191 protein-coding genes, 1 tRNA gene and 3 pseudogenes are annotated in these 210,086 nt (G+C 54.3%); 70 read left to right on the top strand and 125 right to left on the bottom strand.

The features are described 5' to 3' along the window. Positions 1 to 139 precede the first annotated feature (139 nt). The 13 genes from rplI to IEW52_RS03285 all read right to left on the bottom strand — a co-directional run bounded on the left by rplI (position 140) and on the right by IEW52_RS03285 (position 11,783). Positions 140 to 589, bottom strand: coding sequence for a 50S ribosomal protein L9 (gene rplI, locus IEW52_RS03345; RefSeq protein ID WP_188628651.1), 450 nt, complete (start codon positions 587 to 589; stop codon positions 140 to 142). Positions 590 to 627: 38 nt separating this feature from the next. Further along, complete coding sequence (gene rpsR, locus IEW52_RS03340; RefSeq protein ID WP_188628650.1) at positions 628 to 855, bottom strand: 30S ribosomal protein S18; 228 nt, start codon at positions 853 to 855, stop codon at positions 628 to 630. A 27-nt stretch (positions 856 to 882) separates the two neighbouring features. Continuing rightward, entirely contained in the window at positions 883 to 1,260 is a 378-nt protein-coding gene (gene rpsF, locus IEW52_RS03335) for a 30S ribosomal protein S6 (RefSeq protein ID WP_188628649.1), read from the bottom strand. Between the two features lie 596 nt (positions 1,261 to 1,856). Then, entirely contained in the window at positions 1,857 to 2,720 is an 864-nt protein-coding gene (locus IEW52_RS03330; RefSeq protein ID WP_188628648.1) for a DMT family transporter, read from the bottom strand. A gap of 109 nt (positions 2,721 to 2,829) precedes the next feature. Continuing rightward, positions 2,830 to 3,564 carry a 23S rRNA (guanosine(2251)-2'-O)-methyltransferase RlmB gene (gene rlmB / locus IEW52_RS03325; protein ID WP_188628647.1) on the bottom strand — a complete coding sequence of 245 codons (735 nt, stop codon included), beginning with the start codon at positions 3,562 to 3,564 and terminating at the stop codon, positions 2,830 to 2,832. Between the two features lie 84 nt (positions 3,565 to 3,648). Then, entirely contained in the window at positions 3,649 to 5,991 is a 2,343-nt protein-coding gene (gene rnr, locus IEW52_RS03320) for a ribonuclease R (RefSeq protein WP_188628646.1), read from the bottom strand. A 132-nt stretch (positions 5,992 to 6,123) separates the two neighbouring features. Further along, positions 6,124 to 6,633 carry an S-ribosylhomocysteine lyase gene (gene luxS / locus IEW52_RS03315; RefSeq protein ID WP_188628645.1) on the bottom strand — a complete coding sequence of 170 codons (510 nt, stop codon included), beginning with the start codon at positions 6,631 to 6,633 and terminating at the stop codon, positions 6,124 to 6,126. A gap of 176 nt (positions 6,634 to 6,809) precedes the next feature. Then, positions 6,810 to 7,148 (bottom strand): nitrogen regulatory protein P-II, encoded by a 339-nt coding sequence (glnB, locus tag IEW52_RS03310; protein WP_188628644.1) that lies wholly within the window; start codon positions 7,146 to 7,148, stop codon positions 6,810 to 6,812. Between the two features lie 10 nt (positions 7,149 to 7,158). Continuing rightward, entirely contained in the window at positions 7,159 to 8,787 is a 1,629-nt protein-coding gene (locus IEW52_RS03305) for an NAD+ synthase (RefSeq protein ID WP_188628643.1), read from the bottom strand. 99 nt (positions 8,788 to 8,886) lie between these two features. Next, the gene (locus tag IEW52_RS03300; protein ID WP_188628642.1) at positions 8,887 to 9,381 is read right to left on the bottom strand and encodes a type IV pilus modification PilV family protein; all 495 of its coding nucleotides are present in this window, start codon (positions 9,379 to 9,381) and stop codon (positions 8,887 to 8,889) included. Between the two features lie 160 nt (positions 9,382 to 9,541). Next, positions 9,542 to 10,666 carry a pilus assembly PilX N-terminal domain-containing protein gene (locus tag IEW52_RS03295; protein WP_188628641.1) on the bottom strand — a complete coding sequence of 375 codons (1,125 nt, stop codon included), beginning with the start codon at positions 10,664 to 10,666 and terminating at the stop codon, positions 9,542 to 9,544. Next, a complete protein-coding gene (locus tag IEW52_RS03290; protein ID WP_188628640.1) occupies positions 10,663 to 11,286 on the bottom strand; it encodes a prepilin-type N-terminal cleavage/methylation domain-containing protein in 624 nt (207 codons plus the stop codon). Before IEW52_RS03290 ends, IEW52_RS03295 begins: the two co-directional genes overlap by 4 nt. Then, positions 11,280 to 11,783, bottom strand: a complete 504-nt coding sequence (locus IEW52_RS03285; RefSeq protein WP_188628639.1) for a GspH/FimT family protein — start codon at positions 11,781 to 11,783, stop codon at positions 11,280 to 11,282. Before IEW52_RS03285 ends, IEW52_RS03290 begins: the two co-directional genes overlap by 7 nt. 89 nt (positions 11,784 to 11,872) lie before the next feature. Between IEW52_RS03285 and IEW52_RS03280 the strand changes: the two genes are divergently transcribed. Further along, on the top strand, positions 11,873 to 12,268 hold the full coding sequence (locus IEW52_RS03280; RefSeq protein ID WP_188628638.1) for a type IV pilin protein: 396 nt from the start codon (positions 11,873 to 11,875) through the stop codon (positions 12,266 to 12,268). A 154-nt stretch (positions 12,269 to 12,422) separates the two neighbouring features. On the opposite strand, the gene ispH is transcribed toward IEW52_RS03280, so the two are convergent. The 6 genes from ispH to murJ form a co-directional block, all read right to left on the bottom strand. Beyond that, positions 12,423 to 13,367, bottom strand: coding sequence for a 4-hydroxy-3-methylbut-2-enyl diphosphate reductase (gene ispH, locus IEW52_RS03275; protein WP_188628637.1), 945 nt, complete (start codon positions 13,365 to 13,367; stop codon positions 12,423 to 12,425). Between the two features lies 1 nt (position 13,368). After that, positions 13,369 to 13,830 carry an FKBP-type peptidyl-prolyl cis-trans isomerase gene (gene fkpB / locus IEW52_RS03270; protein WP_188628636.1) on the bottom strand — a complete coding sequence of 154 codons (462 nt, stop codon included), beginning with the start codon at positions 13,828 to 13,830 and terminating at the stop codon, positions 13,369 to 13,371. Continuing rightward, entirely contained in the window at positions 13,823 to 14,314 is a 492-nt protein-coding gene (lspA, locus tag IEW52_RS03265; RefSeq protein ID WP_188628635.1) for a signal peptidase II, read from the bottom strand. Before lspA ends, fkpB begins: the two co-directional genes overlap by 8 nt. Further along, positions 14,314 to 17,133, bottom strand: coding sequence for an isoleucine--tRNA ligase (ileS, locus tag IEW52_RS03260; protein ID WP_188628634.1), 2,820 nt, complete (start codon positions 17,131 to 17,133; stop codon positions 14,314 to 14,316). Before ileS ends, lspA begins: the two co-directional genes overlap by 1 nt. A 5-nt stretch (positions 17,134 to 17,138) precedes the next feature. Then, positions 17,139 to 18,086 (bottom strand): bifunctional riboflavin kinase/FAD synthetase, encoded by a 948-nt coding sequence (ribF, locus tag IEW52_RS03255; protein ID WP_188628633.1) that lies wholly within the window; start codon positions 18,084 to 18,086, stop codon positions 17,139 to 17,141. A gap of 69 nt (positions 18,087 to 18,155) precedes the next feature. Then, entirely contained in the window at positions 18,156 to 19,712 is a 1,557-nt protein-coding gene (gene murJ / locus IEW52_RS03250; RefSeq protein ID WP_188628632.1) for a murein biosynthesis integral membrane protein MurJ, read from the bottom strand. Between the two features lie 196 nt (positions 19,713 to 19,908). On the opposite strand from murJ, the gene rpsT reads away from it, so the two are divergent. Further along, on the top strand, positions 19,909 to 20,169 hold the full coding sequence (rpsT, locus tag IEW52_RS03245) for a 30S ribosomal protein S20 (protein ID WP_188628631.1): 261 nt from the start codon (positions 19,909 to 19,911) through the stop codon (positions 20,167 to 20,169). Between the two features lie 149 nt (positions 20,170 to 20,318). Here the strand turns inward: rpsT and IEW52_RS03240 are convergent, their stop codons facing one another. The 7 genes from IEW52_RS03240 to rppH all read right to left on the bottom strand — a co-directional run bounded on the left by IEW52_RS03240 (position 20,319) and on the right by rppH (position 27,646). Next, on the bottom strand, positions 20,319 to 20,618 hold the full coding sequence (locus IEW52_RS03240) for an ArsR/SmtB family transcription factor (RefSeq protein ID WP_188628667.1): 300 nt from the start codon (positions 20,616 to 20,618) through the stop codon (positions 20,319 to 20,321). Between the two features lie 28 nt (positions 20,619 to 20,646). Continuing rightward, on the bottom strand, positions 20,647 to 21,591 hold the full coding sequence (gene nhaR / locus IEW52_RS03235) for a transcriptional activator NhaR (RefSeq protein WP_188628630.1): 945 nt from the start codon (positions 21,589 to 21,591) through the stop codon (positions 20,647 to 20,649). A gap of 90 nt (positions 21,592 to 21,681) precedes the next feature. Next, on the bottom strand, positions 21,682 to 22,863 hold the full coding sequence (nhaA, locus tag IEW52_RS03230; RefSeq protein WP_188628629.1) for a Na+/H+ antiporter NhaA: 1,182 nt from the start codon (positions 22,861 to 22,863) through the stop codon (positions 21,682 to 21,684). 189 nt (positions 22,864 to 23,052) lie between these two features. Further along, the gene (gene thyA / locus IEW52_RS03225; protein ID WP_188628628.1) at positions 23,053 to 23,847 is read right to left on the bottom strand and encodes a thymidylate synthase; all 795 of its coding nucleotides are present in this window, start codon (positions 23,845 to 23,847) and stop codon (positions 23,053 to 23,055) included. Next, positions 23,844 to 24,662 (bottom strand): prolipoprotein diacylglyceryl transferase, encoded by an 819-nt coding sequence (gene lgt / locus IEW52_RS03220; RefSeq protein ID WP_188628627.1) that lies wholly within the window; start codon positions 24,660 to 24,662, stop codon positions 23,844 to 23,846. Before lgt ends, thyA begins: the two co-directional genes overlap by 4 nt. 157 nt (positions 24,663 to 24,819) lie before the next feature. Beyond that, positions 24,820 to 27,084 carry a phosphoenolpyruvate--protein phosphotransferase gene (ptsP, locus tag IEW52_RS03215; protein WP_188628626.1) on the bottom strand — a complete coding sequence of 755 codons (2,265 nt, stop codon included), beginning with the start codon at positions 27,082 to 27,084 and terminating at the stop codon, positions 24,820 to 24,822. A gap of 49 nt (positions 27,085 to 27,133) precedes the next feature. Then, complete coding sequence (gene rppH, locus IEW52_RS03210) at positions 27,134 to 27,646, bottom strand: RNA pyrophosphohydrolase (protein ID WP_188628625.1); 513 nt, start codon at positions 27,644 to 27,646, stop codon at positions 27,134 to 27,136. A 665-nt stretch (positions 27,647 to 28,311) separates the two neighbouring features. Here rppH and mutH point away from each other — a divergent pair. Next, positions 28,312 to 28,989: a DNA mismatch repair endonuclease MutH gene (gene mutH, locus IEW52_RS03205; RefSeq protein WP_229667767.1), complete on the top strand. Its 678-nt coding sequence runs from the start codon at positions 28,312 to 28,314 to the stop codon at positions 28,987 to 28,989. Between the two features lie 368 nt (positions 28,990 to 29,357). On the opposite strand, the gene IEW52_RS03200 is transcribed toward mutH, so the two are convergent. The 6 genes from IEW52_RS03200 to ffh all read right to left on the bottom strand — a co-directional run bounded on the left by IEW52_RS03200 (position 29,358) and on the right by ffh (position 34,473). Continuing rightward, positions 29,358 to 30,539 carry an MFS transporter gene (locus IEW52_RS03200; RefSeq protein ID WP_188628624.1) on the bottom strand — a complete coding sequence of 394 codons (1,182 nt, stop codon included), beginning with the start codon at positions 30,537 to 30,539 and terminating at the stop codon, positions 29,358 to 29,360. A gap of 367 nt (positions 30,540 to 30,906) precedes the next feature. Next, positions 30,907 to 31,269, bottom strand: a complete 363-nt coding sequence (rplS, locus tag IEW52_RS03195; protein WP_188628623.1) for a 50S ribosomal protein L19 — start codon at positions 31,267 to 31,269, stop codon at positions 30,907 to 30,909. Positions 31,270 to 31,301: 32 nt separating this feature from the next. Beyond that, complete coding sequence (gene trmD / locus IEW52_RS03190; RefSeq protein WP_188628622.1) at positions 31,302 to 32,051, bottom strand: tRNA (guanosine(37)-N1)-methyltransferase TrmD; 750 nt, start codon at positions 32,049 to 32,051, stop codon at positions 31,302 to 31,304. Positions 32,052 to 32,078: 27 nt separating this feature from the next. Beyond that, positions 32,079 to 32,600, bottom strand: a complete 522-nt coding sequence (gene rimM, locus IEW52_RS03185; RefSeq protein ID WP_188628621.1) for a ribosome maturation factor RimM — start codon at positions 32,598 to 32,600, stop codon at positions 32,079 to 32,081. Between the two features lie 25 nt (positions 32,601 to 32,625). Next, positions 32,626 to 32,877, bottom strand: a complete 252-nt coding sequence (rpsP, locus tag IEW52_RS03180) for a 30S ribosomal protein S16 (RefSeq protein WP_188628620.1) — start codon at positions 32,875 to 32,877, stop codon at positions 32,626 to 32,628. 210 nt (positions 32,878 to 33,087) lie between these two features. Then, positions 33,088 to 34,473 (bottom strand): signal recognition particle protein, encoded by a 1,386-nt coding sequence (gene ffh, locus IEW52_RS03175; protein ID WP_188628619.1) that lies wholly within the window; start codon positions 34,471 to 34,473, stop codon positions 33,088 to 33,090. A 143-nt stretch (positions 34,474 to 34,616) separates the two neighbouring features. On the opposite strand from ffh, the gene IEW52_RS03170 reads away from it, so the two are divergent. Both IEW52_RS03170 and IEW52_RS03165 read left to right on the top strand, forming a co-directional pair. Beyond that, the gene (locus IEW52_RS03170; protein ID WP_188628618.1) at positions 34,617 to 35,405 is read left to right on the top strand and encodes a cytochrome C assembly family protein; all 789 of its coding nucleotides are present in this window, start codon (positions 34,617 to 34,619) and stop codon (positions 35,403 to 35,405) included. Between the two features lie 65 nt (positions 35,406 to 35,470). Then, positions 35,471 to 36,736 (top strand): HlyC/CorC family transporter, encoded by a 1,266-nt coding sequence (locus IEW52_RS03165; protein WP_188628617.1) that lies wholly within the window; start codon positions 35,471 to 35,473, stop codon positions 36,734 to 36,736. Positions 36,737 to 36,814: 78 nt separating this feature from the next. Here IEW52_RS03165 and IEW52_RS03160 read toward each other — a convergent pair whose 3' ends face one another. The 5 genes from IEW52_RS03160 to rlmD form a co-directional block, all read right to left on the bottom strand. Beyond that, positions 36,815 to 37,264, bottom strand: a complete 450-nt coding sequence (locus IEW52_RS03160) for an Rrf2 family transcriptional regulator (RefSeq protein WP_188628616.1) — start codon at positions 37,262 to 37,264, stop codon at positions 36,815 to 36,817. 157 nt (positions 37,265 to 37,421) lie between these two features. Further along, positions 37,422 to 38,081, bottom strand: coding sequence for a tetratricopeptide repeat protein (locus IEW52_RS03155; protein WP_373286212.1), 660 nt, complete (start codon positions 38,079 to 38,081; stop codon positions 37,422 to 37,424). A 191-nt stretch (positions 38,082 to 38,272) separates the two neighbouring features. Continuing rightward, entirely contained in the window at positions 38,273 to 39,082 is an 810-nt protein-coding gene (gene mazG / locus IEW52_RS03150; RefSeq protein ID WP_188628615.1) for a nucleoside triphosphate pyrophosphohydrolase, read from the bottom strand. A 120-nt stretch (positions 39,083 to 39,202) separates the two neighbouring features. Further along, the gene (gene relA / locus IEW52_RS03145) at positions 39,203 to 41,419 is read right to left on the bottom strand and encodes a GTP diphosphokinase (protein WP_188628614.1); all 2,217 of its coding nucleotides are present in this window, start codon (positions 41,417 to 41,419) and stop codon (positions 39,203 to 39,205) included. 9 nt (positions 41,420 to 41,428) lie between these two features. Then, complete coding sequence (rlmD, locus tag IEW52_RS03140; protein WP_188628613.1) at positions 41,429 to 42,745, bottom strand: 23S rRNA (uracil(1939)-C(5))-methyltransferase RlmD; 1,317 nt, start codon at positions 42,743 to 42,745, stop codon at positions 41,429 to 41,431. Positions 42,746 to 42,825: 80 nt separating this feature from the next. Here rlmD and barA point away from each other — a divergent pair, with 80 nt between their 5' ends. After that, positions 42,826 to 45,522, top strand: coding sequence for a two-component sensor histidine kinase BarA (gene barA, locus IEW52_RS03135; protein WP_188628612.1), 2,697 nt, complete (start codon positions 42,826 to 42,828; stop codon positions 45,520 to 45,522). A gap of 90 nt (positions 45,523 to 45,612) precedes the next feature. On the opposite strand, the gene pdxJ is transcribed toward barA, so the two are convergent. The 10 genes from pdxJ to rpoE form a co-directional block, all read right to left on the bottom strand. Beyond that, a complete protein-coding gene (gene pdxJ, locus IEW52_RS03130; protein WP_188628611.1) occupies positions 45,613 to 46,350 on the bottom strand; it encodes a pyridoxine 5'-phosphate synthase in 738 nt (245 codons plus the stop codon). Beyond that, on the bottom strand, positions 46,343 to 47,053 hold the full coding sequence (gene recO / locus IEW52_RS03125; RefSeq protein ID WP_373286210.1) for a DNA repair protein RecO: 711 nt from the start codon (positions 47,051 to 47,053) through the stop codon (positions 46,343 to 46,345). Before recO ends, pdxJ begins: the two co-directional genes overlap by 8 nt. Continuing rightward, complete coding sequence (era, locus tag IEW52_RS03120) at positions 47,053 to 47,958, bottom strand: GTPase Era (RefSeq protein WP_188628609.1); 906 nt, start codon at positions 47,956 to 47,958, stop codon at positions 47,053 to 47,055. The genes recO and era overlap by 1 nt, the downstream gene beginning before the upstream one ends. Continuing rightward, complete coding sequence (rnc, locus tag IEW52_RS03115) at positions 47,955 to 48,623, bottom strand: ribonuclease III (RefSeq protein WP_188628608.1); 669 nt, start codon at positions 48,621 to 48,623, stop codon at positions 47,955 to 47,957. Before rnc ends, era begins: the two co-directional genes overlap by 4 nt. Continuing rightward, on the bottom strand, positions 48,623 to 49,537 hold the full coding sequence (gene lepB / locus IEW52_RS03110; protein WP_188628607.1) for a signal peptidase I: 915 nt from the start codon (positions 49,535 to 49,537) through the stop codon (positions 48,623 to 48,625). The genes rnc and lepB overlap by 1 nt, the downstream gene beginning before the upstream one ends. Before the next feature lie 2 nt (positions 49,538 to 49,539). Further along, positions 49,540 to 51,336, bottom strand: a complete 1,797-nt coding sequence (lepA, locus tag IEW52_RS03105; protein ID WP_188628606.1) for a translation elongation factor 4 — start codon at positions 51,334 to 51,336, stop codon at positions 49,540 to 49,542. 81 nt (positions 51,337 to 51,417) lie between these two features. Next, positions 51,418 to 51,867, bottom strand: a complete 450-nt coding sequence (locus IEW52_RS03100) for a SoxR reducing system RseC family protein (protein ID WP_188628605.1) — start codon at positions 51,865 to 51,867, stop codon at positions 51,418 to 51,420. 21 nt (positions 51,868 to 51,888) lie between these two features. Further along, positions 51,889 to 52,875 (bottom strand): MucB/RseB C-terminal domain-containing protein, encoded by a 987-nt coding sequence (locus tag IEW52_RS03095; protein ID WP_308424517.1) that lies wholly within the window; start codon positions 52,873 to 52,875, stop codon positions 51,889 to 51,891. Positions 52,876 to 52,887: 12 nt separating this feature from the next. After that, on the bottom strand, positions 52,888 to 53,454 hold the full coding sequence (locus IEW52_RS03090) for a sigma-E factor negative regulatory protein (RefSeq protein WP_188628663.1): 567 nt from the start codon (positions 53,452 to 53,454) through the stop codon (positions 52,888 to 52,890). A gap of 28 nt (positions 53,455 to 53,482) precedes the next feature. Next, positions 53,483 to 54,061, bottom strand: a complete 579-nt coding sequence (rpoE, locus tag IEW52_RS03085; RefSeq protein WP_188628604.1) for an RNA polymerase sigma factor RpoE — start codon at positions 54,059 to 54,061, stop codon at positions 53,483 to 53,485. A gap of 183 nt (positions 54,062 to 54,244) precedes the next feature. Between rpoE and nadB the strand changes: the two genes are divergently transcribed. After that, complete coding sequence (gene nadB, locus IEW52_RS03080; RefSeq protein WP_188628603.1) at positions 54,245 to 55,843, top strand: L-aspartate oxidase; 1,599 nt, start codon at positions 54,245 to 54,247, stop codon at positions 55,841 to 55,843. A 220-nt stretch (positions 55,844 to 56,063) separates the two neighbouring features. Here the strand turns inward: nadB and IEW52_RS03075 are convergent, their stop codons facing one another. After that, positions 56,064 to 56,468 carry a protein YgfX gene (locus IEW52_RS03075; RefSeq protein WP_188628602.1) on the bottom strand — a complete coding sequence of 135 codons (405 nt, stop codon included), beginning with the start codon at positions 56,466 to 56,468 and terminating at the stop codon, positions 56,064 to 56,066. Next, positions 56,437 to 56,700: an FAD assembly factor SdhE gene (locus IEW52_RS03070; protein WP_188628601.1), complete on the bottom strand. Its 264-nt coding sequence runs from the start codon at positions 56,698 to 56,700 to the stop codon at positions 56,437 to 56,439. Before IEW52_RS03070 ends, IEW52_RS03075 begins: the two co-directional genes overlap by 32 nt. Before the next feature lie 124 nt (positions 56,701 to 56,824). Between IEW52_RS03070 and ygfZ the strand changes: the two genes are divergently transcribed. After that, positions 56,825 to 57,727: a CAF17-like 4Fe-4S cluster assembly/insertion protein YgfZ gene (ygfZ, locus tag IEW52_RS03065; protein WP_188628600.1), complete on the top strand. Its 903-nt coding sequence runs from the start codon at positions 56,825 to 56,827 to the stop codon at positions 57,725 to 57,727. On the opposite strand, the gene IEW52_RS03060 is transcribed toward ygfZ, so the two are convergent. Further along, the gene (locus IEW52_RS03060; RefSeq protein ID WP_188628599.1) at positions 57,709 to 58,599 is read right to left on the bottom strand and encodes a LysR family transcriptional regulator; all 891 of its coding nucleotides are present in this window, start codon (positions 58,597 to 58,599) and stop codon (positions 57,709 to 57,711) included. The genes ygfZ and IEW52_RS03060 overlap by 19 nt on opposite strands. A gap of 90 nt (positions 58,600 to 58,689) precedes the next feature. On the opposite strand from IEW52_RS03060, the gene IEW52_RS03055 reads away from it, so the two are divergent. Further along, positions 58,690 to 59,124 carry a PACE efflux transporter gene (locus IEW52_RS03055; RefSeq protein WP_188628598.1) on the top strand — a complete coding sequence of 145 codons (435 nt, stop codon included), beginning with the start codon at positions 58,690 to 58,692 and terminating at the stop codon, positions 59,122 to 59,124. Between the two features lie 41 nt (positions 59,125 to 59,165). Here the strand turns inward: IEW52_RS03055 and IEW52_RS03050 are convergent, their stop codons facing one another. Both IEW52_RS03050 and IEW52_RS03045 read right to left on the bottom strand, forming a co-directional pair. After that, complete coding sequence (locus IEW52_RS03050) at positions 59,166 to 60,986, bottom strand: mechanosensitive ion channel family protein (RefSeq protein WP_188628597.1); 1,821 nt, start codon at positions 60,984 to 60,986, stop codon at positions 59,166 to 59,168. A gap of 255 nt (positions 60,987 to 61,241) precedes the next feature. Next, positions 61,242 to 62,528, bottom strand: a complete 1,287-nt coding sequence (locus IEW52_RS03045) for a dicarboxylate/amino acid:cation symporter (protein WP_188628596.1) — start codon at positions 62,526 to 62,528, stop codon at positions 61,242 to 61,244. Positions 62,529 to 62,975: 447 nt separating this feature from the next. Between IEW52_RS03045 and IEW52_RS03040 the strand changes: the two genes are divergently transcribed. The 4 genes from IEW52_RS03040 (at position 62,976) to IEW52_RS03025 (ending at position 68,100) form a co-directional block, all read left to right on the top strand. Beyond that, positions 62,976 to 64,163, top strand: a complete 1,188-nt coding sequence (locus tag IEW52_RS03040; RefSeq protein WP_188628595.1) for a M24 family metallopeptidase — start codon at positions 62,976 to 62,978, stop codon at positions 64,161 to 64,163. A 22-nt stretch (positions 64,164 to 64,185) separates the two neighbouring features. Beyond that, positions 64,186 to 64,656 carry an Lrp/AsnC family transcriptional regulator gene (locus IEW52_RS03035; protein ID WP_188628594.1) on the top strand — a complete coding sequence of 157 codons (471 nt, stop codon included), beginning with the start codon at positions 64,186 to 64,188 and terminating at the stop codon, positions 64,654 to 64,656. A 293-nt stretch (positions 64,657 to 64,949) separates the two neighbouring features. After that, positions 64,950 to 66,461 (top strand): NAD-dependent succinate-semialdehyde dehydrogenase, encoded by a 1,512-nt coding sequence (locus IEW52_RS03030; RefSeq protein WP_188628593.1) that lies wholly within the window; start codon positions 64,950 to 64,952, stop codon positions 66,459 to 66,461. A gap of 235 nt (positions 66,462 to 66,696) precedes the next feature. Next, positions 66,697 to 68,100 carry an aspartate aminotransferase family protein gene (locus IEW52_RS03025; RefSeq protein ID WP_188628592.1) on the top strand — a complete coding sequence of 468 codons (1,404 nt, stop codon included), beginning with the start codon at positions 66,697 to 66,699 and terminating at the stop codon, positions 68,098 to 68,100. Between the two features lie 194 nt (positions 68,101 to 68,294). On the opposite strand, the gene lysS is transcribed toward IEW52_RS03025, so the two are convergent. Next, a complete protein-coding gene (gene lysS / locus IEW52_RS03020; RefSeq protein WP_188628591.1) occupies positions 68,295 to 69,782 on the bottom strand; it encodes a lysine--tRNA ligase in 1,488 nt (495 codons plus the stop codon). Positions 69,783 to 69,805: 23 nt separating this feature from the next. Continuing rightward, positions 69,806 to 70,904 (bottom strand): peptide chain release factor 2 gene (prfB, locus tag IEW52_RS03015; protein WP_188628590.1). Its coding sequence is split into 2 segments (ribosomal slippage): positions 69,806 to 70,828 and positions 70,830 to 70,904, totalling 1,098 coding nucleotides; the frame shifts between segments, so codons are not numbered across the junction. Between the two features lie 194 nt (positions 70,905 to 71,098). Here prfB and IEW52_RS03010 point away from each other — a divergent pair. Next, positions 71,099 to 72,979, top strand: a complete 1,881-nt coding sequence (locus IEW52_RS03010; protein WP_188628589.1) for a methyl-accepting chemotaxis protein — start codon at positions 71,099 to 71,101, stop codon at positions 72,977 to 72,979. A 174-nt stretch (positions 72,980 to 73,153) separates the two neighbouring features. Here the strand turns inward: IEW52_RS03010 and IEW52_RS03005 are convergent, their stop codons facing one another. Beyond that, the gene (locus tag IEW52_RS03005; protein ID WP_229667764.1) at positions 73,154 to 73,384 is read right to left on the bottom strand and encodes a YgaP family membrane protein; all 231 of its coding nucleotides are present in this window, start codon (positions 73,382 to 73,384) and stop codon (positions 73,154 to 73,156) included. A gap of 197 nt (positions 73,385 to 73,581) precedes the next feature. Between IEW52_RS03005 and IEW52_RS03000 the strand changes: the two genes are divergently transcribed. Further along, positions 73,582 to 73,908 (top strand): c-type cytochrome, encoded by a 327-nt coding sequence (locus IEW52_RS03000; RefSeq protein ID WP_188628588.1) that lies wholly within the window; start codon positions 73,582 to 73,584, stop codon positions 73,906 to 73,908. 112 nt (positions 73,909 to 74,020) lie between these two features. Here the strand turns inward: IEW52_RS03000 and recJ are convergent, their stop codons facing one another. Further along, positions 74,021 to 75,766, bottom strand: coding sequence for a single-stranded-DNA-specific exonuclease RecJ (recJ, locus tag IEW52_RS02995; RefSeq protein WP_229667763.1), 1,746 nt, complete (start codon positions 75,764 to 75,766; stop codon positions 74,021 to 74,023). A 189-nt stretch (positions 75,767 to 75,955) separates the two neighbouring features. Next, the gene (gene xerD, locus IEW52_RS02990) at positions 75,956 to 76,843 is read right to left on the bottom strand and encodes a site-specific tyrosine recombinase XerD (protein WP_188628587.1); all 888 of its coding nucleotides are present in this window, start codon (positions 76,841 to 76,843) and stop codon (positions 75,956 to 75,958) included. Between the two features lie 74 nt (positions 76,844 to 76,917). Here xerD and fldB point away from each other — a divergent pair, with 74 nt between their 5' ends. Continuing rightward, the gene (gene fldB / locus IEW52_RS02985) at positions 76,918 to 77,433 is read left to right on the top strand and encodes a flavodoxin FldB (protein ID WP_188628586.1); all 516 of its coding nucleotides are present in this window, start codon (positions 76,918 to 76,920) and stop codon (positions 77,431 to 77,433) included. A 228-nt stretch (positions 77,434 to 77,661) separates the two neighbouring features. Here the strand turns inward: fldB and brnQ are convergent, their stop codons facing one another. Together brnQ and IEW52_RS02975 are read right to left on the bottom strand one after the other, a co-directional pair. Continuing rightward, the gene (gene brnQ, locus IEW52_RS02980; protein ID WP_188628585.1) at positions 77,662 to 78,978 is read right to left on the bottom strand and encodes a branched-chain amino acid transport system II carrier protein; all 1,317 of its coding nucleotides are present in this window, start codon (positions 78,976 to 78,978) and stop codon (positions 77,662 to 77,664) included. A gap of 152 nt (positions 78,979 to 79,130) precedes the next feature. After that, positions 79,131 to 79,838 (bottom strand): tRNA1(Val) (adenine(37)-N6)-methyltransferase, encoded by a 708-nt coding sequence (locus tag IEW52_RS02975; RefSeq protein WP_188628584.1) that lies wholly within the window; start codon positions 79,836 to 79,838, stop codon positions 79,131 to 79,133. A 70-nt stretch (positions 79,839 to 79,908) separates the two neighbouring features. Here IEW52_RS02975 and srmB point away from each other — a divergent pair, with 70 nt between their 5' ends. Both srmB and IEW52_RS02965 read left to right on the top strand, forming a co-directional pair. Beyond that, entirely contained in the window at positions 79,909 to 81,258 is a 1,350-nt protein-coding gene (gene srmB / locus IEW52_RS02970; protein ID WP_188628583.1) for an ATP-dependent RNA helicase SrmB, read from the top strand. A gap of 183 nt (positions 81,259 to 81,441) precedes the next feature. Beyond that, positions 81,442 to 81,603, top strand: coding sequence for a hypothetical protein (locus IEW52_RS02965; RefSeq protein WP_188628582.1), 162 nt, complete (start codon positions 81,442 to 81,444; stop codon positions 81,601 to 81,603). Positions 81,604 to 82,404: 801 nt separating this feature from the next. On the opposite strand, the gene yaaA is transcribed toward IEW52_RS02965, so the two are convergent. The 3 genes from yaaA to IEW52_RS02950 all read right to left on the bottom strand — a co-directional run bounded on the left by yaaA (position 82,405) and on the right by IEW52_RS02950 (position 85,435). Then, positions 82,405 to 83,178, bottom strand: a complete 774-nt coding sequence (yaaA, locus tag IEW52_RS02960) for a peroxide stress protein YaaA (protein ID WP_188628581.1) — start codon at positions 83,176 to 83,178, stop codon at positions 82,405 to 82,407. Positions 83,179 to 83,272: 94 nt separating this feature from the next. Next, entirely contained in the window at positions 83,273 to 84,385 is a 1,113-nt protein-coding gene (locus IEW52_RS02955; RefSeq protein WP_188628580.1) for a PilT/PilU family type 4a pilus ATPase, read from the bottom strand. A gap of 12 nt (positions 84,386 to 84,397) precedes the next feature. After that, on the bottom strand, positions 84,398 to 85,435 hold the full coding sequence (locus tag IEW52_RS02950; protein WP_188628579.1) for a type IV pilus twitching motility protein PilT: 1,038 nt from the start codon (positions 85,433 to 85,435) through the stop codon (positions 84,398 to 84,400). A gap of 34 nt (positions 85,436 to 85,469) precedes the next feature. Here IEW52_RS02950 and IEW52_RS02945 point away from each other — a divergent pair, with 34 nt between their 5' ends. From IEW52_RS02945 to mutT, 10 genes are all read left to right on the top strand, one after another. After that, positions 85,470 to 86,162, top strand: coding sequence for a YggS family pyridoxal phosphate-dependent enzyme (locus tag IEW52_RS02945; protein ID WP_188628578.1), 693 nt, complete (start codon positions 85,470 to 85,472; stop codon positions 86,160 to 86,162). A gap of 28 nt (positions 86,163 to 86,190) precedes the next feature. Then, entirely contained in the window at positions 86,191 to 87,012 is an 822-nt protein-coding gene (gene proC / locus IEW52_RS02940; RefSeq protein ID WP_188628660.1) for a pyrroline-5-carboxylate reductase, read from the top strand. Positions 87,013 to 87,021: 9 nt separating this feature from the next. Beyond that, positions 87,022 to 87,573, top strand: a complete 552-nt coding sequence (locus IEW52_RS02935) for a YggT family protein (RefSeq protein ID WP_188628577.1) — start codon at positions 87,022 to 87,024, stop codon at positions 87,571 to 87,573. Beyond that, positions 87,570 to 87,872: a DUF167 family protein YggU gene (yggU, locus tag IEW52_RS02930; RefSeq protein ID WP_373286211.1), complete on the top strand. Its 303-nt coding sequence runs from the start codon at positions 87,570 to 87,572 to the stop codon at positions 87,870 to 87,872. The genes IEW52_RS02935 and yggU overlap by 4 nt, the downstream gene beginning before the upstream one ends. A 47-nt stretch (positions 87,873 to 87,919) precedes the next feature. Beyond that, positions 87,920 to 88,333, top strand: coding sequence for a DUF4426 domain-containing protein (locus IEW52_RS02925; protein ID WP_188628658.1), 414 nt, complete (start codon positions 87,920 to 87,922; stop codon positions 88,331 to 88,333). Between the two features lie 84 nt (positions 88,334 to 88,417). Beyond that, positions 88,418 to 89,029 (top strand): XTP/dITP diphosphatase, encoded by a 612-nt coding sequence (locus tag IEW52_RS02920; RefSeq protein WP_188628576.1) that lies wholly within the window; start codon positions 88,418 to 88,420, stop codon positions 89,027 to 89,029. Then, positions 89,029 to 90,174 carry a radical SAM family heme chaperone HemW gene (gene hemW, locus IEW52_RS02915; protein ID WP_188628657.1) on the top strand — a complete coding sequence of 382 codons (1,146 nt, stop codon included), beginning with the start codon at positions 89,029 to 89,031 and terminating at the stop codon, positions 90,172 to 90,174. Before IEW52_RS02920 ends, hemW begins: the two co-directional genes overlap by 1 nt. A 50-nt stretch (positions 90,175 to 90,224) precedes the next feature. Then, complete coding sequence (zapD, locus tag IEW52_RS02910) at positions 90,225 to 90,959, top strand: cell division protein ZapD (RefSeq protein WP_188628575.1); 735 nt, start codon at positions 90,225 to 90,227, stop codon at positions 90,957 to 90,959. After that, positions 90,956 to 91,147 carry a DNA gyrase inhibitor YacG gene (gene yacG, locus IEW52_RS02905; RefSeq protein ID WP_188628574.1) on the top strand — a complete coding sequence of 64 codons (192 nt, stop codon included), beginning with the start codon at positions 90,956 to 90,958 and terminating at the stop codon, positions 91,145 to 91,147. The genes zapD and yacG overlap by 4 nt, the downstream gene beginning before the upstream one ends. Then, complete coding sequence (mutT, locus tag IEW52_RS02900; RefSeq protein ID WP_188628573.1) at positions 91,137 to 91,595, top strand: 8-oxo-dGTP diphosphatase MutT; 459 nt, start codon at positions 91,137 to 91,139, stop codon at positions 91,593 to 91,595. Before yacG ends, mutT begins: the two co-directional genes overlap by 11 nt. Positions 91,596 to 91,777: 182 nt before the next feature. Here the strand turns inward: mutT and parC are convergent, their stop codons facing one another. The 6 genes from parC to nudF all read right to left on the bottom strand — a co-directional run bounded on the left by parC (position 91,778) and on the right by nudF (position 98,762). Next, positions 91,778 to 94,036 carry a DNA topoisomerase IV subunit A gene (parC, locus tag IEW52_RS02895; RefSeq protein WP_188628572.1) on the bottom strand — a complete coding sequence of 753 codons (2,259 nt, stop codon included), beginning with the start codon at positions 94,034 to 94,036 and terminating at the stop codon, positions 91,778 to 91,780. Between the two features lie 12 nt (positions 94,037 to 94,048). Continuing rightward, positions 94,049 to 95,944 carry a DNA topoisomerase IV subunit B gene (gene parE / locus IEW52_RS02890; RefSeq protein ID WP_188628571.1) on the bottom strand — a complete coding sequence of 632 codons (1,896 nt, stop codon included), beginning with the start codon at positions 95,942 to 95,944 and terminating at the stop codon, positions 94,049 to 94,051. Positions 95,945 to 96,121: 177 nt separating this feature from the next. After that, positions 96,122 to 96,691 (bottom strand): YqiA/YcfP family alpha/beta fold hydrolase, encoded by a 570-nt coding sequence (locus tag IEW52_RS02885; protein WP_188628570.1) that lies wholly within the window; start codon positions 96,689 to 96,691, stop codon positions 96,122 to 96,124. A 1-nt stretch (position 96,692) separates the two neighbouring features. Further along, complete coding sequence (gene cpdA / locus IEW52_RS02880; RefSeq protein WP_188628656.1) at positions 96,693 to 97,523, bottom strand: 3',5'-cyclic-AMP phosphodiesterase; 831 nt, start codon at positions 97,521 to 97,523, stop codon at positions 96,693 to 96,695. 26 nt (positions 97,524 to 97,549) lie between these two features. Further along, the gene (locus tag IEW52_RS02875; RefSeq protein ID WP_188628655.1) at positions 97,550 to 97,918 is read right to left on the bottom strand and encodes a DUF1249 domain-containing protein; all 369 of its coding nucleotides are present in this window, start codon (positions 97,916 to 97,918) and stop codon (positions 97,550 to 97,552) included. 214 nt (positions 97,919 to 98,132) lie between these two features. Further along, positions 98,133 to 98,762 carry an ADP-ribose diphosphatase gene (gene nudF / locus IEW52_RS02870; protein ID WP_188628569.1) on the bottom strand — a complete coding sequence of 210 codons (630 nt, stop codon included), beginning with the start codon at positions 98,760 to 98,762 and terminating at the stop codon, positions 98,133 to 98,135. 214 nt (positions 98,763 to 98,976) lie between these two features. On the opposite strand from nudF, the gene tolC reads away from it, so the two are divergent. Beyond that, on the top strand, positions 98,977 to 100,281 hold the full coding sequence (gene tolC, locus IEW52_RS02865; RefSeq protein ID WP_188628568.1) for an outer membrane channel protein TolC: 1,305 nt from the start codon (positions 98,977 to 98,979) through the stop codon (positions 100,279 to 100,281). A 136-nt stretch (positions 100,282 to 100,417) separates the two neighbouring features. Continuing rightward, positions 100,418 to 100,579, top strand: coding sequence for a hypothetical protein (locus IEW52_RS02860; protein WP_188628567.1), 162 nt, complete (start codon positions 100,418 to 100,420; stop codon positions 100,577 to 100,579). A 79-nt stretch (positions 100,580 to 100,658) separates the two neighbouring features. On the opposite strand, the gene hldE is transcribed toward IEW52_RS02860, so the two are convergent. Then, the gene (hldE, locus tag IEW52_RS02855) at positions 100,659 to 102,086 is read right to left on the bottom strand and encodes a bifunctional D-glycero-beta-D-manno-heptose-7-phosphate kinase/D-glycero-beta-D-manno-heptose 1-phosphate adenylyltransferase HldE (protein WP_188628566.1); all 1,428 of its coding nucleotides are present in this window, start codon (positions 102,084 to 102,086) and stop codon (positions 100,659 to 100,661) included. 317 nt (positions 102,087 to 102,403) lie between these two features. Between hldE and lpxL the strand changes: the two genes are divergently transcribed. After that, complete coding sequence (gene lpxL, locus IEW52_RS02850) at positions 102,404 to 103,327, top strand: LpxL/LpxP family Kdo(2)-lipid IV(A) lauroyl/palmitoleoyl acyltransferase (protein ID WP_188628565.1); 924 nt, start codon at positions 102,404 to 102,406, stop codon at positions 103,325 to 103,327. 57 nt (positions 103,328 to 103,384) lie between these two features. On the opposite strand, the gene IEW52_RS15940 is transcribed toward lpxL, so the two are convergent. Both IEW52_RS15940 and glnE read right to left on the bottom strand, forming a co-directional pair. Continuing rightward, positions 103,385 to 103,528 carry a four helix bundle protein gene (locus tag IEW52_RS15940; protein WP_188628564.1) on the bottom strand — a complete coding sequence of 48 codons (144 nt, stop codon included), beginning with the start codon at positions 103,526 to 103,528 and terminating at the stop codon, positions 103,385 to 103,387. A gap of 36 nt (positions 103,529 to 103,564) precedes the next feature. Further along, the gene (gene glnE, locus IEW52_RS02840; RefSeq protein ID WP_188628563.1) at positions 103,565 to 106,444 is read right to left on the bottom strand and encodes a bifunctional [glutamate--ammonia ligase]-adenylyl-L-tyrosine phosphorylase/[glutamate--ammonia-ligase] adenylyltransferase; all 2,880 of its coding nucleotides are present in this window, start codon (positions 106,442 to 106,444) and stop codon (positions 103,565 to 103,567) included. Between the two features lie 172 nt (positions 106,445 to 106,616). Between glnE and IEW52_RS02835 the strand changes: the two genes are divergently transcribed. Genes IEW52_RS02835 through IEW52_RS02825 form a run of 3 tightly spaced genes read left to right on the top strand, consistent with a single transcriptional unit; the run spans position 106,617 to position 107,999 of the window. Then, a complete protein-coding gene (locus IEW52_RS02835) occupies positions 106,617 to 107,030 on the top strand; it encodes a YjfI family protein (protein ID WP_188628562.1) in 414 nt (137 codons plus the stop codon). Between the two features lie 10 nt (positions 107,031 to 107,040). Continuing rightward, positions 107,041 to 107,673 carry a hypothetical protein gene (locus tag IEW52_RS02830; protein ID WP_188628561.1) on the top strand — a complete coding sequence of 211 codons (633 nt, stop codon included), beginning with the start codon at positions 107,041 to 107,043 and terminating at the stop codon, positions 107,671 to 107,673. Further along, a complete protein-coding gene (locus tag IEW52_RS02825; protein WP_188628560.1) occupies positions 107,670 to 107,999 on the top strand; it encodes a hypothetical protein in 330 nt (109 codons plus the stop codon). Before IEW52_RS02830 ends, IEW52_RS02825 begins: the two co-directional genes overlap by 4 nt. A 68-nt stretch (positions 108,000 to 108,067) precedes the next feature. On the opposite strand, the gene IEW52_RS02820 is transcribed toward IEW52_RS02825, so the two are convergent. Continuing rightward, positions 108,068 to 109,600, bottom strand: a complete 1,533-nt coding sequence (locus IEW52_RS02820) for a CYTH and CHAD domain-containing protein (protein WP_188628559.1) — start codon at positions 109,598 to 109,600, stop codon at positions 108,068 to 108,070. 168 nt (positions 109,601 to 109,768) lie between these two features. On the opposite strand from IEW52_RS02820, the gene IEW52_RS02815 reads away from it, so the two are divergent. From IEW52_RS02815 to IEW52_RS02805, 3 genes are all read left to right on the top strand, one after another. Then, the gene (locus IEW52_RS02815; protein ID WP_188628558.1) at positions 109,769 to 110,449 is read left to right on the top strand and encodes a TIGR00153 family protein; all 681 of its coding nucleotides are present in this window, start codon (positions 109,769 to 109,771) and stop codon (positions 110,447 to 110,449) included. Positions 110,450 to 110,470: 21 nt separating this feature from the next. Then, on the top strand, positions 110,471 to 111,736 hold the full coding sequence (locus IEW52_RS02810) for an inorganic phosphate transporter (RefSeq protein ID WP_188628557.1): 1,266 nt from the start codon (positions 110,471 to 110,473) through the stop codon (positions 111,734 to 111,736). A 96-nt stretch (positions 111,737 to 111,832) separates the two neighbouring features. Then, the gene (locus IEW52_RS02805; protein WP_188628556.1) at positions 111,833 to 112,450 is read left to right on the top strand and encodes a TIGR04211 family SH3 domain-containing protein; all 618 of its coding nucleotides are present in this window, start codon (positions 111,833 to 111,835) and stop codon (positions 112,448 to 112,450) included. 119 nt (positions 112,451 to 112,569) lie between these two features. On the opposite strand, the gene IEW52_RS02800 is transcribed toward IEW52_RS02805, so the two are convergent. After that, positions 112,570 to 113,523: a hypothetical protein gene (locus IEW52_RS02800; protein WP_188628555.1), complete on the bottom strand. Its 954-nt coding sequence runs from the start codon at positions 113,521 to 113,523 to the stop codon at positions 112,570 to 112,572. 458 nt (positions 113,524 to 113,981) lie between these two features. Here IEW52_RS02800 and putA point away from each other — a divergent pair, with 458 nt between their 5' ends. Continuing rightward, positions 113,982 to 117,149 (top strand): bifunctional proline dehydrogenase/L-glutamate gamma-semialdehyde dehydrogenase PutA, encoded by a 3,168-nt coding sequence (gene putA, locus IEW52_RS02795; protein ID WP_188628554.1) that lies wholly within the window; start codon positions 113,982 to 113,984, stop codon positions 117,147 to 117,149. 182 nt (positions 117,150 to 117,331) lie between these two features. Further along, a complete protein-coding gene (locus IEW52_RS02790) occupies positions 117,332 to 118,549 on the top strand; it encodes a multifunctional CCA addition/repair protein (RefSeq protein WP_188628553.1) in 1,218 nt (405 codons plus the stop codon). An 18-nt stretch (positions 118,550 to 118,567) separates the two neighbouring features. On the opposite strand, the gene IEW52_RS02785 is transcribed toward IEW52_RS02790, so the two are convergent. Both IEW52_RS02785 and folB read right to left on the bottom strand, forming a co-directional pair. Then, positions 118,568 to 119,371, bottom strand: coding sequence for an undecaprenyl-diphosphate phosphatase (locus IEW52_RS02785; RefSeq protein WP_188628552.1), 804 nt, complete (start codon positions 119,369 to 119,371; stop codon positions 118,568 to 118,570). 88 nt (positions 119,372 to 119,459) lie between these two features. Beyond that, positions 119,460 to 119,813 (bottom strand): dihydroneopterin aldolase, encoded by a 354-nt coding sequence (gene folB / locus IEW52_RS02780; protein WP_188628551.1) that lies wholly within the window; start codon positions 119,811 to 119,813, stop codon positions 119,460 to 119,462. A 147-nt stretch (positions 119,814 to 119,960) separates the two neighbouring features. Between folB and plsY the strand changes: the two genes are divergently transcribed. After that, complete coding sequence (gene plsY / locus IEW52_RS02775) at positions 119,961 to 120,578, top strand: glycerol-3-phosphate 1-O-acyltransferase PlsY (RefSeq protein ID WP_188628550.1); 618 nt, start codon at positions 119,961 to 119,963, stop codon at positions 120,576 to 120,578. A gap of 196 nt (positions 120,579 to 120,774) precedes the next feature. On the opposite strand, the gene tsaD is transcribed toward plsY, so the two are convergent. After that, a complete protein-coding gene (gene tsaD / locus IEW52_RS02770) occupies positions 120,775 to 121,809 on the bottom strand; it encodes a tRNA (adenosine(37)-N6)-threonylcarbamoyltransferase complex transferase subunit TsaD (RefSeq protein WP_188628549.1) in 1,035 nt (344 codons plus the stop codon). Positions 121,810 to 121,988: 179 nt separating this feature from the next. On the opposite strand from tsaD, the gene rpsU reads away from it, so the two are divergent. The 5 genes and pseudogenes from rpsU to IEW52_RS02745 all read left to right on the top strand — a co-directional run bounded on the left by rpsU (position 121,989) and on the right by IEW52_RS02745 (position 126,812). Continuing rightward, complete coding sequence (rpsU, locus tag IEW52_RS02765; RefSeq protein ID WP_087035180.1) at positions 121,989 to 122,204, top strand: 30S ribosomal protein S21; 216 nt, start codon at positions 121,989 to 121,991, stop codon at positions 122,202 to 122,204. 15 nt (positions 122,205 to 122,219) lie between these two features. Then, on the top strand, positions 122,220 to 122,663 hold the full coding sequence (locus tag IEW52_RS02760; protein WP_188628548.1) for a GatB/YqeY domain-containing protein: 444 nt from the start codon (positions 122,220 to 122,222) through the stop codon (positions 122,661 to 122,663). An 81-nt stretch (positions 122,664 to 122,744) separates the two neighbouring features. Further along, positions 122,745 to 124,523, top strand: coding sequence for a DNA primase (gene dnaG, locus IEW52_RS02755; protein ID WP_188628547.1), 1,779 nt, complete (start codon positions 122,745 to 122,747; stop codon positions 124,521 to 124,523). 231 nt (positions 124,524 to 124,754) lie between these two features. Continuing rightward, positions 124,755 to 126,593 (top strand): annotated as a pseudogene (rpoD, locus tag IEW52_RS02750) (RNA polymerase sigma factor RpoD); the annotation flags it as partial. A gap of 142 nt (positions 126,594 to 126,735) precedes the next feature. Continuing rightward, a tRNA-Ile gene (locus tag IEW52_RS02745) sits at positions 126,736 to 126,812 on the top strand. A 361-nt stretch (positions 126,813 to 127,173) separates the two neighbouring features. Here the strand turns inward: IEW52_RS02745 and IEW52_RS02740 are convergent. The 4 genes from IEW52_RS02740 to IEW52_RS02725 form a co-directional block, all read right to left on the bottom strand. Next, positions 127,174 to 127,320: a hypothetical protein gene (locus IEW52_RS02740; protein ID WP_188628545.1), complete on the bottom strand. Its 147-nt coding sequence runs from the start codon at positions 127,318 to 127,320 to the stop codon at positions 127,174 to 127,176. Between the two features lie 208 nt (positions 127,321 to 127,528). Then, on the bottom strand, positions 127,529 to 128,101 hold the full coding sequence (locus tag IEW52_RS02735) for a hypothetical protein (protein WP_188628544.1): 573 nt from the start codon (positions 128,099 to 128,101) through the stop codon (positions 127,529 to 127,531). Between the two features lie 715 nt (positions 128,102 to 128,816). Beyond that, positions 128,817 to 130,706: a hypothetical protein gene (locus IEW52_RS02730; RefSeq protein ID WP_188628543.1), complete on the bottom strand. Its 1,890-nt coding sequence runs from the start codon at positions 130,704 to 130,706 to the stop codon at positions 128,817 to 128,819. 49 nt (positions 130,707 to 130,755) lie between these two features. Continuing rightward, complete coding sequence (locus IEW52_RS02725; protein WP_188628542.1) at positions 130,756 to 131,412, bottom strand: Fe2+-dependent dioxygenase; 657 nt, start codon at positions 131,410 to 131,412, stop codon at positions 130,756 to 130,758. Between the two features lie 373 nt (positions 131,413 to 131,785). Between IEW52_RS02725 and IEW52_RS02720 the strand changes: the two genes are divergently transcribed. After that, entirely contained in the window at positions 131,786 to 133,879 is a 2,094-nt protein-coding gene (locus IEW52_RS02720) for an autotransporter family protein (protein WP_188628541.1), read from the top strand. A gap of 296 nt (positions 133,880 to 134,175) precedes the next feature. Here IEW52_RS02720 and IEW52_RS02715 read toward each other — a convergent pair whose 3' ends face one another. After that, on the bottom strand, positions 134,176 to 135,030 hold the full coding sequence (locus IEW52_RS02715) for an alpha/beta fold hydrolase (RefSeq protein ID WP_188628540.1): 855 nt from the start codon (positions 135,028 to 135,030) through the stop codon (positions 134,176 to 134,178). A 274-nt stretch (positions 135,031 to 135,304) separates the two neighbouring features. Between IEW52_RS02715 and IEW52_RS02710 the strand changes: the two genes are divergently transcribed. The 3 genes and pseudogenes from IEW52_RS02710 to IEW52_RS02700 all read left to right on the top strand — a co-directional run bounded on the left by IEW52_RS02710 (position 135,305) and on the right by IEW52_RS02700 (position 138,074). Beyond that, on the top strand, positions 135,305 to 135,874 hold the full coding sequence (locus IEW52_RS02710; RefSeq protein WP_188628539.1) for an NADPH-dependent FMN reductase: 570 nt from the start codon (positions 135,305 to 135,307) through the stop codon (positions 135,872 to 135,874). After that, the gene (locus tag IEW52_RS02705) at positions 135,871 to 136,797 is read left to right on the top strand and encodes a pirin family protein (protein ID WP_188628538.1); all 927 of its coding nucleotides are present in this window, start codon (positions 135,871 to 135,873) and stop codon (positions 136,795 to 136,797) included. The genes IEW52_RS02710 and IEW52_RS02705 overlap by 4 nt, the downstream gene beginning before the upstream one ends. Before the next feature lie 182 nt (positions 136,798 to 136,979). Next, positions 136,980 to 138,074 (top strand): annotated as a pseudogene (locus tag IEW52_RS02700) (IS1634 family transposase). A gap of 243 nt (positions 138,075 to 138,317) precedes the next feature. Here IEW52_RS02700 and IEW52_RS02695 read toward each other — a convergent pair. Together IEW52_RS02695 and cuyA are read right to left on the bottom strand one after the other, a co-directional pair. After that, a complete protein-coding gene (locus IEW52_RS02695) occupies positions 138,318 to 139,583 on the bottom strand; it encodes a dicarboxylate/amino acid:cation symporter (protein WP_188628537.1) in 1,266 nt (421 codons plus the stop codon). A 267-nt stretch (positions 139,584 to 139,850) separates the two neighbouring features. Further along, the gene (cuyA, locus tag IEW52_RS02690) at positions 139,851 to 140,861 is read right to left on the bottom strand and encodes a D-cysteate sulfo-lyase (protein ID WP_188628536.1); all 1,011 of its coding nucleotides are present in this window, start codon (positions 140,859 to 140,861) and stop codon (positions 139,851 to 139,853) included. A 159-nt stretch (positions 140,862 to 141,020) separates the two neighbouring features. On the opposite strand from cuyA, the gene IEW52_RS02685 reads away from it, so the two are divergent. Then, positions 141,021 to 141,929 carry a LysR family transcriptional regulator gene (locus tag IEW52_RS02685; RefSeq protein ID WP_188628535.1) on the top strand — a complete coding sequence of 303 codons (909 nt, stop codon included), beginning with the start codon at positions 141,021 to 141,023 and terminating at the stop codon, positions 141,927 to 141,929. Between the two features lie 118 nt (positions 141,930 to 142,047). On the opposite strand, the gene IEW52_RS02680 is transcribed toward IEW52_RS02685, so the two are convergent. Further along, positions 142,048 to 142,452, bottom strand: a complete 405-nt coding sequence (locus IEW52_RS02680; protein ID WP_188628534.1) for a hypothetical protein — start codon at positions 142,450 to 142,452, stop codon at positions 142,048 to 142,050. A 310-nt stretch (positions 142,453 to 142,762) separates the two neighbouring features. Next, positions 142,763 to 143,452 carry a DNA-binding transcriptional regulator CsiR gene (gene csiR / locus IEW52_RS02675; protein ID WP_188628533.1) on the bottom strand — a complete coding sequence of 230 codons (690 nt, stop codon included), beginning with the start codon at positions 143,450 to 143,452 and terminating at the stop codon, positions 142,763 to 142,765. Between the two features lie 163 nt (positions 143,453 to 143,615). On the opposite strand from csiR, the gene glaH reads away from it, so the two are divergent. Beyond that, entirely contained in the window at positions 143,616 to 144,584 is a 969-nt protein-coding gene (gene glaH, locus IEW52_RS02670; protein ID WP_188628532.1) for a glutarate dioxygenase GlaH, read from the top strand. Between the two features lie 110 nt (positions 144,585 to 144,694). Next, positions 144,695 to 145,906: an L-2-hydroxyglutarate dehydrogenase gene (gene lhgD, locus IEW52_RS02665; RefSeq protein WP_188628531.1), complete on the top strand. Its 1,212-nt coding sequence runs from the start codon at positions 144,695 to 144,697 to the stop codon at positions 145,904 to 145,906. Between the two features lie 184 nt (positions 145,907 to 146,090). On the opposite strand, the gene aptA is transcribed toward lhgD, so the two are convergent. The 4 genes from aptA to IEW52_RS02645 all read right to left on the bottom strand — a co-directional run bounded on the left by aptA (position 146,091) and on the right by IEW52_RS02645 (position 151,951). Then, the gene (aptA, locus tag IEW52_RS02660; RefSeq protein ID WP_188628530.1) at positions 146,091 to 147,413 is read right to left on the bottom strand and encodes an omega-aminotransferase AptA; all 1,323 of its coding nucleotides are present in this window, start codon (positions 147,411 to 147,413) and stop codon (positions 146,091 to 146,093) included. Positions 147,414 to 147,635: 222 nt separating this feature from the next. Next, on the bottom strand, positions 147,636 to 148,916 hold the full coding sequence (gene gabT / locus IEW52_RS02655) for a 4-aminobutyrate--2-oxoglutarate transaminase (RefSeq protein ID WP_188628529.1): 1,281 nt from the start codon (positions 148,914 to 148,916) through the stop codon (positions 147,636 to 147,638). A gap of 46 nt (positions 148,917 to 148,962) precedes the next feature. Continuing rightward, complete coding sequence (locus IEW52_RS02650; RefSeq protein WP_188628528.1) at positions 148,963 to 150,372, bottom strand: APC family permease; 1,410 nt, start codon at positions 150,370 to 150,372, stop codon at positions 148,963 to 148,965. 115 nt (positions 150,373 to 150,487) lie between these two features. Further along, positions 150,488 to 151,951 carry an NAD-dependent succinate-semialdehyde dehydrogenase gene (locus IEW52_RS02645; RefSeq protein WP_188628527.1) on the bottom strand — a complete coding sequence of 488 codons (1,464 nt, stop codon included), beginning with the start codon at positions 151,949 to 151,951 and terminating at the stop codon, positions 150,488 to 150,490. Between the two features lie 131 nt (positions 151,952 to 152,082). Here IEW52_RS02645 and IEW52_RS02640 point away from each other — a divergent pair, with 131 nt between their 5' ends. Continuing rightward, positions 152,083 to 153,027: a LysR family transcriptional regulator gene (locus IEW52_RS02640; protein ID WP_188628526.1), complete on the top strand. Its 945-nt coding sequence runs from the start codon at positions 152,083 to 152,085 to the stop codon at positions 153,025 to 153,027. A 32-nt stretch (positions 153,028 to 153,059) separates the two neighbouring features. Here the strand turns inward: IEW52_RS02640 and IEW52_RS02635 are convergent, their stop codons facing one another. The 3 genes from IEW52_RS02635 to IEW52_RS02625 form a co-directional block, all read right to left on the bottom strand. Next, a complete protein-coding gene (locus IEW52_RS02635; protein ID WP_188628525.1) occupies positions 153,060 to 154,970 on the bottom strand; it encodes a methyl-accepting chemotaxis protein in 1,911 nt (636 codons plus the stop codon). Positions 154,971 to 155,135: 165 nt separating this feature from the next. After that, a complete protein-coding gene (locus tag IEW52_RS02630; RefSeq protein WP_188628524.1) occupies positions 155,136 to 155,954 on the bottom strand; it encodes a DUF2797 domain-containing protein in 819 nt (272 codons plus the stop codon). A 74-nt stretch (positions 155,955 to 156,028) separates the two neighbouring features. Beyond that, entirely contained in the window at positions 156,029 to 156,739 is a 711-nt protein-coding gene (locus IEW52_RS02625; RefSeq protein ID WP_188628523.1) for a GntR family transcriptional regulator, read from the bottom strand. Between the two features lie 204 nt (positions 156,740 to 156,943). On the opposite strand from IEW52_RS02625, the gene IEW52_RS02620 reads away from it, so the two are divergent. From IEW52_RS02620 to IEW52_RS02605, 4 genes are read left to right on the top strand one after another with little or no spacing between them, the layout of a single operon-like run. After that, entirely contained in the window at positions 156,944 to 157,282 is a 339-nt protein-coding gene (locus IEW52_RS02620; protein WP_188628522.1) for an SAF domain-containing protein, read from the top strand. Continuing rightward, a complete protein-coding gene (locus IEW52_RS02615) occupies positions 157,279 to 158,457 on the top strand; it encodes a UxaA family hydrolase (RefSeq protein WP_188628521.1) in 1,179 nt (392 codons plus the stop codon). Before IEW52_RS02620 ends, IEW52_RS02615 begins: the two co-directional genes overlap by 4 nt. A 10-nt stretch (positions 158,458 to 158,467) precedes the next feature. Continuing rightward, a complete protein-coding gene (locus IEW52_RS02610; protein WP_188628520.1) occupies positions 158,468 to 159,583 on the top strand; it encodes a mandelate racemase/muconate lactonizing enzyme family protein in 1,116 nt (371 codons plus the stop codon). 21 nt (positions 159,584 to 159,604) lie between these two features. Then, positions 159,605 to 161,170: a BCCT family transporter gene (locus tag IEW52_RS02605; RefSeq protein ID WP_188628519.1), complete on the top strand. Its 1,566-nt coding sequence runs from the start codon at positions 159,605 to 159,607 to the stop codon at positions 161,168 to 161,170. 184 nt (positions 161,171 to 161,354) lie between these two features. On the opposite strand, the gene IEW52_RS02600 is transcribed toward IEW52_RS02605, so the two are convergent. After that, positions 161,355 to 163,274 carry an alkaline phosphatase D family protein gene (locus tag IEW52_RS02600; RefSeq protein WP_188628518.1) on the bottom strand — a complete coding sequence of 640 codons (1,920 nt, stop codon included), beginning with the start codon at positions 163,272 to 163,274 and terminating at the stop codon, positions 161,355 to 161,357. A 230-nt stretch (positions 163,275 to 163,504) separates the two neighbouring features. On the opposite strand from IEW52_RS02600, the gene IEW52_RS02595 reads away from it, so the two are divergent. Then, a complete protein-coding gene (locus IEW52_RS02595; RefSeq protein ID WP_188628517.1) occupies positions 163,505 to 165,175 on the top strand; it encodes a methyl-accepting chemotaxis protein in 1,671 nt (556 codons plus the stop codon). A 139-nt stretch (positions 165,176 to 165,314) separates the two neighbouring features. Beyond that, positions 165,315 to 166,379, top strand: a complete 1,065-nt coding sequence (locus IEW52_RS02590) for an AI-2E family transporter (RefSeq protein WP_188628516.1) — start codon at positions 165,315 to 165,317, stop codon at positions 166,377 to 166,379. 253 nt (positions 166,380 to 166,632) lie between these two features. On the opposite strand, the gene IEW52_RS02585 is transcribed toward IEW52_RS02590, so the two are convergent. From IEW52_RS02585 to puuE, 3 genes are read right to left on the bottom strand one after another with little or no spacing between them, the layout of a single operon-like run. Then, the gene (locus tag IEW52_RS02585; RefSeq protein WP_229667762.1) at positions 166,633 to 167,142 is read right to left on the bottom strand and encodes an ureidoglycolate lyase; all 510 of its coding nucleotides are present in this window, start codon (positions 167,140 to 167,142) and stop codon (positions 166,633 to 166,635) included. 52 nt (positions 167,143 to 167,194) lie between these two features. After that, positions 167,195 to 167,710 carry a 2-oxo-4-hydroxy-4-carboxy-5-ureidoimidazoline decarboxylase gene (uraD, locus tag IEW52_RS02580; protein ID WP_188628515.1) on the bottom strand — a complete coding sequence of 172 codons (516 nt, stop codon included), beginning with the start codon at positions 167,708 to 167,710 and terminating at the stop codon, positions 167,195 to 167,197. Continuing rightward, entirely contained in the window at positions 167,710 to 168,630 is a 921-nt protein-coding gene (gene puuE / locus IEW52_RS02575) for an allantoinase PuuE (protein WP_188628514.1), read from the bottom strand. Before puuE ends, uraD begins: the two co-directional genes overlap by 1 nt. 409 nt (positions 168,631 to 169,039) lie before the next feature. Between puuE and uraH the strand changes: the two genes are divergently transcribed. After that, complete coding sequence (uraH, locus tag IEW52_RS02570) at positions 169,040 to 169,396, top strand: hydroxyisourate hydrolase (protein ID WP_188628513.1); 357 nt, start codon at positions 169,040 to 169,042, stop codon at positions 169,394 to 169,396. Positions 169,397 to 169,486: 90 nt separating this feature from the next. Then, positions 169,487 to 170,830, top strand: a complete 1,344-nt coding sequence (locus IEW52_RS02565; protein ID WP_188628512.1) for an NCS2 family permease — start codon at positions 169,487 to 169,489, stop codon at positions 170,828 to 170,830. A 131-nt stretch (positions 170,831 to 170,961) separates the two neighbouring features. Here the strand turns inward: IEW52_RS02565 and IEW52_RS02560 are convergent, their stop codons facing one another. Then, complete coding sequence (locus IEW52_RS02560; protein WP_188628511.1) at positions 170,962 to 171,294, bottom strand: DUF3461 family protein; 333 nt, start codon at positions 171,292 to 171,294, stop codon at positions 170,962 to 170,964. A gap of 224 nt (positions 171,295 to 171,518) precedes the next feature. Here IEW52_RS02560 and IEW52_RS02555 point away from each other — a divergent pair, with 224 nt between their 5' ends. Continuing rightward, positions 171,519 to 171,773, top strand: coding sequence for a hypothetical protein (locus tag IEW52_RS02555; protein ID WP_188628510.1), 255 nt, complete (start codon positions 171,519 to 171,521; stop codon positions 171,771 to 171,773). Between the two features lie 70 nt (positions 171,774 to 171,843). Here IEW52_RS02555 and IEW52_RS02550 read toward each other — a convergent pair whose 3' ends face one another. Then, positions 171,844 to 172,254 (bottom strand): DUF3461 family protein, encoded by a 411-nt coding sequence (locus tag IEW52_RS02550; RefSeq protein ID WP_188628509.1) that lies wholly within the window; start codon positions 172,252 to 172,254, stop codon positions 171,844 to 171,846. A 210-nt stretch (positions 172,255 to 172,464) separates the two neighbouring features. Next, positions 172,465 to 173,796, bottom strand: a complete 1,332-nt coding sequence (locus tag IEW52_RS02545; RefSeq protein ID WP_188628508.1) for an aldehyde dehydrogenase family protein — start codon at positions 173,794 to 173,796, stop codon at positions 172,465 to 172,467. A 237-nt stretch (positions 173,797 to 174,033) separates the two neighbouring features. Here IEW52_RS02545 and IEW52_RS02540 point away from each other — a divergent pair, with 237 nt between their 5' ends. The 7 genes from IEW52_RS02540 to IEW52_RS02510 all read left to right on the top strand — a co-directional run bounded on the left by IEW52_RS02540 (position 174,034) and on the right by IEW52_RS02510 (position 182,776). After that, positions 174,034 to 175,830 (top strand): SulP family inorganic anion transporter, encoded by a 1,797-nt coding sequence (locus tag IEW52_RS02540; protein WP_188628507.1) that lies wholly within the window; start codon positions 174,034 to 174,036, stop codon positions 175,828 to 175,830. A 133-nt stretch (positions 175,831 to 175,963) separates the two neighbouring features. Beyond that, positions 175,964 to 176,947: an AAA family ATPase gene (locus IEW52_RS02535; RefSeq protein ID WP_229667761.1), complete on the top strand. Its 984-nt coding sequence runs from the start codon at positions 175,964 to 175,966 to the stop codon at positions 176,945 to 176,947. 161 nt (positions 176,948 to 177,108) lie between these two features. Further along, complete coding sequence (locus IEW52_RS02530) at positions 177,109 to 178,878, top strand: cobaltochelatase CobT-related protein (RefSeq protein WP_229667760.1); 1,770 nt, start codon at positions 177,109 to 177,111, stop codon at positions 178,876 to 178,878. Between the two features lie 304 nt (positions 178,879 to 179,182). Beyond that, the gene (locus IEW52_RS02525) at positions 179,183 to 180,199 is read left to right on the top strand and encodes a TRAP transporter substrate-binding protein (RefSeq protein WP_188628506.1); all 1,017 of its coding nucleotides are present in this window, start codon (positions 179,183 to 179,185) and stop codon (positions 180,197 to 180,199) included. A 65-nt stretch (positions 180,200 to 180,264) separates the two neighbouring features. Then, complete coding sequence (locus tag IEW52_RS02520; RefSeq protein WP_188628505.1) at positions 180,265 to 180,819, top strand: TRAP transporter small permease; 555 nt, start codon at positions 180,265 to 180,267, stop codon at positions 180,817 to 180,819. Positions 180,820 to 180,833: 14 nt separating this feature from the next. After that, entirely contained in the window at positions 180,834 to 182,177 is a 1,344-nt protein-coding gene (locus IEW52_RS02515) for a TRAP transporter large permease (RefSeq protein WP_188628504.1), read from the top strand. A 74-nt stretch (positions 182,178 to 182,251) separates the two neighbouring features. After that, positions 182,252 to 182,776, top strand: a complete 525-nt coding sequence (locus IEW52_RS02510; protein ID WP_188628503.1) for a universal stress protein — start codon at positions 182,252 to 182,254, stop codon at positions 182,774 to 182,776. Between the two features lie 155 nt (positions 182,777 to 182,931). Here the strand turns inward: IEW52_RS02510 and IEW52_RS02505 are convergent, their stop codons facing one another. The 14 genes from IEW52_RS02505 to IEW52_RS02440 form a co-directional block, all read right to left on the bottom strand. Continuing rightward, a complete protein-coding gene (locus IEW52_RS02505; RefSeq protein WP_188628502.1) occupies positions 182,932 to 184,287 on the bottom strand; it encodes a cytosine permease in 1,356 nt (451 codons plus the stop codon). A 409-nt stretch (positions 184,288 to 184,696) separates the two neighbouring features. Continuing rightward, positions 184,697 to 184,990 (bottom strand): DUF6506 family protein, encoded by a 294-nt coding sequence (locus IEW52_RS02500; protein WP_188628501.1) that lies wholly within the window; start codon positions 184,988 to 184,990, stop codon positions 184,697 to 184,699. A 37-nt stretch (positions 184,991 to 185,027) separates the two neighbouring features. Continuing rightward, complete coding sequence (locus IEW52_RS02495) at positions 185,028 to 185,975, bottom strand: bifunctional enoyl-CoA hydratase/phosphate acetyltransferase (RefSeq protein WP_188628500.1); 948 nt, start codon at positions 185,973 to 185,975, stop codon at positions 185,028 to 185,030. A gap of 184 nt (positions 185,976 to 186,159) precedes the next feature. Then, complete coding sequence (xsc, locus tag IEW52_RS02490; protein ID WP_188628499.1) at positions 186,160 to 187,920, bottom strand: sulfoacetaldehyde acetyltransferase; 1,761 nt, start codon at positions 187,918 to 187,920, stop codon at positions 186,160 to 186,162. Between the two features lie 398 nt (positions 187,921 to 188,318). After that, complete coding sequence (pdxR, locus tag IEW52_RS02485) at positions 188,319 to 189,785, bottom strand: MocR-like pyridoxine biosynthesis transcription factor PdxR (RefSeq protein ID WP_188628498.1); 1,467 nt, start codon at positions 189,783 to 189,785, stop codon at positions 188,319 to 188,321. A gap of 132 nt (positions 189,786 to 189,917) precedes the next feature. After that, positions 189,918 to 191,342, bottom strand: a complete 1,425-nt coding sequence (locus IEW52_RS02480; protein ID WP_188628497.1) for an NAD(P)/FAD-dependent oxidoreductase — start codon at positions 191,340 to 191,342, stop codon at positions 189,918 to 189,920. Between the two features lie 41 nt (positions 191,343 to 191,383). Continuing rightward, positions 191,384 to 191,779, bottom strand: a complete 396-nt coding sequence (locus IEW52_RS02475) for a nuclear transport factor 2 family protein (protein WP_188628496.1) — start codon at positions 191,777 to 191,779, stop codon at positions 191,384 to 191,386. A 269-nt stretch (positions 191,780 to 192,048) separates the two neighbouring features. Beyond that, positions 192,049 to 192,783, bottom strand: coding sequence for a GntR family transcriptional regulator (locus IEW52_RS02470; RefSeq protein ID WP_188628495.1), 735 nt, complete (start codon positions 192,781 to 192,783; stop codon positions 192,049 to 192,051). Between the two features lie 196 nt (positions 192,784 to 192,979). After that, complete coding sequence (gene guaD / locus IEW52_RS02465; RefSeq protein ID WP_188628494.1) at positions 192,980 to 194,296, bottom strand: guanine deaminase; 1,317 nt, start codon at positions 194,294 to 194,296, stop codon at positions 192,980 to 192,982. 42 nt (positions 194,297 to 194,338) lie between these two features. Then, positions 194,339 to 195,208: a xanthine dehydrogenase accessory protein XdhC gene (xdhC, locus tag IEW52_RS02460; RefSeq protein ID WP_188628493.1), complete on the bottom strand. Its 870-nt coding sequence runs from the start codon at positions 195,206 to 195,208 to the stop codon at positions 194,339 to 194,341. Positions 195,209 to 195,408: 200 nt separating this feature from the next. Then, positions 195,409 to 197,808, bottom strand: a complete 2,400-nt coding sequence (xdhB, locus tag IEW52_RS02455) for a xanthine dehydrogenase molybdopterin binding subunit (RefSeq protein WP_188628492.1) — start codon at positions 197,806 to 197,808, stop codon at positions 195,409 to 195,411. Further along, on the bottom strand, positions 197,801 to 199,246 hold the full coding sequence (xdhA, locus tag IEW52_RS02450) for a xanthine dehydrogenase small subunit (protein ID WP_188628491.1): 1,446 nt from the start codon (positions 199,244 to 199,246) through the stop codon (positions 197,801 to 197,803). Before xdhA ends, xdhB begins: the two co-directional genes overlap by 8 nt. 345 nt (positions 199,247 to 199,591) lie before the next feature. Beyond that, positions 199,592 to 200,218, bottom strand: a complete 627-nt coding sequence (locus tag IEW52_RS02445; RefSeq protein ID WP_188628490.1) for a TetR/AcrR family transcriptional regulator — start codon at positions 200,216 to 200,218, stop codon at positions 199,592 to 199,594. 186 nt (positions 200,219 to 200,404) lie between these two features. Then, positions 200,405 to 200,836 carry a GlcG/HbpS family heme-binding protein gene (locus IEW52_RS02440; RefSeq protein ID WP_188628489.1) on the bottom strand — a complete coding sequence of 144 codons (432 nt, stop codon included), beginning with the start codon at positions 200,834 to 200,836 and terminating at the stop codon, positions 200,405 to 200,407. 281 nt (positions 200,837 to 201,117) lie between these two features. Here IEW52_RS02440 and IEW52_RS02435 point away from each other — a divergent pair, with 281 nt between their 5' ends. Next, a complete protein-coding gene (locus IEW52_RS02435) occupies positions 201,118 to 201,690 on the top strand; it encodes a superinfection exclusion B family protein (RefSeq protein ID WP_188628488.1) in 573 nt (190 codons plus the stop codon). Positions 201,691 to 201,714: 24 nt separating this feature from the next. Here the strand turns inward: IEW52_RS02435 and IEW52_RS02430 are convergent, their stop codons facing one another. The 12 genes and pseudogenes from IEW52_RS02430 to IEW52_RS02375 form a co-directional block, all read right to left on the bottom strand. Next, positions 201,715 to 202,176, bottom strand: coding sequence for a methylglyoxal synthase (locus IEW52_RS02430; RefSeq protein ID WP_188628487.1), 462 nt, complete (start codon positions 202,174 to 202,176; stop codon positions 201,715 to 201,717). A 198-nt stretch (positions 202,177 to 202,374) separates the two neighbouring features. Beyond that, positions 202,375 to 202,566: a bacterioferritin-associated ferredoxin gene (locus IEW52_RS02425; protein WP_188628486.1), complete on the bottom strand. Its 192-nt coding sequence runs from the start codon at positions 202,564 to 202,566 to the stop codon at positions 202,375 to 202,377. A 131-nt stretch (positions 202,567 to 202,697) separates the two neighbouring features. After that, positions 202,698 to 203,120: a protein tyrosine phosphatase family protein gene (locus tag IEW52_RS02420; protein WP_188628485.1), complete on the bottom strand. Its 423-nt coding sequence runs from the start codon at positions 203,118 to 203,120 to the stop codon at positions 202,698 to 202,700. Between the two features lie 149 nt (positions 203,121 to 203,269). Beyond that, complete coding sequence (gene tuf, locus IEW52_RS02415; protein WP_188628484.1) at positions 203,270 to 204,454, bottom strand: elongation factor Tu; 1,185 nt, start codon at positions 204,452 to 204,454, stop codon at positions 203,270 to 203,272. A gap of 62 nt (positions 204,455 to 204,516) precedes the next feature. Further along, positions 204,517 to 206,616: an elongation factor G gene (gene fusA / locus IEW52_RS02410; protein ID WP_188628483.1), complete on the bottom strand. Its 2,100-nt coding sequence runs from the start codon at positions 206,614 to 206,616 to the stop codon at positions 204,517 to 204,519. A gap of 74 nt (positions 206,617 to 206,690) precedes the next feature. Continuing rightward, the gene (rpsG, locus tag IEW52_RS02405) at positions 206,691 to 207,161 is read right to left on the bottom strand and encodes a 30S ribosomal protein S7 (RefSeq protein ID WP_188628482.1); all 471 of its coding nucleotides are present in this window, start codon (positions 207,159 to 207,161) and stop codon (positions 206,691 to 206,693) included. Between the two features lie 84 nt (positions 207,162 to 207,245). Beyond that, positions 207,246 to 207,423, bottom strand: a pseudogene (gene rpsL / locus IEW52_RS02400) (30S ribosomal protein S12); the annotation flags it as partial. A 179-nt stretch (positions 207,424 to 207,602) separates the two neighbouring features. After that, entirely contained in the window at positions 207,603 to 207,887 is a 285-nt protein-coding gene (tusB, locus tag IEW52_RS02395) for a sulfurtransferase complex subunit TusB (protein WP_188628480.1), read from the bottom strand. Between the two features lie 7 nt (positions 207,888 to 207,894). Beyond that, on the bottom strand, positions 207,895 to 208,251 hold the full coding sequence (gene tusC / locus IEW52_RS02390) for a sulfurtransferase complex subunit TusC (protein WP_188628479.1): 357 nt from the start codon (positions 208,249 to 208,251) through the stop codon (positions 207,895 to 207,897). 52 nt (positions 208,252 to 208,303) lie between these two features. Continuing rightward, on the bottom strand, positions 208,304 to 208,705 hold the full coding sequence (gene tusD / locus IEW52_RS02385; protein WP_188628478.1) for a sulfurtransferase complex subunit TusD: 402 nt from the start codon (positions 208,703 to 208,705) through the stop codon (positions 208,304 to 208,306). Between the two features lie 39 nt (positions 208,706 to 208,744). Continuing rightward, positions 208,745 to 209,128, bottom strand: a complete 384-nt coding sequence (locus IEW52_RS02380) for a RidA family protein (protein WP_188628477.1) — start codon at positions 209,126 to 209,128, stop codon at positions 208,745 to 208,747. Next, complete coding sequence (locus tag IEW52_RS02375) at positions 209,125 to 209,856, bottom strand: helix-turn-helix transcriptional regulator (protein WP_188628476.1); 732 nt, start codon at positions 209,854 to 209,856, stop codon at positions 209,125 to 209,127. The genes IEW52_RS02380 and IEW52_RS02375 overlap by 4 nt, the downstream gene beginning before the upstream one ends. Positions 209,857 to 210,086: the final 230 nt, after the last annotated feature.

Here is a 210,086-nt window from a genome sequence, read left to right as displayed (position 1 = left end):
TATATTCTGCCTGAAAAAAGAAAACGGCCCAAGAGTAGGACCGTTCGGATATCAAAAACTCGGTACACCATTCAGTCTAAACACGCTTAACTGAATGGTGTTAGCGACAAGCGCGGGTTTTTTTAACGAGCGGCCTAACTTAGGCTGCAACCACCTGAATGGTTACATTGGTATTCACGTCGGCATGCAAGTGCACACCCACTTCGTACTCACCTACGTTGCGCAGTACGCCGTCGGTCAGACGAATTTCGCTCTTGGCAACTTCAACACCGGCAGCGGTGATGGCGTCAGCAATGTCACGGGCACCGATGGAGCCGAACAGTTTGCCTTCGTCACCAGACTTGGATGCAATTACCACGTTTTCCAGACCAGACAGCTGGTCGGCACGGGCTTGTGCAGCAGCCAGTTGTTCACCCAGTTTGGCTTCCAGTTCAGCGCGGCGAGTTTCAAACGTCGCTACGTTGTCTTTGGTAGCTACTACTGCTTTGCCTTGTGGCAGCAGGTAGTTACGAGCATAACCGGATTTAACGGTTACCTGGTCGCCCAGGCCGCCTAACTTGGCGATTTTATCAAGCAGAATAACTTGCATTACCTTTCCTCTATAATATTAGCGAGTTAGGCCGCTGCTTACTTGTGCAGATCGGTGTAAGGCAGCAGGGCCAGGTAACGAGCGCGTTTGATCGCACGAGCCAGCTGACGCTGGAACTTGGCGCGGGTACCAGTGATGCGGCTCGGTACAATCTTACCGGACTCGGTGACGTAGTTCTTCAGGGTTGCGATGTCTTTGTAATCGATCTCGGTTACACCGTCAGCGGTGAAACGGCAGAACTTACGACGACGGAAAAAACGTGCCATGATTCTATTCCTCAGCTAAAACGTGGATTACTCGGCAGAAGCTTCTGCACGAGGAGCGGCGTCGTCACGACGTGTTGGGCGTTCGTCTTTGGCCTTGGCCATTTCTGAAGGCTCGGTGACGGCCTGCTTGGTGCGCATAATCATGTTACGCAGCACCGCATCGTTGAAGCGGAAGTTAGTTTCCAGCTCGTCGATCACAGCCTGGTCAGCTTCTACGTTCATCAGAACATAGTGAGCTTTGTGCAGTTTATTGATCGGGTAAGCCAGTTGACGACGGCCCCAGTCTTCCAGGCGGTGAACTTGACCACCAGAAGTAGTGATGGCGCCAGTGTAGCGCTCAATCATGCCAGGAACCTGTTCACTCTGATCAGGGTGAACCATAAATACGATTTCGTAATGACGCATGGATTGCTCCTTACGGGTTATAGCCTCTTCGTGGGCTCAGTCACACCATCGGAGGCAAGGAACTTATAGGTAAAAACGACTGATTTTAAGGTGGCGGATTATAGGCTATAAATATTTTAAAAGAAAGCTTAAAAAGACAGCTATAAGCGATCAGCTGTAAGCTTTCAGATAAAGACAGGACAAGAGCCAAACCTAATAAAGCCTCAGCTGTCAGCCTTCAGCTAAAACCCGAATAAAAACCAACAATGCAGTCCACCGCCTTAGCGGGTATCGGCTGAGTCTTGGTACTTATCTGACAGCTGATAGCCTGTCTCTTAGTCACATCTTTTTAATGTACTTAATGGTGTAATCAGGCAGAGCGTACTACTCCGTGTCATCTGAAGAGGCAGTAGGAATTGTCATAGCCAACCGCCAAATGCCAAGGTCAGCAAAGGCTCCTGCAATGCTGACACTCCCACCATCCCTGGCGGTCGGACGGCATTTGCCGAGCGTCGCAGGGATGCGGTTTAGCGCGTTGGTGGAGGCAATCCTACTGTCTCTTTGCACTTATGCAACAGCTCACAGACTTGTGACTAAGAGACAGGCTGATCGCTTTTTTAACGCAATTTTCTTTGTAGCCCGATGGCGATGATCACCACGGCGGCGCCAAGGTAGACGTTAAGCGCCGGAAACTCCGCAAACAATACCATCCCCATCAGGGTAACGAAGATCAGGCCGGAATATTCGCTGGCGGCTATCTTGCTGGCATCAGCCATAGCGTAGGCCAGAATGCAGATGCCCTGATAGATAATGCCCACCAGGCTGGCGCCAATCAGCAACAGCCATACCTCCCCCGTCACCGGCTGCCAACCGGGCAAGGCCAGGGCAAAACTTACCGGAATGGCCAGCGCCTGGGTCAGAAACAGCGTTGCCAGCACAGAGCGCCCTTGCGGCAGCCGGCGTACCAGCACATTGCTGGCCGCCATGGAAAACGCGGTTAACAGCGCCACCCAGCCGGCCCAGTGCCACTCGGCCGGGTTAAGCACCACCAAGATGCCGACGAAGCCGAGCAGGCTAACTCCATAGGCGGCCAGCCGCACCCGCTCTTTGCTGATCAGCGCCGCCAGCGGCAGTGTCATCAGGGGCGATGCATAAAATACCGCGTTGGCCGTGGCCAGTGGCAGATAAATAAGACTGATGAACACACAAGCCGAGCCCATCAGCAGCAGGTGTCCGCGCAGCAAATGGATCTTCCATTGTCCCCAGCCCTTCTTCTCTCGCGGTAGTCGCCACCAGAAGGGCAGCAACAAAGCCGACGTCATCAGAAAACGCAGCGCCACATACTGATAGGGCGTCGCCTCGGTCTGGCCCAGCAACTTGACCAACACGTCGCCGAAGGAGATCATCAGGTTGCCCAGCACCAGCAATAAAATGGCCAGCATTTGCCTATCCGCCGCCATGCGAGCCATCAATTGTTGCATGTTTATTCCTTATAGAGGAGTGAGAGGAAAAATATGAGACGTGACACACTGAAGTCTGAAGCTCAGTGCTTCTCACCGCTCCCTCTCACACCAGGCACCCCACCTTTACTTAACTACGCTGACGGACCATTTCAAACAGACACACCCCGGTGGCGACCGACACATTCAGGCTGGAGACCGAGCCACCCATGGGGATGCTGACCAACTCATCGCAATGTTCTCGGGTTAAACGCCGCATGCCTTTATCTTCTGAGCCCATCACCAGTGCCAGGGCACCACTGAGTTTGGCTTGATACAGGCTGTGATCCGCTTCGCCAGCGGTGCCCACCACCCATACGCCCTTGTCTTGCAACGAACGTAAAGTGCGGGACAGGTTGGTCACCTGAAACAAGGGCACCACTTCGGCGGCACCACAGGCCACCTTGCGCACCACCGGGCCCAGGCTTGCCGAGTTGTCTTTGGGGACGATAACACCATGTACGCCGGCTGCATCGGCAGTACGTAAACAAGCACCCAGGTTATGCGGGTCGGTAACGCCGTCGAGTACCAGCAACAAGGGAGTGGCTTGCGCTGACAGCAGCTGGTCCAAATCCGCCTCGTTAAGCACAGGCTGCGCCTTGACCTTGGCCACCACGCCCTGATGCTGGCCACCTTTGGCCTTGTTGTCCAGCGCCGAGCGACTGGCTAGCTGGGCTTTCACGCCCACGGCCAGCAAGCGCGCCTGAAGCCCGTTTAAACGCTCATCGTCACGGCCTTTCAATAGCCATACTTCCAGTATCTGTTCGGGATGGGTTTCCAGCAGTGCATCGAGGGCGTGGATACCAAAAATCAATTCATTGCTCATAAATGTTACTCGAATTAAAAATAAAAACGGGGATAGAGGCTAGAGATACATCTCTATCCGCTACCCCCTATCAGTGACTAGCAATTAATGGCGTTTTTTAGCGCCTTTGGGCTTGCCGTCGCCTTTATTGTCCGTCGCTTTGGCCTCACCTTTGGGCTTGTTGCTTCTTTTAGGCTTGGCACGCTGACGCGATCTCGTGTTCTTGCCTCTGGCTCCCTTGGCGCTTTTAGCACCGGCAGGCAACGGCTCTTCCACGGTTTCAAAGTCAATCTTGCTGTCGTCCAGATTAACCGCCATTACCTTCACCTTGATTTTATCGCCTAAACGATAGCGGCGACGGAAGTTCTCGCCAATCAGGGTCTGGCGCGCCGGGTCAAACTGATAATAATCATTTTGCAGGCTGGAAATATGCACCAGACCATCGATGTGAATGTCATCCAGGCGGACAAAGAAACCAAAGCCGGTCACGTTGGCGATGGTGCCGGTAAACTCGCTACCGACATGGTCCAGCATATATTCGCACTTGAGCCAGTCTGCCACATCACGGGTGGCGTCGTCGGCGCGGCGCTCCGTTTGTGAACAATGATCTCCCATGGGCGCTACTTCGTCATACTGATAAGGCACACCACCGGTCTTGCTGGTGCCTTCGCCCTGAATCTTGCTCACCTGCGCCTTGATGGCCCGGTGTAAAATCAAGTCGGGGTAGCGACGTATCGGTGAGGTGAAGTGCGCATATGACTTCAGTGCCAGACCAAAGTGGCCCATGTTCTCGGCCTGATACACGGCCTGTTTCATCGAGCGCAGCAGCATGGTCTGAATCAGACCCGCATCGGGTCTGTCTTTGATTTGCTCGGCCAGCAAGGCGTAATCTGCCGGCTCGGGCTCCAGGCCCCCTTTCAGCTCCAGGCCCAACTCGGCCAGAAAGCTGCGAAAGCCGGTCAGCTTTTCTTCGCCCGGCTTGTCGTGAACGCGGAACAAGGTATGAGCGTCCTGCTTTTCAATAAAGCTCGCCGCCGCCACGTTGGCCGCGATCATGCACTCTTCGATGATCTTGTGGGCATCGTTACGCACTACCGGCACTATGCTCTCAATCTTGCGCTGCGGGTTGAATATAAAGCGGGTTTCTTCGCTTTCAAATTCTACCGCACCACGCTTATGGCGAGCCGATTTCATCGCATGATACATGTCGTTCAGCGCCTCAAGGTGCGGGACCAGTGGCGCGTAACGCTCACGCAGCACCTCATCACCCTCTATCATGGCCGCTACCTTGTTATAGGTCAGGCGGGCATGAGAGTTCATCACGGCTTCGTAGAATTTAAAGTCAGACAGCTTGCCGCTGGCAGAAATAGTCATCTCAGCCACCATGCACAGCCGATCAACCTGCGGGTTCAGCGAACACAGGCCGTTAGACAGCACTTCCGGCAGCATGGGAATCACTTGCTCGGGGAAGTAAACCGAGTTGCCACGTAAATAGGCTTCGTTATCCAGGGCCGTACCGGGGCGCACATAGTAAGACACATCGGCAATAGCGACCCACAGGCGCCAGCCACCAGCCGCATTGGGCTGACAATGTACCGCATCATCAAAGTCGCGGGCATCTTCGCCATCTATGGTTACCAACGGCAGATCACGCAGATCGCGGCGGCCTTCTTTGGCTTCTTCCGGCACTTGCTCGGTCAGCTTGGCAATTTCCTGCTTCACTTCTTGCGGCCACACATGAGGGATACCGTGAGTACGCAGGGCAATATCGATTTCCATGCCCGGGTCCATGGTTTCACCCAGCACTTCAACCACCTTGCCAACACCGGTCATGCGTTTGGTCGGGCGCTGGCTGATGTGAATCACCACCACCTGGCCCATGCGGGCACCCTGGGTTTCGCCCTGGGGGATCAGAATATCCTGGGCGATACGGCTGTCATCAGGCACCACGTAGCTCACACCGTTTTCCACGAAGTAACGGCCAACCACTTCCAGGTCGCGAGACTCCAGCAGGCGCACTACCCTCGCCTCGCGTCGTCCTTTGGAGTCGAAACGCAATGGCTGCACCAGCGCCTGATCTCCGTGCATCAGGGCATCCATTTCACGTTGCGACAAGAACAGATCGTCGCCACCATCTTCGGGACGCAAAAAGCCAAACCCTTCTCTGTGGCCAATGACGCGACCTTTAATCAGGTTAAGCTTTTCTGGTAGCGCGTAGCATTTGTTGCGGGTAAAAACCAGCTGGCCATCTCTTTCCATGGCGCGCAGACGACGACGCAGGGCTTCGGCCTGCTCTTCACCTTCCAGATTCAGTTCGGCAAAAATTTCGTCACGCGAGATGGGCCCCTGCTTGGCTTTAACCAACTCAATAATATATTCACGACTGGGAATGGGGTTTTCGTATTTTTCGGCTTCCCGCTTGAGGAAGGGATCTTGTTGTTCTGACATAAAGTAGTCCATTTGAGCACTGGAATAAGGGAAGTATATCTAAAGGATAAGAATAACAAGTGACAAAGCGCCCGGTTAAGCCAGTGCTTGCTTAAACCGGGCGCTTGAGTCACTACGAGAAGCTGCCTTGCATTACAGGGATTTCAGCATTTCTTCTGGCAGCGCCAGCACCTGATTACTGTTTACGCCTATGCCGCGTTCAATGATATTGCCTGCTATGGCCTTGGCTTCGTCTAACGAATGCATCACATAGGTGCCGCACTGATACTCGTTTAGTTCGGGAATTTGCGACTGGCTTTCAACCTTGAGCACATCTTGCATGGCGGCCAGCCAGGCATTCGCCACTTGCTGTTCGCCGGGCGAACCGATCAGACTCATGTAAAAACCGGTACGACAGCCCATGGGCGACAGATCAATAATCTCAATGCCATCCGTATTCAGATGATCACGCATGAAACCTGCGAACAGGTGCTCCAGTGTATGGATACCCTTTTCAGACAAGATTTCCTGGTTCGGCAGACAGAAACGTAAATCGAATACCGTGATAGTGTCATCGTGAGGCGTGGCCATGGTTTTGGCAACGCGCACCGCAGGCGCTTCCATACGGGTATGATCAACGGTAAAACTGTCCAGCAATGGCATAGGTTATTCCTCTATTTAGATATCACGGAGATTGTGACAAAGAAAAGGGTAATGGCCAAGGTAATTCAACAATAAAGCGGGCCCAAGGGTGATAAGCGCACTCTCGAACGCCGAATTATCACCACGGGGACATTCAAATCCCCGGTTTTCTTTTTTGAGCATCATGACGATAATGATTAAACAGCGTCTTCGTTCTGCTCGCCGGTACGAATACGGATCACCTGCCCCACATCCAGCACAAAAATCTTGCCATCGCCAATCTTGCCGGTTCGCGCCGTGGTTTCAATGGCTTCAATACAGGCTTCAACCAGATCATCCTGCACCACCAGCTCCAATTTCACCTTGGGTAGAAAGTCCACCATATACTCGGCTCCCCGATAGAGCTCGGTATGGCCTTTTTGGCGGCCAAACCCTTTGACTTCCGATACCGTCATGCCGGTAATGCCACGCTCGGCTAGCGCCTCACGTACATCGTCCAGTTTAAAGGGCTTGATAATGGCTTCAATTTTCTTCATCGGTGGCTCCTTACCAATTTATTTTGCCAAAACCCGAGGTAACAGGATAACGGCGGTCTTTGCCAAAATTACGCGGCGTAATGCGTGGCCCAACGGCACTTTGCCGGCGTTTATATTCGTTGATATCAACCAGTTTGATGACGCGCCGAACATCGGCTTCAGCAAAGCCGGCCGCCAGAATATCGCTGAGCGACTGGTCTTGTTCCACATAGGCTTCAAGAATGGCATCCAGCACATCATACGGCGGCAGATTGTCCTGGTCGAGCTGATCCGGCGCCAGCTCGGCTGACGGTGGGCGATCAATCACCCGTTGCGGGATCACATAGCCCAGGGTATTGCGATAACGTGACAATGCAAACACCAGGGTTTTAGGGACATCCTTGAGAGGGGCAAAGCCGCCGACCATGTCGCCATACAGGGTACAGTAACCCACTGCCACTTCGCTTTTATTGCCGGTGGTCAGCACCAGACGACGACGCTTGTTAGACAGCGCCATCAGTAACATGCCCCGGGCACGCGCCTGCAGGTTTTCTTCTGTGGTATCACCGGCACTTTTTTCCTGGTCGGCAAACAAGGGCGTTAATTGCTGCATAAAGGCATCAAACATCGGCTCGATAGACACACAGTCATATTCAATTCCCAGCAATCCGGCTTCTTCTTCTGCGTCGGCCACGCTGATGGACGCCGTATAACGAAACGGCATCATTACCGCCTGTACCTTGTCTTTGCCAAGAGCATCAACGGCAATAGCCAGCGTAAGTGCCGAGTCGATACCTCCGGATAACCCCAGCACGGCACCATCGAAGCCATTCTTGTTCACGTAATCGCGGGTAGCCAGCACCAAAGCTTGATACACCTCGGCCAGAGGCTCAAGCGGTGCCTGCACCTGGCTTTCGAGCGGTGATTTAAATGCAAACTGCACCAATGCCAGCTCGGGCTTGAACGCCACCAGACTTTGAGTCAGCTCACCGGCGGCGTTGAACACCTTGGAGCGGCCATCGAAGATCAACTCGTCCTGTCCGCCGACCAAATTCAGGTATACCAGTGGCAAGGCATTTTCACGACTGCGACTGGCCAGCAGATCTTTGCGTATCCAGGCTTTGCCCTGATGATAAGGCGAGGCATTCAGGCTCAGCAGCAATTCGGCCCCCGCCGCCTTGGCGGTGGCTGCCGGTCCGGCCTGCCACACATCTTCACAGATCAGCAACCCCAACTGGTGACCTTTAAATTCCACCACACAAGCATGTTCGCCGGCACTGAAATAACGCTGCTCGTCAAACACTCCATAATTCGGCAACTGCTGCTTGAAATAACGCCCCAGAAGCTGGCCCTGATAATAAAAAGACGCAGCATTATAACAATGGCCTCCCTGGCGCCAGGGATGGCCCACAATCAGGGCAGTAGTGGCGCTGGCGGCAGCCAGTTGCTCCAGGGCGGCATCCTGGCGTAAATACAGGTCGTCACGCAGCAGCAGGTCTTCGGGCGGATAACCGGTAATGGCCAGTTCGGGAAACAACACCAGATCGGCGCCTTGGTTTTCGGCATCGGCCAGGGCCGCCAACATGGTTTGAGTATTGGCTTCGATGGCACCTACAGTCAGGTTTAACTGGGCCAGCGCCAGAGTCAGTTGTGAGGACATGGATGAATTCGCTTAAAACGGTGATACCCGCATAGTAATAAAAGTTAACCGCAACAGCCAGCCAAACAGAATTTACGGCGTCGAGCAGCGGGCTATATTCTATTGTGGCCCGCCGGTACCGGCTTCCAAGTCGGGAGCGCGCTCGCCAAACGGGCCAGCATAAATCGGCAGTATGGGCGCAATAGCCGAATTCAAGGTCATACTTTGCGCCTGACCTCGGTCAGTTTGCCAGGCGACCGTCACTGCTATGTCTTTTTTATCCCCCTTTGAGCCATTGGCGGCAGTCGATAGCCACCTATGCTGCGAGCTATCCCAATCTCGCGGATATACAGCCCATTCCAGATCAAAGCTGATAGTCGCCACAGTAAGTGCTTCATTTCCTGAGCTGACGGCCTGATAACCGGACACCGCCTGCTGGTGTCTTAATTGATCCAGCTTGGATTCCAACAGCCGCAAGGCCACTTCTCGACTGCGCCCGTCTCGGCTGTATTCCAAATAATGCTTACTTAACTGCAACAGAGAGCCGGCGGTCACCGCCACGATCACGAAGGCAATCATCACTTCAATCAAGCCAAAGCCATACTCGCGCTTCATTCCGTGCCCTCCGTCAGCCTTAAGCTGTCTGCCATAAGCGATCGACTACAAATAAACACCCTTTATCTCTTGCAACGCTCTTCGTCCGTGGTTTCAGTGAGTTCCATGGCAAAAATGCACTTTCTCTCTTGGGTTTTGCTATGCCTTGCAGCCATCCCCGTTAATGGTCGGTCCAACTGCCGGGGAGCATGTTCAGGCTCACAAAGGGGCTGGCAATGCTTTGATTACAGTTGCTGAGCAGGCACAGCACCTCCGGATGATAAATAATGGCGAAATCCCCCTGCAAACTGTTCCCGCCAAGGTTGCTCAACACACTACCAAATATTCGAGTGCCTGGTGCCAGCTGTGCCGACATGGGGCTGGCATTACTGGTGGCGCTATCAAACAGCAACAGCAGGCCATAAAAATCGGTATCTGTGCGGGAGCGAACAGAAACATTCTTGGCCAGCAAAATCACGGGCGCCAGTGCCGAGCTGGTCACCTGATCCAGTTCACAGTCACCATTGCCGGTGACGATGAAAAAACCGGCGCGATTTACTTCATCACAACCAGCAACGATGTCAGTCGCCATGGCGGCGATGCTGGACCACTGATGTTGGCCATACCCGAATAAGTATCCCAACAGATCAGACGGGAAATTATCGTCATCAGTCACCATATCGCTGTTCATCTGCTGGCTGACGTTATTTTTATGGCTCAGCTGCGGATTGCAGTTATTGTCTGCTGGCTCAAAGTCCGCCAAGTAACAGCTTTGCAACTGACCGCTTCCGCCAAGCGCGCCCCTGGACCACAACGAGACAGGCACTCCCGAGCCACCGCCATCAGGATGAGTCACCAAGGTGATGCTGCCATTAATCACATTATTCGGGCCGGCCAGCACCAAAGGCGCCGCCGGTGCGGAATTATCTGGATTCAGTATTGTTCGCCGGGCCATAGCGACTCTGACGCGACTTTCACCACCACTGGCCAGGCTGGCTACAGATTCCAGCCGGATAACCCCCGCCAGATTGGTATCCGGCTCCACGGTTACCCGATAGGTTACTTCGGCCATGGCATGGGAGACAGCGCCCGACCAGGCGGTTATAACGGGTTCATGTTTAAGTATTGCCATCGCCTCGGCCAGCCCTTGCTCGGCCGCTGCATGAGATAGCCGATATTCGAGTTCGTTAAGCGTTATCCGGCGCTCCGCAAGCAACGCCTTGCCAACCAACATCGAGACCGACATCAAAATGGATACCAGCATCAGGGTAATGGTCAGCGTGGTAAACCCCTGCATATCCTTCATGGCACTACCCGCTGATTTCTGAGGTAAACATGCCGCTGCAGGCTCATGGTCAGATCGGATCGCTGGGTATGAGAGGCGGTTATTGTCAGCTGCAAACTGGGGGAATCGGCACCTGAAACCGGCACCACCGACAGTCTGTCGACGCTGATTTCTTCACTCGAAATCAGCTTGCTGCCGCTACCACACAACTCACTTAACGCCGTGGCGTCTGCTGCATTATGCGCAATGCGTACTTTGAGCTGCCGGGTGCCGCGGTTATGGCTGTAAATGCGCACCCTGGCTTGCTTGTCCGAGGGCGAAGACGCATCCCAGTATTTGATACGCACGCAGTGCTGCCCGCTGGCTCCCGGTTCGGTATACAGATCGTCTGTTACAGAGAACGCATAATGCGCGGCCAAACCAGCAGCAATATCGGGATGATAGCCGGTTTTTTGAAGGTCCCGACTGATCATATCGCCAATGCCTTGCACCTCCTGATTCAGCCGCGACAACATCAGGGTGGTATTCCCCGAGGCCAGTACCGTGCTGAATAAAGACAAGGCTCCGGCCAGTACCAGTACTCCCGCCACCATGGCAATCAGCAATTCAATGACCGAAAAACCACGACTACGGCTTAGCACGGCGGTACGCCCGAGAGCTGACTGTCGGAGCAGGTACGAATAATGCTGTTGTTCCAGGTGATGACCTTGATGCTGTGCTCACCATGGGAGAGAGTGATATTGCCCGACAACAAGTGACTTCTTCTGGGCTTGAAAATAAGATAGGGGCTGGGATAGGAAGCGGTGAGTATCATGCCCGGGTAAGCGTGATGTTCAACCAGGCTGATGTCGTGATGAGCACTGCCATCACAATCAGACGGCTGAGCCAGCGCCTTGATGTGATAGCTCCAATTGAGCGTGCCCGAGCCGTTGAAGCACACAGTCACTTCTTTATGGCGTTTGATGGCTTCGCTGCGGGCCAGCTGCAGATCGGAATACAGTGCCATACCGGCACTGCGGAGCTTTTGTTGCTGGCTCAAAGAATGAAAACGAGGGACGGCAAGTGATAACAATACAGCCACCACCACAACCCCTACCAGTAACTCGATAAGCGTCAGCCCCACCTGACTCACCCTCACCTGCCCCTCCTCGTTATGCGAGAATGCAGCAATGTAGCCGCTTGCGACTAAGCTTGGTCTAAGGACCAGAATTCAACAAGGTAAGGTGAATGGCAAAGTCGCTTGGTTTTACGCTGATAGAATTACTGATAGCACTCACCATAGTGGCAATACTGGCCACGATTGCCTATCCGAACTTTGCTGGTTACCTGCTGAAAAGCAAACGCATCGAAGCCATTCAGGGCCTACACAGCATGCAACTGCAACAGGAAGAATGGCGCATTTCTCATCCCGCCTATGCCAGCAATGATGACGCCGCTCACTTTTTACCGAGTCATCCCCATTATGAATTCAAGGTCAAGGCCGCCAGCGACACCGATTATGTTCTGGAAGCCAACGCCAAAAACGGCTCGGCACAGCAGCAGGACAAAGCTGGCAACACCGCATGCCACACCCTGACGCTGAATCGCAACAGCACCAAAACTCCCGCTGCATGCTGGCAATAACACCTGAATACACAGCGCAATGACACCAGCCCTACGGGGCAATTAAAGATAAAAACCCGGGCCAGTAACAACAAAAGCCGCCCCCTGAGGGTCGGCTTTTGTTGGAGTCAGTATGTTGTCTGCAAGCTGATCGCTTACAGCTGGTTACTGTCTTTCAAGACACCTGTTTTACCTTCAGCTCGGCCGGCACTTCAAACACTATGTTTTCTTCTCTGCCGGGGTGTTCGGTCACGGTATTGCCCCCCAAGGACTTCAAGTGATCGATCACTTCCTGCACCAGAATTTCCGGAGCCGATGCGCCAGCCGTTACACCGATGCGCGCCGTACTTTCAATCCAGCTGGCGTCAATCATTTCAACGCAATCAATCAGATAGGCCTGAGTACCGATTTTTTCCGCCAATTCACGCAACCGGTTGGAGTTGGAAGAGTTCTTCGAGCCCACCACCAGCATCACATCCACCTTGGCGGCCAGTTCACGCACCGCATCCTGGCGGTTTTGCGTGGCATAGCAGATATCGTCTTTGCGCGGTCCTTCAATGGTCGGAAAGCGCGCGCGCAGGGCATCAATCACATCCGAGGTTTCATCCACGCTCAGGGTGGTTTGGGTAACAAAGGTCAGATTATCGGGATGCTTGACCTGCAATGTGGCTACATCACCCGGGTTTTCAACCAGATACATGCCACCGGTATCACTTTCATACTGGCCCATGGTGCCTTCTACTTCTGGGTGACCCGCATGGCCGATCAGAATGGTTTCTATGCCTTTCTTGCTGGCTCTGTGCACTTCCATGTGCACCTTGGTCACCAGCGGGCAGGTGGCATCAAACACCTTCAAGCCACGGCGCTTGGCCTCTTCCCGTACCGCCTTGGACACACCGTGGGCCGAAAAAATCACGATATTATCGTCTGGCACCTGATCCAGTTCTTCTACAAAGACCGCCCCGGCGTTCTTGAGCTTGTTGACCACATAGCGGTTATGCACCACTTCGTGACGCACATAAATGGGCGCCTCAAACTTTTCCAATGCACTTTGCACTATGCTGATGGCACGGTCGACACCGGCACAAAAACCACGCGGGTTGGCAAGTAAAATTTCCACATCAGGCTCCTTGGTTTTCAACAGCCAGTTGCTCGACGGCCAGTATTTCCACCTCGAAGGTGACCTGCTGGCCTGCCAGAGGATGGTTGAAATCAACGGTCACCGACTCGCCGGCAACATCACGTACTATGCCGGGTATTTCGGTGCCATTAGGCTGAGTAAAGGCGACGATGGCACCCTCTTCCAGCGTCATGTCGGCCGCAAAACGGCTGCGTTCCATATGATGGATATTATTGGGATTAACCGGCCCAAAAGCATCATCAGGCCCCAGCTCGAAGTGATGGCTGTCGCCCTCGTTCAAGCCCAATAGACAGGCTTCAAAATTCGGCGTCAGACTGCCATCGCCCATTTTCAGCTTGGCCGGCTTACCATGTAATTGAGTGCTGTCGGCTACCGAGCCGTCTGCCAGCTTGATGGTGAAGTGAAACACCACCTCGCTCTGTGGACCTATTTGCTTAGTCATTGGCTTTGTCCTTTTTGACGCTGTCGATGATAATCATGGCGGCGCCAATAAAAATAAAACTATCAGCCAGGTTAAATGCCGGCCAATGCCAGTTGTTGACATAAAAATCCAGAAAATCGACTACATGCCCCAACAGCAGGCGGTCAATCACATTGCCGATAGCACCGCCAATCACCAGCGCATAGGCGGCGGGCAGCCAACGGGCCGCTTTGGGCAACTTGGCCATCCACACGCTCAGCAGCACGGTCACCGCCGTGGCCAGACCGGCAAAAAACCAGCGCTGCCAGCCTCCTTGATCCGCCAGAAAACTGAAGGCGGCCCCCGGATTATAAACGTGCACCAGGTTAAAGAAGGGGGTGATCTCCACCCCAGGATAACCAAAGTCGAGATAGGTCACGGTCAGCCACTTACTCAACTGATCGAGGAAGATGGCCACCAGGGCCAACCACCACCAGCGCAAGCCTGAGTCTCGCAGGGTCGCCATTACGCAAACCGGCGAACTTCGCCGTCTCCCGATACGTTGGTCACACAGCGGCCACACATTCCATCGTGCTCGGGGCTAACATCGGCCACATGGTGCCAGCAGCGGCCGCATTTCTCGGCTTCGCTTTTGGCGACATGAATTTTCAAGCCGGCAAGTTCGGTATCCACTGCATCCTGCGCCTCGGGCAACGGTTTGACCGTCACGCTTGAGGTCAACAACACAAACCGCAGCTCACTACCCAGCTTGCCCAGTATCGCGGCCAGGTGCTCATCAACAAACAAGGTGATGTCAGACTCCAGGGCGCCACCAATCACTTTGTCTTTACGTGCCGACTCCAGTGCCTTGTTCACCGCTTGACGAACGGTGAGCAGCTCGGCCCAGTAGGCATCATTCAAGGTTTCGTCGGCCGCCAGTCCATACAGACCGTCGTAAAACTCTTCGGTGAACACGAACTGGGCACGCTCGCCGGGCAGCAGATTCCAGATTTCATCGGCGGTAAAGCTCATGATCGGCGCCATCCAGCGCACCAGGGCTTCCACTATGTGATACAGGGCGGTCTGACAAGAACGGCGCGCCAGACCATCGGCTTTCGCGGTGTACTGGCGGTCCTTGATCACATCCAGATAGAAAGATCCCATTTCGATGGAGCAGAACTGCATCAGCTTCTGGGTTACCAGGTGGAAGTTGTATTCATCGAAGGCGGTGGTAATGTCTTGCTGAATCGCCTGGGCGCGGCCCACGGCCCAACGGTCAATCAATACCATATCGTCAGGAGCCACCATGTCGGTTTCAGGATTAAAACCGTTCAGGTTAGCCAGCAGGAAACGTGCGGTGTTACGAATGCGGCGATAGGCATCGGCACTGCGCTTGAGAATTTCGTCGGAAACCGTCATCTCGCCCGAGTAATCGGTACTGGTCACCCATAAGCGCAGAATGTCCGCGCCCAGCTTGTTCATCACCTGCTGCGGGCTTACCACGTTGCCGACAGACTTGGACATCTTGCGACCGTCACCGTCCACGGTAAAGCCGTGGGTCAGTACCTGGCGGTAAGGCGCATGACCTTTCATGGTGGTAGCAATCATCAGGGATGACATAAACCAGCCACGGTGCTGATCCGAGCCTTCCAGATACATATCGGCGGGGTGGCCTGCAAATTCGGCGCGAGCGTCCACCACGGAAGAATGCGTAGAACCCGAGTCAAACCATACATCCAGGGTATCCAGCACTTTCTCGTAGCTGTCTGCTTCGGCTCCCAGCAGTTCGGCAGGATCCAGATCCCACCAGGCTTGAATACCAGCTTTTTCTACACGCTTGGCCACTTCTTCCATCAGCTCGGTGGCACGCGGATGCAGCGCCTGGGTTTCTTTATGTACGAACAGAGCTATGGGCACACCCCAGGTACGCTGGCGTGAAATACACCAGTCGGGGCGGTTTTCCACCATGGCTTCAATACGGTTCTGGCCCCACTCGGGCACCCACTGTACCTTCTTGATTTCCGCCAGTGCTTTAGTGCGTAAGCCGGCCTGATCCATGCTGATAAACCACTGCGGCGTGGCACGGAAGATGATGGGCGTCTTGTGGCGCCAGCAATGGGGGTAAGAGTGCATGATGGCCTGATGATGCAACAGGGCGCCACGCTCTTTCAGCACCTCGACCACGGCGTCGTTGGCCTTGAATACATGCTGGCCGGCAAACAGTTCGGTGTCGGGCAGATACACACCGTTGCCACCTACCGGATTGGCCACTTCCAGGCCGTATTGCTGACCGACCACAAAATCTTCCTGACCATGGCCAGGGGCGGTATGCACGGCGCCGGTACCGGATTCGGTGGTGACGTGCTCACCCAGGATCACGGGTACGTCGAAGTCATAAAACGGATGCTGGAAGCGTTTCAGCTCAAGTTTGGCACCGTCGCAGTACCCCAGATTGTGGTAATGATTGATACCGGCGCGGTCCATCACATCTTTAACCAGGTCGGCGGCCAGGATCAGTCGCTCGGGCTGATCTCCTTCCACCTGCACCAGTGCGTAGCTCATCTCGTTATGCAGCGCCACGGCACGGTTGGCAGGCAAGGTCCAGGGCGTGGTGGTCCAAATAACCACAGACACCGGGCCCTGGCCGGTATGACCTGCTGCACAGTCAAACTGGGCGGCCACATCGGCTTCATCCACCGCCTTGAAACGCACATCGATGGCGGGCGAGCGTTTGTCTTCGTATTCCACTTCCGCCTCGGCCAGCGCCGAGCCACAATCGGTACACCAGTGCACCGGCTTGGAACCTTTGTGCAAATGACCGTTGTCGATAATTTTGCCCAAAGAGCGAATGATGTTGGCTTCGGTGCCGAAGTCCATGGTCAGATACGGGTTATCCCAATCGGCCAGCACCCCCAAGCGAATGAAGTCGGTTTTTTGTGCCTCGATTTGGGTATGCGCATAGGCACGGCACGCCTCACGGAATTCGGACGCCGACACCTTGACGCCGGGCTTGCCAACTTTGGCTTCCACTTTCAGCTCGATAGGCAGGCCGTGGCAATCCCAGCCGGGAATGTAGGGAGAGTCGTAACCCAGCAGGCCCTTGGATTTGACGATCACGTCTTTCAGGATTTTGTTAACCGAGTGACCAATGTGAATGCTGCCATTGGCGTAGGGAGGACCATCGTGCAGGATAAACGGCTTTTTCCCCGCTTTGGCCTGACGTACGGCGCCATACAAATCCTGTTCAATCCAGCGTTTCAGCATCTCTGGCTCACGTTGAGCCAGATTACCGCGCATGGGAAATTCCGTTTCGGGCAAATTCAGGGTGTTTTTATAGTCGCTCATGGATCCTACATTCCGTTCGGTTCTGATACCGTCAACCCAAACCAGTGGCGGGCTTTCGCGGCATCGCGTTGAATTTGCTCCTTTAACAGCGCAAAGGAAGCGAATTTTTGTTCGCTCCGCAACTTGTGGCGGAGCTCTACTTCCACCTGTTTGCCGTATATATCACCGGAAAAATCAAACAGATGAACTTCTAACAAGGCCTGGGTGCCATTAACAGTAGGTTTATTGCCCACGTTGGCGACCCCGGGATAACGCTTTCCATCGAGCCACAGCTCGACCGCATACACACCCGATACCGGGCTGACCTGACGTTTCAACGCCACATTGGCGGTGGGAAAGCCAATGGTACGGCCCAGCTTGGCGCCGTGAGCTACCCGACCACACAGGCTATATGGCCGCCCCAGCATGCCTGCCGCATCGAGCAGCCGATCGTTGACCAGGGCATCGCGGATCAGAGTGCTGCTCACCCGCTGACTGTTCATCCGCCAGCTCTGGGTGCTCACAACCTCAAAATCGAAGGCGCGACCGGCACGGGTCAGTAATTCAAAGTCACCGCCCCGATTCTGGCCAAAGCGAAAATCATCACCCACCACCAAAAAGCGCACCCCCAACTTATCCACCAACAGGCCGCGAATAAAATGATCGGGACTTTGCGCAGCAAACTCGGCGTTGAAGCGCACGCATAGCAAACGGTCGATGCCCAGCCGGGCCAGCTGCTGATATTTTTCACGCAGCCGGGTCAGGCGAGCCGGCGCATTGGCACCGGTAAACAGCTCTCTGGGCTGGGGTTCAAAGATCATGACACAGGCCGGAACCTTGAGTCGACGGGCCTGTTCCGTCAGGCGACGCAATACGGCCTGGTGCCCCAGGTGCACCCCATCAAAATTGCCAATGGTCAGCACACAGCCGCGATGCCATGGTTTGATGTTGTGAATGCCGCGAATTAGCTCCATAGACTCCGATACCGGTCTTAGCTGCAAATCGGCGGATTATACCTCAGCCGGCCGCCAGGATCAGCCCCGCTAAGCGGTTTTAAAATGCCGCAACCGTACACCGCTGACAAGTAGCAAGGCACCGTAACACAGGGCAGCGGCCCCAATATAGCCCAGTAAATGCAAAGTACTGGTTAATAACCCCCATTCGGCCCATACCGAAAGAGGCGGCGATAACCACCACAGCAGGGCCGCCATGCCGGTTCCCGCTACGCTTACCTTGGCGGCAAACAGCAAGGTTTGTCGGCTGGGATGATATATGTCACGTCGGCTCAGGCCCCATCCCAGCAAGCCGGCATTCAGAATGCCCGACATCGCCGTCGCCAGTGCCAGCCCCACATAACCGAGCGGAAAAATCAGCACCGCGTTGAATACCATATTGGCCACCATGGCAATAATGCCGAAACGTACCGGCGTTTTCGTGTCCTGGCGCGCATAATACCCGGGTGCCAATACCTTGATCAGCATAAAGGCCTGCAAGCCCACGCCGTAGGCAATCAGGCTTTTGCTGGCCGCCGTGACTTCAATAGCACCAAACTCGCCCCGCATGAACAGCACCCGCAGCATGGGCTCACTCAACACAATCAATCCCAACATGGCCGGAAAGCCCATCAGCAGCACCATACGCACCCCCCAGTCCATGGTGGCGGCAAAACCCTCTTTCGACTTGTCGACATGGCGGCTGGACAGCGCTGGCAGGATCACGGTGGCAATGGCGATACCGAACAGCCCAAGCGGAAACTCCAGCAGGCGATCGGAATAATACAGATAACTGATGGATCCCGTGGCCAGAAACGAGGCCAGCATGGTGTCGAACAGCAGATTGACCTGACTGACCGACACGCCAAACAAAGCTGGTATCATCAAGGTGCGAATTTTTACCACGCCAGGATGATGCCAGGCCCAACGAGGGCGAACCAGCATCCGCAACCGTAACAAGAAAGGAAACTGAAACAGGAACTGCAGCAAGCCCCCCAGAAAAACACCCATCGCCAGGCCCAGCTCGGGCTGTTCCATATTGGGCGACAGCCAGAGTGCGGCGCCAATCAGCGCCAGATTCAGAAATACCGGCGTAAACGACGACACCGCAAACTTGCCAAAGGTATTTAAAATAGCGCCGGACATGGCGGTAAAGCTGATAAACCACAGGTAGGGAAAGGTCACTTTCAACAACAAAGAGGCCAGTTCAAACTTGTAGGCTTCAGGGCCATCGTTCATCCACTCCAAAAACCAGCCCATACCGAACAGCGCGGTCACCACACCAGAGCCGACCATGCCGACGAAGGTGACCACAGTCACTATCATGCCCAGAGTGCCGGATACCGCCGCCAGCAAGTCTTGGGTGTCTTTAAAACTGCGGGTCTGCTTGTATTCGGTCATCACCGGCACAAATGCCTGATTGAAGGCACCTTCGGCAAACAGCCGCCGTAAAAAATTGGGGATCCGGTTGGCAAAAAAGAATACATCGGCCGATGCACCGGCCCCTAACAAGCTGGCGATCACTACATCTCGTACCAGGCCCAGCACCCGGGATATCAGTGTCATGGTGGACACAATCAGGCCTGATCGCAAAAGTGCCTTGCTCAAAATGAAAACCTCGCGTAAGAAAATTGCTGAATGTAGGGGAATGCTGGTAGAATCCGGCCGACAGTTTAACCCTCGGCCCTGTATCTGACCACAGGGCGGTGTTTATTTGCACAAAGCAATTGACAATTTGCGGTGAAAAAGGCATATTCCTCGGCCTTTTATTAACACTCGCTAAGACAGTTTTAGGAGTTTTACCTTGGCTAATATCAAGTCTGCTAAGAAACGCGCGCTTCAATCAGAGAAACGCCGTAAGCACAATGCCAGCCGTCGTTCTATGGTTCGCACTTACGTGAAAAAAGTACTTGCAGCTATCGCTAGCGGCGACAAAGCAAACGCTCAAAAGGCGTTTGACGCTGCACAGCCTCTGCTGGATCGTATGGCCACTAAAGGTCTGATCCACAAGAATAAAGCAGCTCGTCACAAGAGCCGCCTGAACGCGAAGATTAAAGCTCTGTAAGTTAGAGCCTTGATTCAAGCGTCAAAAAAACCGGCTTTATGCCGGTTTTTTATTGCCCAAAGAAAGCGCTTTACGCCCTATATTAGTTTACCGAAGGCTCGGTATTCTTCTTTAACGTACGGCTTATAGCGTAACGCGTTATTTTCGTCTCACTTCTCTTGGCAGTAAAGCTTGTGCAGCAAGGCTATCATTTCTCGTACTTCATCACTTTTCAACGAATAATATACCGTTTGTGCTTCTTTGCGTGTGCGAACCAAATCGTCGTTACGTAACAGTGCCAGATGCTGGGAAAGCGCAGACTGGCTTAATCCCAGATGCTGGTTCATCTCGCCGACCGACAACTCCTTGTCGAGCAAATGGCATAAAATAAATAACCTGCGTTCATTCGCCAGCGCCTTCAGCAGCTTCACTGCCTGAGCCGCACTGGCTTCCATTGCTTCCATGTTCAATTCCATCATGATGTCCACTTTCAGATGATTAACTAAATTCGCCGTCGAAAGTGACGGGGGGTACGCCGCTGGAAAAATCGTCCAATCCTGAAAATAATGAAGTAAAGTCACTTTCACACAACCGCTTAACAGCCGGATGCTGGATCATTCGTTCGGCAAAAATAACGTAATACTCTTCTTTCAGCTCTTCTACCCGACCAATTTCAATTACCGGCTGATATTGCAAAATGGCGTCGCGATAAATCGCCGGCGCCACAAAAATGCCCTGGTTAAAAAAGCCAAATGCCTTCATCAGAGCCGCATCGTCAAATTCGCCCAGTATTTGCGGCTTTAAGCCCTGCACTTCCAGCCAATGTCGTAACTGGCGTCCCATGGCAGTACGTCGCCCAGGAATAAGCAACCGACGTTCTTCCAGACACTCGGGAAAGGGCTTGGTGGGCAGCGGCTCTCGGCAATAAAAACCAATATCGCACTCACCCAGTTTCTTCGACAACAGCCCTGCGTGCTGGGCCGAGTCAACCGGGCAGTCCGAAAGGATCATGTCCAGCTTGTGCTCGCTAAGCTGCTCAAGCAGCATTTCGTGGGTCGACTCGTAACAGCGTAAATGAATGGAGCCGTCGTTGGGGATCACCGACATCAACACTCGACTGGCCAGGCGCTTGGACAAGGCATCGGCCACGCCCACATCGAAGATTAAATGATCTTCCTTGCGATAATGCACTATGTCCAGCATTTCGTAAGACAGGCTGAACATGCGATCGGCATATTTAAATACCAGCCGGCCCAGTTCACTGGCCTCCAGCTGACGTCCCTTGCGTTTGAAGAGCTTGCCCCCCAGGCGTTGTTCTAGCTGACGAATTTGCCCGGTGACGGTTTGTGGCGTCAAAAACAGTGCCTCGGCCGCCTTGGTAACCGAGCCCTTCTTCTGGGTCATCCAAAAGTAATACAGATGATTGTAATTTAGGTGTGACAAAAGCCATCTCCGAAGCGGTGTGGCCCCATCATAATAAAAGCGGCTGGATTTGAATACCCAGCCGCCGGATTAGAGCTGATAACGATGCGACTACAGCTGTAGCGCCGGTTTGACCTGGTGTCGAGGGAGGACACGGTGCAGCAGGGTATAACCCAGGGTGGCCGCCAGGGTAGAACCCAGCAAAATCCCCAGTCGCGACAGGTTGGCGAGATCTTCCTGGCCGGCAAATGCCAGCGAAGAGATAAAAATGGACATGGTAAAGCCAATGCCGCACAGCATGGAGACGGCAAATATCTGACGCATGCACACCCCTGCCGGTAGCTGGGCAACACCCAGTCTCACCGCCACCCAGCAGGTCAGAAAAATGCCCATCGGCTTGCCCAGCAGCAAACCTGCCATGATCCCCATCGGCAAGGCTGATGACAAATCCGCAAGCGAGAGCCCCTGTAGCGACACGCCGGCGTTCACAAACGCAAACAAGGGAAGAATAAAAAAGGCACACCAGGGGTGAAGAAAATGCTCCAGCTCTCTGGATGGGGAAAACTTGCGGCCATACATGGGGATCAGGAAGCCAAGAATTACCCCGGCCAAGGTGGCATGCACTCCCGATTTGAGGACCGCAGCCCAGACTATCCAGCCCAGAATCAGATAAGGTACCAGAGTGTGCACCTGTGCCCGGTTGAGCCAGAACAGGCCACCAATGCCCAATGCCGCGACCGACAAGGCGGGTATCGACAGCCCGTGATTGTAAAACAGTGCGATGATGATGATGGCGCCCAGGTCATCAATAATGGCCAATGCCAGCAGAAACACCTTGAGGCTAAGAGGAACTCTTTTACCCAGCAGGGCCATTACTCCCAGGGCGAAGGCTATATCGGTTGCGGTAGGAATAGCCCAGCCATTCAGATTTACCCCCTCCCCCTGGTTGAAGACCAGAAACCACAAGGCAGGAAACACCATGCCGCCCACCGCTGCCAATGCGGGAAACATGGCTTTTTCTCGACTGGAGAGCGCACCCGAGACCAGCTCGCGCTTGACCTCCAGGCCAATCAACAAAAAGAATACTGCCATCAGACCATCATTGACCCAGTGCGCAAGTGTCTTGTCTAAATCAAGGCTGCTGATACGTAGCTGAATTTGCGTATTGAGCACATTCTGATAAATCTCGGACAAACCGGTATTGGCCATCAGCATGGCAATAATGGCGGCCACTATCAGCAGAATGCCACCGGCAGATTCCATTGCCAGAAACCGTTTTAGTACATAGGTCATATGATAGAGACTCCTTCTCATCAACAATCGACCCTCGAGTGTAATCAGCCGTTCTGGCTCCGAGTAGTCGATTGTTTCTGCCTAATACCTCGATAAAACCGAATCTTAAAATAAAACTATGCGCAATCTTCCGAAACCGGGGTTAAAAACAACACTAAAATATCAATTACGTAACAAATTATATGCTAACTAGATCGCTACGGGGGCTTTAATATGAGGATGAGCCTGATAGTTCTCCAGTACAAAATCCTCAAATGCATAATCAAATAGCGAGGCCGGTTTACGTGCCAGATGCAGTCGTGGCAGAGCAAAGGGCTCACGTGCTAATTGTAGCCGTGCCTGTTCAAGATGGTTGCTGTACAGGTGGACGTCACCACCGGTCCATACAAAATCACCCACTTCCAGCCCTGCCTGCTGGGCCAACATGTGAGTCAGTAGCGCATAGCTGGCAATATTGAAGGGTAGTCCCAGAAAAACATCGCAGCTGCGCTGATAAAGCTGACAAGACAGTTTGCCGTTTACCACATAAAACTGGAACAGTGCATGACAAGGAGCCAGCGCCATCTGCTCGAGCTCACCCACGTTCCAGGCCGATACAATAATACGGCGACTATCGGGGTTGGTTTTAATGGTCTCTAGCGCCTGGCTTATTTGGTCGATAGTGGTGCCATCAGCGCCCTGCCAGCTACGCCATTGATGACCATAAACCGGGCCCAGATCGCCGTTATCGTCGGCCCATTCGTCCCAGATCCGCACCCCGTGCTGCTTTAAATAGCCGATATTGGTATCGCCATTTAAAAACCACAACAGCTCGTGAATAATCGATTTCAAGTGGCACTTCTTCGTGGTGATCAGCGGAAAACCTTCAGCCAGATCAAAGCGCATCTGATGGCCAAATACCGACAGGGTACCGGTGCCGGTTCTGTCTTCTTTGACTGCGCCTTTATCCAGTATGTGCTGCATCAGTTCCAGATAGGCTTTCATGCTGTTTTTTCTCCATTGCCAAACAATTGAGGGCGAGCATAGGCGGCCCAGATCATCAATGCGCCTGCCAGCATCATCGGCATAGACAAGAGCTGCCCCATGCTGAACAGGTCGAGATAGAGGCCGAGCTGCGCGTCCGGCTCCCGTACAAATTCCACCATGAAACGAAACAGGCCATAACACAGCAGGAATAAACCGGATACCACGCCCCTCGGTGGACGGGCACGCCAGGCCAGGTTCAGAATGATCAACAAGGCGACCCCTTCCAGGGCAAACTGATACAGCTGGGAAGGATGTCGCGGCAGCATGCCCGCCGCCGGAAAAATAATCCCCCAGGGCACATCGGTAACCCGGCCCCAGAGTTCACCATTGATAAAGTTGCCGATGCGTCCGGCGCCCAGACCAAAGGGGATCAGCGGGGCAATAAAATCGGAGACCGCAAAAAACGTCTTACCCTGTTTGCGGGCATACAACCACAATGCGGTAATGACCCCGATCAGGCCGCCATGAAACGACATGCCGCCGGTCCAGATTTTGATGAGATAGACAGGATCGTCAAGAAAAGCATCAAATTGATAGAAGAATACGTAACCAAGGCGGCCGCCGACAATCACGCCCAGAAAGCCGTAGAACAACACATCGGACACCTGATCCCGGGTCCAGTTGGAATCTGGTTGCGCCGCGCGACGATTCGCCATCAACCAGGCAAAAATAAAGCCCAGCAAATACATCAAACCATACCAGTGCACCGCAAGCGGCCCGATTTGTATGGCGATGGGGTCGAAACCAGGGAACACCCAGTGGCTCTCAGACATGTATTATCCTCATCAGCAGCAAAAGTGGGTATTGTGCAATTTGACAGGAATAAATACCAGACTTAACCCATTTACGGCATCGCCAGGCTAGAGTGCCAAGCCGTAAACCGGCCTACCATTACTCGCTAATGATCAACGCAGCAGACGAAACGGAAGATTAACGTGGGCCACGCAGCAGACCACCCAGGCCACGCTCTTCAAGATAGCGACCGAACAGGTCTTTGATGATGCCCACCTGTTGCTGATTAAGCACTTCCTGCAACAGTTTCTGCAGCTCATCAAAACGAGACTGCCGTACTATGTACTTGATACGCATGATATTGCTGTTATTCATGCTGAAGCGGCGATAGCCCATGGCCAGCAACACCAATACGCCGATAGGGTCACCGGCCAGCTCTCCGCAAATGGATACCGGCTTGCCATAACGCTCGGCTTCGTCAAAAATTTGCTGCAAAGCGCGTAACACCGCAGGATGAAAGGCATCGTAAATATTGGCCACCCGACCGTTATTACGATCCACCGCCAGCAGATACTGGGTCAGATCATTGGTGCCAACCGACCAGAAATCCACCAGTGGCGCCAGATCCGGGAGCAGATATAACAAAGAAGGTACTTCTATCATCACCCCCAGACTGGGATAACGAATTTCTCCTTTTTGTTCGGCTGTTTCGTCTGACACTTCTCGCCAGGCCCGATCCAGCATGCGCCGCGCCACTCGTACTTCGTCCAGGTTGGTCACCATGGGCAACATGATCGACAGATTATCCAGGCCCTGACTGGCGCGCAGCATCGCCTTTAACTGCACCAGAAAAATTTCCGGATGATCGAGGGTCAGACGAATGCCGCGCCAGCCAAGAAAGGGGTTTTCTTCAACAATGGGGAAGTATGGCAGCTGCTTGTCACCGCCCACATCCAGGGTGCGCATGCACACCGACTTGCCCACATAACTGGCCATCACCCGGCGGTAGCCGATCACCTGCTCCTGCTCAGACGGAAAGCGGTCACGCATCATGAATGGAATTTCGGTCCGAAACAGCCCTATGCCGTCCACCGTATCGTTGCTACTCACATCGCTGTCGGCACTCAGGCCGGCATTGAGCAGCAGCGACACCGGCATGCCATCCAGGGTGATGGCTTTTTCCAGCCGGGTGGAGGCAAACAGCTCGTCCATTTGCTCTTCCTGGGCGATCAGTCTGCGATATTCCCGCAATACCGATGGCACAGGTTCAACCAGTAGATCCCCGTTATAGCCATCGACGATCAGGGTTCTGTCTTCCAGCAATTCAAAAGTATGATCAATGCCCATGACCGCCGGAATCCCCATGGAACGGGCCAGAATGGCGGCGTGTGAGTTGATCGAGCCCTTGGCCGAGACGATGCCCTTTAACTTGTTTGGCGGGATCTCTGCAATCAGGGTGGCACTGATTTCGTCAGCCACCAGAATAATCGGTTTATCCAGAGACAGGGTCAACATGCCCTCGTCTTCGTGGATCAGCCGGGTCAGCAACCGTTGCCCCAGATCACGAATGTCCGCCGCCCGCTCGCGCAGATAAGGATCCGTCATTCCGCCAAACTGGGAAATTTGCTGCTCGCATACCCGTTTTACCGCACTGCCGGCAATCCAGCCCTGATCAATTTCTGCCCGGATCAGGCTGATGAACATAGGATCTTTAAGAATGTACTGATACACCTCGAAGACCGCCACCGACTCACTCGACTGAGACTCCTGAAAACGCAGCGCCATGCCATTCAGCTCGTCTTCGACCTGTATCAGTACCTTGTTTAACCGGGCATGCTGCAGCTGTGCATCGTCCGATTTACGCGCCTTTACCTGATCAAAGGTGACTCTGGGGCGCCATACCCAGGCGCGGCCTATTGCCACCCCGGGAGAGCCTGCCAGACCCCGCAATACCCCATGCCAGTTGGGTGACAGCAAGTTGCCTTTTGCTTCTGCATGAGCAATCACGGTCGCCAGCTGAGAGGCCAGGGTCACCAGAAAAGATTCTTCCCCTTCTTCAAACAGCCGCTCCTGCTTCTGCTGAACCACCAATACACCCAGGGTTGTGCGCTGGTGAATAATGGGGGCCCCCAGAAAAGAGATGAAGGCGTCTTCTCGTGCTTCGGGAAGGTACTTGAATTTGGGATGAGAGCGGGCATCGGCCAGGTTTATCAGCTCTTCCTTATCGCCGATAAGACCGACAATGCCTTCGCCGAGCGGAATTTTAGCACGTCCGACGGCGCTGGCAGCCAAGCCATCGGTGGCCGCCAGCAGATAATTCTGCTTGTGGGGCTGACGCAAATAAATAGAGCAGCAGTCCACCTGCATGGCATGGCGAGTTTGGCGCACCAATTCATTCATGGCGTCATTAAGGTCAGAGCTGGCCGTTACCTGTTGAACGATTTCCCGCAATTCCTTTAACACTGCCGCCTACTCCTTAAATACTGATATGCGCCAAACGTACGGCTCGCTTTTATCGGTGCCGTTTTCGGCCGTCTCGTCGGCCCTGTTCTGCCATTACAATGGGGGCAAACTCCTTCAATACCCGTCGGTAGACTTCGCGCTTGAAAGAAACCACCTGCCGCACCGGGTACCAGTAACTGACCCAGCGCCAATCATCGAATTCGGGCTGCCCATGACAGCCAAACTCAATATGTGCTTCGTCTTCAGATTCCAGTCGCAACAAAAACCACTTCTGCTTCTGGCCAATGCATACAGGATTGCTGTCCCAGCGCACCAGGCGCTTGGGCAGCTTGTATTTTAGCCAGTGACGAGTCACCGCCAGCAAGGTCACATGCTCGGGCCTGAGCCCGATTTCCTCATACAATTCTCGGTACATGGACTGTTCCGGCGTTTCGCCGTCGTCTACTCCCCCCTGGGGGAATTGCCAAGAATGTTGCCCGTAGCGTCTGGCCCATAACACCTGGCCTTTGCGACTGCAGAGCACTATGCCTACATTGGGACGAAAGCCGTCACCATCTATCACGCAATCACCAGACTAAAAAAATAACATAGAAAGGATTGTTCCATATTCCCCTATTCCCGGCAAATGATGCTGTAAACCTGGGGGCGTTACAGCAACGTTGAATAACTTGTGTTTTTGTCAATAGTTATAAACAGAAAAGAATCTCTACCGATCCGCTTTCCCCCAAATTGTGTGGATAAGCTTGTGATAAAGGCTGTATAGCTTGCGATCTTATCTTATAACGGCTGCTGATAACACAGGAAAACACGTTAAAAATCAAAAATACAACTCTTTAAAATCAACAACTTAATTCAACAAAAAAGGATCTTGCTGGATCTTTTCACAGCCCACACAAAAATGCCTTCATTGTTAGCAAGTTTCACTGTACAAAAAACAACCACAAGTAAGTTATCCACAATCACCCTATAAACAAAGTGGCAGCAGCAACAAAAAAATGCAATTTATTGCTATTCATACTCGGTTAAAATAGTAAAATTGTTGTTGTCAGCGGTTATCCAGAATTTCTGTGGATAAACTGGTATAGCAAGCTGTTTATAGATCGGGCAAAGCAGTACATGGCCTAGCATCTGGGCCTGCGACAATAAGTTAATCTATAAGTATCTTTAAATCATTAGCTTACATAAACAGCTGATTCGATAGTCAATTTTTCATGGAGGTTGGGTATTGTGAACAAGTACGCTAAACGACCCGCTTCCATCCCCAGCTTGCTGAACAATGCCGAACAGCTGGCCGGCTTGTCTTTGAGGGAGTTGGCAGAGATGCAGGCGATAGCCACGCCACCAAATCTGCGAAGGGACAAAGGCTGGATTGGTCAGCTGCTGGAGCAGGCATTAGGTGCCAGTGCCGGATCCAAGCCAGAGCAGGATTTTCCCGAACTGGGTGTAGAGCTGAAAACGATCCCGGTAGACAGCCGGGGCAAGCCACTGGAAACCACCTTTGTAAGTGTGGCACCGCTCACCGGGATCAGCGGCCTGCGCTGGCAGGACTCAAATGTACGCAACAAGCTGTCCTGCGTGTTGTGGATCCCCATTATTGGCGAGCGTAGCCTGGCGCCGGGTAACAGAATGATTGGCCAGCCTTTATTATGGCAGCCCAGTACAGAGCAAGAACACCTGTTACGCCAGGACTGGGAAGAGATCATGGAATTGATAAGCTTGGGCCAGGTACAGAATATCAGCGCACGACACGGCCAGGTATTGCAGCTAAGACCCAAGGCCGCCAACAGTCGTGCTCTGACCGAAGCCATTGGCGACCAGGGTCAGGCAATTATGACGCTGCCCCGGGGTTTTTACCTGAAAACACAATTTACCGCCGCCCTGCTGGCCCGGCATTTCATGCTTTAGACTTAGAACAAATAGATTAAATAACTGATCTATTTGGTTGTTCTACAAAAGGTCGGACAAAGTGCCCGCTCCCCCGACTCGCCGTAAATACGGTCCCTGTAGGCTCAGCCGCGCCATCCTTGGCGCGGATGGTCGGCTGAGCAGACACCCTCTGCCTTCCCATTGGCAGCACAGTGGTCTGTCAATATTACCGGCCGACAGCTCAGAGGCTAAGAAGAGGCTGCTGGGATAGCCTCAGCCGACCATCACATGACAGGGAAGTCATGTGCTGAGCGCCACATGGAAGTGCTTGAAGCGTGTCGGAGGAAGCTACCGAGCTGGCTCTGTGCATTATTTACTTGCTAGCGACTTGTGACTAAGAGACAGGCTTAGGGCTGTTCGCTGATAGCTATGCTTGGCGTCTGTTCCTTCAGTCGCCAAATCAGCATGGCAACCAGCAAAATCCAGGGGATGGCAAACAGATTCAGCCATGCCCACCCTAACAATACCAGCCCTTGGCCGGCAAACAGGCTGCCCAGAGCCGCCGCCGTGAATACCAGAAACTCGTTAATTCCCTGCACCTTGGCTTTTTCGGCGGGCAGATAGCTGAAGGTCAGTAAATGCGTAGCGCCGATAAAGGTAAAGTTCCAGCCTACGCCCAACAACAGTAAGCCCAGCCAGTAATGCCAAAATCCTTGCCCCGACAAATTAACTGCCACGCTCAACAACAAGGCGGCACAGCCCCATAAAATGACTCTGCGTGTAGTGAAGCGCCGGATCAGGCTGCCGGTAAAAAAGGACGGCACAAACATGCCCAGTACATGCCACTGGATCACATGGGCGGTGGCATTAAAGTCGTGTTGATGATGATTCATTGCCAGCGGCGTGGCGGTCATGATCAACACCATGACGCCATAACCAATCATGCCGGAGGCCACTGCTGCCAGCAGTAAAGGCTGGCGAAACAATGCACGATAGCTTCTGATTTCGGTCTGCACATGAAGAATGCTTGGCTTGGGAAGAGGCAGCAGCACGATTAATAACAAAGCCACCAGATACAGACCAAACAGGCCATAAAAAGCACCGGCATAAGGGCTGGCCGCATGCCAGTCTTGAGATAATATTGCCAGATTGGGCCCGATTATCGCCGCCAATACCCCACCGGCCATCACCATACTGATGGCGCGGGAATGCAGGGCAACCGCACAGGCTTCCAGGGCGGCAAAGCGGTATTGCTGCCCCACTCCAATGGCGATGCCAATCAAAAAGGTACCAAGCGAAAACACAGTCAGGCTGCTCGCTATCAGTCCCTGCAATGCCACCCAGGTGCCCAACAGGCCAACAAGATTGCCCAGCACGAATCCTGTCTTGCGCCCCAGCTTCTGCATCAGGTGCGCCGCAGGCAAGGTGGCGATAATCAGCCCCAGAAACTGAAAAGCAATGGGCAGGGTGATTAACGCCAGATGAACGGCCAGCTCTTGTCCCACCAGTGCCGAAATGGACACCAGCAGTATATTACCCGACATCAGCAACGCCTGGGCCACCGCCAGACCCCACACCGTAATAGGCATTTGAATTCCTTATCTCAAAACCAAGTGACACGTATCACACTGTACGCCTTACGCTGTAAGTAAAGAATCAGGTTCGGTGCCTATCTTACACGTAAGCCGTCATCCTGACGAAGGTCTGGATCTTGCCTTTAAAACAGAAAAGCAGATACCGGGTCCGTCATGCCGATACTGAAGCTTCGTCATGCTGAACTCAACTCAGTATCAGCATGACGGCATAAAGCATAACACCGACCCAAGACCGATGTTTGTCTTGTACGTCCGGCATACCGCGTAAGGCGTACCGCTTTGTTTTCGTCTTACGCCTCCCTGCCGGCACATAACAAAAAGGCCCGCAAATGCGGGCCTTTTGACACAACCGGTCGGCTTATTACTTGCTGCCGCGCGGAGTAAGACGCTCTTTAATACGAGCAGACTTACCGGCACGATCACGCAGATAGTAAAGCTTGGCGCGACGCACGGCGCCACGACGCTTCAGTTCTACGCTGCCGATCAACGGGCTGTGAGTCTGGAAAGTACGCTCAACGCCTTCACCGTTAGAAATTTTACGCACGGTGAATGCAGAGTGCAGGCCACGGTTACGAACGGCAATTACCACGCCTTCGTAAGCCTGCAGACGCTCTTTGCCGCCTTCGGCAACGCGTACTTGTACACGTACGGTATCGCCTGGGCCGAACTCAGGGATATCGGTACGCAATTGTTCGTCTTCAAGCTGCTTAATGATGTTGCTCATGATATTTCCTTACCTAGGGTAAACTGAAAACTCTACTGTTCTGATTCGCGATGATTGCGAACGAATTGGGCAAGAAGCTGCTCTTGCTCGTCAGTCAGAGCTAGGTTGTTTAAGAGTTCCGGTCTTCTTAACCAGGTACGACCCAACGACTGCTGCATTCTCCAACTGTCCACCTCGGCGTGGTTGCCACTCAACAACACTTTGGGAACGGCCATTCCCGCCAGTTGTTCAGGACGCGTGTAGTGAGGATGATCCAGCAAGCCTTCTGTGAAGGAGTCTTGCTCGGCACTCGCCATGTCACCCAGAACGCCGGGCACCAAACGGGCCACCGCATCCACCAGCACCATGGCCGGCAACTCACCACCACTGAGCACATAATCCCCCACCGACCACTCTTCGTCGACATCGGCCTGGATTACCCGCTCGTCCACTCCTTCATACCGACCGGCGACCAGAATAAGTTTCTTATTGGTGACCAGTTCGGTTACGCCTTGCTGATCCAGCTTGCGACCCTGAGGAGAAAGATAAATAACTTTAGCTCCCTCGCCCGCCGCTTGCCGCGCAGCCGCTATGGCATCACGCAGTGGCTGAACCATCATCAGCATCCCGGGTCCGCCCCCATAGGGTCTGTCATCGACAGTGCGGTGTTTGTCCCGGGTGAAATCCCGTGGATTCCAGCATTCAAATGTCAGCAGGCCATCTTTTACGGCCCGCCCGGTTACTCCATAGTCAGATACTGCCCGGAACATCTCCGGGAAGAGGCTAACAACCCCTATCCACATGATTCTCTCCGCGCAATGTGACTCGAGTTAAAAATCCGGTTCCCAATCAATTTCTATGATGCTGTCTGTAATATTCACAGACTTTATTACCTGATCTTCCACAAACGGAACTAACCGCTCGCTTTGACCAAAAGCATCGTTGGCATTCGCTTTTACTACCAGCACATCGTTAGAACCGGTTTCCATCAGCTGAGTCACCAAGCCAAAATCATAGCCTTTGGTGTTCTTCACCCGACAACCGATAAGATCGCGCCAGTAGAATTCATCTTCGGGTAATGCGGCAAAAGAAGCTGCACTCACCGCGATGTCGGTGCCGGTTAGCAATTGTGCCTGTTCGCGCTGATCGATGTCGATCAGTTTGCAAATCAGACCCTTGCCATGACGCTTCCACGCAGTTACCTGAATTTCACGCCAGTTGCTACCGTCTTTCATCAGCCAGGGCCGATAATCGAAAATGCCTTCTGGTTGGTCGGTAAAGGAGTTGACCTTCAACCAACCTTTAATGCCGTAAACGGCGCCCAGTTGGCCTACAACTACAGGTTCGCTCACTTTAATTCCCTACCTTTAACAAGACTTAGGCCGCTGCTTTGGCTGCGTCTTTTACCAATTTGGCTACACGCTCAGACACGGTAGCGCCTTGGCCAACCCAATGGTTGATACGCTCAAGGTCCAAACGCAGTTTTTCTGCTTGGCCAGAAGCAATAGGGTTGAAGAAACCTACTTTCTCGATGAAACGACCATCGCGAGCATAACGGCTATCTGCAACAACTACCTGGTAGAACGGACGCTTTTTTGCGCCACCACGTTGTAAACGAATGGTTACCATATCGTCCTCTATATACTGAAACAAACAAGGTCCGCAGACAGTGCGAACCTTGGCTTAAAATAAGCTGCGCAATTGTACTCCAATGCGCTGACAATGCAACCAAATTGGCACGCAGCCACCGCCAATAATCAGCCTGCCATCTGTTTATGGCGAGGCCCGTTACCGGCTTGATGACTGTGTTGTGCCTGGAGTACGGATTAAACAGTACGATTAGAAGGGGCCGCGACCCCCGCCACCGCCCATGCCGCCCGGGCCCATCATGCCTTTCATCTGGCTCATCATCTTGCGCATGCCACCCTTGCCAGACATCTTTTTCATCATTTTCTGCATCTGGGTAAACTGCTTGAGCAACTTGTTTACTTCCTGCACTTCGGTGCCGGAACCGAGCGCGATACGGCGCTTGCGCGATCCTTTGATCAAGTCCGGATGACGGCGCTCTTTGGGTGTCATAGAGCCGATAATGGCTTCCATGCGCACAGTCAGCTTGTCATTTACCTGATCTTTTACGTTATCGGGTAACTGGCTCATGCCCGGTAGTTTATCCATCAGGCTCATCATGCCGCCCATGTCGCGCATTTGTGCCAGCTGATCGCGAAAATCTTCCAGATCGAAGCCTTTGCCTTTTTTCAGCTTTTGCGCCATTTCGGCGGCTTTGTCTTTGTCGACCGAACGTTCCATCTGGTCGATCAGCGACAGCATGTCGCCCATGCCCAGAATACGCGAGGCAATACGCTCGGGATGAAAAGGTTCAAGGGCCTCGATTTTTTCACCCATACCGATAAACTTAATCGGCTTGCCGGTAATGTGGCGCACCGACAGCGCGGCACCACCGCGTGCATCACCATCGGCCTTGGTCAGTATCACACCGGTCAAGGGCAGTGCTTCGCTGAACGCCTTGGCGGTGTTGGCCGCATCCTGACCGGTCATGGCATCAACCACGAACAGGGTTTCAATCGGGTTGATGGCCTGATGCAGCTGCTGGATTTCATCCATCATTTTTTCATCAACGTGCAAACGACCGGCAGTATCCACCAGCAAGACGTCGAAGAATTGCTTGCGACCGTAATCCAGCGCATTGCGGCCAATATCTACCGGATTTTGCTCGATATTACTGGGGAAGCACTCCACGTTCAGATCGGCAGCCAGCGTTTCCAGCTGCTTGATGGCCGCAGGACGATACACGTCGGTGCTCACCACCAGTACTTTTTTCTTGTGCCGCTCTTTCAGGTATTTGGCCAGCTTGCCCACAGAAGTGGTTTTACCCGCACCCTGCAAACCCGCCATCAGGATCACCGCCGGCGGCGTCACCGACAGGTTGAGTTCCTCGTTGGCTTCGCCCATGACCGAGACCAGTTCGGCGTTCACTATTTTAATGAAAGCCTGGCCCGGACTCAGGGATTTGGAGACTTCCTGACCAACGGCACGCTCTTTGACCCGGTTAACGAATTCTCGTACTACCGGCAGCGCAACATCGGCTTCCAGCAGCGCCATGCGCACTTCACGCAGGGTTTCTTTGATATTGTCTTCGGTCAGACGACCGCGACCACTGATGTTTTTCAGGGTACGTGACAATCTTTCGGTAAGATTTTCAAACATGATGTAGCCCGCAATTGGCGATAATTACCCCTAGTATACCCAAGTTATCCGCCGAACTTAAGCAGGCTGGGTGGCGATATGCTTGGCGTTAAGGGTATACTGACAATTCTTCTTATTTCACCGGTTAATGGCTTAAATTCATTATGGAATTGCTTGCTGTTTTGGCGATGGCATTTTATCTGTTGGCGGCCTTCGCCTGTGTGCATAACATGCTCAACCCTCAAAACGAGCGTCGCCGCTACAGCCTGCTGGCGGCGCTGTGCGCTATTTTGCTGCACGGCCTTTGGCTATTCGACACCGTCGTGCTGGTTCCCGGGCAAAACCTGAGCATGCTCAATGTGGCATCTCTGGTCAGCCTTATCATCTGCGTGCTGATGTCGCTGCTGGTGACCCGCTTCAAAATCTGGTTACTGATGCCGCTGGTCTACGGCTTTGCCGGCCTGCTGCTGGCGGCTGATTTGCTTTTGCCCGGCTATTACAGCATGCATCTGGAAACCCGCCCCGAAGTGTTATTGCACATCGGCCTGGGACTGATGTCCTATTCATTGCTGGTCATCGCTTCCTTGCTGGCAATTTTGCTGGGCTTCCTCAATAACCGATTGAAATCACACAAACTATCCAAGCTACCCGCCATGCCCCCTTTGATGACCATAGAACGCTATCTGTTCCGGCTCATGTTTGTGGGAGTGGTGCTGCTGACCTTGTCTATTTCTACCGGCCTGTTCTTTTTGCAGGATATGTTCGGCCCCGGCAAGGCGCATAAGGCCATTCTTACCATCCTTGCCTGGTGTGTGTATGTCGGTTTACTCTGGGGACATCATCGCCTTGGCTGGCGGGGCCGCAAAGTCATCTGGACCAGCGTGGCCGGCAGCCTGTTGTTGACGCTTGCCTATTTTGGCAGCCGCTTCGTACGCGAGGTGTTGCTGGGTTAACTTACTTGATAGCATGCGAACAACAACGTAGTAATTGATTGGTTTTATGACACAGGACGGTCTGCTTGGACGAAATATCCACGGGTACCCTTGGCGGTATCCTGATAGCACTACTCTTTATTTCTGCTTTTTTTTCCAGTTCGGAAACCGGCATGATGTCGCTGAACCGCTATCGGTTGCGGCATCTGGCACAAAATAACCACAAGTCGGCGCTTAGAGTGGAAAAGCTGCTGTCTCGGCCAGACCGGCTGATCGGCTTGATTTTGATCGGTAATAACCTGGTCAATATTCTGGCATCGGCCATTGCCACCCTGCTCGCCATCCGCCTGTTTGGCGACTACGGAGTGGCCATTGCCACTGTGGCTCTGACGGTAGTGGTACTTATTTTTGCCGAAGTAACGCCCAAGACGCTGGCCGCGCTTTATCCGGAACGCGTGGCGTTTCCGGCCTCGCTGCTGCTCAAGCCACTGATGGTGATTCTGTATCCGGCGGTATGGATGATTAATGCCATTTCCAATGGTCTGCTGCTGCTGTTTCGCATCAATCCTCATGGCCAGGAAGACAATGCCATCAGCTCGGAAGAGCTGCGCACCATAGTGAATGAAGCCGGCGCCCTGATCCCTCGTCGTCACCAGGATATGCTGGTGTCTATCCTGGATCTGGAGAAGGTAACCGTGGATGACATCATGGTGCCACGTAACGAAATTTACGGTATCGATATCACCCAGGACTGGAAAACCATCAGCCGGCGCCTGATGCAAAGCCCCCATACCAAGGTGTTGCTGTACAGAGACAACATAGATGATGCGCTGGGCTTTATTCACGCCCGTGATGCGCTGCGCCTGCTGGCCAAGGACGAATTCAGCAAATCCAACATGATGCGCGCCCTGCGTGAGCTGTATTACATTCCCGAAGCCACCCCTCTGAATGTACAGCTGGTGAAATTTCAGCGTAACAAAGAGCGCATTGGTCTGATTGTTGATGAATACGGAGATATTCAGGGGCTGGTCACGCTGGATGATATTCTGGAGGAAATAGTCGGGGACTTTACCACCACTATCAGCCCAACCCTGAGTGAAGAAATCAAACCCCAGGCTGATGGCACTTATCTGATAGAAGGCTCGGCCAGCATCCGCGATATCAACAAGGAACTCGGCTGGCAACTCCCCAATGACGGGCCGCGCTCACTGAATGGCCTGATCATCGAATACCTGGAGGACATCCCGGAGGCCAATATCGGCTTGCGGATCGCCGGTTATCCGATTGAGATTCTGGATGTGGAAAACAACATGGTGAAGCTGGTTAAAGTACTGCCGCATTATTACCAGTAAATAACCTGCTCAGCCAGCAGGAAGCCGCGGGTGATCAAACCCGCTTGCCGGGCTTGGGCACCCACGGCCAAGAGCGGTTTAATCGGTCTGGTTTGCAGGCTCTAACTCGCTGAAAATGACCATCAGCTCGTCTTTATTGCCGGTAAGATCGGCAAGGGTATAACCGTCCATCACCTGCAGGAAGGCTTCCATGGCCTGCTGCAAGGCTCCTTTCAGACGACACACCCGCACCAGATAGCAGGCCGGGCTGCCACAGTCGATGCCATTAAGGTTATTTTCAAGCGCGCGGATCACCTGCCCCACATTAATGTCGCCCTGAGACCGCGCCAGACAAATTCCCCCGTTCTTGCCACGTACCGCACGAATATAGCCTTCGCGCGCCAGCTGGTTAACCACCTTGACCAGATGATTACGCGAGATATTGTATATCTCGGACACCCGGGCAACGGAAGAAAGCTCACCTTCGGGCAAGGTCGCCAGGTACATCAGGGTTCTCAGACCAAAATCGGTATAGGTGGTCAACTTCATGCTGGCATATCCTGAATGAGCAAAACGTACATATATAATACACATTAGTATTCCAATGTGTGACATTTAATGTCAATAACAGCCCATCAATAGATAAAACAACGCCTCAGGGCCGAGCACTTTTCAAGCGCCGTAGAATAACATTTAGCCTTTAAACTTAAAATAACAGCCTGTTATTCAACTCTTTAACCTTGTGGGCCGGCATTCTTGCCGCAAGCGCATTGCTGAGGCGCTCAGCTTGCTGGTGTTGTTTTTTATCGGCAATCACCATTTCCTTAAGCCATAAATAAGCCTGGGGGTAATCGAGCGGACTGCCGATGCCATTCAGCAGCCAGCGCGCCCAGGTAAACTGGGCTTTTTCCAACCCCAGACTGGCCGCCTCCTGCATCAGAGGGGCCGCCCGCTCTCGATTTTTCTGTACCAGTGTGCCCTGATAATAATAGCGGCCCAGTTGCTCCAGTGCCGCCGGCAAGCCCTGATCCGCCGCTTTCCAGAGCATGGTGAGCCCGCGACGAGATTGCTGGGGAACACACACCCCCCAGGCCAGCATGTCGCCCCATAAAAACTGATAGGCAGGCAGGCGCAAGACCTCGGCCCTGGCTTCGATATCCTGCACCAGCTGGCAGTGATCCTTGTCGCGCACCTGCTGCAGGTGGCGATTGGCATTAATCCACTCGATCAACTCATATTCTTCATACAAGGGAACGGCTCGCAGCTCATCATTTTCGGGCTCGCGTTGCGCCAGTGGCCCAGAGCTGGGAGCCGCCACTGCCGTTTCTTTAACAGTGGTATTTACCTCATCGGTAACGGTATCCATACCTTCGGCGGCCAGCACCGGCAGGCTCAAGCACAGCAATAATAATCCGTATTGCGCTTTCATTGGCGTTCCTCCTGCACAGCATATCGGCAGAGCAGGTAAAAGATTGAGTGTTTATAAGTCAGTGGCAGGCGTGATAAAGGAAGCATATGGTTACCCTTTACACTCCCCTTATTACTCTGCACATGGTATCAGCCTTGCTCTACCTTGGCCTGGCGCCAGTAGTCGTCGAGTTCCTCTAGCGTACAGGCGCGGCTGTCTTTACCATCGCTGTGCAGCGCCCGCTCAACGGCCCGAAAACGGCGTTCAAACTTGTCGTTGGCGCGCCGCAGCACCGCTTCCGGATCCTGTTTAAGGTGACGCACCATATTGACACAGGCAAACAAGACATCCCCCAGCTCATCGGCGATACGATCTTGATCCTGCTCTGGTGCGGGCGGTTTTAGCTCGGCCATCACTTCATCCAGTTCTTCGTGGATCTTGTCGATCACCGGTGGCAGTTCTCGCCAGTCAAAACCGACCGCAGAACAGCGCTTTTGTATCTTGTTGGCTCGGGTAAGGGCGGGCAAATTACGGGGAATATCATCCAGCACACTGGTGGCGGTATTATCCAGGGCCTGGCGCTCTTCGGCTTTGACTTGCTCCCAGTTGGCCTTGACTTGTGCTTCGCTGTTAAAGGCGGCATCGCCAAACACATGAGGATGACGGCGCACCAGCTTCTCGCTGATAGCCTGCACCACATCGTTAAAATCAAACTGCGATTGCTCTTTGCCAAGCTGGGCATAAAACACCACTTGAAACAGCAGATCGCCAAGCTCCCCCGGCAGCTCGTGCATCGCCCCTCTGTCTATGGTGTCGGCGACTTCGTAGGCTTCTTCCAGGGTGTGCGGCACTATGCTGGCAAAGTTTTGTTTTTTGTCCCAAGGACAGCCCTGCTCGGGATCTCTTAGCCTCGCCATAATGGCCAGCAGGTCGTCGAGTGAGTAATCTTGCTGCTTCATGCCTGAATTCCTGTGTGAAAACAGCCGTACGTCATACGCGCTACGCCTTACGTGAAAGACCATCTACGTCTTGCTTTGACTTACAGCGTACGGCGTACGGCGTACGGCGTACGGCCGTCTTTATAGCCTTTTCGCTTCTATGATGTCCGGCAGCTGGCTGATTTTGGCCAGGGCGCGGCTCAGAGTGTCGATGTTGTAGATGTTCAGTTCCATATCCATGGTAGCCGTCTGTTGCTTGCGATTGGCACGGCTGCTGAATTCGGTAACATTGATTTTTTCGTTGGCCAGAATGGTGGTGATGTCCCGCAACAGCCCCGAACGATCGTTGGCCACCACCCGCAGGGTAAGCTGATAACCACCGGCATTGTTTTCACCCCATACCGCATCCACCACCCGCTCGGGATGCTGGCTTTGCAATTCTTTCAATTGTTCGCAGTCGCTGCGATGAATGGAAATGCCTCGCCCCTGGGTAATAAAACCGATAATTTCATCCCCGGGAATCGGCTGGCAGCAACGGGCTATGCTGGTTAACAGGTTGCCAACGCCCTGTACCACCACGTGCCCCTTGCCCTTGCTGTCCGGTGCTTTTTTGGCGGCCTTCAATTCCAACTGGCGCAGCACGGCTTCATCTTCTTCGGCACTGGTGGGCTTTTTATGTTGCGACTGTAAAAAATTAAGCAGCTGATTGATACGCAAGTCACCGCCACCAATGCCCGCCAGCAAGTCGTCGAGGTGCGCCACATTAAAGCGCTCCAGCACCGGTTTGTTGAGCATGGAAAACGTCAGTCCCAGGCGGTCCAGCTCTTTTTCCAGCACTTCTCGTCCGGCAACGATGTTTTTGTCTCGATCCTGCTTCTTGAACCAGGTGCCCACTTTGGAGCGTGCGCGACTGGTGCGTAAAAAGCCCTGACTCGGATTCATCCAGTCGCGGCTGGGATTAGGCTGTTTTTGGGTGATGATTTCAACCTGATCGCCGGTTTGCAGCTGATAGGTAAATGGCACTATACGGCTGTCAATTTTAGCGCCAATACAGCGATGGCCAACCTGACTGTGAACATAGTAGGCAAAATCGAGCGGCGTGGCACCCAGTGGCATATCCACCACTTCGCCTTTGGGGGTAAACACATAAACTCGGTCTTCAAATACCTGGCTGCGCAGTTCATCCACCAAGGAGCCGCTTTCGGCCATATCTTCTTGCCAGGCCAACAGCCTTCTCAGCCAGGCAATTTTATCTTCAAAGCCACTTTGTTTGGTGGCGCCGCTGCTGCCTTCCTTGTACTTCCAGTGGGCGGCCACCCCCAACTCGGCATCCTGATGCATTTGATCGGTACGGATCTGAATTTCCACCGTCTTGCCTTCAGGCCCGATAACCACGGTATGAATCGATTGATAGCCATTGGGTTTGGGATTGGCAACATAATCGTCAAACTCGCGAGGAATATGGCGCCATTGGGTATGCACCACCCCCAGCGCACCGTAGCAATCCTGCAAGTGATCGGTCACTACCCGCACCGCTCGCACATCGAACAGCTCATCAAAATCCAGATTTTTCTTCTGCATTTTGCGCCAGATACTGTAGATATGCTTGGGTCGCCCATAGACCTCGGCATGAATCCCCGACTCGGCAAGCGACGACTTTAGGCCTGCTACAAATTCATCGATATAGGCTTCGCGGGCCAGTCGCTTCTCGTGCAACAGCGAGGCAATCCGCTTGTAGGTATCTGGATGCAGGTAACGAAACGAGAGATCTTCCAGCTCCCACTTCAGCTGGCCTATGCCAAGGCGATTGGCCAGTGGAGCATAGATATTGGCAATTTCCTTTGCCACCAATACCCGGGTTTCTTCATCGGCATTTTTTACTTCTCGCAGGCAGGTAATACGCTCGGCCAGCTTGATGACCACGGCGCGTACATCTTCCACCATGGCCATCAACATGCGGCGAACACGGTCAACCTGAACTTCGGAGCGGGTATCGCCATGCACATGCTGCAGCGAGCGAATGGCTTCCATATCCACCACGCCCTGCAGCAAACCACTGATGGTGGCGCCAAAATCCGTGCTGACCTGCTCCAGGGTCAGGGAGCCATGTTCGAGAAAAGGATACAGCAAGGCGGCTTTTATGGTGTCCATGTCCATGCTCAAGGTCAGCAGAATACCGACCATTTCTATGCCTTGCGTCTGCAATCGGGGCAAGGTTTCGGCAGGCACCTTGAGCTGCAGGCAATACTCATAAAGCGCTTTCAGTTGTTCCTGCTCGTCTACCGAAAACGGCAGGCTATTTGCCCATTCGTTCAGGCTAAAGTTAACTGTGAGATGAGTATTGCGTACTGCAACCATAACTACCCCTTAACTGTGTTCAAACAAGGCCATAGCTTCGCAATGTGCCGTATGGGGAAACATATCAATCAAACCAAGCCGCGTAAGCTGGTACCCCGCCGCCAGTAACAGCTGACTGTCTCGAGCCAGTGTCACCGGGTTGCAAGACACGTACAACAGTCGCTTGGGTGCCATCTGGCATAAATAGGGTATAACCTGCTCGGCTCCCGCCCGACCGGGATCAAGCACTACTCGCTCGAACCCCTGCCGAGCCCAGGGCTCTTGCGTAAAGTCTGCCGCCAGGTCGGCCCGATAGAAAGTGGCATGAGCCAAATCATTATCTTCGGCGTTGCCTCGAGCCTGCTCTACCATTTCCATCACCCCTTCTACCCCGGTCACCGGATGACCCGCGGCTGCCAGCGGTAAAGAGAAGTTACCGATACCACAAAACAAATCCAGTACCGGTTGCTTGGGTTCGGGGGCAAGCCAGGCCTGGGCCTGACTGATCATTTGCGCATTAAGGGCGGCGTTAATTTGAATGAAGTCGCCAGGCGTAAAAGACAGCTTTATATTATCTATCTGATAATAAAGTGAAAATGGCACATGTAAAGGCCTGCGCCCATGATCATCCTGTAAAAACAACGCGATATTTTTGCTTTGTGCAAACGACAGCAGCAACTCCAGATCACGTGGCGGGAAAATGCCGGTATGACGTAACAGCAAGGCTACGCCTTCGGCTGCATCATACAGCTCCAGGTGACCCAGCTGTTTCAGTGCTTTCAACTGGTTCAACAATTGACGCAACGGCGTAATCAGGGCCGATAACACCGGGCGTAATACACCACAATGCTCGATTTCAACCAGTTGATGAGACTGGCTCTGCCTGAAGCCCAGAGCTACCCCTTTACCTTGCAGGCGAATCGCCAGCCGCGCCACGCGTCGGTATCCCTGATCTTGAGCTTGCTCCAGCCATTCCAGCTCGGGCAGCGGTTCAATCCCCTGGCGGGCAAACAGCCGACTGACGGCACCAGCTTTCAAGGTGCGTTGCTCATCAACCGGCATATGCTGCAATGAGCAGCCCCCACAGTCGGCGCTGTAGCTGCAAAAAGGCTTCAACCGTGTGGGAGCGGGCTTGAGCACCTTGAGCAGACTGGCAGACTGATATTTGTTGTTTTGTACTTGCAGCCGAACACGAACCTGCTCGCCTTTCAGCGCGCCGGGCACAAACAGTGGCCGCCCCTGATGGCGTGCCATGCCGACTCCATGCATATTCACGTCGACAACAGTCACGTCCAACAACGGCTGGTTCTGGGGTTTGGACTTGCTTTCCTTAAAGAACTGAACCATAAACGTGGAGCCCTCGATGCGGCTATGTCATCATAAGCATCTGTTGATTTGATGCGCGCATTGTCCCACATTAGCCCACTATGACCAAATACGGCCTGCGAGCCAGAATACTCGCTTATACCATAATACCCACCCTGCTCATTGGCATCTTTTTGGCCGGGTATTTTTCCGTGAGCCGTTATCAGCAGCTGGAAGAAGCGCTGATCCGCCAGGGGATCAACGTGATCGAGCCCATGGCGCTGGCCAGCGAGCTGGCATTAACCAGCCGCAACCGGGAAGCGCTCAATCGTCTGCTCAGCAACATTCATCGCAATAACAGCCCCCTGGTCAAATCCATTGCCCTGTTTGATGAGCAGGGTCGATTGCTGGTTACCTCCAACTATCATCGTGACTTTAACCGCATGCGTCTGCCCGACGGAGCTGCTATTCCCCGCGCCACCCAGGTCGCCAGCGGTGAAGACGGTATTATTTTGCGCACCCCGGTACTCACCGACAATATTCAGACCGACTCCTCCTGGGAAGAAGTGTCAGCCATTCCCATCGGCTATATTGCCATGCAGCTGACCAACGACTCGGCCATGCTGGTCCATTACAAAGACAGCTTTTTTGCCGGTCTGATTGTTTTGCTGGGAGTGAGCTTGAGTGCCTTGTTTGGCGTCAGGCTGATCCGCGGCGTGTCACAGCCCATCTCGGACATGGTAAGAGCCGTCTACATGATCCGTGAAGGCCGACTCGATACCCGGGTAAACGGCGAGTTTACCGGTGAAATGGAAATGCTGAAAAATGGCATTAATGCCATGGCCAAATCGCTCTCTGAATATCATGAAGAAATGCAGCAGAATATCGATCAGGCCACCTCCGATCTGCGCGAAACCCTGGAACAGATAGAAATTCAGAATATTGAACTGGATATGGCAAAAAAACGTGCCCAGGAAGCGGCACGGGTCAAAACCGAGTTTCTGGCCAATATGTCCCACGAGCTGCGCACGCCGCTCAATGGCGTTATCGGTTTTGCCCGCCAGCTGCAAAAAACCAGGCTCACTTCCAACCAGCTCGACTACCTGAAAACCATCGAAAAATCGGCGCAGAATCTACTGGGCATCATCAACGATATTCTCGACTTCTCCAAGCTGGAAGCGGGCAAACTGAAAATGGAGCAGATTCCCTTTTCACTGCGCGACACCCTGCAAGAAGTGATGACGCTACTTGCCCCCAGCGCCCATGACAAAAGCCTGGAGTTATCACTGCGGGTCGATGCCGCCGTTCAGGATGGCCTGATTGGCGATCCCTTGCGACTGCAACAGGTGTTAACCAACCTGGTGGGCAATGCGGTTAAATTTACCGAACAGGGCAACGTCGATGTTCGCGTGGATGCCCGCCCGGCAAATCAGCCCGACAAGGCGGCGCTGCGCATTCATGTGCAGGATACCGGCATTGGTATTTCCGACAGCCAGCGCCGCCAGCTGTTTCAGGCGTTCAATCAGGCGGATTCCAGTATTTCCCGTCGCTATGGCGGTACCGGTCTGGGCCTGGTCATTACCCAAAAGCTGGTACATCAGATGGCCGGTGAAATGGAGCTGCATTCGGAGCTGGGTACCGGCTCCGTGTTCAGCTTTACCCTCGAGCTTAACCGCGCGTCACTCCCCCTGGCCGAGCCATTACCACTGGGAGAACTCAGTCATAAAACCGTGCTCTATCTCGAAGAAGATAATTACAGTCGTCGGGCCACCACCGCCCTGCTGCAGGAATGGGGAGTGCGGGTGCTGCACGAGCCCAGTGACAGCGTAACCATAGATTGTGCCCTGCTGGGCTTTGGCCCCAACGCCCTCCCCAGCCAGATAGAGCAGGCGATTCGCCAACAGACCGCGCACAACCACAAGGTAGTAGTGTTACTCAGCTCTACCGATCCTACCCTGGCTGATGGCCTTGTCGATGCCGGCGCCGAGCTCTGTCTGAGCAAGCCGGTGCATTATCAAAAGCTGGCCCAGGCGCTGATGGGGCAAGACACTGTCGAGGATGAAGGGCTGTTGCAGATTACGCTGATGCCTCCGGCGCAAAAACAGTCTTTGCGGGTACTGGCCGTGGATGACAATCCCGCCAATCTGAAGCTGATCAGCGCCATGCTCAATGAACAGGTCAGCCAGGTTGAAAGCTGCTCCAATGGCCAGGAAGCGCTTAACCTGGCCACGGTGAATCGCTACGACATCATCTTTATGGATATACAGATGCCGTTGCTCGATGGTATTCAGGCCACTCAGGAAATTCGCGCCGGTAATGGCCCCAATGCCAGCACCCCGATAGTGGCCGTTACCGCTCACGCCATTCAGGGGGAGCGTGACCGACTGATGCACCAGGGCATGGATGATTACCTGGCCAAGCCCATAGACGAAACCATCTTGGCCAACATCATCAAGCGCTATGCCCATCAGCCTAAAATCAAGGGACAGATTGACTGGTCACTGGCTATCCGCCAGGCCGGGAACAAGCCCACGCTGGCCAAAGAAATGCTCGACTTGCTGCTACAGAGTTTTGACGAGTTCGGCCCACTGCTCAATGCCGCCCTGTCGGGAAATCTGGATGAGCAGCAGCTGTACCCGCCGTTGCACAAGCTGCATGGCGGCACCGCCTATTGCGGCGTACCCCAACTGCAGTCGTTGGTGGCGGAATTGGAAAAGGCATTGCTGGCCAAGCAGACCATAGAAGAGCTGGAGCCCGAATTGCTGGAGCTGGAAGAGCGCATCGCCCAGGTACGGGAAGAAGCGAAGGCCTATTTGTAACTGCTGAGATGAGGGACTGGGGATTAGAAGATTCGGAGCTAGGGACAGCGACATTCAAATCCCCACTCCCCAGTCCCGAATCCCGGTTTTTTAGACGCCTTGGCGGGCTTCGCGCATCAGGCGTTTCATGTCGCGGATGGCTTTCTCCAGACCGTCGAAGGCGGCTCTGGCGATAATGGCATGGCCGATGTTCAGCTCCAGCATCTCGGGGATGGCGGCAATGGGCTTTACATTATGGTAATGCAGGCCGTGACCACCGTTAACCTTGAGTCCGGCATCGTGGGCATAAGACGCCGACGCCGCAATGCGCTTCAGCTCGGCACAGCGCTCGGCTTCGTTGGGGGCATCGGCATAATGGCCGGTGTGGATCTCGATATAGGGCGCGCCGGTTTTGACCACCGCATCAATCTGGGCACGGTCGGCGTCGATAAACAAAGACACCTTGATTCCCGCCTCGGTCAGGCGCGCCACCGCCGCCCCAACCTTGTCGAGCTGTCCGGCCACGTCCAGACCACCTTCGGTGGTCACTTCTTCACGCTTTTCCGGTACCAGACACACAAACGCCGGCTTGATCCGACAGGCAATATCGATCATCTCGTCGGTAACCGCCATCTCAAGATTCATGCGGGTTTGAATGGTCTGGCTCAATATCTCGACATCGCGGTCGATAATATGACGTCGGTCTTCGCGCAGGTGCACGGTAATACCGTCTGCGCCCGCCTGCTCGGCCAGTGATGCCGCCGCAACAGGATCCGGATAACTGGTTCCCCTGGCGTTACGCAAAGTGGCAATATGATCGATATTTACGCCTAAATACAATTCACTCACTGCGACTTCCTCTCTTTCCTTTGATAAACAGGGCGCGACTGCGCAAGGCCCGGCCTCCCAGATAAGGGGCCAGTGCCTGACGACTGAAACGTTTGGCAGAGACCAGCACATCGGCTCGGGTCAAATCGAGCTCGGCCAGTGCATAAAGGTGATCCCCGGCATAGGCGCCCGGCTCGGGCTTGGCAAGGCGAACAAAGCCGGACTCCGATTGATACTGATACCAGGCGCCAGGATCAACGGCCTGACCACTGTCGGCGTCGATAGTAAAATCCACGCCGTAGCCCAGTATATTTAACATATAAAACTCGAAATGACGCAGGCAGGGTTCAATTCCTTCACCATTGGCCAAATTCATCAGCGTCTTGTGATAGGCCTCAAACACCTCGTCGAAAGGGGTATGGGTTTCCAGCAGGTAATAAATCAGTTCGTTGAGATACAGGCCGCTGTACAGGGCGGTCCCCGTAAGGCGAATGGCGGGTGCCGTGGCCTCTGCGCGATGCAGGTTTTTCAACTCGCCCTTGCCGGCAAAGGTAAGTGCCAACGGCACAAAGGGCTGTAACAGCCCTTTAAGCGGAGAGCGCGGCTGACGGCTCCCTTTGGCAACCAGGCTCTGACGCCCCTGCTCTCGAGTAAATACCTCAACCAGCTGGCTGGTTTCTCGATAGGGGCGACTGTGAATAACGAAGGCGGCATGCGCCGTCATCAATCGTCACCATACCCCAGGCTGCGCAGGGCTCGTTCATCATCGGCCCAGCCCGATTTCACCTTGACCCACAACTCGAGAAACACTTTTTGCTCGAGCAATCGCTCCAGATCGAGTCGCGCTTCGGTGCCGATGATCTTCAGCTTTTCGCCCTTGTTGCCGATCACCATGCGCTTCTGGCCGCTGCGCTCGACCAGGATCAGGCCGTTGATGTGCACTATGCCCTGCTCGGTGACCTTGTAGTCTTCAATTTCTACCGTCACCGAATAGGGCAGTTCTTCACCCATGAAGCGCATCAGCTTTTCGCGGATGATTTCGGCCGCCATAAAACGTGACGAACGGTCGGTAATATAGTCTTCGGGAAAATAGTGCAAAGACGGTTTCAAACGAGATCGAGCCAGCTTGGCAATGGTATCGATATTAGTGCCTTTTTCCGCCGAAATCGGCACTATGTCGGCAAAATCCATCTTGGTGGCCAGCCACTGCATGTGTGGCAGCAGCTCTTCTTTGCTTTCAACGTTATCAATCTTGTTGATCGCCAGCACCACCGGGCAGTCCATGCGGCGCAGTTTGTTGACCACCATTTCGTCGTCGGCTGTCCATTTGGTGCCCTCCACCATGAACACCACCATTTCCACATCGCCCAGCGAGCTGCTGGCTGCCCGGTTCATCAGACGGTTGATGGCCCGCTTTTCTTCGATGTGCAACCCGGGGGTATCCACATAAATGGCCTGATACGCGCCGACCGTATCGATGCCCATGATACGGTGACGGGTCGTTTGTGGCTTGCGCGAGGTAATACTGACCTTTTGCCCCAGTAACTGGTTAAGCAGGGTCGATTTACCCACGTTCGGGCGGCCGACAATGGCAATAAAGCCACAATAAGTTTGTTCTTCAGCTGTCATAGCAATACTTCCAAGGCATGTTCGGCGGCAGATTGCTCGGCCTTGCGGCGGCTGGTACCGAGACCAATCACAGGTTCTGGCATGCCTTCAATGTGACAATGCACGGTAAACTTTTGATTGTGGGCTTCACCAATCACATTCACCACCGTATAGGTTGGCAGCGGCTTGCGCTTGCCTTGCAATAACTCTTGCAACCGGGTCTTGGGATCTTTTTGATCGATGCCCGGCTGAATGCCGTTCAGTCGATCTTCATACCAGGACAGCAGCATGGTTTGCATCTGTTCGATATTGGCATCCAGATAAACGGCACCAATCAATGCCTCTACCGCATCCGCCAGAATGGACTCGCGGCGAAAACCGCCGCTTTTCAGCTCACCCGGTCCCAGGATCAAATAATCGCCCAGTTCAAACTCCCGCGCCAGTTCGGCCAGGGTTTTTTCTCGAACCAGAGTGGCACGCATGCGTGACATATCACCTTCGTTCACCTTAGGAAAACGGTGAAAAAGGGCATCGGCAATCACCATGCTCAGCAGGGAATCACCCAAAAACTCCAGTCGCTCATTGTGACGAGAGCCGGCACTGCGGTGCGTGAGAGCACGCACCAGCATGGCTTCGTCGTTAAAGGTATATCCCAGTTTTTTTTGTAATATATTCAGTTTTTTCATTAACGAATTGCGCCTATGCGGCTGAAGCGGACATTACTGGGCACCCAGGCAGGTAGCCAGCTGTCGGCGTTGCGTTCAAATTCAAAGCTAATCCAGATAGCCACTGCCTTACCCACTAAATTTTCTTCGGGCACAAAACCCCAGAACCGGCTATCGGTGCTGTTGTCTCGGTTGTCGCCCATTGTAAAGTAGTGACCGGCAGGAACCACCCACTCATTTAGTGCCGTATTTGGCTGACGGTAATACATGGACACCCGGTCCGGTAACATGGGGTTGCGCAAAATATCATGCGTCTGCTCGGTCAGGCTTTCACGGTAACGTTCCAGCTCAACCCCCATCTGAGAAAATTCCCCTTTTTGCAGCGGGTCCAATTCTACAGGAGCAAAATCGGGGCAGTTATCCCCCTCACAAGCCGGCTTGATAAACAGCTGCTTGTCTTGATAGACAATACGATCTCCGGGCAGGCCGATAACACGCTTGATGTAGTCAACCCGGGTATCTTCCGGATATTTGAACACCACCACATCGCCCCGCTTGGGCTGGCCGGTTGCAATCAGAGTGGTATTACCCACCGGCTCTTTCAGACCATAGGCAAATTTTTCTACCAGAATGAAATCACCCACCAGCAAGGTCGGCATCATGGAGCCGGACGGAATTTGAAACGGCTCATAAATAAACGAGCGCAAGACCAGCACCACGGCGATCACCGGAAAGATGGAGCGCGCCTGCTCAATCCAGCCCGGCACCTTGGCGGCGCGAGCCACCACGGCGGCATCTACCTTGTTGCCATGAGCCTGTTGTGCTTCGGCAATCTTGCGCGCCCTGGCGGGCGCCCACAGCCATTTATCACAGGCCCAGATAATGCCGCTCACCAGGGTAACCAGTACTAAAATCAGGGCAAAGTTGCTTGCCATAATTATTTGTCCTTACCCACGTGGAGAATCGCCAGGAAGGCATCTTGCGGAATGTCTACCCGCCCCAATGACTTCATGCGTTTTTTACCTTCTTTCTGCTTGGCCAGCAGCTTTTTCTTCCGGCTGACGTCGCCGCCATAACACTTGGCGGTCACGTCTTTGCGCAAGGCTTTCACCGTGCTGCGCGAGATAATCTGGCTGCCGATGGACGCCTGAATGGCAATATCGAACATCTGGCGCGGGATCAGCTCGCGCATTTTTTCCACCAGCTGACGGCCTCGGTACAAGGCATTTTCTTTATGGGTAATATTCGCCAATGCATCAACGCGATCGCCGTTGATCATGATATCCAATCGTACCATGTCGGCGACTTCAAAGCGGCTGAAGCTGTAATCCAGCGAGGCGTAACCCCGGCTGCACGACTTGAGGCGGTCGAAGAAGTCGAGCACCACTTCGGCCATGGGAATATCGTAGCTCAGTGCCACCTGGTTGCCGTGGTAGACCATATTGGTCTGCATGCCACGCTTTTCGATACACAGGGTAATCACGTTACCCAGGTATTCTTGCGGCACCAGAATATTACATTCGGCAATCGGCTCGCGCAGCTCTTCAATGTTGTTGAGCGGCGGCAAATTCGATGGGCTGGAAATATGAATGGTTTCGCCGTTGGTCTGAACAATTTCGTACACCACTGTGGGTGCCGTGGTGATCAGGTCCAGATCGTATTCCCGCTCCAGGCGTTCCTGAACGATTTCCATGTGCAGCATGCCCAGGAAGCCACAACGGAAACCAAAGCCCAGGGCGTTGGAGGTTTCTGGCTCGTAGAACAAGGACGCATCGTTCAGCGATAGCTTGTCGAGGGCATCACGGAAGGCTTCATAGTCATCGGCAGAAATAGGGAACAAACCCGCATACACCTGAGGCTTCACTTTCTTGAAGCCCGGCAGCGGCTTGTCTGCACCGTGCTTGGCGTGGGTCAGGGTATCGCCCACAGGTGCACCGTGGATCTCCTTGATACCACACACCACCCAGCCAACTTCACCGCAATTCAGGCCGTCGGTATCTTTCTGCTTTGGGGTAAAAATACCAATGCGATCCACACCCCATACCTGGCCGGTGCTCATCACCTTGATCTTGTCGTTCTTTTTCAGGTTGCCGTGCTTGACGCGCACCAGCGACACCACGCCCAGATAAGGGTCAAACCAGGAGTCGATGATCAGCGCCTGCAGCGGGCCTTCGGGGTTACCCTCTGGCGGCGGGATCTGGCGCACTATGGTTTCCAGTACGGCATCGACACCCAGACCGGTCTTGGCGGAACAACGCACCGCATCCATGGCGTCGATACCCACTATGTTTTCAATTTCTTCGGCCACCCGCTCGGGTTCGGCCTGGGGCAGGTCGATTTTGTTCAGTACCGGCACCACTTCCAGATCCATGTCCAGCGCGGTGTAACAATTGGCCAGAGTTTGTGCCTCAACGCCCTGACCCGCGTCCACTACCAGCAAGGCGCCTTCACAGGCGGCAAGAGAACGCGATACCTCATAAGAGAAATCCACGTGCCCCGGGGTATCGATAAAATTGAGCTGGTATTGTTCGCCGTCGTCAGCCTGGTAGTTCAGGGTCACACTCTGAGCTTTAATGGTAATGCCTCGCTCGCGCTCCAGATCCATAGAATCGAGCACTTGCTGCTGCATTTCTCGGTCAGATAGGCCGCCACACACCTGGATCAGGCGATCGGACAGGGTGGACTTGCCGTGGTCTATGTGAGCGATGACGGAAAAGTTACGAATATGCTTCATGATGCAATAAGGAGTCCGTAGTCTGAAAAGCGAAGAGTCAAAGGCAGGATTCTACTGGATTAGCCCTACCGTGGCCAATCCTTAGTCGATATTGGTCACCGGTAGTATGGGAGCGATAATGACGGGGTCGGTTTGTAAGCGATTATTGCCCTTGGCCCAGCGTGATGCCAGCATAAACCCGATAAAGCCTCCCACGGCCGCTCCGGCCAGGGTACCGCCATCTCCCATCCCCAGCCCGGCGCTGGCCAGCAAGGCGCCCCCCAGCAATAACAACAGGGGCAAGAGATAAACCAGCAGAGCACTGTTGATCAGGCTGTGCTCGGGAATACCGATGCGCACCTGTTGATCAACCGCGAGCGGCAAGTCGGTGGCAATTCTGAATCTGTGATCCCGGCCCGGCAGGGCCTTGGACACCAGACCGGTGCCGCACTGGCTGTTCTGCTTGCACTGGCCGCAGGCCGACTTGCTAAAACAGACCACTTCTACCCCGCCGGCATACACGGCCGATACGGTGGCAACTTCTTCTATCATACGCTGGCTCTTGTTGTGCTGTTATGGCGCAGTTGAGGACGCCTCGTCATACGCGATCGATTCCGCTATCTGGCGAGCCGTATCGGCAGGAATCGCGCCCACTACGGTGATTTCGACCTGTCTTGGATTCATCAGACTGAGCAGATGCGTAGCACCCTGCCGAATCAACTGCTGGTTCATATCGGCCTCGGCTCCTGCCTTGGCAATATAAACGGATATGTCGACCAAACCGTTAGACAACATCAGGTAATCAACAGGCTGTTCGGTAATGGGTAACTTGTGCCTGTCTTGCGAGCGCAGTTGGAAACCATCGGGTAGCCAGCCTATGTGCCAGGGCAAGGGTTGTTGCGGCATAGGATACACATCGGTAACCGACATGGCCGGTGGCAATGAAGCTATTTTCAGCTCGTTGACCAGCGGACTGGGGGTATCGCTGATTTTAAGTGCCACGCCCATGCTTTGCTCTACTACGGTCGCATCCTGATTCAAGGTATCCAGCTTGACCAGCAAACCGCTTTCCTGATCCAGCCACAACACATAGCCATAATAACCCGGCGCCCTGGGCACCAGTCGCACGACCTGAGCCACGCGGCCCAACACCCGGCTGCGTCCGGCCAGCACGGCATCGTAATGCTCCAGCATGGGAGGCAGCGACACCTGTTGCAGACGATAGAAGAGCCCGGGTAAATTGGCGTCTTTCAGGGTATAGCCACTGTGGCTGGCATCAAAAAAACTGGTTTCATCGTCACGCTGCACAAACTCGCGAGGACGTCCGTTAAGATGGGTCAGATGGGTCAGTACCTGCCCATTCAAATGCCCCCGGGTCAGGCGCTTGGGTTCAAGCTGCCCCTGGCTGAATTCGATAAGCGTCAGCTCGAAGTTCAGTTGATGATAAGCCTGTTGCATACGTTGCAACACCACTTCTGCTGAGTCTTCCTCAGCCATAACGACACCGGGCAACACCCAGGCCACTATCAGGATAACGGCACGCAGCCCCTGTATTCTCAAGACCAATTACCTTTAGTTTTGGCGCAGTCGTTGCTGCAACTCATGATCCATTAACAACTCATGAATACGACGCTGCTGCTCCAGCAGAGCCTGTTCATTGACCTGCTGACGCGGTTCCATCTGATAGTTCAAGCTAACGGGAGCCGCACCACCATTCAAAGGAATCGTGTTCAGCACCGGAGACTGCAAGTCGTTCTGGCTATATTGCTGCACGCCCACAATCAGGGCTGCCGACACAGACGCTGCCACCGCAAATTGCCCAACATAACGAAGCAAGGGCGACACTCGTCCAAAACGAGGCCGTACCACATTGTCTTTTTCGGTGGCTTTCCCCCCCTCATCAAACGACGATGTTGCCGGTGCAGCCACCATGGCGGGTTCGTCGTTCAGAGCCGCTGCAATACGGTCACTCAAATCCAGCTGCAAGTGGCTGGGTATCTCGTTGCGCAGCACATCACCGTATAAATGATAGCGGCCAAAAGTATCGGCCAGATCCGGCTCGTTACCGAGTTGCTCAAGCAAGACCTTGTCCTGGATTTCTCCATCTACCAGTGCCGAGATTTGCTCTTTATTTGCCATAACGTTTGCCATAACAGTTATTCCCCGTTCAACCCTGAAGTAACGGCTGGACTTGCTTATCTATTGCTTCACGTGCTCGAAAGATTCGAGAGCGAACTGTCCCTACCGGGCAATCCATCACATGCGCAATATCCTCATAGCTCATCCCTTCCAGCTCTCGCAAGGTTATCGCCGTTTTAAGATCTTCCGGCAGTGTTTCTATGGTGTCGAACACTGCACGCTTGATCTCGTCCGATAACATGAGTCGTTCCGGTGTCGCCTGATCTCTTAAACCATCGCCACCGTCATAATATTCAGCATCTTCAATTTCTACGTCTCGCCCCGGTGGCCTCCTTCTTAACGCCACCAGATAGTTTTTCGCAGTGTTGACCGCGATTCGATATAACCAGGTATAAAAGGCGCTTTCCCCCCGAAATCCGGGCAAGGCACGATAGGCCTTGATGAAAGCCTCTTGCGTCACATCGGGTACATCTCCTGGATTGGACACGTATCGAGACACTAGGTTCGCCACTTTATGTTGATATTTTTTTACCAGCAGGTTGTACGCGTTTTTATCGCCACGCTGTACCCGTTCAACCAGCTGCTGGTCTGTTAAATAATCGCTCATGCGAGCCGCGTAACCTCCGAATAATCCGATGTATAAAGACACCGGCCCGTAATAAGCGCACCTATATAGACTGTGGATGCGGACAAAAGTTCTAAACTCATTTGAGAAAGATGATTCCGGCTGCGTCAACCGCCAGCTTGGGATAACATAGAAAAACTATCCATATTGAGCCAATGATACTTTATGAAGGATCCCGTTGAATACCTCTGCGATGTACTCATCATTGGCAGCGGTGCCGCCGGGCTGTCACTGGCATTGAAGCTGGCCGATCACGCCAATGTTCATGTGCTTAGCAAAGGCCCTCTCGCAGAAGGTTCCACCTTCTACGCTCAAGGTGGCATTGCCGCTGTTTTCGATGAAACCGACAGCATTGAGTCTCATGTTGCCGACACACTTATCTCTGGCGCCGGTTTGTGCGACGAAACCGTCGTCGAATTTACCGCCCGTCAGGCACCCGATGCCATTCAATGGCTGATCGGCCAGGGTGTGCCTTTCGATACCGAAGAGTCGACCCAGGGCGAGCCCTCTTATCATCTCACCCGGGAAGGCGGCCATAGCCACAGGCGCATTTTTCATGCCGCCGATGCCACCGGCCGTGCCGTACAACTCACCTTGAACGAACGCGTGCAGCAACATCCTAACATTCATATCCTGGAGCGGGTGAATGCGCTGGACTTAATTACCAGTGCCAAGCTGGGATTACCCGGCAATCGCGTACTGGGTGCCTATGTGTGGAACCGCAACAAAGAGCGGGTAGAAACCGTACGCGCCCGCTTTATTGCCATGGCCACCGGTGGCGCGTCCAAGGTGTATCAGTACACGTCAAATCCGGACGTCAGTTCTGGCGATGGCATTGCCATGGCCTGGCGCGCGGGCTGTCGGGTTGCCAATATGGAATTCAATCAATTTCATCCCACCAGCCTGTTTCACCCCGCCGATAACAACTTTTTGTTAACGGAAGCCTTGCGTGGTGAAGGCGCCCTGCTCAAGCGCCCCGACGGCAGCCGCTTTATGCCCGATTATGACGAACGTGGCGAACTTGCCCCCCGGGATATCGTCGCCCGCGCCATCGACCATGAAATGAAGCGTCTGGGTGCCGAGTGCATGTATCTGGACATCAGCCACAAAGATGCCGATTTCATTCTGAAGCATTTTCCCACCATTTATGAGCGCTGCCTCAAGGTGGGAATCGACATTACGCGCCAGCCCATGCCGGTGGTGCCCGCCGCACATTATACCTGTGGCGGCGTGATGGTCGATAACAAGGGCCAGACCGATATCGAAGGCTTGTACGCCATCGGTGAGGTGTCTTACACCGGCCTGCATGGCGCCAATCGCATGGCTTCCAATTCCTTGCTCGAATGTATCGTCTTCGCCCGAGCGGCTGGCCAGGATATGCTGGCCAAATTCGCCACGACGCCCGAGCCCCCCATATTGCCGTTATGGGATGAAAGCAAGGTTGCCAACTCGGACGAAGAAGTGGTGATCCACCACAACTGGCACGAGCTGCGATTGTTCATGTGGGACTACGTGGGCATAGTGCGCTCCAACAAGCGTCTGGAGCGGGCCAAGCGCCGTATCGATCTGCTGCAACAGGAAATTCAGGAGTATTACGCCAATTTTCGCGTCAGCAACAACCTGCTGGAATTGCGTAACCTGGTGCAGGTGGCGGATTTGATCGTGCGCTCGGCCATGGAGCGTAAAGAATCCCGCGGCCTGCATTACACCCTGGATTACCCCGAGCAGCTAGACAATCCCAAACCGACAATATTGAAACCATGAACATGCGTGAAGGGTGAAGGGTGAAGGGTGAAAAGTAAGGCCAAGCTCGGTGGTAGGGTCGAATTAATTCGACCGCGTTAAAGCCTTGCCACCCTATTGGTCGAATGAATTCGCCCCTACAAAATCACGGTAATGTTTGTCGCCGCTGCTTTAAGCGGCGACATTTACGCAGCAGATTCGGTGTTTTACGCCTCTCTCTTCACTCTTCACTCTTCACTCTTCACTGATTGTGGTCTTTCGTCTTTTCTGCCAGCAAGACTCGCTGCGACAATCGGCGAAATACGGCATCGGGTACCGCATCCTGAAACAACCACAAGGGTGGCCAGGGATCGTCTTCCAGTATCAACAACAAAAAGCCGGGCCCTGCCCGACTTTTTGTTGATAGTACCCCGCTGCGCCCGTTCAGGCTCAGCACGCCCTGATTATATTCCCCCTGCAACCGATAATCGCGACTGCGATACCACAAAAACAACGACACCCATAACCAGGCCGGCGTAAACCACACCAACCGGTCTGCACTCAGCAGCATACTGGCGGGCAGCCACCACAGGCTGGCCGCCGCCAGTAAGTAACAGCCGTATAATCGGGAGGGCTTAGCGTCGATTGCGAATCTGGTTACGCTCAAGAATATAGTCCACCATGGCCTGAAAATCGGCGTTACCGGAACGCTGATGGCCCATGAACCAGGCGAACAAGTCGGGATCATCACATTCCAGCAGCCGCCGAAACACCACTTTATGCTCGTCGGTCAATCCATCATATTCGTGTTCGACAAAGGGGCCTAAAATAACGTCCAGCTCAAGCATGCCACGACGGCAAGCCCAAACAAGACGTGGTTTATCAGATGAGTTGAGCATGAAGGCATCCAAAAAATAAGACAAAGCTCATAGTATAAGGTCCAATGAGTGCTGACAAATGTGTTGGCCATCTTTACCATGAAGGTCACACTTCATTCATTGACCGCACTCAAGGGGAGCGCCCGTGTTGACTCTTTCTTCTTCTCCCGTACTTTATCCGCTATCCGATAGAGCCGTTATCAGCCTGACGGGTGCCGACAGAGCCAAGTATCTGCAAGGCCAGGTAACTTGTGATCTGGACACCCTCGCCCCGGGCGATGCCAGCCTAGGTGGCCACTGCGATAGCAAAGGCAAATTATGGGCCAGCTTCTGGCTCGCCAATCTGGGCGAACAACTGCTTCTGGTAGTTAACCAGTCACTGGTTGAGCGCCAGCTGCCCGAGCTGAAAAAATTCGCCGTATTCGCCAATACCGATGTCGAAGAAGTCAGTGCAGACTGGCAGGTATTCGGGATTGCCGGTGAAGGTCTGTCGCACTGGCTCAGCCATGAAATTGACGGTGATAACCTGTGGCAAGGCGGCATACTGATCCCCGTTGCCGCCGAGCACGCACTGCTGGTACTGCCCAAAGAAGCCACTCCGCCCGAGTTGCCGCTGGGTGACGAACAGCAATGGCGAGGCCTGATGATCCATGCCGGTCTGCCGGATATGAGCGCCGAGCATCAGGGCGACTACATTCCGCAAATGCTGAATCTGCAGGCGCTGAACGGCATCAGCTTTACCAAGGGCTGCTACATGGGTCAGGAAACCGTGGCCCGCGCCAAGTACCGTGGCGCCAATAAAAAAGCCATGTTTGTGCTGGCCGGCAGCTGTAACGATGACATTGCCATCAACCAGGACATTGAAATGCAACTGGGCGAGAACTGGCGCCGGGCCGGTACCGTGCTCAGTGCCTGGCAGCAAGGCGAAGAATGCATGCTCACCTCTGTGCTCAACAAAGACATGGATCCCGACACCCTGTTCAGAATAAAAGGTCAGGACGACAGTCGCCTTGCCCTGCAGCCTTTGCCCTACGAGCTGATAGACTGAGCCGCTTCAATCGCTGCTTCTTTTAGCCAGGCAGCGGCCTTGCCCAAAGGCCGCTGCTTGTGCCAGATCAGCTCCAGTGCCACCGGCCAGTCCTGATCGTCAAATTCCAGAGTCGGCGAGACCAGATACCCATTATCCAGGGCGCTGGCCACCACGTGTGCGGGCACAAACGCCCAGCCCAGGTTGCGCTGTACCAACTCGACGATCACCCACTGACTTTCTACCCACCAGACATCGGCCGCAACGCGTAACCGCACTTTCTCTTCGCTGTCATTACGCGTAGCCACCATCAGCTGGCGATACCGTTTAAGCTCTTCCCACCCTACTCGCTGACCCGCCAGTGCATGATCCGGTGCACAGACGACTTTCAATGGTACCCGGCCAAGCGCATGAAAGTTGAGTGCCGAGGGTAAAATTTCCTGACGCCACATAATGCCCAAATCGGCTCTCTCTTCCAGCACCAGGCGGCTGACATCTTCCATCAGTGGAAACAGAAGCTCCAGCTCGACACTGGGAAAACAGCGGGAAAATTCGTCCATAAGCGCACCCAGCCGCTCCGAGGGATACAGCTCGTCAACCGCCAGTACCAGCCGGCTTTCCACCCCTTCACCCAGGCTTTTGGCCACGCCACGAAAATGCTCGCAACGCTCCAATATTATCCTGGCTTCCGCCAGTAGCCGCTCACCCGCCGGGGTCAGACGTGGATAGCGGCCGCTGCGCAGAAACAGGCTGTTGCCAAGATCGATTTCCAGATTGGATATCGCAGTACTGATCACCGACTGAGCCTTGCCCAGTCGACGGGCAGCAGCAGAGAAAGACCCCGCATCCACTGTGGTCACAAATGCTTGTAATTGTTCCAGAGAGAAACTCATCTATCTTAAAATCCGATACATACCAACTTTGATATAGGATATTAGCAGATAGTATTAGCCATCAGACGATGGAATCAGCAAGGAATTTTAATGCGCACCACCAAAGATCGTATTCGCCATACCCTGGGCTTTGAAATCATAGGCCTGATTATTTTCGCCCCTGTTGCCGCCTTGGCGTTCGGCTATAACATGTTCGAGATGGGCATCATGGCGGTGGTGGGCTCCGTTATCGCCACCGTATGGAACTATTTCTACAACATACTGTTCGATCACGCCATGTTGCGGCTGCGCGGCGATGTGCGTAAAACGACTCAGATAAGGATTTACCATGCTTTCTTGTTCGAGGGCGGCTTGCTGACACTGTTTTTACCGATAATAGCCTGGCATTTAAGCATCACTCTGTGGCAAGCCTTTACCATGGGCGTGGCTATGTCCGCTTTTTATCTGGTGTATGCCTTTGTCTATAACCTGCTCTACGACAAGGTGTTTCCTGTGCCCTCAACCCTCACCGCTGGCACAAACTAACGCGGGTTTATTGCTATCACCCAAATATGAAAACAAGTTGTTCAATCAGCTGACGGTCCGGAAGTCTCCTTGGCCGCCGCAGCCAGGCGCGCATTCACATCGTCGGCATCAATCCGCTCGCTGGGCCACCAGTCTGGATGATGGGTGCGCACATGATCCAGCATGACCTCTCGCAGACGCATCGCCATCGCCCAGGCGGTCGAGGGATCAGGAGACATCGCATAAAATGCTATTTCCTGCCCTCCGCGCGTATGCCGTGTGACATTCGCGGCCAGCGTATGATGATCGATCACGCCCTCGTCCTGCTTGGCCAGCTCGATAAACACTTCCCGCAGCAGGGTGATATCAGCCCGGTGATCCAGAAACAGGGTGATGGTTTTCATGATCCGCGCATCCTTAACCGACCAGTTCTCGAAGGGCTGCGAGATGAAATATTTAACCGGCACTATGATGCGGCGCTCGTCCCAGGTACGCAGTCGAATAAAGGTATAAAATATGCTTTCAACGTAGGCCCAGTTGCCTTCAAACAACACGCTATCACCAATGCGCACCGGTTTGGCCAGGGCAATTTGCAGCGATGCCATTATATTACCCAGCACCGCCTGTCCTGCTATTCCCAGTAGTACCGTTACCACCCCGGCCGATGCCAGCAGGGTAATTCCCAGCGACTCGAACAGGTTCAGCCGGATCAGCACCACAATCACCGATGCCGCTACCATCACCAACACCACCACCCTGCGCAAAGCATAGATAGAGGTATAAAGTTCGCGTTTCTTGATGCTGCGGGTATCGTCGATTTCACCAATCATGCGCAGCGTGACACGGTTAAGAACGGCATCAATGATTTTGAGCACCGTCATGCCCAGCCCCGACACTATGATAATAACCAGCAAGGGGCGGACGATATTGGTGGCCGGGCCAGAGAAGGACACCCCCAGCTTGATAAAGAGCTGAGCTGCAATCGCCATCGCAACCAATGCCAGGGGGATCCGCGTTTTTTCCGCAGCCTGACGTAATACCGGACTCTTGGCCTTGTGACCCAACCAGCGGATCATACGGTTAATCAGAAAGCCCAATCCCAACAGCACACACAACAACATCGGCAGCGCAAACCACTCCCAGAGTCGCAAGCCACCCAGGCGCTGTTTCAACGGCGTGGGAATATAGACTTCAAACCGATGGGGCCCGAAAGCACGATACAGAATGGGAATATTCTCCACCGTCTGCGGCGTGAACAGCCAGACCGGCTCGGCTTCCTCCGATTTATAGCGGCCCAGGCGAATTTCGTAGGCCTGCCCCTTCACTTTAACCATTTTCAATCCAATATCACGCCGCGCCTGGCCCGCGAGCGGATGATTGGCCGAGCCCTGATCGCGCATGGCATCGGGGCGCGCCGAGAGCCCGGCCCAGTCAATCCACAGCTGCCGATCTATCACCAGGCCCAACTGGCGGGCAAGATCGGAGCCGCGAGCGACCCTCTCGCTCGGCGGTAAATCCGCCAGGTTCAAGAAATCAGCCGCCCTTTCGTATTCTCCCGCTTCGGTCAGCGCCACAAAATTGCGCACTGTCTCACGTGGGGTGCGCCGGTTGGTACCTTCGGCTCCCTTGCTGGAGCCGGTCACATCAAGCTCACTCTCATACCAGGATGAAGAATCCTGCTCAGCCGCGGCAACGGCCATTAACGGCATCAGGCATAGCAGCCCCACCAGCAAAATGCCCAACAGGGGCCCCAACCAGGCATACATGCGACGACCAGACATACCCGTCATGGCCACCATGCCGGCGGCAACGCGCTTCTGCCCAGCTCTTTGCCTGGTGATTGCAGAATTGAACTTTTCTATCCGTTGTGTCTTGCTAATCATCTTCTCCAGCAATGGCTATTGTGGGTCTTGGTTATCGGCTCCGGGTGCGTAACCCGCTGCTCAGTCCCCGCCAGGGGCATACGAGTACAGAGCATAGCCAAGACGGGTAAAGATGTCTTCTGCCGGGCAACATAGCCGCACGGGGCATCGCCCTGTTACGAAGAGGAAAGCAAGCACGGCGGTCAACCAGCATCTGACAGATACAAAAACGGCCCTTGAAGGGCCGTTTTACATCTCAAAAACTCACTGTTTATATCAGGCGTTTTGCTTGTCCGCTACCGGCTCGGCTTTCAACTCAGCTTCTTCTACTGGTTGAGGATTACCTTCCATTTGCGCCACTATGGTATTCACCGCCGTGTCACCGACCACGTTGGACGCGGTACAGAACATATCGTTGATGCGGTCTACCGCCATGATGATGGCCATGGCTTCAATGGGCAGGCCCATCTGGTGCAGCAACACACCGGCCATGACCACGGCACCGCCGGGTACACCACCCACGCCTACAGACATCAGCAGTACGGTCACGCCTACAGTCAGCAGATCCCCCATAGGGATGGGCGTGCCGGAAATATTGGCGGCAAACATGGCAGCCAGCGTGATGTAAATAGCCGAACCAGACATGTTGATGGTGGCACCCAGCGGCACACCAAAACCGGCGATGGCACGAGACACGCCCAGTTTTTCGGTCAGGGTGCGCATGGTCACCGGAATGGTGGCGTTAGAGCTGGCAGTGGAAAGAGAAAACAACAGCTGCTCGCGAGTTGCCTGACGGAACATCTTGGGTTTGATGCCTGTGGTCAGCCAGACCGCCAGCGGGTAAACCACCAGAATCCAGAAGGTCAGCACCAGTACCACCAGGCCTACGTAACCGGCGACCGACATCAGCGTGTTGGCTTCCAGAGTCGCACCCAGGCTTATCATCAGCGCGAAGACACCGTAAGGCGCCAGCGTCATCACCAGGCCAACCAGCTTCATCATCACCTGATTGGCAACGCGGAAGGTACGCATGGCAGGCGCGGCGGCGCTGCCCATGGCCTGAATGGCCAGACCGGTAATAATGGCCATAAAGATAATCTGCAGCATATCGCCAGAGGCAAACGCCTGCACCGGGTTGCTGGGCACAATACCAATCAGCATGGCGCCAATATCCGGCGTTTCCGTGGTGGCCAGTTTAACGGTAGTAGAAGCGCCATGGGGCAGAGTCGCGCCCATGCCGGGCTGAAAGATCACCCCAACCAGAATGGCGGCGGCAATAGACAGCATGGTATTGACGATATAAAGACCAAAGGTCTTGCTGCCCAGACGACCGAAGCTGGCAATATCGCGCAGCTCGCAAATACCGGTCACAATGGAGATATACACTAGGGGAACCACCATCAGCTTGATGAGCGACACAAACATGCCCCCCAGCCCTTCCGCCAACCCTACTATGTTGTCGTTCAAAAATGCAACATCAGCAAAAAGATACTGAATCATGCTGCCGATCACCAGGCCGACAAACAAGCCGACGAAGATACGGGTGGAGAGTGATCCTTGCATGGTGTAATCCTCAATGTGAGCAAAATAATTAGGCTGCCATCTATTACTTAGGCAGCAAAGTAAACTGGGTATTTTACTAGAGGCGGGATTTTACATTTAAAAAACAGTTCGGCAACCCCACAACCACTACAAACGATTACTCCGTGAACAAAATCACAAATATTTGTCTCACTTCACGTGATAAATGCTCCAAAAGAATCCATAACGAGATCATCTGTTTACATATTGGGGTGATAGCCAGTCGGATTACCTGTAACTATCACCCTGAAATTCGTCGATATAAACAACGACTTTGCAGCACAGATTGAGTTCATTGCTATGCTGACAGAAAGAATGGTTTCCGCTTGGGCATGAACAGCATCGCCGCCCACGACTCCCCATCGCATCCCGTGCCGGCGCAGCGTGTCGAAGTTCGGGCTCGACTCTCCGTCAACAGCGAGGCGTGATATGCAAAAACACCTTCCCAGCTTCTCTACCAAAGAGTACCGCCAGCGCCTGACCAAGGTGAGATCCGCCATGGCGCGAAAAAACATTCAAACGCTTATCCTGCACGACCCTTCCAACATGGCCTGGCTGACCGGCTACGATGGCTGGTCGTTTTATACCCCTCAGGTAGTGGTGGTCGGCCCAACGGGCGAACCGCTCTGGTTTGGTCGACACATGGATTCTTACGGTGCCAAACGCACCGTATATTTGCAGGAAGAGAACATTACCTGGTACCCCGACTACTACGTGATGAACCCGCTGCTGCATGCCATGGAATACCTGGCCAATCAGGAGCTGAAACCCCGCGACTGGGCCTATGGCAATATCGGCGTTGAGATGGATAACTACTATTTCAGCCCCAAGGCGTATTTTTCACTGCGAGACAACCTGCCCGATGCCGAGCTGGTGGATGCTACCAGCCTGGTTAACTGGTGCCGGGCCATCAAGTCTGAAACCGAGCTGCGTTATATGCGGGTTGCGGCACGTATCGTCGAAAACATGCACCAGGCCGCGTTCGATATGATAGAGCCGGGCTTACCCAAAAACCTGCTGGTGGCCGAGGTGTATCGCGTGGCCATGACAGGGCATAACGGCCAATATGGAGATTATCCGGCCATAGTGCCCATGCTTCCCTCGGGCAAAGACGCCTCGGCGCCCCATCTCACCTGGGACGACCGACCGATTAACCAGAACGAGGGGACTTTTCTGGAATTGGCGGGTTGTCATCGCCGTTATCATTGCGTGCTGTCGCGCACTATTTATCTTGGGCAACCCACAGACGATTTTTTACGTGCCGACGAGGCACTCAATGCCGGGCTGGAAGCCGGACTGGAAGCCGCCAAACCCGGCAATCGTTGTGCCGATATTGCCAATGCCCTCAACGCCACCCTGGCCAAATACGGCTTTAACCGGGAAGGCGCGCGCTGCGGTTACCCCATCGGCCTGAGCTATCCACCAGACTGGGGCGAGCGCACCATGAGTCTGCGTAATACCGATCAAACCATACTGAAGCCCGGCATGACCTTTCACTTTATGCCCGGCCTGTGGCTGGATGACTGGGGTATGGAAACCACAGAGAGTATCGTGATTACCAAAACCGGAGTGGAAACCCTCAGCAACTATCCACGACACTTGTTTGTAAAAAAATAGCCTGGCAAAAGGAAGCCCATCTATGCGCCTGGACAGATACGACATTCAGATTTTACAGATTTTGCAGACTCAGGGTCGCATCACCAAAACAGGACTGGCCGAGGCCATCAACCTGTCGGTCAGTCCCTGCTGGGAGCGGGTAAAGCGCCTGGAACAAGCCGGTATCATTGAAGGCTATGGCGCGCGCATCAACAGCCAGGTGCTCGGTAAACAAACCTCGGTATTGGTTGAAGTCAGCCTGAACAGCCATAGCGCCAGCAGCATGCAGCGCTTTGAGCACGCCATGGCCGAGTGCGATCAGGTCGCGGACTGCTACGCTACCGGCGGCGGCGTGGATTATGTTCTTCGGGTGCTATGCGAGGGTATCGATCAATATCAGCGCCTGGTCGACAGCTGGCTGGCATCGGAGCTGGGCATAGACAAATACTTTACCTACATAGTCACCAAGACCATCAAACAGACCACCACGCCCAGAATATCCGAGACACCTTAAAACCGCACCGAGCGCCCGGCGCCAAGCCAAACCCACCGCCCTGTAGTCCGGCGCTTTAGCTGCCGGTCCTGCGTTAGCAGGAGGGTTTGAATAACATCCCGCAGCCTCGATACACCTATTTACAGCCAACAGAAAAAACCTTCTGTTAACCGCACACAAACAGAAAAAACCGTCACCTTTGCGCGTGCTTACAAAAAGTAACCTGGCCCCAACTCACTAGACTCAAGGTATAGCAGCTATCAAGCAGATGCTTGCTGCTCTCTCGCCCCATAAAAGGATAAAGAGGTGCGCTTATGAGTCTTCAACTTCAGTCAGTGGTCAACAGCAAAGTGACCGACGCCATCATGCCGTATCTCAGCGATGCCCGCCTGGTGCGCGAACTGGCGTACATCAATGGTAAGTGGGTGCATGGCTCGCAAGACATTACCGTCTTTAATCCGGCCACCGATGATGTGATTGGCCATTGCACCCAGCTTGATCCAGCACAGATCGAGCAGGCCATCGCCGCCGCCGATGCCGCCTTTGGCCCCTGGCGCAAGCTAATGGCCGACGAGCGCGCCGCCATCCTGATGCGCTGGCACGACCTGATACTGGAAAACAAGGAAGACCTGGCCACTCTGATGGTACTGGAACAAGGCAAGTCGCTGAATGATGCCCGTGGCGAAATAGACTATGGCGCCTCGTTTGTGCGCTGGTTTGCAGAAGAAGCGCGCCGCGCCTATGGCGATACAATTCCCAGCCACATTCCCAACGCCCAGTTGGCCACCCTTCGCGAGCCAATAGGCGTGGCGGCACTGATCACGCCCTGGAACTTTCCGCATGCCATGATCACCCGCAAAGCCGCGGCGGCGCTGGCAATAGGCTGCACCGTGCTGATCAAACCCGCCAGCGAAACGCCCTTCTCCGCACTGGCACTGGCGGAGCTGGCCGAGCGGGCCGGTTTTCCGGCCGGTGTCTATAACGTGGTGACCGGCAAGGGCAGCGAAATTGGTAGCGTACTGTGTAAATCCGACAAGGTCCGCGCCCTGTCGTTTACCGGCTCTACCCGGGTTGGCAAAGTGTTGCTGGAGCAAGCGGCCAGCACGGTCAAGAAATGCTCGATGGAACTGGGCGGCAATGCGCCTTTTATTGTGTTGCCCGACATGGACATTACCGCCGCGGCCAAGGCGGCGGTGGCTGCCAAGTTTCAGACGGCGGGGCAAGACTGCCTGGCCGCCAACCGCATCTTCGTGCCCTATACCCAGTACGAAGCCTTTTTGCAGGCCTTTGCCGAGGAAATGGCACAGATCAAGGTGGGCAACGGCTTCGATAAAGACGTGACCATGGGCCCGCTGATCTTCCGCCAGGCCGTGGACAAGGCACAAGAACTGGTGGATGACGCACTCGCCAAAGGCGCGCGACTGATTGCCGGTAGCCAGCAGCAAGCCCCGGGCACCAATTTCTTCATGCCCACCCTGCTGGCGGATATTACGCCGCAGATGAAGGTGTTTCGCGAAGAGAACTTTTGCCCCGTGGCCGGTGTGCTGCCCTACAACGATTTGCCCAGCCTGATTGCTCAGGCCAACGACACCGAATATGGTCTGGCCGCCTATATTTATGGCCACGATATTCGCGCCATCTGGCAACTGTTGCACGGGCTGGAGTTCGGCATGGTGTCGGTGAACTCGGTGAAAATGACCGGCCACGGCATTCCCTTTGGCGGGGTCAAGCAATCCGGCCTCGGCCGCGAAGGCAGCCGCCACGGTTTCGACGAATACAGCCAGCTTAAATACTACTGCCTGGGTGGCTTAATGCGTGAAGGGTGAAGAGGAACTTGGTTTTGCCACAGCTCTTTACAGCAAGGAATACGGAACGCATGGGCGAATAACCATAGCAAAGACGAAAAAGGATCATGATTTGTAAGGTCTAACTCACAAGAATTTTTCGACCTTATCTCATCTTCATTTTTCCGTGGGTTCTGTGGATTCCGTTGCAAAGGAGCTCTTGGTCTTTAAGAACAAATTATTGTCATTTAGCATCATGAAACTTAAGGAGAGCATCATGACTCTGGATACTAAAAAGTTATTGGAAATAGACCGTAACAGCGTTTTTCATGCCTCGACCCACCTCAAGCAATATGCCCACGGGGAAATACCCGGCCGCATTATTACCGGCGCCCAGGGCATCCGCATTATCGACTCCACCGGTATCGAGCTGATTGATGCCTTTGCCGGCCTTTATTGCGTTAACATCGGCTACGGCCGCGTCGAGATGGCCGAGGCCATTTACGAGCAGGCGAAAAAGCTGGCCTACTATCACACCTACGTTGGCCACACTAACGAGGCGCTGATCGAGCTGTCGGATCGCATCATCAAAATGGCCCCCGCCGGCATGAGCAAGGTGTATTACGGCATGTCGGGCAGTGATGCCAACGAAACCCAGCTGAAACTGGTCTGGTACTACAACAACGTACTCGGCCGCCCACAGAAGAAGAAGATCATCTCCCGGGATCGCGGCTATCACGGTTCCAGCATCGCCTCCGGCTCTATGACCGGGCTGCCGCTGTTTCATGCCCATTTCGATCTGCCGCTGGAACGCATCAAGCACACGATAGCCCCCGTGTATTACCGCCGCCCCGACAACAACATGAGCGAGGCGGAATTCTCGCGCTACTGCGCCGCCGAGCTGGAAAAGATGATCCTGGCGGAAGGGCCGGACACGGTGGCCGCCATGATCGGTGAGCCGGTACTGGGCACCGGTGGCATAGTGCCGCCGCCCGAAGGCTACTGGAGCGAAATCAAGCAGGTGCTCGACAAGTACGACATTCTGTTGATTGCCGATGAGGTGGTGTGTGGCTTCGGCCGACTGGGGTCAGACTTCGGCTCGACTCACTACGACATGAAGCCGGATCTGATGACCATCGCCAAGGGGTTAACCTCGGCCTATCAGCCTTTATCAGGCGTGATCGTCGGCGATAAGGTGTGGCAGGTGCTGGAGCAGGGCACGGATGACTGGGGCGCCATCGGCCACGGTTATACCTATTCCGGCCACCCCATGGGTGCGGCGGCGGCCTTGTGTAATCTGGATATTATTGCCCGCGAGAATCTCACCGAGAACGCCCGCGATACCGGTGCCTATTTGCAGCAACGCATGAACGAGACCTTTGCCGAACATCCGCTGGTGGGCGAAAGCCGCGGCGTGGGTCTGCTGCATGCGCTGGAGTTTTCCAGCAACAAGGCCGAACGCACGCACTTTGATCCCGCGCTCAAGGTGGGCCCGCAAATAGCTGCCGCCTGTCTGGAGCAGGGCCTGATCGCCCGCGCCATGCCCCACGGCGATATTCTCGGCTTCGCCCCGCCGCTGGTGGTGAACAAAGACGAGATCGACGACATAGTGGAGCGCACCAAAAAGGCGGTCAACCAGGTCACCGACAAGCTGATCAGCAGTAAGGACTGGAAAGGATAAGCAAAAGAGCAACTCGTTTTTTGTAGCCGCCGCTTTAGCTGGCGGCTACATTTGTTAACGCCGAGTGCCGAGCCAAAATCGAGATCCTGACGAACGTCTGGATGACGGAAAAACAGAACACCAGCCAGACACAACAAAGCCGACCCCAGGGTCGGCTTTGTTTATTACGCAGCTCTCCCCGTTTGGGGAGGCGCTTACTTCGCGCTTGGGCGCAACGTCGGGAACAGGATCACATCACGGATGGTGTGCGAGTCGGTCAGCAGCATCACCAAGCGATCGATGCCGATGCCCTGGCCTGCGGTGGGTGGCAGGCCGTGCTCCAGCGCCGTGACATAGTCTTCGTCGTAGAACATGGCTTCGTCGTCACCGGCATCTTTCTGATTGACCTGATCCTGGAAACGCTGCGCCTGATCTTCGGCATCATTCAACTCGGCAAAGCCGTTGGCAATCTCACGGCCACCAATGAAGAACTCGAAGCGCTCGGTAATGCTGGGATCCTTATCATTACGGCGGGCCAGCGGTGACACTTCCGCTGGATACTCGGTAATGAAGGTCGGCTGGATCAAGCGATGCTCAACGGTTTCTTCGAAGATCTCGGTGATCACGCGGCCCAGGCCCCAGCTGCTCTCGACCTTGATTTTCAGGTCTTTCGCCACTTCACAGGCACCTTCAAAGGTGGCCAGCTGGTCCAGCGTTACTTCCGGATTGTATTCCAGAATCGAGTTTTTCATGCTCATACGCGCAAACGGCTGACCGAATTCGAAGGTCTCTTCACCGTATTGTACGGTCGAGCTGCCCAATACATCCGTGGTCACGGTGCGCAGCATCTCTTCGGTGAAGTCCATCAGATCCTGATAGTTGGCATAGGCCCAGTAGAATTCCATCATGGTGAATTCAGGGTTATGACGCGGCGACAGGCCTTCGTTACGGAAGTTACGGTTGATTTCGAATACTTTCTCGAAACCGCCCACTACCAAGCGCTTCAGGTACAGCTCGGGCGCAATACGCAGATACATGTCCATATCCAGCGCATTGTGATGGGTGATAAACGGACGAGCAGACGCGCCACCCGGAATCACCTGCATCATGGGCGTTTCCACTTCCATAAAGCCGTGGCCGTTCATGAACTGGCGAATGGCGGCCATCACCTGAGAGCGCACCTGAAACGTACGGCGCGAGTCTTCATTGGTGATCAGATCCAGATAACGCTGGCGATAGCGGGTTTCCTGATCCGACAAACCGTGGAATTTTTCCGGCAGCGGACGCAGTGCCTTGGTCAGCAGCTGGAACTGGTCCATGCTCACATACAGGTCACCCTTGCCTGACTTGTGCAGCACACCGGTGACACCGACGATGTCGCCGATATCCAGGCCAACATACTGCTCTTTAATGATTTTTTGTGCGTCTTTGGTGGCATAGGCCTGAATACGGCCGCTCATGTCCTGCAGCGCCAAAAACGGACCGCGCTTGGCCATGATACGGCCGGCAACCGAGACTACCTTGCCCAGCTCAACCAGGGCTTCTTTGTCCTGCTCGCCAAATTCGGCTTGCAGGTCGGCGGCCAGGTGCTCGCGCTGAAAATCGTTGGGGTGGCCATTGGCCGGACACGCTTTACGAATATGATCAAGCTTGGCTCGGCGCTCGGCGATCAGCTTGTTTTCGTCTGGTAACTGCTCTGTCATGATTTGCCTTGTATAAAACTGATTTAAAGTCCGGACTTGAGACTGGCCACAATAAACTTGTCCAGATCACCGTCGAGTACCGCCTGGGTATTGCTTGTTTCTACCCCGGTGCGTAAATCTTTAATGCGCGAGTCGTCCAGCACGTAAGAGCGGATCTGACTGCCCCAGCCAATGTCGGACTTGCTGTCTTCCATCGCCTGTTTTTCTGCATTCTGCTTTTGCAGCTCAAACTCATACAGTTTGGCTTTCAGCTGCTTCATCGCCTGATCACGGTTTTTATGCTGGGATCTGTCGTTTTGGCACTGCACCACTATACCTGTGGGTTCGTGAGTCAAACGCACCGCCGAATCGGTTCGGTTAACGTGCTGACCACCGGCGCCCGAGGCACGGTAGGTGTCTACCCGCAGGTCGGACGGATTGATTTCAATTTCGATATTGTCGTCAATTTCCGGATACACAAAAGCCGAGCAGAAGGAGGTATGACGACGGCCGCCGGAATCGAACGGCGACTTGCGCACTAAACGGTGCACGCCAGACTCGGTGCGCAACCAGCCAAAGGCATATTCACCGCTGAATTTAACGGTCGCCGATTTAACGCCGGCCACATCGCCATCGGACAGCTCGATAATCTCGGTTTTAAAGCCGCTGGCTTCACCCCAACGCAAATACATGCGCAGTACCATGCTGCACCAGTCCTGGGCTTCGGTGCCACCAGAGCCAGATTGCAGATCCAGATAACAGTCGGCGGCGTCATTTTCGCCAGAAAACATGCGGCGAAATTCCAGATCGGCCAGCTTTTTATCCCACACCTCGAGTTCGGCCTTGGCTTCTTCAAAGGTGTCTTCGTCGTTTTCTTCCACCGCCAGCTCAACCAGCTCGCCAATATCGACGATACCCTGGTCTAACTCTTCAAGGGTGCCAACAACGCCTTCCAGCGTGGATCTTTCTTTACCCAGTGCTTGGGCACGCTCGGGCTGATTCCATACATCCGGCTGTTCCAGCTCGGCGTTTACCTCTTCCAGACGCTCTTTCTTGGCATCATAGTCAAAGGTACCCCCTAAGAAGCTGTGCCCGTTCAGACAGCTCCTTAAGTTTATTATTCACAGGGTTTACTTCAAACATGGGTCAAATGACTCTCTATTGTACTGAGTGTATGTGGCGTTGCGCCAACATCAAGAGCTTGATTCTACCGAAAGCCGAGCACAAACGCAGTAGGGAGTGGCTACATTTTGTCACGCCAGCGATATTAAAATTCAGTTAAAGTTTCATTAACAGCGGTCGATATTGCTAGCAACCCCCGCAGCCGAATATCAAAAATGAATAAACTAAAATTAAAGCATAAGATTCTATTGAGTTTCATTGTCGCCATTATCGTCACGGTAACGGCCCTCAGCACCATCAGCTTTCACAATATGAAAGCCCGATTGTATGAAGACAGTGAAACCCTGGTCGCCAGCCTGGGCGAGCGCGAAGCCGAAAAAGTCACTCGCTGGTTCCAGATCCGCCAAGGCATGCTGACGGCCGCCGCCCAACAGCTGGAGCAGGCGCGTCTGCCCGCCCTGCAACAAGCCAAGCAAGCCGGCGGTTTTCAGCTGAGCTACTTTGGCACCAAAGACGGCGTTATGTATGATGATGACCCCGGTATCGATCGTACCGGGTATGACCCACGCAGCCGCCCCTGGTATCAGCAGGCAATGGCAGAAAATCAGGCCATTATTACCTCGCCTTACGAAGACGCCACCGGCCTGGGCACGGTCGTGACCCTGGCTGAGCCGGTACGCAGTTATGGCCAGATCTCTGGTGTGATCGGCGGCGACGTCGGCATCAGCCAGCTGATCAAAGATGTTAATGCCGTAAAATTACCGGCCAAAGGCTATGCCATGATGCTGAGCAAGGATGGCACCATCATCGCCTACCATGATCAGTCGATGATCCTGCAGCCAGCCAGCAGAATCGATAACGAGATTACCGTTGCCAATCAAAGCAAATGGCAGCAAAGCGAGCACATTCACCCGGTAGAGCTCAACGGTGAGCACAAACTGGTGTATAGCCAGGCCGTGCCCGGTACCGATTGGCAGATGCTGATGATTCTGGACAAAGCCGCACTGGAAGCGCCGCTCGCGCCCATGTTATTGCAACAGCTGGGCATTGCGACCCTGGTCGTGGTGGTGGCAGCCATATTGATCAGCCTGCTGGTGCAATGGCTGCTTGCGCCCTTGCTGCGCGTTTCTCAGGCATTGGCGCAAATTGCCGGTGGCCGGGGCGACTTAACCCGACGCATCGAGATCCAGAGCCAGGATGAAGTCGGTATGCTGGCCACCAACTTCAACCGTTTTGTGGGCAGTCAGGCCGAATTGATCAGCCAGATCCGCAGCCAGGCGGAATATCTGGGCAGCAATGCCGAACAGGCCTCGGTACGCGCCAACCAAACCGTCACCGAACTGGGTCGCCAGCAACAAGAAGTGACCATGGTGGCCACCGCCGTCACCGAAATGGCGTCGGCGACTCATGAAATTGCCAATAACGCCGAACAAACCGCCACCGCCGCTCAGCAGTCGAGCAGCAGCACCGCCCACGGCAAACAGCAGGTGAATAAAACCCGCGACTCCATTCATTCGCTGTCCCAAGAGATGATTCAGGCCGCCGGCGTGATCCAGCGACTGGACTTGCATGCCAAGGAAATATCGAGCGTCTTGTCGACCATTCAGGGCATTGCCGAACAAACCAACCTGTTGGCGCTTAACGCCGCCATAGAAGCGGCGCGAGCCGGTGAGCAGGGTCGAGGATTTGCGGTGGTGGCCGACGAAGTGCGCGTGTTGTCACAGCGCACCCACAAGTCGACCGAAGAAATTCAGGAAACCATCACCACCCTGCAACAGGCCACCAAAGAAGCCGTGCAATTGATGGAAACCAGCCGCAATCTAGCCGAGCTGAGTGTGGAAGATGCAGACGCCGCCGCCGAGGCGCTGACCGAGATCACCACCGCCGTCAGCCTGATTTCGGACATGGCCAGCCAGATTGCCACCGCCGCCGAAGAGCAGAGCCAGGTGACGGGTGAAATCACCCAGAACACCACCGCTATCAAGGATGTGGCCGATGAACTGGCCAGCGACGCCCAGCAATCTCTCGCCCAGTCGAAAGACTTGCACAAGCAGGCAGGTGAGCTGAACGGACTGGTCAGCGCCTTTATCCTTTAACAGAGTGGCGTGTAACGCAGAGTAAGCCACATCTTGGCCAACAATAATAAAAACAGGGAGCAATTCTGCTCCCTGTTTTTATTCTGCGGTCATGACAGCATGCTGCTCCACAGCACCAAGAACGGAAGCCTCGGACGGCAAATAGTGTATTTAGGATTGGTTGGCCGCGAAATCCTATTTCGTCTTGCAGGTTTTAATGCCAAGCATGGAATACGCCGGGCATACGCCCGTAAAGGCGGTGACCAGCAAAATGGCGCCCAGCCAGCCCCAGGCCGTTTGCGGCCCCACAAAGACCAGTGCAATTAACACCGCCCCCACTACAGCGCGCAAAATCCGATCCAGAGTCCCCATATTGACTGCCACCTGTGTTCTCCCGCGATTGAGCCATGGTTCAAGCTTAGTCATGCTTCTGGATCTTGGCGCTGCCAAAAACAGTGATACAAACACACAAGAGCGCGGGAAGCCGGGTACTTTCGCTGTAATCTTGACCGGGATCAATGGCGTGAATCGCCGTGTGCACTACTGTCCACACCAGGACTCAATAGATTCTTGATCATCATAGGTATCGGTTATCGAGGCTCTGCCACCAAGAAGGAAGCACTATGTCGAATAAATGGAGAAGCGGCTTTGTTGGGGTCGCATTACTGGGAGTCATGGCGCACTCTGGCCTGGCGAATGCGGCAGGTGATGCCACGGCTGGTGCCGGTAAAGTTACGGCCTGTGCTGCCTGTCATGGCCCGGAAGGCAAGCCGACGGTCGATATCTACCCACAGCTTGCCGGCAAAGCAGCCGCCGACATTGAAAGCGCACTCAAAGCCTATCGAGCAGGTGAACGTACAGCAGGTATGGCCGCCATGATGACCCCACAGGCAGCCAACCTGAGCGACCAGGATATTGCCGATATTGCGGCTCATTACAGCCAGCTGTAATGGTATTTAATATTGTCATGACACTATTAATACGCTGTACGCCGTAAGCTAAAGACAAACTCGGATGTTTGATTCTGGCTTACAGCGTATGGCGTAAAGCGTGCGGCGAAGGTTAAAGCGGGGCGATTTTTTCCACCAGCAGCTGCAGTGACTGCTTGCCCTGCCATTCGTTGACATCCAGCTTGTACACCAGTTGCACCTTGTTGATACCGGCATTGGGCCACACCGCCAAATCCACGTTAAAGGCAATGGCATCAATCAGGGTGCGGCCTTCATCCGCGCTGAGCACCAGCTTCAGGTGTTTTTCGCCCACCAAACGCTGCTTGATAATTCTAAAGTCACCATCGAACAAGGGTTCGGGAAACGCCTGCCCCCAGGGGCCGGCAAAGCGCAACTGCTCGGCCAGGGACAGGGTCAACTCGGTGGCGGTCAGCTCGCCATCACTTAGAATTTCGCCAGCCAGTAATTCCGGACTCACCCACTCGTTAACGGTGCGTTCAAATGCCGCCTTGAAGGGGGCCAAAGCCGCTTTGCGCAAAGACAAACCCGCCGCCATGGCATGGCCACCAAATTTGTCTATCAAGCCGGGATGCTGGCGATCCACCGCTTCCAGCAGATCCCGCAGGTGAACGCCGGGAATGGAGCGCCCCGAGCCTTTCAGCTCATCGTCTCCGGCTTCGGCAAAGGCGATAACGGGTCGGTAATAACGCTCCTTGATGCGCGAGGCCACCAGGCCGACCACGCCTTGATGCCAATCATCCTGATGCAGCACCAAACCACTGGGCAATTCGCCATCACTGATCTGCACCTTGGTGAGGCTGGCCAGCGCTTCATGCTGCATGCTGGCTTCTATTGCCTTACGCTCGCGGTTAAGGTCGTCCATCATGGCTGCCAGCTTGCGCGCTTCATCAAGGTTTTCACTGAGCAGGCAGGCGACACCCATCGACATATCGTCCAGCCGTCCTACCGCATTCAGCCGTGGGCCCAGTGCAAAACCGAGATCGCTGGCCACCAGCCGTGACTGGTTACGCCCCGATATGTCTATCAGCGCCTGAATGCCGGGCCGCAACCGACCGGCACGCATACGCTGCAATCCCTGATGCACCAATACCCGATTATTGGCATCCAGCGCCACCACGTCGGCCACCGTACCCAGTGCCACCAAGTCCAGGTATTCGCCCATGTTGGGGGCGGTGATGCCCTGCCCTTCAAACCAGCCATGCTCGGTGAGTGCCGCGCGCAGCGCCAGCAACAGATAAAACGCCACCCCCACCCCGGCCAGATTCTTGGACGGAAAGTCACAGTCATGCTGATTGGGATTGACGATGGCGGCGGCGTCGGGGAGTACCTCGCCGGGCAGGTGATGGTCGGTGACAATCACCTGCATGCCCAGCGCATTGGCGGCGGCCACCCCGGCGTGGCTGGAAATACCGTTATCCACGGTAATCAGCAGCTCACCATTCAGCTTGGCCACTTCCTCCACCACTTGCGGGCTGAGCCCGTAGCCATAGTCGAAGCGATTGGGCACCAGATAATCCACATGTTTGGCCCCCATGGCCCGCAAGCCATGTACCATCAGCGCCGAGCTGGTGGCACCATCACAGTCAAAATCGCCCACGATCACGATATTGCGCTGCGCCGCCATGGCTTGCTCGAGGATCCGTACCGCCTCGTTCATGCCCTTGAATCCCGGCTTGAGCAAGGCCCTGGCAGTCAGGTCAAGCTGTTCCGCCCGCACCACGCCACGGCTGGCATACAGCCGCTGTATAATCGGCGATAAATCCGTAGGTAACTGATGAGGTGCGCTCACACGGCGCCGAATGGCTAATCGAGAAGGAGTCATATTGGTAGCTGGCATGCAGGTACTGGTTATTTAAACAGGAAGGCAACACTAACCGCCATGCGTGAAATTTGCAACGGCGCTTGAAGTCAGTGAAGGGTGAAGCATAAAGAGGACGATATTTAAAATAACCCCAAGCCTGGCATTATCTTCAGTCGCCAGTGTTATGTCATCCCCTTCACCCATTACTCTTCACTCTTCACATCCTTATCCACGGGGGTGGTGCTCTTCATGCAGGGCGTTGAGGCGGTGGGTGGCGACGTGGGTATAAATCTGGGTGGTGGACAGGTCGGAATGGCCGAGCAGCATTTGTACCACCCGCAAGTCGGCACCGTGGTTCAGCAGGTGAGTGGCAAAGGCGTGGCGCAAGGTGTGAGGCGATAAATCACCGTTGATACCGGCGCGCTGGGCGTACAACTTAATACGATGCCAGAAGGTTTGTCGGGTCATCTGCCGTGCCCGGCGCGACGGAAACACCACATCCGAGGGCTGTTCGCCCAACAGGCTGGCACGCGCCTCTTTAAGGTACAGGGTCAACCAGTGCAGTGCCTCTTCGCCCATGGGCACCAGGCGTTCCTTGTTACCCTTGCCCGTGACCCGCACCAGCCCCTGGCGCAGGCTGATGCTTTCCATCGACAGGCTCACCAGTTCGGTCACCCGCAGGCCGGTAGCATACAATAGTTCCAGCATGGCCTTATCGCGCAACTCCAGCGGATCTTCCACCTCGGGGGCTTGCAGCAGGTTCAACACCTGTTGTTCACTCAGATCTTTGGGTAGCCGCTTGGGCAGCTTGGGCCCGGCAATCAGGATACTGGGGTCGTCATCTCGCAACTGTTCGCGGTGCAGATACTGAAAAAACCGCCGCAACACGCTGAGCATGCGTGCCGTGCTGCTGGCCTTGAAGCCCAAATCGAGCCGATGCGCCAGATACTGCTGCAAGGTCAGGCCGTCTACCGCCAGCAAGCTGTTGCCGGTGTTGTCCAGCCAGACGGCAAAATGCGACAGGTCGCTGCGATAAGACGCCAGCGTATTATCCGACAGCCCCTTTTCCAGCCAAAGGGCATCTACAAACTGCTCGACTAACGGATAACTCATCACTACTCCAGGCTCTGCTCACAGAAAAGCTTCTGTTATGATAGTTCCATTGTCTGAAGCGATAACGGAATCCCATGAATATCGGTTTATTTTACGGCTCAACCACCTGCTATACCGAGATAGCCGCCGAAAAAATTGGTAACCAGCTCGGAGCCGACCTGGTCGATTTGCATAATATCAAGGATGTGCCGCTCTCGCGCGCCCAAGACTACCCGATTCTGATTTTCGGCATTTCCACCTGGGATTTTGGCGAACTGCAGGAAGACTGGGAGTCCCACTGGGACGACATAGACAGCCTCAATCTGGAAGGCCACGTAGTGGCGCTGTTTGGCATGGGTGATCAGCTGGGCTATGGCGAATGGTTCCAGGATGCGCTGGGGTTGCTGCACGACAAGGTCGCGGCCCGGGGGGCTACCCTGGTCGGCTACTGGCCCAACAAAGGTTATGAATTTGAGGCGTCCAAGGCACTCACCGCCGACGGTGACTACTTTGTGGGCCTGTCTCTGGATGAAGCCAACCAGTACGACGACACAGATCCCCGCATCGAAAGCTGGGTCGCACAGCTGCTGGAAGAAATTTCCGCGCTGTAATTGGCGGCCGTAAAGAGTGATGAGAGCAGGCTAGGGACTGGCTGTCATTTAGTCACAAATCAGTAAGCTGTTGAATGAGAGAAAAGAGGCCGCTGGGATAGCCTCATCCGACTCTGTGCATTATTTACTGGCTAAGTAACTTGTGACTAAAAAACAGTCTGTCTGGTAGTAGCTAACCATTAAAAAGGGGCGCCTAGCGCCCCTTTTTACGTTTGAATGTTCAATACCTTATGCCGTAACTTGCTGGCGAGGGGCTGGCATGCCGAGGCCAATCGCGACGGCGACACAGGTGGGCAGTACCCAGGCCATGCCGATATCGAACATGGGCAGCAAGTGGAAGGCGCTCATGTTCAGGCCGGCTGCCTGCATGCCGTCGATTAAACCAAACACCAGCGCCACCGCCAGCGTCAAGCGAAAGGCAAATACCGGGGCTCGCATCAAGGGCCGCAAATAGGTGGCCAGCACCAGGGCGACGGCCACCGGATAAAAGGCCACCAGCACCGGAATGGACACCGTAATCAAGGTGTTCAGCCCCACATTGGCTACCAGCATGCAGGCCAGCGCATTAATCACTACCCAAACACGGTAGCTACCCTTGCCGGTTAAACGATGAAAATAATCGGCACAGGCCGAAACCAGTCCCACAGCAGTGGTGATACAGGCCAGCGATACGATGGCAGCCAGAATCCACAAACCAGGGGCGCCAAACAACGACAACACATACGCGCTGATGATCTCGCCGCCATTATTTGCCGACTCCACCACGCCCAGGCTGGTACCGCCCAGAATAAACAGCGAGACATACACAAAGCCCAGGCCAGCCGCCGCTATCAGCGCCGCTATCATCAAATAACGAGACTGGGCACGCTTGTCGGTCACCCCCTTTTGGCGCAATACATCCAGGATCAGCATGCCGAACATCAGGGCGGCAAAGGTATCCATGGTGTTATAGCCTTCGATGAAGCCCTTGACGAAAGGCTGCGCCATATAGGCTTCGTTGACCTCTGGCTGAGTTCCCTGAGGGCTGATAAATACCGCAATCGCCAGGCCAATCAGCAACAGCAGCAGAATCGGCGTCAGCACCTTGCCAATAGCATCCAGCAACTGCCCCTGATTCAACGACAACAATAACACCAGGCCAAAAAAGCCGATGGTAAACAGCGTCAGGGTGAACTGGGAAGGATCCTGCAAAAAGGGCTTCAGGCCCATTTCATAGGCCACCAGGCCGGTGCGGGGGGCGGCAAAGGCGGGGCCGATAATAATAAAAATCGCGGTGGCCATCACCGTCACCACACCGGTGGGCAAATAACGGCCCATGGTCGGCAAACCGCCACCGGCAAGGGCGGCCGCAATCAGGGTGACCAGAGGTAGCCCCACGGCGGTCAACAAAAAGCCACTCATGGCGCTGGTGATGTTTTCACCGGCCAGAAAGCCTGCCAAGGGAGGAAATATGATATTTCCGGCACCCAGAAAAAAGGCAAAGGTCATAAAACCCAGGCCCAGTACATCAAACGGGGATAACGACTTGTTCACTGCAAACCTCATTGCGGCTGCCGGCATAATGCTAGCTTCGTTTGAAAACAAACGATAATTACGGGGCGACTTGCCACCAGATAAATGCAGTAAAATGCTGATTTCTGACGGCCGCCGAGCAAGCTAGTAGCATAATGATGTGAAAAAGAGATTCAAGGCAAAATTTACATCTTTAAATAGAAAGGAGAAACCAACGACACATATGCATCACCATAGGCATTATAGTTAGTATTAATGACAAGCTCACCACTTACACTGCAGCATTTTGTGCTATTCAGTCGACATAAAAAACGACCAGCCACTTTTCCTTCTTTGGTTATAACTGCCACCTTTTCTGCTACAAAAAAGTCATATGCAGCAGCTTGCACTAACGCTTCATCCATGGCTTGGCTCGGTAACACCAGCATCAGACTCCCCGTTGGAGACAGTAATCGCCGGCTGTGGCGGAACAGCTCGGCCAGCGACAGACTCCCGGTATGGCGTGCCTGGCCACGAGCCGTATCGGCAAACTCTTGCCCGTGAGCAAAATAAGGCGGATTGCTCACGATAAGATCGAAAGGGTCAGCAAGGTACTCTTGCAGCGCCCCCTGCACTATGTCGATTTTTTTTGGCCAGGGCGACGCCCGCACATTGTCGGCCGCCTGCAAGGCGGCAGCTTCATCCAGCTCCAGGCCCGTAATTTTTACCTCTGGCTCGCTGCGCTGCGCCAGCATCAGGGCTACCAATCCGGAGCCGGTGCCTATGTCCAGAATACGCCGTGCCGAGCCCAGACTGGCCCAGGCGCCAAGGAGTATTCCGTCGGTGCCCACCTTCATGGCACAGCGGTCATGATTGATATGAAACTGCTTAAACGTAAATCCGCGACTACTCATGCTGATCCTGACAGGTTTTTTTATCCGAATTCCCCTATAATACCCGCCTTTTAGGCGAACGAGACCGATCATGAGCAGTATGACCTTCGAGCAACTGGAACTGGATCCCATTCTGGTCCGCGCATTGACCGATATGGGCTATGCAAAACCGACCACCATTCAGAGCCAGGTTATCCCCGAAGCCATGAGCGGACGGGACATAATGGCTTCTGCCCCGACTGGCACCGGCAAAACGGCAGCATTTTTATTGCCCATTTGCCAGCACCTGCTGGACTTTCCACGCCGAAATGCGGGCCCGGCCCGGATTTTGATTTTAACGCCCACCCGCGAGCTGGCGATACAAATTGGCGAAGATGCAAAAAAAATCGCCAGGCATACGCCATTACGGGTAGAGGTGATCACCGGCGGTGTGCACGAAAGCCAGCATCTACCGGCCCTCACCAAAACCACGGATATAGTGGTAGCGACGCCAGGGCGACTGCTGCAATACATTGAAGAAGAGTCGTTCGACTGCCGTGATATCGAAATGCTGGTGCTGGATGAAGCCGACCGCATGCTGGACATGGGCTTTATCAAAGAAGTGGACCGCATTGCCGCCGAAGCCCGCTGGCGCCGCCAGACCATGCTGTTTTCGGCCACCCTGGAAGGTCACGGCCTGATGAAGTTTGCCGCCGATCTGCTGAAAGACCCGGTGGAAGTCAGCGCCGAGCCACCACGCAGCGAACGCAAAAAAATCAACCAGTGGGTGCATATGGCTGACAACCCGGAGCATAAATTTGCTCTGTTGCTCAATTTATTGCGCCAGCCAGATGTTACCCGCAGCATCATCTTCGTGAAAACCCGTGAACGCTTGATGGAGCTGGCCAGCCGCCTGCAGCAAGAAGGCCTGCACAATGCCTGGCTGCGCGGTGAAATGGAGCAGGAAAAACGCAACGAAGCCCTGAGCCGTTTTCGTATTGGCCGGGTCAATATTCTGGTGGCGACCGATGTCGCTTCTCGTGGCATCGACTTGCCACAGGTCAGCCATGTTATTAACTATGACATGCCGCGCACCGCAGATGTGTATGTGCACCGCATTGGCCGTACCGGCCGTGCCGGACAGAAAGGCACCGCCATCAGCCTGATTGAAGCCCACGATATGCCGCTGCTGGTGAAAGTAGAGAAGTATATCGAAGAGCCACTGAAGCGCCGCTTTATCGAAGGGTTAAGGCCTCAACATAAAGAAGCCAAGGTCGCCTCACGCAAGAAAAAAGACGGCGAGCGCAGCAGCAAGAAAAAAGTGGCGCCAGTCAAAAAAGAAAAGGTGCGTTTAAGAGACACCAAGGCCAAGGGCAAGCCAAAGTGGGCAACGGAAAAATCCGCTGCAGACAAGGCGAACAAGTCGGGCCGTAAACCCGCCGCCAAAGATAATAACCAATAAGCCCAGCCCCCAGAGGGGTCAGCGCTGAATCGCAAGGGATGAAAAGTGGGCAATCACTTTTCATCCCTTTTTCTTTATGGCGCTCGGTGTCTGGTCTGCAGGCGTATCCATGGCCCGATAAGGCTCGACTGTCGGCTATGCTTACCTGATACCAGCCTCGTTTACCTCCACCAAGGCGGCGTTATGTTGAAACATTATTCGGGCCCCGAGCGGCGCAAACAGCAAAGACGGTACATTCTGGATCGACGCGACTTGCTGCGCTGGCCCCCGGAAGATCGGGAGCGTCGCATGACGGTAGTGGGTCGGCGCAAGGCCGACCGGGCCAAAAGTCTGTGGGATCACTAACCTGTTCGCGCCCATAAAAAAACCGGCCCATCAGGACCGGTCAAAAATGAAAATGAAGAAGAGAGAGTATTCAAATTCAGTAAGCACACTAGTTATGAGCCTGATCGAGCCGAAAGGTTCCGGCTGTTTGTTATTTATTTTGCCAAGCTCCCTGCTGCTGGCAACATCTCTGTGTTCTTCGAGGTCGCTCGAGACCAACCATAAAAAAACCGGCCCATCAGGACCGGTCAAAAATGAAAATGAAGAAGAGAGAGTATTCAAATTCAATAAGCACACTAGTTATGAACCTGACCGGCCTGAAAGGTTCATCTTTTTTAATTTTATTTTACTGAAGTGTTTAAAAACCATACGCTGTAAGCCTGTCTCTTAGTCACAAGTCTGTAAGCTGTTGAGTAAGTGCAAAGAGGCAGTAGGATTGCCTCCGCCAACGCGCTAAACCGCATCCCTGCGACGCTCGGCAAATGCCGTCCCTGGCATTTGACGGTTGGCTACGACAATTCCTACTGCCTCTTTCAGCTATGCGGTGCCGTCTGTTGATAGCACTCACAGGCCATGCCGCTGTCGACAGGAAGGCAGAGGGGGTCTGCTCAGCCGACCATCCGCGCCAGGGATGGCGCGGCTGAGCCTACAGGGACCGTATTTACGGCGAGTCGGAGGAGGTGTGCCCTCTGCCTGAAAAGCCACATTAACTTCAACAAATAGTTGTGACTAAGAGACAGGCTGTAAGCCGTAAGTTAAAGGCAAACACAGCGCATCTTTAACGAACAGCGTACGACTTCAAGCGTAGCGCTGCCCTTCGCGTTACAGCTCTTCCCGCTTGAACACCAGTTCGGTGGCGCTGGACTCGGCTTCTACAAAATAGTAGCCCGCGGTATCGAAGGCGGTTAGCTGGCTCACCTCGGTCAGCTGATGCTCGATAATATAGCGCGCCATCATGCCCCGCGCCTTTTTGGCGTAAAAGCTGATGATCTTGTACTGGCCGTTTTTGCAGTCTTTGAACACGGGCGTAATAATCTGCCCGGCCAGGTGCTTGGGCCGAACCGCCTTGAAGTACTCGTTGGATGCCAGGTTGATCAATACATTATCGCCCTGCTCTTCCAGCGCCTGGTTGAGCTTGTCGGTAATAATGTTACCCCAGAAGGCATACAGGTCTTTGCCGCGCTCGTTATCCAGTTTGGTGCCCATCTCTAGCCGGTAAGGCTGCATCAGGTCCAGCGGCCGCAACAGGCCATACAAACCCGACAACATGCGAAAATGTGCTTGTGCAAAGGCAAAATCCGCCTCGCTCAGGCTTTCGGCATCCAGCCCGGTATACACATCGCCTTTAAAGGCCAATAGCGCCTGCTTGGCATTGTTCGGAGTGAAGTCGGGCTGCCAGTCGGCAAAGCGCGCGGCATTCAGCCCCGCCAGCTTGTCGCTGATCTTCATCAGCTTGCCAATCTCGGCCGGGCTCAACTCTCGGGCACGCTCGATCAACCGCGCCGATTCGGCCAGCAACTCGGGCTGAGTGAAATCGGTAATAACCGGCGGCGTATCAAAGTCCAGTGTCTTGGCGGGTGAAACCACTATCAGCATGCGTTACCTCTACATTGCTATCATAAAAAAGCACCATCACAACGGCAGCGTCATGGCGCAAGACAATATTCAATCGTGGGCCATGGCGGCCCACTCAAGATTCTATGGTTACGTTGTCGAACAGGCCGGCATCCAGCCCATGGTTTCCCCCTTGCAGCTTGATCATCAGTCGCAAGTCGTTGGGTGAGTCGGCATAGGCCAGGGCCTCGCTGTAGCCAATGTGCTGTTGCGTATAAAGATCGAACAAGGCCTGATCAAAGGTTTGCATGCCTTGCTCGCGAGATTTGCCCATCAGCTCTTTCAGACGATGCATGTCACCCTTGCGGATCAGGTCGGCCATTAACGGCGTGTTCAGCAATACTTCAAAGGCGGCACGACGTTTGCCGCCATCGCGGGTAGGAATAAGCTGCTGGGCCACGATCGCCTTGAGGTTGAACGACAGATCAAACTGTAACTGCCGATGCTTGCCTTCCGGCACAAGGTGCATAATGCGATCCAGCGCCTGGTTGGCGTTATTGGCGTGCAAGGTAGCCATGCACAGGTGTCCGGTTTCGGCAAACGCCAGGGCATAGCCCATGGTTTCTTCGCTGCGTATCTCGCCAATCAGAATCACGTTGGGGGCCTGGCGCAGCGAGCTTTTCAGCGCCGCTTCGAACGATTCGGTATCGATACCGACTTCACGCTGGGTAATAATGGAGCGCTCGTGCTGATGCACAAACTCCACCGGATCTTCTATGGTCAGAATATGATCGTCGGCATGACGGTTGCGATGACCAATCATGGCTGCCTGAGTGGTCGACTTACCGGTGCCGGTGCCGCCCACAAACAACACCAGCCCGCGTTTTGCCATGGCGATTTCACGCAGACTGTCGGGTAGATACAGCTCTTCAAAGGTCGGGATCTTGCTTTCGATACGGCGGACCACCATACCGGCCTTCTCCTGCTGCCAAAAGGCACTGACACGAAAACGCCCGTATTGCTCGTCACTGATGGCAAAGTTGGCTTCTTTATGCAGATGAAACTGTGCATGCCAGTCACCGGTCAGGCACGACTCCACCAAGGCCAGGGTGTCTTCTGCCGTCAGCCGGGTGTCGCCAACGGGTACCAGTTTGCCATGGCTTTTTACCATGGGCGGCACGCCGACGGACACATAAAGATCCGACGCCTGCTTATCCACCATGACCTGCAATAAAGGCGTTAACTGCATTATTGTCTCCAATTATTGAATGCTCTGCGGATCCGTCGCCTTCAAACGCGCTTCTACCGACGTCACCAGGCCGCCGCTCACCAGCAGCTTCAGGCACTGATCCATGGTTTGCATACCGTGGGCCATGCCGGTCTGGATCACCGAATACATCTGCGCCACCTTGTCTTCGCGGATCAGGTTGCGAATGGCCGGCGTGCCCAGCATGATCTCGTGAGCGGCAATACGCCCGCCACTGGGTTTCTTCAACAGGGTTTGCGAAATCACCGCGCGCAATGATTCAGACAGCATGGATCTTACCATGGCTTTTTCGGCACCGGGAAAGACATCGACAATACGGTCTATGGTTTTGGCAGCCGACGAGGTATGCAAGGTGGCAAACACCAGATGCCCGGTTTCGGCGGCGGTCAGCGCCAGACGGATCGTCTCCAGATCGCGCAACTCACCCACCAGGATAATATCGGGATCTTCGCGCAGGGCCGACCGTAACGCATTACTGAAAGAATGGGTGTCTCTGTGCACTTCACGCTGGTTGATCAGGCATTTTTTATTACCGTGCACAAACTCGATTGGATCTTCTATGGTCAGAATGTGCTTGTTTTCGTGCTCGTTGATGTGGTCGATCATGGCCGCCAGTGTGGTGGACTTGCCCGAACCTGTGGGGCCCGTCACCAGTACCAACCCCCGTGGGTACTCGGCAATGCGCCGAAAAATATCGGGCCCACCGAGTTGTTCCAGACTCAACACTTCGCTGGGGATAACCCGAAACACCGCCGCCGCGCCACGTGCCTGATGATAGGCATTGACCCGAAAGCGCGCCAGCCCGGGTAATTCAAAAGAAAAATCGATTTCCAGGTTGTCTTCAAACTCTTTGCGCTGGTGATCGTTCATGATGTCGTACACCAGGCGATGCACCTCTCGGTGCTCCAATACCGGCAAGTTGATTTTGCGCACTTCGCCATCAACGCGGATCTGGGGGGGCACCCCGGCAGACAGATGCAGATCCGAGGCATTATGTTTTACACTAAAGGCCAATAATTCCGTAATATCCATTATCTTTCCCCGTCGCTCTTGGTTTATTACTCATATGAATACTATCCTACAACAGCTGCACCTGGTGCACGACAGAATTGCCGCCGCCGCCACTGACTGTGATCGCCACCCCAATGAAGTACAACTACTGGCCGTCAGCAAGACCAAACCGGCGGCCGACGTATTAACGGCCTATCAGGCAGGCCAGCGCCAGTTCGGGGAAAACTATGTGCAGGAAGCCATCGATAAAATACAGACTTTAAAGGCGCAATGCCCCGGTATTTGCTGGCATCTGATCGGCCCGTTGCAATCCAATAAAACCCGCCAGGTGGCAGAAGCCTTCGATTGGGTGCAAAGTGTCGATCGGCTAAAGATTGCCGAGCGCCTCAGTGCCCAGCGCCCCGGTAATATGCGCCCGCTGAATATCTGTTTGCAGGTCAACATCAGTCAGGAAGCGAATAAATCCGGAGTCTTGCCCAGTGAGGCCGACGCACTGGCCGCTGCCATAGCCGCGCTGCCAGGCTTGTGCCTGCGTGGCCTAATGGCGATTCCCGAGGCAACCGACAATAGCGACAAACTAACGACACAATTACTAGAGTTACAGCAACTGTTTGATAGAATGGCAGAAAAATATCCCGACATGGATACCTTATCCATGGGTATGAGTAACGACCTAGAACTCGCAGTGGCCTGTGGCAGCACCCTGGTTAGGGTTGGCACGGCTATATTTGGCTCTCGCAACGTGTGAGTAATCTGTAATGGACCCGAAGTCTGTAATAGAAAAAAGAAAGCTGGCCTTTATTGGGGCAGGCAATATGTCACGCAGCCTGATTTCCGGGCTGATCCAGTCGGGTTATCCAGCCGATGCCATCATGGCGACCAATCCCTCACCGGGAAAACTGGAACAACTGGCTGCCGACTTTGGCATTCACACCAGCCAGGATAATGCGCAGGCCACCGCCTGGGCCGAGGCGGTGGTGCTGGCGGTCAAACCCCAGATGATGGCCGAGATGCTGACGACGCTTCAAAAACAAAACGCCAGTCTGGATGGCAAGTTGCTGATCTCGATTGCCGCCGGTATCAATGTGTCGCGCCTTGAGCAACTCACCGGCCTGCAGCGTATTATTCGCACCATGCCCAATACGCCTTCCCTGCTTGGGCTGGGCATGACCGGCCTGTATGCGCGTTCGCACCTGGCGCAGGCCGACCGCGATTATGCCGAGCAAATGATGCAGGCCGTGGGCAAGACCCTGTGGGTGGCCGAAGAAGACGGCATCAACCAGATCATCGCCGCCGCCGGCAGTGCGCCCGCCTATTTCTTTTTGTTTATGGAAGCCATGGCAGCCCAGGCTTGCCAATCGGGCTTTAGTGAACAGGAAGCCCGGTTACTGGTAGAGCAAACTGCGCTGGGCGCCGCCAATATGGTTGCCGCCAACCCCGATCGCAGCCTGAGCGAACTGAGAGCGCAGGTGACCTCCAAGGGGGGCACTACAGCCGAAGCCATACGTCACTTTCAAGAGCACGGGCTGGAACAGCTGGTTGCACAAGCCATGTCTGCCGCCGTTACCCGGGCACGCGAATTAGAAACCCAGCTCTAAGGAAAATAAATGAATACCGCTTACTACCTGATTAATACCGTGTGCAACCTGTACCTGATGGTGGTGTTGATGCGCATCTGGTTACAGCTGGCCAGAGCCGACTTCTATAATCCCTTCAGCCAGTTTGTGGTCAAGGCGACCAATCCGATATTGAAACCCATGCGCCGCTTTATTCCCGGTTATTTTGGCATCGACATGGCGGCCCTGCTGCTGGCGGCATTGGTGGTGGTGGTCAAGCTGACCCTGCTTTACGGCCTTAATATACTCGAGACCGATATGTGGTCCGACTGGCTGCTGCTGGTCGTACTCACCATCGTTAAAAAAGCCGGCATCATGCTGTTCTGGATTTTGATTATTCGCGCTCTGCTGAGCTGGGTCAGTCAGGGCAACAGCCCCGTTGAGTATTTAATGGTGCAGTTAACCGAACCCTTGCTGGCCCCCATACGCCGAGTTATTCCGCCGTTAGGTGGACTCGACCTTTCCATGCTGGTGTTTTTTATCGTACTGCAGATTCTCAACGCGCTGATGGGCGATATCTTCGTTCTCTGGTGGGGAATATAAACCTGCCGGTTCAACGCAAGGGAGACACACTTTACCTGCGACTGTATCTGCAACCCAAGGCCAGCCAGGATCGATTTCTTGGCTTGCATGGCGACGAGCTAAAAGTCGCCATTACCGCACCGCCGGTGGACGGCAAGGCCAATGCCCATCTGCTGAAATGGCTGGCCAAGCAGTGTCGGGTGGCCAAGTCTCAGGTACAGTTAGTGACCGGTGACTGCAGCCGACACAAGAAAATCATGATCACATCGCCAAAAGAGATACCCGCAGAATTAGCGGAACTCTTGGCCAAGTCGACCTAAACTTAATTCAATACGCGACATAAAAAGGAAGAGTGATGTTCAAGAACATGCTTACTGCCTTATGGCTTGGCTTGGGGCTCCTGCTCTCGGTGCAAGCTCAGGCCGACGAAACCAGGGTTGGCGACTGGACCGTGCATTACTCCGCTCTGCCCTCCACCTTTTTAACCCCGGAGGTGGCGCGTGCCAACCGCATCGAGCGCAGCCGCTATAACGGTATTTTGAATATTGCGGTGCTCGATAAAAACGGGGCACCTCAGCAGGTTAACCTGACGGGCCAGGGCAAGACGCTGATCGGCACCATACGCAAACTGGAATTTCAGACCATACGCGAAGGCGACGCCATCTACTACATTGCCGAATATCCCTATCGCAATGAAGACAATGTGCTGTTCACCATCGATATTCAAGGTCCCGGGCGGGGTGGCGAGCTGACATTTCGCCATACTTTTTATACCGATTGAACCTGCTGGCATCTGACCACTCACTTCTTGAGGCAGCAGTGTTATTATGCGCGCTCAAACGCCTCAGTCTAACGGGAGTATCAGGTGAGCAAGCAGATAGTACTGGCCTCGGGTAACGCCAAAAAAGTTGCCGAATTACAAAGCCTACTCGGTGAGCTGAACATGACTGTCACTCCCCAAAGTGAACTGGGAGTGACTGACGCCGACGAAACCGGCACCACCTTCGTGGAAAATGCCATTATCAAGGCGCGTCATGCGGCCGCCATTACCGGCTTGCCTGCCATTGCCGACGACTCCGGTCTGGCGGTTGCGGCGCTGGACGGCCGCCCAGGCGTGTATTCGGCACGCTTTGCCGGCGAGAACGCGACCGACCAGCAAAACCTCGAATTATTGCTCACGCAACTGCAAGGTACGCCGGCACAACAACGCCAGGCCACTTTTTGGTGTGTATTGGTGTTTATGCGCCATGCCAATGACCCCACACCACTGATTTGCAGTGGCTCATGGCAAGGCGAAATCACCACCACAGCCCTGGGCGAACAGGGCTTTGGCTACGATCCCGTGTTCTGGGTACCCGAGGCCGGTAAAACCGCCGCCGAACTAAGTGGCGCCGAGAAAAACCGCCTCAGCCACAGAGGCAAGGCCCTGCGTCAGTTACAAGACCAGTTGCACGCCTTGCTGCAAGAGCCGTCATGATGCTGCATCTTCCGCCGCTTAGCCTTTATGTGCATATTCCCTGGTGCGTGCAAAAGTGCCCTTATTGCGACTTTAACTCTCACGCCATGAAAGAAGCGATCCCCGAGCAGGCCTATATCACCGCGCTGCTGGACGATTTGCGCCAGGATTTACACTTCGCCCAGGGGCGCGAGCTGCACAGCATTTTTATTGGCGGCGGCACCCCCAGCCTGATGAGCCCGGATGCCATCAAGCGCTTGCTCGATGGCATCCAGGCACTGATTCCGTTTGCCAACGCCATGGAAATCACCCTGGAAGCCAACCCGGGCACGGTAGAAGCCGGCCGATTTGCCGGTTTTAAAGCCGCCGGAGTCAACCGTATCTCTATTGGCATACAAAGCTTTCAACCGGAAAAACTCACCCGACTGGGGCGGATTCACGATCCCGAGCAGGCGCGCTTTGCCGCAGAAGAGGCGGCTTTGGTGGGGCTGAACAGCTTTAATATCGACCTGATGCACGGGCTTCCCGATCAGAGCCTGAGCGATGCGTTGTCGGATCTGGAGCAGGCCATCGCACTGGCGCCGCCCCATTTGTCCTGGTACCAGCTGACCATAGAGCCCAATACCCCTTTTGCCTCACGCCCACCCGCCTTGCCCGAAGACGACATTCTGGCCGATATTTATGAACAGGGTCATGCCTTGTTACTGGCCAACGGCTATCGGCAGTATGAAGTGTCGGCCTATGCCAAACTCGGCTTTGAGGCCCAACACAATTTGAACTATTGGCGTTTTGGTGATTATCTAGGCATCGGCTGTGGCGCCCACGGTAAAATCACCCTACCGTTAGAAGGCAAACTGGTGCGCACCGTCAAGGTTAAGCACCCCAAAGGTTACCTGGAAGACAACCGGCCTTATCTGGATCAGTATTGGCCCATCAAACCGCAGGATCTGTCGCTGGAATACTTCATGAATCGGTTACGCCTGTTCGAGCCCATTCCCAAACAGGAATTCCATCAGCTTACCGGGCAATGCGCCAGCGTGCTGGAAGCCCCGCTGACAGAGGCCTTGCGGCTGGAGCTGCTGAACGAGACCGAGGCCCACTGGCAGGTAACGCCACTGGGACGACGCTTTTTAAACCGGTTACTCGATTTGTTTATTACCGACTGATGCGGGTAACATTGCCGTTATTATCGCCTTCACCTGTGGGCCGGAGCCTTATGTCATCACTGGTTTACGAATATCCTCTTAATGAAAAATGTCGCAATTACCTGCGTCTCAATGACTTGCTGCAACAAATCAAGCAATGCCGCCACCTCACTGCCAGCGGCCAGACCGTTGCTCTCTTTAAAGCGCTGCTTGATATTATCGAGCTGCTGGAGCGCTGCGATATTCGCACCGATCTGGCCAAAGACCTGAGTATACAAAAAGAAAAACTGGCCGCCTGGGCCGAGGCGCCGGGTATCGATGCCGCGGCTCTGGCCCAGCTTGAGCAGCAACTGGCCGAGTTAAGTCAGCAATTGCCCCGTTCGCCACGCTTCGGTCAGCAACTGCGCGAAGACAAGCTGCTCACCGCCATTCGCAGCCGTTTTGCCATCCCAGGTGGCCTGTGTTCATTTGATGTGCCGCAGTTGCATTACTGGCTGCATCAACCCCAGGCCATTCAGCAGCAAGATATTGATGGCTGGCTGTCTCAGTTGCAGCTGTTGCAGCAAGGTCTGGAATTACAGCTTACCCTGTGGCGGGAAACAGGCCAGTTTCAGTCGCAGGTAGCAAGCAACGGTTTTTTTCAGGACGATGCGGCAAATACCCACATTATTCGTTTGCGCGTACCGGCCGATCAGGCCATTTATCCAGTTGTCAGCGGTAATAAGTACCGCTATACCATACGTTTTATGCCGGTTGATAATCATGAAATCGGTAATGTTGAATTTGAATTGGCGAATATTAAATGAACAAAATACTCACCGTTACCTGCCCTACCTGTAATGCAACCGTGGAATGGGGCGAGCAAAGCCCGTTTCGTCCGTTTTGCAGCAAACGCTGCCAGCTGATTGATTTAGGCGAGTGGGCAGACGAAGAAAAGCGCATCCCCGGGGAGCCTGCCTGGCTACCAGATCAGGATAACGAAAATGAGTACTGATAAAGCGCCTGCGTCAGCGGTTAAAAAATCTTCGCCTGCGGCGCAGAGAAAAGTACTGGTGGCGGTCGGAGTGATCGAAAACAGCCAGGGCGAGATTTTTATCTGTCGCCGCGGCGCCGATCAGCATCAGGCAAACAAATGGGAGTTTCCCGGCGGCAAGGTCGAGGCCGGCGAAACCGTGGCTCAGGCACTGGCCCGCGAACTGGCAGAAGAAATCGGCATAGAGGTACACGCCTGTCAGCCCTTCATGCAGATAGAGCACGACTACGGCGACAAGCACGTGACTCTGGCCATTCGTAAAGTCACCGCTTTCAGCGGCACCCCCAGCGGGCTGGAAGGCCAACCCAGCCGCTGGGTGTCGGTCAGCGAGCTAAACCAGTACGACTTTCCTGCCGCCAACGGCCCGATAGTGGACAAGCTAAACCAAGCTGTAAGCTGTAAGCTGTAAGCTGTAAGAAAAACACAGCTCTTCGTGCTTGGTATTCGTTTTCGGCTGTCATACCGGACTTGCTCCGGTATCTTTTTAAGCCCTCGCCCCAAACCACCAAGATCCTGACTTTCGTCAGGATGACGGCAAAAAAACACCGAACTGGCGGGTTCGGTGTTTCTATTTAGCTTCCAGCTTATCGCTTACGGCTGCACTGCTTCGATTTCCAGGCTATCTACCCGCTGCAAACCGCGGGGCAACAAGGCACCACGGCGGCCGCGCTCGCCCTGGTAGTGCGCCAGGTCACCGGGCTTGAGAGTCAGTTTGCGCTTACCTGCATGCAGGGTCACGCTGGCCCCTTCCGGCACCACTACCAGTTGCTTGATGAAGTCTTCTCGCGCCTGCACCTTGGCCCCGGGAATACCGATAATCTTGTTGCCCTTGCCCTTGCCCAACAACGGCAAATCCTTGAGCGGAAACAGCAACATGCGGCCTTCATTGGTCACCGCCAGGCACTGGCTGCTGTCCAGTTGATCTATGGTTACCGGTTTTAATACCTGACCGCCGGCGGGCACGGTGAGCAGCGCCTTGCCGTTTTTATTGCGGCTCAACATGTCACCGAAACGACAGACGAAGCCGTAACCGGCGTCGGAAGCCAGCAGAAACAGCCGTTCGTCTTCTCCCATCAGCACGAAGCTGGGCTGCTCGCCCGGGCTTAAGCTGCAACGCCCCGTCAGCGGTTCGCCCTGACCTCGGGCCGAGGGCAAGCCGTGCGCATCCTGACTGTAGGCGCGGCCGATACTGGATAAAAACACCGCCATCTGATTACTGCGGCCATTGGCGGCATCCAGAAAGCTGTCTCCGGCCCGATAATTCAAGCTGACACCATCCACATCGTGGCCCTTGGCCGAACGGATCCAGCCTTTTTCCGACAACACCACAGTGACCGGCTCGCTGGGGATCAGTTCTTTCTCGCTCAGTGCCCTGGCTTCTGCTCGCTCAATCAGCGGCGAGCGACGGTCGTCACCGAACTTCTCGGCATCGGCCTGGATTTCTTTTTTGATCAGGGTGTTCAAACGACGTTCCGAACCCAACAACAAGGCCAGCTTGTCGCGCTCGGCGGCCAGCTCGTCCTGTTCACCGCGAATTTTCATTTCTTCGAGCTTGGCCAGGTGGCGTAATTTCAGCTCTAGAATGGCTTCCGCCTGGATTTCGGTCAGTTCGAACCGCGCCATCAATACCGGCTTGGGCTCATCTTCGCGGCGAATGATTTCGATCACTTCATCGATATTCAAAAACGCGATTAACAAACCGGCCAGAATATGCAGCCGCGCTTCCACTTTATCCAGTCGATACTGCAACCGGTTACGTACGGTTTGCCGACGAAAAGTCAGCCATTCGTCCAGAATAACATCCAGACTCTTCACCTGTGGCTTGTTGTCCAGCCCCAGCATGTTGAGGTTAACGCGGTAGCTTTTTTCCAGATCGGTACTGGCAAACAAATGCTGCATCAACTGTTCGACATCGACGCGGTTAGAGCGTGGAATGATCACCAGTCGGGTGGGGTTTTCATGGTCTGCTTCGTCCCGCAGATCCGCTACCATGGGCAGCTTTTTGGCCTGCATCTGCGCGGCTATCTGCTCTAGGATCTTGCCGCTGCTGGCTTGATGGGGCAAGGAGGTGATCACAATATCGCCCTGCTCCACCTCGTACACAGCGCGCATCTTGATGCTGCCCCGGCCGGTTTCGTAGATTTTTTGAATATCCGCGCGCGGCGTGATGATCTCGGCATAAGTCGGATAATCTGGACCGTTCACAAACTGCATCAGTTCGGTCACGTTCGCCTTGGGATTTTCCAGTAAATGCACACAGGCCGCCGCCAGTTCACGAATATTATGAGGCGGTATATCGGTCGCCATGCCCACGGCAATACCGGTGACGCCATTGAGCAGAATGTGCGGCAAGCGTGCCGGCAACATCCGTGGCTCTTTCATGGTGCCATCGAAGTTGGGGATCCACTCTACCGTACCCTGCCCCAGCTCGGACAACAGCAGCTCGGCATAGCGTGACAGACGAGCCTCTGTGTATCGCATGGCCGCGAAGGATTTGGGGTCGTCCGGTGCGCCCCAGTTGCCCTGACCGTCCACCAGCGGATAACGGTAGGAAAATGGCTGGGCCATCAATACCATGGCTTCATAACAGGCGGAGTCACCATGAGGGTGATACTTACCCAGCACGTCACCCACGGTACGGGCCGATTTTTTATGCTTGGACTGGGCCGACAACCCCAGTTCGCTCATGGCATAAATAATGCGTCGCTGTACCGGTTTGAGGCCATCACCGATATGGGGCAGGGCCCTGTCCATGATGACGTACATGGAATAATTAAGGTAAGCCTGCTCGGTAAAGGTATGCAACGGCAGGCGCTCTACGCCTTCCATCGTAAAATCGTTATTACTCATTTAATCTTTTCCTCAGGCCAGGGGATCGACCAGGTTGCCCTTGGTTTCCAGCCATTCACGACGATCACCGGAACGCTTTTTGGCCAGCAGCATGTCCATCAGTTTGGTGGTGGCTTCCATGTCGTCCACGGTAAGTTGCACCAGCCGTCGGGTATTGGGATCCAGGGTGGTTTCACGCAACTGCTTGGGGTTCATTTCACCCAGACCTTTAAAGCGGGTAACCTGTATCTTGCCCCGTTTCTTTTCGGCTTTAATGCGCTCCAGCACGCCATCACGCTCGTCTTCATCCAGGGCGTAATACACTTCCTTACCCAAATCGATACGATACAGGGGCGGCATGGCCACATACACATGGCCCTGTTCAACCAGATAGCGGAAGTGGCGAACAAATAAGGCACACAGCAAGGTGGCAATGTGCAAACCATCCGAGTCCGCATCCGCCAGGATACAGATCTTGCCGTAGCGCAAATCCGTGAGATCGTTCGAGTCCGGATCCAGGCCGATGGCCACCGAAATATCGTGCACTTCCTGCGATGCCAGTACCTGGCCCGACTCCACTTCCCAGGTATTCAGGATCTTGCCGCGCAACGGCATAATGGCCTGAAATTCACGATCTCGCGCCTGCTTGGCGCTGCCGCCGGCCGAGTCACCCTCTACCAGAAACAGTTCGCCGCGCATCGGATCCGAGCAGGCACAATCGGTCAGCTTGCCCGGCAAGGCGGGGCCCTGGGTGACTTTTTTGCGCACCACTTTTTTTGCCTGGCGCAAACGGCGCTGGGCACTGCTGATACACAGCTCGGCAATTTGTTCGGCCAGCTCGGTATGCTGGTTGAGCCACAGGCTGAAGGCATCTTTCACCACGCCCGAGACAAAGGCCGAGCACTGGCGAGACGACAGTCGCTCTTTGGTTTGTCCGGCAAACTGCGGATCCTGCATTTTAACCGACAGAATATAGGCACAGCGCTCCCAGATATCATCCGGTGTGAGCTTCACGCCCCTGGGCAGCAGGTTTCTGAATTCACAAAACTCGCGCATGGCATCCAGCAACCCCTGGCGCAACCCGTTGACGTGGGTACCGCCCTGGGCGGTAGGGATCAGGTTGACATAGCTCTCGCCCAGCCCCTCGCCGCCATCGGGCAGCCAGGTCAGCGCCCACTCCACCGCAGAAAATTCGGCGCTGAAGTTACCGACGAAGGGTTGCTCTGGCAGGCAGGTAAATTCTTTGACCGACTCCAGTAGATAGTCCTGCAGGCCATCCTGATAACACCATTCCAGGATCTCGTCGTTTACTTTGTCGACAAAGCGAATGCTGAGCCCGGGGCACAACACCGCCTTGGCCTTTAGCAGATGCTTGAGCCGGGAAACGGAAAACCTGGCCGAGTCAAAATAGCTGCCATCGGGCCAGAAGTGCACGCGAGTACCGGTATTGCGCTGGCCACAGGTGCCGGTCACGGTGAGTTCGCTCACCTTGTTACCGTGCTCGAATGCCATTTCATATACCTGGCCGCCGCGACGAATGCTGACATTCAATCGCGAGCTCAAGGCACTGACCACCGAAATACCTACACCGTGCAAACCGCCGGAGAACTGATAGTTCTTGTTGGAGAACTTGCCGCCCGCATGCAGTTTACAGAAAATCAGCTCTACGCCCGAAATGCCCTCTTCCGGATGAATGTCGACCGGCATGCCGCGACCATCATCGCTCACTTCCAGCGATTGGTCGGCATGCAATATCACTTCAATCTTGCTGGCATGGCCGGCGAGTGCTTCATCAACGCTGTTGTCGATGACTTCCTGGCCGAGGTGATTAGGGCGTGTAGTGTCGGTATACATGCCGGGACGACGACGCACCGGCTCCAGGCCATTGAGTACCTCAATGGCATCAGCAGTATATTGACTCGATGTCATGTTGACCCTAAATAATCAGAATTCGTGAGCAGCATCTTACTACCTACCGCTATCCACTGTCAGCTTTAAGCGCGGTGAGGAGTGAAGGGTAAAAAGTGATGGGGAAGAAATAACACCTGCGTCTGAAGGCTCTGTGTATAGCCCCTCACTCTTCACTCTTGAGCCTTTACTGTATTTCTACAGCTGCAAAAAGCGGATGATTTGGGCGCAGTAGTGATCAAAGCCAACGAAGGAGTGATCGCCGCCTTTTTGAATGCACACTCGGGCAAAGCGGTAGTAGTCGAGGGCTTCTCGATAGTCGAGCACTTCATCGCCCTGCTGTTGCAACAACCAGATGCGATCCATGCAGGTAGGGGCATCCAGGCGCAGTTCGCTCAGCTCTTGCATATGATGTTCGCCAAGTGAATAACGCTCATCGGTGTAGGGGTTAAGCTGCTCGCCCAGATAGTCCTGCAGCAAGATGTGCGGGTTGACCGCGGGGTTGATGACCACGGCACGCACCCCGTACTGCTCGGCCACCAGCGTGGCCAGAAAGCCCCCCAGCGAACTGCCTGCTACACCAAAGTTCCCTTGAATATCATCACAAATCGCCTGTATTTGTGCCCAGGCAGCGGCGGGGGTGGCAGCCAGTTGCGGACAGATCATGTGAATGTCGGGACGTTTTTGTTGCAGGTATTCCTGCATCTGTTGCGCTTTAATCGACTTGGGCGACGAGTTAAAGCCATGCAAATAGAGAAGGGTCGACATCTTAATATCCGGTAGCACTAAAATCGGGTTCAAAGGTATGAGGCGGTAATCGCCACACCTGAGTGCTCAGGCGACCATCGGGGTGCAGCGAGATGGCGCGCCAGCCCGGGGCCATGCTGTCGAGGGCAAACTCGTCAGACAAAGGCTTGAACTGAATACAGGTGGCGGGGCTGGCCAGATAGCGCACGCCCTGCTCACCTTGGTCAAATCCCTGATGCACATGACCGCACAAGACGACACGTGAGGCCCGATGCCGGGCAAGCAACGCCTGCATGGCATCGGCATTGCGCAGATTATGCTGATCCAGCCAGGCACAGCCCACCGGTATGGCCTGATGATGCACCGCCAGCAGCAGGTGATGGTCAGGATATCGCTCAATGGCTTGCTCGAGCAGTGATAATTGCGCCGCCGACAGTTCGCCGTGGGTTTCCCCCGCCAACTGGGTATCCAGCAGCAGTATTTGCCACTGGCCGCACAGCAGATGCTTGGCGTTGCTGATGCCGGCATTGTCCAGCTCGGCCTGCATCAAGGCGGCATCGTCATGATTGCCCGGCAACCAGAAAACCGGGGGGGCCAGGTTGCTCATTAGTTCGCTGAAATGGCGATAAGACTCGGGGGTATTATCTTGCGACAAGTCGCCGGTCGCCAGGATCAGATCATGAGGCAGCGTTTGCGCCAGCCGTTCATTTTCAACTATGGCCTCCACCACCGCCCGCCCGCTGTGCCAGGGCGCGATGCCCAGAAAGTCCGCGTCTTTGTCGGCAAACAGGTGAGTGTCGGTAATTTGCAACAGCTCTACCACGCCGTCGGGACGATGGGGTTTGATGTCAATGGTATCTAGCTGTAGAGGAGTTTGATTCAAAGCTGTTTGACCGTACTAAATCCGTGTTGTAGGCAACATTTCAGCCATTCGGCAAGAAAGAGGTTTACCTGCTCTTTTTCATTGCGATGGTGCATCTTGGCATTAGGATAATGATAACTCGAACGCAGCGTCAATATCTGCTGGCTGGCACACACTTCGGCCATTCTTACATCATGATATAACCGGACTTTTACCTTCATCCGCATAAAGGAAGGCAGGCGTGGAGTACATTGTTCGATGGACACATGCCAGGTATAAGGCGCAACTTCCAGCACCCGTAATACAAACAGTACCTGATCGCTAATGCCCACAGACACGCTCTCTCCCACGAGGGCGCCCTGAGGCAACAGCTTCATCAAGGCCATGTAATTAACATCACAGGTGCGCTGCAACGACTTTAAATCGGGTACGTGCTTGCGGGCGATCACCTTGGCAGTCAAAATTTATCTCCTTGTCAGCACCCAGAGCTGACCTTTGTGTATCCGCCTTCAAGATCTAAAGGCGGCGGACTGCTGCTATTACAACAGCTTTTTACCCATTCAGCCAAGTAACCCGCGGTAAAAGTCTGCGAGTGCCCCTCTAGCTGGCGGGCCTATCCACGGCCTGGCGGTCACGCTGCAACGCCAACCATTGCAGGGCAATAATAGTACTGGCGTTGTCTAACTTGCCCTCTGCAAGCCACTGCATCGCCTGCTCTCGAGGTACTCGATGCACCCGAATGTCCTCACTCTCACAGGCCAGCCCGGCATGCTCCGCCGCCTCGGTGGCATCCACTTCGCCCACAAACAGGGTAATTCGCTCGCCACAGCCACCCGGACTGGGGAAATAACTCATGACTCGAGTCAGGCTGTTTAACGTTAAACCGGCCTCCTCTTGCGCCTCACGGCGTACCACCTCTTCTTCCGATTCGCCTTCTTCGACTATGCCGGCCACCACTTCCAGCAGCCAGGGACTGCCCTCCCCATACATGGCTCCCACTCTGAATTGTTCAATCAGTATCACTTCATCACGCACAGAATCATAAGGCAGTACCGCCGCCGCATGGCCCCGTTCGAACAGCTCGCGGGTGATTTCCTTACTCCAGCCACCGGCAAATAATTTATGCTGTAATCGTAGCCGCAACAGTTTAAAAAAACCCTGATAGCCGACTTCTTCCGCTAGTAGCTTGACATCCTGATGCCCAAACTGGGTGGGTTTGTTTATATTCATTACGACTCCTTTCTTGACTTTTGACTGGTAGATTTTAGACTAGCGTTAAAAGTGAATGAACGTTCATTCATGAGTAATTCAGCTTCATTCGTGAATCATTTTAGACAATGTTCAACCAAGAATGCTGATGTTACTCTTATACTTTACCAACAAGTACCAGCTGCCTGCCCCCAGCACGGCGACCCTTGCTCATCTGTTATGTAAGGCAAAAATAATGAAAAAAACGCTGTTGTCGACCCTGATATTGCTTTGTGCGGCAGGCCCGACCCAAGCCGAAGACTTGCTCGATATCTATCAGCAAGCAACCAATAATGATCCTCAGGTTCGCCAGGCCAGGGCCGAGCGTGATGCCGCCTTCGAAAAAGTAAACGAATCGCGCGCTCCCTTGTTGCCACAAATCAACCTGGGCGCCGATGCCAACTACATACAAAGCAGCGGTAATGATCGTAATACGGCCAGCGCCAGCCTGACACTGGGTCAGGCCCTATATCGCAAATCTGCCTGGGTCAATCTGGACATCACCGAAAAACAGGCCACTCAGGCCGATGTGATCTACAACCAGGTGCAGCAGAACCTGATTTTGCGCGCCACCCAGGCTTACTTTAACGTGTTAAGCGCCGAAGATGCCTTAAGCTTTGTGCAGTCGAATAAAGAGGCGGTCAGTCGTCAGCTTGATCAAACCAAGCAGCGGTTTGAAGTCGGTTTAAGCGCCATGACAGACGTGCACGAAGCCCAGGCGCAGTTTGACCAGGCGCTCGCCGAAGAAATCAGTGCCGAAAACGCGGTCAATAATGCCAAAGAAGCCCTGCGTGAACTCACCAACATGAGCTATGCCCAGCTGAACAAGCTCAATACCGAGTCGTTCAGCCCGCAGAAATCTCCTATTGCCGCGACTGACTGGCTGGAAATTGCCCTCGAGCAAAATCTGGAATTACACCAGCAACGTATTGGTAAAGAGATTGCCAATGAGCAAATTGGTCTGGCACAGACCGGCCATCATCCTACGCTGGATCTGAATGCAGGCCTGAGCAGCAACTATACCGACATGAAAAGCAGTAGCGCATTCAGCACGCAAGATGGCACAGTAAATGAAGGCCTGGTGGGATTGTCTTTCAATCTGCCGGTATACAGCGGCGGCGCCACCACCTCTCAGGTGAAGCAGGCCCAGTTCAACTATGTGGCCGCCAGCGAGCAGCTGGAGCAAAGCTTTCGTGCGGTGCAAAGCCAGGTGTATTCTTCCTATAACGACGTGAGTGCCGCGGCAGGCTCGGTACGCGCCTTCGAGCAATTTGTGATTTCGGCACAAAGCGCCCTCGATGCCACCGAAGCCGGTTACGAAGTGGGCACCCGCACCATAGTCGATGTGCTGAATGCCACCCGCCAGCTCTATAACGCCAAGCAAAACCTGTCTTCTGCCCGTTATAATTACATTATCAGCCAGTTACAACTCAGACAGGCAGCCGGCAATTTAACCATGCAAGACCTGGTAGACATTAATAACGGCCTGATGAGAAAGTAAGCGATAAACTGCAAGTCAAGCAGCAGGCCATTGTTATCGCCGCAACATTGCCTTTGCTGGCCTCAGCACTGGAGAGTCTGGAAGCCATTAACCAGCCGTTGCACGACAGCGGCGTAAGGAAGTGAGAGGCCCCATAATGGACCGTTTGCAAAAGAGTCACTTCCTGGAGCAACTGGCCGGCCGGGTATTCATCAGCCAATTCGACGCCTGGCAGGCATTGAGTCAGTCAACATCAGATGAGGTGGGCGGCGATAAGAACATCTACTGTTATAGCCCTTTGGATCCTGGCATCCGCTAAATATTAGAACATCAGCCATAAAAAAGGGCTTGCCGATAACGGCAAGCCCTTTTCACGTTTGACGTACAAATCCGCGCAATTAGCCGCGAGTGCGAATCGCCTGGATGATGGCGGTGGTGGAGCAGCCTTCTTCAAAATTCAGCACTTTTACTTCACCACCATTGGCGGTGACTTCTTCAAAGCCCGCGATCTCTTCTGGCTTGTAATCGCCGCCTTTGACCAGCACATCGGGCAGGGTTTCGGCAATCAGGCGCTGCGGGGTGTCTTCGGCAAAAGGGACGACCCAGTCTACCGCGCCCAGGCCGGCCAGTACTGCCATGCGTCTGTCAACCGTGTTCACCGGCCGGCCGTCGCCCTTGAGCGCTCGCACCGACGCATCTGTATTCACCGCCACTATCAGGCGATCACCCAGTTTGCGGGCATGACTGAGGTAAGACACATGGCCGGCATGCAAAATATCGAAGCAACCGTTGGTCATCACGATTTTTTCGCCCCGACGACGCGCCGCGTCCATGACCTGCTTCAGTTGCTGCTCGGTCACCACGCCCATGCCCGATTCGGGCGTGCCATAGAGTACATTGGCCAACTCGATGGCCGACACGGTGGAGGTACCCAGTTTGCCGACCACTATGCTGGCAGCCACGTTGGCCAGCGCGCAGGCTTCATCTAACGGCAAACCGGCGGCCAGGCTGGTGGCCAAGGTGGCAATCACGGTATCACCGGCGCCGGTGACGTCGAATACTTCATGGGCCTGGGCGGGTAAATGCAGCTCGTGATCATTGGCATGGATCAGTGTCATGCCGTGCTCGGAGCGCGTGACCAGCAGCGCCTTGAAATCGAATTTATTGATTAACTCGCGACCACGAGCCACCAGTTCCTGCTCGTCTTTTACCTTGCCAACGACGGCTTCAAATTCGCTCATATTGGGCGTCAGCAAGGTGGCACCGCGATATTTTTCAAAGTCGGAGCCTTTAGGATCCACCAGCACGGGAACACCCGCCTGATTGGCAGCCTGGATCAGGGTTTGCACCTGGGTAAGGGCCCCCTTGGCATAATCCGATAACACCACCACACCGGCCTGACCCAGCGCCGCCCGGGTCTTTTCGGTGAGGGGAGCCGCATCGTCCGGCGCAAAGCTGTCTTCAAAATCCAGGCGCAGTAACTGCTGGTTACGGCTCATGACCCGTAACTTGGTAATGGTCGGATGACTGGCCAGGCGGACGAAGTCACATTCCACGCCCACGCCCTGCATTTTATCCTGCAGCGCGCTGGCCGCTTCATCGTTACCGGTCAGGCCCAGCAAACGCGCCTTGCCGCCCAGTGCCGCCACGTTCAACGCCACGTTCGCCGCCCCCCCTGGGCGCTCTTCGTTGTGCTCGACCTTGACCACAGGCACCGGCGCCTCGGGTGAGATACGTCCTGTGGGGCCAGACCAGTAACGATCCAGCATCACATCTCCTACCACCAACACCTTGGCACTATCGAATTCCGGTAACTTGATCTTCATGGTTCCGACTCTTTTAAACAGGGGAAAGACGAAATATTATCACAAACGACCTTAAAACATAGCGGTCCCCCCTACGGGCAGCCGTCAGCTAAAGATACATATCGAGCTTGTAGCAACCTGCTTTAGCGGGTGATTGGCGCGCAGCAGCACGGTCAAACACTCCTGCTGCGCAGAATGACGCAGCTGAAGCAGCGGCTACAAAGGCAGTGCTTTTCGTTAACTGACCGCTTACGGCTTCCAGCTTAAGACTGTGTATGGGTGGTCTTTGGCCTTCAAGTTAATTAGAATTCCCGCACTAATCGACCATGGCGACTTCTATGCAAGACTCTCGAATTCCCCCTTTTTCCCTGGCGCTGTTGCATCCACGCTATGCCCTGAACTGGCTGGGGCTGGGGCTGTTGTGGTTATTGGTCACCCTGTTGCCCTGGCGTATGCAAATGGCACTGGGCCGTGGGTTGGGTCGCTTGTCGATGCGCATCCTCGGCTCTCGAGTCAAAATCGCACGGCGTAATCTGGAGTTGGCCCTGCCCGAACTGAGTGAACAGGAGCGGGAGCAGACGCTGAAAGCCAATTTCGAAAGCGTGGGCTGCGCCGTATTTGAAACCGGCATGGCCTGGTTTTGGCCACACTGGCGCATGCGTGCCATTACCCGCATGGAAGGCACCGAGCACGTGGATGCCGCCCTGGCCAAGGGCCAGGGCATGCTGTTGCTGTCGGCACATTTTTTAACGCTGGAACTCAACGCGCGTCAGTTTGGTCTGTATCGTCCCGGCGTGGGTGTGTATCGCCCCAACACCAATGCGGTGCTGGAATATGCCCAGGTGCAGGGACGCTGCCGCTCCAATAAATATCTGGTGAATCGCCTCAATATCAAGGGCATGCTCAAGGCCCTGCGCCAGGGCGATGCGCTCTGGTATGCCCCGGATCACGACTACGGCCGCCATGCCAGCGTGTTTGTGCCCTTCTTTGCGGTCGAAGAAGCCGCCACCATTACCGGTACCGCCACCCTGGCGCGGGTGAAGAACACCGTCACCCTGCCCTGTTTTACGCTGCGAGAAAAAGACGGCTATCGCCTGTTGATCCAGCCCCCCATCGACAACTTTCCGGTCGGTAACGACCACACCGATGCCATTACCAGCAACAAGGTCATTGAAGACGCCATTCGCCTGGCGCCCGAGCAATATATGTGGCTACACCGCCGCTTCAAGACCACCCCCGAAGGGGTACCTTACCGGTATTGACAGTCATAATAGCGGGAGCAGGGATTAGGGACTCGGGAATAATGCAGCCGCTGTCAGCTAAAGCACAGAGATGGCTGCCCTGCGCATATGGGACATCAAGCCAAACAATTCGGCCCGGGGACATGCCGACGAAACTTCATAGATCAGTTTTACCCGCAGCATGGCCTCATGCCAGACATCCAGTCGCTTGTGCGTCTTCATAATTCTCCCCAGTCCCGAATCCCCAGTCCCGAATCCCTAGTCCCCAATCCCGGTCTGCTGCAGCCATTTATTCCAGCTGGCAACAACCCAGTCGCGTTCCTGAACCAGTTCGGTATCGGGTACGCGGCCAGGTTGATCCGACAGGCTTAGCCTGTGACCCCGGTTTCGAATCGCGCAATAGGCGGTTTTTAGCCGATGGGCTTCACCTTCCTCAAGCAGGCCGACTTCAACTGCCGCCTCCAGAATGCGAATATTGTCCGACCAGCGGATCAGAGCATCCGGATATTCGTCTCCGTAGGCCAATACCAGATATTGAGTCAAAAATTCGATATCGGCCAAGCCGCCCACCGACTGCTTGAGGTGGAACTCACCGGCACCGGCCTTGAGCATGTGCTTGCGCATTTTTTCACGCATTTTTACCACCTCTTCGGCCAATGCCGCCTTGTCTCGCGGCTTGCCCAGCACCTCACGGCGAACCCGCTCGAATTCCTGATACAAGGCACTGTTGCCCACTATCAGGCGGCTGCGGACCAGTGCCTGATGCTCCCAGGTCCAGGCCTCGTTCTGCAGGTAATTCTGATAGGCATCCAGCGGGCTCACCATCAGACCCGAATCGCCACTGGGGCGCAGCCGCATATCCAGCTCGTAGAGCACACCGCTGGCGGTACGAGTGCTGAACAAGTGAATAATGCGCTGCGCCAGTCGCAGATAAAACTGCCGCACATCCAGTGGCTTGTTGCCATTGGTCTGGCCCTTGATGCCGGTCTCGTGCACAAACACCAGATCCAGATCCGAGCTGTAGGCCAGCTCAATGCCCCCCAGCTTGCCGTAAGCCACCACGCCGAATCCGCGATGCGAACTGTCGGCCAGCATGGAGGGTACGCCGTGGCGGGCGCTAATCTGCACCCAGGCTTGATTAACCACCTCTTCGACGATGGCTTCCGCCAGCCAGGTCAGGTGATCGCTGACTTTCATCAGCGGCAGAGCACCGGCAATATCTGCGGCGGCAATGCGTAACAGGTGTACCTGCTTGAACTGACGCAGTGCTTCCATCTGCTGCTCTACATCGTCTTCGGGCACGCGCAGCAAAAACTGGCGCAATTCGTCCTTGTATCCATCCAGAGGAATGGGGTTATACAACACCTGCGGCACCAGCAGCTCATCCAGCAAAATCGGATAGCGAGCCAACTGCTCCGCCACCAGCGAGCTGGCTTCACACAATCGAATAAGCTGGGTAAGTGCGCCGGCGTTTTCTACCAGCAGCTGCAGGTAGGCGGTGCGGGTAACAATTTGCAGCAACAGGTTTTGCAGCCGGGCAAACAGCATGCCCGGCGTGCCGGATTGATTGATTCTGTCGAGCAGCACCGGCATCAGCTTGTCCAGTGCCTGCCGCCCCTGTGGGCCCATGGCCCGGCGTGGATACTCCTTCTTGAAACTGCACAGCGCCCGAGCCAGACGGGTGGCTTTTTCTTCGTTGATTCCCTGCTCTTGCAGCAAGGGGATTAATTCGGATTCATCCAGGTCGGTTTGCCAGACATCGAACCAGATTTGCGGCGCGCCTTCTTCTTCCGCTTCCGTGTTATCCCCAATCAAACCATCAAATTGCAGACGCACCTGATCCATGGCGTGGCGTAGAGCTTGATAAAAGTCATCCCAATGCTGATACCCCATCAACCAGGCCAGTCGGCTACGGTTGAGCTCGTCATGAGGCAGGGTTTGCGTTTGCTGATCGTCGAAGGCCTGCAGAAAGTTTTCGACGCGGCGCAAGAAGCGATAGCTCTGGTGCAATTCACCGGCTTCACCCTCGGTCAAGGCACCGGATTCCCATGCCGCCGCCAGCGCCTTGGGCAAATGACGCACCTGCAGCGCCGGCTCCCGGCCACCACGAATCAGCTGAAACACCTGGGCAATAAATTCAATTTCGCGAATACCGCCCGCCCCCAGTTTTATGTTGTCATGCAAGCCCTTGCGGCGTACCTCGGCGGCAATCATCGCCTTCATCTGGCGCAGTGAGTCGATCACCCCAAAGTCGATATAACGGCGAAACACAAAAGGTTTAAGCATGGCCTGCAGCTCTCGGCTGTAGGTTCCCTCGTCGTTGATGATCCGCGCCTTGACCATGGCGTAGCGCTCCCAGGTGCGCCCATGGTGCTGGTAATAGTCTTCCATGGCGGTAAAGCTCACCGCCAGCGGCCCCGACTCGCCAAACGGGCGCAACCGCATGTCTACCCGATACACCTGCCCGTCGACCGTGGTTTGATGCAGCGCATTCACCAGCTTTTGCCCCAGACGGATAAAAAACTGCTGATTGGCCAACTCGCGGCGCCCGCCCCGGGTCACACCGTTATGAGGAAAGGTAAAGATAAGATCGATATCAGAGGAAAAATTCAGCTCACCGCCGCCCAGCTTGCCCATGCCCAGAATCAGCATGGGAACCCTGTTACCCTCGGCATCGGTCGGGGTGCCCAGATCGCGACATTGATGTTGATACAACCAGTGATAAGCAGCCATTATCAAGGCATCGGCCAGCGCCGAGATATGCACAAAGCTTTCTTCCACTTCGGCGCCCAGCAGCATCTCGCGCCAGGCGATCAACAACAGTTCACGACGACGATAGCGGCGCAGCGTTCGCAACAACGCAGTTTCATCTTTCACTGCTGCCAGCTGTTGTGCCAGCGTCGATGCGTAGTCTGCCGCCCGCTCGCTGTTGTGCAAATCCCGGGCATCGTCCAGCTCCAGCGCCAGCTCGGGTTGCTGACACAGGCTGTCCGCCGCAAAATCACTACAGGCGAATAACGCATAAAGCTGGGCACGTCGCGCCTCGCCAAGCCGGTCTACCACCTCGGCGGCACGTTCGGCAAAGCGGGACCAATGCTTGTCGGCCTGGGTAACAAGCAGCTGGGGCATTTCGACCATATCATTATCCTTTATGTTCAGGTCTGTTGACCGTAGGCATCTGATTGCAGATTATCATTGTTGCCGCCCTTGCACAGCGCAGTATGATCGAATCAGCTATTTGCGCTTAAACTTGCGCTGGGGGTAACGGCTGTTTTAGTCTGTAGCAGACTTATTATGTCAGGATATCTTGATGGACCTTTCTGTTATTGCCCTTCATCTCGAACAGCTCGATGCGCTGTCGAGCACGGGGTTTCGTTTTCAGTGTTTTCCCATCTCGGGTGATGTCGAGGTTCTTAAAGTGGCCGTCGAGGGCCGGGAAGAGCTGCCGCTGTTTATTTCGACCTCGGACGATCAAATTCTGTGCATCAGCTATTTGTGGGATGAAAGTCAGGTTGCCCCCCAACGCCGCCTCGCCATGCTGGAGGCCATGCTCGACATGAACATTCCCATGCCGTTGTCGGCCTTTGCCCGTCTTGATGACTGGTATGTGGTGTTCGGCGCCTTGTCACTCAACTCCAGCCTGAACGATATTGAACATGAGCTGGCGGTGTTGAGCGATAACTGCCTGGAAGTCATCGAAGACATGGCAGAGTTTTTATTATGAGGGCCGGCTGATGAGTGTATTAGGTCAGGTACTGCGCAGCCTGCATGGCGACGGGAGTCAGGATCCGAGTTCGGATCAGGCCAGGGTGCAGCTGGAACGCGATTGCCGCCATGCACAATTGCATATGCAGGGGCTGGAGCGACAGCATCAACAGCTGAGTGACGAACTTGTCCAGCTTCACCAACACCTGGCAAGCCTGCAGCAACAACAGTCAAGCCAGGAACAAGCGACCCTGAAGGCCTTGGCCGACGGCCAGCAACAGCAGGCCCATCAACTGGCCGCCATGCTGTCCGAGGTCGAAAACCAGCTGAACATAAGCCAGCTCACCCTGACTCGCCGACTCAGGCAGCACGCCTATTACCAACAGCGCTGGACCAGTGCCGAGCGCCATTATCACGACTTGTGCCGGCAGCTCACCATGGCGAACAATACCGCCTGCGTGCGTAAAACATTGCTCACCATTCGCCAGCATCACACGGCATTAAGCCCGGTGAACGCCAAACAGGCGTTGGCAGATATCCGGGCACGAGAGCTGCAGCTGGCGGCAGATGCAGAACCGGAAATCATGCCCTCTGCCACCGAAAGAGCGAGTACCGAGCAGGTATTGGCCAGGCTGAAACAACAGCTGGAGGCTCGCTCATGAGTTCGCGCAAGCTGCCGCAAAAATGGCAGAGTTCGGCGCGCGCCGCCAAGGCGGTCCAGGTGGCGTTCGATATGGAAGAAACCCTGCAATATCAAATTCGCCGCCAGGCTCTGGATAATGGTCTGAGTCCGTCGGATCAAATTCGCCATATTCTTACCCTGCCCGTGGCCAACAAGCCCAAGCGGCCGCGGCTAACCGTGTCCCTCAGCGCAGAAGATTATGTTTTTCTGGCCGAGCGCTATGGTCTGCAGCCCAGCCAGCAACTGGAAATAAAACACAAGGTAATGGACGAGCTGCTCAGTTACAGCCAGTCACTTGACGAATGACTGGGCCGCGTATCAAGCAAAAAAAACACCGAGCCCAAGGGCTCGGTGTTTTTATCTTTAGCTGACAGCTATCTTGAAGTGAATGATTGCCAGTAAGGTTTCATCAGCAAGGCCTGGGTACGAGACTGCTCCAGCGCCTCCAGCAGAAATTGCTGCTTGCGGGCCAGCCATTGTTCCAGCTCGGCCGCCTCGGTCGCATCCAGTTGCTCACTCACCTCCTGTAGGGGAGACAGCATATCCAGGTCTTCTATGCCGCGCAGAATATCCAGCCAGGGCATACGAAACCCGATGCGGTCCGCTTCCGGATACAGGGTACTGAAGCACAGCCCTATCATCAGGTTGCGTCTGAGCTTGCCCTTTTGTTGAATATAACGCTCCCCGTCCAGAGTCGGCTCACCCAGCGCACTGTTACGCAATATATGCCAGCTGTCCTCCATACGTTGGCGTGCCAGCTCACCCACAGGTGCCGCCAGCTGGACCGTTTGCGAAGCTGCCAGCCCGGCCCGCCAGTCTTGTCGATACAACCAGTGCGTCAGGCCCAGCATCAAGCGCCCATAACGGGCGCTGTAGAAAAGCGCTTCCAGCTGAGCCTCATCTGGCAATTGCTGTTGCTGAGCCTGCAATTGACCGAGCACCGACTTCTGGCAATCCAGCCGGCGCAGATAATGTCCCTTATCCGCGGTCAGATACGCCAGCATCTGCGCTCTGTCCAGCCAGGAAAGCTGCTGCTGCAACCAGAGTAAATCGTCAATCCAGCCACTGTTAACATGATGGGACACCTGATTGCCAAACAGCAGCAGGGTTTGATGCACCAGCGACACCCCTTCTCGCAATTGCATCAACCACTCTAGCCTGTCACCGGGCTCGGCCAGCCAGCCTTCTTCATGGTGCTGCCAGTGAGACAGCCCCTTGTGCAACAAGGCCATCATGGTTTGTTCGCAATTATCAGTGGCAGCCAGAGGCAAAGGCTCCAGCATCTGCAGCCGTGGCGGGGCACTGAAACCGGCCAGACGGTAGCCCCGCTGTGCCTTGGAAATGGCCCCCAGGCGCAGACCACCGGCCTTGACCAGATCGTCGGCCAGTTCGAACAGCTGCGACACATCGCCTTTTACCAGCTCCAGCTCCAGCTCGTGAATGGTTTCTCGCTGCTCACCGGCCTGCACTTCACCCGAATCCAGTGCCAGTTCAATGTCGGTATCTTCTATGGTCAACAGCCAGCGCTGGCGCAAAAAGTCGGTACTGAACAACGGCTGCAACGATTGCTGCACCAGATTCACATTAAATTGCTCGGGCCAGATATGCTCCGGAAACAAGAACAAATCCGGACTGTGGACGGTCAGCGGCACATTGTGCTCCGGCCGTTGATGCAGGCCGCCCACCTGGCTGCCCGCCAGCTTGACGGTTTGTTCCATCTTGCCGTTCTGGCTGCGGATCCGCAGCCCGGCTTTGATGCTGCCCAGCGCCAGATCGGCGGTGTCGAAGTAGGTATTGGCCAGATGCTGCTGGTCGTGCTGACGAATATTGTAAGATTGCAACAGCGCGGGTAGTCGGCTACCAACGTCAGATGAGACAAGAAACTTAAGCTCAATTTCAGTATCCATAGGGCGGTCTTAAATCTCCAATCTTTTGATTTTTATAGTTAAATTTTAAAAAGTTGACGGCAAATACAAGTGTGTTGTTAAAAATGCTGTTTTCTTGCCTTGGTAGTTAAGTTACCATTCGCGCCACATTTATGTATCGAGTGTTTTTTCACCGACACAGGGTTAGCCATGCCAGTAAATACTATTTTGGGACTCTTTGCCAAGTCCCCTATCAAGCCGCTGCAAAAGCATGTCGCAAAAGTACATGAAGCCGCGCAACAATTGGTTCCTTTCTTCGACGCCATGTGGGAGAGAGATTGGGAGCAAGCCGAGCTGATTCAGCGACGCATCTCCCAACTTGAACGGGAAGCGGACACGCTGAAACGGGAAATCCGTCTCAAGCTTCCTCGCGGCCTGTTTATGCCGGTAGAACGTACCGACATGCTGGAGTTGCTGACGCAGCAAGACAAGATAGCCAACAAAGCGAAAGATATTTCGGGACGCATTGTGGGCCGTCAGATGCTCATTCCCCTGGAACTCAAATCTGCTTTCATGGTTTACCTCAGCCGGTGTATCGATGCCACCGCTCAGGCCGCCAAAGCCATTGATGAACTCGACGAACTGCTGGAAACCGGCTTTAAAGGTCGAGAAATGGATTTGGTGTCCGAAATGATCCATCAGCTCGACCTCATAGAAGATGATACCGATGTCATGCAAGCCAAACTGCGCAAGCAGTTGCAGGCCATTGAAGAGGGTTATAACCCCATCGATGTGATGTTCTTGTACAAGATCCTTGAGTGGGTCGGTGACCTGGCAGATCAGGCCGAGCGGGTAGGTGCCCGTTTAGAGCTGATGCTGTCCCGTTCCTGAGCGAAATAACAAGGTATATAAATGGATATCATTGCTAACTACGGCACCCTGCTTATTTTGGTGGCGGCACTCTTCGGCTTTTTTATGGCGTGGGGTATAGGTGCCAACGATGTGGCGAATGCCATGGGCACCTCGGTGGGCACGCGTTCTCTCACCATCAAACAAGCCATTCTTATCGCCATGGTGTTCGAATTTGCCGGTGCTTACCTGGCAGGTGGCGAGGTTACCTCAACCATCAAGAATGGCATTATAGATTCTAACGCCTTTGCCGATCATCCGGACTTGCTGGTGTTTGGCATGATTGCCTCACTGCTGGCCTCGGGAACCTGGTTGCTGCTTGCCTCCTTCTACGGCTGGCCGGTATCGACCACCCACTCCATCATAGGTGCCATCATTGGCTTTGCCCTGGTTTCTCTGGGCTCGGACGCCGTGCACTGGAGCAAGGTGGGCGGTGTGGTCGGCTCCTGGATTGTCACGCCAGCGCTCTCGGGGGTACTGGCCTACTTCACCTTCATCAGTGTACAGCGGCTCATCTTCAACGCCGACAACCCGCTGGCCGCCGCCAAGAAATATGTTCCTGCCTACATTTTTCTGACCGTGATGGTGATCTGTCTGGTCACGCTGAAGAAAGGCCTCAAGCATGTAGGCCTGGAAATGAGCGACGCGCAAAGTTGGGGCCTGTCGATCACCGTTTCCCTGTTGGCCGCGGTATTGTGCGGTATCTACATCAAGCGCAAGCAATATAACCCGCAAGATGACAAAGACATGCACTACTCCAACGTTGAGAAAGTGTTTGGTATTTTGATGGTGGTCACCGCTTGTGCCATGGCTTTTGCGCACGGCTCTAACGACGTGGCCAACGCTATTGGCCCCTTGTCTGCCGTGGTGAGCATAGTGCAAAGCTCCGGCCAGATAGCCGCCAAGTCCAGCATTGCCTGGTGGATACTCCCCCTGGGCGGCATTGGTATCGTCATTGGTCTGGCGTCTTTGGGTCACAAGGTAATGGCAACGGTAGGCACAGGTATTACTCACCTCACGCCAAGCCGTGGCTTTGCCGCTCAGCTTGCGACCGCTGCGACAGTGGTGATCGCATCCGGTACCGGTCTGCCCATTTCCACTACCCAGACTCTGGTAGGGGCGGTTATGGGCGTAGGCCTGGCGCGCGGCATTGCGGCACTCAACCTTAACGTACTGCGAAACATAGTGGTTTCCTGGATAGTCACTCTGCCAGCCGGTGCTATTTTGGCCATTATCTTTTTCTATATCATTCAGTGGTTGTTTAACTAAACACCATTTCGAGGGGGCAATCTTGCCCCCTTCTTCTTGTCCTCCCCCTCCGCACCCATTACCATGCTCTCATCGTTGAGAGTGAAGGAATCTTAGGTGAAAGCGAAACTTCTTGTAGCCCTGTTATGCTACCTGCCCTGGCTAGGTATGGCGGAGGCGGCCAATCGTTATGTCTCCGATAATGTATATGCCTATCTGCATGCCGGCCCCAGTAACAAATTTCGTATTCTTGGCACCATTAACGCCGGCGAACCCGTGGTGCAGCTGGACCGTGATGCCCAGACCAAATACGTACAGATCCGGGATGCCGATGGTCGTACCGGCTGGATAGATGGCCAGTTCATGCAAAACAACGAGAGCTTTCGCTCAAAGTTGCCTGCACTGGAAGCCGAGCTGGAGCACACCAAGCAGCTGCTTGGCACGGCGGATGAACGTCACCAGCAAGATATACGGGACAAAAGCACGCGCCTGACGCAACAAGAACAAGAGCTGACCCAGGTAAGCGAACAGCTGAATGAGCTGCGCCAGCAACATGCTCAGCTTGAAAGTGAAAACCAGCGCCTGACCAGTCTGATGGACGACAAGGAGCACCGGATGCGACTGGACTGGCTGTTGAACGGAGGCCTGGTAGCCGGTGCCGGTATTCTGTTTGGCATCTTCCTGCCCATGGTGCCGCTGCGTCGTAAACGTAACAACGGCCGCTGGATGAACTAAATTAAATAAAGAATACAAAAAAGCCATCAATCACTTCTCGTGACTGATGGCTTTTTTATTTTAAGCAACCAGGGTCTCGGCGCTGGCGTTTGTCTTTGGGGAGATGAGCGCTGCGGGGTTTATGACGACTTGACGGCGAAATGCCGATTGGGCTTGCGATACACAATACCGTCTTGCAACAGCCAGTGAAAAATATCTTCCACTTCTTCCAGCGGCTTTTCCAACATGCGCGAGACCGCGCCCTTGGCACAACGCAGTTCACCGGCCTGCAGCTTGTTCACCACCTCATGGTAATAATCGGGCCGAACCGGCATGGCTGGCGTTTCTTCTTTGCTGTCGTCGCTTGCAACAGGCAAGGGTGGCTTCTTTTGGCTGCGCCGAAAACGAATTTCGTCACCCAGCAGGGCAATAAAGAAGGCAGCAAAGAAATCCAACAAAATAGATAGCGCGGCCACTATACCAAATTGCACCCGCGATAACGGCCAGCCCAGGCCATCGGCCAGGCTCGACATCAGTCCCATCAGCGAGCTTTGACTGGTAATGGCAACCTGGTCTCGTTCGCGTCGTAATTCATCCTGGCGGGCACGCAGTTCGGCATTACGCTCCAGCATATTGGTCATGCCGTTGGCGATGCGCTTCATATCGATGTAAGCCTGTGCCGCCTGCTCGTTGATTTCTATTTCTCTGTCCAGGCCGGCAATTTTATCGGTATAGCTCTGTACCTCGGCGGCCTTGACGGCGTCGCCTTCCAGCAGGGTATTGGTGGCAGCATTAATGCCCCCCACACTGCCGGCAATGGATAACCCGGCCAGCACGGCATAAAAGCACAGCGCCTTGGCTGCGCCAATGGAATCGCGTCGGCTGACCCGTTCCCCCATCTCATACCAGATATAAAATTTTCCAACCTCAAACACCAATGCCAGGCCGCCGAACATCAGCTTCATCAGCAAACCTTGTTCCAGAGACAGAAACAGCAGCAAAGAAAATACCATGGAGGCGGCAATGGAGGCGCCGGTGATCAGATAAACCACAGACAAGGCAAAATGCCCTTTGGGAAGACGTTGATAGTGCACAGTACTTGCTTACCACAGATAAAAAGAGTGCGCATTATAGGGGGGGAGCGGCAAGCAAACAATGCGCCCAGGGTTGGCATTTGCTGATTGTAGAACGAGTGGCCCGGGGAGGTATTTTGACCTTTACTCATGTGAATCCCAACATGGCTAATAGCCCAGTCACAGGCTCATCGCATCAAGCCTGTCTCGCCACGCTAACAACGCCAGAAAGGCCCACGGTCATGGCGCACAGATCAGCCGCTTCACCAGAAGTAAACTATATTAACAACAGCTCGTTACCACGGCATCGTATACGAAAAAAAGTAACAAACACCGTAATATCGCCAATATATGCTGTACAGATCGCATTTGTCGATTGGCACCGTGGCAATCTCTGTTAATAACCGAAAAATCGTATACCTTATCAATGTGATGATTCTGTTTCACTCGCTCACCCCAGCCATGTTAGGAGTGCCGTTATGTTTACCGTTGCCGCCGCTTTTGCCCCCCGTTATGCTCCCAGCGATTTAAAGGCCCTGCGCCAGGCCATTACTCAACACTATATCGTTGACGAAAATACTCATCTGGCCGCCTTGCTGGAACAAGTACCCTCAACCCGCCAGGCCCTGGCGCAGGTTCAGGAACAGGCTCATCAGCTGGTGACCCGGGTGCGCAAGGAAAGTGATGGCGGCGATGGTATTGATGCCTTCTTGCAGCAATACAGCCTGGATACCCAGGAAGGCATTATTTTAATGTGCCTGGCCGAGGCACTGCTGCGCATTCCCGACAGTCACACCGCCGATGAGCTGATTAAAGACCGATTATCCGGCGCCGACTGGGCCAAGTATTTTCGCCAAAGTGATTCCACACTGGTCAACGCGTCCACCTGGGGCCTGATGCTCACCGGCAAAGTCATTCGCATGGACAAAAAGCTCGATGGCAATCCGGCCAATGTACTCAACCGCATGATCAACCGCATGGGCGAGCCCATGGTACGCTCGGCCATGTATGCCGCCATGAAGATCATGGGCAAGCAGTTTGTGCTCGGTCGAGACATCAAAGAAGCGCTAAAAGCCAGTCGCAAGGCACGCCAGCAGGGGTATACCCACTCTTACGATATGCTGGGTGAAGCCGCCATGACCGCCGCCGATGCCGACAAATATTATCAGGATTACGCCAACGCCATTACCGCCGTGGGCGGCGAATCTCTGGTTAACAGCTCGGTTCCTCGCCCTTCAATTTCAATCAAGCTGTCGGCATTACACCCCAGATACGAAGAAGCCAATCGCGAGCGCGTGCTCACCGAACTCAAGGCCACCGTGCTCAAGTTGCTTGAACTGGCACGCAAGCTGAATGTGTTTGTCACCATAGATGCCGAAGAGATGGACCGCCTCGAATTATCACTCGACTTGTTCGAGTCGCTGTATCGGGATCCGGTGAATCAGGGCTGGGGAGGACTGGGCATCGTCATCCAGGCCTATTCCAAACGGGCCCTGCCCGTGCTGTGCTGGCTGACGGCGCTGGCCCGGGAACAGGGCGATGAAATTCCGCTACGACTGGTAAAAGGTGCCTATTGGGACAGCGAAATCAAACACTGCCAGCAAAGCGGCATCGATGGTTACCCGGTATTTACCCGCAAGGCCGGCACCGATATTTCCTATCTGGCCTGCGCCCGCTATCTGCTGAGTGATGCCACCCAGGGCGCTATCTATCCGCAGTTTGCCACGCACAACGCCCATACCGTAGTCTCGGTAATGGCCATGGCCAAGCAGCGGGATTACGAGTTTCAACGCCTGCACGGCATGGGCGAAGAATTGTATAACGCGGTACTGGCCGAACACCCGGAGGTAAACTGTCGTATTTATGCTCCCGTCGGTGCCCATAAGGATCTCTTGCCCTATCTGGTGCGGCGCTTGCTGGAAAACGGCGCCAACACCTCGTTTGTGCACAAGCTGGTGGATCCGAAAACTCCCATAGATACCCTGGTCACCCACCCCCGAGACACCCTGGCCGAATACGACAGCCTGGCCAACGACCGCATTCCCTTGCCGTTGGCCATCTTCCCCGATCGCGTTAACTCCCGCGGTCTGAACATGAATATAGAAGGCATTAGAGCGCCCTTTTTCAGCGCCCTGGATAAACTGAACGACAAGCACTGGCAAGCCAGCCCGCTGGTGGGTGGCAAGGCCGTCACCAGCGGAACGCCAACCACGGTATTCAGCCCACAGGATCATGAGCAGACCGTGGGCAAGGTGTATTTCGCCGACAAAGCCACCGTTGAACAAGCGGTCGGCATCTCCCGGGCCGCCTTTGCTGACTGGCGCAATACGCCGGTAGAGGCTCGGGCTCAGGCGCTGGAAAAGCTGGCCGATTTGCTGGAAGCGCATCAAGCCGACTTTATTTCCTTGTGTACCCGAGAAGCCGGCAAGTTGCTGCAAGATGGCATAGATGAAGTGCGCGAAGCCGTGGATTTTTGTCGTTATTATGCCAACGAGGCTCGCACCCTGATGATCCCTCGCATCCTGCCGGGCTACACAGGTGAACATAACCAGCTGCTGGCTCAGGGCCGCGGCCCCTTTGTGTGCATCAGCCCCTGGAACTTCCCGCTGGCCATCTTTTTGGGTCAGGTCAGCGCGGCACTGGTCACCGGTAATACGGTACTGGCCAAACCGGCCGAACAAACCAGCCTGATCGCCCAGCTGGCCACCACACTGGCACATCAAGCCGGTATTCCGCCCGAGGTATTGCAATTATTGCCCGGCGATGGCGCCACCGTGGGCGCAGCGTTAACCGCAGACCCACGCATTGCCGGGGTCTGCTTTACCGGCTCGACCGATACCGCCATGGCCATCAACCAGACGCTGGCCCAGCGCAAAGGCGCCATTATTCCGCTGATTGCCGAAACCGGCGGCCAGAATGCCATGATCGTCGACTCCACCGCCCTGCCCGAACAGGTGGTACGCGATGTGGTGCGCGCCGCCTTTCAGAGTGCCGGCCAGCGGTGCTCGGCGCTACGGGTCTTGTATTTGCAGGAAGACATCGCCGAGCGGGTGCTGGAGATCCTGAAAGGCGCCATGAACGAGCTCAGTGTGGCCGATCCGGCCTTATGGTCTACCGATGTGGGTCCGGTTATCGATGAAGGCGCGCAAGCGGGATTGATGAAACACCTGACCGCCATTCAGGCCGCCGGTAATACCCTGATTGCGCAAACGCCACTGGGCGAAGGCTGTAACAACGGCTGGTATATTCAGCCCACGGCACTGGAAATCGCCAGCATTGGTGAGCTGGCCAAAGAACAGTTTGGCCCCATACTGCATGTGGTGCGTTTCAAGGCGCAAGATATCGGCAAGGTAATAGACGAGATCAACAATACGGGATACGGCCTGACGCTGGGTATTCACAGTCGCAATGCCTCCTTTGCCGACGACATAGCGCAACGGGTCAACGCCGGTAACATCTACATCAACCGCGATCAAATTGGCGCCATGGTGGGCGTGCAACCCTTTGGCGGGCAGGGCTTGTCCGGCACCGGTCCCAAGGCGGGCGGGCCCCATTATCTCACCCGCTTTATTACCGAGAAAACCATTACCAACAACACTACCGCCATTGGCGGCAACGCCACCCTGTTGTCATTAGGCGAAAGCTAAAGCAAACGGTCAGCGATAAGCTCAGCCCCCCATGCTTGCATGGGGGGCTCTTTTGCTACTCGGCGGCCAGTGTGGACGGGGTTGTGCACTCATATGGTGTTTATTTGAACTGGCCGCCTAACGCTGGCAGCGTGCAGCGCTTTTTTGCCGTTATAATGGGCTTTTGGCTCAGGGAGACATCAGTGCAAGTTTATCTAGTAGGCGGCGCGGTACGAGATTCGCTATTGGGCATAACCGTATACGATCGCGACTACGTCGTCGTCGGTGCCCTGCCCGAGCAACTGCTGCAACAGGGCTATCAGCAGGTAGGCAAAGACTTTCCGGTGTTCCTGCATCCCAACAGCAAAAACGAATACGCGCTTGCTCGCACCGAGCGCAAGGCAGGCACAGGTTATACCGGCTTTATCTGTGATTTTGGCCCCGAGGTGACGCTGGAAGAAGACTTGAGCCGCCGCGACCTGACGATTAACGCCATCGCTCAACGTGAAGACGGCACTTTGATCGATCCCTATCATGGTCAGGCAGATATTGCTGCCCGCCGCTTGCGCCATGTGTCTGATGCGTTTAGTGAAGACCCGCTGCGCGTATTGCGGGTCGCTCGCTTTGCCGCCCGCTTTCATCATCTGGGCTTTGTTGTTGCCGACGAGACTCTGGAGTTGATGCAACAAATGGCAGCCAGCGGCGAACTGGCCACGCTGACTCCCGAACGGGTATGGAAAGAAACAGAAAAGGCGCTGGCCAGTCCACACCCGCAGGTGTTTTTTGAAGTATTGCGTCGTGTTCATGGCCTGACGGCCCTGTTTCCGGAAATAGATGCCTTGTTTGGCGTACCTGTCAGCAAGCCCTGGGGGACAGAACCCGATGCCGGCCAACAGACCATGGCCGCGCTCACCCGCTGCGCCGAGTTGACCGATAATATTGCCGCTCGATTCGCCGTACTCTGCCATGCCATTGGCACCACGCAGGCCACCACAGAGCAAACGACTCAGACCCAGCGTAATGAGCAAGGCGTAACGCCCATTACCACCCTTTGTCAACGCCTCAAGGTGCCCACCGAGCACAAGGAGCTGGCCATTCTGATAAGCCGCTGGCACCCGTTTTTACATGGTTTATCTCGCCCTACAGTCGCGCAAGCGCCCCGTATACTCGCGCTGTACCAGGCTACCGATGCCTGGCGCAAACCCGAGCGTTTTTCCCTGTTGCTGCAATGCGCTCAGGCCGATATGCAAAGCCAAAAGAACACGGCACCGTATCCGCAAGGCCCGTTATTGTGGCAATGGCTGGGCGAGCTGAAAACCATTACCGCCGGCCCCTTTATAGCCCAGGGACTAAAAGGCCCCGCCATTGGCGAGGCCATTTCGCAAGCTCGTCTGCAACGCCTTGAACAACGATTAGGCTAAGCTGTTATGCAGGCCAGATTACAGTTGGCCTGCCATCACCCAGAATAGCACCGCCCCCAGCCCTAACCGATACCATACAAAGGGCATGACGCCGATACGGTTCAACAAGGCTAAAAACAGGTGAATGCAGGCCAGAGCACTGGCAAACGAAACCACAATACCCAGTCCCATAGCGGACCAGGGTATTATCGCTCCGGCACTTAGCAAGCCCGTGGCCTGATGGCTGCCGGCCAGAAATATAATCGGAATCGACATCAGAAAAGAGAAACGAGCGGCGGCATCACGCGTCATGCCCAGCATCAACCCGGCAGTTAAGGTGATACCGCTGCGCGAGGTCCCCGGAATCAGTGCCAATGCCTGGGCACAGCCCAGCAAAAAAGCCCCACGCCAACCGGTTTGATATTCGCTTTTATGCAGTCGAGCTATTTTGTCGGCCCACCACAGCAGCAAGCCAAATACGATGGTGCTAACGGCGATAACCCAGCCGGAACGTAAAAAATCGGCGATGAAGCCGCCAAAAATCACTCCTATAATGCAGGCGGGAATGGTCGCCAGCACAATGCTCCAGGCCAGGCGTGACTCGGCACTTTGCTCTTTGCCTCTGATCGAACGCTGCCAGGCGATCGCCAGGCTGACCACCTCGTAACGAAAGTAATATAACACCGCCAGCAAACTGCCCAGGTGCACGGCCACATCAAATGCCATCCCCTGGTCACGCCACCCCAACAATACCGAAGGCAATATCAAGTGTGCAGAGCTGGAGATAGGTAAAAACTCGGTAAGGCCCTGAATCAGAGCCAGTAATATGGTGTGAGCTTCCATAGCGCATGTCCTTTGGCCTGTTACTGATTCAGGTTATCCAGGTTCAATGACGCTTTAATGACAGTGCCGCTTCAGGCCTTGGATCGGATCAGTTTGCAAAACGCTCTATTTCTACCCCGACACCGGCGGCATTAGCGACGGCATTGGGCTTGGTAAGACGCACTTTTACCGATTGCACGGCAAACTCGGTCAGAATAAGCTGCGCTATCTGCTCGGCCATGGTTTCCACCAGCTCCACATGATTTTGCTCTGCGTATCGGGTTACCTTTTGCGACAAGGCAGCATAATCGAGCGCCTTGTTAATATCATCACCCAACGCGGCAGGCGCATTGTCGTAGCCCATTTCAAGATCGAAACGCACCTTCTGTTGAATGCCCTTTTCCCACTCATAAACACCTATGGTAGTGAGCACCTCTAGGCCTTGTACAAACACTTTATCCATCGTCTCTATCTTCTGTTAAGCTGTGGCCATATGGTTGGTAATCGAGTCACGCTTGCGCGGCAGGCCTTGCACTACAGGCTTTAGCCAGCCAATAGCTCGGTTTAAGCCCGCAATAATAACGGATTGACCCCGAGGTATAAACCGCGAATGACGGCCCTCATCTTGTTTATGATCATGTTCGCTTATCTGGGGGGATCCATCTCCAGCGCCGTGCTGATCTCTCGGCTTTATCGCCTGCCGGACCCTCGGGCTCATGGCTCGGGCAACCCGGGGGCCACCAATGTGCTGCGCACGGGTAATCGCAGCGCCGCCGTCTGGGTGCTGTTACTCGATATTCTGAAAGGCACGGTGCCGGTTTATGTGGCCTGGTATTTGAACATCAGCCCTTTGTACCTGGCTTTTATCGGCATGGCCGCCTGCCTGGGCCATATGTTTCCGCTGTTTTTTCACTTTCACGGTGGCAAGGCAGTGGCAACGGCGCTGGGCACCCTGTTGCCGCTGGGCATGGACATGACCGGCTTGATGCTGTTGACCTGGCTGGTATGCCTGGGGCTGTTTGGCTATTCCTCTTTGGCGTCACTCATTACCGCCCTGCTCGCCCCGCTGTATGTCTACTTCATCAAACCGGAATACACACTGTCGGTCGCCTTGCTTTCCTGCCTGATCATTCTGCGGCACCACGGCAATATCAGCCGCCTGTATCACCGCCAGGAAAAACCAATTATCGAACGATTCAAACGCGACGATAGAGCAGGTAAAGAGTAATGTGTGAAGGGCAAAGAGGAGACAAAAACCTAAGAACCAAACCTCTTTTTGCCACGGAATACACGGACGTAAAGACAAATCAAAAACGACCAGAGCGTATGATATAAGGCCTTAACCAGTAATAACTCCTCTTGGTTTTTATCTTAAATTTTCCGTGTTCTTCCGTGTATTCCGTGGCGAGAGAATCTTGCGTTTTTTAAACAGCAGTTAGTTCGTCCAACGGCCAGCGCGGCCGAGCCCGCACTGCCAGCGGCTCTAGATCACCGGCTTTTAATCGCTGCAGACCGGCAAAGGCAATCATGGCACCATTGTCGGTGCAATATTCATTGCGCGGATAAAATACCTCCCCCTGCAGACTGCTCATCAGCTCGCTCAACTGAGTACGCAACGAGACATTGGCGCTCACGCCGCCGGCCACCACCAAACGATTCAAGCCCGTTTGCTTCAAGGCGCGCTTGCACTTGATGGCCAAAGTGTCCACCACCGCCTGCTGAAACGCGTGGGCAATATCGGCACGGGTCTGCTGATCTATTTGCCCCTCGACTGCCGTCTTGCTTTCGGCGGCGATAGTGGTGGCGGTCGCCGTTTTCAGGCCGGAAAAACTGAAATCCAGCCCAGGGCGGTCGGTCATGGGCCGGGGGAACTTGAAACGGTTAGGCTGACCTTGTTCCGCTAATTTAGCCAAACGAGGGCCTCCGGGATAATCCAGCCCCATCAGCTTGGCCGTCTTATCAAACGCCTCGCCGGCCGCATCGTCGACCGACTCGCCCAGAATTTCATAACGCCCGATGCCATCAACCCGTACCAACAAGGTGTGACCACCGGACACCAAAAGAGCAACAAACGGAAACTCCGGTGCTTGCTCCTCCAGCATAGGGGCCAGTAAGTGGCCTTCCATGTGATGCACGGCCACCGCCGGCTTGTTCCAGGCAAACGCCAGGCTGCGGCCTATGGTTGCCCCCACCAGCAAAGCCCCCATCAAGCCAGGGCCTGCGGTAAATGCCACCCCGTCAATATCGTCTTTGGTACAGCCGGCATCGGCCAGAGCGGCTTCAATCAAGGGAATGGTTTTACGAATATGATCCCGGCTGGCCAGCTCGGGCACCACACCGCCATAGTCCGCATGCAGCGCTACCTGGCTGTATAACTGGTGAGCCATAATACCCAGCTTGTCGTCATATATGGCAATGCCGGTTTCATCACAGGAGGTTTCTATTCCTAGTACACGCATGTCGGTCTATCATTCAAGGCTGTCGAAAAAGTGGGGCTTATGTTACCCTTTAAGTGATTTTTTAACCAGCGAACTGCCGTCGGACTTTACTTTAGGTCCTGGTTCAGAGTAAAATTTCGCACCATTTTTATTAGACAAACTGGTTTACTAAAAAACCAGTTAACCGAGGTGAGAGGCACATGCCAGTAATTAAAGTACGTGAAAACGAGCCCTTCGACGTAGCTCTACGTCGTTTCAAGCGTTCCTGCGAAAAGGCCGGTATTCTGTCTGAAGTGCGTCGTCGCGAGCAATACGAGAAGCCGACTACTGTACGCAAGCGCGCCAAGGCAGCTGCTGTTAAGCGTCATGCCAAGAAGCTGTCTCGCGAAAACGCACGCCGTATTCGTCTGTACTAAGCTGTAGTTGATCTCGTGTCCTTAAAAGACCAACTGTCTGAACAGCAAAAGATCGCCATGCGTGCCAGAAACAAGGCGCGCCTCGGCACCTTGCGTATGCTGCTGGCAGAGATCAAACAAAAAGAGATAGACAGCCGCGAAAACCTGGAAGATGACGCCATCATTGCCATCGTTACCAAAATGGTAAAGCAGCGCAAAGACGCCGCCACTCAATTTGAGCAGGCCGGACGCCAAGAGCTAGCCGATGGTGAGCGCCAGGAAATCGTGGTGCTGCAGGAATTCCTGCCGCAACCTCTTACCGCAGACGAACTGGACACTTTGCTCAATAATGCCATCGCCGACACCGGCGCTAGTGGCATGCAGGATATGGGCAAAGTCATGGCGGTGTTAAAACCGCAAATCCAGGGACGTGCAGATATGGGTAAGGTCAGCGCAAGCATTAAAGCCAAACTGGCTTAACGGTTTACGCAGTTCCCTGCCAACGGGCCGTGCTTCTTTATGATGCACGGCTTTGTTTTTTCTTCGCTTTCCCGGTGAATAATGTCAGGCAGAATCCCCCAATCTTTTATTGACGACCTGTTGGCCAGAACCGACATCGTCGATCTTATCGATCAACGGGTAAAATTAAAAAAAGCCGGCAAAAACTATCAAGCCTGCTGCCCCTTTCATAACGAAAAATCACCTTCCTTTACCGTTAGTCACGAAAAACAGTTTTATCACTGCTTTGGCTGTGGTGCCCACGGCACTGTGCTCGGCTTCTTGATGGAATATGACGGGCTGGAATTTCTCGACGCTATCGACGAGCTCGCCGGTATGCACGGGCTAACCGTACCTCGCGAGAACAGTGGCTCTTCGCTGACCCCGCAGCAACAAGCGGCAGCCAAAGCCGTACGTCAGGATTTATATGCCCAGCTGCAAGACATCAGCCGCTTTTATCAAACCCAGCTACGCCAATCGCAAGCCGCCATTAGCTATCTGAAAGGGCGCGGTCTGAGTGGTGAAGTGGTCAAGCGCTTTAATATCGGCTATGTGCCCGAGCAATGGGATGGCGTAAAACGAAAGTTTGCCACTCATGCCGAGGCGGAAAGCCAGCTGATCGAAGGCGGCATGCTACTGAAAAGCGACAATGGCCGAGTGTACGACCGGTTTCGCGATCGCATCATGTTCCCGATTCATGATCGCCGAGGCCGGGTGATCGGTTTTGGTGGCCGGGTACTGGGTGATGGCACCCCCAAGTACCTGAACTCTCCGGAAACTCCGGTGTTTCATAAAGGCCGTGAACTATATGGCTTGTATGAAGTGCGCCAGGCGCACCGTAACCCCGAACGCATCCTGATCGTCGAAGGCTACATGGATGTGGTGGCACTGGCGCAATTCGGGATCGATTATGCCGTGGCCAGCCTGGGAACCGCGACCACGGTCGAGCATTTGCAATTGCTGTTTCGCACCACACGAGAAGTGATCTGTTGTTACGACGGTGACCGAGCCGGGCGCGAAGCGGCATGGCGCGCACTGGAAAATGCCCTGCCGCTGCTGCAAGACGGACGCAGCCTCAAGTTTGTCTTCTTGCCCGACGGTGAAGACCCGGACACCCTGGTGCGCAAGCTGGGCTGTGATGCCTTTACCCAGCAGTTGGATAATGCCCAGAATTTTGGGGATTTTCTATTTGAACGTCTGGCACAAGACACCATGGGCGGCGATGCCGGCCAGCACGAGCTGGCAAACAAAGCCGCAGAAGCCATTATCAGAGTGCCGGAAGGATTTACCCGGGAGGGGCTGATCACTCAGCTGTCTCGCCAACTTAACTGGGGCGAAAACGAACGCCGGGTGCGTGACTTGTTCAATCGCCTGCAACCGGGCGGGCAATCCCCTGCTCCGGCAAACCGGCAAGCAAATAAAAAGATTAAGCTGACACCTATTCGCCGAGCCATTGCCCTTGTGCTACAATATCCGGCTGCCGCAGCCAAATTGCCAACAATGCCGGATCTGGCCGAGCTATCGACTCCGGGAATGGACTTATTGCAAAGCCTGTTAACTCTGGTACAACGCCAGCCAGACATCACCACAGCCCAATTGCTTGAGCATTGGCGTGGGCATGACTCTGGACGAGCACTTGCCCGGTTAGCCATGGCGGATGATTTATTCGCCGGCGAGCACATAGAGCAGGAACTGCAGGATATCTTCGTGGTGCTGATTAACGATTATCTGGCGGGGCGCATAGAAATGCTGCAACAAAAGAGCAGGCAAGGCGGTCTTACGGCAGTAGAAACACAAGAATTAATGCTGTTGCTCAGCGAGAGCAAAGCAGGCAATAACTGATCATTGAAAATTGGGTGCGACGCCCCCATAAAGTAAAACAGGCCCGGTCAACGGGTAATATTAAACCCTAGAAAGCTGCAACACTCTCACCGACTATCAAGGCAGGGCGTGTTGGCAAGCACACACCAACAGCATAGCGACGTTGGTTAAGTTTTGTTATAATCGGCTAATTGTGCGCCACATAAACGTGAGCCGAATTGCCTACACCCTCTTGCAACATCTAACCGGACGAGTTCTATGGAGCAAACCCCACAGTCACAGCTTAAACTTCTCGTTGCCAAAGGTAAAGAACAGGGGTACCTGACTTATGCCGACGTTAACGATCATCTTCCTCAAGACATTGTCGACTCTGATCAGATTGAAGATATTATTCAAATGATCAATGACATGGGTATTCAGGTGGTAGAAACTGCCCCCGATGCCGATGACTTGATGATGTCTGAAACTTCGGCCGATGAAGACGCCGCCGAAGCCGCTGCTCAGGCACTGGCTTCTGTTGAATCTGAAATTGGCCGTACGACCGACCCAGTGCGCATGTACATGCGCGAAATGGGGACGGTAGAACTGCTGACCCGTGAAGGCGAAATCGATATCGCCAAACGGATCGAAGAAGGCATCAATCAGGTGCAAAGCTCGGTATCCGAATATCCCGAGACTATTACCACCTTGCTGGATCAGTTTGACCGCTTCGAAGCAGGCGATATTAAACTGAGCGACATTATCTCCGGCTTTCTCGACCCAGATTCAACCGAAACTGCAGCGCCCACCGCAACGCATATCGGCTCTGAGCTGAGCGACAAAGAGCTGGAAGACGAAGATGAAGACGAAGACGCCGAGGACGAGGAAGAAGTTGATACTGGCCCCGATCCCGAACTTGCACGCGAAAAATTTGGTGCCCTGCGCGAGCAGTACGAAATCATGCGTGGCGTCATCGACAGCAAGGGCCGTACTTCAACCGAAGCGACCAAAGAAATAGCCGAACTGGCGTATATCTTCCGCGAATTCCGGTTGATCCCCAAGCAGTTTGATCGTCTGGTTAATGCCATGCGCGACACCATGACCCGTGTTCGCGTGCAAGAGCGTCTGATTCTCAAGCTGTGTGTTGAGCAGTGCAAAATGCCGAAGAAAACATTCGTGCAGGCCTTTGCGCAAAACGAAAGTGATCCAGAATGGTTCAACAAGCAGCTGGCTTCTGGCAAAACCTGGTCGGGCAGACTGGAAGACGTATCCGAAGACGTACTGCGCTCCATTGGCAAGCTCAAGCTGGTGGAAGAAGAAACCAGGCTGACTATTTCGCAGATTAAAGACATCAACCGTCGCATGAGCATAGGTGAAGCCAAGGCTCGCCGTGCGAAGAAAGAGATGGTTGAGGCTAACCTGCGTCTGGTTATTTCCATCGCCAAAAAGTACACCAACCGTGGCTTGCAGTTCCTTGATTTGATCCAGGAAGGCAACATCGGCTTGATGAAAGCGGTAGACAAGTTTGAATATCGCCGTGGCTACAAGTTTTCAACCTACGCCACCTGGTGGATCCGTCAGGCCATTACCCGTTCTATTGCCGATCAGGCGCGCACCATTCGTATTCCGGTGCACATGATTGAGACCATCAACAAGCTCAACCGTGTTTCCCGCCAAATGCTGCAAGAAATGGGCCGCGAGCCGACGCCGGAAGAACTGGCGCATCGCATGGCAATGCCGGAAGACAAAATTCGCAAGGTACTTAAAATTGCCAAAGAGCCAATCTCGATGGAAACCCCCATCGGTGATGATGAAGACTCGCACTTGGGTGATTTTATCGAGGATACAACCCTGTCCTTGCCTGCGGATCAAGCCACCAGCGAAAGCCTGCGCAACGCCACCAAAGACGTACTGTCTGGCTTGACCGCGCGTGAAGCCAAGGTACTGCGGATGCGCTTCGGTATCGACATGAATACCGATCATACGCTGGAAGAAGTAGGCAAGCAGTTTGACGTTACCCGTGAGCGTATTCGCCAGATTGAAGCCAAGGCACTGCGCAAGCTGCGCCACCCCAGCCGTTCCGAAGTGCTGCGCAGCTTCCTCGACGAGTAAGCTTTACGCATCAGGCACAGCAAAATGACAAAAGGGCGCATCAGCGCCCTTTTTCTTTTGCCAACCGTTTAAAAATCAAACGGATATCAGACCGCCCGACTAGACAGCCCACACGGCTTTACTTATAATCACCACCACTTCAGGCCCCTTAGCTCAGTTGGTTAGAGCACACGACTCATAATCGTTAGGTCCCCAGTTCAAGTCTGGGAGGGGCCACCAAATACCAAGGGTTAGCAGGTTAACAGCCGCTAACCCTTTTTTTCTGTGCCGCCTATGTGCCGCTTTGCAGCGGGATAGCCAGGGAAACAAAACAGCCCGATTCACCAGGGCGAAACGCTCCATCATGGCCAGCGCCAGCACCACCGATCCCCTAACCAATCAACCAATTTACTGATCCCGGCATAATGGTAACGCCCAAACCCGCGCCTAAAGTGGCAGCCTCTACCGCAAGCCCTCGCCCTACCTACTCTGTAAATCCGCGCCCTATTCGGCGTACCCTCATTGCTGGCGCTCGCTCCTGGGTAAATACCTCAAGGCCGGAAAACCGGCTTTGACCGGCGCTATGTTGCGCCCGTTGGTGTTACCGGGTCTGGCGGCTACCGTGGCGGGTGGTGTAGCGGGTAACGCATCGCGACCACCAGCAAACCCGCGCCAGCTCTGCCCCGCAAGACGTCGCCAGGGTGGCGGGTGGTGTGGCGGTTGCCGTGCTGGGGTCTTGCCTGGCCACAGAACGGCAGCCCCTGGGGAGTCTGGCCACTGGCTGGCCCGGTCGCGTCTCCGCTAAGTCGCCGGGCCGTTTGTCGTTTCTGACAAAACCCTTTGTCGTTTCTAACAAGAAAGCGCACCTATCCGGCAGCCTTTGGGGATCAGCTTGGCGGCTGGCGCTTTGCCCTGGGTAGCCGTGCCCGGCGCTGGACCGGATTGGTTTAATATCTTTACCGCATGATATCTTGAATTTTCTCGAGAGGAAGGTTCGACCACTCTAGCCCCTTCCTGACAAATAATTTCTCATCATATTCAGATGGGAAACAGAACTTTTCTTTATGAACATTTAACACATAGAGGATGTAATAAAGCTCCGCACAAGCATGAATAATAAATATAATCTTTTGATGGTACTTGGCCGAAAAGTAAACGTCAGGAGGATTGTTGATGAAGAGCTCTCCTATCACATCAAGGCGTTCGTGAAGGGCTTTTACTAGTGTTGGAATTCTTTTCATCATCCTTCTTTCCTCTGGCTCCATGTATCCAGCACAGTATTGAACTAAAGAGTTAAAAGCCCAATCATGGAAATCCATTTTCAACCGGATGTTTTTAACCTCTGTATAGCTGCAAATACTTGAATAGCTGAGCAATAAATCTTTCACATTGTGGGTTAAATCTGAGACATCTAGATACAGATAGTCTTTAGCTTTTGAAACTCTCCTTTGCTCCAACCACCAAGATAGCGAGCCCCCTAAAACAGCCCCAAAAGCGGCACTTAACAACGATATTATCCAGTCAGGCATATCTACCTCATCTTTTTTAAGATGATAGTAACCCGCCGTTGGCCTTCTGAATACTCGCACCGTATCAGTTAATGGGGGCCGCCTGACTACCGCCAATGTCCTTTTCAACGTTATCCCGTTCAGCTTTGAACTTGGAGGTCTGTTCTTTGATGCCTCTCATGTCGGTGCGATAGCCTGAATTATCCACAGCAAGTCAGAAAAACAGCTGTGATAGGTGCTGGACCGTTTGGGTGAGCCTGCCCGGCTGTACATTTCGCGGGTCCTTGCTGGCGCGGTTCATCAGTCCACGGGGGCGCAGAGTCGCGGACTCCGGCTAAATTTCGGAGCTTTTGGGTCAACAGCAGCACCAGGGGCCAACCCTTACCGGGCCTGTCTTTGAAGGTGCCGAAGTTGTTGTTTCACTGCGCCAGCCAAGGGCAGCACATCGAGCCGCTTACCCACTGTGAGCCTTGCCCCGCAAGGGCTGCCGAGTGGTGGCCGTGCCGGTCGCGCCTCCCCTTCACCGAGCAAACATAAACAACAACCACCTATCAGAAAAATTTTATAAATAGCCAACGATCGCGCCTCTACGCACCTGTAACGGGGTGCCCCCTCGGGAGTACCTTCAGCCTGCACCAGATAGGTAGCGGCGGGGTGACGGATGCAGTAGTCGTTAAGGTGTATCCTCTGCTCTACATAATCCTGAGCAGAACTGGGCAGCGGCTGACTGGACCTGTTAGCTCTCCAGGCGCAGACTCCCTACCTCATGCAACTGGGCGTCAGCCTCGTATTTCCCGGATATTCTCTGCAGGTGCGCCAGCATCTTTTCGGTGCGCGCCGCACTGTCGATAGACTTTCCCTGACACCAGGCGGCTATTGGCTCACCGCTGCTCAAAAGCAGATCCACTGCATCGATGGGCAAACCGATATCAAGCAATTCATCGGTCTGCACCACCAGCACCAGCGCTGCCACAGCCCGATTACCGAGCAGTGCCGTGCAGCGGGCAAACAGTCCCTCCTGCGCCATGGCCATCACGGCCCCAGACGCGTCGAGTGTGACATTGTGACTCGTCACATGGCAGGCCAGGCCCTGTTCTCTCCACGCGTTCTGACGCTGGCGCGCCATCTGCAGCGCCTGACTAGCACCAACGCAGACGTCAACCGGGATACGCCCCGGCCCAGATAGCAAAAGCCTCAACACCTGCGGCAGTGTTCGTCTTGAGCTGTCACTCTGGCCCAGCATGGGTGCCGAGTTCACCTCGTTGATGATGGCGCCGTTTTCATGCCAGGGACGGGTAATATCCGGCGAAATTATGTCGATACCAGCTACGTCGAGATCGAAAAGTGCAGCCGCTTGGCTGGCAATGGCGGCATTATCAGGGTGCAGGGTCGCCGAGTAGTCTTCGTCCAACCCGCCCCACTGCGTGGATTCAATGCGCCGCAGCTGTGCCCAGACGCCCGCAGGCGGTACGCTCGCCAGATCCCAGCCCGCTTCCTGCAAGCAATCCAGAGCCTGCGTATCGCTCGGAAACAGCGGCTCGCGTACCCAGCTCGGCAGTGCCAGTTGGACGGCATTGGCGGCGGCGATCAGTTCGCTGACCGTACGCTGTCCATCGCCCTGCACGGCAACCGGCATACGTTTTACCGCGTACAGCACCTTGCCGCGCACCACCAGCAGACGGTGGCACACGCCGGTGACCTGGCGCTCTACCAACACCTGCGAGGATAATTGCGCAGCCTGCCGATAGGCACTGCGCAACTTGGCGTCAGTGGTAATGTCCACCGTCACACCCTCTCCGCGATCACGATCCGCTGGCTTGACCACCAATGGCCAGCCCAGCACCGCCTGTGTCGCAACGGCCTCGGCTTCATTGGCGACTCTACGATGCTGCGGTGCAGGCAATCCGGCGCGGCGCATCCATTCACAGGCGATCCCTTTGTTCTGCGCTACTGTTACGCCAATCGCCGAGTCAGACCCCACTTTGCTGTGCTGCATGTGCAGGCGATGTACTCCCCACCCCAGCTGAAACAGACCGGCCCCAAGATGTCGCCACGGAATGCCGCTTTCCTGGGCACAGGTCAGCAGCGGCAAGGTCGACAGCCCCATTTGCATCACCGTACGCAGCGGATGCAGCACCTTGGCCTCCAGCTGCTGATAAAGTGGCTCTGTGGTTGAAAAGCTTTTGGGGTCCGCCGCTACGCCCAGCACCAAGAGCGTGGCTGCGTCATACACCAGACGGGTCGATTGCGCAGGTACATAGTCGATATGGACAACACTGACATCCGCCAACCACCCACCCGGCCGCGCCTCATCGGCCTGCAAGGCACATATCTGGCCAGGCTCGAACACCGGCATGCGGGCCGCACGCTGCAGTTCTGCCGCCACCTGCAGAATCCGCCAGAACAAGGCACCAACCGCATTGACCGGATGCGGCTCGGTACTAAACGCAACCCCCTGCAACGGGGATTGCAATGCCAGACCAAGCTTGTCCCGCAACCAGGTATCCAACGCCGGCCAGTCGATAGCCTGCGGACAGTGGCTCAACTGCAGACGTAGGGTTTGCTCAGGCTGGCGCAAGCGGCCACGAAAGCCCGCGAATAGAGTGGTCTGAGTCATCGGGGACATGGGCTCCGGGTAGTAAAAATAAAAAAGGGCAGTTCAATCCGGCCAGTGTTCAGTCGCCCCACATGCGTATCAGCTCCTGAACGCACTGGCCGGACTGGGTCGCCAGCTCGACATATTTGGTATCCTGACTCAGCGTCCGTGGAACTTGACTGAGCTTGGCGATGATTTCGCGCTGGCGGGCATCGCGGATGCGACTCTGTACCCAGCCAACTACAGCGTGGCGCGTTCCATGGGTAACCGGCGCGACCCGGTGCAGCTCGCCGGCGGGATAAAGCACCATACTCCCCGCCGGCAATTTGAAGGTTAATGTCTGCGCTGCCGTCGCGACCACCAGCTCGCCGCCCTGGTACGTACTCGGATCATCGAGAAACAGGGTAAAGGACACATCAGTGCGCACATCGTGAATATAAGCGCCGTCGGAATGCATGCCATACTCCATGCCCACGTCATAACGATTGATAATAGGCCGGCCGATAAAGCGCGGTATGGCGAAGGCCTGCACAACGGGCTGCGCGTGAATGGCCAGGGCAATGCTGTCGAGCAGTTGAGCATGCACCGCTGGGGATAACTGCAGGTTGTTCTTGGCCGCCTTTGCCATTCCCTGAGCCGTTTGTTTGCCGTTCTCAAAAGGGCCAGTCTGAATAGCCGCGGCGATAGCAGAAAGCAGATCGGCCGGCAGCGCGTTTTCGATAATGGCGTAGTTCAAAGCGAATGGCCTCTAGGTAGACTTGAGCTGCCAGAATTCTACCTGCCCGCGCCACAATTCCAACGGTTTAAATAAGATATGTCCCGACAAGTCAGCTTGAAAGGGCTTGCCGCCATACCTGTTACTTGGTGGATGATGTGCGTTACTCCCGCATCTGAATGGCTTTGCGGGCCTTTCAAGCACAGCATTGAATCCATGGCGAAATGCCGAGAGTGTCACACCGCAGATTGCGGCTCCTGAATATGAATTTCGTCGGGATGGCCGTTTATAGCCGCAACCGAATTAATCTCTGGCACGGCACAGGGTATCCACTTATTATCGGTTTTCTGCGGTATTAACGCACTACAACAATTTAATCAAGGATGTTTGAATTATGCAAAATCGCCGCTCGCCCCGCGCTCAGTGGAAAACGAACGCGCTGTACAGCGCCATTGCCGCCATCTGCGCCAATGGCCTGTTTATCTCTCAGGCACAGGCTGTCCCCGGCTGTGGCTCAACGGTTAGCGCCGACCAGGGACAGTGCACTCCCTACGATTCGCAAGAGGTCACCGTCGCTTCCGGTGTCACCATCAGCACCGCCAATGCCCCTGCCGTGTGGTACTCCGGCAACCTCGGGGGCAACGTCGAGGGAGAAGACATCGGTAGCCTGACCAATAACGGCAACATCCTCTCCAGCGGTTCGGGGGAAGACTATTATTCGTCGTCGAGCGTGGCTGGCGTTGCCATCAATGGCACACTGCGGGGTACCCTGACCAACAATGGCGTTATCAGCGCCAACGCGGAGGGTGAAAACAGCAATGCCAGCGGTGTAGCTACCCGCGACCTTACGGGCACCCTGAACAACCATGGCACCATCAGCGGTACTGCGACCAACGGCGAGGGTTATTCGATCTACAACGAAGGTTATGAAAGCGGCCACGGCAGCATCAACAACCTGGAGAGAGGCGTGCTACGCGGCAGGCTCCATATCGGTGGCTCTGGTGTGACCGTTAATAACGACGGTCTGATTGATCTGCCGATGAGCAGCCAGGCTGGCTATGTAGCCGGCAACTTCAACCAGAGTGCTGCCGGTACCCTGCGCATCATGGCTGCCGGCGACGGCGAGGATCAGTATAGCCAGCTCCAAGTGCACGGGCATGCAAACATCGCCGGCAAGGCCTTTGTTGATGTGCAGCAAGCCAATACTCTTGCCGTGGGACAAACTCTCAACAATGTGGTCTACACGGACTACCATGGCTTGAGTGGTAACTTCGACCAGGTCAATGACAACAGTGCGTTGTTCAACTTCCAGAGCCTGTCCACGGAAGGCGAAGACGGACATATCGACTTAAAGATCGTCAAGGGCATGACCGCCGTTGATGCGGTCAATGCCAACAACAACCCAAGCGCTCTGGGCGCTGCGGGTGCACTGGACCGAGTTATCGACCGCGGCGCCACCACCCCGAACATGCAGACCGTTATCGATGCGCTGGGACGCCTAGGCACCGAGCAGGAAGTCTCTGACGCTATATCCCAGACCACGCCGTTGCTGGTCGGTAACAGCGCCATCGCCGCGAACGCTGCACTGACCGGCATCGGCCGGGTGATCCAGTCGCGTATCGAATCCCGCCGCGGCATGTCCTCGGGTGATGAGCTCTATGGTAACCACAAGGTCTGGCTGAAAACTTTCGGCTCTCGGGCCGACCAGAATGATCACAACGGCACGTCGGGCTTTAAAGCTAACACCGCGGGCCTGGCTCTGGGTGCCGATAGCACAGTGTTCGACGCCACTCGAGTCGGTATCGCCTTCGCCTACGCCAACGCTGATGTTGACGGCAACTCCAGCACCGCGCCCAACAGCGCCGAGGTGGATGTGTTTCAATTACTTGGCTATGGCAGCCACAGCCTGAATGCGAACACTGAGCTGAATTTCCAGGCAGGTATTGGTCTGAATAACACCGAGGGCAAGCGCGATATTCTGTTCTTGGGCGAAACCGCCAGATCCGATTACAACAGCCTAGTGGCCACCGCAGGCGTTGGCCTGGCGCACAGCTACACGCTGAACGACAGCACCGACTTCACGCCATCTGTACGCACCGACTACACCTGGATCCGGGACGAGAGTTATACCGAGCAAGGCTCCAGCGCCAACCTCAAGGTTGATTCGCGCACAACCGATCAGCTGCTTTTCAGCCTGGATGGCAAACTCAGCCATGAGTTCAAGCCAGACATGGTGGTCAGCGCCAACCTGGGAGTGGGCTATGATGCCCTGAACAGCCAGTCCAGCATCACCGCCAGCTTCGCCGGCGAGCCTGGCTCGGGCTTCACCACCTATGGTCTGGAGCCAAGCCCCTGGCTGCAGCGAGCGGGCCTAAGCTTGGTCACCAACACCGAAAATGGCATGGAAATCTCGCTGCACTACAATGCCGAGCACCGCGAGAGTTTCCTGAACCAGACCGCCTCCCTGAAACTGCGCAAGACCTTCTAACAGGATGTTGAAAAGCGTCAGCGAAGCCGTCAGACAAGGCTAAAATATCCGAAAAACCGCAGTTTAAGTGGTGTAAATGAGAATTTTAAGGTGATGTTAAAACTGTATTGTCCATGTAGGTAGATTTTCAACCGCCTACTAAACCGTTTCAATACATCCACCAATCCCTGCACTGCTCAACCAGCGCAGGGATTTTTTATTTCTGGCGCTGGAGCGCAATAACCGCTGGTTTAAATGCGAAGTGTCGTTGTCTTTCGCACACCTGCAGCGCCAGACCGAGTATCAATAAACAACGCTCAGGGTACTATGCTCTCTAACAATATCGGCCACTGCTCCACCCAGCAGCAATGGTGGTCGAATGTCGGCATAACCTTGATGGATAAAGGCGCACTGGGTACAAATCGCTCAGCATAAGCCAACGCAACGGACACACCGATGACACCGTCACGCGCCCCCACAAAATGTGTCTGCGGCACCGCTTGCAACTGCATCCAGGCATCCGCCGCATTGAGCGAACCCTCTAATGGGGATAAGCGCTGTTCAAGGGTCCAGGTGCGGTGATCAAGATTCCCGGCAACCGTGATCAAACGCTCCACATCTTGGCGCTGCGCAGCCACCAGACTCGCCACGGCCCCCCCTCCGGAATAACCGACCAGTACCACTCGCTGTGCACCGAAACGCTGTTTGAGCTGCTCAATTGCGCTAAGGCTAGCAGCGATTACCTCGGGAGCAAATCGCTGCTCGGTCCAGTATTGACGCTGACACCCCCGCTTATCTTCCCCCGAGACAAACTGACAGGGCCGAGCAAGATAAACCGCGGTGCCAGAAGGGTCACGCAGTGCCAACTTCAAGGCCAGCGGATTCAAAGGCGTCGGATTACTCGAAGGCGTAGAGGTATTGATCCACGCCAAACCGTCGCCTTCAATATAGATGGTTAACACCTCGGCCTGCTGCAAATCCGGCGGGACAAAGGCCGCCAGCACAAAAGGGCCTCCATCAAGGTTGCTGCGCTGCCATCCCGCCTCGGTGGCTGTCATCGCAGAGGCCGCACGGCGCGCCTGCAGGTCCGCGCCTACACAGCCACTGAGAAACACACAGAGGGCAACGGCGACAAAGCGCTTACGGCCTTGGCGCACTTTTATTGGTAGCATTAGTCGAATCCGCCCGTTTGCATATCTTGCGCCATCCTGTTTAATGATTCGTTCAAGGATAATCCTTCCCGGTTTTGCGAGCACCCAAAATTAAAGCAAACATAGGATAATACGCAACTTGATGGCCAGGTGTTATTGGCTGGCGATGGCGTCCCCCGAAAAGCCCACGCGCCATCACCTTCCCTGGAAAAATCGCAATAGCACTACTACTCTTCGACATGTCCGCTTAAGCTGGATCTATCGCGAATACAGCACAATCGTATAGGGAGACCAGATGACCAACACACTCAAGGTACTCGGCATTTCCGGCAGCCTACGTCAAGATTCCTACAATACAGCAGCCTTACGGGTCGCCCGGGACAACGCTCCCAGTAACATTCACATTGAATTCGCCGACCTTTCACAGATCCCCTTGTATGATCAGGATCAGCGAGATCAGAGCGTGCCGACAGCCGTGACCAAGTTCACGAAGCAGATCAGGGCGGCTGACGCCTTGCTATTTGCTACCCCGGAATACAACTACTCGATGTCGGGGGTATTGAAAAATGCCATAGACTGGGCCTCCCGTGAACAGCCACAGCCGTTCGCCGGCAAGCCGGCCGCGATAATGAGCGCCAGTATGAGTCTTCTTGGAGGGGTGCGCGCACAATATGACCTGCGTCGCGCCATGGTTTTTCTGGACATGCACTGTTTGAACAAGCCCGAAGTCATGATTGCCTCTGCGCAGGATCGCTTCGACGCCGAGGGGCGACTTACCGATGAGACCACACGCGAATTTATCACCAAACTGGTCACGGCCCTGGGCGACTGGACGCGACGACTGCAGGCAGGAGAACAGCGATGAGCACCGAGACACAGACACCAGAGGAAACGTTTAATCAGCACTGTGTCACGCCGGCAGGATGCAAGACCATCGAGCTGTTGATCGAACCTCGCGACACAGACCTGGGCGGCTTATCGGTACGCAGAGTGCTACCGACCAGGCAACGGCGCATGGTCGGGCCCTGGGTTTTCTTTGATCATATGGGCCCGGCTGACTTCCCTGCCGGGGAAGGGATCAATGTGCGGCCACATCCACATATCAACCTGGCCACGGTCACCTACTTGTTCGAGGGTGAGATACTGCATCGAGATTCGATCGGCAGTTATCAGCCCATCCGCCCCGGCGATGTCAATCTTATGGTCGCGGGCAAGGGCATTACCCATTCCGAGCGGGAGCGTCCGGAGGTCACCGAATCGGCGCACCGCCTCAACGGCCTGCAACTGTGGCTGGCCCTGCCCGAGGCCTTTGAGGAAATCGAACCGGCGTTTTACCACTATCCTGATACCGACATTCCCCGCGTCGATGTCGATGGCGTGCCAATCCGCGTGATCATGGGCAGCGCCTATGGGGCAACCTCGCCGGTCAAGGTGTTTGCTGACACGCTGTACGTCGAGGCGTACCTGCTGGCGGGGCAACAGATAAAAGTGCCCGTTGCCCAAGAACGTGCTGTCTATATTGCCGAAGGGGAGCTGGTCACGGCTGAAACCCGGATCCCCGAGCACGCGATGGCCGTTTTTTCAAACGTTCCCGACATCGTACTGACTGCCACACGGGATTCGCGCATTGCGATCGTTGGCGGGGAGTCTTTGGGCGATCGATATATGGAATGGAACTTCGTGTCCAGTCGCCGCGAGCGCATCGAACAGGCCAAGATCGATTGGACAACCCATGCCTTTCCCAAGGTGGCGGGTGACGAAGACGAGTTTATCCCGTTGCCGGAGTGAATCGCGCATTACCTTGCTGTCGGTAAGCTGATGAGTCCCAGGCTGAACCAGCATAAATACAACAGCCGCTGTAAACCATATGCATAACTACATCAACCGTCATCCGAACCTAATTTTCTGATTTTTGGTTCTTGACACCGATCCGCCAGTTTGATCTATTACACCTATTTTGCGGCAGCATCATGGCAACTTCTTCTTATCGCATTAAAAATCTCGATCATCTGGGCTTGGTGGCTGGAATGTGCCGTGAATTGGGGCTGGCCCAGATGGTCGATGCGATTGTGCCGAAGCAAGGCGATTATCAGGTGTCTCACGGCGAAGCCTTGGTAGCGATGATCATAAATGGTCTGGGGTTTCACAGTCACACTCTGCACATGTTTCCCCAGTTTTTTGCCGATAAACCTACCGAACGCCTGCTCCGCCCCGGTATTCTGCCCGAGCACCTCAATGACGATGTCTTGGGACGTTGTCTCGATGCGTTGTTCGAGGCCGATATGCCGGTGTGCCACAACGCTGGTTGCTGGTGCGCAGCGAACAAGCCACCAAACGTGAACAACAGGCAGTCACCAAAAACCTGGTCAAAAACGGCACGCTTGAGCTCAAGCAGTTCCAGCAATTATGCAAAAAACGCTTTGCCTATCAGCAAGATGTAGAGCAAGCCCTGGCCGAGTTCAGCCGTGGACTCGCGTATTGCGGATAGAGCAGGGAGACACTGTGGCACAGCCGATTTATAGCGGAAAAGGCCGGCCCAAGAAAGGTCAGCCTTCGGAAAGAATCGACTACCAGTTAACCGGTCTAGCTGTGACCTGCCTGGATAAAGTGGCCACGGCCAAGGAGCAGGCGGGAATATTTATCCTGCCGACCAATGATCTGAGTGATCACCTAGACATGGCCGGACTCCTCGCAACCTACAAATCCCAACAAGCGGTAGAACGCGGCTTCCGTTTTCTGAAAAGCCCGGAGTTCCTGACCTCTTCTCTGTTCCTGAAAAAACCAGAGCGCATCGAAGCGTTACTGATGGTGATGACGTGTAGCCTGATGATTTATGCTGCGCTGGAGCACCGCATTCGGCAATCGCTACGGCAGGAAGCGCTCAGTTTCCCGGACATGAGGAAGAAACCGAGCCAGAATCCTACCGCGCGGTGGGTATTCCTGTGCTTCAGCGGGATTCATGAACTGTCGGTGGGAGACGAACACAGCTGATCGTCAATATTCAACCGCCGCAACAGACCATTCTTGAAGCACTTGGTGAACGCTATCAGGCCATTTATTCCTGAATTAGGTGCGGAATGTCGGATTCAAGTCTGGGAGGGGCCACCAAATATCTCTAAAAAAGAGCTAGTAGGTTAATACCTGCTAGCTCTTTTTATTGCGGTTTCAGTTTAAGTAAGTTCAGTATTCGAGCAATACTAGCCTGTTTGGCTATGCTCTCGGCTAGGGTTTCAGTTATTCATATCAAGATGGTAAAGATACTTAACGATAGGAGCACGTCAGTGCTCCTATCGTATATAGCAAATAGATCATCCGGCTTTCTTGTAATAAATATCTTTGTCCAGCTCACCTTCACTGTGGGCGATCAAGACGGATACCGCTGCATCACCGGTGACGTTGATGGTGGTACGAGCCATGTCCAGTATTCGGTCGATACCAGCAACCAGGGCAATCCCTTCGAGCGGCAGACCGACCGAACTCAACACTAGAGACAGCACAATCAGGCCACCGCCAGGTACCGATGCAGTTCCTATGGAAGCCAGAATGGCGGTCAGCAAGATCATGCCATACTCGGCCATTCCCAAATCAATACCATAGGCCTGAGCAATAAATACGGCAGTCAACGCCTGATAGAGTGCGGTGCCATCCAGATTAATAGTGGTACCTACGGGCAAAACAAAACTGGCAACATCCTTGGAGACTCCCAGGTTGTCTCGCGCACAGGCCATGGTTACGGGTAAGGTACCAGCAGCAGTAGTAGTACTGAAAGCAACTAGCTGAGCTTCAAAAATTCCCTTAAAAAACGGGATGGGATTTAGGCGTGCTAACAACGCCAATCCACCACCTAGGGTTACAATCGCATGAATGATACAACCGAGATAAACCCCAATAATAACCTTACCTAAAGGCAATAATACTTCCAGACCATAATGCCCCGTCGTAGTCGCAATCAGTGCAAATACACCGTAGGGAGCGAAGGCAATCACCAGATCGGTGAGCTTGTACATCACATCAGCAAAAGCATCAAACACCTTTCTCACTGGATCCGCTTTCTCACCAACCAGATTGATGGCGATACCGAGAAAGATAGCAAACAGGATGATCTGCAGCACATCACCGTTGGCAAAGGAGGCAAAGGGATTGGTAGGGATAATATTCAGCAGAGTATCGACAATACTTGGCGCCGATTTCACATCAATAGCAGTCGCACTCCCCAAATCCATACCCACACCGGGTTCAAGCCAGACAGCCAGAACCAGGCCGATAGGAATCGCGATCCCTGTGGTCACTATATAAGCAACAAAGGTTTTTATGCCTATCCGCCCCATTCGGGTCACATCCTTGATGGCGGTAACTCCACAGACTAGGGAGATAAAAATCAGGGGTACAACCAGCATCTTGATGGCGGCGATAAAAGCCTTTCCGATGGGATGCAAAATGGCCGCATCTTCTCCCAGCAAGAAGCCAGTTGCAGCACCTAATACCAGACCAATTAATACCTTCTGCCAGATCTGCAGTCGTTTCCACCAATTGGTATTGTTAAACTTTACTTCAGATGCTGTAGTGATACTCATAATCTGAATTCCTTTTCTCTGATAATATCCATTCAAGTAAAAAAACAGCTGTAAACATTTGAAAATAAACTATTTAAATTCAAATTATTAAATCTCCAAGAGGTGGATTAATGCATCCCACCACTAGAATCAAGCTGAACGATCAACCTTTCCCCAGCCATTGTATGGTCTCTTCCACGTACAGATGAAATACAACATTTACAAAAAGGATTAGTTTATTAACTAGGTGTGTTTCTCGGCTCCTCCCTGAGGAGCCGAGTGCGAATATTAACTATACTTAGGTAGATTAAATACGTCGCGATAACCGAACAGCGCCTGACTGCCACCGGTATGCAGAAATACGATATTTTCCCCTTTCTTGAAATGCCCCTTGCGGATCAAATCGATCAGGCCGGCCGCGCCTTTACCTGAATAGACGGGATCCAGCAATATGCCCTCGTGACGGGCAAACAGCTCGATGGCTTCTAGGGTACTTTCGGCTGGAATACCGTAGCCTTCACCCACGTAATCACAGTTTGCGACCACGTCTTCGCGCTTGATGGCACCAGGAATACCCAGCTTCTCGGCGGTGCGCTCGGCCAGGCGGAATACGTTGGCTTCCTGCTGCTCGCGGGGTACCCGAACGCCGATACCAAGCACGGGGATCTGGCTGTTACTACCATACAGGCCCGTCACCAGGCCGGCCTGAGTACCGGCCGAACCGGTGGCGTGTACCAGATGATCGATGCGCAGGCCGCAATCATTGGCCTGGCCCAGCAGTTCCAGCGCACAGTTAACGTAACCCAGGGCGCCAATTTCATTGGAACCACCACCGGGAATAATATAGGGTTTCTTGCCTTCGGCTTTCAACTTGGTGGACAGCTCTTCCATCGCTGCATTCATATCGGTGCCACCTGGATACTTGCGCAGTTGGCCACCGAACAGCTGGTCCAGCATGACATTACCGTTGTAGACATAATCGGCATCTTCGGAGCCGGTGCGATCCTCCAGCAGGATATGACAATCCATACCCAGCTTGGTGGCGATGGCCACAGTCTGGCGAGCATGGTTGGACTGGGTTGCTCCCTGGGTAATAATGGTATCGGCACCCTGTTCCAGAGCATCGGCCATCAGAAATTCCAGCTTGCGAGTCTTGTTACCGCCGCCAGCCAGGCCGGTACAGTCGTCACGTTTGATCCACAAGGTAGGACCATCCAGCAATTTGGTTAGCTGGGGCATGGGTTCAAGTGGGGTATTGAGGTGTGCGAAATGAAGACGCGGATAACGGGCCAAAAGCATGGGTAACACTCCTTTCTCATTTTAATAACATTATCAGTACAATTTCGTAACACCAACATATTGAAATAGAATTTATTAGCCGACCAATGCTATCTTGGCTTCGCAAGTGATTACTTTTCGGTATACCTCGAGTTAATATGATGCAAGGATTTGATTTTAATGGAATTAAAATGGTTGAAAGATTTTGTGGCATTGAGTGAACATGGCAGTTTCTCCAAAGCAGCAGAAGCTCGCTTCGTCACTCAGCCCGCCTTTAGCCGACGCATCCGTTCACTGGAAAACTGGCTAGGTATTACCTTGGTCGATCGGGGAAAGTATCCGACCACCCTCACCGTAACGGGTCTGGTGTTCGTGGAAGAAGCCAAACGAATGATCCACGACACTTACCAAGTCCGCAAGCGGCTGCAAGGCCAGGAGTCACGCCAATGTCTGGTATTTTTTTCCCAGCACTCTCCGGCAGTATCGTTCTTTCCTCACTGGATTCGGACTCTGGAGCCTTTAGTAAGCACCACATTAGTTAAACTGAATGCCGGTAACCTGCACGATGTAATGGAATCCTTTATGGCTGGCATGGGGGATTTTTTGCTGACCTTCTCTTCGGGCGAAAACATCACTGAGCTGGCACGCAATGACACCATCTGTATTCAAGTGGGTACCGACAAGCTGGTGCCGGTGTCGGCGGTGAATACCAATGGTACACCGCTGCATTCGATCGAAAATCAACTCCCCTTCAAACTGCTGACGTACCCCGATGATTCCTACCTTGGTCGCATAGTAAAAGAGCAGTGTCTCAGCAAAATTCCACCTGACATTCAATACACACCCGTCTGTGAAAATGCGCTAGCAGAAGGCCTGAAAGCCATGGCGACAGAAGGGTGCGGAGTGGCATGGCTACCTCTCAGTCTGATCCAGTACGAATTGCAGAACAAACAGTTGATGATCCTGACATCACCACTACAGGCTGTGGAGCTGAAAATCCTGTTGTACCGTTTCAGACATACCGTCAAGCCAGAAGTAGACCTCTTCTGGAACTACCTGCTTGAGCTTTATAACCATGGTTATTCATGAATAAGTGGTTACACGGTGCGAGGAGACTGGCGCCAATTTGTGATATCAGACCCTGAGTTCAGACAAAAAGGATGCCGTTGCTCGTCAAATAACATCCTCTTTAAACAGCATGCGGCTACTAATTTGTAGCATGTCTCATACGGCTAGCGAACAGATCAACACCATCGGTGCCATTACTCGCCGTGTTCAGCGCCACTTGAGCGGGAGTGGTTCCTGCTTCAACGGCAGAATCCTTTCCAAAACGCAGTTTAGCCATCTTTTCCTGAAAGCGATCGACGCCGTCGGTGCCATTACTGCCGACATTCAGGTACACCTGAGCAGGAGTACATTCAGGCTCGGTTATCCCTGCTTTTTCTGCCTGCAAGCGAGCCATTTTTGCCTGATGGACGTCTACGCCATCGGTGAAATCACTGGTCGAGCTAAAACAAACCTTGGCTGGAATATGTTGGCCAGATGCCATTGCAGATTGGAAAGAAAGCAGAGGTGCCGCAGTAAGAACAATGAAAGAAATCACTTTAAGCATGGGATATTCCTTAATCAGTTACCGGCCTATCCGGTTGATGAGCAAAGAATAACAAGACCATGCTAACGAGAACCTGACACAAAAATGACATTGTTGTCATTCGAGGCAAATATTCTGCCAGCTTCAGTATACGCACAAGAGGGTGGAGCTCCTTATCCACACTCATTCATATCTTGCGAGACGAGACGAATAAAGACGAAAAATAAACACAAAGGCGCGCCTATCACTCAGCACCGCCTTTCTTGGATGGTGGCCTGTCCTCGCCAGCCAAATCAGTCGGGCTACGAACGACATAATGAAATTGAGTGTGTTAGCGCACGCCCTGCTCGCCCAGCACCTTGCTGATAATCGTCACCGGGCCCATTAGATGCTCTCGCATCATGGTGCTGGCCTGTGAGTCTCTTGCCAGCAAGGCATTGAACAGGATCAGATGCTCTTGTTGTTTCTCTTTTAATGCCTGCGGGCTGAATACGGTCTGCTTCAGCCACAGGTAACGATAACGCGCCGCTTGATCCATCAGGGTTTGGCGTACTACCAGCAGCTGCGGCGACTGGCAACCGTCGGCCACCGCCTGGTGAAATGCCTGATGGCGCAGATCCCAGTGCGTGAGCTGATCTTCAACGGTCTCAAGATGATTGACCTTGCTTAACGCATGATGCGCCGCCACCACGCTGGCCTCCCACAGATCATCACCTCGCGCCAGGGCCAGCTCGACGATCAACCCTTCCAGCTGGGCTCGGGCGTCATAAATATCCTTTAACTCGGCAATCGACATACTGCTGACCCGAAAGCCACGCTGGCTTTCGGCCGTTACCAATCGCTCGGATACCAGCTGCGACAAGGCTTCTCTTAACGGACTCACACCCAGGCCATAGCGCGCCTTCAAGGTGCTCATCAACAGCTTTTCGGTAGGCCCAAAGTGACTCTGAATAATATCTTGTTTCAACTGCTGGTAAGCCGTGCGGGCGAGATTTTCTCGCGGGATATCGAGCTGGTTCATGTGCTGCTCCTGAATCGATCTGTGGTTCGATTATAACGATATTGTAACCGAGATCATAAAACCGACACACAAAATTGACACAACGACAAAATGTCGACATTATTTAATTACAACGACAATTTACTTCTCGACCCATACTATTAGAAACAACAAGGAAGCTATCATGTCTAACGTTGCTACTGCCGATTTCACCCATCACCAATATCAGGGCTTTACCCTGGCACCCTCTGCACAGTCTCGGCGTCTGCTTGAGCTTCGTTTTGACGCGCACACGGTGCAGGCCTTTTTGGACGCTACCGCCCAATGGCCAATTCAGGCACTGGAATACAAGTCTTTCTTGCGCTTCAAGGTGGCACAACTGCTTAATGATTTGTGTGGTCAGACACTGCAACCTTTGCTGATTGATACCCTGGTTAACCGTGAAACCGGGGGCTTGTTGATCACTCCTGAAGGGCTGAACCAGGTTGAGCAAGCGGAAGACATGGTCAAGTTCACCACCGCCGTAGCTCATTTGTTCGGCCGCTCCAACTTTGATGCCATGAGCGGCCAGTACTATGCCCGGTTTGTGGTTAAAAATGACGATAACTCGGACAGTTATCTGCGCCAGGCTCACAGAGTCATGGAGCTGCATAACGATGGCACCTTCGTCGAGCAAGATACCGACTATGTATTAATGCTGAAAGTAGACGAGCAGAACATAGAGGGAGGCAATTCCCTGTTACTGCATCTGGATGATTGGGAGCACCTGGATCGCTTTTACGCCGATGCCATGGCACACAGAGTCATGCGCTGGGCGGCACCGCCGAGCAAGAACACCACCAAAGATGTGTATCATGCGGTGTTTGATACCGATGTCAGCGGTCAGCCCATCATGGCCTACATCGATCAGTTTGTGCAGCCAAAAGACTTTGATGAAGGCGTCTGGCTGGCAGATCTCTCCGAGGCACTGGAAACCAGTGAACATCGCCTGTCGGTACCTGTGGCACCCGGTTCTTTCTTGTTGATCAATAACCACTTTTGGCTGCATGGCCGCGACAAGTTTGTGGCGCATGAGGGGCTTCGCCGCGAGCTGATGCGCCAGCGAGGCTACTTTACTCACGCAAAAACCGTGAGACAGCCCAACCAGGGATAAAGACTTTGACTGAGGGGCGCCCGCGGCGGCACTCTTAACATTAACAAGGCATTCTATTTCGCCGGGGCTGGTCCCCGGCCTTTGTCTCTCTTACCAAGGTGGTCTCAACTGTGTTTGACTTCATAATTATTGGTGGTGGTATCGTCGGCATGTCCACCGCCTGGCAGCTAAAAAAAACCTATCCCGACCACAAGATATTACTGCTAGAAAAAGAATCCGGCCCCGCCCAGCATCAAACCGGGCACAACAGCGGCGTTATCCATGCCGGGGTTTACTACACCCCGGGCAGCCTTAAAGCCAAATTCTGCCTGGAAGGCAATATTGCCACCAAGGCATTTTGCCGCGAACACGATATTCCCTTTGATGAATGTGGCAAATTACTGGTAGCCACCAACGAAATGGAAATGGCGCGCATGCAGGCGCTATGGGATCGCAGCGAGGCCAATGGCCTGGAGCGTTATTGGCTGAATGCCGACGAGCTGAAAGAGCGCGAGCCCAATATCACGGGTGTGGGCGGCATTTTTGTCCCCTCCAGCGGCATCGTCAACTACAAGCAGGTAACCGCAGCCATGGGCAAGGAATTCGAACGTCTGGGCGGCGAAATTCGTTATAACGCCGAAGTTACCGGCCTGAAGGAAGAAAGCAGCCAGGTGGTGGTAGAGACCTCTCAAGGCGAATTTCCGGGCAAGTACCTGGTGTCCTGCTCTGGATTGATGGCGGACCGGGTGGTGCGTATGCTGGGCATTGAGCCCGAATTCAAGATCTGCCCCTTTCGCGGCGAGTACTATCTGCTCAAACCCGAGCACAATAAGATAGTGAACCATTTGATCTACCCGATTCCGGATCCGAACATGCCGTTCCTTGGCGTACATCTTACCCGAATGATAGACGGTACCGTCACAGTGGGCCCCAATGCGGTACTGGCTTTCAAGCGGGAAGGCTACAAGAAGAGTGATATCTCCCTGCGCGATACCCTGGAAATGTTCACCTACCCGGGCATCCTCAAGGTATTGATGAAAAATTTCAAACCCGGTCTCACCGAGATGAAAAACTCCATCCACAAGGCCGGCTACCTGGAACTGGTACGCAAGTATTGCCCCAGCCTGCAACTGGGTGATTTAACGCCTTATCCGGCCGGCATACGCGCTCAGGCGGTATCGAAAGACGGCAATCTGGTAGACGACTTCCTGTTCGTGAATACCAAACGCACCATTAACGTCTGTAATGCGCCCTCGCCCGCCGCTACGTCTGCCATTCCCATTGGCGGCTACATTGTCGACAAGGTTAAACAGCAGGTCGAGCAAGGCTCCGCTCTCGCCTAACACCGATGAACTCACGCATTGCGGGGCACTTCCCGCAATGCGGCAATCTCCCTACCACCGTCTCTGCCCCTCATCCCAACCTGTTGACACAGCGGTAAGCTTTGTGCCGATCTCTTAGTCACACATCAGCCAACCAGGATCAAAAAAGGACTGCCTGAGCAGTCCTTTGCATGTGAGCTAGCGCTTAAGCGAAATGCTGCTTGATGCTGCGCTCAAGAATGCCAATCGTCTGATCGACATGCTCTTTTTCCATGATCAGCGGCGGAGACATAGCAATGGCATCGCCGAGAGAACGCAGCATCATGCCTTGCTCCCAAGCGCTGGTTTGTATCAGACTGCCGGTGGCCCCCGGCTTGCCGACCAAAGGCTCGAACTCCACGGCGGCAATGAAAGAGTAGTTGCGAATATCGATCACCCCCGGCAGTCCCTTCAGGCTGTGCAGGCCTCGTTCAAAATACTGAGCAATTTCACCCTCGGCTGCGCCACGCTGATATAAATTTTCCTGCTCATAAACATCGAGCGTGGCCATGGCGGCGGCACACGCCAACGGATGGGCCGAATAGGTATAGCCATGGAAAAACTCCACCCCGGGACCGCCCTGCTCGACAATGACATCATAAATATGATCTCCTGCCAGCACGGCCCCCATGGGAGCAGCACCATTGGTCAGACCCTTGGCGGTAGTCATAATATCGGGGATCACGTCAAAGGTCTGGCTGGCAAACACATTGCCGGTACGACCAAAGCCGGTGATTACTTCGTCGAAAATCAGCAGAATGTCATGCTGATCGCAAATTTCACGAATACGTTTCAGATAGCCCACTGGCGGCGGCAGCACGCCACCGGCACCGGTAATCGGCTCTATGATCACCGCGGCAATACGACTGGCATCGTGGCGCTGGATCAGTTTTTCCAGCTCATTGGCTTTTTCAATGCCCCCATGTAACGGCAAGCCCCGAGAAAAGGCATTAAGCGTTAGATCCTGAGTATGACTCAGACGATCGGTTGGCAGCCACTGACCAAACGCCTTGTGATTATTGGTCAGCCCGCCTACCGAAATCCCCCCAAAGTTAACACCGTGGTAGCCCTTCTCTCGGCCAATAAACATCTGCTTGCCGGTGTTGCCTTTGGCGTAATGATAAGCCAGTGCCATTTTCAGGGCGGTCTCGACTGACTCGGAACCCGAGTTGGTGTAAAACACCTTGTTAAGATTGCCGGGTGCCAAATTGGCCAGCCGCTCGGACAATTCAAAAGATAATGCATGACCGAAGCCAAAGCTCGGGGCGTAGTCAAGTGTTTTGGCCTGATGCGCAATGGCGTCGGCAATATGAGGATGAGCATGCCCGGCATTACAGCACCACAGGCCCGCCGTCATATCCAGTACCTGGCGCTGATCATCCGTCGTCCAGTACATGCCTTTGGCAGCACTGAGCATACGCGGCTTTTCCTTGAAACCTTTATTGGCAGTAAATGGCATCCAGTGTGCAGCTAAATTGGTTGCGGTCATGTTGGCACTCCCTCTGAATCTCGATATAACGGCGATGTAACTAAATTGTCACCATAGTGTGAACAAAGGAGTTTGTTTGATAAATGACAATGTTTAAATGCTTAGTTTGAGCAAGCTCAACCATAAGCCCATAAACACCTTTCGGTCGTGACCTATTTATTTACTGGATATAAAAAAGGCGGGCATTACGCCCGCCAAATGATGACATCAAACTTGTATCGCCTAAATTAACTCTGCCAGTACCTGCTCCAGTAGATCCAAACCTTCATCGACCACTTCCAGTGGCGAGGTCAGGGGCGGCAAGAAGCGGATCACGTTGCCACGAACCCCACAAGACAATAGGATCACCCCCTTCTCGATACCTTTGCTCACAATCGCCTTGGTCAGTTCGGCATTGGGCTGTTCCACATCCCCATTGTGAACCAGCTCCATCGCCACCATGGCACCCAGATTACGTACCTGGCCGATCTGGTGAGGATACTTCGCCTGCAGTTCGCTCAGGCGCTTGTGCATCAGTTCACCCAGCGCCAGCGCCTTGTTGCATAACTGCTCTTCTTCAATGATGCTCAGTACTTCCAGACCGGCGGCGCAGGCCAGCGGAAAGGCGGCATAGGTACCACCCAGGCCTCCCGGATTGGCGGCGTCCATGATGTCGGCCTTGCCCACCACGGCAGAGAGCGGAAAACCACCGGCAATGCCCTTGGCCATGGTCATCAGGTCCGGCTCTATGCCCGAATACTCGGTGGCAAACATCTTGCCGGTACGGGCGAAGCCGGTCTGAATTTCGTCACAAATCAGCACAATGCCGTGCTGATCACAGATGGTGCGAAGTTGCTGCAGGAAGACCGCCGGGGCCTGATAAAAACCACCCTCACCCTGTACCGGCTCTATGATCAGCGCCGCTACCCGGCCCGGCTCGATATCGCAGTGAAACAGCTCGTCCAGCGCCTTCAGCGACTGCTCGGTAGTCACGCCATGGTAGGCGTTAGGATACGGCAGATGATAAATCTCGCCCGGAAAAGGACCAAAGCCCGCCTTGTAGGGGGCGACTTTGCCCGTCAGTCCCATGGTCATGTTGGTGCGACCATGGAAGCCGCCGTTAAAGGCGATAACACCGCTACGCCGGGTGTGGGCACGGGCAATCTTGACCGCGTTTTCCACCGCTTCGGCACCTGTAGTGACGAAGATGGCCTTTTTGGGAGTCTCGCCCGGCACCAGTGCAACCAGTTTCTCGGCCAGTTCCACCGCACTTTCATAAGGGGTGACCATGGCACAGGTATGGCTGAAGCGGCTCAGTTGCTCGGCCACGGCGGCTTGAATGCGCGGATGACTATGGCCGGTATTGACCACCGCAATACCGGCGGCGAAGTCGATATAGCGGCGGCCTTCAACGTCCCAGACTTCATTGTTTTTGGCATGATCAACATACACAGCCGCCATATTTCCCATACCTCTGGCGAATACTGCATCTTTTCTTTTTTGTAACTGTTGATTCTTATTCATGATCTTGACTCCTGTTCAGTGCATTCCTGTAGCACGTTTATGCTGTTTATTTCATATTTGCGATGGGAGCTGAAAACCGGTGCCGAACCTCAGCAGTTTGCGCTTTTCTCATCTGCAGCATCAATAGCACGCCGACGCCCCACCAGCCGGCAAAAATCAGCCACTCATAAGGCCAGAGCAGGGCTGCCGGCATACCCGGTAGATACAGAGCCACAAACAAGACACTGAAAAATACCGCAGCCCAGCCGATGGCACTGGATTTTCCGGCTCGGAACGGTCGCACCATGTCGGGTTCTGAGCGGCGTAGGCGAACAAAAGCCACGGCCACCAGCGCATAAGCCAGCACGATGGCAAGACCGCCCGCGTCCACCAGCCAAATCAACATGGGTCGACCCAGCAAAGGAGCCAGAGTAGACAAGGCGCCAATAAATAGAATGGCATTGACCGGCGTATGGTAGCGGGCATGACGACGGCTGAACCAGGCGGGAATCATCTTGCGCTCGGCCATGGCACAGAGAATTCGGCTACCGCCGATAATGAAGGAGTTCCAGCTGGTGATAATGCCTGCCACACCGCCCAGAATCAGGACGATACCAAAGCCATTGTGACCAAAGACACTGCTCATGGCGTCTGCGGTAGGAAGCACTGAGCTGACCAAGGAGTCGTGATCCAGGCCGAATCCGACGGCAAAAATAATGGCGACATACCAGATCACCGCAGCCACCACAGACACGATCAGAATTCGACCAATGGATCTGGGTGGGATTTTCATTTCTTCGGCGGTTTGCGGAATCACATCGAATCCAACAAACATGAAGGGTGTCATGATGGCCACCGTCAGCACACCGGCCATACCGCCAATCATCAAGGGATCTGCATTATCCACACTGCCGTTCACCGCCGCGCCAAAGATCAGCATCAGGCCGATGATGCCAATAATAATGGTCAGCACCATTTGCAACAGAGCGGCAAACTTGACCCCCATCAGATTAACGATGGTGATAAATACCGAGCCCAGCATGCCCACCAGTACCCAGGAAGTGTAAACGTCATAGCCCTGAATGGAGTATAAAAATCCGACTTTATAATCAGGAAAAATATACTCAATCACGGTTGGCAGGGCCACGGCTTCAAAGGCAACCACCGAAATGTATCCCAGAGCCAATGCCCAGGCGGCGACAAATCCGGTCTTGTATCCAATCCCCCTGAGTACGTAAATCAGGGCGCCGCCCGTGGTGGGCATGGCCGAAGCCAGCTCGGCATAGGCAAGCCCCACAAAGATAACCAATACGCCCCCCAATACAAACGCCAGCATGGCGCCCAGGGTACCTGCACCTATAATCCAGTTGCCGGACAGTACTACCCAGCCCCAGCCAATCATGGCACCAAAGGCCAGAAACAACACATCCAGTCTGGAGAGTACTTTTTTGTGATCTTCGCTCGATTCATGCAGCATTTTCATGTTTCCTTACTATTCAACGATGCTGATGACTCAACGGCTACGATTTCTATCCAGAATTCGATGACCCTGAGCCGTGACTAGCCGAGTGCTAATCCTGTCAGTGAATGGACTAACGAATGCCGCCCATGCACAGGTATTTGGTTTCCATATAATCTTCCAGTCCCTGTGAGGAGCCTTCCCGACCCTGACCGGATTCTTTTACGCCACCAAAGGGGGCGATTTCGTTGGAAAGAATGCCCTCGTTGATGCCCACCATGCCAAACTCCAGCGCTTCGGCCACTTTCCAGATACGGCTGTGTTTTTCGGTATAAAAATAGGCCGCCAGGCCGTAGGGAGTATCATTGGCGATGGCGATGGCGTCGGCGTCGTCGCTGAAACGAATCACTGGGGCAACAGGGCCAAAAATTTCCTGCTGTGCTATGTCCATTTGCTGGGTCACGTTGGCCAGAATGGTGGGGGCAAAAAACAAGTTGCCAGCAGCATGGCGAACACCGCCGGTGATCAGCTGGGCACCTTGTGATTGAGCCGTGTCGACCAGGGCGGCAATTTTGTCGATGGCAGCCTGATTGATCACCGGCCCCAGGGTAGTGGCTTCATCCAGACCATTGCCCACCACCAGTTGTTCAACGGCCTCTTTAAAGCGCGCGACGAAAGCATCGTAAATACCGTCCTGCACCAGAATCCGGTTGGCACACACGCAGGTTTGTCCGGCATTACGGAATTTGGAAATGACTGCGCCGGCTACCGCCGCATCCAGATCCGCATCATCAAACACGATAAAAGGCGCATTGCCGCCCAGCTCCAGGCTGAGCTTTTTAACCGTCTCGGCACTCTGGCTATACAGCAGCTTGCCCACCCGGGTAGAGCCGGTGAAAGACAGCTTTCTAACGCGGCTGTCATCGGTCAACACCTTGCCGATACTGGCGGCCTGACTGGAGGTGATCATGTTGATCACACCGGCAGGAATACCGGCCTGTTCGGCCAGCACCATCAAGGCCAGAGCCGAATAGGGGGTTTCTTCGGAGGGTTTGAGTACCACGGTGCAACCTGCCGCCAATGCCGGCGCCACTTTGCGGGTAATCATGGCATTGGGAAAATTCCACGGCGTAATGGCGGCCACTACACCTATGGGTTGCTGAATGCTCAAGGCACGTTTGTCGTGGGTGGGCGCGGCAAAGAGTTTTCCGTAGGCTCGCTTGCCTTCTTCGGCATACCATTCAATGTACGAGGCGCCGTACAAGACTTCGCCCCGGGTTTCGAACAGCGGCTTGCCCTGCTCCAGTGTCATTAACCGGGCCAGATCTTCCTGATGTTCCAGAATCAATTCAAACCAGCGGCGTAACAGACGAGCCCGCTCTTTGGGCGTGACTTCACGCCAGCTGGCCAGTGCGGTATGGGCGGCATCAATGGCGGCTTGAGCTTCATCAACCCCCATGTCGGGCACCTGTCCCAGCTGCTCGCCGGTCGCGGGGTTGTAAACGCTAATCGTATTGCCGCTGCTGGCTTGGCACCATTGGCCATCAATGTAACCGGCATCTTTAATCAACTCTTTATTTACAGAATACATATTCATTCTGATCCCAGCCTTAAAATGTTAATTGCGGTATGGCAGCTTATTGGCCATAAGTTGCCAGCATGTTAACCTGCGGGGGAAAGTTTTATAAATAGCTACATACCAACTTTAACATTGAAGAACATCAAACTATGAGTCATGTAAACAGGCTAGTGCTGGGTCAAATAGGGGATTTTGAAATTCGTCTGCTCAAGTTGTTCAAGACGGTGGTGGAATGCGGGGGATTTTCGGCGGCAGAAACCGAACTTAACATCAGCCGCTCGACCATTAGCGTGCATATGGCCAATCTGGAAAACAGACTTAAACTCAAGCTATGCCGACGTGGCCGCTCTGGTTTTGCGCTAACGGATGATGGCGCCGTGATTTATGAATCGGCCAAGCGGTTGTTTACCAAGCTGGAAGAATTCCGCTACACAGTCAACGAGCTGCATGAACAACTTAGCGGCGAGCTGAAGATTGTTTCCAGCGATAATCTCTGGCTCGAAGAAGAGTTTTCCATGGTGGATGTGTTTGCCCACCTGGGTGAGGTGGCACCAGAAATAAATGTCAGTGTGGATGTGGCCCATATGAGCGAAATAGAGCGACGGGTGTTGAGTGAGGATGCCGATATCGGCTTTATTCATTATCATAGAGATTTGGAAGGCCTGGATTATCACCACCTTTATCAGGTGCATTGTTTTCTTTACTGCAGCGACACACATCCTCTGTTTAATGAGCAAGACCCGGATACATTGGAACAAAAACTGACGGATGCCAGATTCATTCATCCCGGTATTTATACCAACCCGGAGGCCAGTGCCCAGGTACAGGGAATGAAAAATGCCGGTCGTGCCTATCATTACGAACCCAGGGCGGCGCTGATATTGTCTGGCCACTATCTCGGCTTTTTACCGGAAAGCTTCGCACGGCGCTGGGTAGAAAAGGGCCGCATGAAAGCCCTGCTACCGGAGCAAAAAAGCCATCACTTGAGCATTGCCGCCATCACCCGCAGCCATGGTCGTCAGAGCCGATTGAAAGAGCTATTTTTACAGCTGCTGGCCGAACAAGCCTCGGTAGCCGCTAAAGATCACCCATAAAAAATCCGGCATCAATGCCGGATTTTTGAGGGTTATATTTTAAAGCGCCCCACCAGGCTTTGCAGCTGAGTGGCCAGCTCGGCCAGCTCGGCACTGGCTTGGGCGGTTTGCCCCACCGAGAGTTGGCTTTGCTCTGCAATTTCATTGATGGTGTTGATGCTGCGATTCACATCTTCTGCCACATGAGACTGCTCTTCTACCGCGGCGGCCACCTGAGTATTCATGTTATGAATGGCATCGACCGAGGATTTAATGTCGGTCAGCCTGGCCGCCGTATCGTTTGCTTCGGTCACCGCGGTGTCGGTTTTCAACCGATTTCTCTCCATAACCGTCACCACATTGCGGGTGCTGCTTTGAATACTTTCAATTATTTTTTCTATCTCGCCGGTCGACTGCTGGGTGCGTTGTGCCAAGCTACGCACTTCATCCGCCACTACCGCAAAACCGCGGCCCTGATCACCGGCTCGGGCCGCTTCTATGGCCGCATTCAACGCCAGCAGGTTGGTTTGATCGGCAATATCGCCAATCACTTCCAGCACCTGTCCAATATCGTTGCTTTGCTGTTCCAGCTCTTTAATAGTGACCGAAGCCGCCATCACTTCCCGGGCCAGCTCATCGATGGTGGCCACATTGCGCGATACCGCCTGTCGGCCATGCTCTGTGGTGCTGGTGGTGTTTTCGGCGGTAGCGGCAGCGTTATTGGTATTGGCGGCAATTTCTTGAATGGACACCGTCATTTGGTGCATGGCCGTAGCCACCTGGGTGGTTTGGTCGTGCTGAGCCTGAGCTCCTTGGCGACCTTCGCTGGCAATGTGTGACAACTCTTCGGTAGAGGCCGCCATTTGATTGGTGGCATCCGACACCTGGCGGATCAAGTCCTGCACCTTGCTGACAAACTGGTTATACACCTGAGCCAGCTCGCTCAGCTCATCTTTGCCGTGTTCATCAAGGCGACGGGTCAAATCACCCTCGCCTTCGGCAATATCACGCAGATTGGTTACGGTAGTTCGTAGTGGCCGCACTATGCTTTGAGTCAGTGAATAGGCCACCAGCAAGGCAATGACGATGGCTACCAACGACAGCATAATAACGAAGTTACGGGTACTGGCTATGCTGTTGGCGTAAAAGCTGCGATCCATGGCAATTTCTACCACGGCGATGGGTTGACCGGAAAAATCACTGATGCTGTGTGCCAGCGTGGCGTAGGGTCTGCTGTCGCTTTGCTGGCGCCCTAATACTTCTTCTCCTCGCCAGGCGGTCTGAATTGATTGCTGACTGATCAGGCTGTTCCCGCTAATAGTAGACGCCAGGGTATTTACCTTACTGCCTTGCAACACATGAATGGCCACCCCGGCACCAAACTCCTGACTGAAACGCTCGGCAAATCCCTGTGCCAGATTAAGGCCAAATTCAACCGAGCCGATATGCTGGCCCTGATAGCGAATGGGAGATAGCCCTCGAATACCGATACCTGCCACGCCGCCGTCCAGACCGCGAACCGGCGCCTGGGTACGATTGGTCTCGACGATGGTAGCGCGCAACCGAGTCAGATCATCACCGTACTTCTCTATTTTATGCAGACGCAAGAAAGAGGTTGCAGGGGCAGTATGAAACTGAAATTGTGCCACGCCATAATCTTGCTTTAACCGTGCAAATACCGGCCGAAACTGATTGATCAGCCCCTGTCGATCACCATTGGCAAAGGCGGTCTGTACCTGAGGCTGGTTTGCCACTATGGCACTCATGGCTTCGGAAAAAAAAGCCTGGATATCCGCTTGTGCCTGAATCGCATTATACAGTCCCTGTAGCTCACGCTTTTCGGCTTGAGCAATAAGGCGATTGGAGTTGACCAAATAGAACATGGCCATGATCACTACCGTGATCGCTACCAAACCACCAAAGCCCACTGCGAGGCGAGTTCCTATATTAAGATTTCTGAGCACCTGCGATTTCCTTTGTGAGATAACTTACATTATTTAGTGAAGAGCTAACGGCAACCTCAAGAAAAACTTGACTGCTTTGGTAGGTTTTTTATTTAAACCTGCCAAAAGGGACTCGAACAGACCGAAATAAGAGGGTATCGCCATAAAAGGATACCAAGCAGTCACTTAATCCAGGGTGACTTCATAGCCTGTAAATTTACGCAGATTGATCACGCCGGTGTCGAGCATCAGATACTGGCCCTTGATGCCGAGCAGGGTGCCCGAGACGACCGGGTTCTTGTCGAAGTTGTGGCTGGCGATTTTGGTCGGGTATTCCAGCACCGGATAGCTCAGTTCCACTATGTCTTCGTCCAGCACGGTTACCGCATCTTCGCCGTATTTAAGCAGTAGACCGCCGATCTTCTGCTTTATTTCCGGCAACAACCGGGCGGCTTCGGCTTTCAGGTCGATATCGGCTTCGCCGCCCTTGAGCATGGCGCGCCAGTTGGTTTTATCCGCCACCATCTCGGCCAGTGCCACTTCTACCAAACCCGACAGCTGACGGGTCGCCACCCGTAAAATGGGCAGCGCCTGGGTCGCACCCTGATCGATCCAGCGGGTGGGCACCTGAGTGTGACGGGTAATACCCACCTTCAAACCCGAGGTATTGGCCAGATAGACGATGTGCTCCACCATGCAGTGCTGTTCGCCCCATTCGGGCTCGCGGCAGGTACCTTCAAAATAGTGACAGGTCTCCGGCTTCATTACGCACATGTCGCAGCGGGCCAGCTTCTTCATGCAGGGAAAGCAGTGCCCCTGGGAATAACTCTTGCTGGTTTTGCGCCCACAGGCGTTGCAGTAGATATTGCCGGTGTGGGTCAGGGTCAACGTCTGACCCAGCAGGGGATTAAGATCGACGCGATGCTCGCCCAGCGCCAGCTGATAGGACACGGGAGAAGCCAGTTGCCCAGGCATCTTGATCAGGGTTCCGGTAAGATTGCTCATGCTGCTTTGTCGTTGCTGTTGGGTAGGCCGCTCATTCTATCAGCCGCCCGCCAGTGTGTCCTGTCGGCAGGCATTCACTTCCCCTCTTCCGTCAATTCAGGCACGTTTTGAACCGCCTTGTGGCCCGACAAGGCATGGGTCTTGAACCGTTCGCCGATCTCGGTAAAGGTGGTGATATTTTCCCCCGCCAGCCTGACGGCCAGCTCGGTATCCCCGGCACAAATGGCATCCACCAGCGGCTGATGGCTGCTGGCAATCTCCCGTGGATTCTGGCTGACCAGATCGATGTTGAAGTAAATCAGCATCTGGTTGGCCACGTTCTGATAGATGTTATACAGACGGCCGTTGCCACTCAGCTCCACAATCAGGCTGTGCAGGTTCAGTTCCTGCTTGCTCATTTCCTGACTGCTGACATTCGGCTCGGCCGCCTTTTGCAGAAACACGCCCATCATGCCCTGCAGTCGCTGGCGTCCCTCATCGGTAAGGCGCTCGGCCGCCAGCCAGGCAGAGCGGGTTTCCAGGGCAACCCTGAGATGAAAGATTTCCCATAAATCGTGCTCGTCCAGCTCGATGACCTGCCATCCAACATAGGGTTTTTGCACCACTATGCCCTCGTGGGCCAGATTGTTAAGGGCCATGCGCACGGTACTGCGAGACAGTTCCAGCTCCCTGGCCAGCGCACTTTCTACCAGTTTTTCTCCCATGCGGTAATGTCCACTGAGGATCAGCTCGCGCAGGTACCCGGCGGCTTGCTCTTCCAGGCTACTTTTGATGATTTTTTTCATTATTTATCAACCGCTACGGTGAGTCATGCCAGCGCATTGTAACGTATCTGCGCCCACAAAATCGCCCCAAACGCACAGGTATATTGTTCGACAATCAAACAAATACGACCAGAATGACTGAAATTTCAGTGTTACTCGCTTGTGACAAATGTATAATCTCCACCTGCCGATTGTAGGACAATCAACAACAGGGACGAGATAAAAATGACAATCAAAGCCATTCGTTTGGCCCAGCAGGACAATGTTGCCACCTTGCTGAGTGATGCCGACAAGCATCAGCTAGTGGAGGTCATTGATGATAAAAATCAGTCTGTTGGTCAATTCAAGGCGCTGCAGGCCATTCCCTTTGGCAACAAGATAGCGATCACGACTATCGCGCCACAGCAGGCCATTCACAAAGCGGAGTATTCGGTGGGCATTGCCGTGAAAGCCATCCCGGTCGGCGACCTGGTACATGTTCAGAATGTACGCAGCAGCCGGGTTGATATTCCGCAAAACATTATCGAACAAATTATCCAACAGATGCGGATAGAGACCCCATGATGCAGCTTTTTCAGGGATATCGACGCCCCAACGGGCAAGTAGGCATTCGCAACCACATACTGATTCTGGTCATCGACGAGTGTGCCGAGGGCATCGCTCAGGCCATTCGTCAGACCGTGAGCGAGTGCGTCATCGTCACCAATCATTACACCTGCATGTATGGCGGCAATGAAGAGTTGGTCAACGTGATGATCGGCGCCGCACTCAACCCCAACGTGGCAGGCGTACTGGTGCTCAACATGGGCTGTGGCAGCATAGATCCGAGCATTCTGACCACGCCGGTAGAACAGGCCGGTAAGCCGGCCTTCAGTTTGCCGGTGATCAAGAGCAACGGCACTCGCCAAACCATTCGCCAGGGTATCGCCCTGGCCCGGGAGCTGGTGGCGCTGGCAAAAGAGGTCCCGGTTGAACCTGTATCAATCAGCGAGCTGCTGGTCGGGGTAAAATGTGGTGGCTCGGACACCAGTTCCGGCATCGCGTCCAACCCGGCCGTGGGCAAGGCGGTCGACACCCTGGTGGACATGGGGGCGAGCTGTGTTGCCGGCGAGCTTATCGAGCTTGTCGGCTGCGAAGACATACTGCGCCGGCGCGCGGTCAGCGACACCGTGGCCGACAAGATAGAACGCCTGATCTTCGAGGAAGAGCGCCGCTGGCATGTGCCGGGTACCGATGTGGAAACCATGAGCATCGGCAACAGCATCGGCGGCCTGACCACGCTGGAAGAAAAAGCCCTGGGCGCGCTACACAAAACCGGTACCCGCCCGATCCAGGACCTGCTGCAAATTACCCCCACCGGTATCGAAAAGCCGCACGCACCGGGCATGTACCTTTCCGAAACCACCCACCTGTGTGGTGCGGCCGGCATGCATTTTGCGGCGCTGGGTGCCCAGGTGATCCTGTGGACCACCGGCGGGGCCGGCTTTAGCAACCCGATAGTGCCGGTCACTCGCGTCAGCGGAAATGCGTCACTGATCACCGAAGACATAGACGTGAATGTCAGCGGCATCATGTCTGCCACCCTGAGTGTCGAACAGGCAGCCACCGAGGTGCTGAACAGCCTGAGCCAGGTCATTCAGGGAGAAAAAACGGCCATCGAAGAGGTCGGTTTTGCCTTTTGCTCCCTTTATCAAAAAGACCAGCGCCTGGAAACGCTGCTCCGCTCACAACCGGTATAAAGAGAAACTCATGCAAATTACGAATATTGAAGTGATCTGCCTGCGGGTGCCCGCACCGGATCAGGAGTGCGAATGGGGTGAGGATGCCGTCATCGTCAAGGTACATACCGACACCGGCCTGATCGGCATCGGCGAAGCCGATAGCTCGCCCGAGGTGGTCAGGGCCTGCATCGAAACATCCCAGTCCAATCTGTACAGCTACGGCCTCAAGTCGCTGTTGATCGGTGAAAACCCGCTGGAAATAGAGCGGCTGTGGAACAAGATGTACTGGGCATCAAACTACTTTGGCCGCCGCGGTGCTGGCATTCATGCCATCAGCGCCATTGATATTGCCCTGTGGGACATCGCCGGCCAGTTTTATGATGTGCCCTTACATACTCTGCTCGGTGGCAAGTACCGCGACCGCATCAAGGCATACGGCACCTTCATTCCTGCCCCACGGCCGGAAGACAACCGCGCCATTGCCGCCGGTCTGGTCAAGCAGGGCTTTACCAGCATCAAGTTCGGCGGTGGTGTATTTGGCGATGATCCGGAAACGGATTATCAGATAGTGAAGCATGTCCGCGAAGCCGTTGGCGAGCATATCGAGGTGCAGATCGACCTGGCCTCGAAGTGGCGTACCTCGGGTCACGCCGCCTTTATGGCCGAAAAGCTGGAACCCTTCAATCTCAACTGGATAGAAGAACCGGTACTGGCCGATGATCTGGCCGGTTACAGCAAGCTGGCCGGCAAGGTACGGGCCAAAATCGCCGGTGGCGAGTCGCTGACCACGCGTTACGAGTTCAAACACTTTCTCGAGCATTCCCGGGTAGATATCGTGCAGCCGGATATCACTCGCTGCGGCGGCATCACCGAAATGAAAAAGATCTATGACCTGGCCCAGATGTACGGCGTTCAGCTGGTGCCCCACGGGTTCAGCACCGGCATTCTGCTGGCTGCATCGGTGCATTTTCTCGCAGCCAGTGAACACGGCACCCTGATGGAATACTCACAGAGTCAAAGCCCCCTGTTCACCGATTTGGTGGCGAATGGTTTGCCGTTTGAAAACGGTTATGTCCCCGTTCCAAACAAGCCCGGACTGGGGATCGAGCTCAATGAAGACATTATTGAGCGTTACAGAGCATAAGCATGGATGGAATCATTAGTTATGAAACACGAAAAGAGAAACATAGATAAGCCCTTGATGCTGATTAGCCTCTCCACGATTCTGTTTATCGTGGCCGGGCTGTCCATTTATCCCGAACAGGGCAATGCCATTGCCAAGCTGCTGTTCAGTATGATTACCGACCACTTCGGCTCGCTTTACCTGCTGTTCGGCTTTTTCAGCGTGATCGTTCTGGCGTGGATTGCTCTCAGCAAGCATGGTGCCATTCGTCTGGGCGACGGCAAGCCCCAGTACGGATTTTTCACCTATCTGTCGATGATGATCTGCGCCGGACTGGGCTCGGCCACCGTGTACTGGGCCTTTCTGGAATGGGGCTACTATTACATGGATCCCCCTTATGGTATCGAGCCCTATTCGTCTCAGGCGGCCGAGTGGGCCACCGGTTACAACATGTTCCACTGGGGCATTTCGGCCTGGTCCCTGTATTGTCTCGCCTCGCTGCCCGTGGCCTATTCCTTTCACGTGCGCAAGAACCCCCAGCTCAAACTGAGCGCGGTGTGCGAAAGCATCATGGGCCGTTTCTACAATGCGGCTGTGGGCAAGGTCATCGACACCATCTTTATCTTCAGTTGTGTGGGCGCCATGGGGATTACCCTGGGTCTGAGCGTACCCATGGTGACCGAGGGCATCGCCTCTCTGCTGGGCACCAAAAGCAGCTTCGCCATGAACGTGGGGCTGATGCTGTTTATCACCGCCCTGTTTACCATCAGCTCCTACGTCGGCATTGAAAAGGGCATGGCCAAACTCAGCGACATGAACACCAAGCTGGCTATCCTGTTTGTGGTGTCGATTCTGCTGATTGGCCCCACCACCTTTATCATTGATCAAACGGTCAATGGTTATGGCCTGATGCTACAGAACTTCATTCGCATGAGCCTGTGGACCGATCCGGTTGAAGGCGGCTCCTTCCCGACCTCCTGGACCGTGTTCTACTGGGCCTACTGGATGACCTATGTACCCTTTATGGCGCTGTTTGTTACCAAGGTGTCTGCCGGTCGCACTCTGAGAGAAGTGATCGCCAGCATGGTGCTGGGTGGCAGTGCCGGCTGCTTCATCTTCTTTGGTGTGCTGGGCAGCTTCAGCATGAGTGCGCACCTCAATGAACTGCTCAACCTGACCGAGTCACTCACCACCGTCGGCGGCTCCGCCACCGTGGTGGCGGTGATGAAGACATTGCCGTTCAGTTCGCTGTTTATTGTGATGTTTGCGGTCATGTCGATTCTGTTTCTGGCCACCACGCTGGATTCTGCTTCCTTTACCCTGGCAGCGACGGCGGCAAACCAGCTGGATGAAAATGCCAATCCACCCACCTCGTTGCGTCTGTTCTGGTGTCTGATCCTGGCGGCGGTACCCCTGGCCATGATGTTTATTGACGCCCCGCTCAGCACGGTGCAAACCCTGGCCATCGTCACCTCGCTGCCACTGATGGTGGTGATCTTCATTATGCTGTACGGCTTCTTCCACTGGATAAATAGCCGGGAAACCGTGAATGCACAACCAGCGCAAGCGGTGGAACAACCGGCCGTGATATCGGCACCGGCCGACTGAATCAGCGGCTGAACACCGTATTTGAAAGGGCAGAAGCGCAAGCTTCTGCCCTTTTTCATGTAGAACTACCGTGACACAATCCATGGCGCGCATTCACTTCCACGCCTTGCTCACATCGCCCTGCATCTGAGGAGCATAGAAGCTGGTATTGATTTTTACCGTGACTAAGCGCTTCAGCATAAGCTCAGCGTGCTTCCCGGCGCAGAGCCGGTAGTGGCTCTAGCCTTGTATCGGCGACAAACTCGACTGCGCCATCATGGGTAATCTGCTGCACCAGCACCGGCTCGCCCGCTTCGTTGAAACGCACATAACCAATGCCGGAACGGTTCAGCAATCGTTCACCCTTTGACGCCGACACCGGCGGATGCGGCGTTATCTCCAGTCGTCGCCTGCGGGTAAACCAGTTCAGCGGCGAGCGGGGGGCATAGAGCCAGCGGTTGAGTCGGTCCAGCACGTCCAGCAGCCGGGTCGGAAACTCGTTTTTGATGCCGCTGCTGGTGATCTGCCAGATATGCGGCTCTCCGCCTCGGTGACGCAATTTAATGTCATACATAAAGGAGTAATGCACATCACCCGAGAGCACCACATAGTTGGCGGGAGTACGGGCATGACGAAAGATATTCAGAATCACATTGGCGGTCCCTTTGTGGGCCATCCAGTTTTCCGCATCCACCAGCAACGGCTTGCCACACCAGGTGAACATTTTCTGGATCACCTCAATCAGCTTTACCCCGAATACCGGCGTTGGCGAGACGATGATCACCGCATCGTGATTCAACAGCTCGCCCTGCAGCTCGGTCAGCGCCTCCCAGTTCATTAGGCCGGAGGGTTGCGCCAAATTAGTCTCGGCCCGCCAGCGTCGGGTGCGGGTATCCAGCACCAGCAATTTGGGGCTGGTAGGCAAGCTGTATTGCCAGTGTTCAAAAGAGAGCAAGTGATCAATCAGCTGATCCTGACGCGCTGCCGTTGGCTGTTCACTCCAGGCGTGCAACAGCGCCATCGGCTCATCGGCAAACGCATCGGGATCATTGCCCCAGCCCTGGCACATCAAGTATCCCACCAGCGCATTGCCAATAATACGACGCGAAAATGGATGCCCGTAGGCGCTGGCTTCCCAGGCCGCGGTCAGGTTCCAGTCATCGGTCACATCGTGATCGTCAAACATCATCAGGGTCGGCACATGGGCCAGCAAACGCCGTACCGCTGGCAAGCCTTCCACAAACGCCACCAACCGCTCGCGTTCAAGCTGGTATTGTTGCTGTCGCTCTGGGCTCAGTTGCGGTTGTTGCTCGGTGAGCGACTGCCAGGGCGTGGGCGACCATACCAGCAGATACATGGCCAGCACTTCGGCCAGAGTAATCAAATGATTATCGGCGCTGCTGGTGGTAAAAATAGGCTTGCGTGCACCTTCAAAAAAACGCTTTTTCAGCGATTGATTGTCTTCATTATTGCTCGGCAACAGCTCACTGCGCCGATAGTAGTTCAACGGACTGGCGAACAGCTCGGCGCTGTTCGCCACCAGGGCGCCGTCCAGCGTTTCCGAATACAGGCCCAGTTCCTCAATCAGTTGATGAATCGCCGTCAACATGGGGCCGGCCACATCATCGGCATAAATCTGATCGCCACTCAGCATCAGCAACACAGGGCGACTGAGTGGCTCGCCATGACATTGCGCCAACCAGCCATCAGCCGCCACCAGGCCGTCGGGCGCGGCGTGATGGGGCTTGCGGCAAGAGCCGTGCAACATGGCATCTATTCGACTGCGGATCACCAATTGAGGAAAGGTTTCTTCGGGGTAACACAGTTCCGGCGCCCAGTCGGCCATGCTCTGCCACGGTTCATGCTCTTCCTGGCGCCATTGCAGATCATAAGCAATCAGGGTGTCGCTCGGCAGTTCCTCCGCCAGTTTGATATCCAACAACTGCATGAAGCAATGCTCCCCCACTCGCAGCTGCTGTTGTTCCAGATGAGGGCGCCCCCCCAACTGGGGAGCGAGGGGGAACTGCAAACGAAACTGCAATGATGTTCGGCTAGCCAGCCAGAATACCAACCGATCGCCGCTGGCGCGGCGTAATACGGGGCCAGCTAAAATGGTCGAACTCATAAGATACCCGATGAATGGAATAGTAATGGCATCATAACGGGGCAGCGGCCCGCTTGAAAAGATCGCCCGTCACTCTCCCCTTAACGCTGCGTCGATTCCGGCCGCTTGTTTTATCAGCAACCGAGCCACTATTTTATGAACAATCTCTTATTCCTGGATCTGAATCAATGACTTCCAGAACACAAAATGATACAAGATTGTAAACAAGCATTAACACAACGAGGTCAAGGATGAATCGACTATCAATCAGGCAAAAAATACTGCTACTGGCGCTGTTGCCATTATTATTACTGGCCGCCGTAAGCACCTGGATTAATGTCAATCAATCGTTGCGCCTCAAGCAGTTAAGTGGTGACAGCTTGCATCGCTCACTGCTCGATGCCCGCAAGCAGCAGTTGGCCAGTTATATGGAACTGGCCGTTAGCGGCATCAGTCCTTTACTGCAACGCGGCGAGACAGAGGCCGCCAAGGCACAACTGCGCCGCTTGCGCTTCGACGACGGCACCGGTTACTTTTTTGTGTATAACAGCAAGGGAGTACAAATTGTGAGTGCCGACAATCCGGCCCGGGAGAACAATAATTATCTGGACTCCACCAGCCCGGACGGTCGTCATCTGGTACAGGAATATGTAGCGCTGGGTCGCCAGGGCGGCGGTTATATTGAATACAGCTGGCCCAAGCCGGACACCCAGCAGGGTGCCCCCAAGCTGGCCAACATCACCCCCATTCCCGGTACCGACTGGTTATTGGGTACCGGCTTTTATATCGATGATCTGCAGGCCACCGTTGCCCAGCTGGAGCAGGAGTTATCTCAGTCGGTACGGCAGGGATTGATCAACTCGGGCCTGTCCGCCATCTTGCTGCTGGCATTTATTGGTGCCATTGCGCTGGTATTGGTGCGCAGTATTCACGCCCCGCTTCGCCAGGCTGTTTCCACCATGGAAGACATCGCCCAGGGCGAAGGTGATTTAACGCGCCGGCTTAACGGCGATCAGGGTCACGAGCTGGGTGTGCTGGCCTCGTCTTTCAACACCTTTGCCGGCCAAATCAGCAGTCTGGTACAAAATACCCGTCAGTCGGCGGATACCCTGCAGCAGGCCAGCAGCAAGCTGCAACGCTTTATGGAAGAGACAGAAGAAGGAATTGGTCGCCAGTATCACGAGAGCGATCAGCTGGCCGCCGCCATGAATGAAATGTCGGCCACTGCCCAGGAAGTCGCCGCCAGTGCGGCACAGGCCGCCGAGGCCGCTAATCAGGCTCAGAATCAGGTTACCGATGCCCAGCAGTTGCTGAAAGAAACCATTACCGTGATTAATGGTCTGGAAACTCAGGTAGCCAGTGGCGTAGACATCATACAGCGACTGGGACTGGAGTCGGAACAGATAGGCTCGGTGCTGGATGTGATCCGCGGCATTGCCGAACAAACCAACCTGCTGGCACTGAACGCGGCCATTGAAGCGGCGCGAGCCGGAGAACAAGGCCGAGGCTTTGCGGTCGTGGCCGACGAAGTACGTACCCTGGCAGGCAGAACCCAAAGCAGCACTGAAGAAATACACAACATGATTAGTCGCCTGCAGCAAGGTGCCAAAGAGGCCGTACAGGCCATAGAGCAGATTCGCGAAGGCAGCAGCCATACGGTCACCGAAGCACAGCGTATTGATGCGGCACTGCTTGATATCAGCAGCGCCGTGAACACCATCAACTGCATGAACGAGCAAATTGCCAGTGCCGCCGAAGAACAAACCCAGGTATCGGAAAATATTAATGTCAATGTGCACCAGATAGTCGCCATTACCGAGCAGACCAATGCCGGCTCGCGGGCCGCCAGCGAAACCAGCCAGCAGGTTGGCGAGTTGGCTGCGAACCTGCAACAACTGGTTGGCCGTTATCGCACCCAATAAGATCAGCCCCATACACACCACTCGACGACACTTTGCGCCAGCCCTCGGGCTGGCGCGCATTATTTACTTCCAAATCAGTAGCCTATTATCTGATCCTTCCTTACCATGAGCATAATGTCTTCTCAGGGATCTTATTTGTATGCGCGAAAAACTCGAGCAACGCTCTTTTCTTTTTATTCTGCTGTTGGTCAGCCTGTTGTTCGTGTTGCTGCTCAAACCCTTCTGGGGCGCCATTTTCTGGGCCTGTGCCATCAGCGTTATTTTTAATCCTTTGCAAGACCGCATTGCGCGCCTGATCGGTGATAAGCCCAACCGGGTGGCTCTGCTCACGCTGTTGATTTGTGTGGTGATAGTGGTATTGCCCATCTTGTTAATCGCCACCACCTTCATCCAGGAAGGGCTGACGCTTTACCAGCGTATCGATAAAGGCGAAATCAATCCCGCCGACTGGCTGGAGCAAATGCGCAACGCCTTTCCTGTGGTACCCGAGCTGTTTGATCGTTTGGGGTTCAATCTGGGCAATATTCACGAAACCCTGTCCAAAGCTGCGGTGTCGGCCAGTAAAGTCATGGCAGAAAAAGCCCTGGGAGCCGGTCAGATCACCTTCAGTTTTATTATTAACTCCGCCTTGATGTTGTATTTAAGCTTCTTTTTGTTGCGCGATGGCCGCCAGTTAATTGAGTTAATGGTCCGCGCCCTGCCATTGGGCGATGCCCGCGAGCGCAAGTTATTCAGCAAGTTCTCTGAAGTCACCCGTGCCACGGTAAAAGGCAACATAGTGGTGGCCATGGTACAGGGCGCCCTGGGCGGCCTTATTTTTTGGGCGCTGTCGATACCCGGCCCTCTGCTATGGGGAGTGGTGATGGCTTTTTTATCCCTTATTCCGGCGGTTGGCGCTGGTCTGGTATGGCTGCCCGTGGCCTTGTATCTGTATGGCACCGGCGAATGGGTGTCGGCTTCCATTTTAGTGGCCTTTGGTGCACTGGTCATTGGCCTGGCCGATAACGTGTTACGCCCGTTGCTGGTCGGGCGCGACACCAAGCTACCCGACTATCTGGTGCTGTTTTCCACCCTGGGCGGCTTAAGTCTGATGGGGATTAATGGCTTCGTGATTGGCCCGCTGGTGGCGGCGCTATTCTTGGTGGTGTGGGATATTTTCATGCGGGAATTCAATGATCAGGATCCCTATGAAGACGAGCCGTAAGCGGTATTATTCAGGGGCGATTTCATTCGCACAAAAACAATAGCACCATCTTGAAAGCTCGATACTCTTTAGATAAAACAAGAGTTTACGCCAGCGGCGCAATACGCAAAACAAAGTAAGTCTGCAGTTTTTTGTGTGCGGAAGGGGTAATACTTGGGGCTTATCTTGGCTGTTCGCTGAAAGCTGATGGCTTCAAGCTGCCCGAAAGGACTGGCTTCCTCTTGCCAGGCGGCAAGAGGAAAATACAGATAACTTAGTCTAGCTCAACGCTAAGCTGGATGGACTCGTCAAAGAAGAATTCATCACAGTTGTTGCCCGGACCGGTGCGATCGACTACCAGGAACTCGTCGTCATCACGCAGCGCCATAATGGGGTGATGCCATACGCCTCTGTGATAGTTCACGCCCTGGCGAGCATTGGCTCGGAAAGCACGTACCGTGCTTGGGTCGATATTCAGGCTGCCATCACCCACGGGGGCAACCACCAGCAAAAATTCGTGACCAAACAACGGAATGAATGATTGAGACCCAAAAGGGTGACGCTCCAGCATTTTAACTTGCAGCGGATATTCCAACGTCTTGGCGCGGAAAATGCTGATAATGCCCTGGCCTTGTTCGTCCAGCTGCACTTCACCCAGGTTGTGGTAACGCTGGGTAGAGCCGTTGTTGATCATGAAGTGATCACGGCCTTCAGACTCGATGACATCACCAAAAGGGGCGAATGCTTCTTTTGTCAGTGGCTCTATTTTAAGAGTCTTAATCATTGCTTCCTCCGAAAAACATAAAAGCGGGGTGACCAGCACCCCGCGTCCCTTATTACATAGCGCTTAAACGAAACTCGGCTATTCTATTGATTTCTTTTACCGCGCGCGCAAATTCGGTGTCGTAGTCGTTATGAATACGCTCTTCGAATGCCGCCAGAATCTGATGACGGTTAGAACCCCTGACTGCCATGATGAACGGAAACTGGAACTTTTCCTTGTAGGCATTGTTCAGCTCGGTGAAACGGGCAAATTCTTCCGCGTTGCACTCGCTGATGCCGGCACCGGCCTGCTCGCTGGTAGAGGCTTCGGTCAATTCGCCGCGCTGGGCGGCTTTACCGGCCAAGTCCGGGTGAGCATTGATCAGGTCGAGCTGAGCCTGCTTGTCAGCATTGCTCATAACTGCAGCCATACGGCTGTGCAGGTGCTCAATGTTGTCATCTTCCGCAGTCAGGCCTTGATCGTAAGTCTGCTCGGCAACCCAGGGAGAGTGCTCGTAGATGTCGGCGAATGCAGCCACGAACTCGTCGCGGCCCATAGTGCTAGGCGTACAGGTAGTAAAACGGCTCATTACTTGTTTCCTTCATATGGGTGGTTCTCATGCCAATGGTTGGCAATGTCGATACGGCGGGTAAACCACACATGGTCGTGGCTACGAGCATACTTGATGAAGCGCTCAAGGCCAGCCATACGTCCGGGACGACCCAATATACGACAGTGCATACCAATAGAAAGCATCTTCGGCGCTTCGGCTCCCTCTTCATACAACACGTCGAACGAGTCTTTCAGATACTGGAAGAACTCTTCGCCGTTGTTGTAGCCATTCAGGCCAAAACGCATGTCGTTGGTATCCATGACATACGGGACCACCAGGTGGCCCTTGCCGTTGTTGTCTACCCAGTAAGGCAGGTCATCGGCGTAGGAATCAGAATCGTACAGTATGCCTTCGTCTTCCATGACAATCTTGCGGGTGTTGGGGCTATCGCGGCCGGTATACCAGCCTTGTGGACGCTGGCCACACACGCGCTCGAAGATTTCCATCGCTTTATGGTAGTGCTCGCGCTCTTCTTCTTCGCTCATGAACTGATAAGAGATCCACTTATAAGCGTGAGAGCAGATTTCATGACCTTCAGCCATGAATGCCTTGGCGATCTCGGGGTAACGCTCGATGGCAGTGGCCACGGCAAAAATAGTCATGGGAATGTTGTAGCGCTTGAACAAACGCAACAAACGCCACACGCCGGCACGGCTACCGTATTCGTAGATAGACTCCATGCTCATGTGGCGAGCATCGGGAAAAGCCACGGCGGTGGGCATTTCAGACAGGAAGGCTTCAGACTCGCCATCACCGTGCAATACGTTACGCTCACCACCTTCTTCGTAGTTCAGTACAAAGTTGATGGCAATGCGGGCCTTGTTAGGCCACTGAGGATGCGGCGGATTAGCGCCATACCCAGCAAGATCGCGGGGATAGTCGTTTTTTTGGCTCATCAGAAAACTCCTTGAAACGCAGGTTAGGGTACCAGCCGCGAGACAAGAATTTGCAGAGGGCTGGCCAGTCATAGATCGATTTTATTGTATACAATAAAATCGATCTATGTAAATAACAGGTTTGCTTTTTGTATCAGATCTTACAGCTTATCTTGCTTTGGGCTAGCAAAGCAAAGACAATCCTCATTCATCAAGATAGCGGCGTTAGTGCAGCCTTCGGCAAAAATGTGACTTTTAAGTCAACTTTATGTTAACGGCATGTAGACAACAAAGATTATCTTGATGTAAAATTAGTTCTGTCGTCGCAGCTTCTTTATATGTGCCTGGCAACATACTGCAAGCCATTATAGATCGCGAAGGCAGTACCTTGAATCAATGGAGACGCGTAATTCGCGCAAGGTAACTGAAAATGGGAAGATTAACTACACATATCCTCGACGCTTCTAAAGGCCAGCCTGGTTCAGATATTAAAATCGAGCTGTACCGCGTTGAAGAGGGTGAAAAAACCACTTTAATCAACACTGTTTATACCAACAGTGATGGCCGTACCGATGCACCTGTGCTGGAAGGCGCGGATTATGTGCCAGGTAAATATCAGCTGGTTTTCCACACTGGTACCTACCTGCGCAAGCAAGGTGTTGAACTGCTTGAGCCCGCCTTTCTGGATGACGTTGTTATTCGTTTCGGTCTGGCCGAAGGTCAGGAACACTATCATGTACCCCTGCTTATCTCTCCCTACAGCTACTCTACTTACAGAGGCAGCTAACGGGTAGTAGGCAGCATCTGCCAATGCCGGCATACGGAATCTTGCTCGGCATTGGCAGTTTGCCATTTAAACTATCGAGGACATCCGGCTATGGAAAATGCCAAAAATGAAATAACGCAGCAAGCATCCACAGAGTCCGCAGGCCTGCTGGAAAAACTGTTCAAGCTAAAAGAACATGGTACTTCGGTAAAAACCGAGCTGGTGGCCGGTTTAACTACCTTTATCACCATGGCCTACATCATTTTTGTTAACCCCAATATCATGGCTGCCTCGGGTATGGATGCCGGTGCCGTGTTCGTGGCCACCTGTATTGGCGCCGCCATTGCCACACTGTTCATGGGACTGTACGCCAACTGGCCAGTAGGTCTGGCTCCGGGTATGGGCCTTAACGCTTTTTTTGCTTTCACCGTCGTGGGTGAAATGGGTTATAGCTGGGAGATAGCACTGGGTGCTGTGTTCTGGTCTGGCGTGATTTTTACCGCCATGAGTTTTTGGAAGATTCGCGAATGGGTGCTCGAGGCCATTCCCGAGTCGCTGCGCTTCGCCATGACGGCAGGTGTAGGGCTTTTTCTGGGTCTTATCGGTCTTAAAACCGCCGGTATCGTCGTTCCCAGCTCGGCCACCATGGTCACCCTGGGTGACATGACCCAGCCCAGCGCCTGGCTGGCAGCCGCCTGCTTCCTGGTGATTTCCATTCTGGCCTATCTCAGGATATTCGGTGCCGTGCTGATCGGCGTGCTCGGCGTCACCCTAGCAGGGTGGCTGATGGGCATAGTGGAATATAACGGTGTGTTCGCCATGCCGCCCAGCATAGCGCCCACCTTCATGAAGCTGGATATCATGGGCGCACTCGATGTGGGCATGATCACCATCATACTGTCGTTTTTATTCGTCAACATGTTCGACACCGCCGGTACTCTGATGGGGGTAGCTGAGCGCGCCAATCTGCGCCGTCCGGACGGCTCGATTGAAGGGCTGAAAAAATCGCTGAAAGCCGATAGCGCCTCCTCGGTCATCGGTACTTTCGTGGGTTGCCCACCGGTAACCAGTTATGTAGAAAGTGCTGCAGGTGTGGCCGCCGGTGGCCGAACCGGTCTTACCGCCGTGACCATAGCCGCACTGTTTCTGTTCTCCATGTTTCTGGCACCCCTGGCGGGCATGATCCCGGCTTATGCTACCGCCGGCGCTCTGCTCTATGTCGCCTTCGCCATGATGAGCAGCCTGGCCAAGATAGAATGGGACGATTACACCGAAATGGCCCCCGCCGCCATTACCGCCCTGATGATGCCGCTGACCTTTTCCATTGCCAACGGGATTGCCATGGGCTTTGTCAGCTACGCCATCTTGAAGCTGGCGACCGGCCAGGCCCGTCAGGTGTCCATTGGTGTCTATGTGCTAAGCGCCATCTTCATCGCCAAGTTTATTTATATGTAAGTACGTATCGAGAAATAGATACCCATACCAAGGGCGGCCATGGCCGCCCTTTTCTTATTTTGCCAATCTTCCTTTAGCCGCGATGAATGCCTGGCCTCAGGCCAATACGCCCATCACTGTGCCAGCACACCTTATAACTTGGCCAGCCGCTCGCGAATTTCCTCCATCTTGGCCTGCATTACCAGCTCCAGGCTGGCCAGGTTTTCGGCGATGGCGGTTTTGGCATCGGTTGCCGATTGCGTCTCTGCCAATAACCGGTTGAGTTCACTCAAGGCTTGCTCCAGCTTACTGTTATCGCCCTGATGTGAAAAAGCGAACTTGAGACTGTCCGGCTGACACCCCTCTTGTACCGGACGAAAATAAATCTTCAGTTCATCTTCAGCCGTTGCATGGCATAGCTTGAACCGTGCGATGGCATGGACATTCTCGATGCCCATGGCGGCCAGAGTGGGAAATTCAGACATTTTACTACCTCATTTGCAGAGAAAACTGCCATGCACCTAAATTTACAGTTTATTAACATCCGCCACGCTAACGGCTGCGTTCTCTCTTTGCTAGAGCCAGAAATAAGCCCATCATAAGGCCAGGATTTTGGCTCCAGCCGCCCCCGCTGACTGGCCCTAACATAGCCTGAGCAGGCATTCTAGATTGCCATTCAAACCTCAGCCGAATAACAACAGGAGTTTCCATGTCAGAGAAGACAACAACACTGACCATTGCATTGGAGCAAGACGCCGCTCGTGTGTTTGCCGAATACGAGGCCCTGACCCGGATCACGCCAGAGGTGTATGTACAGCAGCTGATCGAAAAGACAATGCCGACCCTGGAGGCCATGGTGAGTGCCTTGCATGAAGCCAATGGCAATGAAGAGGTGGTCATGGAGCTGTTTGGCAAGAAAATGGCAGAATCAATGCTCAAGCAACGACAGGCTTTGGCATCTTGATGGCAGTCAAACTCAGGGTGGGATAGCGTTTGCGGGATACATCAAGGGCGGCCCGGCCGCCCTATTTTCTTTATTTCAACTCTTCTATCTGGCGGCGCAGCTCTTCCAGCTTGTCCTTCATAACCGCTTCCATATGCTCCAGATCAGCCAGCAATTGCTGCTTGGCATTGCGAGTATCCTCCGACGTTGCGGTGTCGGTGGCCGGTTTGAGCAACTGCTGTAATTCCGCCACCGCCTGACGCAACAGCGGGCTGGTGTCTTCCAGCTGATGCCAGGCGTCGGTTTTCTGGAACTCGACCGCCACCTTGGCCTTGGCTCGGGCAAAGGTGAATTTCTTGCTGCGCGACAACAAAGAGCCGCTTGGCCGGTGATAGTATATTTTAAGCACGTCGGCTCTGGCCTCGCGGCGCAGGCTGTAACGGCTGATACTGTCGAAAGAGGTGATCCCCATCTGTTCCAGAGTTGGATACTTTGATGTCATTTTTTCGCCCAATCATTTGAGATTAATGAAAATATGCCGCGACCAACAACGCCGGCAGCAACGTATTGCACTCGGGGCCACTCCGTGACAGTCAGGATAGACCGAGCCATACCTAGCGAGAAAACGTGAGCAATACCTGTCACCACAGTATAGCCAGGCGCCACCCGCCCGGGACAGAGCCAGTTATAACGACAAGCTGGCACCAGTACGTCAGGCAGACACCAGCAATCTCTTGATGTGGCAAAACGCCCGGATACTGAAGTGACCGTCAGTCATGAGGCCGGGCCGGGACTGATAACCGCTCCCCTGGCAAGGTTCTCTGTTAACCAGGCAGGTGGCAAACGGCAGCTGCCGCGCCAATTGCTCACCCTGAGTCATATCCCGCGTCCAGATGCTGACGGTGCCATCAGGGCCCAGATCCTGACACATGTCGAGAATGGCATCCTGATTTGGAGCGCGCAATACACAGGCCAGAGGCCCGCTGAGTTGCCGGCGAAATACCGCCATGTCGGGCCGTACCCTGTCCAGTAACGAAGCGGGGTAATACCAGCCTGCGCCTGTAGGTAGCTGGCAACCCACCACAGCCTGGGCACCGTCGGCCAGTGCCGCCTGTACCTGCTGCTGCAAGTCATCACGCTGCAAGCGGGTGGCCAGAGGCCCCAGGGTGGAGACGTATAATGACGGATCCCCCGGCTGCCACTCGGCCAGCTGGGCGGAAAGCCGGGCTACAAATTGCTCGGCAATACCGGGGGTGACCATGAAGCCTCGCGCCGCATGCCCCAGCTGACCGGCATTGCGAAAACGTGAGCGCAGCGCCGCTGCCACCGCCAAATCCAGATCGGCATCGTCCAGAATAATCTGCAGCTCGGTTTCATCCAGCTCTAGAATAATGGGTTTTAGTTGCTGCCCGGCCAGCGCCGCCACCTGGCTGGCATCTTGCCGGTTACCACTGAACGCCAATGCCTTTACTCTGGCGTCGGCAATCAGGGTCGCTACCTGTGGCTTGCTAATCAGCAGGCTAAACACCAGCCCCTTGGGTGCCTCGGCGTCGGCCAGCAGGGTTTCAATTTCCCGGGCACACAGCGGCAGATTCTCCGCCAGCTTCAACAACACGGCATTACCAGCCATCAAGGTCGGCGCCAGCACGCGAAATACCTGCCAAAGAGGAAAACGCCAGGAACTGAGCAAGAGCACGCTGCCCATGGGTTCACAGGTATTCATGCTACGCGCCAGCGGCAGCATGGCCGGGCCATGAGTCGCAAAATAGTTACACTCCAACGCGCAGCGATCGACCTCGGCCAGAGCCTCACTGAGCAGTTTGCCCATTTCTCGCGTAATACACAGCGCCAGCCGCTCCCGGTTGGCCGACAGCAACGAGGCCAGCCTGTTCAGCAAGGCACTGCGATCCGAAGTACTGCTTTGTCGCCATGTCTGTGCGGCTTGCTGGTTTTGCTGCAGACGCTGTTCTAATTCGTTCGCCGATAATGCCTGCAAACGCGTCACTTCGGTCCCGGTTGCCGGGTGATACGAAATAAATTCCACTAGGTTGCTCCCCGCTTCCCTGCCCGGTCGACAAAGGATGACGCCACCGGTGATATAATAAGAGGGCAACTGACGCAGTTACCGTCGTTCTATGGTAAAAATCACAGCTGACATGACGTTAGTCACAGACCCGGGGCGGGGCAATGGCCAGTTACCCCAGAGTGATGGAGCCAGCTCGGCACTTCATCGCGCCACAGTCCGGATAGCATGCTTGCAACAATACAAGGGAGAGCAACAATGGCAAATCAGGCCCAGGGAAAGTCGAAAATGTGGACCCGCATGCTGCCGTTTTTACAATGGACTCCTCTGGTTAATGGCGCCAGCCTGCGCGCCGATGCCCAAGCCGGTCTGACCAATGCCATTATTGTGCTGCCCCAGGGGGTAGCCTATGCGCTGATTGCCGGCCTGCCCGCAGAATACGGACTTTACGCCGCTATCATTCCGGCCATTATTGCCGCTCTGTTCGGATCTTCCTGGCATTTGATTTCCGGCCCTACCGCCGCCATGTCGATTGTGGTATTCACCTCGGTCAGCCCGCTGGCCACGCCGGGTTCGGCCGAATTTATTGCCCTGGCGCTCACGCTGACGCTGATGAAAGGGGTATTTCAGCTGGTGCTGGCTTCGGCTCGGCTGGGGGTCTTGGTCAATTTTGTGTCGCACTCGGTGGTAATCGGTTTTACCGCCGGTGCCGCCGTGGTGATAGTAGTGAGCCAGCTGCAGAATTTACTGGGGCTATCGCTGCACACCAAAGGCACCTTTACCGATAATGGCTGGCAAGTGCTCAGCCACCTGTCCAGTGCCGATCCTTACAGCCTGGCCGTTGGCCTCACTACCTTGGTGAGCTGCGTATTGATCAAGAAGCTGCTCCCCCGCTGGCCCAATATGCTGATCGCCCTTGCGCTGGCCAGTGGCCTGGCATTCATACTGGACCCGAACCAGCAGCATATCGCCATGGTGGGCGCCATTCCCGCCAGCCTGCCGCCGCTGAGCATGCCCGATTTAAGCTTCAGTAATCTTAGCGCCCTGTCGTCCGGTGCATTGGCCATCAGCCTGCTCGGCTTGGTTGAAGCCTCCTCCATTGCCCGCGCCATCGCCAGCCGCTCTCATCAGCGATTGGATGATAATCAGGAGTTTATCGGCCAGGGGTTATCGAATGTGGTGGGTGCTTTCTTTTCCTGCTATGCCTCTTCGGGCTCCTTTACCCGCACCGGCGTCAACTTTACCTCGGGGGCTCGCACCCCCATGGCGGCCATTTTTGCCGCCGGTTTTTTGTTGCTCATACTGCAGTTGTTTTCCGGCATGACCGCCTGGTTGCCCATACCGGCCATGGCTGGTTTGTTGCTGGTGGTAGCCTGGAACTTGATCGACTTTCACCATATCAAACTGATTGTGCGTGCCGCCAAGTCCGAAACCACGGTACTGGTGGTGACCTTTGCCGCCACCTTGCTGGTTGCGCTGGAATTTGCCATTTATGCCGGCGTTATTCTGTCGCTGGTGTTTTATCTTAAGCGCACCTCCACGCCCCGCATCGTGTCTATTTTGCCGGATCCGGATGCCAAACATCCGCTGTTTGTCAGTGCCGAAAACAAGCGCCTGCCTTATTGCCCGCAGCTGCGCATCATTCGCATAGAAGGCTCGCTGTTTTTTGGTGCCGTAAACCATGTGCAGGAATATCTGCAGAATGTGCGCGAGCCCAGATTATTGATCGTCGGCAATGGCATGAATTTCGTCGACATCGTCGGCGCACAAATGCTGCTGCAGGAATCGATTCGCCGGCGAGCAGCAGGCGGCGACCTCTATCTGTGCAACCTGAAAGAAGGCGTGCTGCGCATTTTGAAGCGCAACAACCTGATAGAAAGACTGGGAGAAGATCATATCTTCATGAATAAAGGGCAGGCCATACATCGTATTTACGACCAGCTCGACCCGGCTGTCTGCAAAACCTGCACTGCCAGAATATTTCATGAATGCAAACAGGCCCCACCCGGCGCAGGCATCGCCACCGAGATCCCCATTACCCAGCAGCCAGCCTGAAGACTCGGCTCCGTTGCATATCGGCACTGGCCACATGCGCTCGTGCCAACTGGTCCCTACTCGCTCCGGCTTCGCTAGATACACTGTTAACACTTTGTTTACCAATGTCGCGCCGCCAACGAACGAGGGCAGAATGATGACCAGTCTTATTCACGACCATCCCAGCCGGCTGGTGTCGGTTCGAGAGTTGTTCAATATCGACTCCGACTTCAAGGTGCCGGTCTTCGAGCACAAGGACGAGCACGTTCCCGATATCGACCCCGCCTACTGTTTTAATCCGGATGTCACCATGGCGATTCTGGCCGGTTTTACCCGTAATCGTCGGGTACTGATCCAGGGATTACATGGCACCGGCAAGTCTACCCATATTGAACAGGTTGCCGCCCGGCTTAACTGGCCCTGCGTGCGGATCAACCTGGACGGCCATATCAGCCGACTCGATCTGGTGGGTAAAGACACCATAGTGTTGAAAGACGGCAAGCAGATTACCGAGTTTCAGGAAGGCATAGTTCCCTGGGCCCTGCGTCGGCCGGTGGCGCTGATCTTCGACGAATTCGATGCCGGACGCCCGGACGTGATGTTCGTGATCCAGCGGATCCTGGAGCAGGACGGCAAGTTCACCCTGCTGGATCAAAATCAGGTGATTACCCCTCATACGCATTTTCGACTGTTTGCCACCGCCAATACCGTGGGCCTGGGTAACGTCAACGGTCTGTATCACGGCACCCAGCAGGTCAATCAGGCACAGATGGACCGCTGGAATATAGTCGCCAGCCTGGATTACCTGCCCCGGGAAGACGAAATCAGCATAGTGCAGGGCAAGGTCCCTTGTTATGCAGATCCGCAAGGTCATCAGCTGATCAGCACTATGGTGGCGGTTGCGGAACTGACCCGCAGCGGTTTTGCCGCCGGCGATCTCTCTACCCTGATGTCGCCGCGCACCCTGATCGCCTGGGCCGAAAATACCGAAATTTTTGGCGATCCGGCACGGGCGTTCCGGTTGTCGTTTCTCAACAAGTGCGATGAGGCAGAGCGGCCCCTGGTGGCTGAATATTATCAGCGCTGTTTCGATCAGGAACTGGATGAATCCCGATCACTCAAGCTGGCCCTGATGTAACCTGCCCTCCGGATCAAGCTGTTCGTGATACGGCTGCGGTCCGGAATCTGCCGTACAGTAGAAAGCGATAAGTGACTGCGGTGCGCCCTTCATCATGCCGATGGGCGGCGACCCTTTTTATCCTTATCGCTTTCTCTGCTCGCCTAGTGAGGAAACCCAAGATGACCACGCCCCCCATGACTTCGGGCCAGGATCAGGCCCGGGAAGCACGCCAGCAACAACGGCTCGAAGAGCTGAACGCCGCGCTGATCCGCGCCCTGTCGGCCCAGCAGGATCTGCGTTATCGCGGCCATAGACTGGAAATAAAAGGCCGCCCCTATCCACTGCGCGCCCCCCACTTGCATCCGCAGCTGGGGCTGGACGACCTGGGCTCGTTTCGCGGCGTGGTGGATGCCATCGCCCTGCGCCTGCGCCACAACAATGCCGAATTGCACCGGCAATGGCTGCCCTCGCCGCCTATCGCCAGACTGGTGTTCGAGCTGCTGGAGCAACTCAGGGTCGAATCTCTGGTCGAATCCTGGCACCCGGGCAGCAAGCACAACCTGCATCACCGTTTTAGCGCCTGGTGTAATCAGTTTCAGACTTCCGGTCAGTCCGAGAGCCATGTAGGCCTCTTGCTGTTCACTCTGGCGCAAATGAGCTGGGTGCAACTGGGGGGCGGGCCAATGGAAGAAACCACCGAGATGATGATTGAATCGACGCGCATGTTTCTGCTTCGGGAAATTGGCCCCGCGTTCGGTCTTATTCGCCGTCATCGTTACGATCAGGCCGCCTTCGCCGAGCAGGCGCTGTCTATTGCTCTGTGTCTGAACGGACTGATTGATGAGTTACACCAGCAACAGGCTGGCGACGGCAAGCCGGAAGACGCCCTGAGCGAAGACACCAAGAAGGCCTTCGGCCTGTTGCTGGATCTGGAGGGCGGGGATGATGCCGCTATCGCCCTGGCCGAACAACATGGCCATGACCGGTTGCGCCAGGCCGCCGAGGCACTGCACTACCGGGTTTACGAGGCTCGTTACGACCGCGAATGGCCAGCCCACAAACGGGTGCGCCCCGAACTGCTGGTTAGGCTGCGCGAGCGGCTGGACCAACGTATTCGTGAGCAAGGGCTTAACCTGAATGGACTCACCAAAAAACTGCGCCATCTGCTGGCTCGTCCGCAACGCCAGGGGTGGCGCTTCGGTGAAGAAGAAGGCCACCTTGACGGGCGGCGGCTGTCGACGCTGGTAACCTCGTCGGCCGACCGTCGGGTCTTCAAACAGGAACAGCAAGAGCCGAAAGCCGATGCGGTGGTTACCTTTCTGATCGACAATTCCGGCTCCATGCGTCCGCATATCGACAGCATCAGCATGCTGGTCGATACCCTGGCCCGCGCTCTCGAACGGGTCGGTGCCAAAGTAGAAATTCTGGGCTTTACCACCGGCCACTGGAACGGTGGCCAGCCGCTTCGCCATTGGCAACGGCAGGGCCGCCCTGCCAACCCCGGCCGACTGAACGAACGTAGCCATCTGGTTTACAAAGACGCCGATACCCCCTGGCGACGGGCTCGTCGCGATATTGCGGCACTGCTCAAGGACGATGTATTTCGCGAAGGGCTGGATGGCGAAGCGCTGTTGTGGGCAGAGCAACGGCTGCTGGCACAACCGGCCCGGGATCGACTGCTGCTGGTAATTTCCGACGGTTGCCCCATGGACACCGCCACTCGCCAGCATAATGAACAGGATATTCTCGACTTGCATCTGCGCCAGGTCAGCGCCCGCCTGGAGCGGGAAGGCCGCATTGCTCTCTGTGCCCTGGGGGTAGGACTAGACCTGAGTGACTACTACCGCCACAGTCAGTTGCTAGACCTGAGTCACTCTCTGGATAACAAGGTATTCGACGAGATATTGGCCTTGATGAGCAGGACAATCGGCACAATGCAAACAAAATAAATAACATTTCATTTACATTCATCCGTTTTTAAGGTATTGATTTTTAAGATTTTTAACGTTGGACCCAGCTCCTTCAGGCATGTGGCCCTAACTATTTCAGGGTGCAGATTCGAGTATGAATGGTGAGTGGCTCACTTGGGATGACAGATTAACCCGCGGTCGTTCAGAACCGCCTTCTGGCACCCAAGTCAGCAGCAAGCGCCAGCAGTAGGCAGGGAAAATCAGAATTTTCACCCCGCCTGGCATCACGGAAGGACCTTGTCCCGCATACGGGACAGAACATCAGCAACTGGAGCAAGAAGCCATGATATTCAAGCAACGCTTTATCAAGTCCATCTCCTTCGCCCTTTGTGCCGGCGCCATTGCCGTCGGCAGTTCGGTCGCGCAGGCCAATACCTTTCGTATTGCGGTCGGTGATGGTGCCGGCGGCACTCAGCACGAGTTGGGTCTCAAATTTTCAGAAGTGTTCAAGGAAAAAACCGCCGGCAAACACGACACCAAGATGTTCCTTAACGGTCAGCTGGGCGATGAACAGGCGACCATCAACGATGCATCCATGGGGTTGCTCGACTTCTCCATTCTGGCCATCAACAACGTGACCCCCTTTTCGCCTAGTGTTGGCGTCCTGACCCTGCCCTACATGGTACACAGCCTGGACGATGCAGTGACCCTGACCCAGGGCGAAGTTGGCCAGCAGCTGGTGGAGAACACCATTCGTGATGCCGGTGTACGCATTATCGGCTGGGCTTATTCCGGGTTTCGGGTACTGACCAACTCCAAGCAAGCCGTCTCGTCGCTGGCGGATCTGGAAGGCTTGAAAATACGCGTTCCCAACAACGAAATCATGATCGATACCTACCGCGCCTGGGGCATCAACCCCACGCCCATGGCCTGGTCTGAAACCTTTACCGGTTTACAGCTGGGCGTGGTAGACGGTCAGGACAACCCCTACATTACCGTGTCGGCCATGAAGTTTGATGAAGTACAGAAGTACATTACCAATATTCGCTATCTGTTCTCCATCGAGCCGCTGATCGTGTCTGAATCCGTCTTTCAGTCTCAACCTGCCGATGTACAAAAAGCCATTCTGGAAGCCGGTCAGGCGGCCACCGATCACAGCGCCCAGTGGCTGGTTGAGCAGGAAGACAAGATCAAGGCCGAGCTGACTGCCAATGGCATGGAGATCTCCGAGCCTGCCGACGGAGAAAAACAGTGGATGCAAAAAGCCATCGATCAGGTCTGGCCCAAGTACTACAAGCAGCTGGGTGGTAAAGATAACCTGAACAAGATCCTGACCTCCCTCGGACGCGACACCATCTAACTCGTCGCTTCAACCAGAGTGCACCCGCCATTTGGCTGGTGCACTTTTCTCAGGGAGACATCGCCATGAGCATTGGCACATTACTGTTCAAGATTGTCGATAATATAGAAAACGTGATTTGCAGGACTTTGCTCGCGTCTTTCGTTGTGCTGCTGTTTGCACAAATCATCTCGCGGCAGGTATTCAATCATTCCCTTTCCTGGACCGAAGAATTATCCACTTACATGTTCGTGTGGTTTGTTTATTTCGGCGCCAGCTATGCCACCAAACTGGCGGCACATAACAGGGTGACATTTCAGTTCAAATTTTTTCCGCCTATCGTTGCCGTTATTTCCGAGGCAATTGCAGATCTTATCTGGGTCTGTTTCAACGGCTATTTCGTTTATTTAAGTTATGACTTCGTGTTCAACAAGATGAACCTGTTCTGGAAATCGCAAACCCTGGGTTTTCCGATGAAATACGTCTACATGATACTGCCCATCGCCTTTGCACTAATGACCATTCGCATACTGCAGGTCAATTATTACAAGCTGGTCAAGGGCATCGATATTCGGGATCCGGAATCACTGGAAGTCGAGAAGCTGATCGAATCCTCCGACCAACACAATAAACCGAGTTAAGGCAGGAGCCACCCATGGTTGAATCATCCGTCGTCATGATCTTATTCGGGAGCTTTTTGCTGTTACTGCTGCTAGGCGCTCCCATCAGTGTTTCTCTGGGGGTTTCCGCTCTCGCCTCTTTTTTGTATCTGGGTGATAACCCCATCAAGTTCGTGCAGATTGCCTTTACTTCGGTCGGCTCTTTTCCCTTGATGGCCCTGCCCGCCTTTATTCTGGCCGGCGCCTTGATGGAAGCCGCAGGCATCTCCAAACGGCTGGTGGACCTGGCCGAAAGTTTTGCCGGCCCCTTTACCGGCGGCATGTCGGCGGCCACGGTAATGGCGTGCATGTTCTTCGGCGCCATTTCCGGCTCGGGCCCGGCCACCACCGCCGCCGTTGGCATGTTGATGATACCGGCCATGGTCGACCGGGGTTACAGCAAGGGATATGCCTCGGCAATTACCGCCTCGTCCGGCGGGCTGGGCGTGGTGATACCGCCCTCCATCCCCATGGTGATTTTCGGGATTTCCGCGATGGGCATGATGGCACCGCCCGAGGCCATTGCTCAGTATGGTCAATTCCAGTCGGTGTCTATTCCCAAGCTGTTTATCGCCGGCGTCTTCCCGGGTATGGTGCTGGCCGGTGGCTTGCTGGTCATGAACTACTTTTTATGTCGTAAGCACGGTTACAAGGGCACCACCGAAGGCTGGTCTGCCGCCACCACCCGTCGTGCGCTACGCAAGGGCGTCTGGTCGGTACTGGCCCCGGTGGTCATACTGGGCGGTATTTACAGTGGCCTGTTCACCCCTACCGAATCGGCCATCGTCGCCATCTTCTATACCCTGTTCATCGGTTTTTTCGTACACAAGGAACTGAAGATAAAAGCGGTGATGCGCTCGCTGGAAACCACCACCTGGCTGACCGGTCGCGTGTTGCTGATTCTGTTTACGGCCACCGTATTTGGTCGCCTGCTGGTGGAAAACCAGATCCCGGCCATTGTGGCCTCCTCCATGCTGGAGATGACCACCAATCTTTACCTGATCTGGGCACTGATTATCTTCTTCCTGCTGTTTGTCGGCATGTTCATGGAAACCCTGGCCGCCATCATGATATTGACGCCGGTGCTGTTACCCGTGGCGTATAACCTGGGCATAGACCCCATCCACTTCGGTATTGTGGTGGTGTGCTGTCTGTCCATTGGCTTTCAAACACCCCCGCTGGGCGAAAACCTGTTTATTGCCTCTGGCGTATCGGGTACTTCCATCGAGGAAATATCGGTACGCGCCCTGCCCTTTGCTTTTACCTCGGTGCTGGCCGTATTCATCATTGCTTATATACCGCAAATAACCCTGTTTTTACCAAGTCTACTGGGATATTAGCGACGAGTTCACTATGATGGACAGGGCCGATGATAAGTCTGCCCTGTCTTTAATGTTTAATGAGGGATGCGCCGATGTTGCCGGAAATAAACAAGATTCTGTACTGTACCGACTTGTCCAAGAACGCCTCTTATGCCTTTAAATATGCTATTTATCTGGCAAAGCAAACCGGTGCCGATATTCATATTCTGAAAGTGGTTGAAGAACTGTCCAGCGATGAACGACTGACACTACAGTCTTATATTCTCAATCAGAGCAGCCGTGAGGAGTTTTTACATCAGCGCCTCAATCATGCCAAGGATCAGCTGCAACAACGCCAGGATCATTTCTGGGAAGTTATCGCCCCCGAAGAGCAGGCATTACGCACCAAAATCATCGGCTGCGAAGTGGTTGAAGGTTACCCCACCGAGACGATTCTCAGGCGTTCCAGGGAGCTGGGCTGTGATTTAATCGTGATGGGCGCCCACGAGAAGGGCTGGTTTCAGACGCTGCTGGGTAGCGTGGCCAAGAATGTACTGCGCGAAGCACGCATTCCCACCCTGATAGTACCCCGCCCCGAAAAAGACACGGCAAGCAAACCCGTCTTGCAAAAGCACTGATCTCCAACCTTTATCGCCGGTAATAACCCGAAAAAAGACGAGACTCCGGTCTCGTCTTTTTTCGGCTCTGCTCACCATCACACCGTTTTGCCAGCTTCACCGGGCAAAAAAAGGCCCCACCAGGGGGGCCAAGGCACACAACTAACGCTTAAAACTCAGGATTGTGCGGGAACGGTATGTTCACCGGCAGGACGAGCAATGGGTTTCATCAACAGATAATACCCCACCACGCTCACCAGCAGCCCGACGAAGAACGCCATATCGATGAACACCAGGCTGCAGACAAAAGACAGACCGTAAACCAGGAAGGCCCGCAGGTTATAATTGTTCTGATAAACAAAGGGACCCTTGGGGTTATAAAAGTCATCCACATTCAACTGACCGCGGCGTAACAGGTAGAAGTCGGCCAGCATGATACCCGCTACCGGCCCCAGCAAACCGGACGTAATCACGCTGAACCACAGCAGGTTGTCGGCAAACACCCAAGGCATCATCAGCAGGCCGATGGCACCGGAAATGGATACACCCTGGCCAAAGCTCAGTCTGGGGAAAACGTTCATCAGGATAAGAGCGGACGGCATCAGGTTGGCCACAGTGTTGGTGGACCACTGGGCAAAGGCAATGGTGATCATGCTCAGGATCAGCACTATGGGTGAACTCATAGAGTTCAGTACGATCTCGATAGGATCCCAGGTGCCGGTGAGGATACCGCCTATCATGCCCACCATCAGAATGCCGGAGCCAATCACGATAAGGCCGGAAATCTGGGCAAAAAAGGGCTTGCGGTTACGGATAAAGAAATTCTTGCTGCTGTGGTCGCGAGAGCGCTCCAGCTTGCGGGTCATGTCCGGGCTGTTCAGCCCCATGGTGATCCAGATACCGGCGATGGCCATCACCGCAAACCAGAAAGAGCCATTATCCAGCGAAGGCGCAGCCAGCACGTCACCTATGGTCGCATTATTGGTCTGCAGCAGCCAAAAAGTAACCAGACCGATCAGTATGGTCAGCGCGGGAATAGCAATCCAGTCGAACTTGGCCATGGCTTTCATGCCATAAATGGCATTGACTACCTGCAGCACCCCGAAAATCAGGATAAGAATGGTGGTGTTGCTATAGCCAATCCACAACTCCAGTACCTTGCCGATGGCAACGGCCGCTACCCAGGTCTGAAAGCCAAACCAGAAACAGGCAGGAATAGCGCGAAAGGCCGCAGGGATCTTGGCGCCCTGATAACCAAAGCAACCGCGGATATAAACGGCAAAGGGAATACCGTAACGCAGTCCAATATCACCGGCCAGGATCAGAATGGTGGTCACAATGGCATAGGCGGCCAAAATCGCACCTATGATAGTCCAGGGAGACAACCCCGGATACAACTGGGCTCCCATGGTGAAGGCTCCCATGTTGATGGTCATGCCCGCCCAGAGCATGGTGAAATCCCAGATATTGATGTCCCTGTCTTTGTCCGTGGACGGCATAAGCTCAGGGTTGTTCATTTCATGTACAGCCATAAGGACACTCTCTGTTTACGCTGTGATAAGGATGTTGCTACATCCAACCTGATGTTAATGATGAGGTCTAATTTCGGTTAACAAGTTAGCATCGTTATTGTTAACGATAAATCTATATCTTTGTTTACATTTTGTTATGTTATATCGATCGTGTTTTTTACATAGTTTGGACCCAAACGAAAATAACCGGACGACCTGAGAAGAACTTCTGGGCTCCTTAAAGCGCTGCCGCTAGCCAGCTGCGCCTTTGTCCTGATTGAGATCAGAGTCAACAAGATAGATGGTTTAATCTTGGGGACATGACGTGGAGTTATTTCAGTCAACCGGGTTTGTCAGCCTCAAAGGAAAACAAAAAAGACGAGACCTGGGTCTCGTCTTTTTTCACTTCAGTGAGTCGCCTACAGCATACTCAGGGCCAGTCGACACGGTCCTGATCTTCATTGCGGTATTGCGCCCGTCCCAGGGGCACATGATCGTTGATCGCCTCGCGGATCTGCGCTTCTTCTGCGGCCGTAAAACCACCACACAGCTCAATCAGCTCGATGCGTCGAGTCAGCATTTCCTGGGCCGCCATAATGGCCTCTTCCAGGGTTTGCACGCCGGACACGGCGATATCGAACAACTCGCTCTTGATCCGGCTGTGGTGCTTGAACAGCTCCAGATCCGCCCCTTTCACAATAAAACCATAACGACTGAGTGACATACCAAACTCCTTTAACGAAGACGAAATAAACCAGAATTCAGGATACCGGCACCAAGGTCTGAGCCGAGCGATGAGCGCAATACAAGGAAGCCAGTGCACAGGAAGCCAGTCGGGCCTCGGGCGGATCGGCACGCGAGGTCAGAATAATGGGTACCCGGGCGCCCAGCACCAGACCGGCGGCGGTCGCTCCCATAAAATACACCATCTGCTTGAACAGAAAGTTGCCTGACTCCAGATTCGGTACCAGCAGAATATCCGCATGGCCCGGCACCTTGCCCGTGATGCCCTTGATAGCGGCCGCTTCAAGCGACACCGCATTATCAAACGCCAGCGGTCCTTCCACCACGGCGCCGGGCAGCGCGCCCATGGCCGCCAGCTTGACCAGTTCGGCGGCATCCTGGCTGGAGGGCATGCTCTTGCTGACTTCTTCGGTGCCCGAGAGCAATGCCACTCTGGGCTCAGGATTACCCAGAGCATGCATGAACTCGATGGCATTGCGGGCAATATGCAGCTTGTCGAGTACCGAGGGCTGCACATTGATCACCGCATCGGTAATACACAGTGCCTGGTCGCTGCCGGGTACTGTCATGTAAAACACATGGCTCAGGCGGCTGTCGGTACGCAGGCCCGCCGCACGGCCGAGCACGGCCCGTAACAAAATATCGGTGTGCACATGCCCCTTCATGATGGAGTGGGCTTTACCCTCGCTGACCAGCGCCACTCCCAGCCGGGCCGCTTCGGTTTCGTCACCGGCCTGTACCAGACGAACATGGTCCAGCAACCAGCCCATCGCCTCTGCCTGACGGCGCATGGTGTCGATGTCACCCACCAGTATCGGCTCGATCAAGCCTTGATCCTGTGCCATGCGCGCGCTGGCCAGCGAAATTTCGTTGATCGGATTGATCACCGCCGTGGTGACTCGGGGATGTTGACGGGCCTGAGCCAGCAACCGGGCCGGACATTCCTTGGGCTTGTTACTGAGCATGATGTCTTTCCTTGCGACTGACAGAAAACAACCACAAACCACTGCTGGCAATGACTTGTGGTTGCCTCCCGCAATTCCTATTTTTACCCTGATACTGCGGCAAAGCTGAGAGAGGAAAGGGCTGGCCTGGCCAACCCTTTGATGTGCTATCTAGTGACTGCGCAAGAATGGGCAGCCAAAACGATTAGCAGTAGTCTTTATACTTTTCCAGGTGACGGACCGGCTTGGACAGGGCGTCACGACGGAAGGGGTCGCCCAGCTCGCGGGTACACAGGATTTCGATAACCGTGGTCTTGCCTTCCTTCTGGGCGGCACAGGCGGCCTTTAGGGCCGGACCCACATCTTCCAGACGGTCAACGGTGACCCCTTCGGCCCCCATGGAGCGGGCGATGTCGGCGAAGCTCGGGTTTTCCAGATCACCGGCCACGAAACGGCGGTTGTAGAAGTCGACCTGGTTCTTCTTCTCGGCGCCCCACTGGCGGTTGTGGAACACGATAGAGGTGACCGGAATCTGCTCACGCACACAGGTCATGATCTCCATCATCGACATGCCCCAGGCACCGTCACCGGCGTAGGAGATAGCGGTACGCTCGGGAGCGGCCACCTTGGCACCGATAATGGTCGGCAGGGCGTAACCACAGTTACCGAAGCTCATGGCGGCGAAGAAAGAGCGCGGCTTTTCGAAGCGCAGGTAGCTGTTGGCCACCGAGTTGATGTTACCGATATCGGTGGACACCATGGCATCTTCCGGCATGGCTTTTTCCAGCTCGCGCAATACCTGACGCGGGTGCAGGAAGCTGCCTTCTTCTTCGGCCTGCTCGGCAATCATGTCCAGCGAGTAATCGTCTTTCTCGTGGATCCACTCGTCCAGTTCCTGTTCCCAGGCCGCTTTTTCGGCGGCAATTTCGCTGGCACGGGCGCCCTTGGTTTCCAGGCAATAGACGTTCAGCTCTTCCAGACGCTTGAGCATGGACACGGCGGCGGCCTTGGCATCACCACAAACACCGACCGAAATCTTCTTCACCAGACCCAGCATCTTGGCGTCGCAGTCAACCTGGATGATCTTGGCTTCTTTCGGCCAGTAATCCAGACCGTGCTGCGGCAGGGTACCGAAGGGACCGAGACGGGTACCCAGCGCCAGCACCACATCGGCACGGGAAATCAGCTTCATGCCGGCCTTGGAACCCTGGTAACCCAGAGGACCGCACCACAGCGGGTGGCTGGCGGGGAAGGAGTCGTTGTGCAGGTAGCTGTTCACCACTGGCGCCCCCAGATACTCGGCCAGCGCCTTGCACTCTTCGACCGCATCGGACATGACCACGCCGCCGCCGGAAATAATCACCGGGTTCTTGGCATTGGCCAGCAACTCGGCCGCTTCCTGCAGGCTCTGTTCGCCACCGGCACCGCGTTCGATACGAATCGGCTGCGGGATCTCGACGTTGATGTCGCCGTAGAAGAAATCACGGGGAATGTTCAGCTGGGTCGGGCCGTTTTCCAGCATGGCACGGTCGAAACAGCGAGCGGTGATCTCGGCCATACGGGCCGGGTTGGCCACGTGGCCCTGATACTTGGTGATGGTTTCGAAGAACGGCAGTTGCTGGGCTTCCTGGAAACCACCCAGCCCCTGGCTCATGGAGCCGGTTTCGGGAGTGATACACACCACGGGGCTGTGCGCCCAGTAGGCGGCAGCAATGGCGGTGACGAAGTTGGTGATACCCGGGCCGTTCTGGGCAATACAAACCCCATGACGACCACTGACGCGAGAATAGCCGTCGGCCATGTGGCCCGCACCCTGCTCGTGAACCGTGGGGATCAGTCGAATACCGGCCGGCGCGAAAATATCCATGGCATCCATAAAGGCAGAACCCATGATGCCAAAGGCATCGGTTACACCGTTGGCCGCCAGAGTTTCAACCAAAGCTTCACTAGGAGTCATACGTGGCATAGCTGTCTTCCTTTTGCTGTGTCCTGTTGGTGACGGTACCTACCGCCACCCCGGAGTGTTCAATCCAATGTTCGGTTCAAGCAGGTTTACGTTCATTATTATTAGTAAGGCGAATAACACCTCGGGTGTCTGTCGGGTCAACCGGGCTTCCCCTCCCGGGTAACTCGACTCAGATAATTGATATCTGATGACATGATGCGATTCACTGAGGACTAGAGTAGGAACTGGGGCTATGACTGAGTAGGACCAGTTACGTAACAAGCGTTACGCCAGAAACAAAAAACTTATTTTTCAGCTACTTGAAAACAAAAAAGGCGCCATCAAGGCGCCTTTAATTAACATTCATTAAACATTTATCCATTATTGAAGCAAGCCGCCGGCTTGCCACTGTGATGCGGTCAGATCATATCCTCGATCAGTTCCGCCAGTGCTTTAATGCCCGGCCGTATCTTGTGGGCCGGAATCGAGGAGTAACCCAGGCGGAAATAATTGAGCGGTGCCGGCTGTTCCAGAAAATGAATATCGCCAGGCTCGATTAAAATCCCCCTGTCTGCCGCCTCTTTACGCAGCAGCCGACTGTCCAGCCCCTCGGGCCCTTTTACCCAGTAGCAGGAGCCACCAAAACTGGGCTGCCGACTGGAACAAGGCAAATATTCGTTCAACGCCTCTCCCATCGCCTGCCAGCGTTCTTCATAAGCCTTGGCGATATTCATGATCAGGGCATCGTGATAGCCCCGTTCCAGAAACAGCGCCACCGAACGCTGGTTGTTGGCCGCCGGATGGCGCAGTATCAGCCGGCGCAAGGCTCTGGCTTCGCGGATCAGCTCGGCAGGCCCGACCAGGTAGCCCAGCCGCAGCCCCGGTGCCAGGGTTTTGGACAGGCTACCCACATACAGCACCCGATCGTTGGTATCCAGGCTCTTCAGCGCCGGTATCGGATTGGATTTAAAGTTGCTCTCGCATTCGTAGTCATCCTCGATAATCAGAAAGTCCTGCTCCGAAGCCTTTTCCAGCAGGGCATAACGGCGCTCCAACGGCATGGTGACCGTGGTGGGACATTGATGGCTCGGAGTAGTAAATACCGCATCGCAGCCGTTCAGTCCTTCATCGACGATCAACCCCTGTTCGTCTACCGGCAAGCCGCGTACCCGGGCCGGGTTCATGGTGGCGATATTGCGAATGTCCACATAACCCGGCTCTTCAATACCTATGATGCTGTCTTTGTCGAGCAACAAACGCGCCAGCATATACAAGGCTTGCTGGGCGCCCACCGTCACCAGGATTTGATCTGCAGAGGCCCAGACCCCACGTCTGGGCAGTAAACGGGTGCGGATCTGTTCGATCAACAATGGATCATCGGCATCAAAACGATCCGAGGCCCAGTCGCGGATCGCCGGCACGCTCCCCGCATCCCGGCAGCATTCTCGCCAGTGGTTGCTGGGAAACAGGCTGGTATCAAACTGACCGTAAATAAAAGGGTAGGGATACTTCTGCCAGTCTTTCGGCTTGGTGATATTCTGCTGGTTACTCGGCACTATCTTGAGCTTGTGCAGCCACCTGGGTGCAACGCCCTCTTCTTGCTGGCTCTTTTGCTGTACCACCTTCAACTGTCGGGACAAAATCTCCGGATTGACAAAATAGCCACTGCGCTCTTTGGCGAGCAGATAACCGTCGTCCAGCAGATGTTCGTAGGCCAGTACCACCGTGTTACGGGCAATACTCAGGTGCTTGGCCAATTTTCGACTGGAAGGCAAGGGGCTGTCTTCGGGGATATTGCCGTTAAGAATGGCACTGGCAATCTGTTCGCGCAGTTGTTGCTGAAGACTGGTGGTTTTTTCCGTGGAGAAATGAAAAAGCGGGAACATGAGTCGGTTACCTGTCTACAAGTGTGATATCGGCAACGACAATACACAAGTATTGCCGTGCCATTGGGTTACATCTTTGTAACCCAATGCACACAAATGTAAAGTACCTGCGTCACACCCCGCTAACTCGGCTTACAAATGCTCATCGCGCAGTTGATACCAGTGATACAGCATGCGTTGTCCCAACCGGCGAAAAGGCGAGAACACATGCCCGGGTAGTGCCGTATCGTAAATGGGCAACTCGAATCCTTCCTTGATACCCGCCACGCGCTGTGCCATGCGCCGACCGGCGTGGGCCGAAAACATGACCCCGTTGCCGCCATAGCCCAGGGCATAAAAGACCTGCTCTTTTTCATCAGGCTGAGCAATGCGCGGCATCATGTCGTGACTGACATCCACCCAGCCCCACCAGGAATAATCCACCTTGATGCCGTTAAGCGCCGGAAATTTGCGGTGCATACCGTCAATCAGCAACTGCAGGTGCTTGGGATTGGGCGCATCGCTGCCGGTAATGGAGCTGCGACTGCCAATCTGCAAACGGTTGTCCGGCAGCTTGCGATAATAGTGACGCAGGGTGCGAGTGTCGGTGATCACCTCGTTGGTCTTGAAATTACAGGCGGCAATCTCATGATCCGTCATCGGCCGGGTGACCAGGGAGTTGGACAAAATCGGCATGATTTTATTGCGCAACTGGCTGTGCAACTGCTGGGAGGTGTAGCCTCCGGTCGCCACCGCCACCGCCCGGGCGCGAACTATGCCCCCCGGTGTTTGCAGATAATGGATGCCGTTTCTGGTTTCCCAACCGGTAACCGGACTCGATGGGTGTATGGTCGCCCCCAGCTCCCGCGCCATACGGTGATAACCGTGGGCCAGCTTGAGTGGATGCACACCAATGCCATCCGGCTCGTGCATGGCACCGACCGCCTCGGCTTCATCGACGTAGTTGCGGCTCAGTGTGGCTTTGTCGAGCATCTCGGTCTGATAACCGAACTGATTGCGCAGCACCTTGGCTTCGGCTTCCAGCTTGCGCATCGCCTTGTCTCGATGCGCGATATACAGGTGGCCGCCATCCTGAGGATTACAGTCGATATTGCCGTCCTTGATCAGCCCCTTGAAGGTATCGAAGCCTTCCCGCACTTCTTCGTGCATCTTGCGGGCGGTGTCCAGGCCCCAGCGCTGAATCCACTGGGAGCGGCTCAGTCGCCCCGAGGCATTCTGGGCCTGACCGCCGTTACGGCTGGTGCAACCCCAACTCACCTGATTGGCTTCCAGTACCGTGGCTTTAATACCGTGTTCCTTGGCCAGAAACAGGGCACAGGTCAGGCCGGTAAAGCCGCTGCCGATAATGGCTACATCCACATCCACATCCTGAGCAATGGGACCGTCGTCTTCCGGCGCCGTACCGGCGGTGGCAACCCAATAGGTGGGCGCATACTGCTGACCCCGGCCCGGCGTTGCCGCCACCAGCGGATCGTAGGTGGGATCATAGCTGTCCAGCACCTTTTTGGGCTGCGCCGACTGACGGAGTCCCGCCTGCGTTTTGTTGGCAATATCCATATTCGTATTCCCCAATGAAAAGTGGCTACCCGGGTAATGATTTACTGGGGATCCAGCAGGGGGCGGTCTTTACGGAAGGCCTGTTTCAACACCAGCTTGCCGTCTTTGACGGTAAAGATATCGACGCCATCGGCTTCAATCCGCTTACCGTCCGGGCAGGTGGCACAGAAGGTCCACTGGGACACGCCCTTGTCGCCCGCGGCGAAGTGACTGGTGTTCTGCCAGCTGACATCGGGATAGGTGGTCCACACCTTGACGAAGGCGGCGGCCACTTCGGCGGCACCATTGAAGCGGGTGCCGTAGGCTTCGGATCCGGCGGCGCCCTCGAACACGACATCTTCGCTCATGCAGGCCATGACGCCCTCGACATCGTGACGGTTGAAGGCGGCAAACAGTTGCTCGAGCAAGGCGACGGTTTTTTGATTTTCTGCTGACATGACACTCTCCTTTTGCAGCCTGTACAGGCTGTGCAATGACCATAATTTCAACAGCGGTTACTGTTGTTTACATGTTCACAACATTAGGAGGCAGACGCTCAAGCCGGTAGCGCCAGTTGAAGGTCGTGACTTGGACCACGCCAGGGATTCGCATGCGCGCACGGCAAAAGCACCACGGCAGAGGTGGCGTAAGCAGGTAACAAAGGAGAGATTACATCACAGTGGGCCGGACGATGCCCGACCCTTGAGCGGAGAGTAAACGGCTGCGGTCAGGCTTTGGGCTTTTTCTTGACCACGCCCGAAAACACCACATGCAAATCGGTGGAAGCCGACTCATTATCCAGATTCAACTTACCTTCGATATGATCAAGATGCTGACCCATCATGGCGGCGGCACGCGCCGGATCGCCGGATTCGATGGCCAGCAACAGGGCTTCGTGTTCATTGAAGGAACAATGCGCCTGATGACCCACCTCATACTGGGCAATAATGAGTGACGTTTGTGAGACCACACTGCGCTGAAAGTTGAGTAAAGGCGTATTATTGGCCATGTGCGCCAGCTCTAAATGAAACTCACCAGACAAACGAATGCCGCTGCCGCGATCGCCACGGGCAAATGCATCCTGCTCTTCCTGTACCATGGTACGAATACGCGCCAGACTCTCGGGTGTGGCATTTTTTACCGCCAGTTCAATCACGGCCAGCTCGACCACGCGACGAGCCGCAAAAATCTGCCTTGCCTCTTCTACGCTGGGCGCGGCCACCACGGCCCCCCGGTTGGGGCGGATGCTGACCACCTGCTCATGAGACAGCCTTAACAGGGCGCGACGGATAATAGTGCGGCTAACGCCGAAAATTTCTCCCAGCGCTTCTTCGCTAAGCTTGGTACCGGGCGCTAAACGCTGCTCCAAAATCGCATCAAAAATATGTTCATAAACAATATCATCTTGAGTATTTGAGCTCGACTTGACGGGTCTTGGCTCCAGTTGACTGAGTGAACTCATAATTAAGGTTTCCAGTTAAGGCCGCCATTATCGAGTATTAGTACCTTTTAATGTTTGCCTGTAAGTTAAATTTTTGTAATCACGTATACAATCTTACTGGTTTTTGCACAATTCGACAGTCGCAATCATCAAGACTGTGACTGAACACAAAAAACGCCCTTATTGGGCGCTTTTTGCATGACTTTCATAAGCAGACTCATTCAGAGTCTTTATCACGTCGATATTGACGGTTCCCCGCAATATAGGTTTCAGCTATTGCCCGGTCGTCACCCAGCATCATGAGTACAAACAGCAACTCGAATAAGTGGTGGGTATTGTTCATACGGGTGTGCATTAACGGCGTGGCATGCAAGTCGAGGATCAAAAAGTCGGCTTCTTTGCCAATGGCCAGATTACCAATCTTGTCATCCAGACTCAGCGCCCGGGCCCCGCCCAGCGTGGCCAGATACAAGGCTTTTAATGGATGCAGTTTATGTTGTTGCAACTGCTGTATTTTATAAGCCTCGGAGATGGTGCGCAGCATGGAAAAGCTGGTGCCTCCCCCTACATCCGTACCCAGGCCAACCCGTATCTGGTGGCTTTCCACCTCGGGCAGATCCAGCAGCCCGGAGCCCAGAAACAGGTTCGACGTAGGGCAAAAGGAAATCACCGAATCGGTGGCGCCCATACGCTCGCATTCTGCCTGCTCCAGATGAACCGCATGGGCAAAGACCGATCGATCGCCCAGCAGACCAAAGTGATCGTATACATCCAGATAACCGGCGCGCTCCGGAAACAACTCTTTTACCCAGGCAATTTCCTGCTTGTTTTCAGAGAGGTGCGTTTGTAGATAAACGTCATCGTATTCTGCCAACAAGCGGCCCGCCATGCCCAGCTGTTCGGCAGTACTGGTGGGGGCAAACCGGGGCGTCACCGCATACAGCTGACGACCTTTTTTATGCCAGCGCTCAATCAGGTCCTTGCTGTCGATATAACTGGACTCCGGGGTATCCAGCAGATACTCGGGGGCATGGCGATCCATCATTACCTTGCCGGCAATCATGCGCATGTTGCGCTTATCGGACTCGGCAAAAAAGGCCTCTACCGATGCCTTGTGCACGGTACCGAAGACCATGGCGGTGGTGGTGCCGTTGCGCAGCAGTTCATCGAGAAAGAAACTGGCTACCCGCTGTGCATGAGCCGGGTCGGCAAACTTACCCTCTTCAGGAAAGGTATAGTTATTCAGCCAGTCCAGCAGTTGCTCACCATAAGAGGCAATCATTTCGGTTTGCGGAAAATGAATGTGGGTGTCAATGAAGCCGGCTGTAATCAGCTTATGTTCAAAGCGCTTCAGTTCGGCTTCCACTGGCAGGCGTGCAAGCACCGATTCGGCGGGGCCGATATCGCTGATATGGCCGTCTGTGACCACCAATATACCGTCTTCATAATAGTCGTAACTTGCTTCCAGCCCCACTTGGGCCGGGTCACCCAGGCTATGCAAAATGGCGGCGCGATATGCGGTCACTTGCGTCATGAAAAGGCTTCTCCTGTAAAATAAAATAAGGTTGCCGCTGGCTTATCGAGCCGCAACCACGTCATCCGTTACGTCATCAGTCTCTGTGATGTGCGGCGTGTCGCAGGCCACTTGCGAAAGCGTCAACGGGGAACCCGTGTTTGCTTGCTGATATACGCGGATCAACTCCCCTGCCACCGAGACGGCAATTTCGGCGGGGTGTTTACCGCTGACCTCGCTCAAGCCGATAGGACAAATCATCTGGCTCAGGCTGTCTTCACTGAAACCACGCTCTTTCAGCTTGTAGTCAAAGCGTTTGCGCTTGGTTTGCGAGCCAATCACGCCGAAGTATCGAGCATCCTGACGCTTCAAAATCCGGGCACAGAGCTCCAGATCCAGCTGATGGTTATGGGTCATCACCAGATAAAAACTCCCCGGCGGCTGCTCGGCTATCTCCCCGACCGGATCGTCACTGATCACTCGGGTCACACCGCTGGGCAGCTCGGCCGGAAATTCGGATTCACGTTCGTCAACCCAGGTAATGCGAAACGGCAGCGTCGCCAGTATGTGCACCAGTGCCTTGGCCACATGGCCGGCGCCAAACAGCACCAGATGGTGACGCGCCCGTATCACAGGTTCCAGCATGATGCTGGCCATGCCACCACAGCACTGGCCCAGACTGGCCCCCAGATTAAAGCGCTCGACCTTCATCTGCTGTTCGCCACCGAGCAACATCTCGCGCGCCAGCTTCAGCGCCTTGTACTCGAGATGACCACCGCCTATGGTGGCATAACAGCCCTGCTCGGTGACCAGCATCTTGGTACCGCTGTCACGAGGCGTCGAGCCTTTATGCTCGACCACTGTCACCATCACACAAGGTTCACCCTTGCGTTCCAGCTCCGCCAGTATCTGAATCCAGTTATCCTTGAACATAACTTTACCTCTACTACCGCCTCTACCACCAACAGCAAACGCAGGCTTTATCCCAGGAGAAACGTCGGATTAAGGGTCTACTCCTCCGACACGCCATAAACCCATCCTTGGGGGCTCGGACATGCCATCCCTGGCATGTCACGGTCGACGGAGCGGACCCTTTGCCCGACTAATGCAACCTGACCAGACTACGCCCGACGTTACTTAGCCAGCACTTCTTCGGCTACCACTGCTTGCTCTTCTTCCAGCAGCGCCTGCATTTGCTCCACCGCCCACAGGACCCGCTCCGGCGTGGCCGGTGAGTCAATGTGCGGGTACTTCTTATAGTTGGACACGCTGGCCACCGCATCTTTCAGCGCACACCACACCGAGATGCCCAGCATGAAGGGCGGCTCGCCCACCGCCTTGGAATGAAAGACGGTGTCTTCCGGATTCTTGCGGTTCTCGACCAGAGTGGTACGAAAATCAATCGGCATATCCGCCACAGCCGGAATCTTGTAACCGGCAGGGCCATTGGTCATCAGCTTGCCATCATCATTCCACACCAGCTCTTCGGTGGTTAACCAGCCCACCCCTTGCACAAAGGCGCCCTCCACCTGACCAATATCGATGGCCGGATTCAGGGAGTCCCCCACATCGTGCAGCAGATCAGCCCGCAGGATCTTGTACTCACCGGTCAGGGTGTCGATCACCACTTCGGCACAGGCAGCGCCATAGGCAAAGTAGTAGAAAGGCGAACCGGATCCGGTCGCGTGATCGTAGAAGATCTTCGGCGTACGGTAGAAACCCGTGCTGGACAGCGAAATCTGATTGAAATACGCCAGCTGCACAAACTCCTGGAACGACAGGATCTGATGACGGATCTTGACGAAGTTATTCTTGAATACCACTTCTTCCGGGCTCACCTGGAAGTGCCCTGCCGCCCAGTCGATCAAGCGTTGCTTGATGATCTGCGCCGCATTCTGCGCCGCCTTGCCGTTAAGATCGGTCCCGCTGGACGCCGCCGTGGGTGAAGTATTGGGCACCTTGTCGGTATTGGTGGCGGTGATCTGAATACGATCTATGTCTACCTGAAATTCTTCCGCCACCACCTGGGCAACCTTGATGTTCAGCCCCTGCCCCATTTCGGTACCACCGTGGTTGAGGTGGATACTGCCATCGGTATAAATATGTACCAGCGCCCCGCCCTGGTTCAGGAAGGTGGCGGTAAACGAGATCCCGAACTTGACCGGGGTAATGGCGATGCCTTTTTTCAGGATCGGACTCTGGGCGTTGAACGCCTTTATCTCGGCACGGCGGGCGGCATATTCGCTGGACAGCTCGAGATCGGCCACCATTTCGTGGATGATATTGTGCTCTACCGGCTGATGGTAGTGGGTGACATTACGATCATCGATGCCATAGAAGTTGGCCTTGCGGACGTCGAGCGGATCCTTGCCCAGATAGGAGGCAATTTCGTCCATCACATGCTCTATGGTCATCATGCCCTGCGGACCACCAAAGCCGCGATAAGCGGTATTGGATGCAGTGTGAGTCTTGCATCTGTGGCCGATGACGGTGGCCTCGCCCAGGTAATAGGCGTTATCCGAGTGGAACATGGCACGATCGACAATCGAAGAAGACAAGTCGGGAGAATAACCACAGTTACCCGCCACGATAATTTCCGAGGCCTGAATGCGGCCGTTGTCATCAAAGCCAATTTTATACTGATTGAAGAACGGATGACGTTTACCTGTCATCATCATGTCTTCTACCCGAGGCAGACGCATCTTGGTGGGCCGACCGGTCAGCCGGGCTACCACGGCCGCCATACAGGCAGGGCCCGCAGCCTGGGTCTCCTTACCGCCAAACCCACCGCCCATGCGGCGCATATCGATCACCACCTTGTGCATGGACACGCCCAGCACACTGGCCACCAGCTTCTGTACTTCGGTCGGGTTCTGGCTGGAAGTAAATACCATCATGCCGCCATCTTCGGTCGGCACCACAGAGCTGACCTGGGTCTCCAGATAAAAATGCTCCTGACCACCAATATGCAGGCTGCCTTCAATCACGTGCCTGGCATTGGCCAGTCCGGCGGCAGAATCACCTCTTTGCTGCTTGTGACTCTCGGTAACAAACAGCTTTTTCTCAAGCGCTTCTTCCACCGACAGCACCGCGGGCAAGTCTTCGTATTCCACTATGGCGGCCATAGCCGCCTTGCGGGCGGTGGCTAAATCTTTTGCCGCCACCGCCAGCACCGGTTGGCCAACATACTCTACCTTGCCATCGGCCAGCAGCGGATCACCGGCCAGCACAGGCCCGATATCCAGTTCGCCCGGTACATCGTCGGCGGTAATGGCAATGGTCACACCTTCAAACTCGTAACAGGGGCTGACATCCAGCTTGGTAATACGCGCGTGGGCCCGGTCTGACAGACGCGCATAAAGATGCAGCTGGTTGGGGAACTCCAACCGGTCATCTATGTATTGTGCTTCACCCGCCACCTGCATGGCCGCACTGTCGTGAGGCACGCTCTTGCCTACACCGGTTTGCAAACTTTGCTTCACCCGTTCCATCATTTCATCGATGGTCAGTGTATTTTGTGGTTTGTTAGACATAAGACGTCACCCTGGTTTCGAGTTGCAGACTTTGTTGCTCGATAAAAAACTTATAGAGCAAGTTAGTGGCGGTTTTGCTGCGGTATTCCTTGCTCGCTCTAAAGTCAGACAAGGGCTCAAAGTCACCACTTAATGCTTTCATCGCCGCTTTGACGGTGGCCTGATTCCATGGCTTGTTCAGTAACTCCCGCTCACAGGCAGCGGCACGTTTGGGCACTGCGGCCATACCACCAAAGGCAATGCGGGCCTCACTGATCATTCCACCCACTATGGTCAGGTTAAAGGCGCCACAGACTGCAGAAATATCATCATCCAATCGTTTAGACAGCTTGTAGACCTTGAAGTGCTGATCTGCAGCCGGTTTTGGCACTATGATTTTTTCAATGAATTCGCTGGTTTGTTGTGCCGTCTTCTTGTAATCGAGGAAGTAGTCTTCAATAGGCAGTTCACGGCGTTGCTCACCCTTGCGCAAGACCAAGCGGGCATTCAGTGCCATGAGCACCGGGGGAGCATCACCAATCGGCGAGGCATTACCTATGTTGCCGCCCAGGGTACCCTGGTTGCGAATTTGCAGGGAAGCAAAGCGATGCAGCAGCTCGCCCATATCGGGGAACACGCGATTCAGCGCCTCGTAACTGTCACTCAGGCTACGCGCCGCGCCAATTACCAATTGCTGATCATCTTCTTCAAGCTGTTTCATGTCGGCCACGTTGCCGACGTAAATCATCTTCGGGAGTTCGCGATAAAACTGCGTGACCTGCAGCGCCAGATCGGTGCCACCGGCCAGCAGTTGGGCATCGGGATGCTCGATTAACAGCCCGGCCAGCTCGTCGCTGGACACCGGAGAGAAGCATACCTTGTCGTTTCCGTTAAGGGTAACCATGGTGTCGGTCTCGATGTGATCCAGCTTTGTCAGTACCTCTGATTCGTAACGAGAAAACTGATCCACCAGCTGGGGCTGCTCGGAGATGGTCCTGGCGGCATCCACTATCGGGCGATACCCGGTACAACGACACAGGTTGCCGGCCAGGGCTTCAAAGATGTCGTGTTTGTTGGCCGTTGGCTTGTTTTTGCTCAAGGCAAACATCGACATGATAAAGCCCGGGGTACAAAAGCCGCACTGGGAACCATGAAAGTCCACCATGGCTTGCTGCACCGGGTGCAGACTGCCGTCTTTCGACTTGAGATCTTCGACCGTCAGCAATTGCTTGCCATGCAGCGTAGACACAAAGGTCAGGCAGGAGTTAACCGTTTGATAACGGATATGTTCACCGTCGCGCTCCCCCAATACCACGGTGCAGGCACCACAGTCACCGGAACCACAACCTTCTTTGGTGCCGGTTTTGCCTACGCGAGTACGCAGATAATTTAGCACCGTCATATTTGGCGAAAGGTCTTGTTCCTCTCGCAACTCCTGGTTAAGCAGAAACTTAATCAAGGCCTACCTCCTTCAGCGAATACACCGCACACATTGCCATTCAGCAAAATCATAATATCTTCATGTGTAATTAAAATGAAACCTGACCCATTAGTCAACAAATATTTTACTATTTAATAACTCATTTGTGAAACAAACCATTAACACACTCGAGTGTCGCCTGATGCGCCATGATCAGCAGGGTCCCCGGAGCCGGATTGAATGGCTACCTATAAGTGTAGTGGGATGTGAAAGCGTAGGGTGTGGGTGTGGGTGTGGGTGTGGGTGTGGGTGTGGGTGTGGGTGTGGAAAGTAAAACACCGAATAGGCAATTCGGTGTTTTTATCAACGTTTGGTGATATTCAGTTAGCGTTTGCTGTCAGATAAGGGTTTAACCGCACATCCGCCAATCACCAATTGGGTGATCAGCAGAGCGGCTCGTTCAAAGTCCTGCTCATCCAGATCTTCCTTACCCAGGGCCATGGTGATCTGCCAGTTAAAATCTGCATAGGTTTGCGTTGAAGACCAGATAGCAAACAGCAGATGATGCGCATCCACATCCACCATCAGCCCCTGTGCCATCCAGTCTTTCAGTTTGGCAGTCAGCGTGCGGGTCTGTTCGCTGAGTCGTTCGATGATATCGGCAGGCAAGTGAGGTGCCCCGTGCATGATTTCATTGGCAAACACCTTGGAAGCATAAGGATAATCTTTTGAAATCATCAATTTATATTTGATGTAAGCCGTCAGGGCCTGCACGGGATCCTGATATTCGATAAAGGGCGCCGACGCCGCCAGTAACGGCTCGGTAATGCTTTCCAGCACGGCCCGGTAGAGTTTTTCCTTACTGCCAAAATAATAATAAATATTGGGTTTGGGCAATTCTGCCAGCTCGGCGATGGCGGCCGTTTTAGTGGCTGCGTAGCCGTGTTCTGCAAAGACTCGACTGGCTGCACGTATGATAACTTCTTCGTTCTTCGCTCGGATCCGAGACATACTGATTTTAAACTCCAAACCATAATATGAGACGTAATATTGGTTAACCATACCCGAGTTTGGGCAAAAGTCGGTAAAAAAGCGCAAAAAAAAGCGCTCACACAGGTGAGCGCTGAAATGAGTAACTCAGGTTACCCCTCGACCAAAACAAAAGATAAGTGTTTGGCTAACGGTGCGGCAAATTGTTTAGCTATAATCCGCAACCAGTTCTGCAAGCTGTACGCCCGCAATGGCACAGGCTTCATCAACATCGGGAAGATCACCACTGATGCCAACCGCCCCCAGAATTTTGTTCTCGGCATCACGGATCAAGACACCGCCAGGCGCCGGAATAATCTGTCCTTGCGCCATCACGTTTACCGCCGCCACAAAAGCCGGTCTGGCTTCAGCCACTTCGGCCAGGCCACGCGAACTACGGCCCAGGGCAATCGCACCCCATGCCTTACCGGTTGCAATATCGGGTCGCAGCAAACTGGCGCCGTCCTGGCGTTGCAACGAAACCAAACGGCCGGCATTATCCAATACGGCAACGGTAAGTGGTGCGGCGGAAACCTCTAACGCGTGCTGCAAGGCGCCACGCGTTATGATTAACGCCTGTTCAAGTGTAACTGTGCTCATGTCCCCAGACTCCCTGTCGACTATAACAATAGAAGTTAATTGAACACTAATAAAACATAAAACACGCACAATGTTAAGTTCTTTTGTATACACTTAACGTTAAGGTAATTTATCCATTACTTATTTATCCCAGAACCATGCTTGGGCTTATGCCCACACACCCAACATACTCAGGCCAAATGGCATGATTATTGCTGAATGACTCGCTATCAACAGGGTCAATTTTGGCTGAAAATGCGAGCGTGATGCCTAACATCCATCATGTCATCGTGGAGGAAAACATGCTGGATTTAAGACAGATATCAACCTTCAACCGCTTTATGTGCTGGCTATTGCTCAGCTGCACACTCATTACTCTGCTGCCAGCGCGTCTTTTTAGCGGTGCCTTTGGCCTGTGGCTCAATGATTACAGGTTGCTGTTTATACTCGGCATGGTCGCTTCTGCTGCCTATTTCTTTTCTCATGCAGCGATCATGCTGTTTCAATACGTGTTTTACCGAAAGCAGCGTCTGATGCAACAAAAATTGCTCAAGGAGTTGCTTGATTATCTGGATGCCAATGAAAGAGCGGTATTGCGCGAATTTGTGATTCAGCGTAAAAGCGTCATAAAACTGCCGGTCACCGAACCCGCCGTCAAAAATCTGCTGGAGCAAGGTATCTTGACCTATGCATTTGGCGAACCCGGTGAAACAGGACTGAATGCCATCAAGCCGTTGATGATATCCATTGCCGCGCGACCATTATTGACCTTCAAGGTGTTGGGGCTGAACCCCGCCAGCATGACCGAAGAACAAAAAAATATGATCATGAACACCAGACCCAAATTCGCCTATAAACAGCTAGACCGGCATTGAAATAGCTAGCCGCTATGTTTTCGGTTATTCCTTGGTTCTCTCTGCCAAGTAGCCTTCATAGTCTGGCACGCTGATACTAAAATTCTCGCTCATTTGCCTGCTGTCCATCAACATATCGGCCGTCGACATATTGGTGGCCACCGGTATGTTCCATACCGTAGCCAGGCGCAACAAGGCTTTTACATCGGGGTCATGAGGGACGGCATTCAGTGGATCCCAGAAAAAGATCAACACATCAATCTTGCCTTCGGCAATCAAGGCACCCAGCTGCTGATCTCCGCCCATGGGGCCAGACATCAAACAGCGAACCGGCAAGCCTATCTCTCTGCTCAGCATCTTCCCCGTGGTACCGGTTGCATAAAGATGATGCAGTTTCAGCGCTTCGGCACGACGCCCGACCCACTCCAGCAATTGCTTTTTCTTGTGATCATGCGCCACCAGCGCGACATTTTTGTGGCAGGGCAGAGTTCTGAAGGTTTCTTTCACTGTCGGCATATCCTGATAAACAACGAGCCCCATACTAGCTAAAAACAGCGCGCGAAGGATAGCAGGAAAAAGACACCGGGAAGATAAAAGTGAGGGACAAGGTTGAAGCCGCACCCCAGGGGGAAATCAAACTTGTTCGTTTGTTGAGCCGTGAGCGATGGGCAGTTAAATCACGGCTGACCGCTTGAGTTCGAGGAGTTAAGCGACTTCGTAATAGAGATGTGTCTTGGCATTTTCTTCGGCCAGAATCGCCATGGCAACGGGAATACATTTGCCACATTGAGACCCGACACCGAGTTGCTGCTTCAACAGTTTGAACTCGTCACCGCCCGCTGCAACTGCTGCGCGTAGCTGATTATCGGTAATACCTTTGCATAAACACACATACATCAAGAAGTCCTCCCACTCTGACGAGTTGAATCTAAATGATATTAGTTATCAGTGCAAGGGTTTATTACTCAAAATATGCGCAGCCTCACCGTTGAGTCACTGCACATCAAATAACCAGCCTGTAATGAGCCTTAGCGTTTGGCGGCATCCAGTTGGGGTGCCAGCTTCGACAGGTCATAACCCGCAGCCGTAGCCTGCTGCAGCAAATCTGCAGTAGGAATCTCTGCCGCCTGTGACAACGCCCATACGCTGATAGAACGGGTGCCAGTACGGCAAAAGGCCAGTACCGGCTCTTCGGCAGCGCTCAGAATGTGCTTGAACCTGGCGATGCTGTCGTCGGGAAACTGCCCTGGCGTGATAGGCAACCAATGCCAGGTCAACCCCAGGGATCGTGCTCGCTCGGCCAGACTGGCAGCGGTGGGCTGCTCTGGTGTTTCATTATCGGGCCGGTTACAGATAAGAGTATTGAAACCTGCGGCCTTCAATATCTGCAAGTCGGCTTCGTTGACCTGATCGGCAACTACGAAAGAAGCCGTGACCGGTTTAATCTCCATAACACACCTCAATATCCAGACAGGAAAAGCACAACTCAGCCTAGCACAAAGACAGAATATCAGTTTAATCTGATATTCTGTCTTTGTGCCCCTGCAGGTATAAAAAAAGGAGGCCGAAGCCTCCTTTTTTATGTAATCAAGAAACGTTATTACTTAACGATCTTGGCTACAACGCCTGCACCTACGGTACGGCCACCTTCACGGATAGCGAAGCGCAAGCCTTCTTCCATCGCGATAGGAGCAATCAGGCTAACAACCATTTTGATGTTGTCGCCAGGCATAACCATTTCAACGCCTTCTGGCAGTTCGATGGTACCGGTTACGTCAGTTGTACGGAAGTAGAACTGTGGACGGTAGCCTTTGAAGAAAGGAGTGTGACGACCGCCTTCTTCTTTAGACAGCACGTATACTTCTGATTCGAAGTCAGTGTGCGGGTTGATTGAACCTGGCTTGGCAAGAACCTGACCACGTTCAACGTCTTCACGCTTGGTACCACGCAGCAGAACGCCAACGTTCTCACCAGCACGACCTTCGTCAAGCAGCTTACGGAACATTTCAACGCCAGTACAAGTACTCTTAACAGTGTCCTTGATACCAACGATTTCAACTTCTTCGCCTACTTTAACGATACCGCGCTCAACACGACCGGTAACAACAGTACCACGGCCCTGGATTGAGAACACATCTTCGATAGGCAGCAAGAAAGCACCGTCAACGGCACGCTCTGGCTCAGGGATGTAAGAATCCAGAGCAGCAGCCAGTTCCAGAATCTTAGGCTCCCACTCTGCATCGCCTTCCAGGCCTTTCAGAGCAGAACCCTGAATTACTGGAATGTCGTCGCCTGGGAAGTCGTACTCGGACAGCAGCTCACGGATTTCCATTTCAACCAGCTCAAGCAGCTCTTCATCGTCAACCATGTCACATTTGTTCATGAATACAACGATGTAAGGAACGCCAACCTGACGGGCCAACAGGATGTGCTCACGAGTCTGTGGCATAGGACCATCAGTCGCAGCAACAACCAGGATAGCGCCATCCATCTGAGCAGCACCGGTGATCATGTTTTTAACATAGTCAGCGTGTCCTGGGCAGTCAACGTGTGCGTAGTGACGTGCTTCAGTATCGTACTCAACGTGAGAAGCAGCGATGGTGATACCACGCGCTTTTTCTTCAGGAGCGTTATCGATCTGATCGAAAGCGCGAGCGGCGCCGCCCCACTGCTTGGCCAGTACGTTGGTGATGGCAGCGGTCAGAGTGGTTTTACCGTGGTCAACGTGGCCGATAGTACCTACGTTTACGTGCGGTTTGTTACGTTCAAATTTTTCTTTAGACACGGACTAGTCCTTCCTAGTTTGTTCCCACTCGCTTTGCGAGCGGGGAGTTTAAACAAAGATTATTAACCTTTACGAGCAGCAATGAGCGCTTCAGCCATGCTGGCAGGTACCGCGGCGTACTTGGCAAACTCCATGGAGTAAGAAGCACGGCCTTGCGACTGTGAGCGCAGGTCTGTAGCGTAGCCGAACATTTCCGATAGCGGAATCATGGCATTGATTATTTTGCCTGACGGGCCATCTTCCATGCCTTCGATGATACCACGACGACGGTTAACGTCACCGATTACATCACCCATGTAATCTTCTGGCGTCTCTACTTCAACCTTCATTACAGGTTCAAGCAGCACAGGGTCACATTTCATGAACCCATCTTTAAATGCCATTGACCCGGCGATTTTAAAGGCCATTTCAGAAGAGTCAACATCATGATAAGAACCATCGTACAGGGTGACCTTGATATCCTCAATGGGATAACCGGCCAATACCCCCTGCCTCATCTGTTCTTGAATGCCTTTGTCTACAGCAGGAATGTATTCCTTGGGAATCACACCACCGACAACGGCGTTCTCGAACACATAGCCAGAACCGGCCTCTTGTGGCTCAATTTTGATCCACACGTGACCAAACTGACCCCGACCACCCGACTGACGAACGAATTTGCCTTCCTGTTCAACGCTACCGTTAATGCTTTCACGGTAGGCAACCATGGGTTTGCCCACGTTTGCTTCTACGCTGAATTCCCGTTTCATACGCTCAACGAGAATATCCAGGTGCAATTCGCCCATACCGGCGATAATGGTCTGACCAGATTCTTCATCGGTCCAGACGCGGAAAGACGGATCTTCCTGCGCCAGACGCCCCAATGCCATCCCCATTTTTTCCTGGTCGGCCTGGGTTCTGGGTTCAACGGCCACTGAAATAACAGGCTCGGGGAACTCCATCCGCTCCAGTATGATAGGCGCGTCCTGGGCACACAAGGTGTCACCCGTGGTCACGTCTTTCAGACCGATAGCGGCAGCGATGTCACCGGCACAAACGGATTTGATTTCTTCCCGTTTGTTGGCATGCATCTGTACGATACGACCAAAACGTTCGCGTTTACCCTTGACCGAGTTCATCACGGCATCACCGGAGCTAATCACTCCGGAATAGACGCGGAAAAAGGTCAGGTTACCAACGAAGGGGTCAGTCGCTATCTTGAATGCCAGGGCAGAGAAAGGAGCCTCATCACTGGCTGGGCGAGTATCTGGCGTTTCGCCATCTACTTTCAGACCGGTGATGGCGGCAACTTCAACTGGAGACGGCAGATAGTCGATCACGACGTCCAGCATGGCTTGTACGCCTTTATTCTTAAAGGCGGAGCCGCAGGTCACCAGAATGATTTCGCTGTTCAGCGCACGCTCGCGTAAAGCTGCTTTAACTTCAGCTTCCGACAGCTCGTGACCTTCCAGGTACTTGTCCATCAATTCTTCATTGGCTTCTGCCGCGGCTTCAACCATGTTCTGATGCCATTCTTCGGCCAGTGCCAGCATTTCTTCCGGAATATCGTAATACTCGAAAGAAGTACCGTGATCATCTTCACTCCAGTCGATGGCTTTCATCTTGACCAGATCGATTACGCCCTTGAAGTTTTCTTCAGAGCCAATCGGCAATTGCACAGGGACCGGCACGCCTTTCAGGCGGCTTTTTATCTGTTCAACTACACGCAAGAAGTTAGCTCCGGTGCGGTCCATTTTGTTAACGAACGCGATGCGCGGAACTTTATATTTGTTAGCCTGACGCCATACGGTTTCAGACTGTGGCTGAACCCCACCCACAGCACAATAAACCATAACCGCACCATCTAGCACACGCATGGAACGTTCTACTTCAATGGTGAAGTCAACGTGCCCTGGCGTGTCGATGATGTTGATACGGTGCTGCGGGTACTGGTGCTCCATACCATCCCAAAAACAGGTGGTAGCAGCAGAGGTGATAGTAATACCACGCTCTTGTTCCTGCTCCATCCAGTCCATGGTAGCGGAACCCGTGTGGGTTTCACCAATTTTATGGTTTACACCGGTGTAAAACAGCACCCTCTCGGTGGTGGTGGTTTTACCGGCATCGATGTGAGCACTAATACCAATGTTGCGATAGCGCTCAATTGGGGTTGTACGAGCCACAATAAAATCCTCTTGCTAAGGTCAATGCCCTTAGTAAGCAACTAAAGGGGTGCGCAACTTGCGCACCCATCCAATTACCAGCGGTAGTGTGCAAATGCTTTGTTTGCTTCGGCCATACGGTGCACGTCTTCACGCTTCTTAACCGCAGAACCTTTGTTTTCAGCAGCATCCAGCAGCTCGCCAGCCAGACGCTGAGCCATGGATTTTTCACCGCGCTTACGCGCAGAGTCTACTAACCAGCGCATGCCCAGGGCATTACGACGCACTGGACGTACTTCAACAGGCACCTGGTAGGTAGAACCACCTACACGGCGCGATTTAACTTCAACTGTAGGACGAATGTTCTCCAGCGCTTCTTCAAACAGCGCCAGATGCTCTTTGCTGGTTTTTTCAGCAACGATTTCCAGAGCACCGTAAACGATCTTCTCTGCAGTAGACTTCTTGCCGTCTACCATCAGGATGTTTACGAATTTTGCCAGCAGCTCGGATCCGAACTTAGGATCCGGCAGTATTTTACGCTGGCCGATCACGCGACGTCTTGGCATTGCAAATTCTCCGTAACTTCAGGGATAACCCAAAACACAATAGTGTTATAGAATAAATGTTTGGCCTTACTTAACAGAGAACTATTAAGACTTTGGCTTCTTGGCACCGTACTTGGAACGGGCCTGGCGACGTGCAGCAACACCTGAGGTGTCCAGTGCGCCACGAACGGTGTGATAACGCACACCTGGCAAATCTTTAACACGACCACCGCGGATCAGAACAACGAATGTAAGAGTTAACCTCAAAACCATTGGTGCAACGCTTACCTTGCGTGGTTTGCGAACCAGCTGGTTAATTGTAGTCATTAACAGCTCCTGAAAATGTATCGTTCTACAGTTGTGGAAAATCTATCCCCAAAAGCGGGGACGCAAAAGTCTATGCTTGCTGTGGCCTTGAGTCAAGATTTATACAATTTTGCCCGAGGATTTATCATCATCTCGCTACCAAGCCTGGGGGCTCCCCCACTTTACCACCAGTTTTACCCAACCGGCCATGCACACGGGTTCACCACACAGTCGTGTTAACCCTCGAGCCTGCAGATCTTCTTGCATTACGTACAGGCGACCGTCATCGGCCAGCGACTGCAGTAAAAGCTGCCATTTGGCAGTGCTTGCTGCGATCACCCCATCCTGCCACAGCAACAACCGATCGTTGGGCTGCATTTGCGCCAACGCCTGGGTTAATGCCTGATGGCTGAAAGGAGACTGCTTTACCGTGTGTAGCATAATGCCCTCAGAAACTTAGCCGTACGTTGTAGCCGGCCAGTTGCTGCGGCCACTCAGAGGGCAACAGTAACTGTGCGGCTATGGTGATCTGCTCTTGCTGCATGCCTCGCTCGGCCAGTGACTGAGCACACACATAGACATGCTCTACATCATAGAGTTCAAGCAGACCAAAGGTAGGGGCATAATGTCGACCGAGTATGGCCGTGGGATCCTGGCCACCAAGCAACTGGTAAACGCCATCATCAACAAAAAACACCCCTATGTCTTCACTGAGTGCCGACATTGCCAACACCGCGTCCAGCCCTTCTCGACCGGCAGCCGAGCCATGCGGCGGGGTGCGAAAAATAAAGGCGACCTTGTTCATAGAATACAGCTCATAACGATAACGGATTTGCCCAAGCTCGTGAAACGGGCACCTAGAATTGTACGACTCTGTCGGCAGTCAGTGCCGCCTGGGCAAGCTGTCCCAGGCCACTCAAACAAAAAGGAGCCGCCAGATTCCACTGCGCCTGTCCCGCCTGAGCCGCAGCATCACTGTCGACCATGCCGCGGCGTAACGCCGCCGCTACACAGACATCCAGTGTCAGGCCATGCGCTTCGGCCAGCTCGACCCAGGCTTGCTGCAAATCAGTTTCATCCGCCGCTGGCTGTACCATCAGGTTGGCGTTGTGCACTCCTTCCTGATAGAAAAAAATCTGACTAATGGCATGTCCCTGCTCCAGAACCGCACAGGCGAAGCGATAGGCATCCGCGGCAGACTGGGTTCCGTAACAGGGTCCAGTAACCAAAAGGGCAAATCGCAAGGCGGATGATGTCATCACAAGGCTCTTTGTTATTTATATTGATGCAACCTGAGTTTATTCAACGTAAGCAACGGCTTCCACTTCTACCAGTACGTCTTTAGGCAGGCGGGCCACTTCCACGCAGGAGCGAGCCGGCGCACCAAGCGTAAAGTAGCTGGCATAGACTTCGTTGAAGGCCAGGAAGTTGTTCATGTCGGACAGAAAACAGGTGGTTTTAAGCACGCTGGATGCATCCGCGCCAGCTTCTGCCAATACCGCCATCAGGTTATCCATCACCTGTTTGGTTTGTGCTTCAATACCGCCTTCAACCACGTTCATGCTGACCGGGTCCAACGGGATCTGGCCAGAAGTATAAATGGTATTGCCAATACGCGTGGCCTGAACATAAGGGCCAATGGCAGCGGGGGCATGCTCGGTAGCAATGATGGTCTTGGTCATGGGGTCTCCTGGTGATTAAGCGATGGATCTTCGTCATCGCGCTTTTTTTGTCGAATATAAAGATAAACCGTGTGTTTGGATATATTGAGTTTACTCGACACCATGGCGATGGCGTCTTTGATGTCAAAAATTCCCTTCTCAAAGAGAGTCGTGACTATCTGTTTGTTCTTGGCATTGTTGGCCACCTGAGCGTCGGCATTAATCGCTTCTATGGTGCGCTCTACGGTCAGGGTCACCAGTTCTTCCACATTGTTATTGAAATTTTCCGGTGATACCTCTGCCCGCCTTGCCACTTGGGGCGTGGGCATAAAGTCGGCCATCAACTCGTGAAAGGGAGCGTCCAGATGAAAATAAATACTCAGCAGCCCCACCGCCATCCCTTGCGCATTGCACAACAGTTGAAGGGACGACTTGATGGGCGCGCCCAGACGGTTCTGGGTGAAATAGGTCAGGGATCGCGCGGGTTGTTCCTGCAACTCGAGTAACTTCTGTACCAGGGGCTCAGCCATGGGGGCGCCAGGCTGCTGGCAACTGTTGCTCGCCTTGAGTATCGCGCGATCGGGACCGGTCAGCGAATACAACACCACTTCACAGTGTTTGCCGAACATCTCAACCAGCCCGTCGACCAGACCACCGTAAAGGTGGAGTAGCTCGAGATCCTGCTGGCCGACGGCATGATTGTCGGTCCTGTAGCTAAGAGCCTCTATGGCCCCACTTTCCGCTGGCATTGCTGGCTCCATCCCACCAAACATCTGCTGCTGATTTTCAACTGATGATAGCGGATGTCAACTATTTTTGATGAGAGCTGTGACCACGCAGCACATTAAGGCCTGCCCACAAAAAAACCGCCCGAAGGCTAACACCGATCAGTTAAGAATTTTGGCGATCGGTTGACCGATCCTTATACGGCGTCAGAATACCCTCATCACCACATGGTATGAGGGTATTTTTTTGCTTG

The organism is Oceanisphaera marina, from assembly GCF_014643915.1.
In the GTDB taxonomy this organism is placed as follows: Bacteria; Pseudomonadota; Gammaproteobacteria; order Enterobacterales; family Aeromonadaceae; genus Oceanimonas; species Oceanimonas marina.
This window is presented reverse-complemented; position numbering and strand designations above follow the sequence as displayed.

Excerpts from the sequence above, each read along its gene's own strand:
- rplI (WP_188628651.1), bottom strand. The coding sequence starts at position 589 with ATGCAAGTTATTCTGCTTGATAAAATCGCCAAGTTAGGCGGCCTGGGC.
- rpsR (WP_188628650.1), bottom strand. The coding sequence starts at position 855 with ATGGCACGTTTTTTCCGTCGTCGTAAGTTCTGCCGTTTCACCGCTGAC.
- rpsF (WP_188628649.1), bottom strand. The coding sequence starts at position 1,260 with ATGCGTCATTACGAAATCGTATTTATGGTTCACCCTGATCAGAGTGAA.
- IEW52_RS03330 (WP_188628648.1), bottom strand. The coding sequence starts at position 2,720 with ATGCAACAATTGATGGCTCGCATGGCGGCGGATAGGCAAATGCTGGCC.
- rlmB (WP_188628647.1), bottom strand. The coding sequence starts at position 3,564 with ATGAGCAATGAATTGATTTTTGGTATCCACGCCCTCGATGCACTGCTG.
- rnr (WP_188628646.1), bottom strand. The coding sequence starts at position 5,991 with ATGTCAGAACAACAAGATCCCTTCCTCAAGCGGGAAGCCGAAAAATAC.
- luxS (WP_188628645.1), bottom strand. The coding sequence starts at position 6,633 with ATGCCATTGCTGGACAGTTTTACCGTTGATCATACCCGTATGGAAGCG.
- glnB (WP_188628644.1), bottom strand. The coding sequence starts at position 7,148 with ATGAAGAAAATTGAAGCCATTATCAAGCCCTTTAAACTGGACGATGTA.
- IEW52_RS03305 (WP_188628643.1), bottom strand. The coding sequence starts at position 8,787 with ATGTCCTCACAACTGACTCTGGCGCTGGCCCAGTTAAACCTGACTGTA.
- IEW52_RS03300 (WP_188628642.1), bottom strand. The coding sequence starts at position 9,381 with ATGAAGCGCGAGTATGGCTTTGGCTTGATTGAAGTGATGATTGCCTTC.
- IEW52_RS03295 (WP_188628641.1), bottom strand. The coding sequence starts at position 10,666 with ATGAAGGATATGCAGGGGTTTACCACGCTGACCATTACCCTGATGCTG.
- IEW52_RS03280 (WP_188628638.1), top strand. The coding sequence starts at position 11,873 with ATGGCAAAGTCGCTTGGTTTTACGCTGATAGAATTACTGATAGCACTC.
- fkpB (WP_188628636.1), bottom strand. The coding sequence starts at position 13,830 with ATGACTAAGCAAATAGGTCCACAGAGCGAGGTGGTGTTTCACTTCACC.
- lspA (WP_188628635.1), bottom strand. The coding sequence starts at position 14,314 with ATGGCGACCCTGCGAGACTCAGGCTTGCGCTGGTGGTGGTTGGCCCTG.
- ileS (WP_188628634.1), bottom strand. The coding sequence starts at position 17,133 with ATGAGCGACTATAAAAACACCCTGAATTTGCCCGAAACGGAATTTCCC.
- ribF (WP_188628633.1), bottom strand. The coding sequence starts at position 18,086 with ATGGAGCTAATTCGCGGCATTCACAACATCAAACCATGGCATCGCGGC.
- nhaA (WP_188628629.1), bottom strand. The coding sequence starts at position 22,863 with ATGACCTATGTACTAAAACGGTTTCTGGCAATGGAATCTGCCGGTGGC.
- thyA (WP_188628628.1), bottom strand. The coding sequence starts at position 23,847 with ATGAAAGCCTATCTGGAACTGATGCAGCACATACTGGATAAAGGCGCA.
- lgt (WP_188628627.1), bottom strand. The coding sequence starts at position 24,662 with ATGTCTGAGAGCCACTGGGTGTTCCCTGGTTTCGACCCCATCGCCATA.
- IEW52_RS03200 (WP_188628624.1), bottom strand. The coding sequence starts at position 30,539 with ATGCCTATTACGGTGTGGGGTCTGGCGGTGGCCCAGGCGTTGCTGATG.
- rplS (WP_188628623.1), bottom strand. The coding sequence starts at position 31,269 with ATGAGCAACATCATTAAGCAGCTTGAAGACGAACAATTGCGTACCGAT.
- trmD (WP_188628622.1), bottom strand. The coding sequence starts at position 32,051 with ATGTGGATAGGGGTTGTTAGCCTCTTCCCGGAGATGTTCCGGGCAGTA.
- rpsP (WP_188628620.1), bottom strand. The coding sequence starts at position 32,877 with ATGGTAACCATTCGTTTACAACGTGGTGGCGCAAAAAAGCGTCCGTTC.
- ffh (WP_188628619.1), bottom strand. The coding sequence starts at position 34,473 with ATGTTTGAAAATCTTACCGAAAGATTGTCACGTACCCTGAAAAACATC.
- IEW52_RS03170 (WP_188628618.1), top strand. The coding sequence starts at position 34,617 with ATGGAATTGCTTGCTGTTTTGGCGATGGCATTTTATCTGTTGGCGGCC.
- IEW52_RS03160 (WP_188628616.1), bottom strand. The coding sequence starts at position 37,264 with ATGAAGTTGACCACCTATACCGATTTTGGTCTGAGAACCCTGATGTAC.
- IEW52_RS03155 (WP_373286212.1), bottom strand. The coding sequence starts at position 38,081 with ATGGATACCGTTACCGATGAGGTAAATACCACTGTTAAAGAAACGGCA.
- mazG (WP_188628615.1), bottom strand. The coding sequence starts at position 39,082 with ATGAAGCAGCAAGATTACTCACTCGACGACCTGCTGGCCATTATGGCG.
- relA (WP_188628614.1), bottom strand. The coding sequence starts at position 41,419 with ATGGTTGCAGTACGCAATACTCATCTCACAGTTAACTTTAGCCTGAAC.
- rlmD (WP_188628613.1), bottom strand. The coding sequence starts at position 42,745 with ATGGTTCAGTTCTTTAAGGAAAGCAAGTCCAAACCCCAGAACCAGCCG.
- barA (WP_188628612.1), top strand. The coding sequence starts at position 42,826 with ATGACCAAATACGGCCTGCGAGCCAGAATACTCGCTTATACCATAATA.
- recO (WP_373286210.1), bottom strand. The coding sequence starts at position 47,053 with ATGACGGCGCATGCCGCCTTCGTTATTCACAGTCGCCCCTATCGAGAA.
- era (WP_188628609.1), bottom strand. The coding sequence starts at position 47,958 with ATGACAGCTGAAGAACAAACTTATTGTGGCTTTATTGCCATTGTCGGC.
- rnc (WP_188628608.1), bottom strand. The coding sequence starts at position 48,623 with ATGAAAAAACTGAATATATTACAAAAAAAACTGGGATATACCTTTAAC.
- lepB (WP_188628607.1), bottom strand. The coding sequence starts at position 49,537 with ATGGCAAGCAACTTTGCCCTGATTTTAGTACTGGTTACCCTGGTGAGC.
- lepA (WP_188628606.1), bottom strand. The coding sequence starts at position 51,336 with ATGAAGCATATTCGTAACTTTTCCGTCATCGCTCACATAGACCACGGC.
- IEW52_RS03100 (WP_188628605.1), bottom strand. The coding sequence starts at position 51,867 with ATGATAGAAGAAGTTGCCACCGTATCGGCCGTGTATGCCGGCGGGGTA.
- IEW52_RS03090 (WP_188628663.1), bottom strand. The coding sequence starts at position 53,454 with ATGGCAAATAAAGAGCAAATCTCGGCACTGGTAGATGGAGAAATCCAG.
- rpoE (WP_188628604.1), bottom strand. The coding sequence starts at position 54,061 with ATGAGCGATTATTTAACAGACCAGCAGCTGGTTGAACGGGTACAGCGT.
- nadB (WP_188628603.1), top strand. The coding sequence starts at position 54,245 with ATGAAGGATCCCGTTGAATACCTCTGCGATGTACTCATCATTGGCAGC.
- IEW52_RS03070 (WP_188628601.1), bottom strand. The coding sequence starts at position 56,700 with ATGCTCAACTCATCTGATAAACCACGTCTTGTTTGGGCTTGCCGTCGT.
- IEW52_RS03060 (WP_188628599.1), bottom strand. The coding sequence starts at position 58,599 with ATGAGTTTCTCTCTGGAACAATTACAAGCATTTGTGACCACAGTGGAT.
- IEW52_RS03055 (WP_188628598.1), top strand. The coding sequence starts at position 58,690 with ATGCGCACCACCAAAGATCGTATTCGCCATACCCTGGGCTTTGAAATC.
- IEW52_RS03050 (WP_188628597.1), bottom strand. The coding sequence starts at position 60,986 with ATGATTAGCAAGACACAACGGATAGAAAAGTTCAATTCTGCAATCACC.
- IEW52_RS03045 (WP_188628596.1), bottom strand. The coding sequence starts at position 62,528 with ATGCAAGGATCACTCTCCACCCGTATCTTCGTCGGCTTGTTTGTCGGC.
- IEW52_RS03040 (WP_188628595.1), top strand. The coding sequence starts at position 62,976 with ATGCAAAAACACCTTCCCAGCTTCTCTACCAAAGAGTACCGCCAGCGC.
- IEW52_RS03035 (WP_188628594.1), top strand. The coding sequence starts at position 64,186 with ATGCGCCTGGACAGATACGACATTCAGATTTTACAGATTTTGCAGACT.
- IEW52_RS03030 (WP_188628593.1), top strand. The coding sequence starts at position 64,950 with ATGAGTCTTCAACTTCAGTCAGTGGTCAACAGCAAAGTGACCGACGCC.
- IEW52_RS03025 (WP_188628592.1), top strand. The coding sequence starts at position 66,697 with ATGACTCTGGATACTAAAAAGTTATTGGAAATAGACCGTAACAGCGTT.
- lysS (WP_188628591.1), bottom strand. The coding sequence starts at position 69,782 with ATGACAGAGCAGTTACCAGACGAAAACAAGCTGATCGCCGAGCGCCGA.
- IEW52_RS03010 (WP_188628589.1), top strand. The coding sequence starts at position 71,099 with ATGAATAAACTAAAATTAAAGCATAAGATTCTATTGAGTTTCATTGTC.
- IEW52_RS03005 (WP_229667764.1), bottom strand. The coding sequence starts at position 73,384 with ATGACTAAGCTTGAACCATGGCTCAATCGCGGGAGAACACAGGTGGCA.
- IEW52_RS03000 (WP_188628588.1), top strand. The coding sequence starts at position 73,582 with ATGTCGAATAAATGGAGAAGCGGCTTTGTTGGGGTCGCATTACTGGGA.
- recJ (WP_229667763.1), bottom strand. The coding sequence starts at position 75,766 with ATGCCAGCTACCAATATGACTCCTTCTCGATTAGCCATTCGGCGCCGT.
- xerD (WP_188628587.1), bottom strand. The coding sequence starts at position 76,843 with ATGAGTTATCCGTTAGTCGAGCAGTTTGTAGATGCCCTTTGGCTGGAA.
- fldB (WP_188628586.1), top strand. The coding sequence starts at position 76,918 with ATGAATATCGGTTTATTTTACGGCTCAACCACCTGCTATACCGAGATA.
- brnQ (WP_188628585.1), bottom strand. The coding sequence starts at position 78,978 with ATGAGGTTTGCAGTGAACAAGTCGTTATCCCCGTTTGATGTACTGGGC.
- IEW52_RS02975 (WP_188628584.1), bottom strand. The coding sequence starts at position 79,838 with ATGAGTAGTCGCGGATTTACGTTTAAGCAGTTTCATATCAATCATGAC.
- srmB (WP_188628583.1), top strand. The coding sequence starts at position 79,909 with ATGAGCAGTATGACCTTCGAGCAACTGGAACTGGATCCCATTCTGGTC.
- IEW52_RS02965 (WP_188628582.1), top strand. The coding sequence starts at position 81,442 with ATGTTGAAACATTATTCGGGCCCCGAGCGGCGCAAACAGCAAAGACGG.
- yaaA (WP_188628581.1), bottom strand. The coding sequence starts at position 83,178 with ATGCTGATAGTGGTTTCACCCGCCAAGACACTGGACTTTGATACGCCG.
- IEW52_RS02955 (WP_188628580.1), bottom strand. The coding sequence starts at position 84,385 with ATGCAGTTAACGCCTTTATTGCAGGTCATGGTGGATAAGCAGGCGTCG.
- IEW52_RS02950 (WP_188628579.1), bottom strand. The coding sequence starts at position 85,435 with ATGGATATTACGGAATTATTGGCCTTTAGTGTAAAACATAATGCCTCG.
- IEW52_RS02945 (WP_188628578.1), top strand. The coding sequence starts at position 85,470 with ATGAATACTATCCTACAACAGCTGCACCTGGTGCACGACAGAATTGCC.
- IEW52_RS02935 (WP_188628577.1), top strand. The coding sequence starts at position 87,022 with ATGAATACCGCTTACTACCTGATTAATACCGTGTGCAACCTGTACCTG.
- IEW52_RS02925 (WP_188628658.1), top strand. The coding sequence starts at position 87,920 with ATGCTTACTGCCTTATGGCTTGGCTTGGGGCTCCTGCTCTCGGTGCAA.
- hemW (WP_188628657.1), top strand. The coding sequence starts at position 89,029 with ATGCTGCATCTTCCGCCGCTTAGCCTTTATGTGCATATTCCCTGGTGC.
- zapD (WP_188628575.1), top strand. The coding sequence starts at position 90,225 with ATGTCATCACTGGTTTACGAATATCCTCTTAATGAAAAATGTCGCAAT.
- yacG (WP_188628574.1), top strand. The coding sequence starts at position 90,956 with ATGAACAAAATACTCACCGTTACCTGCCCTACCTGTAATGCAACCGTG.
- mutT (WP_188628573.1), top strand. The coding sequence starts at position 91,137 with ATGAGTACTGATAAAGCGCCTGCGTCAGCGGTTAAAAAATCTTCGCCT.
- parC (WP_188628572.1), bottom strand. The coding sequence starts at position 94,036 with ATGAGTAATAACGATTTTACGATGGAAGGCGTAGAGCGCCTGCCGTTG.
- parE (WP_188628571.1), bottom strand. The coding sequence starts at position 95,944 with ATGACATCGAGTCAATATACTGCTGATGCCATTGAGGTACTCAATGGC.
- IEW52_RS02885 (WP_188628570.1), bottom strand. The coding sequence starts at position 96,691 with ATGTCGACCCTTCTCTATTTGCATGGCTTTAACTCGTCGCCCAAGTCG.
- IEW52_RS02875 (WP_188628655.1), bottom strand. The coding sequence starts at position 97,918 with ATGGCCTTGATGAAGCTGTTGCCTCAGGGCGCCCTCGTGGGAGAGAGC.
- nudF (WP_188628569.1), bottom strand. The coding sequence starts at position 98,762 with ATGAATATAAACAAACCCACCCAGTTTGGGCATCAGGATGTCAAGCTA.
- tolC (WP_188628568.1), top strand. The coding sequence starts at position 98,977 with ATGAAAAAAACGCTGTTGTCGACCCTGATATTGCTTTGTGCGGCAGGC.
- IEW52_RS02860 (WP_188628567.1), top strand. The coding sequence starts at position 100,418 with ATGGACCGTTTGCAAAAGAGTCACTTCCTGGAGCAACTGGCCGGCCGG.
- hldE (WP_188628566.1), bottom strand. The coding sequence starts at position 102,086 with ATGAAGATCAAGTTACCGGAATTCGATAGTGCCAAGGTGTTGGTGGTA.
- lpxL (WP_188628565.1), top strand. The coding sequence starts at position 102,404 with ATGCAAGACTCTCGAATTCCCCCTTTTTCCCTGGCGCTGTTGCATCCA.
- IEW52_RS15940 (WP_188628564.1), bottom strand. The coding sequence starts at position 103,528 with ATGAAGACGCACAAGCGACTGGATGTCTGGCATGAGGCCATGCTGCGG.
- glnE (WP_188628563.1), bottom strand. The coding sequence starts at position 106,444 with ATGGTCGAAATGCCCCAGCTGCTTGTTACCCAGGCCGACAAGCATTGG.
- IEW52_RS02835 (WP_188628562.1), top strand. The coding sequence starts at position 106,617 with ATGGACCTTTCTGTTATTGCCCTTCATCTCGAACAGCTCGATGCGCTG.
- IEW52_RS02830 (WP_188628561.1), top strand. The coding sequence starts at position 107,041 with ATGAGTGTATTAGGTCAGGTACTGCGCAGCCTGCATGGCGACGGGAGT.
- IEW52_RS02825 (WP_188628560.1), top strand. The coding sequence starts at position 107,670 with ATGAGTTCGCGCAAGCTGCCGCAAAAATGGCAGAGTTCGGCGCGCGCC.
- IEW52_RS02820 (WP_188628559.1), bottom strand. The coding sequence starts at position 109,600 with ATGGATACTGAAATTGAGCTTAAGTTTCTTGTCTCATCTGACGTTGGT.
- IEW52_RS02815 (WP_188628558.1), top strand. The coding sequence starts at position 109,769 with ATGCCAGTAAATACTATTTTGGGACTCTTTGCCAAGTCCCCTATCAAG.
- IEW52_RS02810 (WP_188628557.1), top strand. The coding sequence starts at position 110,471 with ATGGATATCATTGCTAACTACGGCACCCTGCTTATTTTGGTGGCGGCA.
- putA (WP_188628554.1), top strand. The coding sequence starts at position 113,982 with ATGTTTACCGTTGCCGCCGCTTTTGCCCCCCGTTATGCTCCCAGCGAT.
- IEW52_RS02785 (WP_188628552.1), bottom strand. The coding sequence starts at position 119,371 with ATGGAAGCTCACACCATATTACTGGCTCTGATTCAGGGCCTTACCGAG.
- folB (WP_188628551.1), bottom strand. The coding sequence starts at position 119,813 with ATGGATAAAGTGTTTGTACAAGGCCTAGAGGTGCTCACTACCATAGGT.
- plsY (WP_188628550.1), top strand. The coding sequence starts at position 119,961 with ATGACGGCCCTCATCTTGTTTATGATCATGTTCGCTTATCTGGGGGGA.
- tsaD (WP_188628549.1), bottom strand. The coding sequence starts at position 121,809 with ATGCGTGTACTAGGAATAGAAACCTCCTGTGATGAAACCGGCATTGCC.
- rpsU (WP_087035180.1), top strand. The coding sequence starts at position 121,989 with ATGCCAGTAATTAAAGTACGTGAAAACGAGCCCTTCGACGTAGCTCTA.
- dnaG (WP_188628547.1), top strand. The coding sequence starts at position 122,745 with ATGTCAGGCAGAATCCCCCAATCTTTTATTGACGACCTGTTGGCCAGA.
- IEW52_RS02735 (WP_188628544.1), bottom strand. The coding sequence starts at position 128,101 with ATGCCTGACTGGATAATATCGTTGTTAAGTGCCGCTTTTGGGGCTGTT.
- IEW52_RS02730 (WP_188628543.1), bottom strand. The coding sequence starts at position 130,706 with ATGTCCCCGATGACTCAGACCACTCTATTCGCGGGCTTTCGTGGCCGC.
- IEW52_RS02720 (WP_188628541.1), top strand. The coding sequence starts at position 131,786 with ATGCAAAATCGCCGCTCGCCCCGCGCTCAGTGGAAAACGAACGCGCTG.
- IEW52_RS02715 (WP_188628540.1), bottom strand. The coding sequence starts at position 135,030 with ATGCTACCAATAAAAGTGCGCCAAGGCCGTAAGCGCTTTGTCGCCGTT.
- IEW52_RS02710 (WP_188628539.1), top strand. The coding sequence starts at position 135,305 with ATGACCAACACACTCAAGGTACTCGGCATTTCCGGCAGCCTACGTCAA.
- IEW52_RS02705 (WP_188628538.1), top strand. The coding sequence starts at position 135,871 with ATGAGCACCGAGACACAGACACCAGAGGAAACGTTTAATCAGCACTGT.
- IEW52_RS02695 (WP_188628537.1), bottom strand. The coding sequence starts at position 139,583 with ATGAGTATCACTACAGCATCTGAAGTAAAGTTTAACAATACCAATTGG.
- cuyA (WP_188628536.1), bottom strand. The coding sequence starts at position 140,861 with ATGCTTTTGGCCCGTTATCCGCGTCTTCATTTCGCACACCTCAATACC.
- IEW52_RS02685 (WP_188628535.1), top strand. The coding sequence starts at position 141,021 with ATGGAATTAAAATGGTTGAAAGATTTTGTGGCATTGAGTGAACATGGC.
- IEW52_RS02680 (WP_188628534.1), bottom strand. The coding sequence starts at position 142,452 with ATGCTTAAAGTGATTTCTTTCATTGTTCTTACTGCGGCACCTCTGCTT.
- csiR (WP_188628533.1), bottom strand. The coding sequence starts at position 143,452 with ATGAACCAGCTCGATATCCCGCGAGAAAATCTCGCCCGCACGGCTTAC.
- glaH (WP_188628532.1), top strand. The coding sequence starts at position 143,616 with ATGTCTAACGTTGCTACTGCCGATTTCACCCATCACCAATATCAGGGC.
- aptA (WP_188628530.1), bottom strand. The coding sequence starts at position 147,413 with ATGACCGCAACCAATTTAGCTGCACACTGGATGCCATTTACTGCCAAT.
- gabT (WP_188628529.1), bottom strand. The coding sequence starts at position 148,916 with ATGAATAAGAATCAACAGTTACAAAAAAGAAAAGATGCAGTATTCGCC.
- IEW52_RS02650 (WP_188628528.1), bottom strand. The coding sequence starts at position 150,372 with ATGCTGCATGAATCGAGCGAAGATCACAAAAAAGTACTCTCCAGACTG.
- IEW52_RS02645 (WP_188628527.1), bottom strand. The coding sequence starts at position 151,951 with ATGAATATGTATTCTGTAAATAAAGAGTTGATTAAAGATGCCGGTTAC.
- IEW52_RS02640 (WP_188628526.1), top strand. The coding sequence starts at position 152,083 with ATGAGTCATGTAAACAGGCTAGTGCTGGGTCAAATAGGGGATTTTGAA.
- IEW52_RS02630 (WP_188628524.1), bottom strand. The coding sequence starts at position 155,954 with ATGAGCAATCTTACCGGAACCCTGATCAAGATGCCTGGGCAACTGGCT.
- IEW52_RS02625 (WP_188628523.1), bottom strand. The coding sequence starts at position 156,739 with ATGAAAAAAATCATCAAAAGTAGCCTGGAAGAGCAAGCCGCCGGGTAC.
- IEW52_RS02620 (WP_188628522.1), top strand. The coding sequence starts at position 156,944 with ATGACAATCAAAGCCATTCGTTTGGCCCAGCAGGACAATGTTGCCACC.
- IEW52_RS02615 (WP_188628521.1), top strand. The coding sequence starts at position 157,279 with ATGATGCAGCTTTTTCAGGGATATCGACGCCCCAACGGGCAAGTAGGC.
- IEW52_RS02610 (WP_188628520.1), top strand. The coding sequence starts at position 158,468 with ATGCAAATTACGAATATTGAAGTGATCTGCCTGCGGGTGCCCGCACCG.
- IEW52_RS02605 (WP_188628519.1), top strand. The coding sequence starts at position 159,605 with ATGAAACACGAAAAGAGAAACATAGATAAGCCCTTGATGCTGATTAGC.
- IEW52_RS02600 (WP_188628518.1), bottom strand. The coding sequence starts at position 163,274 with ATGAGTTCGACCATTTTAGCTGGCCCCGTATTACGCCGCGCCAGCGGC.
- IEW52_RS02595 (WP_188628517.1), top strand. The coding sequence starts at position 163,505 with ATGAATCGACTATCAATCAGGCAAAAAATACTGCTACTGGCGCTGTTG.
- IEW52_RS02590 (WP_188628516.1), top strand. The coding sequence starts at position 165,315 with ATGCGCGAAAAACTCGAGCAACGCTCTTTTCTTTTTATTCTGCTGTTG.
- IEW52_RS02585 (WP_229667762.1), bottom strand. The coding sequence starts at position 167,142 with ATGATTAAGACTCTTAAAATAGAGCCACTGACAAAAGAAGCATTCGCC.
- uraD (WP_188628515.1), bottom strand. The coding sequence starts at position 167,710 with ATGAGCCGTTTTACTACCTGTACGCCTAGCACTATGGGCCGCGACGAG.
- puuE (WP_188628514.1), bottom strand. The coding sequence starts at position 168,630 with ATGAGCCAAAAAAACGACTATCCCCGCGATCTTGCTGGGTATGGCGCT.
- uraH (WP_188628513.1), top strand. The coding sequence starts at position 169,040 with ATGGGAAGATTAACTACACATATCCTCGACGCTTCTAAAGGCCAGCCT.
- IEW52_RS02565 (WP_188628512.1), top strand. The coding sequence starts at position 169,487 with ATGGAAAATGCCAAAAATGAAATAACGCAGCAAGCATCCACAGAGTCC.
- IEW52_RS02560 (WP_188628511.1), bottom strand. The coding sequence starts at position 171,294 with ATGTCTGAATTTCCCACTCTGGCCGCCATGGGCATCGAGAATGTCCAT.
- IEW52_RS02555 (WP_188628510.1), top strand. The coding sequence starts at position 171,519 with ATGTCAGAGAAGACAACAACACTGACCATTGCATTGGAGCAAGACGCC.
- IEW52_RS02550 (WP_188628509.1), bottom strand. The coding sequence starts at position 172,254 with ATGACATCAAAGTATCCAACTCTGGAACAGATGGGGATCACCTCTTTC.
- IEW52_RS02540 (WP_188628507.1), top strand. The coding sequence starts at position 174,034 with ATGGCAAATCAGGCCCAGGGAAAGTCGAAAATGTGGACCCGCATGCTG.
- IEW52_RS02535 (WP_229667761.1), top strand. The coding sequence starts at position 175,964 with ATGATGACCAGTCTTATTCACGACCATCCCAGCCGGCTGGTGTCGGTT.
- IEW52_RS02530 (WP_229667760.1), top strand. The coding sequence starts at position 177,109 with ATGACCACGCCCCCCATGACTTCGGGCCAGGATCAGGCCCGGGAAGCA.
- IEW52_RS02525 (WP_188628506.1), top strand. The coding sequence starts at position 179,183 with ATGATATTCAAGCAACGCTTTATCAAGTCCATCTCCTTCGCCCTTTGT.
- IEW52_RS02520 (WP_188628505.1), top strand. The coding sequence starts at position 180,265 with ATGAGCATTGGCACATTACTGTTCAAGATTGTCGATAATATAGAAAAC.
- IEW52_RS02515 (WP_188628504.1), top strand. The coding sequence starts at position 180,834 with ATGGTTGAATCATCCGTCGTCATGATCTTATTCGGGAGCTTTTTGCTG.
- IEW52_RS02510 (WP_188628503.1), top strand. The coding sequence starts at position 182,252 with ATGTTGCCGGAAATAAACAAGATTCTGTACTGTACCGACTTGTCCAAG.
- IEW52_RS02505 (WP_188628502.1), bottom strand. The coding sequence starts at position 184,287 with ATGGCTGTACATGAAATGAACAACCCTGAGCTTATGCCGTCCACGGAC.
- IEW52_RS02500 (WP_188628501.1), bottom strand. The coding sequence starts at position 184,990 with ATGTCACTCAGTCGTTATGGTTTTATTGTGAAAGGGGCGGATCTGGAG.
- IEW52_RS02495 (WP_188628500.1), bottom strand. The coding sequence starts at position 185,975 with ATGCTCAGTAACAAGCCCAAGGAATGTCCGGCCCGGTTGCTGGCTCAG.
- xsc (WP_188628499.1), bottom strand. The coding sequence starts at position 187,920 with ATGCCACGTATGACTCCTAGTGAAGCTTTGGTTGAAACTCTGGCGGCC.
- pdxR (WP_188628498.1), bottom strand. The coding sequence starts at position 189,785 with ATGTTCCCGCTTTTTCATTTCTCCACGGAAAAAACCACCAGTCTTCAG.
- IEW52_RS02480 (WP_188628497.1), bottom strand. The coding sequence starts at position 191,342 with ATGGATATTGCCAACAAAACGCAGGCGGGACTCCGTCAGTCGGCGCAG.
- IEW52_RS02475 (WP_188628496.1), bottom strand. The coding sequence starts at position 191,779 with ATGTCAGCAGAAAATCAAAAAACCGTCGCCTTGCTCGAGCAACTGTTT.
- IEW52_RS02470 (WP_188628495.1), bottom strand. The coding sequence starts at position 192,783 with ATGAGTTCACTCAGTCAACTGGAGCCAAGACCCGTCAAGTCGAGCTCA.
- guaD (WP_188628494.1), bottom strand. The coding sequence starts at position 194,296 with ATGACGCAAGTGACCGCATATCGCGCCGCCATTTTGCATAGCCTGGGT.
- xdhC (WP_188628493.1), bottom strand. The coding sequence starts at position 195,208 with ATGTTCAAGGATAACTGGATTCAGATACTGGCGGAGCTGGAACGCAAG.
- xdhB (WP_188628492.1), bottom strand. The coding sequence starts at position 197,808 with ATGTCTAACAAACCACAAAATACACTGACCATCGATGAAATGATGGAA.
- IEW52_RS02445 (WP_188628490.1), bottom strand. The coding sequence starts at position 200,218 with ATGTCTCGGATCCGAGCGAAGAACGAAGAAGTTATCATACGTGCAGCC.
- IEW52_RS02440 (WP_188628489.1), bottom strand. The coding sequence starts at position 200,836 with ATGAGCACAGTTACACTTGAACAGGCGTTAATCATAACGCGTGGCGCC.
- IEW52_RS02435 (WP_188628488.1), top strand. The coding sequence starts at position 201,118 with ATGCTGGATTTAAGACAGATATCAACCTTCAACCGCTTTATGTGCTGG.
- IEW52_RS02425 (WP_188628486.1), bottom strand. The coding sequence starts at position 202,566 with ATGTATGTGTGTTTATGCAAAGGTATTACCGATAATCAGCTACGCGCA.
- IEW52_RS02420 (WP_188628485.1), bottom strand. The coding sequence starts at position 203,120 with ATGGAGATTAAACCGGTCACGGCTTCTTTCGTAGTTGCCGATCAGGTC.
- rpsG (WP_188628482.1), bottom strand. The coding sequence starts at position 207,161 with ATGCCAAGACGTCGCGTGATCGGCCAGCGTAAAATACTGCCGGATCCT.
- tusB (WP_188628480.1), bottom strand. The coding sequence starts at position 207,887 with ATGCTACACACGGTAAAGCAGTCTCCTTTCAGCCATCAGGCATTAACC.
- tusC (WP_188628479.1), bottom strand. The coding sequence starts at position 208,251 with ATGAACAAGGTCGCCTTTATTTTTCGCACCCCGCCGCATGGCTCGGCT.
- tusD (WP_188628478.1), bottom strand. The coding sequence starts at position 208,705 with ATGACATCATCCGCCTTGCGATTTGCCCTTTTGGTTACTGGACCCTGT.
- IEW52_RS02380 (WP_188628477.1), bottom strand. The coding sequence starts at position 209,128 with ATGACCAAGACCATCATTGCTACCGAGCATGCCCCCGCTGCCATTGGC.
- IEW52_RS02375 (WP_188628476.1), bottom strand. The coding sequence starts at position 209,856 with ATGCCAGCGGAAAGTGGGGCCATAGAGGCTCTTAGCTACAGGACCGAC.